This is a genomic window from Ruegeria sp. BHSC037 (genome assembly GCF_059613045.1).
Genome location: NZ_JBXWRT010000001.1, coordinates 1 through 230,686 on the forward strand (window position 1 = coordinate 1; position 230,686 = coordinate 230,686).

General features: G+C 62.8%; 207 protein-coding genes, 2 tRNA genes and 3 pseudogenes (1 of these 212 cut by a window edge). 90 read left to right on the top strand and 122 right to left on the bottom strand.

Going from position 1 to position 230,686, the window contains the following annotated elements; translation table 11 throughout:
• Window positions 1–985: hypothetical protein (locus tag AC2FMN_RS00005; RefSeq protein ID WP_496685140.1), on the top strand; the 985-nt coding region annotated here is incomplete at its 5' end.
• Window positions 986–1,004: 19 nt separating this feature from the next.
• Here AC2FMN_RS00005 and AC2FMN_RS00010 read toward each other — a convergent pair.
• From AC2FMN_RS00010 to AC2FMN_RS00060, 11 genes are all read right to left on the bottom strand, one after another.
• A complete protein-coding gene (locus AC2FMN_RS00010) occupies window positions 1,005–2,396 on the bottom strand; it encodes an arylsulfotransferase family protein (RefSeq protein ID WP_496685141.1) in 1,392 nt (463 codons plus the stop codon).
• Between the two features lie 35 nt (window positions 2,397–2,431).
• A complete protein-coding gene (locus tag AC2FMN_RS00015) occupies window positions 2,432–3,949 on the bottom strand; it encodes a sulfotransferase (protein ID WP_496685144.1) in 1,518 nt (505 codons plus the stop codon).
• A complete protein-coding gene (locus AC2FMN_RS00020; protein WP_496685145.1) occupies window positions 3,946–4,170 on the bottom strand; it encodes a hypothetical protein in 225 nt (74 codons plus the stop codon). The genes AC2FMN_RS00015 and AC2FMN_RS00020 overlap by 4 nt, the downstream gene beginning before the upstream one ends.
• 194 nt (window positions 4,171–4,364) lie before the next feature.
• A complete protein-coding gene (gene nadC, locus AC2FMN_RS00025) occupies window positions 4,365–5,213 on the bottom strand; it encodes a carboxylating nicotinate-nucleotide diphosphorylase (protein ID WP_496685148.1) in 849 nt (282 codons plus the stop codon).
• On the bottom strand, window positions 5,186–6,778 hold the full coding sequence (locus AC2FMN_RS00030) for an L-aspartate oxidase (RefSeq protein WP_496685150.1): 1,593 nt from the start codon (window positions 6,776–6,778) through the stop codon (window positions 5,186–5,188). The genes nadC and AC2FMN_RS00030 overlap by 28 nt, the downstream gene beginning before the upstream one ends.
• An 8-nt stretch (window positions 6,779–6,786) precedes the next feature.
• A complete protein-coding gene (nadA, locus tag AC2FMN_RS00035) occupies window positions 6,787–7,839 on the bottom strand; it encodes a quinolinate synthase NadA (protein ID WP_496685152.1) in 1,053 nt (350 codons plus the stop codon).
• Window positions 7,840–7,984: 145 nt separating this feature from the next.
• Window positions 7,985–8,983: an endonuclease/exonuclease/phosphatase family protein gene (locus AC2FMN_RS00040; protein ID WP_496685722.1), complete on the bottom strand. Its 999-nt coding sequence runs from the start codon at window positions 8,981–8,983 to the stop codon at window positions 7,985–7,987.
• Complete coding sequence (locus tag AC2FMN_RS00045; protein ID WP_496685155.1) at window positions 8,983–10,023, bottom strand: ABC transporter ATP-binding protein; 1,041 nt, start codon at window positions 10,021–10,023, stop codon at window positions 8,983–8,985. The genes AC2FMN_RS00040 and AC2FMN_RS00045 overlap by 1 nt, the downstream gene beginning before the upstream one ends.
• A 13-nt stretch (window positions 10,024–10,036) precedes the next feature.
• Complete coding sequence (locus tag AC2FMN_RS00050) at window positions 10,037–10,945, bottom strand: ABC transporter permease subunit (RefSeq protein ID WP_496684448.1); 909 nt, start codon at window positions 10,943–10,945, stop codon at window positions 10,037–10,039.
• 12 nt (window positions 10,946–10,957) lie between these two features.
• On the bottom strand, window positions 10,958–11,839 hold the full coding sequence (locus AC2FMN_RS00055) for an ABC transporter permease subunit (protein ID WP_496684445.1): 882 nt from the start codon (window positions 11,837–11,839) through the stop codon (window positions 10,958–10,960).
• A gap of 62 nt (window positions 11,840–11,901) precedes the next feature.
• The gene (locus tag AC2FMN_RS00060) at window positions 11,902–13,209 is read right to left on the bottom strand and encodes an extracellular solute-binding protein (protein WP_496684442.1); all 1,308 of its coding nucleotides are present in this window, start codon (window positions 13,207–13,209) and stop codon (window positions 11,902–11,904) included.
• Window positions 13,210–13,420: 211 nt separating this feature from the next.
• Between AC2FMN_RS00060 and AC2FMN_RS00065 the strand changes: the two genes are divergently transcribed.
• Window positions 13,421–14,434: a LacI family DNA-binding transcriptional regulator gene (locus AC2FMN_RS00065; protein ID WP_496685157.1), complete on the top strand. Its 1,014-nt coding sequence runs from the start codon at window positions 13,421–13,423 to the stop codon at window positions 14,432–14,434.
• Window positions 14,435–14,463: 29 nt separating this feature from the next.
• Here AC2FMN_RS00065 and AC2FMN_RS00070 read toward each other — a convergent pair whose 3' ends face one another.
• The 6 genes from AC2FMN_RS00070 to AC2FMN_RS00095 form a co-directional block, all read right to left on the bottom strand.
• Window positions 14,464–15,237: a LamB/YcsF family protein gene (locus AC2FMN_RS00070; protein WP_496685160.1), complete on the bottom strand. Its 774-nt coding sequence runs from the start codon at window positions 15,235–15,237 to the stop codon at window positions 14,464–14,466.
• Between the two features lie 16 nt (window positions 15,238–15,253).
• On the bottom strand, window positions 15,254–16,270 hold the full coding sequence (locus AC2FMN_RS00075; RefSeq protein ID WP_496685162.1) for a 5-oxoprolinase subunit C family protein: 1,017 nt from the start codon (window positions 16,268–16,270) through the stop codon (window positions 15,254–15,256).
• Window positions 16,267–16,995, bottom strand: a complete 729-nt coding sequence (locus tag AC2FMN_RS00080) for a 5-oxoprolinase subunit B family protein (protein WP_496684453.1) — start codon at window positions 16,993–16,995, stop codon at window positions 16,267–16,269. The genes AC2FMN_RS00075 and AC2FMN_RS00080 overlap by 4 nt, the downstream gene beginning before the upstream one ends.
• A gap of 8 nt (window positions 16,996–17,003) precedes the next feature.
• Window positions 17,004–18,299: a TRAP transporter large permease gene (locus AC2FMN_RS00085; RefSeq protein ID WP_496685163.1), complete on the bottom strand. Its 1,296-nt coding sequence runs from the start codon at window positions 18,297–18,299 to the stop codon at window positions 17,004–17,006.
• Between the two features lie 9 nt (window positions 18,300–18,308).
• Complete coding sequence (locus AC2FMN_RS00090; RefSeq protein ID WP_496685166.1) at window positions 18,309–18,860, bottom strand: TRAP transporter small permease; 552 nt, start codon at window positions 18,858–18,860, stop codon at window positions 18,309–18,311.
• A gap of 64 nt (window positions 18,861–18,924) precedes the next feature.
• Window positions 18,925–19,896, bottom strand: coding sequence for a TRAP transporter substrate-binding protein (locus AC2FMN_RS00095; protein WP_496685168.1), 972 nt, complete (start codon window positions 19,894–19,896; stop codon window positions 18,925–18,927).
• A gap of 182 nt (window positions 19,897–20,078) precedes the next feature.
• Between AC2FMN_RS00095 and AC2FMN_RS00100 the strand changes: the two genes are divergently transcribed.
• The 7 genes from AC2FMN_RS00100 to AC2FMN_RS00130 all read left to right on the top strand — a co-directional run bounded on the left by AC2FMN_RS00100 (window position 20,079) and on the right by AC2FMN_RS00130 (window position 25,163).
• A complete protein-coding gene (locus AC2FMN_RS00100; protein ID WP_496685171.1) occupies window positions 20,079–20,600 on the top strand; it encodes a winged helix DNA-binding protein in 522 nt (173 codons plus the stop codon).
• Between the two features lie 250 nt (window positions 20,601–20,850).
• Window positions 20,851–21,759, top strand: a complete 909-nt coding sequence (locus AC2FMN_RS00105) for an MBL fold metallo-hydrolase (protein ID WP_496685173.1) — start codon at window positions 20,851–20,853, stop codon at window positions 21,757–21,759.
• A 2-nt stretch (window positions 21,760–21,761) separates the two neighbouring features.
• Window positions 21,762–22,703 (top strand): MBL fold metallo-hydrolase, encoded by a 942-nt coding sequence (locus tag AC2FMN_RS00110; RefSeq protein WP_496685725.1) that lies wholly within the window; start codon window positions 21,762–21,764, stop codon window positions 22,701–22,703.
• Window positions 22,700–23,314 carry a Crp/Fnr family transcriptional regulator gene (locus AC2FMN_RS00115; protein WP_496685176.1) on the top strand — a complete coding sequence of 205 codons (615 nt, stop codon included), beginning with the start codon at window positions 22,700–22,702 and terminating at the stop codon, window positions 23,312–23,314. Before AC2FMN_RS00110 ends, AC2FMN_RS00115 begins: the two co-directional genes overlap by 4 nt.
• A gap of 72 nt (window positions 23,315–23,386) precedes the next feature.
• Window positions 23,387–23,575, top strand: a complete 189-nt coding sequence (locus AC2FMN_RS00120) for a YgaP family membrane protein (protein WP_496684469.1) — start codon at window positions 23,387–23,389, stop codon at window positions 23,573–23,575.
• Window positions 23,576–23,667: 92 nt separating this feature from the next.
• Entirely contained in the window at window positions 23,668–24,060 is a 393-nt protein-coding gene (locus AC2FMN_RS00125) for a rhodanese-like domain-containing protein (RefSeq protein ID WP_496685177.1), read from the top strand.
• Window positions 24,061–24,110: 50 nt separating this feature from the next.
• Window positions 24,111–25,163 carry a YeeE/YedE family protein gene (locus AC2FMN_RS00130; protein ID WP_496685179.1) on the top strand — a complete coding sequence of 351 codons (1,053 nt, stop codon included), beginning with the start codon at window positions 24,111–24,113 and terminating at the stop codon, window positions 25,161–25,163.
• Window positions 25,164–25,175: 12 nt separating this feature from the next.
• Here the strand turns inward: AC2FMN_RS00130 and hemA are convergent, their stop codons facing one another.
• The 14 genes from hemA to AC2FMN_RS00200 form a co-directional block, all read right to left on the bottom strand.
• The gene (gene hemA, locus AC2FMN_RS00135) at window positions 25,176–26,393 is read right to left on the bottom strand and encodes a 5-aminolevulinate synthase (protein WP_496683822.1); all 1,218 of its coding nucleotides are present in this window, start codon (window positions 26,391–26,393) and stop codon (window positions 25,176–25,178) included.
• The gene (locus tag AC2FMN_RS00140) at window positions 26,393–26,800 is read right to left on the bottom strand and encodes a DUF302 domain-containing protein (RefSeq protein ID WP_496685728.1); all 408 of its coding nucleotides are present in this window, start codon (window positions 26,798–26,800) and stop codon (window positions 26,393–26,395) included. The genes hemA and AC2FMN_RS00140 overlap by 1 nt, the downstream gene beginning before the upstream one ends.
• 35 nt (window positions 26,801–26,835) lie before the next feature.
• Window positions 26,836–27,297 (bottom strand): DsrE family protein, encoded by a 462-nt coding sequence (locus AC2FMN_RS00145; protein WP_496685180.1) that lies wholly within the window; start codon window positions 27,295–27,297, stop codon window positions 26,836–26,838.
• 53 nt (window positions 27,298–27,350) lie between these two features.
• Window positions 27,351–28,616, bottom strand: coding sequence for an FCSD flavin-binding domain-containing protein (locus AC2FMN_RS00150; protein ID WP_496685182.1), 1,266 nt, complete (start codon window positions 28,614–28,616; stop codon window positions 27,351–27,353).
• Window positions 28,617–28,640: 24 nt separating this feature from the next.
• A complete protein-coding gene (locus AC2FMN_RS00155) occupies window positions 28,641–29,348 on the bottom strand; it encodes a c-type cytochrome (protein ID WP_496685184.1) in 708 nt (235 codons plus the stop codon).
• Between the two features lie 3 nt (window positions 29,349–29,351).
• A complete protein-coding gene (locus AC2FMN_RS00160) occupies window positions 29,352–30,620 on the bottom strand; it encodes a c-type cytochrome (protein WP_496685187.1) in 1,269 nt (422 codons plus the stop codon).
• On the bottom strand, window positions 30,604–31,875 hold the full coding sequence (gene soxC / locus AC2FMN_RS00165; RefSeq protein WP_496683835.1) for a sulfite dehydrogenase: 1,272 nt from the start codon (window positions 31,873–31,875) through the stop codon (window positions 30,604–30,606). The genes AC2FMN_RS00160 and soxC overlap by 17 nt, the downstream gene beginning before the upstream one ends.
• 22 nt (window positions 31,876–31,897) lie before the next feature.
• Window positions 31,898–33,595 (bottom strand): thiosulfohydrolase SoxB, encoded by a 1,698-nt coding sequence (gene soxB / locus AC2FMN_RS00170; protein WP_496685190.1) that lies wholly within the window; start codon window positions 33,593–33,595, stop codon window positions 31,898–31,900.
• 85 nt (window positions 33,596–33,680) lie between these two features.
• Window positions 33,681–34,526, bottom strand: a complete 846-nt coding sequence (gene soxA, locus AC2FMN_RS00175; RefSeq protein WP_496685193.1) for a sulfur oxidation c-type cytochrome SoxA — start codon at window positions 34,524–34,526, stop codon at window positions 33,681–33,683.
• A gap of 69 nt (window positions 34,527–34,595) precedes the next feature.
• Window positions 34,596–34,925 carry a thiosulfate oxidation carrier complex protein SoxZ gene (gene soxZ / locus AC2FMN_RS00180; RefSeq protein ID WP_496683844.1) on the bottom strand — a complete coding sequence of 110 codons (330 nt, stop codon included), beginning with the start codon at window positions 34,923–34,925 and terminating at the stop codon, window positions 34,596–34,598.
• A 37-nt stretch (window positions 34,926–34,962) separates the two neighbouring features.
• Window positions 34,963–35,379, bottom strand: a complete 417-nt coding sequence (gene soxY / locus AC2FMN_RS00185) for a thiosulfate oxidation carrier protein SoxY (RefSeq protein ID WP_496685195.1) — start codon at window positions 35,377–35,379, stop codon at window positions 34,963–34,965.
• A gap of 45 nt (window positions 35,380–35,424) precedes the next feature.
• Window positions 35,425–35,901 (bottom strand): sulfur oxidation c-type cytochrome SoxX, encoded by a 477-nt coding sequence (soxX, locus tag AC2FMN_RS00190; RefSeq protein WP_496683849.1) that lies wholly within the window; start codon window positions 35,899–35,901, stop codon window positions 35,425–35,427.
• Window positions 35,902–36,051: 150 nt separating this feature from the next.
• A complete protein-coding gene (locus AC2FMN_RS00195) occupies window positions 36,052–36,612 on the bottom strand; it encodes a thioredoxin family protein (RefSeq protein WP_496685197.1) in 561 nt (186 codons plus the stop codon).
• 20 nt (window positions 36,613–36,632) lie between these two features.
• Window positions 36,633–37,373 (bottom strand): cytochrome c biogenesis CcdA family protein, encoded by a 741-nt coding sequence (locus tag AC2FMN_RS00200; RefSeq protein WP_496685200.1) that lies wholly within the window; start codon window positions 37,371–37,373, stop codon window positions 36,633–36,635.
• 98 nt (window positions 37,374–37,471) lie between these two features.
• On the opposite strand from AC2FMN_RS00200, the gene AC2FMN_RS00205 reads away from it, so the two are divergent.
• From AC2FMN_RS00205 to AC2FMN_RS00235, 7 genes are all read left to right on the top strand, one after another.
• Window positions 37,472–37,834, top strand: a complete 363-nt coding sequence (locus AC2FMN_RS00205) for a hypothetical protein (RefSeq protein WP_496685730.1) — start codon at window positions 37,472–37,474, stop codon at window positions 37,832–37,834.
• An 82-nt stretch (window positions 37,835–37,916) separates the two neighbouring features.
• Entirely contained in the window at window positions 37,917–38,210 is a 294-nt protein-coding gene (locus AC2FMN_RS00210) for an ArsR/SmtB family transcription factor (protein WP_496683887.1), read from the top strand.
• Between the two features lie 42 nt (window positions 38,211–38,252).
• Window positions 38,253–39,305 (top strand): YeeE/YedE family protein, encoded by a 1,053-nt coding sequence (locus AC2FMN_RS00215; RefSeq protein ID WP_496683860.1) that lies wholly within the window; start codon window positions 38,253–38,255, stop codon window positions 39,303–39,305.
• 612 nt (window positions 39,306–39,917) lie between these two features.
• A complete protein-coding gene (locus AC2FMN_RS00220; RefSeq protein ID WP_496685202.1) occupies window positions 39,918–40,307 on the top strand; it encodes a COG4315 family predicted lipoprotein in 390 nt (129 codons plus the stop codon).
• On the top strand, window positions 40,232–40,660 hold the full coding sequence (locus tag AC2FMN_RS00225; protein ID WP_496685205.1) for an RNA polymerase sigma factor: 429 nt from the start codon (window positions 40,232–40,234) through the stop codon (window positions 40,658–40,660). Before AC2FMN_RS00220 ends, AC2FMN_RS00225 begins: the two co-directional genes overlap by 76 nt.
• A gap of 198 nt (window positions 40,661–40,858) precedes the next feature.
• Window positions 40,859–41,008 (top strand): hypothetical protein, encoded by a 150-nt coding sequence (locus AC2FMN_RS00230; RefSeq protein ID WP_496685207.1) that lies wholly within the window; start codon window positions 40,859–40,861, stop codon window positions 41,006–41,008.
• A complete protein-coding gene (locus AC2FMN_RS00235) occupies window positions 41,005–41,406 on the top strand; it encodes a hypothetical protein (protein ID WP_496685209.1) in 402 nt (133 codons plus the stop codon). The genes AC2FMN_RS00230 and AC2FMN_RS00235 overlap by 4 nt, the downstream gene beginning before the upstream one ends.
• A gap of 5 nt (window positions 41,407–41,411) precedes the next feature.
• On the opposite strand, the gene AC2FMN_RS00240 is transcribed toward AC2FMN_RS00235, so the two are convergent.
• The 14 genes from AC2FMN_RS00240 to AC2FMN_RS00305 form a co-directional block, all read right to left on the bottom strand.
• Complete coding sequence (locus AC2FMN_RS00240) at window positions 41,412–43,145, bottom strand: SulP family inorganic anion transporter (RefSeq protein WP_496685211.1); 1,734 nt, start codon at window positions 43,143–43,145, stop codon at window positions 41,412–41,414.
• A gap of 132 nt (window positions 43,146–43,277) precedes the next feature.
• A complete protein-coding gene (locus AC2FMN_RS00245) occupies window positions 43,278–44,960 on the bottom strand; it encodes a bifunctional protein tyrosine phosphatase family protein/NAD(P)/FAD-dependent oxidoreductase (protein ID WP_496685212.1) in 1,683 nt (560 codons plus the stop codon).
• A gap of 15 nt (window positions 44,961–44,975) precedes the next feature.
• Entirely contained in the window at window positions 44,976–45,860 is an 885-nt protein-coding gene (locus tag AC2FMN_RS00250; protein ID WP_496685732.1) for an MBL fold metallo-hydrolase, read from the bottom strand.
• An 85-nt stretch (window positions 45,861–45,945) separates the two neighbouring features.
• On the bottom strand, window positions 45,946–46,383 hold the full coding sequence (locus AC2FMN_RS00255; protein WP_496684259.1) for a DUF6691 family protein: 438 nt from the start codon (window positions 46,381–46,383) through the stop codon (window positions 45,946–45,948).
• A 4-nt stretch (window positions 46,384–46,387) separates the two neighbouring features.
• Window positions 46,388–46,819 carry a YeeE/YedE family protein gene (locus AC2FMN_RS00260; protein ID WP_496684262.1) on the bottom strand — a complete coding sequence of 144 codons (432 nt, stop codon included), beginning with the start codon at window positions 46,817–46,819 and terminating at the stop codon, window positions 46,388–46,390.
• Window position 46,820: 1 nt separating this feature from the next.
• On the bottom strand, window positions 46,821–47,036 hold the full coding sequence (locus AC2FMN_RS00265) for a YgaP family membrane protein (protein ID WP_496685214.1): 216 nt from the start codon (window positions 47,034–47,036) through the stop codon (window positions 46,821–46,823).
• A gap of 97 nt (window positions 47,037–47,133) precedes the next feature.
• Window positions 47,134–47,799, bottom strand: coding sequence for a Crp/Fnr family transcriptional regulator (locus AC2FMN_RS00270; protein WP_496685216.1), 666 nt, complete (start codon window positions 47,797–47,799; stop codon window positions 47,134–47,136).
• Between the two features lie 139 nt (window positions 47,800–47,938).
• Window positions 47,939–49,084, bottom strand: coding sequence for an iron-containing alcohol dehydrogenase (locus AC2FMN_RS00275; RefSeq protein WP_496685218.1), 1,146 nt, complete (start codon window positions 49,082–49,084; stop codon window positions 47,939–47,941).
• A gap of 66 nt (window positions 49,085–49,150) precedes the next feature.
• Window positions 49,151–50,533, bottom strand: coding sequence for an aldehyde dehydrogenase family protein (locus AC2FMN_RS00280; protein ID WP_496685220.1), 1,383 nt, complete (start codon window positions 50,531–50,533; stop codon window positions 49,151–49,153).
• Window positions 50,534–50,626: 93 nt separating this feature from the next.
• Entirely contained in the window at window positions 50,627–51,988 is a 1,362-nt protein-coding gene (locus AC2FMN_RS00285) for a glutamine synthetase family protein (protein ID WP_496685221.1), read from the bottom strand.
• A 138-nt stretch (window positions 51,989–52,126) separates the two neighbouring features.
• Window positions 52,127–53,158 (bottom strand): TRAP transporter substrate-binding protein, encoded by a 1,032-nt coding sequence (locus AC2FMN_RS00290; protein WP_496684279.1) that lies wholly within the window; start codon window positions 53,156–53,158, stop codon window positions 52,127–52,129.
• A 70-nt stretch (window positions 53,159–53,228) separates the two neighbouring features.
• Complete coding sequence (locus AC2FMN_RS00295; RefSeq protein ID WP_170448192.1) at window positions 53,229–54,554, bottom strand: TRAP transporter large permease; 1,326 nt, start codon at window positions 54,552–54,554, stop codon at window positions 53,229–53,231.
• Entirely contained in the window at window positions 54,554–55,072 is a 519-nt protein-coding gene (locus AC2FMN_RS00300) for a TRAP transporter small permease subunit (protein ID WP_496685223.1), read from the bottom strand. Before AC2FMN_RS00300 ends, AC2FMN_RS00295 begins: the two co-directional genes overlap by 1 nt.
• Window positions 55,069–55,860, bottom strand: a complete 792-nt coding sequence (locus AC2FMN_RS00305; RefSeq protein ID WP_496685735.1) for an N-formylglutamate amidohydrolase — start codon at window positions 55,858–55,860, stop codon at window positions 55,069–55,071. The genes AC2FMN_RS00300 and AC2FMN_RS00305 overlap by 4 nt, the downstream gene beginning before the upstream one ends.
• A 104-nt stretch (window positions 55,861–55,964) precedes the next feature.
• On the opposite strand from AC2FMN_RS00305, the gene AC2FMN_RS00310 reads away from it, so the two are divergent.
• The 3 genes from AC2FMN_RS00310 (at window position 55,965) to AC2FMN_RS00320 (ending at window position 60,178) form a co-directional block, all read left to right on the top strand.
• Window positions 55,965–56,840, top strand: coding sequence for a MurR/RpiR family transcriptional regulator (locus AC2FMN_RS00310; protein WP_496685226.1), 876 nt, complete (start codon window positions 55,965–55,967; stop codon window positions 56,838–56,840).
• A 288-nt stretch (window positions 56,841–57,128) separates the two neighbouring features.
• On the top strand, window positions 57,129–58,868 hold the full coding sequence (locus AC2FMN_RS00315) for a type I secretion system permease/ATPase (RefSeq protein ID WP_496685228.1): 1,740 nt from the start codon (window positions 57,129–57,131) through the stop codon (window positions 58,866–58,868).
• 2 nt (window positions 58,869–58,870) lie between these two features.
• Complete coding sequence (locus AC2FMN_RS00320; protein ID WP_496685230.1) at window positions 58,871–60,178, top strand: HlyD family type I secretion periplasmic adaptor subunit; 1,308 nt, start codon at window positions 58,871–58,873, stop codon at window positions 60,176–60,178.
• A gap of 4 nt (window positions 60,179–60,182) precedes the next feature.
• Here AC2FMN_RS00320 and AC2FMN_RS00325 read toward each other — a convergent pair whose 3' ends face one another.
• Complete coding sequence (locus AC2FMN_RS00325) at window positions 60,183–62,120, bottom strand: M10 family metallopeptidase C-terminal domain-containing protein (protein ID WP_496685233.1); 1,938 nt, start codon at window positions 62,118–62,120, stop codon at window positions 60,183–60,185.
• A 330-nt stretch (window positions 62,121–62,450) separates the two neighbouring features.
• Here AC2FMN_RS00325 and AC2FMN_RS00330 point away from each other — a divergent pair, with 330 nt between their 5' ends.
• The 5 genes from AC2FMN_RS00330 to AC2FMN_RS00350 all read left to right on the top strand — a co-directional run bounded on the left by AC2FMN_RS00330 (window position 62,451) and on the right by AC2FMN_RS00350 (window position 71,968).
• The gene (locus AC2FMN_RS00330; protein ID WP_496685234.1) at window positions 62,451–66,314 is read left to right on the top strand and encodes a beta strand repeat-containing protein; all 3,864 of its coding nucleotides are present in this window, start codon (window positions 62,451–62,453) and stop codon (window positions 66,312–66,314) included.
• A gap of 64 nt (window positions 66,315–66,378) precedes the next feature.
• On the top strand, window positions 66,379–67,203 hold the full coding sequence (locus tag AC2FMN_RS00335; RefSeq protein WP_496685237.1) for a SapC family protein: 825 nt from the start codon (window positions 66,379–66,381) through the stop codon (window positions 67,201–67,203).
• Window positions 67,190–68,533 (top strand): TolC family protein, encoded by a 1,344-nt coding sequence (locus tag AC2FMN_RS00340; protein WP_496685240.1) that lies wholly within the window; start codon window positions 67,190–67,192, stop codon window positions 68,531–68,533. The genes AC2FMN_RS00335 and AC2FMN_RS00340 overlap by 14 nt, the downstream gene beginning before the upstream one ends.
• Window positions 68,530–70,674, top strand: coding sequence for a type I secretion system permease/ATPase (locus AC2FMN_RS00345; RefSeq protein WP_496685243.1), 2,145 nt, complete (start codon window positions 68,530–68,532; stop codon window positions 70,672–70,674). Before AC2FMN_RS00340 ends, AC2FMN_RS00345 begins: the two co-directional genes overlap by 4 nt.
• The gene (locus AC2FMN_RS00350; protein ID WP_496685246.1) at window positions 70,658–71,968 is read left to right on the top strand and encodes an HlyD family type I secretion periplasmic adaptor subunit; all 1,311 of its coding nucleotides are present in this window, start codon (window positions 70,658–70,660) and stop codon (window positions 71,966–71,968) included. Before AC2FMN_RS00345 ends, AC2FMN_RS00350 begins: the two co-directional genes overlap by 17 nt.
• Window positions 71,969–71,983: 15 nt before the next feature.
• On the opposite strand, the gene AC2FMN_RS00355 is transcribed toward AC2FMN_RS00350, so the two are convergent.
• The 10 genes from AC2FMN_RS00355 to AC2FMN_RS00400 all read right to left on the bottom strand — a co-directional run bounded on the left by AC2FMN_RS00355 (window position 71,984) and on the right by AC2FMN_RS00400 (window position 83,640).
• Complete coding sequence (locus tag AC2FMN_RS00355) at window positions 71,984–73,750, bottom strand: ABC transporter ATP-binding protein (RefSeq protein WP_496681476.1); 1,767 nt, start codon at window positions 73,748–73,750, stop codon at window positions 71,984–71,986.
• A 201-nt stretch (window positions 73,751–73,951) separates the two neighbouring features.
• Complete coding sequence (locus AC2FMN_RS00360) at window positions 73,952–74,653, bottom strand: response regulator transcription factor (RefSeq protein WP_496685249.1); 702 nt, start codon at window positions 74,651–74,653, stop codon at window positions 73,952–73,954.
• Window positions 74,650–76,518, bottom strand: coding sequence for a PAS-domain containing protein (locus tag AC2FMN_RS00365; protein WP_496685738.1), 1,869 nt, complete (start codon window positions 76,516–76,518; stop codon window positions 74,650–74,652). Before AC2FMN_RS00365 ends, AC2FMN_RS00360 begins: the two co-directional genes overlap by 4 nt.
• 107 nt (window positions 76,519–76,625) lie before the next feature.
• Entirely contained in the window at window positions 76,626–77,384 is a 759-nt protein-coding gene (locus AC2FMN_RS00370; RefSeq protein WP_496685251.1) for a methyltransferase domain-containing protein, read from the bottom strand.
• Window positions 77,381–77,998, bottom strand: a complete 618-nt coding sequence (locus AC2FMN_RS00375; protein ID WP_496685253.1) for a pimeloyl-ACP methyl esterase BioG family protein — start codon at window positions 77,996–77,998, stop codon at window positions 77,381–77,383. Before AC2FMN_RS00375 ends, AC2FMN_RS00370 begins: the two co-directional genes overlap by 4 nt.
• Window positions 77,995–79,281, bottom strand: coding sequence for an adenosylmethionine--8-amino-7-oxononanoate transaminase (gene bioA, locus AC2FMN_RS00380; protein ID WP_496685254.1), 1,287 nt, complete (start codon window positions 79,279–79,281; stop codon window positions 77,995–77,997). Before bioA ends, AC2FMN_RS00375 begins: the two co-directional genes overlap by 4 nt.
• Window positions 79,278–79,898 carry a dethiobiotin synthase gene (gene bioD, locus AC2FMN_RS00385; protein WP_496681487.1) on the bottom strand — a complete coding sequence of 207 codons (621 nt, stop codon included), beginning with the start codon at window positions 79,896–79,898 and terminating at the stop codon, window positions 79,278–79,280. Before bioD ends, bioA begins: the two co-directional genes overlap by 4 nt.
• Entirely contained in the window at window positions 79,895–81,025 is a 1,131-nt protein-coding gene (locus AC2FMN_RS00390; RefSeq protein WP_496685257.1) for an 8-amino-7-oxononanoate synthase, read from the bottom strand. Before AC2FMN_RS00390 ends, bioD begins: the two co-directional genes overlap by 4 nt.
• Window positions 81,022–82,002, bottom strand: a complete 981-nt coding sequence (gene bioB, locus AC2FMN_RS00395; RefSeq protein WP_093963112.1) for a biotin synthase BioB — start codon at window positions 82,000–82,002, stop codon at window positions 81,022–81,024. The genes AC2FMN_RS00390 and bioB overlap by 4 nt, the downstream gene beginning before the upstream one ends.
• Window positions 82,003–82,104: 102 nt before the next feature.
• A complete protein-coding gene (locus tag AC2FMN_RS00400) occupies window positions 82,105–83,640 on the bottom strand; it encodes a sulfatase-like hydrolase/transferase (RefSeq protein WP_496685260.1) in 1,536 nt (511 codons plus the stop codon).
• Between the two features lie 200 nt (window positions 83,641–83,840).
• On the opposite strand from AC2FMN_RS00400, the gene AC2FMN_RS00405 reads away from it, so the two are divergent.
• Genes AC2FMN_RS00405 through AC2FMN_RS00420 form a run of 4 tightly spaced genes read left to right on the top strand, consistent with a single transcriptional unit; the run spans window position 83,841 to window position 87,757 of the window.
• Entirely contained in the window at window positions 83,841–84,965 is a 1,125-nt protein-coding gene (locus tag AC2FMN_RS00405) for an ABC transporter permease (protein WP_496685263.1), read from the top strand.
• Window position 84,966: 1 nt separating this feature from the next.
• A complete protein-coding gene (locus AC2FMN_RS00410) occupies window positions 84,967–85,782 on the top strand; it encodes an ABC transporter ATP-binding protein (protein ID WP_496681497.1) in 816 nt (271 codons plus the stop codon).
• 5 nt (window positions 85,783–85,787) lie between these two features.
• Complete coding sequence (locus AC2FMN_RS00415) at window positions 85,788–87,104, top strand: MlaD family protein (protein WP_496685266.1); 1,317 nt, start codon at window positions 85,788–85,790, stop codon at window positions 87,102–87,104.
• Window positions 87,101–87,757: an ABC-type transport auxiliary lipoprotein family protein gene (locus AC2FMN_RS00420; RefSeq protein ID WP_496685268.1), complete on the top strand. Its 657-nt coding sequence runs from the start codon at window positions 87,101–87,103 to the stop codon at window positions 87,755–87,757. Before AC2FMN_RS00415 ends, AC2FMN_RS00420 begins: the two co-directional genes overlap by 4 nt.
• A 9-nt stretch (window positions 87,758–87,766) precedes the next feature.
• Here AC2FMN_RS00420 and AC2FMN_RS00425 read toward each other — a convergent pair whose 3' ends face one another.
• Window positions 87,767–89,347: an FMN-binding glutamate synthase family protein gene (locus tag AC2FMN_RS00425; protein ID WP_496685270.1), complete on the bottom strand. Its 1,581-nt coding sequence runs from the start codon at window positions 89,345–89,347 to the stop codon at window positions 87,767–87,769.
• 203 nt (window positions 89,348–89,550) lie between these two features.
• Between AC2FMN_RS00425 and AC2FMN_RS00430 the strand changes: the two genes are divergently transcribed.
• Together AC2FMN_RS00430 and AC2FMN_RS00435 are read left to right on the top strand one after the other, a co-directional pair.
• Window positions 89,551–89,919 carry a fluoride efflux transporter FluC gene (locus AC2FMN_RS00430; protein WP_496685272.1) on the top strand — a complete coding sequence of 123 codons (369 nt, stop codon included), beginning with the start codon at window positions 89,551–89,553 and terminating at the stop codon, window positions 89,917–89,919.
• A complete protein-coding gene (locus AC2FMN_RS00435) occupies window positions 89,916–90,278 on the top strand; it encodes a fluoride efflux transporter FluC (protein WP_496685274.1) in 363 nt (120 codons plus the stop codon). The genes AC2FMN_RS00430 and AC2FMN_RS00435 overlap by 4 nt, the downstream gene beginning before the upstream one ends.
• A gap of 6 nt (window positions 90,279–90,284) precedes the next feature.
• Here AC2FMN_RS00435 and AC2FMN_RS00440 read toward each other — a convergent pair whose 3' ends face one another.
• From AC2FMN_RS00440 to AC2FMN_RS00455, 4 genes are read right to left on the bottom strand one after another with little or no spacing between them, the layout of a single operon-like run.
• The gene (locus tag AC2FMN_RS00440; RefSeq protein WP_496685276.1) at window positions 90,285–90,611 is read right to left on the bottom strand and encodes a cytochrome o ubiquinol oxidase subunit IV; all 327 of its coding nucleotides are present in this window, start codon (window positions 90,609–90,611) and stop codon (window positions 90,285–90,287) included.
• Entirely contained in the window at window positions 90,604–91,236 is a 633-nt protein-coding gene (locus tag AC2FMN_RS00445; RefSeq protein WP_496685277.1) for a cytochrome c oxidase subunit 3, read from the bottom strand. The genes AC2FMN_RS00440 and AC2FMN_RS00445 overlap by 8 nt, the downstream gene beginning before the upstream one ends.
• The gene (locus AC2FMN_RS00450) at window positions 91,233–93,323 is read right to left on the bottom strand and encodes a cbb3-type cytochrome c oxidase subunit I (protein ID WP_496685280.1); all 2,091 of its coding nucleotides are present in this window, start codon (window positions 93,321–93,323) and stop codon (window positions 91,233–91,235) included. Before AC2FMN_RS00450 ends, AC2FMN_RS00445 begins: the two co-directional genes overlap by 4 nt.
• Entirely contained in the window at window positions 93,320–94,282 is a 963-nt protein-coding gene (locus tag AC2FMN_RS00455; RefSeq protein WP_496685283.1) for a cytochrome ubiquinol oxidase subunit II, read from the bottom strand. The genes AC2FMN_RS00450 and AC2FMN_RS00455 overlap by 4 nt, the downstream gene beginning before the upstream one ends.
• 130 nt (window positions 94,283–94,412) lie before the next feature.
• Between AC2FMN_RS00455 and AC2FMN_RS00460 the strand changes: the two genes are divergently transcribed.
• From AC2FMN_RS00460 to AC2FMN_RS00495, 8 genes are all read left to right on the top strand, one after another.
• Window positions 94,413–95,645 (top strand): lytic murein transglycosylase, encoded by a 1,233-nt coding sequence (locus AC2FMN_RS00460; RefSeq protein ID WP_496681522.1) that lies wholly within the window; start codon window positions 94,413–94,415, stop codon window positions 95,643–95,645.
• A gap of 418 nt (window positions 95,646–96,063) precedes the next feature.
• Window positions 96,064–97,692: a peptide ABC transporter substrate-binding protein gene (locus AC2FMN_RS00465; protein ID WP_496685285.1), complete on the top strand. Its 1,629-nt coding sequence runs from the start codon at window positions 96,064–96,066 to the stop codon at window positions 97,690–97,692.
• 68 nt (window positions 97,693–97,760) lie between these two features.
• Entirely contained in the window at window positions 97,761–98,684 is a 924-nt protein-coding gene (gene oppB / locus AC2FMN_RS00470) for an oligopeptide ABC transporter permease OppB (protein ID WP_170367374.1), read from the top strand.
• Window positions 98,685–98,694: 10 nt separating this feature from the next.
• The gene (locus AC2FMN_RS00475; protein ID WP_496681526.1) at window positions 98,695–99,624 is read left to right on the top strand and encodes an ABC transporter permease subunit; all 930 of its coding nucleotides are present in this window, start codon (window positions 98,695–98,697) and stop codon (window positions 99,622–99,624) included.
• A 1-nt stretch (window position 99,625) separates the two neighbouring features.
• Complete coding sequence (locus AC2FMN_RS00480) at window positions 99,626–101,431, top strand: ABC transporter ATP-binding protein (protein WP_496685288.1); 1,806 nt, start codon at window positions 99,626–99,628, stop codon at window positions 101,429–101,431.
• A gap of 248 nt (window positions 101,432–101,679) precedes the next feature.
• Window positions 101,680–102,573 (top strand): UTP--glucose-1-phosphate uridylyltransferase GalU, encoded by an 894-nt coding sequence (galU, locus tag AC2FMN_RS00485; protein WP_496681531.1) that lies wholly within the window; start codon window positions 101,680–101,682, stop codon window positions 102,571–102,573.
• A gap of 72 nt (window positions 102,574–102,645) precedes the next feature.
• Complete coding sequence (locus tag AC2FMN_RS00490; RefSeq protein WP_496685291.1) at window positions 102,646–104,082, top strand: mannose-1-phosphate guanylyltransferase/mannose-6-phosphate isomerase; 1,437 nt, start codon at window positions 102,646–102,648, stop codon at window positions 104,080–104,082.
• Between the two features lie 248 nt (window positions 104,083–104,330).
• Window positions 104,331–105,416, top strand: a complete 1,086-nt coding sequence (locus AC2FMN_RS00495; RefSeq protein ID WP_496685294.1) for a DUF2793 domain-containing protein — start codon at window positions 104,331–104,333, stop codon at window positions 105,414–105,416.
• 33 nt (window positions 105,417–105,449) lie between these two features.
• Here the strand turns inward: AC2FMN_RS00495 and fcl are convergent, their stop codons facing one another.
• Together fcl and gmd are read right to left on the bottom strand one after the other, a co-directional pair.
• Window positions 105,450–106,427: a GDP-L-fucose synthase gene (fcl, locus tag AC2FMN_RS00500; protein WP_496685297.1), complete on the bottom strand. Its 978-nt coding sequence runs from the start codon at window positions 106,425–106,427 to the stop codon at window positions 105,450–105,452.
• Between the two features lie 10 nt (window positions 106,428–106,437).
• On the bottom strand, window positions 106,438–107,562 hold the full coding sequence (gene gmd / locus AC2FMN_RS00505) for a GDP-mannose 4,6-dehydratase (protein WP_496681540.1): 1,125 nt from the start codon (window positions 107,560–107,562) through the stop codon (window positions 106,438–106,440).
• Between the two features lie 161 nt (window positions 107,563–107,723).
• Here gmd and AC2FMN_RS00510 point away from each other — a divergent pair, with 161 nt between their 5' ends.
• A complete protein-coding gene (locus AC2FMN_RS00510; protein ID WP_496685300.1) occupies window positions 107,724–109,028 on the top strand; it encodes a UDP-glucose dehydrogenase family protein in 1,305 nt (434 codons plus the stop codon).
• A gap of 10 nt (window positions 109,029–109,038) precedes the next feature.
• Here the strand turns inward: AC2FMN_RS00510 and AC2FMN_RS00515 are convergent, their stop codons facing one another.
• Window positions 109,039–110,127 carry a helix-turn-helix domain-containing protein gene (locus AC2FMN_RS00515; RefSeq protein ID WP_496685303.1) on the bottom strand — a complete coding sequence of 363 codons (1,089 nt, stop codon included), beginning with the start codon at window positions 110,125–110,127 and terminating at the stop codon, window positions 109,039–109,041.
• Window positions 110,128–110,269: 142 nt separating this feature from the next.
• Between AC2FMN_RS00515 and AC2FMN_RS00520 the strand changes: the two genes are divergently transcribed.
• Window positions 110,270–111,286: an Ldh family oxidoreductase gene (locus tag AC2FMN_RS00520; protein WP_496685305.1), complete on the top strand. Its 1,017-nt coding sequence runs from the start codon at window positions 110,270–110,272 to the stop codon at window positions 111,284–111,286.
• On the opposite strand, the gene AC2FMN_RS00525 is transcribed toward AC2FMN_RS00520, so the two are convergent.
• The 6 genes from AC2FMN_RS00525 to AC2FMN_RS00550 all read right to left on the bottom strand — a co-directional run bounded on the left by AC2FMN_RS00525 (window position 111,283) and on the right by AC2FMN_RS00550 (window position 117,427).
• Window positions 111,283–112,308 carry a trans-3-hydroxy-L-proline dehydratase gene (locus tag AC2FMN_RS00525; RefSeq protein ID WP_496685308.1) on the bottom strand — a complete coding sequence of 342 codons (1,026 nt, stop codon included), beginning with the start codon at window positions 112,306–112,308 and terminating at the stop codon, window positions 111,283–111,285. The two genes, AC2FMN_RS00520 and AC2FMN_RS00525, sit on opposite strands and share 4 nt — an antisense overlap.
• Window positions 112,309–112,315: 7 nt before the next feature.
• Entirely contained in the window at window positions 112,316–113,554 is a 1,239-nt protein-coding gene (locus AC2FMN_RS00530; RefSeq protein ID WP_496685310.1) for an NAD(P)/FAD-dependent oxidoreductase, read from the bottom strand.
• A gap of 15 nt (window positions 113,555–113,569) precedes the next feature.
• The gene (locus AC2FMN_RS00535) at window positions 113,570–114,505 is read right to left on the bottom strand and encodes a 4-hydroxyproline epimerase (RefSeq protein ID WP_496685311.1); all 936 of its coding nucleotides are present in this window, start codon (window positions 114,503–114,505) and stop codon (window positions 113,570–113,572) included.
• On the bottom strand, window positions 114,496–115,455 hold the full coding sequence (locus AC2FMN_RS00540) for a dihydrodipicolinate synthase family protein (protein WP_496685314.1): 960 nt from the start codon (window positions 115,453–115,455) through the stop codon (window positions 114,496–114,498). The genes AC2FMN_RS00535 and AC2FMN_RS00540 overlap by 10 nt, the downstream gene beginning before the upstream one ends.
• 122 nt (window positions 115,456–115,577) lie before the next feature.
• Complete coding sequence (locus AC2FMN_RS00545; RefSeq protein WP_496685317.1) at window positions 115,578–116,636, bottom strand: ABC transporter ATP-binding protein; 1,059 nt, start codon at window positions 116,634–116,636, stop codon at window positions 115,578–115,580.
• Entirely contained in the window at window positions 116,633–117,427 is a 795-nt protein-coding gene (locus tag AC2FMN_RS00550; RefSeq protein WP_496685320.1) for an IclR family transcriptional regulator, read from the bottom strand. The genes AC2FMN_RS00545 and AC2FMN_RS00550 overlap by 4 nt, the downstream gene beginning before the upstream one ends.
• 142 nt (window positions 117,428–117,569) lie before the next feature.
• Between AC2FMN_RS00550 and AC2FMN_RS00555 the strand changes: the two genes are divergently transcribed.
• The 10 genes from AC2FMN_RS00555 to AC2FMN_RS00600 all read left to right on the top strand — a co-directional run bounded on the left by AC2FMN_RS00555 (window position 117,570) and on the right by AC2FMN_RS00600 (window position 128,820).
• Window positions 117,570–118,829 carry an ABC transporter substrate-binding protein gene (locus AC2FMN_RS00555; protein WP_496685322.1) on the top strand — a complete coding sequence of 420 codons (1,260 nt, stop codon included), beginning with the start codon at window positions 117,570–117,572 and terminating at the stop codon, window positions 118,827–118,829.
• Window positions 118,830–118,920: 91 nt separating this feature from the next.
• Window positions 118,921–119,844, top strand: a complete 924-nt coding sequence (locus AC2FMN_RS00560) for a carbohydrate ABC transporter permease (protein WP_496685325.1) — start codon at window positions 118,921–118,923, stop codon at window positions 119,842–119,844.
• A 1-nt stretch (window position 119,845) separates the two neighbouring features.
• Complete coding sequence (locus AC2FMN_RS00565) at window positions 119,846–120,694, top strand: carbohydrate ABC transporter permease (protein ID WP_496682354.1); 849 nt, start codon at window positions 119,846–119,848, stop codon at window positions 120,692–120,694.
• Between the two features lie 22 nt (window positions 120,695–120,716).
• Window positions 120,717–122,057, top strand: a complete 1,341-nt coding sequence (locus AC2FMN_RS00570) for an alpha-glucosidase/alpha-galactosidase (RefSeq protein WP_496685327.1) — start codon at window positions 120,717–120,719, stop codon at window positions 122,055–122,057.
• Between the two features lie 13 nt (window positions 122,058–122,070).
• Window positions 122,071–123,780, top strand: coding sequence for an IlvD/Edd family dehydratase (locus tag AC2FMN_RS00575; protein ID WP_496685328.1), 1,710 nt, complete (start codon window positions 122,071–122,073; stop codon window positions 123,778–123,780).
• Entirely contained in the window at window positions 123,780–124,547 is a 768-nt protein-coding gene (locus tag AC2FMN_RS00580) for an SDR family NAD(P)-dependent oxidoreductase (RefSeq protein ID WP_496685330.1), read from the top strand. The genes AC2FMN_RS00575 and AC2FMN_RS00580 overlap by 1 nt, the downstream gene beginning before the upstream one ends.
• Window positions 124,548–124,551: 4 nt before the next feature.
• Entirely contained in the window at window positions 124,552–125,445 is an 894-nt protein-coding gene (locus AC2FMN_RS00585) for a 2-dehydro-3-deoxygalactonokinase (RefSeq protein ID WP_496685333.1), read from the top strand.
• Window positions 125,442–126,047 carry a 2-dehydro-3-deoxy-6-phosphogalactonate aldolase gene (locus tag AC2FMN_RS00590; RefSeq protein ID WP_496685336.1) on the top strand — a complete coding sequence of 202 codons (606 nt, stop codon included), beginning with the start codon at window positions 125,442–125,444 and terminating at the stop codon, window positions 126,045–126,047. The genes AC2FMN_RS00585 and AC2FMN_RS00590 overlap by 4 nt, the downstream gene beginning before the upstream one ends.
• Complete coding sequence (locus AC2FMN_RS00595; protein ID WP_496685338.1) at window positions 126,044–126,904, top strand: SMP-30/gluconolactonase/LRE family protein; 861 nt, start codon at window positions 126,044–126,046, stop codon at window positions 126,902–126,904. Before AC2FMN_RS00590 ends, AC2FMN_RS00595 begins: the two co-directional genes overlap by 4 nt.
• The gene (locus AC2FMN_RS00600; RefSeq protein WP_496685339.1) at window positions 126,901–128,820 is read left to right on the top strand and encodes a beta-galactosidase; all 1,920 of its coding nucleotides are present in this window, start codon (window positions 126,901–126,903) and stop codon (window positions 128,818–128,820) included. Before AC2FMN_RS00595 ends, AC2FMN_RS00600 begins: the two co-directional genes overlap by 4 nt.
• 33 nt (window positions 128,821–128,853) lie before the next feature.
• On the opposite strand, the gene AC2FMN_RS00605 is transcribed toward AC2FMN_RS00600, so the two are convergent.
• The 9 genes from AC2FMN_RS00605 to AC2FMN_RS00645 form a co-directional block, all read right to left on the bottom strand.
• Complete coding sequence (locus AC2FMN_RS00605; protein WP_496682373.1) at window positions 128,854–130,116, bottom strand: ABC transporter permease; 1,263 nt, start codon at window positions 130,114–130,116, stop codon at window positions 128,854–128,856.
• Window positions 130,113–131,033 carry an ABC transporter permease gene (locus AC2FMN_RS00610; RefSeq protein ID WP_496682376.1) on the bottom strand — a complete coding sequence of 307 codons (921 nt, stop codon included), beginning with the start codon at window positions 131,031–131,033 and terminating at the stop codon, window positions 130,113–130,115. The genes AC2FMN_RS00605 and AC2FMN_RS00610 overlap by 4 nt, the downstream gene beginning before the upstream one ends.
• A 13-nt stretch (window positions 131,034–131,046) precedes the next feature.
• Window positions 131,047–132,159: an ABC transporter ATP-binding protein gene (locus AC2FMN_RS00615; protein WP_496685342.1), complete on the bottom strand. Its 1,113-nt coding sequence runs from the start codon at window positions 132,157–132,159 to the stop codon at window positions 131,047–131,049.
• Window positions 132,160–132,278: 119 nt separating this feature from the next.
• A complete protein-coding gene (locus AC2FMN_RS00620; RefSeq protein WP_496682379.1) occupies window positions 132,279–133,403 on the bottom strand; it encodes an extracellular solute-binding protein in 1,125 nt (374 codons plus the stop codon).
• A gap of 340 nt (window positions 133,404–133,743) precedes the next feature.
• Window positions 133,744–134,832: an ABC transporter ATP-binding protein gene (locus AC2FMN_RS00625; RefSeq protein WP_496685345.1), complete on the bottom strand. Its 1,089-nt coding sequence runs from the start codon at window positions 134,830–134,832 to the stop codon at window positions 133,744–133,746.
• Between the two features lie 3 nt (window positions 134,833–134,835).
• A complete protein-coding gene (locus AC2FMN_RS00630; protein WP_496685347.1) occupies window positions 134,836–136,491 on the bottom strand; it encodes an alpha-glucosidase in 1,656 nt (551 codons plus the stop codon).
• A gap of 9 nt (window positions 136,492–136,500) precedes the next feature.
• A complete protein-coding gene (locus tag AC2FMN_RS00635) occupies window positions 136,501–137,649 on the bottom strand; it encodes a carbohydrate ABC transporter permease (RefSeq protein ID WP_496682385.1) in 1,149 nt (382 codons plus the stop codon).
• Between the two features lie 10 nt (window positions 137,650–137,659).
• A complete protein-coding gene (locus AC2FMN_RS00640; protein WP_496685350.1) occupies window positions 137,660–138,667 on the bottom strand; it encodes a carbohydrate ABC transporter permease in 1,008 nt (335 codons plus the stop codon).
• Between the two features lie 65 nt (window positions 138,668–138,732).
• The gene (locus AC2FMN_RS00645; protein ID WP_496685352.1) at window positions 138,733–140,001 is read right to left on the bottom strand and encodes an ABC transporter substrate-binding protein; all 1,269 of its coding nucleotides are present in this window, start codon (window positions 139,999–140,001) and stop codon (window positions 138,733–138,735) included.
• Between the two features lie 225 nt (window positions 140,002–140,226).
• On the opposite strand from AC2FMN_RS00645, the gene AC2FMN_RS00650 reads away from it, so the two are divergent.
• From AC2FMN_RS00650 to AC2FMN_RS00670, 5 genes and pseudogenes are all read left to right on the top strand, one after another.
• The gene (locus AC2FMN_RS00650; RefSeq protein ID WP_496682393.1) at window positions 140,227–141,258 is read left to right on the top strand and encodes a LacI family DNA-binding transcriptional regulator; all 1,032 of its coding nucleotides are present in this window, start codon (window positions 140,227–140,229) and stop codon (window positions 141,256–141,258) included.
• Between the two features lie 2 nt (window positions 141,259–141,260).
• Window positions 141,261–142,559, top strand: a pseudogene (locus tag AC2FMN_RS00655) (GH1 family beta-glucosidase); the annotation flags it as partial.
• A gap of 48 nt (window positions 142,560–142,607) precedes the next feature.
• On the top strand, window positions 142,608–143,588 hold the full coding sequence (locus AC2FMN_RS00660) for a glucokinase (RefSeq protein WP_496685740.1): 981 nt from the start codon (window positions 142,608–142,610) through the stop codon (window positions 143,586–143,588).
• A 39-nt stretch (window positions 143,589–143,627) separates the two neighbouring features.
• A complete protein-coding gene (locus AC2FMN_RS00665; protein WP_496682396.1) occupies window positions 143,628–144,554 on the top strand; it encodes a carbohydrate kinase family protein in 927 nt (308 codons plus the stop codon).
• A gap of 18 nt (window positions 144,555–144,572) precedes the next feature.
• Window positions 144,573–145,238 carry a D-lyxose/D-mannose family sugar isomerase gene (locus tag AC2FMN_RS00670; protein ID WP_496682398.1) on the top strand — a complete coding sequence of 222 codons (666 nt, stop codon included), beginning with the start codon at window positions 144,573–144,575 and terminating at the stop codon, window positions 145,236–145,238.
• Window positions 145,239–145,278: 40 nt separating this feature from the next.
• On the opposite strand, the gene AC2FMN_RS00675 is transcribed toward AC2FMN_RS00670, so the two are convergent.
• Together AC2FMN_RS00675 and AC2FMN_RS00680 are read right to left on the bottom strand one after the other, a co-directional pair.
• Window positions 145,279–145,788 carry a cation efflux transmembrane domain-containing protein gene (locus tag AC2FMN_RS00675; protein WP_496685355.1) on the bottom strand — a complete coding sequence of 170 codons (510 nt, stop codon included), beginning with the start codon at window positions 145,786–145,788 and terminating at the stop codon, window positions 145,279–145,281.
• A gap of 90 nt (window positions 145,789–145,878) precedes the next feature.
• Entirely contained in the window at window positions 145,879–147,504 is a 1,626-nt protein-coding gene (locus AC2FMN_RS00680; protein ID WP_496685358.1) for a GMC family oxidoreductase, read from the bottom strand.
• Window positions 147,505–147,665: 161 nt separating this feature from the next.
• Here AC2FMN_RS00680 and AC2FMN_RS00685 point away from each other — a divergent pair, with 161 nt between their 5' ends.
• On the top strand, window positions 147,666–149,216 hold the full coding sequence (locus AC2FMN_RS00685) for a trimethylamine methyltransferase family protein (protein ID WP_496685360.1): 1,551 nt from the start codon (window positions 147,666–147,668) through the stop codon (window positions 149,214–149,216).
• A 42-nt stretch (window positions 149,217–149,258) separates the two neighbouring features.
• On the opposite strand, the gene AC2FMN_RS00690 is transcribed toward AC2FMN_RS00685, so the two are convergent.
• The 4 genes from AC2FMN_RS00690 to AC2FMN_RS00705 form a co-directional block, all read right to left on the bottom strand.
• A complete protein-coding gene (locus AC2FMN_RS00690; protein ID WP_496685363.1) occupies window positions 149,259–150,599 on the bottom strand; it encodes an NAD(P)/FAD-dependent oxidoreductase in 1,341 nt (446 codons plus the stop codon).
• Window positions 150,596–152,092 (bottom strand): aldehyde dehydrogenase, encoded by a 1,497-nt coding sequence (locus AC2FMN_RS00695; protein ID WP_496685365.1) that lies wholly within the window; start codon window positions 152,090–152,092, stop codon window positions 150,596–150,598. Before AC2FMN_RS00695 ends, AC2FMN_RS00690 begins: the two co-directional genes overlap by 4 nt.
• Window positions 152,093–152,095: 3 nt before the next feature.
• Window positions 152,096–153,013 (bottom strand): dihydrodipicolinate synthase family protein, encoded by a 918-nt coding sequence (locus AC2FMN_RS00700; protein ID WP_496685367.1) that lies wholly within the window; start codon window positions 153,011–153,013, stop codon window positions 152,096–152,098.
• Window positions 153,014–153,230: 217 nt separating this feature from the next.
• Window positions 153,231–153,425, bottom strand: coding sequence for a hypothetical protein (locus AC2FMN_RS00705; RefSeq protein WP_496685370.1), 195 nt, complete (start codon window positions 153,423–153,425; stop codon window positions 153,231–153,233).
• Window positions 153,426–153,431: 6 nt separating this feature from the next.
• Between AC2FMN_RS00705 and AC2FMN_RS00710 the strand changes: the two genes are divergently transcribed.
• The 10 genes from AC2FMN_RS00710 (at window position 153,432) to AC2FMN_RS00755 (ending at window position 162,950) form a co-directional block, all read left to right on the top strand.
• A complete protein-coding gene (locus AC2FMN_RS00710; RefSeq protein ID WP_496685372.1) occupies window positions 153,432–153,887 on the top strand; it encodes an FAD:protein FMN transferase in 456 nt (151 codons plus the stop codon).
• Complete coding sequence (locus AC2FMN_RS00715; RefSeq protein ID WP_496685374.1) at window positions 153,853–154,026, top strand: hypothetical protein; 174 nt, start codon at window positions 153,853–153,855, stop codon at window positions 154,024–154,026. Before AC2FMN_RS00710 ends, AC2FMN_RS00715 begins: the two co-directional genes overlap by 35 nt.
• A 112-nt stretch (window positions 154,027–154,138) precedes the next feature.
• Complete coding sequence (locus tag AC2FMN_RS00720; RefSeq protein WP_496682422.1) at window positions 154,139–155,170, top strand: LacI family DNA-binding transcriptional regulator; 1,032 nt, start codon at window positions 154,139–154,141, stop codon at window positions 155,168–155,170.
• 97 nt (window positions 155,171–155,267) lie between these two features.
• Window positions 155,268–156,569, top strand: coding sequence for an ABC transporter substrate-binding protein (locus tag AC2FMN_RS00725; protein WP_496685375.1), 1,302 nt, complete (start codon window positions 155,268–155,270; stop codon window positions 156,567–156,569).
• A 107-nt stretch (window positions 156,570–156,676) separates the two neighbouring features.
• Window positions 156,677–157,543 (top strand): carbohydrate ABC transporter permease, encoded by an 867-nt coding sequence (locus AC2FMN_RS00730; RefSeq protein ID WP_149775359.1) that lies wholly within the window; start codon window positions 156,677–156,679, stop codon window positions 157,541–157,543.
• 13 nt (window positions 157,544–157,556) lie between these two features.
• Window positions 157,557–158,387: a carbohydrate ABC transporter permease gene (locus AC2FMN_RS00735; protein ID WP_496685377.1), complete on the top strand. Its 831-nt coding sequence runs from the start codon at window positions 157,557–157,559 to the stop codon at window positions 158,385–158,387.
• A 10-nt stretch (window positions 158,388–158,397) separates the two neighbouring features.
• Window positions 158,398–159,402, top strand: coding sequence for an ABC transporter ATP-binding protein (locus AC2FMN_RS00740; protein ID WP_480727771.1), 1,005 nt, complete (start codon window positions 158,398–158,400; stop codon window positions 159,400–159,402).
• Entirely contained in the window at window positions 159,399–160,172 is a 774-nt protein-coding gene (locus tag AC2FMN_RS00745; RefSeq protein WP_496685378.1) for an L-iditol 2-dehydrogenase, read from the top strand. The genes AC2FMN_RS00740 and AC2FMN_RS00745 overlap by 4 nt, the downstream gene beginning before the upstream one ends.
• A complete protein-coding gene (locus tag AC2FMN_RS00750) occupies window positions 160,172–161,668 on the top strand; it encodes a mannitol dehydrogenase family protein (RefSeq protein WP_496685379.1) in 1,497 nt (498 codons plus the stop codon). Before AC2FMN_RS00745 ends, AC2FMN_RS00750 begins: the two co-directional genes overlap by 1 nt.
• Window positions 161,669–161,816: 148 nt before the next feature.
• Window positions 161,817–162,950, top strand: a complete 1,134-nt coding sequence (locus tag AC2FMN_RS00755) for a peptidoglycan-binding domain-containing protein (protein WP_496685382.1) — start codon at window positions 161,817–161,819, stop codon at window positions 162,948–162,950.
• A 37-nt stretch (window positions 162,951–162,987) separates the two neighbouring features.
• Here AC2FMN_RS00755 and AC2FMN_RS00760 read toward each other — a convergent pair whose 3' ends face one another.
• The 8 genes from AC2FMN_RS00760 to AC2FMN_RS00795 form a co-directional block, all read right to left on the bottom strand.
• The gene (locus AC2FMN_RS00760; protein WP_496685385.1) at window positions 162,988–164,325 is read right to left on the bottom strand and encodes a hypothetical protein; all 1,338 of its coding nucleotides are present in this window, start codon (window positions 164,323–164,325) and stop codon (window positions 162,988–162,990) included.
• A gap of 52 nt (window positions 164,326–164,377) precedes the next feature.
• Window positions 164,378–165,868 (bottom strand): phosphatase PAP2 family protein, encoded by a 1,491-nt coding sequence (locus AC2FMN_RS00765; RefSeq protein ID WP_496685386.1) that lies wholly within the window; start codon window positions 165,866–165,868, stop codon window positions 164,378–164,380.
• Window positions 165,869–166,033: 165 nt separating this feature from the next.
• Window positions 166,034–167,806, bottom strand: coding sequence for an adenylate/guanylate cyclase domain-containing protein (locus AC2FMN_RS00770; protein ID WP_496685389.1), 1,773 nt, complete (start codon window positions 167,804–167,806; stop codon window positions 166,034–166,036).
• 110 nt (window positions 167,807–167,916) lie between these two features.
• Window positions 167,917–170,490, bottom strand: a complete 2,574-nt coding sequence (locus AC2FMN_RS00775) for a hypothetical protein (RefSeq protein WP_496685391.1) — start codon at window positions 170,488–170,490, stop codon at window positions 167,917–167,919.
• A gap of 367 nt (window positions 170,491–170,857) precedes the next feature.
• Window positions 170,858–171,001 (bottom strand): hypothetical protein, encoded by a 144-nt coding sequence (locus tag AC2FMN_RS00780; protein ID WP_496685393.1) that lies wholly within the window; start codon window positions 170,999–171,001, stop codon window positions 170,858–170,860.
• A 23-nt stretch (window positions 171,002–171,024) separates the two neighbouring features.
• Window positions 171,025–171,183 (bottom strand): hypothetical protein, encoded by a 159-nt coding sequence (locus AC2FMN_RS00785; protein WP_496685394.1) that lies wholly within the window; start codon window positions 171,181–171,183, stop codon window positions 171,025–171,027.
• 317 nt (window positions 171,184–171,500) lie between these two features.
• Window positions 171,501–172,568: a ParB/RepB/Spo0J family partition protein gene (locus AC2FMN_RS00790; RefSeq protein WP_496685396.1), complete on the bottom strand. Its 1,068-nt coding sequence runs from the start codon at window positions 172,566–172,568 to the stop codon at window positions 171,501–171,503.
• Window positions 172,561–173,946: an AAA family ATPase gene (locus AC2FMN_RS00795; protein WP_496683622.1), complete on the bottom strand. Its 1,386-nt coding sequence runs from the start codon at window positions 173,944–173,946 to the stop codon at window positions 172,561–172,563. The genes AC2FMN_RS00790 and AC2FMN_RS00795 overlap by 8 nt, the downstream gene beginning before the upstream one ends.
• Before the next feature lie 583 nt (window positions 173,947–174,529).
• Here AC2FMN_RS00795 and AC2FMN_RS00800 point away from each other — a divergent pair.
• The gene (locus AC2FMN_RS00800; RefSeq protein WP_496685397.1) at window positions 174,530–175,804 is read left to right on the top strand and encodes a replication initiation protein; all 1,275 of its coding nucleotides are present in this window, start codon (window positions 174,530–174,532) and stop codon (window positions 175,802–175,804) included.
• A gap of 22 nt (window positions 175,805–175,826) precedes the next feature.
• Here AC2FMN_RS00800 and AC2FMN_RS00805 read toward each other — a convergent pair whose 3' ends face one another.
• Complete coding sequence (locus AC2FMN_RS00805) at window positions 175,827–178,133, bottom strand: Tex family protein (protein ID WP_496685400.1); 2,307 nt, start codon at window positions 178,131–178,133, stop codon at window positions 175,827–175,829.
• A gap of 297 nt (window positions 178,134–178,430) precedes the next feature.
• On the opposite strand from AC2FMN_RS00805, the gene AC2FMN_RS00810 reads away from it, so the two are divergent.
• Window positions 178,431–180,644, top strand: a complete 2,214-nt coding sequence (locus AC2FMN_RS00810) for an NADP-dependent isocitrate dehydrogenase (protein ID WP_496685403.1) — start codon at window positions 178,431–178,433, stop codon at window positions 180,642–180,644.
• 390 nt (window positions 180,645–181,034) lie between these two features.
• On the opposite strand, the gene AC2FMN_RS00815 is transcribed toward AC2FMN_RS00810, so the two are convergent.
• The 12 genes from AC2FMN_RS00815 to AC2FMN_RS00870 all read right to left on the bottom strand — a co-directional run bounded on the left by AC2FMN_RS00815 (window position 181,035) and on the right by AC2FMN_RS00870 (window position 196,868).
• Entirely contained in the window at window positions 181,035–182,141 is a 1,107-nt protein-coding gene (locus AC2FMN_RS00815; protein WP_496685405.1) for a peptidoglycan-binding protein LysM, read from the bottom strand.
• 45 nt (window positions 182,142–182,186) lie between these two features.
• On the bottom strand, window positions 182,187–183,449 hold the full coding sequence (locus AC2FMN_RS00820; RefSeq protein WP_496685407.1) for a substrate-binding periplasmic protein: 1,263 nt from the start codon (window positions 183,447–183,449) through the stop codon (window positions 182,187–182,189).
• 22 nt (window positions 183,450–183,471) lie between these two features.
• A complete protein-coding gene (locus AC2FMN_RS00825) occupies window positions 183,472–184,257 on the bottom strand; it encodes a PP2C family protein-serine/threonine phosphatase (RefSeq protein WP_496685410.1) in 786 nt (261 codons plus the stop codon).
• A 3-nt stretch (window positions 184,258–184,260) separates the two neighbouring features.
• Window positions 184,261–185,253, bottom strand: coding sequence for an FHA domain-containing protein (locus tag AC2FMN_RS00830; protein WP_496685413.1), 993 nt, complete (start codon window positions 185,251–185,253; stop codon window positions 184,261–184,263).
• 203 nt (window positions 185,254–185,456) lie between these two features.
• Window positions 185,457–187,631 carry a serine/threonine protein kinase gene (locus AC2FMN_RS00835; protein WP_496685415.1) on the bottom strand — a complete coding sequence of 725 codons (2,175 nt, stop codon included), beginning with the start codon at window positions 187,629–187,631 and terminating at the stop codon, window positions 185,457–185,459.
• Between the two features lie 339 nt (window positions 187,632–187,970).
• Entirely contained in the window at window positions 187,971–189,251 is a 1,281-nt protein-coding gene (locus AC2FMN_RS00840; protein ID WP_496685418.1) for a dynamin family protein, read from the bottom strand.
• The gene (locus AC2FMN_RS00845; protein WP_496685421.1) at window positions 189,248–191,290 is read right to left on the bottom strand and encodes a dynamin family protein; all 2,043 of its coding nucleotides are present in this window, start codon (window positions 191,288–191,290) and stop codon (window positions 189,248–189,250) included. Before AC2FMN_RS00845 ends, AC2FMN_RS00840 begins: the two co-directional genes overlap by 4 nt.
• Before the next feature lie 69 nt (window positions 191,291–191,359).
• Window positions 191,360–192,223 (bottom strand): hypothetical protein, encoded by an 864-nt coding sequence (locus AC2FMN_RS00850; RefSeq protein WP_496685424.1) that lies wholly within the window; start codon window positions 192,221–192,223, stop codon window positions 191,360–191,362.
• A 23-nt stretch (window positions 192,224–192,246) separates the two neighbouring features.
• Window positions 192,247–192,648, bottom strand: a complete 402-nt coding sequence (locus AC2FMN_RS00855; protein WP_496684595.1) for a hypothetical protein — start codon at window positions 192,646–192,648, stop codon at window positions 192,247–192,249.
• A gap of 124 nt (window positions 192,649–192,772) precedes the next feature.
• Window positions 192,773–194,431 carry a dynamin family protein gene (locus AC2FMN_RS00860; RefSeq protein ID WP_496685427.1) on the bottom strand — a complete coding sequence of 553 codons (1,659 nt, stop codon included), beginning with the start codon at window positions 194,429–194,431 and terminating at the stop codon, window positions 192,773–192,775.
• Between the two features lie 5 nt (window positions 194,432–194,436).
• Entirely contained in the window at window positions 194,437–196,449 is a 2,013-nt protein-coding gene (locus AC2FMN_RS00865; RefSeq protein ID WP_496685429.1) for a dynamin family protein, read from the bottom strand.
• 2 nt (window positions 196,450–196,451) lie between these two features.
• Window positions 196,452–196,868 (bottom strand): hypothetical protein, encoded by a 417-nt coding sequence (locus AC2FMN_RS00870; protein ID WP_496685431.1) that lies wholly within the window; start codon window positions 196,866–196,868, stop codon window positions 196,452–196,454.
• A 606-nt stretch (window positions 196,869–197,474) separates the two neighbouring features.
• Between AC2FMN_RS00870 and AC2FMN_RS00875 the strand changes: the two genes are divergently transcribed.
• A tRNA-Leu gene (locus AC2FMN_RS00875) sits at window positions 197,475–197,559 on the top strand.
• A gap of 169 nt (window positions 197,560–197,728) precedes the next feature.
• Here the strand turns inward: AC2FMN_RS00875 and AC2FMN_RS00880 are convergent.
• The 12 genes from AC2FMN_RS00880 to AC2FMN_RS00935 form a co-directional block, all read right to left on the bottom strand.
• Complete coding sequence (locus tag AC2FMN_RS00880) at window positions 197,729–198,643, bottom strand: F0F1 ATP synthase subunit gamma (protein WP_496685433.1); 915 nt, start codon at window positions 198,641–198,643, stop codon at window positions 197,729–197,731.
• Entirely contained in the window at window positions 198,627–200,180 is a 1,554-nt protein-coding gene (locus tag AC2FMN_RS00885) for a F0F1 ATP synthase subunit alpha (protein WP_496685434.1), read from the bottom strand. Before AC2FMN_RS00885 ends, AC2FMN_RS00880 begins: the two co-directional genes overlap by 17 nt.
• A complete protein-coding gene (locus AC2FMN_RS00890; protein ID WP_496685436.1) occupies window positions 200,177–200,938 on the bottom strand; it encodes a F0F1 ATP synthase subunit B family protein in 762 nt (253 codons plus the stop codon). Before AC2FMN_RS00890 ends, AC2FMN_RS00885 begins: the two co-directional genes overlap by 4 nt.
• Window positions 200,939–200,941: 3 nt before the next feature.
• Window positions 200,942–201,229 carry a F0F1 ATP synthase subunit C gene (locus AC2FMN_RS00895; protein ID WP_490362510.1) on the bottom strand — a complete coding sequence of 96 codons (288 nt, stop codon included), beginning with the start codon at window positions 201,227–201,229 and terminating at the stop codon, window positions 200,942–200,944.
• Entirely contained in the window at window positions 201,226–201,921 is a 696-nt protein-coding gene (locus AC2FMN_RS00900) for a F0F1 ATP synthase subunit A (protein WP_496682703.1), read from the bottom strand. Before AC2FMN_RS00900 ends, AC2FMN_RS00895 begins: the two co-directional genes overlap by 4 nt.
• A complete protein-coding gene (locus AC2FMN_RS00905; protein ID WP_496685437.1) occupies window positions 201,921–202,208 on the bottom strand; it encodes an N-ATPase subunit AtpR in 288 nt (95 codons plus the stop codon). Before AC2FMN_RS00905 ends, AC2FMN_RS00900 begins: the two co-directional genes overlap by 1 nt.
• Complete coding sequence (locus tag AC2FMN_RS00910; protein WP_496682697.1) at window positions 202,205–202,492, bottom strand: AtpZ/AtpI family protein; 288 nt, start codon at window positions 202,490–202,492, stop codon at window positions 202,205–202,207. Before AC2FMN_RS00910 ends, AC2FMN_RS00905 begins: the two co-directional genes overlap by 4 nt.
• Window positions 202,489–202,899 (bottom strand): ATPase, encoded by a 411-nt coding sequence (locus AC2FMN_RS00915; protein ID WP_496685439.1) that lies wholly within the window; start codon window positions 202,897–202,899, stop codon window positions 202,489–202,491. The genes AC2FMN_RS00910 and AC2FMN_RS00915 overlap by 4 nt, the downstream gene beginning before the upstream one ends.
• Window positions 202,896–204,287 (bottom strand): F0F1 ATP synthase subunit beta, encoded by a 1,392-nt coding sequence (atpD, locus tag AC2FMN_RS00920; protein WP_496682692.1) that lies wholly within the window; start codon window positions 204,285–204,287, stop codon window positions 202,896–202,898. The genes AC2FMN_RS00915 and atpD overlap by 4 nt, the downstream gene beginning before the upstream one ends.
• Before the next feature lie 61 nt (window positions 204,288–204,348).
• Window positions 204,349–204,702: an amino acid kinase family protein gene (locus AC2FMN_RS00925; protein ID WP_496685441.1), complete on the bottom strand. Its 354-nt coding sequence runs from the start codon at window positions 204,700–204,702 to the stop codon at window positions 204,349–204,351.
• A gap of 248 nt (window positions 204,703–204,950) precedes the next feature.
• Window positions 204,951–205,199 carry an amino acid kinase family protein gene (locus AC2FMN_RS00930; protein WP_496685443.1) on the bottom strand — a complete coding sequence of 83 codons (249 nt, stop codon included), beginning with the start codon at window positions 205,197–205,199 and terminating at the stop codon, window positions 204,951–204,953.
• A gap of 1 nt (window position 205,200) precedes the next feature.
• The gene (locus tag AC2FMN_RS00935) at window positions 205,201–205,542 is read right to left on the bottom strand and encodes a hypothetical protein (RefSeq protein ID WP_496685445.1); all 342 of its coding nucleotides are present in this window, start codon (window positions 205,540–205,542) and stop codon (window positions 205,201–205,203) included.
• 40 nt (window positions 205,543–205,582) lie between these two features.
• Between AC2FMN_RS00935 and AC2FMN_RS00940 the strand changes: the two are divergent.
• The 7 genes and pseudogenes from AC2FMN_RS00940 to AC2FMN_RS00970 form a co-directional block, all read left to right on the top strand.
• Window positions 205,583–205,903 (top strand): annotated as a pseudogene (locus tag AC2FMN_RS00940) (SDR family NAD(P)-dependent oxidoreductase); the annotation flags it as partial.
• A 177-nt stretch (window positions 205,904–206,080) separates the two neighbouring features.
• Window positions 206,081–206,405, top strand: a pseudogene (locus AC2FMN_RS00945) (hypothetical protein); the annotation flags it as partial.
• 231 nt (window positions 206,406–206,636) lie between these two features.
• Complete coding sequence (xylB, locus tag AC2FMN_RS00950) at window positions 206,637–208,091, top strand: xylulokinase (protein ID WP_496685446.1); 1,455 nt, start codon at window positions 206,637–206,639, stop codon at window positions 208,089–208,091.
• The gene (locus tag AC2FMN_RS00955) at window positions 208,091–209,032 is read left to right on the top strand and encodes an aldose epimerase family protein (protein ID WP_496685448.1); all 942 of its coding nucleotides are present in this window, start codon (window positions 208,091–208,093) and stop codon (window positions 209,030–209,032) included. The genes xylB and AC2FMN_RS00955 overlap by 1 nt, the downstream gene beginning before the upstream one ends.
• Before the next feature lie 401 nt (window positions 209,033–209,433).
• Complete coding sequence (locus AC2FMN_RS00960) at window positions 209,434–210,984, top strand: FAD-binding domain-containing protein (RefSeq protein ID WP_496685450.1); 1,551 nt, start codon at window positions 209,434–209,436, stop codon at window positions 210,982–210,984.
• A gap of 2 nt (window positions 210,985–210,986) precedes the next feature.
• A complete protein-coding gene (locus tag AC2FMN_RS00965) occupies window positions 210,987–211,139 on the top strand; it encodes a DUF2256 domain-containing protein (protein WP_496682710.1) in 153 nt (50 codons plus the stop codon).
• Window positions 211,140–211,203: 64 nt separating this feature from the next.
• Entirely contained in the window at window positions 211,204–212,736 is a 1,533-nt protein-coding gene (locus AC2FMN_RS00970) for a cryptochrome/photolyase family protein (protein WP_496685452.1), read from the top strand.
• A 946-nt stretch (window positions 212,737–213,682) separates the two neighbouring features.
• Here AC2FMN_RS00970 and AC2FMN_RS00975 read toward each other — a convergent pair.
• Window positions 213,683–213,759: transfer RNA gene (locus AC2FMN_RS00975), tRNA-Pro, on the bottom strand.
• Window positions 213,760–213,852: 93 nt separating this feature from the next.
• A complete protein-coding gene (locus tag AC2FMN_RS00980) occupies window positions 213,853–214,965 on the bottom strand; it encodes a THUMP domain-containing class I SAM-dependent RNA methyltransferase (RefSeq protein ID WP_496685453.1) in 1,113 nt (370 codons plus the stop codon).
• A 299-nt stretch (window positions 214,966–215,264) separates the two neighbouring features.
• Here AC2FMN_RS00980 and AC2FMN_RS00985 point away from each other — a divergent pair, with 299 nt between their 5' ends.
• From AC2FMN_RS00985 to nqrF, 6 genes are read left to right on the top strand one after another with little or no spacing between them, the layout of a single operon-like run.
• On the top strand, window positions 215,265–216,608 hold the full coding sequence (locus AC2FMN_RS00985) for a Na(+)-translocating NADH-quinone reductase subunit A (protein ID WP_496685456.1): 1,344 nt from the start codon (window positions 215,265–215,267) through the stop codon (window positions 216,606–216,608).
• Window positions 216,609–216,613: 5 nt separating this feature from the next.
• Entirely contained in the window at window positions 216,614–217,822 is a 1,209-nt protein-coding gene (locus AC2FMN_RS00990; protein ID WP_496685458.1) for an NADH:ubiquinone reductase (Na(+)-transporting) subunit B, read from the top strand.
• A complete protein-coding gene (locus AC2FMN_RS00995; protein ID WP_496685460.1) occupies window positions 217,815–218,630 on the top strand; it encodes a Na(+)-translocating NADH-quinone reductase subunit C in 816 nt (271 codons plus the stop codon). The genes AC2FMN_RS00990 and AC2FMN_RS00995 overlap by 8 nt, the downstream gene beginning before the upstream one ends.
• On the top strand, window positions 218,630–219,283 hold the full coding sequence (locus AC2FMN_RS01000; RefSeq protein WP_093963366.1) for an NADH:ubiquinone reductase (Na(+)-transporting) subunit D: 654 nt from the start codon (window positions 218,630–218,632) through the stop codon (window positions 219,281–219,283). Before AC2FMN_RS00995 ends, AC2FMN_RS01000 begins: the two co-directional genes overlap by 1 nt.
• On the top strand, window positions 219,283–219,891 hold the full coding sequence (gene nqrE, locus AC2FMN_RS01005; protein ID WP_170453916.1) for an NADH:ubiquinone reductase (Na(+)-transporting) subunit E: 609 nt from the start codon (window positions 219,283–219,285) through the stop codon (window positions 219,889–219,891). The genes AC2FMN_RS01000 and nqrE overlap by 1 nt, the downstream gene beginning before the upstream one ends.
• Before the next feature lie 12 nt (window positions 219,892–219,903).
• A complete protein-coding gene (gene nqrF, locus AC2FMN_RS01010) occupies window positions 219,904–221,124 on the top strand; it encodes an NADH:ubiquinone reductase (Na(+)-transporting) subunit F (RefSeq protein ID WP_496685462.1) in 1,221 nt (406 codons plus the stop codon).
• A 36-nt stretch (window positions 221,125–221,160) separates the two neighbouring features.
• Here the strand turns inward: nqrF and AC2FMN_RS01015 are convergent, their stop codons facing one another.
• Window positions 221,161–222,180 carry an NAD-dependent epimerase/dehydratase family protein gene (locus AC2FMN_RS01015; protein WP_496682669.1) on the bottom strand — a complete coding sequence of 340 codons (1,020 nt, stop codon included), beginning with the start codon at window positions 222,178–222,180 and terminating at the stop codon, window positions 221,161–221,163.
• A gap of 135 nt (window positions 222,181–222,315) precedes the next feature.
• On the opposite strand from AC2FMN_RS01015, the gene AC2FMN_RS01020 reads away from it, so the two are divergent.
• Complete coding sequence (locus AC2FMN_RS01020; protein ID WP_496685743.1) at window positions 222,316–223,092, top strand: metallophosphoesterase; 777 nt, start codon at window positions 222,316–222,318, stop codon at window positions 223,090–223,092.
• 7 nt (window positions 223,093–223,099) lie between these two features.
• On the opposite strand, the gene AC2FMN_RS01025 is transcribed toward AC2FMN_RS01020, so the two are convergent.
• On the bottom strand, window positions 223,100–223,624 hold the full coding sequence (locus AC2FMN_RS01025; protein WP_490362249.1) for a CBS domain-containing protein: 525 nt from the start codon (window positions 223,622–223,624) through the stop codon (window positions 223,100–223,102).
• Between the two features lie 120 nt (window positions 223,625–223,744).
• On the opposite strand from AC2FMN_RS01025, the gene AC2FMN_RS01030 reads away from it, so the two are divergent.
• From AC2FMN_RS01030 to AC2FMN_RS01060, 7 genes are all read left to right on the top strand, one after another.
• Window positions 223,745–223,930 (top strand): hypothetical protein, encoded by a 186-nt coding sequence (locus AC2FMN_RS01030; protein WP_149776649.1) that lies wholly within the window; start codon window positions 223,745–223,747, stop codon window positions 223,928–223,930.
• Window positions 223,931–223,996: 66 nt separating this feature from the next.
• On the top strand, window positions 223,997–225,022 hold the full coding sequence (locus AC2FMN_RS01035) for an FAD:protein FMN transferase (protein ID WP_496682665.1): 1,026 nt from the start codon (window positions 223,997–223,999) through the stop codon (window positions 225,020–225,022).
• A 15-nt stretch (window positions 225,023–225,037) separates the two neighbouring features.
• Complete coding sequence (gene nqrM, locus AC2FMN_RS01040) at window positions 225,038–225,283, top strand: (Na+)-NQR maturation NqrM (protein ID WP_170599965.1); 246 nt, start codon at window positions 225,038–225,040, stop codon at window positions 225,281–225,283.
• Window positions 225,284–226,951, top strand: coding sequence for a sulfatase-like hydrolase/transferase (locus tag AC2FMN_RS01045; RefSeq protein ID WP_496685466.1), 1,668 nt, complete (start codon window positions 225,284–225,286; stop codon window positions 226,949–226,951).
• Between the two features lie 92 nt (window positions 226,952–227,043).
• Complete coding sequence (gene gpmI / locus AC2FMN_RS01050) at window positions 227,044–228,561, top strand: 2,3-bisphosphoglycerate-independent phosphoglycerate mutase (RefSeq protein WP_496685468.1); 1,518 nt, start codon at window positions 227,044–227,046, stop codon at window positions 228,559–228,561.
• The gene (locus AC2FMN_RS01055) at window positions 228,558–229,691 is read left to right on the top strand and encodes a murein hydrolase activator EnvC family protein (RefSeq protein ID WP_496685470.1); all 1,134 of its coding nucleotides are present in this window, start codon (window positions 228,558–228,560) and stop codon (window positions 229,689–229,691) included. The genes gpmI and AC2FMN_RS01055 overlap by 4 nt, the downstream gene beginning before the upstream one ends.
• A 6-nt stretch (window positions 229,692–229,697) precedes the next feature.
• Window positions 229,698–230,686: the 5' portion of a S41 family peptidase gene (locus AC2FMN_RS01060; protein ID WP_496685472.1), read on the top strand. It continues 358 nt past the right edge of the window; 989 of the gene's 1,347 nt are visible here — the first part of the coding sequence; it begins with the start codon at window positions 229,698–229,700; its stop codon lies beyond the right edge, outside the window.

Consider the following 230,686-nt stretch of genomic DNA (forward strand, 5'->3'; position numbering starts at 1 on the left):
ATGGATCGCCTTTGGCCTGACCGCCGCAGCCGCCGTGTTCACGCATCTGACCGGGGCGTTCTTTTTCGTGGCGCTCGGGTTGGTATGGCTGCTGTCTTTGGCCACCGGTATCGGCCGGGATGCGCTAACCCGTGCATGGGTCCTGCGTCCTCTGGTCGGGGTCGCGATCGCGCTTGCGCTGACCACCTTGGCCTATCTGCCGATTTTCCCGAGCCTATTGGAAGCCATGGGCGAGGTCTCGGCGTCGTCAGCCGTCGACCCGATGCAGGAATACCAGAACCCGCTCTGGACGGTGGCCGAAGGTCTGCGGACGGCCTTGGGCAATACCGGTGGATTGACCCTGCTGATCGCCGTCGGCGGGCTCTTGGCCATCATCTTCGGAGCGATCGGGTCGCACACCCGGCAACCACTGTTCTTTCCGGTTGTCGCAGCCCATGTCGCCGTTACCCTGCTGTTGCTTTCGGCGCTGGACATGCGGATCTGGCCTCGGTTCTTCTTCGTCGATATCGGCCTCATCATCGTGCTCGTCGTGGTCGGGTGCCAGTGGGCCGCCGGACTCATTTCACGCATCGTTGGACGCGCCGGCCTTGCTCGGCCCTTGTTCAACCTGGGCGCCCTGATCATGGTCGCCCTGTCGGTTTTTCTGGTCCAGAAGAACTATGCCGCGCCGAAACAGGATCTGGCTGGCGCTTTTGCATTGGTCGAAAGCCAGCGCAGCCCCACCGAGCGCGTCTATGCCATCAATCCGGGCGGCCCGATCTTTCAAAGTCACTTCCAGGCCGACTGGGGCACCATCGACACTGCTGCGAATTATGATGCGGCGATGTCCCAACCCGGTCCGGTGACGTTGGTCGTTCTGTTCCCGAACCGGATGTTCCGCGCCATTCCGCAACTGGGCCACGATGCCGAAACCGGCCTGGAGCTGGTCAAGGAATTCCCCGGCACCCTGGGAGACGGCGCGGTTCTGGTTTTCCGACGCCCATAGACAGACCGAACGGCCAGTTTCAGCACCCGCTTTGTTCGATCGCCGCCAAAGCCTTGTCTCCGTGGGCCTGGGGGATGTAGCGCGACCAGCCCATCGTATAGAGCTCGCCATTTTCCGCTCTGTTTACATATGTTGCCACGAGGTCGCCAATCCTGTTGAGAACCAGTATTCGGCCCCGGTTTTCCTCTTCAACGATCAAGTGGCCAGAAGGTGTGAAATCCTGCAGACCTTCTGTCATCGTTGCCGTTTTCAATTCCATGAATGCGTCATGAAAGGGCCTGGACACAGCGCCGGTCTCGAAATCGTAGATAACAGGCTCACTGGCACTGTCGACGCGCGACCCAAAACCGCGATCGAACGCAGCATTGTCAAAAACAGCTATTCGGCGATCACTAACTATGTCTACATCGTGTTGCGATTGCCATGGTCCGGCCTTCCACCAAACGAATTTTTGGATTGATGGGCGATACAGCGCAACAAGAGACGGACTTCTAAAGCTCAGAAAGAGGTCTCCTTTCTTCCAGAATGGCCCGTCCTTTAATACTGGTTCTATGTCGTTAAGATGCATAGGATCTTTCCAGAAATGGGACGCCGGAAAAATCAGGTGTTTCAGCCCGCTGTTCTCGAATATTGGGGCCAAGGGTTCCTCGAAATCAACTTGGCCGCCCGCGGTTACATGCACAAGCGAGTCGCGCACAAATCGTTCTGACAGATCGCTTGGTCTGGACTTCAACGCCAGACCCGGCAGCCAATAGCCTCCCGCTCCGTCTGAATTGGTGGAATGGTGGACCAGCACGTCGTTTTGCGCCCAACGGACGTCACCGCAGGCCGTCAGCATGATCAAAGGCGAGTGATGACTCTTGACCAGCAACTCTCCTGCTTCGGTCAGGTATGGGTGTATGTAGCGAAAGTATCCATCGTTCCAGTACTCATACGGAGCCCACCCTTCAAATTCGGGCTTGCGTTCAAAGCTTGCCAAGACCGTCTCGGCATCCGGCATCCAAGTTCGAAGCGTTTCGCCAGTTTGCAACGACACAAGCTCGACCACGTGCCGCGTCCGGTCACCGTCATAGCGACTGAGCAACAGATATCCGTCCAACCCGCCCGAACCCGGCGGTTGCAACCAAGACCATTTTGCCGGAGCGGTGCTTCCCGGAGGGAGCTTCAGAAATGAAATCATCGTCGGGTCCGGCCCGATCACAGTTTTCAACGACTGGCGCGCGTTTTCCGGCAGTTCGGCCAAGGCCAAGGCTGCGTCGCCGATCACGCCGAAATGGTCACCGCCCAACTCCTCCTCGCCACGTTCCTCATCCAGAACGATGGCTCCGAACAGAACCATGCCGAAAAAACCGAAGACGGCCAACACCCCCAAGACCCAGAGTTCGATCTTCTTGAAGAGGATTTTTTCCATCCGATTACCTCCGATTTGGTTCCCGGGTCCGCGCTTCAATTGGCCCGTTGCACCGGGCTGCGGGCCGGTCTTGGCCGGCCGGTGACGGCTTGCGCCGCCAGATCCTGAAAGATGTCCTCGGCCTGCTTCAACAATGTGTTGGAAAACCCGTCCTGCCGCCGCGCGTCGGGCTCAGCCCGGAAGAACCCGCGGAAGTCCATATCTGCGACGTCGATATCCAGGCGCTCACCGAGGTCGGCCAGAACCTCGTTCGGACGGGCCCTCAGGTCGTCCTGGACCACGAAATGGCACCGATCCCCCTGTGCGGCGATGTCGCGGAAGGCTGCAATCCAATAGGCCAGCCAATAGTTCGGGTCCTCGAGGTGATAGCCTTCGACAGCAAGTTCGGGAAAATCCAGCGGGCGGTGGAGGAGCCCGAACTCAAAATGCCCGATATCGCGCATATAGCGCAGCACGAACGGATCCTCGGCCTGTCGAACAAGGAAATTCCGATGCTGGCGCAGCATCGACCAGGCATGTGCGCCGGGATGCCGGATTGGCACGACGACCGCACAGCCCGGAAACAGATCGTGCAGCAGACGAAGACGGGCGATGTTGGCGTTGTTCTTGGACAGGTAGCGCGGCGGCGCCGTGGCGCCGCCGCCGGATCCTCCAGTGCGCAGATGGCAAATCTTGCGAAAATGTGTGTCGAAAAAGCTCTGGGCCTCGCTGTGCAGATCCGTCGCGTACCAAAGCTCGATCCGGTCGTCGCGATATTTTGCCGGCCAGAACAGATGCCAGAAAATTTCATCAAAGGCCTCGGGGCTGTCCAGCCCGATCGTCAGACCATCGCCATGCGCCCGTTCCACCTGCGCCACATCCCGCCTGAGCGCGCCGCCTAGCCCGTTCCACAAATAGGGGGCGGAAATGAACGGCATGTCTCTGTATCGGTGCGTTGCCATTCCCTCGACATGAGACAGGGCGTTCAACACCGAGGTGGTTCCGCCGCGCGCCAGCGAGGTGACGAAAATAGGCGGGCGGGTTTCAGCCTCGGGCACCCGGCGCCGGAAGGCATAATCATCGACTTTCGCCGATACCTTGTGAAATTTCGGACCGGAAAAGGCCAGCATATGTGCAAACCGGTCCGCCGAACTGTACGGGCCTGGTGCATTGGCATCGCTTTCCACCCGGCCCTTCCGACGTAGGAAAAAGCGGCCAACCAGAATGGCGGCCAGCGACACACCCACGATATAGTCGAGGCGCAGCATCAGGGAAAAGACCGCGTCCGCCGTGGTCAGGCCGATGGCGTCAGCAACCATGATAGGCAGAGCAGCCGCCGCCAGAGCTACACCAAACCGCCAGAACAGGCGCCACGCCCCCTGGAGCAGAGTGACCCCGGCCTGCCGGACCCGCACTTCCTTGACCTCGTCGCTCAGCTCGCTGTCAAGCATCGCCGAGATGCCTTGCATGGCATCCTCGCCCAGACCTTTCGACAGACTGATGATATTCAGCGCCCAGATGCCGAACCCGAAACCGGCCACGGCAAACAGGGACACGATGAAGGCAACGATCATTGGGACAGGTCGGCTTCTTCGCCTTTCGCCTCAGCGTTTTTCCTTTTGCGCAGCGCCCGTTTGATTGGGTACCAGAGGAAACCGACGACCAGCAGAAAGCCGCCGACCACGATCGCCAGCAGAGTAAACAGGGCGCCCAAGCCCGCGCCCGGTCCGATATAGGCATGCGCCGGCGTTGTCAGGGCCAGAAACAAAAGGGCCGCGTTGATCCAAATCCGCATGGGTACCTCACTCGCAACAGACGAAACCGACCGTGTGGTACAGGCCAACAGTCAATCATATTCAAGAAACGGTACCACGAACCGATGAAAATCCAAAAAAGAAACCCAGCCTCCGACGATTTCGTTGGTCTTCTGTGCAACAATCGCAGAATTCGCCATTCATTATCTAGGGTGCGTGCCGGACCAGCAGGCGCTTAGAAATCAAGGCCCAGATCGACTGTCCGATAGGAGTGGGTCAGAGCCCCGGACGAGATATAATCGACCCCGGTGGCCGCGATCGCCGCTACCGTACCCACGGTGACATTGCCCGACGCCTCGGTCACCAGACGCCCATCCACCATCGCCACGGCCTCTGCCAGCATGTCCGGCGTCATGTTGTCCAGCAGCACGACATCAGCGCCACCAGTGTCCAGAACCTCGGCCAGCTGGTCCAACCGGTCCACTTCGATCTCGATCTTCATCATGTGCGACGCACGCGCCTTGACCGCCCCCAACACCGCACGCACCCCGCCGGCGGCGGCAATATGGTTGTCCTTGATCAGGATCGCATCCGACAGCGAATGGCGGTGGTTGAACCCGCCGCCATGCAGCACGGCCAGCTTCTCGACGATCCGCAGGCCCGGCGTGGTCTTGCGGGTGCAGGTGATGCGCGCCTTGGTCCCGGCGGTCTGCGCCACCAGCTCGGCTGTCAGAGTGGCTACCCCTGTCAGACGACCGGCAAAGTTCAGCGCAACGCGTTCCCCCGACAGGATCGAAGCCGCGCTGCCGGTGATCTCCATGAGGGTTTGGCCCTTGGTGCAACGGTCCCCGTCGGCCACAAGCGGATCGATCTTCAGCGTCGGGTCCACCAGCCGGAACGCCAAGGCCGCCACCTGCATACCCGACACAACCGCATCCTCGCGCGCGTTCAGCCGCGCGGCATAGGTCACGCCCGCCGGGATTACGGTGCGGGTGGTTATGTCGCCGCTGGTGCCGAGATCTTCGGTCAGCGCGGCGCGGACCATTGGTTCAAGGATCAGGTCGGGGACAGTGGCATGATGCATGTTGCGGTTTCCTTGAAGATTTTCGACCGCAGTGCCACGGCCTCGTCCAGTGTCAGATCAGACCGCCGCCCCGGCCCCGTGGCCGAAGCAGGACAATCGGATCGGTAATGCGCGCCGCGGCTTTCGGTGCGCATCAGGGCGGCCGCCGCGATCAGCGTGGCGGTTGCGGTCATGTTACGGAACAAGTGAGACTGACCGTGCAGCGACTCCAACACGGCGATCCGGCCCAAGGCGCGGCGCAGCCCATCGGCGTCGCGGACCACGCCCACGCTATCGGTCATGACCTGGCGCAGTTCGGCCACTCCCTGCAGGTCGGGCTCGGTACCGCCCGATGGCAGGCGCAGCCGCACCTCGGGCGCGTCGGCAACCGTCAGGGTGCCGGCAATGTCACGGGCGCAGGCGCGGGCAAAGACCAACGCCTCAAGCAGACCGTTCGACGCCAGCCGATTCGCCCCGTGCAACCCGGTTGACGCCGCTTCGCCACAGGCCCAGAGCCCGGCCAGAGAGCTGCGGCCATTCAGGTCGGTGGCCACGCCGCCCATGTGGTAATGCGCCGCCGCCGCCACCGGGATCGGTTGGGTCACGGGGTCGACACCGTTGCGCAAGCAGGCCTCGGTCACCGCCGGAAACTGACTGCGGATCGCCGCGCCGATCGCTGCGCGCGTATCCAGCGCGGGGCGGTTGCCGGCCTTGGTTTCCAGATAGACGGCGCGCGCCACGACATCACGCGGGGCCAGCTCGGCATCCGGGTGGATGCCTTGCATGAACCTTTCGCCGTGGCGGTTGATCAGTATAGCGCCCTCGCCACGCAAAGCCTCGGTGGCCAGAGGCATCGGGTCCTCGCCCACGTCGATCGCGGTGGGGTGAAACTGAATGAACTCAGCATCGGCGATCCGGCCCCCGGCCCGTGCGGCCATACCGATCCCCTGCCCGCGGATCCGCGCCGGGTTGGTGGTGCGGGCATAGAGCCCCGCCGACCCGCCCGTGGCCAGTACATGCGCAGCCCCGCGCAGAAGCACCGGTTCGGCCCCCGGCGCATCGGTCGGCGCCAGAAATACGCCCGAGACCTTGGCCCCGTCGCTTTCCAGCCCCACCGCCAGCGCCCCTTCGATCACCTGGACCGAAGCACGCCGCCGCAGCTCGGCGATCAGGGCGCGCATGATCTCGGCACCGGCCTGGTCGCCCTTGACGCGCACCACGCGGGCCACCGAATGGGCCGCTTCCTGCGATTGGATGAACCCGCCATCGGCGTCCCGGTCGAACCCGGTGCCCAGATCGGACAGGTCCAGAATATGATCCCGCGCCGCGCGGGTGACGAACTCGGCCACCTCCTGCAAGACCGACCCTGCGCCGGCGCGCATCGTGTCGCGGGCATGGGCTTCGGGGCTGTCGGACGGATCCATCGCCGCCGCCACCCCGCCCTGCGCCCAAGCCGAACTGGCACCCGAGCCCAGCGACTCGGGCGAGATCATCACCACCGGATGCGGGTCGAGCTTGAGCGCGGCATAGACCGCTGCCAGACCGCCGCCGATAATGACCACCCGAGGGGTCGAGACCGTCTGCATCGCCCCGGTCAAATTCCCAGCTTGCGCGACAGATCGATCATCCGCTGCACCGAAAGGCGCGCTTTTTCCGCCACTTCGGGGTCAACCTCGACCTGCCCGGTCATGGTGTCCAGCGCATACAGCACCTTTTCCAGCGTGATCTTCTTCATGTAGGGGCACATGTTGCAGGGGCCGACGAAATCGACCTGCGGCAGCGCGTCGGCGATGTTCGACGCCATCGAACACTCGGTGATCAGCATCGCCTTTTCGGGCTGTTCGTCAGTGACGTATTTGATGATGCCGCTGGTCGACCCCGAGAAATCGGCCTCGGCCACAACGTCGGGCGGGCATTCGGGATGCGCGATCAGGCGGGTGCCCGGGTTCCATTCGCGGAACTCGCGCAGGTCCTGCGCCGTGTATTGCTCGTGCACGATACACGATCCTTCCCACCAGACCACGTTCTTCTGTGGCACGTCGCGGGCCACGTTCTGCGCCAGGTACTGGTCGGGGGTCATGATGACCGTGTCGCTGTCCATCGCTGCCACGATCTGCGCCGCGTTCGAGGAGGTGCAGCAGATGTCGGATGCCGCCTTCACCTCGGCCGTGGTGTTCACATAGGACACGACCGGCGCACCGGGATAGCGGCGGCGCATCTCGGCGATGCCCTCGGCGGTGATCGACTCGGCCAGCGAACAGCCGGCCTCCATGTCGGGCATCAGAACAGTCTTTTCGGGGCTGAGAATCTTCGAGGTCTCCGCCATGAAATGCACGCCGCATTGCACGATCACGTCGGCCTCGACCTCGGTCGCCTTGATGGCCAGCTGCAGGCTGTCACCGACGAAATCGGAAATGCCGTGATAGATCTCGGGCGTCATGTAGTTGTGGCCCAGTATCACCGCGTTGCGCTCGGCCTTCAGATCGTTGATCGCCTTGACATAGGGCGCGTAGATCGCCCAGTCCGCCGGCGAGACGACGCGCGACATACGGTCGTAAATGTCGCTCATGCTGGCGGCCAACTCGGGCGAGGGGGTCAGGTCGTATTTCTCGGCTAGATGCGCGCGCTGCGCGGGATGGTCGAACACTTGGTCTGATTTCCGCCTGGTGAGTTCCTGTGCCGCTTCATATGGGGATTCCGTCCCGTTGGCCACAACCTGCCAACGGAAAATATGCCGCATCACCAAGCGTTATGCCCCGCGCGGCTGTGGAACTCTGGGCCGATGGGGCGGGTCAGAGCTCGACCCGGCACCACACGCAATCATGATCCGACAGCGGCTTGCCCTCGGCCGTCAGCGAGGGCAGCAACCCTCGGTCCGGGCATGTCAACCCCCTGCCCGCGAACCAGTCCAGCTTCATCACCCGGTCCGGGTGCGGCGTGATCAGGCTGGGGCGCGTGGTGTGACCTTCGGCAGTGAACGCCCAGCTGTATCCGCGGCGCTCGGCCAGGGAAAACAGCGTTTCCCGGCGCCAGTCGAAATCGGGCGGCAGGTGGTTGCCGGTGTTCAGATCTCCCCCGATCAGCACCGGCATGTCTGGCGCAAACGCCTCGACGGCATCCAGCAGTTTTTCGAACTGCGCGTGCCGGTGGTCCGAGGCGGCGTTGCTTTCCAGATGCGTCGACACCACGCAGAGCGGCCCGGCCTTTGTCGGAACTTCGGCCAAGATCGCCATGCGCCCGCCCAGTCGTGGCTGATCGGGGTCGGCCGCGCCGCTGTCGGCGGCGAACCAGTGGCCGTGATCGTCCAGCCGAAGCAGCGAGGTCCGGCTGAACGGCACCGCCGACAGGATCGCATTGCCGTGCCAACCCAGCGTGTTGAAATCGTCGCTGCAAAATGCGCGTTCGGTCGGACCACCCATACCCAACTCGTGGAACTCGACGCCAAAGACATAGGCCATGTTCAGATGGGCGGCCATCTCCTCGGTCGTGTGGCGCTGTGCGGTGCGGGCCATGCCGTGATCGACCTCGGACAGCAGAACGATATCCGGCGCGACCGGCGCCAGATGCGCGGCGGTCTCAGCCGGAAAAAGGCAACGCTCGACGTTCCAGGCCGCGACCGTCAGAGTCGGGTTAAGCACGTCACGCGACGCCCGCCCGCCCAGTTGCAGCGCGTTCATGGCCGGCGTTTCCGCCATCAGGGCACGATGCGCTTCGGCGGTGCGCGGCGCGGACAGAATGCGCGCGCGCGCGGCTTCGGAAACAGGCGGCAAGGCCGCGACGGTCTTGGTGATCACAGGGCTTTTCCGGTTTCCGGGTGGAACAGAGTGATGGCGTCGGACTTCAGCGCGATCCGGGTCTCGCCCGGCGCGGCCTCGACATCCTTGCCGACATGGATGGTGAACTCCTGATCGGCCAGCCGCCCGTGCAGCAGCCGATGCGCGCCCAGCTCCTCGATGATGTCGACATGGAAGGAAATCGAGCCTCCGGCGCCCAACATCACGTCCTCGGGGCGGATGCCCAGAGTGACCGGGCCAGACCCTTCGGCCGCGCCCAGCACCGTCTCACCGTTGATCATGACATTGCCACCGTCCAGCCGGGCCTGGATCAGGTTCATCGGCGGCGCGCCCATGAAGCTGGCCACGAAGGTCGAGGCCGGGCGGTGGTAGATCTCGGACGGGGTGCCGATCTGTTCGATCCGGCCTGCGTTCATCACGATGATCCGATCAGCCATGGTCATCGCCTCGACCTGGTCATGGGTCACATAGATCGAGGTCACGCCCAGACGCCGCTGCAGCGCCTTGATCTCGATCCGCATCTGGTTGCGCAGCTTGGCGTCCAGGTTCGACAGCGGCTCGTCGAACAGGAACAGCGCCGGGTCGCGGACGATGGCCCGGCCCATGGCGACCCGCTGGCGCTGACCGCCCGACAACTGCGAGGGCTTGCGGTCGAGATACTCGTCCAGGTTCAGCATGGCGGCGGCCTCGGCCACCTTCCGCTCGATCACGTCCTTGGGCGTTTTGCGGTTTTTCAGACCATAGGCGATGTTCTTGCGTACCGTCATGTGCGGGTACAGAGCATAGTTCTGGAACACCATGGCGATGTCGCGATCGGCCGGATCGACGTCATTCATGACGCGGCCATTGATCGTCAGTTCGCCTTCGGTGATCTCTTCCAGCCCGGCCACCATGCGCAGCAGGGTGGACTTGCCGCAGCCGGACGGGCCGACAAGAACCACGAACTCGCCATCACCGATGTCGAAACTGGACGGGGTCAGCGCCTCGGCGCCGTTGGGATAGATTTTACGGATGTTCTTCAGGGATACCTGAGCCATTTGCTTTACTGCCTTACTTGTCGGATTCCGTCAGGCCCTTGACGAACCAGCTTTGGAAGAAGATGACGACCATGACCGGGGGGATGATGGCGATGATCGCCAGCAGGTTGGCCCGGCCGTATTCGGGAATGCGGTTGCCCTCCAGCACCTGCGTGATCTGCTTGATCCCGCGCACCAGGGTGAACATGTCCTCTTCGGTGGTGATCATGGTGGGCCACAGATACTGGTTCCAGCCATAGACAAACATGATGATGAACATCGCCGCGATCATCGTACGCGACAGCGGCACCAGGATGTCGATGAAGAATTTCACAGGACCGGCGCCGTCGATGCGCGCAGCCTCGACCAGTTCTTCGGGGACTGAGCGGAAGAATTGCCGGAAAAAGAACGTGGCCGTGGCCGAGGCGATCAGCGGAATGATAAGGCCCTGATAGGTGTTAAGCATCCCCAGCTTCTGCACCACCTCGTACGAGGGCAGAATGCGCACTTCGAGCGGCAGCAGCAGCGTGGTGAAGATCACCCAGAAGGCCAGCGTGGCAAACCGCATCCGGAAATAGACGATCGCATAGGCGGCCATCATCCCGATGAGGATCTTGCCCAGGGCAAAGCCGATGCCCAGGATGAACGAGTTCTTGAGCATGTTCAGGCCGGTATTCTGCCCCGAGAAGCCCGAGGCCTGGAACATAGCCTTGTCGAAATTTTCGGGCAGCTGATCGCCGATCGTCAGGCTGGGGCCGGTCTTGATCACCTCGACATCCGGAACGGTGGTCATTTGCAGGACCATCAGCAGCGGCAGCATCATGAACAGCGAGCCCACGATCAGAACCGCGTGATCGCCGATGGCGCCCCACCGGATGCGGCGCTTGCGTGGCGGCGTTTGCGAGGCGGCGTAGTCGATCACACCTGCATTTGCTTCGGTCATCGTCTGCCCTCCTCAGGTATAGTGAATGCGGCGTTCGACCAGCCGGAACTGGAACACCGTCAGCGCCAGGACCAGTACCATCAGAACCACCGACTGCGCCGAGCTGCCGCCCAGGTCATTGCCGCGGAAGCCGTCCACATAGACCTTGTAGACCAGCGTCATCGGGTTGTTCCCCGGCTCGCCCTTGACCATGGTGTCGATCACGCCGAACGTGTCGAACAGCGAATAGGTGATGTTCGTGATCAGCAGGAAGAACCCGGTCGGCGCCAGCAGCGGGAAGGTCACGTCCCAGAACCGTCCAGAGGCCGAACGGTTGTCGATCAACGCCGCCTCGCGCACCGATTTTGGGATCGATTGCAGCCCGGACAGGAAAAAGATGAAATTCACCGGCACCTGCTTCCAGACCGACACGATCACCATCGCGGTGGCGGTGTCATTGAAATTGACGCCCAGTTTGAAATCCCATCCGATCGAACGCGCCAGTTCGGTCAACGGTCCCCAGCTTTGGTGGAACATGATCAGACCGATGAAGCCCGCCACCGGCGGCGCCACGGCATAGACCCACATCAACAGCGTGCGATAGGTCTTGGCCCCGCGCAGAACGTTGTCGGCCTTGACCGCCAGCAACAGCGCGATGGACAGCGACAGAAAGGTGACCAGAACGGTGAAGATCACCGTGAACCAGGCGATGCTGAGGTATTCGCCGTTGCCTGCAAGGTCCCTGTAATTGTCCAGCCCGACAAAGGTCGATCCGAATCCGAACGGATCCTGCAGGAAGAATGACGACTGAACCGCATGCGCGGCGGGCCAATAGAAAAAGACCGAAATGATCACAAGCTGCGGCATCAGCAGCAGGATCGGCAGCCAGCGGGCGGTAAAACCAGCGCGTTTCATGAATTCTCCGTATAACGGAGGGCGGCCGCAGGACCTGCGGCCGCCCGTTTTGCGTCAGTGGGTCAGTTCTGGGTTTTCGCGAACCGATCCAACAGGGCGTTGGCTTCGGTTTCGATGTTGTTGAACGCGTCCTCGACCGAGGTCTCGCCGGTCAGGATGCGGCCGTATTCACGGTTCATCACGTCGCGGATCTGGACGTAGAAACCCATACGGTAACCCTTGGTATGCTCACCGGCCGGCAACGACAGCTGCTTGATGCCAACCTCGGCCGCGGGGGCGCGGTCATAGTGGCCGTCGGCCTTGGCCATTTCATAGGCGGCGGTGGTGATCGGAACGTAACCGGTCTCGCGGTGCCACATGTACTGGGTTTCCGGCTTGGTCAGGAACTCGAAGAATGCGGCCGTAGCCTTGTTTTCCTCTTCGCTCTTGCCGGCCATCGCGAACAGGGCCGCGCCACCGATGAAGGTCTGCTTGGGCTCTTTCGTCACGGCTTCCCAATAGGGCAGGAAGGTGGCTGAAAACTCGAACGGCAGGTCCTTCTTGGACAGGCCGCCGAACGAACCGGACGACCCCAGCCAAATGGCAACCTTGCCTTCTTCAAACGGGGTCTGGTTGTCGCTCCAGCCGGTGCCGTACCATTCGAAGAACCCGTTGTCTTTCCAGTCTTTGACGGCGCTGAAATGTGCCTTGATCGCGTCGTTGTTGACAAGAATATTGGTGCCGTCAGCGCCTTCATAGCCGTTGTCGTTGGTGGCGAACGGCAGGTCGTGACGCGAATGGAAGTTCTCGGTGAAGATCCACGGCAGGTGCGATTGCGACAGACCGATATAACCGGCCTCTTTCAGCGCGGGCGCGGTGACGGTCTGGAACTCTTCCCAGGTCTTCGGCGGGGTCACGCCAGCTTTTTCCAGCGCATCCACGTTGTAATACATGATGGGCGAGGACGAGTTGAACGGCATGCCGATCATCTTGCCGTCACTGTCGGCATAGAAATAGCGCACGCCCGAAATATAGTCTTCGATGTCGAACGCAACGCCGTTCTGTTCCAACAGGTCCTGAACCGGAACGGTTGCACCCTTGGCACCGATTACGGTGGCGGCGCCGGCGTCGAATACCTGCAGGATGTTGGGCTGTTCACCCGCGCGGAAGGCGGCGATGCCTGCGGTCAGGGTTTCCTCGTAGGTGCCCTTGAAGACCGGAGTGATCTTGTAGTCGTCCTGCGAAGCGTTGAAGTCCTCGGCAATCTGGTTGACGGTATCGCCCAGTGCGCCGCCCATGGCGTGCCACCATGTGATTTCAACCTCGGCCATGGCGGCGCTGGCCACCATCGCGATCGCTGCGGCCGACGCGCCCAACTTGAATTTTTGCATGTGAATCCTCCGGTTCGTGTTTGGCCCTTTCGGGCGGGCAAAGCCCATGAAGCTGTGCGGGTGCAAGGCCCCGAGAACGCGTGCACATTGTTCAAAATTTTTTTCTGGCCAATATGCACACGTGTTCACTAACTTCTAAGCATGACATTTTGGTGAAAGAATCGATTCAATTCAACAAATTCCTGCACCTTGCATCTGGTGCCGATCAGACATGACCGACACATCGAAAAAACCACCCTCGCGCCCCCGTCGGGTCACCGCCAAGACCGTTGCCGATCTGGCCGGGGTTTCGCGTTCGGCGGTGTCGCGCGCCTTCACGCCAGGCGCCTATGTTGATTCGGAGAAACGCAGGCGCATCCTGCAGATCGCCGCCGAAACCGGGTATCAACCCAACGCCTTGGCGGCGGGGCTGAAGGGCGGCCAGTCGAACCTGGTCGCGGTCTTTGTCGGCGACATGCGCAGCCCCTACGACGCCGCCTTCGTCGGACAACTGACGCGGCGGTTGATCGGCATGCGGAAATGGCCGATCTTGGTCGATCAGGCGAACGGCCAACCCGAAGCCGCCTTGGACGACCTTCTGCGGTTTCCCCTGGATGCGCTGATCCTGCGCGGCGGAAGCATGTCTCAGCAGATCGTCGAACGCTGTGCCCGGTTTAACGTGTCCACGATTTCGTCGGGACGACCGGTCGAGGGGCCGGGTATCGACACCGTGTGCTGCCGTAATGCCGATGGCCTGCGCCGGTTGACCGAGTTGCTGATTCAGCGAGGCTATCGAAGGTTCGGATTTCTCAATGGTCCGAGCGAGTTCTACTCGTCTTCACGGCGGCGCGCCGGGGTGTTGCAGGCTCTGACCAAGGCCGGGCTGCTGCTGGTGGCCGAAGCCGGGGGCGACTATACGGTGCAGGGCGGGCACTCGGCTGCGGTTGAGCTTCTGAACCAGCACCGCATCGATGCGTTGATCTGTGCCAATGACGCAATGGCGATCGGCGCGCTGGCGGCGGCGCAGGCATTGTCGCTGGACGTGCCCGGCGACCTTGCCGTCACGGGATTCGACGATATCGACATGGCCGGTTGGCCGATCTTCGACCTCACGACGGTGCGCAACCCAATCGACGAAGCTGTCGATGCGATCATCCACCTTCTGGATCTGCGCCAGGCCGAGCCGAAGAAGGCCCCGGACCGTATCGACATCGATCCGGTCGTGATCGAGCGCGGCACGCATTGAGCTGCGGCGCACAGCTCGGCCTTCTAGGGTCAGGCCGGACCGCCGGCGAATTGCCTGAGCTCAACACCGCTCTTCTGCAGGGCGTGGCGCACCTGGGCTGCGATCTTCACGGCCGTCGGCGTGTCTCCGTGCAGGCAGATCGTGTCGATGCGGGTGGGAATATGCTTGCCGCTTTCAGTGATGATTGCCCCGGCCTTGACCATCTCGACCATGCGCGCGGCGGCACGGTCGGGGTCATGGATCACCGCGCCGGGCAGGCTGCGGTCGACCAGCGTGGCATCATCGTTGTAGGCACGATCGGCAAAGATCTCGCAGGCTACGGTGCAGCACAGGTCGCGCGCGGCGCGTTGCTGGGCGGTTCCGGCCAGAACCATGATGATCAGATCCGGAGCCACCGACAGCGCCGCCTCGTAACAGGCCCGCGCCATCGCCTGATCTTCGGACGCCATGTTGGCCAGCGCGCCGTGCAACTTCAAATGACGCACCTGCCCGCCGGCCGCCCGCGCCATCGCCTGCGCCGCGCCGACCTGATAGCGGATAAGGTTCTGCAGCGACGGCAGGGGATAGTGCATCCGCTGACGCCCGAAGCCGTGCAGATCGGCAAACCCGGGATGCGCGCCGATGCCCACGCCGTTCTCCACCGCCTGCGCCATCGTCGCGGCCATTACGTCCCAGTCGCCCGCATGAAACCCGCAGGCCACGTTGGCCGAAGTCACGATCTTCAACAGCGCCCCGTCATCGCCCATTTTCCAAGGGCCAAAGCTTTCGCCCATATCGGCGTTCAGATCGACTTGATGTGCCATGGCACAGGCTCCTTATCTACAAAACGTCCTCTTCGCGGGCGATGGCGCCGCTGATCAGTTGATAGGATAGCAGGTCGGACATACTGCGCGGATCACGGATCAGCGGGCGCAGCGCCCGAGGTAGCGCGACCCTGACCTGGGCGGCGGCCCGCTCGGCGGCCACCGCTTCGTCCAGCGACACGAAGCGGAACCGCAGGTCGGCCCCGGCCGGGGCCTGCGCCACCTTGGGCAGGTCGCAGGGCAGAACGGTGCCGATGCGGGGATAGCCGCCGGTGGTCTGGCACTCGGCCAACAGCACGAAGGGCGTGCCGTCGCCGGTGACCTGGATGTCACCCGGCACGATGGTTTCCGACAGCACGCTGCGCCCGCCCGAGACATGAAAGCCCGGCCCGTCGCTTTCCAGCCGCACGCCCATGCGATTGGCGCGCGCGTCCCGACGGAACGCGGTGGCTTGCAACCGCTCCAGAACGTCTGGGGCGAACAGGTCGGTCTGGAAACTTGCCACGATACGGATTTCTCCGCCCGAGAACCGGTCCTCGGGGTCGAAGGTCATGCCGGTTGCACCGCCCGAATCCGCGCCGATCGCCAGCCGGTCCCCCGCCTTCAGCAGGGCACCGATCCCCGCCGTCAGATGGGCCGAACAGGCGCCCAAAAGCGGGTCGCCCTTCACCCCGCCGCCGATGCTGAGATAACCATAGCTGCCGGCGACGGCGGGCCCGATGCTTAGCCGGGCGCCCGCAGGTAGAAGGTGCGAGGCGTTCCAGACTGCGGGCGCGCCATCGATCTGCGCCCGCATCCGCGCGCCAGTCAGGGCGATGCGTAGATCCTGATCGGCCTGAAATTCTCCGCCCATGCCAGCCATTTCCACGGCGGCAAGACTGTCGGCCTGTCCCAGCAACGCTGCGCCCTCGGCCAATGCAAGCCGGTCCACCGCACCCCCGCGCGACAGGCCCATGTCCAGATATCCGGGCCGCCCCAAGTCCTGCACCGTTAGGCCGGGCCCGACACGCAGTATGGTCAGATACGCGCTCATGCCAGCGCCTCGCAAGTGGCGCCGCCGCGCGGATCGCTGCGCATCCGCGCCAGCGTTTCCGGGTCGGTGGGGGTGAACTGTACTTCATCCCCGGGGCGCAAAAGGAAAGGTTCGGGCACATCGGGCTGGAACAGACGGATGGCGGTCTGGCCCACATGTTGCCATCCGGTCGGCGTGGTGACAGAGAACAGCACAAGCTGCCGCAGCGCCACCACCAGAGCGCCCTCGGGCACGCGCGGGGTCAATTCCTTTTGCCGGGGGATGTCCCAGGCGGGCGGCAATTCACCTAGATAAGGCTGACCCGGGGCAAAGCCGATGGTCTGCACCCGCACCCGCGCTTCGGAAAGCGACCGGATCGCCTCGGCCTCGGACAGGCCCGCCGCCTGCGCCGCCTGCCCCAGCCGCGGCGCCAGATCCGTGCCGAAGACGGTGGGTACCCGCCAGAACCTGCGCCCGCCGGGCAGGTCGGCCGCGTACCAGTCGCGCTGGTCCAGCAGCGCCTGCACCTGCTGGTGCAACGCGGCATGCGACAAGTGCAGCGGATCGAACCGGACGAAGGCCGACACCAGCGAGGACGAGGTTTCCTCGACCCCCGCCCAGCTTTCCGCCTCGAGCGCGGCGCGAAAGGCCAGGGCAGCGCGGTTGGCCGGTTCGCTCAGCGCGGCTGCAAAGCTGATCAGCAGCCCGTCCACCCCGGCGGTTCGTATGATCGGAAAATCCTGCATCGCCCCCGTCACATCTGGTTCGGCAGATAGGTCACGATGCCGGGGAAAACCACGATGATCACCAGCGCCACGATCATCAGGAAGAAGAACGGTAGCGCCGCATGGGCCACCCGCAGGATGTCGCGCCCGGTCAGCGATTGCAGCACGAACAGGTTGAAGCCGACGGGCGGGGTGATCTGCGACATCTCGACCACGATCACGAGGAAGATGCCGAACCACAGCGGGTCGATCCCCGCCTGCATCACCATCGGCATGATGACCGAAGCCGTCAGCACCACGACCGAGATCCCGTCCAGAAAACATCCCATGATCACGAAGAACACGGTCAGCGCCGCCAGCAGCGTGAAGGTCGACAGGCCCAGCGACGCGATCCATTCCGCCAGCACGCGCGGAATGCCGGTGAAGCCCATCGCCACGGTCAGGAACGAGGCCCCTGCAAGGATGAAGGCGATCATGCACGAGGTCACCGTGGCCCCCATCAGCCCGTCGACAAAGCTGGCGCGGGTCAACGTGCCCTCGCGCCAGGACAGCAGCAGCGCCAGCACCACGCCCACAGCGGCCGCATCGGTGGGCGAAGCGATCCCGGCATAGATCGAGCCGATCACACCGACGATCAGCAGGATCACCGGCACCAACCGGCGAGAACGTCGCAGCTTTTCCCCGAAACTCGCGCGGATGTCCTCGGTGGGTAGGTTGGCGCGGTTGATCAGTGCCCAGATCGCCACATAACCCACGAACAGCCCCACGAGAAGCAGTCCCGGCAGAACTCCGGCCACGAACAGGCGGGCGATGGACTGCTCGGTTGCCACGCCATAGACGATCAGGATGATCGACGGCGGGATCAGCAGGCCCAGCGTAGCCGACCCGGCCAGCGTGCCGATGATCATCTTCTCGGGATAGCCGCGGCGCGAAAGCTCTGGAATCGACAGCTTTCCGATCGTGGCCGCCGTGGCCGCGGACGACCCGGACACCGCCGCAAAGATCCCGCAGGCAAAGACGTTCACATGCAACAACTGCCCCGGCAGCCGGTTCATCCAGGGCGACAAGCCCGTGAACATGTCCTCGGACAGGCGCGAGCGGAACAGGATCTCGCCCATCCAGATGAACAGCGGCAGCGCCGCCAACGCCCAGGAATTACTGTGCCCCCATAATGTGGTCGCCATGACCAGCCCCAGCGGCGCATCGGAAAACAGCGCCATCGCCGCAATCCCGACCCCCAGCAGCGAAAACGCCACCCACAGGCCCGCCCCCAGAAAAGCGAACAGCAGAACAAGAAGAATGATGGAAAGCGTGGCAATCGACATCTGCTGGCCCTATTCGTTCAGAAGGTTTTCGCCCTTGCCGTCCCAGCTGGGCGCGCGGCCCGCCAGCAGGCCGACCAGCTCGTCGACCAGGGCAAGAGTCAGAATGGCCAGCCCCAGCAGGACCGGCATCTGCACGATCCACAACGGCACCGAGACCATGCCTGGGCTGCGGTCGCCATATTCCAGCGACTCCAGAACCAGCAGGCCCAGATACCAGGTGGCATAGGCGCTCATGGCCAGGGCAATTGTCACCACGCAGATCTCGGTCAGACGGCGCGGTCCCTTGGGCATCCGTCCGATCAGCAGCGTGACCCGGATATGCCCGCCGGCGCGCAGCGCATAGGCCAGCGCCAGAAAGCTGGATGCGGCCAGAAAGAACCCGGTGAAATCGGCATAGGAGGGGATGGTCAGGCCCACGCCCTGCCCGGTCAGCGCGGCCCAGATCTTGTCGACCAGATTCAGCCCGACCTGCGCAAAGACCAGCACGACGATGGCCAGAATGAACAGCGCCGCCAATCCGCCGGCTGCACGATAGATGAAATCAAGACTGCGCCGCAGCATCGCCATCCCCTCCCCTTGTTGTCGAACCCGGCCGGACGTTTGGCACCCGGCCAGGTCGGATCGTTTACTGCTGATAGGCCTGCAGCAACGCGGCGCCTTCTTCGCCGGCCTCAGCGGTCCAGTTCTCGAGCATCTGCGCGCCGATCGCGCGCAAGCCGGCCATCAACTCTTCGGATGGCTGCACCACGGTGATGCCGTTTTCCTGCAGGACCGCGGTCTGCTTGGCGGTCTCGGCCTGGCTCATCTCCCAGCCGCGGGCTTCGGCGGCGGCGGCCGCCTCCAACACGGCGGCCTGGGTCGCGTCATCCAGACGGCGGAAGGCGCGCTTGTTCACCACGACCACGTTCTTGGGAATCCAGGCCTGGATGTCGGTGTAGTGGGTCAAAAAGTCCCACGCCTTAGAGTTCACCCCGGTCGAGGGCGAGGTGATCATCGCTTCGACCCGGCCGGTGCTGAAAGCCTGCGGAATGTCCGGCACCTCGACCTGCGTGGGTGCGGCGCCCGCCAAGTTGGCGAATTCTTCCAGCGTAGCGTTGTAGGTGCGGAACTTCAGGCCCGCCAAGTCATCCACGCTGTTGATTTCCTTGGTGGTGTACAGACCCTGCGGCGGCCACGGCACGGCGTACAGTACCATCATGCCCTGTTCATCCAGCAGACCGCTGATCACGTCCTTCTGAGCCGCCCACAGCTTTTGGGCGTCGTCATAGTTGGTGGCCAGGAACGGAAGCGAGTCCGCACCGAAGGCTGGGTTGTCATTGGCCAGCAGCGACAGGAAAAACTCTCCGATCGGAACCTGACCGCTGCGCACGGCCTTGCTGATCTCGGGGTGCTTGAACAGAGATCCGGCGGAATGGACCTTGATTTCAAGGGCACCATCGGTGGCCGCGGTGACGTCCTTGGCGAATTCGTGGATGTTGACCGTGTGGAAAGTGGCATCCGGATAGGGGGTCGGCATGTCCCAGGTCTCGGCCTGCACCTGCATGGCCAACCCGGCCAGCGCGGCCACCGCGCCACCGGCAATCTGCATCAGTTTCATTTTGGCTCTCCCTGCTTGAGTACTGGCGCAGAAGCTGACTCAACGTCAGCGATTTGTCAACGTTTTGTTATTGTTTTGGCCGAAACGCTGCAGGTTCCAAAGGTCAGGACGTTGAAAACGCACGCACTCCATGCCAAAACACTGATAATTTCTAAGCGTTTTGCAGATCAAAAGGCCGCAACATGACCGATTCTTCCCCCGACACGCGCCGCATCGTTTCCTCTCGCCACCTGGCCGAGGGCGAAGGCTGGGAACTGTCCGAACTCGAATTCGGCCTGATCATCGTCTACAACGCGTTCTCACGCTGGATGACCCGCTGCATGGCCGCAGCCGGGCAGGCCGATCTGGGACCGCTCGACATTCTGATCCTGCACAACGTCAACCACCGCGGCCGCGACAAACGCCTGACCGACATCTGCTTTCTTCTGAACATCGAAGACAGCCACACCGTTAACTACGCCCTGCGCAAACTTCTGAAGGCCGGGCTGCTGACGTCGGAAAAGCGCGGCAAAGAGGTGTTCTACCGCACCTCGCCCGAGGGCGTGGAGCTATGCGACGCCTATCGCAAGGTGCGCCAACAATGCCTGCTGGAAGGGCTGCCTGCCACCGACCTGTCCGGCGACGATCTGCGCGAGTTGGCCCGCAACCTGCGCGCTCTGTCCGGTCACTACGATCAGGCGAGCCGCGCTGCGGCGTCGCTCTGACCGTCGTCGCTTGTGCCATTCACCCTGTGATCTGACGACCTGAGGCTGGCAGCGCAGGTTGTATCCCGCCCTGCAGCCAAAAGCGCGACAAAGACCGATACCCGCGCCCACCCGGCCTATTTGCACCGTTAGCCCGCTTTCCCAAAAAGCACACCTGGCCAAGCGCAAAGCGTTGGGGCTCTATCCGGCAATTCTTGCCCCTCGGGAGATATTCATTCATATTCCGATGTGAGCATTTAGGGAGTTGGACATGAATATCTCACGGCGCAGGATGATGCAGGTCATGGCGGCCATTCCGCTTGCAGGCGGGCTGCCGGTCTTGGTACGGGCCGACATTTCGTTGGGTTCGGCCAGGCTGACGACGGTCAGCGACGGCCATCTGATCCTGCCCGCCAGTTTTATTTTTGATCCCATGCCCAAAGATGAGCTTGGTCAGGTTCTGGCGGACTTCGGGATATCCAATGAAACGCTGGAACCCGAGTGCAACCTGACCCTATATCGCGACGGCGAAAACACTGTTCTGTTCGACGTCGGCGCGGGGCCGGATTTCGTTCCGACTGCCGGCACCGTTCTTGATAGCCTCGACGCGGCCGGTGTCACCCCCGAAGACGTCACCCATGTCGTGTTCACTCATGCACATCCCGACCACATCTGGGGGCTGTTGGATGATTTCGACGAGATCGTCTTCCCCGATGCAGCCTTCATGATGGGCCGAGCCGAGTGGGATTATTGGTGGAATCCCGAGACCGTCAACACCATCGGCGAGACCCGTGCCGCTCATGCCGTCGGTGCAAAAAGAAGAATGACCGCGATCGAAGACCGCGTTCAGCTTTTCGACGCCGATCAGGAAATCCTGCCCGGAATCGCTGCGGTTTCGACCCCGGGCCATACACCCGGACACATGGCGTTCGAGATCCGGAAGGGCAACTCGGCCGCACTGGTCGTCGGCGATGCCATCGGCAATCACCACGTCGCCTTCCGCCGGCCCGCGTGGCACAGTGGTGCGGATCAGGACGCAGAGACGGCGGCCGCCACGCGGCAGGTTTTGTTCGACCGCCTGACGCACGAGGACCTGGCCCTGATCGGCTTCCATCTTCCCGGCGGCGGCATCGGCCGCGCCGAAAAGGCCGGTGACGGTTATCGGTTCGTCGAGGCATGAATATGCGTATCGTCCTGTTTGCGGCGCTGCTTGCGTCTCCGGCCCTGGCCAGCGAAGACATCGCAGATCAGTACCCGGCCTCACCCCTGTATTCGAAACCTGTGGAGTTCATTCCGAATGTCTGGTCCGCGATCGGTGCGACAGCTCCGCCGACCTATGAAAACTCCGGCCACAACAACAACCTCAGCTTCATCGTCACCGGCGATGGGGTCGTGGTGATCAATGGCGGCGCGGCCTATGTCCTGGCCAAGGCGCTACACGAAGAGATCAAGGCCATCACCGACCAGCCGGTGAAGCTGGTGATTGACGAGAACGGCCAGGGGCACGCGATGTTGGGCAACTCCTACTGGGCCGAGCAAGGCGTTCCGATTCTAGCCCATGTGGATGCCGCGCATGAAATCGAAGAGCGCGGCCATCAGTTGCTGGAGGAGATGAAACGGTACAACCGCGACAAGGCCGAAGGCACGTTCGTCGCGCCGCCCACCGAAACCTTCGAGGACACACGCGTCGTCGAGATGGGCGATTACCGGATCGAGGTGCTGCATCTGGGCCCGGCACACGGGCCAGGCGACACGCAGGTCTGGCTGCCCGAGCAGAGTCTGGTCATTGCCGGTGACATGGCCTTTCACGAACGGATGCTGCCCATCTTTGAGGATACCATCGTGGCGGACTGGATCGAAACCTGGGAAACCAGGTTCGAGCCTCTGGGCGCCACCTATGTCATTCCCGGTCACGGACATCCCACCAACATGGACCAGGTGCGGCGCTATACCCGCGATTATCTGGTCTATCTTCGGGAAAAAATCGGCGCGCATCTTGAAGAAGGCGGCGATCTGGCCGATGCCTACTACATCGACCAAAGCCCCTACGCGCATCTCGACACGTTCGAGGAACTGGCCACGAAGAATGCCGGGCGCGTCTATGAGCAGATGGAGTTCGAGTGACCGACCACCCAGCCGAACCGTTTCTGACCCAGGGCAACAGAATCCACGTTCCGGATGGCACCTGCCTGTTCCGGCCCGGCGACGAGAGCCGGGCCTTTCTGTTTGTCCTGTCTGGCTCGGTTCGGGTGGAACAAACCAACGCCGCCGGTCGTACTGTCGTCCTGTACAGGGTCGAGGCTGGGGATAGCTGCGTTCTGACCACCACCGGGCTTTTGTCCGGGCGTCCCTATTCGGGCTATGGCTACGCCGAGGGCAATGTCACCGCAGTCTCAATTCCCGCCCAGCGGTTCCGCTCGCTGCTGAGTTCGGAACCAAAATTCCAAGAGATCGTGTTCCGCAATTTCGCCGCCCGTGTGGGGGAATTGACCGATGTTATTGACGATCTGCTTATTCACCGGACCGACCAACGCGTTGCCCGCTGGCTGGCCAATCGTGCAGGACCGACCATCCATGTCACGCAGCAAGAGCTGGCTCAGGAATTGGGAACTGTGCGCGAGGTCGTCTCGCGAACACTGAAGTCCTTTGAAAGGCGGGGCTGGATCAATTCTGGCCGCGGGACGATCACGGTTCTTCAGGTCGCTGCCCTCGCAGAGCATGCCGAGCATGCCTGACCGTGATTGAGTCACATACGACCCGGTGGTTTTCTGGCTACATAGGTGGCACAGAAATGAAGGAGACCCGCTATGACTCGCAATCTTGGACAATTTGACCGCCTCGCCCGCCTGGTTCTGGGGGCTGCACTGATCATCCTGGCGGCCATGGGCACCATCGGTATCTGGGGCTATTTTGGCGTTATCTTCGTTGGTACTGCATTCCTGAACTTTTGTCCTATCTACCGAATTCTGGGAATCAAAACTTGCAGAGATTGCTGAAACAACATTTTCCGGTGCCGCGCACCCTTCTGGCCAGCCTGCTGCTGTACTTGTTGTCTGTTGCTCAGCCAGCTGGTGCAGCAGGTCAGGACATGTCAGCTCCGGAAGCTGCCGGCCTGGTGGAGGCGGGACGCCTTGTTCTGCTGGACATCCGCTCTCCGCAGGAATGGGAAGAGTCGGGCGTTGCCCGTGGGGCCTTGCCCATTTCAATGCACGAGCCGGATTTTCCGAAGCGCCTGCAAGAAGTTCTGTCCCGTGTTCCACCGGAACGCGTCGGCCTGATCTGTGCGACCGGCGGTCGCTCGAACTATGTGGCCGAAATTCTTGAGAAGAACGGCGTGACCGATGTCGTAGACGTTTCCGAAGGGATGTTCGGGAATGGAAAATCCCCCGGCTGGATCGCCCGCGGCCTGCCTGTCGTTCGGGCCCGCGAGGCGCTGGACAACTATACCCTGTGGCGCTTGAGCGAAATCAAGGCAGACTAAAATAGTCCCACCCTATATTGCCACGCAACAAGGACTGCTGGTGAACACGGATGGAACAACTGATTGATCAGTTCGGCGAGCCCACACTTCTGATGATGTCAGGGGCACTGGTGGGGCTTTTGTTCGGGGCCGCCGCCTATCATTCCCGGTTTTGCCTGCGGGCGGCGACCGTCGAAGTGGCCGAGCGTACGCTTGGGCCAAAACTGGCAATTTGGCTGATCGCATTCTGCACGGGTCTGGCCCTGGTCCAGCTTTCGATCCTGACTGGGCATCTTGACGTCAGCATGGCCCGGCAAATCGCCGGCATAGGCAGTCTTTCTGGGGCGATCATCGGCGGGTTGATGTTTGGCATCGGCATGATCCTGGCGCGAGGCTGTGCCAGCCGTCTTCTGGTACTGTCTGCTTCGGGGAACTTGAGGGCCATCGTGACAGGGCTGGTTCTGACCCTGACGGCGCAGGCATCGTATCGCGGGGTGCTGGCACCTATTCGCGAGAGGCTGGCCAGCCTGTGGACAATTCCGGGCGGGTCTGAACGGATGCTATTCGACTCCTCGGTCATGGTTGGCGCTGTCGGCGTTCTGGGTCTTGTCGCAGCCGTCTCCTACGGAATATCCCGAAACCTGCGCTGGTCCGAGCTGGTCTCGGCGGCCTTGGTAGGTGTCGCTGTTTTTGCTGGTTGGAGCGTGACCTACGCGATCGCCTCGGCCTCGTTCGATGTGGTGCAGGTGCAATCAGTTACCTTTACCGGGCCATCAGCGGACACGCTCATGGCATTGGTCAACGAACGGAACCTCCCGCTTAGCTTCGGAGTGGGTTTGGTCCCCGGCGTATTCCTTGGTGCCCTGACGCTCGCCCTGCTGCGGGGCGAGGCCAGGATACAGCGGTTCGAGCCGAACACACCAATGGAAAGATACCTGATCGGGGGCGTTCTGATGGGGTTCGGCAGCATGTTGGCTGGCGGTTGCGCCGTGGGCGCCGGAATGTCAGGCGGGGCAATCCTTGCCCTGACAGCTTGGGTGGCCGTGTTCTGCATGTGGGTCGGCGCCGTTGCGACGCACACTTTGCTGCAAATGCGAGGTGGCCGGATGTCGGCCACCGCCTGACCCTATCGGGCGTTACTGCGCGGCCAGCGGTTGACGCCCCAGTTGACACTGTGACCAGAGCATTTCGAGTGCAGAAATCAAACGATCGATGTCCCGATCGGTGTGAACCGGTGAAGGTGTGATCCTAAGCCGCTCGGTTCCTTTCGGCACCGTTGGATAATTGATCGGTTGGATGTATAGACCGTGCTCTTTCAAAAGCATGTCCGAGATGAACTTGCATTTGACAGGGTCGCCGACCATCACCGGAATGATGTGGCTGGGGTTTTCGATATGCGGAAGGCCGATTTCGTCCAGCCGCGCCCGAACCTGCGCCACACGCGCCTTGTGGGCTTCGCGTTCCGACGCGCTGTTTTTAAGATGCCGGATAGAGGCCGCCGCTCCGGCTGCAAGTGCCGGGGGCAACGCCGTGGTAAAGATGAATCCGCTGGCAAATGAGCGTACGAAGTCGCAGATCTCGGCCGAGGCGGCAATGTATCCGCCCATGACGCCAAAGGCCTTGCCCAGCGTGCCTTCGATGATGGTCAGCCGGTCCATCAAACCTTCGCGTTCGGCAATGCCGCCACCACGCGGGCCGTATAGTCCAACAGCATGTACCTCGTCCAAATAGGTCATGGCGTTGTATCGATCAGCCAGATCGCAGATCTCGCGGATCGGAGCGATATCGCCGTCCATCGAATAGACACTCTCGAAAGCGATCAGCTTGGGCTGATCGGGCGGCAAGGCAGCCAGCTTTGCCTCGAGATCAACCAGATCGTTATGTTTCCAGATTACCTTCTGCGCCCGCGAGTGGCGGATGCCTTCGATCATCGAGGCGTGGTTCAACGCATCCGAAAGGACGACACAATTGGGAATCCGCGCCGCCAAAGTGCCCAGTGCCGCCCAGTTTGATACATAGCCCGAGGTAAACAACAGGGCGGCTTCCTTGTTGTGCAGATCTGCCAGTTCGGATTCCAGAAGAACATGGTCATGGGTGGTGCCGGATATGTTGCGCGTACCACCTGCGCCTGCACCGGTCCGGTCCAGCGCCGCGTGCATGGCCGACAGAACTTTCGGGTGTTGGCCCATGCCCAGGTAGTCATTCGAACACCAGATCGTCACCTCGCCTGGCCCGTTGTGGCAATTTGCGGCCGGAAAACGACCGCGATGCCGCTCGAGCTCGGCGAATTCGCGGTAATTGCCTTCCTCGCGCAATTTGGCCAGTTCAGACCGGAAAAACCCCTGGTAATCCATCAGTTGCCAACAGCCTCCGAGACGATATCGTCCAACAGAGCCTGAACCTTCTGCATCGGCCCTTCAGGATAGGGGCGATATCCGACCATCACCACTCCGTCACGGTCAGTGACGAAGATGCCATAGGGGCAGTGCTGAATATTCATCGGATCGGCCTCCATCACTTCGCGCGACAAAACCGCCGAGCAGAACAGGAAAATATCTGCGTTTTCGAAGACTTTTTCAGAGCTTCCAACATCTTCGCCAGTACGGTTCAGCATGTCGCCCACATGGCTGACGTAGTCAATCACCAGCCCCTTTCCAACGATCGCGCTTTCAACGGCAAAGGTCGCTTCATCGAAACTGCCATCGAAAGGAACAAGGATGGGGTCTGCTCCTGCTGCACCAGCAGTCAGAACAAGTGCCATAAATGCGTTTTTCATCTTCCTAGTCCTTTCATTTATCAAGGGCGAATAACCGTCCAGCCCGCTTCGCTGAGAGTCATCAGATCGACTACTCCGGCCGGGACATGCTCGGCGATTTCGACGATAGGTGGCTCTTTGCCTTCTTTCTTGGTCATGCCGGCAATCGTATTTCCGCAGGCTGCGAACGTGACGTTCGGCATCGAGGCACCGAACGCATCCAGACGTTCGAGAACCGGCGATGTATCCTTGCGCAGCATGTGAAGCCCCGCGTTGAACGCTACAATCCGAACTTCGACGGTTTCGCCTTGGCTTTCATAGTACCGCGTCACATTTGCCGCCACGTTCAGGACCGTGTTCATTTTCTGCGGGTTGTTGTCGCTGATTTGCAGAGCCAGTTTGTGGTCTGCAAGACCGTCTTGCGCCACGGCTGCGGACGTCCACAGCGCCATGACGCAGACCGCGATCATTCCCATTATTTTTCTCATTTTTTTTCCTCCCACTGGATTAGTGATCGCCCCGAAACCCGCTTTGCCAGTCGGGGCGCCCTATAACATCAACCGAACATGTCGGACGTGATACCAGTGTACCAGCCTTCAGACTCTTCGTAAGTCGTCTTGCGCACTTCCGCGCTTTCGCCGGTCTGTGAAATAAACCCGTCCACCTTGGCGATCTTTTCCGGCGTCGCCTCATAGGTGGCGCCGACCTTGACACCGTCGTCGGTGTCGATCAGCGACCAGCAGGTGTTCGAGAACTTGGCCGGGAAAACCTTGGACCCGATCAGCGCCCCACGCACGGCATTGGCACAGACTTTTGCCTGACTGTTGGCCGAGAACCCGGATTTCGGCATGTCGCCTTGCTGCGATGCATCGCCCAAAACGTAAATGTCCGCATCAGCCTTCGACGACATATCAGCCGCGTTCACCGGCGCCCAATTGCCATCGGTCACGCCTGCCAGTTCGGCGATCCGACCGGCCTTCATCGCGGGGATGACGTTGCACACATCCACTTTGGTTTCCTCGCCGTCGATGGTCAGCGTCATCGCGGCCGGGTCCACGCTGACATTGCCGCCCCCGAATTCTTCGCCAATCCAATCGATCATGCCGTCATAGTGATTGGCCCATCCTTCCTGGAACAGCGCCATTTTCGAGAATTTTGGCTTGGGATCGGCCACGATGATCTTGGCCGTCGGATTGTTGGCCTTCAGGAAGTGGGCGACCATGGACACGCGCTCGTACGGTCCCGGCGGGCAGCGATACGGGTTGGGTGGCGCAACCATGGCAAAGGTGCCGCCTTCGGGCATTGCCATCAACTGCGCTTTCAGCAGCTCGGTCTGCGACCCGGCCTTGTAGGCGTGCGGCATGGCGTTCTGTGCCGAGATGTCCCATCCTGGCACCGCGCCATCGACGAAATCAATGCCGGGGCTGAGGATCAGCTTGTCATAGGGAAGGCTTCCGCCCCCGGCCAGCGCCACCGTCTTGGCATCGCGGTCCACCCCGATGGCCCAGTCATGCACCACGTTGACGCCGCCGGCCGCCAGCCCGCCATAGCTGTGGCCAAGGTCTTTCATATCCTTGAACCCGCCCAGATAAAGGTTCGAGAAAAAGCAGGTATAGTAACGGCGCGTCGGCTCGACCAAGGTGACGTCGATGGCGCCCTTGCTGTCCTTGGCGATGTAGCGCGCAGCGGTGGCCCCGCCGGCCCCGCCACCGATCACGACGACCCGCGGCTTGCCGTGACCATCGGCAAGAACCGCCGGGGCGGCCAACGAGGCCGTGACCAGCGCCGTCTTTCCCAGAAATGCGCGTCTGTTCATCGTCATGTGCAGTCTCCTCCCTGCAGTGCCTCAGTGTTCGAGGCGGTTGAAATACGCCGCAAGCGCGGCGATTTCCTCGTCATTGAGACGCCCGGCCATCATCTGCATGACCGGATGCTGACGCTGTTTGTTCTTGTATGCGTGCATCGCAATGACAAAGTCTTCTTCGGGCCACAGCACGATTGACGGAATACCGTCATCGCCTCCGTCCGCCTGGTGACAGGTCGTGCATTCGCTACTCAGGTATTCGCCGTATTCCGGATCACCCTGGATCGCCAGGATCGCCGGGTCCAGGTCATGATCGGTGGCCGTGGCCGTGGGATCCGCCTCGGGGATGTTCGCAGGATCGTCGGAAAACAGCCGAAGATAGGCGATCACGTCGTGACGATCCTTGGCGTTTTTGATCCCCCGAAAACTCATGCGCGTTCCCGAGGCATAGGACCGTGGATTTTCCAAAAACGCATCCAGCGTATCCGCATGCCATTCCAGCCCGCTGGCCGCGGCGCGCCGGAAACTTTTGGAATACTTGAACCCTTCAATGCCGGCCGCCGGCCGGCCAAACAGTCCGTTCAGATGCGGGCCGATCCGGTTCTTTGCCCCCTTGCCTACCTGATGGCATCCCTTGCACTGGTCGAACACCACCTTTCCGGCCTCGGCATCGCCCAAAGCATCGGCAGCCACGGCGGTTGAAACCACCGTGGCACAAGCCGAAAGGATCACCCCCAGCGCCCGTTGCATCATCTACTCGCCGAATGTCGCAAGATAGGCATTGAGCGCCGCGCGGTCCTGCTCGTCCTTAAGCCCGGCAAAACTCATCTTGGTGCCCTTCATGTAGGTTTTCGGCTTCGCCAGAAACGCGTCCAGCGCGGCCTGGTCCCAGATCCGGCCTTCTTCGTTGGCTTGCTTGAAAACCGACGAGTAACCGAACCCGTCCACCGATCCGAAGGTCCGCCCGAACAGACCGTTGAGATGCGGACCGGTCTTGTTCTTGGCGCCGTCCCCCACTTGGTGGCAGGCCGAGCACTTCCTGAACACCTTCTTGCCGGCGGCGATCAGCTCGGCATCACCGGCTTCGGCCGCATCTTCGGAAGCGGCTTCTTCCACCGTCGCGGTGGCAGCCGCAAACGTGGGCGTTTCGGATGTGTCGGCGGAATTCATAACCGAGTCGCCGCCATGGTCCGGCGTCACATCTAGGAACGTCGCGCGCTTGGTGATCTCGACACTGTCCTTGCAGTTTTCCATGCAGGGCTCGGTGCGCCATTCCGCGTATTCCAACTGAGGCCGGTCGTCGATCACGAACCCGTCCTGGTTGGGCATTTCGAACGTCGCCAGATTGTCGTGGTTCAGCTCGAACTCGTCATCGACCAAGTCGTTGGAATACAGGATGTAGGCCACGATCGCATAGGTCTCATCGGCGCTGAGTGTTCCGGCCTCGCCGAAGGGCATCGACCGGTGCACATAGTCCCAGGCCGTGGTCAGGTAGGGCCAATACGACCCGACCGTCTTGACGGGGTCTTCGTCGGCCAGCGTGCCAAAGCCACCGGCCAGAACCGGCCAGTTGTCCACGCCTTCGGCAAAGTCACCATGGCAGGCCGCGCATTTTTCGGCGAAAACTTCCTCACCCGTAAACACATCGCCCGACCCCTCGGGCAGCCCGCGCCCGTCAGGCAGCACGTCCACGTCCCAGGCCGCGATCTCTTCGGGCAAGGCCGGACGGCCCAGACCGAAGGTTCCCTCATGCGCCGAAACTGGCTCACCCCCGGCAACCGCGTTGCCGGCCTTGCTTTCCAGTTCGGAAAGGCGAATCTCCAATTCCGCCAACCGGGCCGAGCTTGCCTCGGCCTCGGTCAGCGCCGAGGCCTTTTGCGCCTCGACCTGTGCAAGTCGCGTCTGCAGCGTCTCGATCTGGCTGTCACCATATCCGCGGTTCGCGACCGCAACCGCGACACTGCACACCAAGGCGATCCCGCCAAAAACGGGAAGATAGATGCCACTAAGAGACTTCGACATTTTCGGCGATCCCTTCTGCGTTGACGTACCAGGTCTGGATACAGTTGTTGTGATAGACCGAGTTTTCACCGCGCTTCTCGCGCAGTTGGTCTTTGGTCGGCTGGACATAGCCGGTTTCGTCCATGGCGCGGCTTTGCAGCAGCATCGGAGAGCCGTCCCACTCGGTATCCAAATAGAAGCGGGTCAGCGCCTTGGTATCAAGCTGCTTGCCCAGACGCGCGGTCTCCCAGGTGATACCGCCATCCTTCGAGACATCAACCCGCGTGATGCGTCCGTGACCGGACCACGCCAGGCCGGAAATCACCAGCGGCCCCTTGCCGTGCTTGATCGGCATCTGCGGGCTGGGCGAAGTGATGACCGATTTGGCATCCATCACCCAGGTCCATTTCCGGGCGGTGCCATCGGCGTAGACATCCGTGTATTTCGAGGTCTCCTCACGGCTTTCCACGGCCGCATCGGTCACTTCGATCCGGCGCAGCCACTTGACCCACATGTTGCCCTCCCAGCCCGGAACCACCAGCCGGACCGGATAGCCATGCTCCATCCGCAGCGCCTCGCCATTGGCCTTGAAGGCGACCAGAACGTCGTCCAGCGCCTTTTCCATCGGGATCGAACGGCCGTTCGACGAAGCGTCGGCGCCCTCGACATAGACCCATTTGTCCGACAGGTCTCCGGCGGCGTCCAATCCGGCCTCTTGCAGCAGGACGCGCAGTGGGACACCGGCATATTCCATGTTGTGGATCATGCCATGGGTGAACTGGACGCCGTTCAACTGGGCGCCGGCCCATTCCATGCCCGTATTGGCCGCGCATTCGCAGAAGTAGACGTGATTTTCGCGCGGGAACCGTTCAAGATCATCGTAGGTAAAGACCAGCGGCCGATCGACCAACCCGTTGATCATCAGCCGGTAATCCTGCTTGCTCAATTCGATTGCGCCGGAATGGTGCCGCTCGAAGGCGCAGCCTTGTGGGGTAATGGTGCCGTCCAGCGCGTGGATCGGCGTGAAGTTGATCGACGAGATCGGCGAGGCGGTCAGCCATTCGACATTACGCCGCACGACGTCGCTTTCAAAACGGATCGGCAGACCATAGGGCGTTTCATCGACACCGGCGCCGGTGTACGAGGCCCAGTCCTGCAACTGGGTGATCAGCGGGTCCGCCTCCTGCGCCGCGACCGACCCCGCGACCGATCCTGCGGCGATCGCGGCGCCGCCTCGCAGAAAGGCGCGGCGGGAAGGCTTGAACATATCATCCATGTCTCAAGTGCTCCGGGTAGTGTCAGACGCCCACGACGTCGACGTTGGTGTTTTCCTGAACCGTGACGGTTCCAAGCTTGCGGATATGGCTTTCGACCACGTCCCAGATCGGCGGTCCCTCGGTGCCCTCGTTGACCGAGGCCCAGCCAGCCACGACATAGGCCCTGGATGCGTCGATCGGCTCACCGGTCTTCAGCAGGGTCATGTTCGAGATCCGCTCGCCCTGCGGCTTGGAAACGTCGATCCGATAGCCGAGCCCACCGGTGCGCACCATGTCGCCGCCCTGCTGATAATAGGGATCGGGGTTGAAGATGTTGTCGGCCACGTCTTCCAGGACCACCTTCAGGAATTCGCCTGTCATCTCGGTACGGTAGGCTTGGCCGTAGGTCATCGAGGTGACACCGAAGATATCCTCGCGGGTGATGTCCTGCCCCGGTATCAGCGACGGCCCCCAGCGCACGCCCGGGCTGAGCGCGATTTCCGCTTCGCGCTCGCTGAGCAGCGCGTCGCAGATCAGGTCATCCCAGGTGCCGTTGAAATTGCCCCGTCGATACAGCAGGCCGTCGGTCTGGCCGATCACCTCGGACATCTCGTCCAGATAGGGCGCGCGCTGTTCGTCGATCAAGGCGGAAACTTCGGGATCGGGGGCGATCACGTCCGAAAAGATCGGGATCAGCTTGGTGCGATAGCCCATCATCCGGCCATCGCGGATATCCAGATCCACCCGGCTGACGAATTTGCCGTTCGAGCCCGACGCAACGATGATCGTTTCACCCACCAGCACCGGCTCGGGCAGAGCGTCATGAGTATGGCCCGACAGGATCACGTCGATCCCCGGCACCACGCTGGCCATCTTCTTGTCGACGTCAAAGCCGTTGTGGCTGAGAACCACGACGCATTCCGCACCGGCGGCGCGGACCTCTTCAACCATCTGCGCCATGTGTTCGTCGCGGATGCCGAACGCGTATTCGGGGAACATCCAGCCGGGATTGGCAATCGGCATGTAAGGGAACGCTTGGCCAATCACGGCGATCTTGGTGCCGCCGCGCTCGAACATCTGGTAGGGCGGGAACAGCTCGGCCGGCTCGTCCCATTCCGCGTCGAAGATGTTCTGTCCCAGGGCCGCAAAGGGCAGTTGTTCGACCAGTTCGGCCACGCGGTCGCTGCCCAGGGTGAATTCCCAATGGAATGTCATCGCGTCCGGCCGCAAGGCGTTCATCACGTTGACCATGTCCTGACCCTGGGTCTTCAGGCAGGTATAGGATCCGTGCCAGGTGTCGCCCCCGTCCAGGAGGATCGCATCGGGACGATCGGCGCGAATGGCGTTGATCACCGTGGCCACGCGATCCAGACCGCCAACCCGGCCATAGGCCTTGGCCAGCGCGGCAAAATCGTCGGACGTCAGGGCATAGTGGCTGGGGCTGCCATCCTCGATCCCGTAGAGCCTGCGGAAATCGGCCCCGGTAACATGCGGCACGACCCCCTTGTTGGCCCCCACCCCGATATTAATCGACGGTTCGCGGAAATAGATTGGCTTGAGCTGTGCGTGAATGTCGGTGATATGGATCAGCGACACATTGCCGAAGGTCTCGAACTCCAGCAGCTGGTCCTGGGTCAGAGACTGCTGCGCCGCCAGCCGGGCCCAGTTGCCGAAGCCGGACGCGCCCACCAGCGCCGAGGCTGCCATTGAAACCTGCAGAAAGTCACGTCTTGAGATCATCTGATGCGCCCTTGATTCACATTTAAATTCGTGAATGTTTTAGGAAAGAAATACCCGCACCAGACGATCCGGCGCGGGTGTTCGATTACTGGCGGACCGCCGGGGTTTCGACCGACAGACCATTTCCGCGCGAAGCCACATAAAGTTCGAGCGCGCGGAACTCATCCGAGCCTTCGGCAAAGGTTTCGGCGCGCGTATCGCGGATGCAGCCGCGGAACCGGTTGTGGCGCGAAATCAGCTTGGCCTGTTTCAGGCGATAGGTCGGAAAGCCGTTGATCATGCCCTGGCTCAGGTGGTCGGCCCGGATCATGTTGCCGTAATTGTCTTCGTGGCAATTGGCGCAGCTCAGCTCAAGCTGGCCATACCGGGTATAGTACATCTCCTTGCCCTGCTCCCAATAGGGCGCGGCGGGTCCGTCAATGGCTACGTTCATCGGCATGCCCCGCGACTGCAGGCCGATCAGCGCGACCATGCCCTGCATGTCGGCGCCCGACCATTTCCAAGCGTCAGCCTCCATGCGCTCGGTCCGGCATTCGTTGATCAGGTCTTCCATCACCACCAGCTTGCCGGTTTCAGGGTCAACCTTCGGCATCTGAGCGGCAAGACCGGCAAAGCTTTCGGCACCGTCATGGCACGAGGCGCAGCTCTTGCCGGCGGCGCCGTCCACTGCTTCAAAAGTGTCAGCGGCCTGATCCACGAAAATCATGGCCGGGTTGTCGAAGTCGTCAACCTGCAGCGCCTGCGTCTCGTCGGTGCGGAAATGCCAGCCGGAATAGATCGTGTCGAAGTTTTCCAGATGTTCGGGCGCTTTGGCGACCGAAATCATCTCGGTCTCGCCATTGATGATCAGCTTGTCGTCATCGGGGCCGGCCAGAACCACAGTCGGCATCGCCGCCATTGCAACAACAGCCGTCAAAGCCTTCAATTTCATTCCGTTTCCTCCCTTGGTCGATCGGCGCCCAGATACACCCGGGCACCGCTCTGCCGATTTGCCGAGCCGTCAAGCGATCTCGATCTTCTTGTTGGTGTCATAGACCGACCCGTCATCGTCGTACCAGGTGAAGACGAATTCCCCGGCCTCGGGCACGGTGGCTTCGAACTGGAAATACGGGTTGGTCGAAATCGCCGGCTCGAGGGTCACGTCGATGACCATCTGGCCGTTGAATTCGCAGGTAAAGCGGTTGATGATCGAACGCGGAATGACATTGCCTTCCTTGTCCTTGCGCTGACCGCTTTCCATCGTGTGGCTGATAAGGCTCTTGATCGTCACCGCCTCGCCGGCCGCTGCCGTTTTTGGGACCTTAACGCGGGGTTTCACTCCGGATGCCATGGGGTTTCTCCTGTTGTTCTAAGGGGAGCGCGGGCGATCAGCCGCCGCAGCCGCCGATTGTGACCTTGACCGTTGCCGACGCCTTGGCAAAGCTGCCATCGGCCATCTTGGCCACGGCGATGACGTCCTGTGTTCCGGCCAGTCGAATCCGGGTCGATGCCGACTGCGACGCGGCCAGTGGTCCGAAGTTGAACGTGGCAACATCCGGCGTCGGGTTGCCTGCGGCGAACACTGCGATGGCCACGGCCCCCGGGGCGCTGACTTCGATCGGTACGGTGTTGCCGTTTTCGGCGATTTCCGGCGCGGTCAGGGTGACGCCACCGTCGGCGATGTCAGCCCCACCGGTGAAAGCCGAGATCGAATCCTCGACCGCCGCATTCACCCGGAACGGCAGCATCGTCAGAACCGCAGCCCCCAGACCCAAGGCCAGGGTTTCGCGTCGCGAAATTTCCATTTTACATCTCCTTTGAGTGTGTGCCCCTCGGACAGGCGAAGGCGACTATTGTTCGTTGAGGGTCATCAGGAACGCGACGACGTCCTCGACGTCCTGTGCGCTCAGGATCGGCTCAAGCGGCCCGCTGGGCGCCTTGCCGGTATAGGCATCGCCAGGTCGGATATAGCCATCGGCCTTGAAGAAGGCCGGCATCACGGTGCCTTCGAAGGTCATTTTGGCGTTTGCCACCAGACCGCGCAGCTCGGCCTCGGTCCAGCGGTCCCCCGCCCCATCCAGCGGCGGGCCGACCTCGCCCTGAAACGGCACGTCCGCCAGCGCCGCCACCTGATGGCAGGCCACGCAGTTGCCCATGGATTTCTCACCCACGATCATCGCGCCTTTTTCAGGGTCGCCCGGAGTACCGGTCAGCGACTGTTCGATGGCGCCGTCGGCAAACGACACATCTTTCGGCTTGATCTCACCCGCCATCGCCGTCGATGCACACAGCATTCCGGCCAGGCCAAGTTTCAACGCTTTTGTCATGCCTCCTCCCAAAGACGATTCCCTGCTTTGTCTTTGCACACTAGTGCACACCAACACCGACTCGCAACATTAAATTCGTCTAATTGAATTTTTGTATTTTTACGCAGGGAAGGCGGGGTTCAAACTATTGTTGCGCCGAGCCAAGGGAGCTTAGCCTTTGCGCGCCTCGATCATGCGGGCATGATATTTCTGGAACGGCTCGTCCCCGTCGTAACCTTTTTCCAGCACCCAGTTCAGCATGTCGAACGTTGTCCCGCGACCGAATGCGCCCGGCATTGTGGCCACCACTGCCTGTGTCGCCGCTGCACCCTCCGGCACCTCTTGGGGGAAAAAATAGACAGTTGGAGTGAACAAGGCTCCCCAGCGTTTGACCATGTCTTTCTCGGGCAGGACCGTACCGTCGAAATCAGTCACTTCGACATCGCCGAACATGTTGATCTGAACGACGAAGAACCGGTCTTCCAACAGGCTTTCGATCTCCGGATCGACAAAAACCTCTTCATGCATCTTCTTGCAATATATACAGCCGCGCTGCTCGACGATGACCATCAGCCGCCTTCCCTCGGCATTGGCTTCCTCAAGGTCTTCGCGCAGATCCTTGAAAGTATCGCGCATCCACGAGGCCTTGTGCAGGCCGTCGTCACCCAGTTCCGCAGCCAGAGTCATCGGTGCCATCACAATCGTGGCGAACAGGAGAAGCATTCTGATCATGGTGAGAGTCCTTTCGAGTTTCATCCGATTGCGCTGAACCAGGGAATGGTCTCAAGCATCCATTGCGCAATGTAGTTGATCGAATTCGTGGCGATCAGAACGCCGAAAAGGACCAGCATCAGCCCCATCAGCTTCTCGATCAGCCCAAGATGTTTGCGGAACCGCGCCATCCACGTCATGAACGGACCGATGAACATGGCGGCCACAATGAAGGGCAATGTCATGCCCAGACCGTAGGCAAGCAACAAAGCGGCCCCTTCGTTGGCCGTTTCCTGCCCGGCCGCAGTGAATAGAATCGCAGCCAGGACTGGCCCGACGCAAGGGGTCCATCCAAAGGCGAAGGCCAACCCGATCACATAGGCCCCGATCAGACTTACATTCGATATATCTCCGGCGTCCGCCCGGAACTGACGGTACAGGAATCCGATTTTGACCACGCCAAGAAAGTGCAAACCCATTGCAATGATGATCGCCGCCGCGACCCAGCGCAGCACGTCAAAATACTCGCGCACCAAGCTGCCGAACACAGTCGCGGTGGCGCCGAGGCCAACGAAAATTGTTATCACTCCCAACGCAAAGCAACTCGCTGCCAGTACGGCACGGAAACGGACTGCGGGCGAAATCTCGGACCCGGCGGAAATCTGGTTCATACCCGCTCCGGCCAGATAGCTCAGGTAAAACGGTACGATCGGCAAGATGCAGGGCGACAGGAAAGAAAGTAGCCCGGCGACAGTTGCACCCCAAAAAGTGACATCAAACACTTGGTCGCCGCTCCACCGCTTGAGATATTCAAAAATACTATTATGATAGAAACATGGCCTACGTCAATTTGGGAGCGTATCAACTTGGGACAACGTCGATGATGAAAACACTGGCTTTCGTCTTGGCCATGTTGCTTCCAACGGCTGTCCTGGCGGATACTTACCTGCTGATGGCCGAGGAAAAAGGGTGCAGTTGGTGTGCCCGCTGGAACGCCGAAATTGCCCCCATCTATCCTAAGACCCTCGAAGGCCAGGCCGCGCCATTGCGCCGATACGACCTGCACACAACGACGCCAGACGTACAACTGCAGCGCGGCGTGCGGTTTACCCCGACTTTCATTCTGATTGAAGACGGGCTCGAAGTCGGTCGAATCGAGGGCTATCCGGGTGAAGATTTCTTTTGGGGTCTCTTGGGAATGATGCTTGACCGGGCGGGTATTGATTGGAAGCAAGCTGGGTAAGGAAAACAGTTTCGTGACAACCAATCCTGAAACCCCTGCGTCACGTCTGCCGGTGTTCGACAAGAACATTTGCGCCGAAGACATGCAAAAGATGGTGAACAACGCTCAGCGGGCGTCGAACTTCCTGAAGGCGATCAGCCACGAAGGGCGGTTGATGATCCTGTGCCATCTGGCATCCGGCGAAAAATCAGTGACCGAGCTGGAAGAGCTTTTGTCCGCGCGCCAGGCTGCAGTGTCCCAGCAGCTGTCCCGCTTGCGCTTCGAGGGGTTGGTAACCCCGCGCCGAGAAGGCAAGGCGATCTACTACAGCTTGACAGACGACCGCCCGAAACAAATCATGGAGGTTGTGTACGACTTGTTCTGTCGTGCCGACTGAGCGGCCCTGCCCTGTTGTGGCATCCGGCCGAGGGAGGATACCGTGCTGGAACTCATCGGAGAAGCGAACTCCGCAGCCCTGATCGGGTTGGTCGGGGGCGTGGCGCTTGGGTTGGCGGCTCGGATTGGCCGCTTTTGCACATTGGGCGCCATTGAGGACGCTCTGTACGGATCTGACAACCGGCGCCTCAAGATGTGGGCCATCGCCATCGGTGTGGCAGTAATCGGTGTGCATTTGGCTATTGCGGCGGGCAAGTTCAACAGCCTTGAAACGGCCTATCTGGATCGCGCATGGAACCCGCTGGGAACGATCATCGGCGGCCTCATGTTCGGCTACGGCATGGCACTTAGCGGAAATTGCGGATACGGCGCGTTGGCTCGGTTGGGTGGAGGCGACTTGCGGTCTTTTCTCATCGTTGTCGTGATGGGTCTGTCGGCCTATTTCGTCATGTCCGGACCCCTGGCACAAGCGCGCGTCTGGCTGTTTCCCGAAATCATGGGCGCTGAGTCACCTCAAGGTTTCACCCAACTTTTTGAAACGGTTGGGATCGAACCTTTGGCAACCGGTTTGGTCGCAGGGGCGGTTCTTATCGGCGCAGCTCTTGTTCGGGCGGGGCAGCGCCCGTCGGCAAGCCAGATCATTTGGGCCAGCGTGGTGGGACTTGCCATCGTATCAGGCTGGGTCGGCACATATTGGGTTCTTTATACCGGTTTTGACGCCGAACCCGTCCGGACCCACACGTTTGCAGCCCCGATCGGAGATACAATCATCTATGCCATGACCGCGTCGGGCAATACATTGTCGTTCAGCGTCGGTTCAGTTGTAGGTGTGGTATTAGGGGCGGCACTTGGGTCGTATTCCAAGGGGCATTTCCGGTGGGAAGCCTGCGAAGACCCGCGCGAATTGCGACGTCAAATCATGGGGGCCGCGATCATGGGCCCGGGTGCGATCCTTGCAGTAGGATGCAGTGTCGGCCAAGGAATTTCAGCTTTTTCGGTTCTTGCCTTCAGCGCGCCTGTCGCCTTCGGTTCGATCTTTGTCGGTGCAGCCATCGGTTTACGTCAGCTGATTACGGGATTTGCTCCGGCGGAATGATTTTGCGTGCCCGGGTATGGAGTTGCGTAGGTGTTGTCTGGGGTCTGTAGCCTAAAACCTGTAACCGCGGAGTGATAGCCGCAGCGTCTCCCGTCACGCAGCTTCGGGGAAGAGATCTGCAACGAAGGCCGTTTCCCTGGCAACCCCTGTCTGACAGTCTTCGAACTGGCCCTTTCGGATCGTGCGGAAGGTCTAGTTTCCCGGCGAGCGCCGCGATGGCTCCGGCCATGGTCTGGAACCCGCGGATCGGGCGCAATCGCTGCATGATCGATGGCACAATAGACACGCCCGCGGATCTTGGGGCCGAACTTCCTGACGCAACGGTGGATCGCCGAGGCATCGACTGTCATCCCGCACTCGCCCACCATACCGCGAACGTCGCGACACGACAGCGGATAGCGGCAAGACCAGCACACCGTGCCAGTTTCCTATTTTTTGAAGGAAAACCTCTTTTCGCAAACGCCCACCGGCGGGCTTCGAACCGGCGACCGGACTGATCCAGCTGAAGCCACCGGGTTTGAATGTTCGTCAGTTCGTACAAAAACGCACCCGAACGGACTGGCCCAGTCGTGGTGCTTGCGCTGCGCGATAGCGACACGGCGGAACACCTGAATGACCCGCACTTCTTTTGCACTGACCATATCCACCCTGATGGCATGCGCCTTTGCAACCGCCGCCGCCGCTGGCGATGCCCCGGTCCTGACCGGGAAACTGGGTGATCAGACCTTTCTGATAGATGCCAACAAGATGACGCTGTACACGTTCGACAAGGACGAAACGGGCAAGTCCAACTGCTATGACCAATGCGCCGTGAACTGGCCGCCGCTGGCCGCAGCCGCCGGAACCGACCAGCCCAAGAACTATTCGTTGATCCAGCGCGATGACGGTACGATGCAGGTCGCCTACAAGGGCCAACCCCTGTATCTGTGGATCAAGAACAAGCAACCCGGAGACATGACCGGCGACGGCGTCAAGGGTGTCTGGCACACTGCGCGACCCTGACCCCGGACCAGAAGGGCGACCGGATCCGGTCGCCTTTCGTCAACGCGATAAGACAGACATTCCACAAACAAATCGAAGACGCTCTGCCCGATTTTTGGCGGTTTGCGTTCGCGCTGACCCGAAGCCACAACCAGGCCGATGACCTGGTGCAGGATGCCGTTCTGCGCGCGATAAGAAAAAAGGGGCTTAGATGGCCGGACCACCCGGTCAAACCTTGGGCGATGAAGATCCTGCTCAACTGCTATCGCAACGACAGCAGGCGCGCCGCCGGCGTCCCGGCCTCTGACCGCCAAGCGCTGGATCAGCTGGCCTCGCCCGAGGCCGCCGCCGAAGAGCGTTTGAAACTGCGCTAGCTGAGGCGTCAGATCGGTGCCTTGCCGGAGGATTAGAAACTTGTACTGCTGGCGGTCAAGGTTGCGGAGCAGACCTATGCCGAGACCGCCCGATTGCTGGGGATCCCGTAGGGCACCATCACGTCCCGTCTGTCGCGCGCGGGCACGACTGCAAGCCGCCGAAGAACCGCCGAAAACGTCACGATTGCGGAGCGTGAAATGACGACCGAACCGACCATTGAAACTCTGATGCAGGCCGCTTTCGACGGCCAGTTGACGCCATCTCAGCAGGACCGTCAGGATCGGCACCTGGCCGCGCATCCCGCCGACCGTGCGCGGCTTGCGACAATGATCCCGCAGCCGGGATGATCGGCGCCTTGGTGCCGCAGCCTGATCCCGCGCAACTGGACCGACTGATGCGCGGGGCACGTCAGAGTACCGGTCATGCCGGGTGCAGGCGGCTGGGCGCACCCGTGATCGCGCCGGAACTGGGGGACACCGGTTACCGGCTGATCGGTGGGGGGTTGTTGCCTCTGGGTCATGGCCTGGCAGCAGTCTTCCATTATGAAAACGAATCCGGCGACCGCCTCAGCCTGTTTGCCGACCTGGCCACGGGCCCGGCTCAACCCTCGTTTCAATACCGGCGCGACGGGGATTTGGGCATCGTGATCTGGCAGGATGGGCGGTGGGAATACTCCATGGTAGGCCGCTCCGGTCACCAGGTCATCGAAACCATCCCGCGCAAGGCCCATGAAGAACTGATCTGACCGAATTATTCCGCCGCGCGCACCCGGTCAGGCGCGGTCAGTCTTTGCCACGCGTCGTATTGTGACAGGAAGACCTGCCCGTTCAGTTCGTCAAGGAAGTGGGACTGTTTCAAGCGGTCCATGACGGGGCCCTTGACCTCGCTCAGATGCAGGCCGACGCCCATGTCGCGCAGGCGGTGATTGATCGCCTCGAGGCTTTCAAGCGCCGAGAAGTCGACCTCGTTCACCGCCGAGAACATCAGCACCACGTTGCGGATCTCGCAGCCCTCGGTCACGCGCGACTGGATTAGGTCCTCGAGGAATCGGGCGTTCACGAAATACAGGCTTTCATCCACCCGCAGCGTGACCAGCGTGGGGTCGGTTTCGACCTTGTGGCGCTTGATGTTGCGGAAGTGCTGGGTGCCCGGCACCAGCCCCACCTCGGCCACATGCGGGCGCGAGGTCTTGTACAGATGCAGCAGGATCGAGATTGCCACACCGCTGGCCACGCCGGTCTCGACCCCGGCCAGCAGGGTCAGCACGATGGTGGCGGCGACGGCTGCAAAATCGGCCCGCGAATAGCCCCAGGTCTTTTTCAGGATCGACAGGTCCACCAGGCTGAGCACCGCCACGATGATCGTCGCGGCCAGCGTCGCCTTGGGCAGGAAATAGACCAGCGGGGTCAGGAACAGCGCGGCGATCGCCAGCCCGCCGGCGGTATAGATGCCCGCCGCCGGGGTCTCGGCGCCCGCGTCGAAGTTCACCACCGAGCGCGAGAACCCGCCGGTGACCGGAAAGCCCCCGGTGAATGCGGCACCCAGGTTGGCCGCGCCCAAGCCGATCAGTTCCTGATCGGGGTCGACGCGCTGGCGTTTCTTGGCGGCCAGCGTCTGCGCGACCGAGATACTTTCGACAAACCCGATGATCGAGATCAAGATGGCGGGCACCAGCAGCGCGCCGATCAGATCCGAGGACACCCCCGGCAGGGTCAGCGGCGGCAGGCTCTGGGGCACCTCGCCCACGATCTTGACGCCTCGCGCGTCCAGCCCGAAGGCCCAGACCGACAGGGTTGTGGCCACCACCGCCGCCACCGGCCCGGCCTTGGTCAGCACATCCGCCAGCAGCGGTGGCACCCCCATACGCCGCAGCGCGGGTTTGAGATTATTGCGCACCCAGAACAGGAACGCTGTGGCCAGCACGCCAATCACCACGGTGATCGGGTTGGTCTGGTTCAGATGCGCAAGGATCGAGCCCAGCATCTCCGGCAGGGTATGCCCATGCGCGCTGACCCCCAGGATATGTTTCAGCTGGCTGGTGGCGATCAGGATGCCTGAGGCGGTGATGAAGCCGGCGATCACCGGATGGCTGAGGAAGTTGGCCAGAAAGCCCAGCCGCAACACGCCCAGCAGCACCAGGAACCCGCCCGACAGAAAGGCCAGCGTCAGCGCCGCCACCGCATATCCGGCGGTGCCCTGTTCAGCCACCTGCCCCACCGCACTTGCCGTCAGCAACGACACCACCGCGACCGGACCCACCGCCAGCGCCCGGCTGGTGCCAAAAATTGCATAGAGGATGATCGGCAAGATCGAGGCGTAGATCCCCGCCTCGGGCGGCAGCCCCGCCAGCAGCGCATAGGCCAGCGATTGCGGGATCAACATGATCGTCACGATCACCGCCGCGATCATGTCATTGGACAGCGCCGCCCGGTCGTACCGGCGGCCCCAGTCGAGAATGGGAAGGTAGCGATAAAGGCTCTGCATGGGGTCTCGTCCTGGAAAGGCGGCGGTCAGAGCGAGGAGGCTCTGACCGCCAGGTCTTGGCCGGACATCCGCAGCGTCAGGCCAGAACTTGCACCGGTTCGGCCGGCATCGGGTTCGGAGGCGGCAGGTTGTTTATTCGGCCGCCACCTTCAGCGGTTCGGGCTTGGCCATCCATTCCTTGCCCTTCAGCATCGCCGACCAATAGACCGGCGGCAGCAGCTTTTCCTTCAAGAACCAGGCCGCGCGGCTAGGTTTGGTGCCGTCAATAAGGAACTTTGGGAAGCTGGGCTTCAGGACACCGCCATAGCCGAACTCGGCCAGCACGATCTTGCCGCGTTCCACTGTCAACGGGCACGAGCCGTATCCGTCATAGGCCGCCACCGGGGCGCGGCCCTCGATATCGGCCACGATGTTGTCGGCCACCACCGGCGCCTGCTTGCGCGCCGCCGCCGCGGTCTTGGCGTTTGGCGCGTTCATCACGTCGCCCAGCGACCAGATGTTGTCATAGCTCTTATGGCGCAGCGTCGCCTGATCGACATCGACCCAGCCCACCGCATCCGCCAGCGGCGAGACCCGGATGAAGTCTGGCGCCACCTGCGGCGGGCAGACATGCATCATGTCGAATTCGACCGTCACCTGCTCGGGCTGCTCGTTGGGCTTGGCCACCTTGAACGTGGCGGTCTTCGCCGCCCCGTCCACCGCCACCAGATTGTGGAAGAAATTGAGCGTGGCGTCATATTTCTTTACGTATTCCATCAACGCCGGGACATAGTCGTTGACCCCGAACAGCACTCCGCCCGCGTTCATGAACTGGATGTCGATATCCTTGAGAACCCCGCGCCGGACCCACGCATCTCCCGACAGATACATCGCCTTCTGCGGCGCGCCCGCGCATTTGATCGGCATCGGCGGCTGGGTGAACAGAGCCCGGCCCGCCTTCAGCCCTTCGACCAACTGCCAGGTATAGGGCGCCAAGTCATAGCGATAATTCGAGGTCACGCCGTTGCGGCCCAGCGTTTCTTCCAGCCCTTCGACCGCGCCCCAGTCCAGCTTGAGCCCCGGAGACACCACCAGACGGTCGTATTTGACCACCCGGCAGCCATCCAGAATGACGGCATTGTTCTGCGGCTCGAACGCGGCAACGGCGGCCTTGATCCATTTGACCCCGCGTGGGATCAGCGAACCCATGGTCTTGGCCGTCTGTTCCGGCGTGAACACGCCGCCGCCCACCAGGGTCCAGCCGGGTTGATAATAGTGCACGTCCGACGGGTCGATGATGGCGATCGACAGGTCGGATTTGCGCGCATGCAGGCTAGCGGCGGTGGCGATGCCCCCTGCCCCGCCGCCCACGATCACCACGTCAAAGGACGCATCGCCGGTGTCGGTGGGCGTCTTGCCGCCATTGGCGATACGGCGGGCGACACCGCTCATGTCGTACCCGGCAACCTTGGTCGCGGTCAGGATCTCCGAAACAGGGCGTTTGTGCGCGGCCTCGTGCAGCGACCACAGGGTGGCCGAACGCGTGCCCGTCCGGCAATAGGCCAGGATCGGACCCGGCAGCTCGGTCAGGGCCTGACCGAAGGCGCGGGCATCTTCGTCGCGGACCAGGCCAGATTGGACCGGAACGTACCGGGCTTCGATACCCAGCCTTTCTGCAGCGGCCTCGATTTCCTCGAAAGTGGGCTGGTCGGCGCCTTCACCGTCGGGCCGGTTGCAGATAATGGCGCGGAACCCCGCCGCCTTGATGGCGGCAAGGTCGTCCGACGTGATCTGCGGCGAGACCGACAACTTGTCGGAGATTTTCCTGATTTCCATCGTCGCCTCCCGCGATCAGAGCTTGTTGACCGGCACCTTCAGCATCTGATTGCCGTCTTGGTCGGTCGGAATTTCGCCCGCCCGGATATTGACCTGGATCGACGGGATGATCAGCGTCGGCATCGCCAGCGTCGCGTCACGCTCGGTGCGCATCTTGATGAACTCGTCCCGCGACTTGCCGCCGCCCACATGGATGTTGTGCGCCTTTTCCTCGGCCACCGTGGTCTCCCACTTCACCTCGCGCCCGCCGGGCATGTAGTCGTGGCACATGAACAGCCGGGTCTCGTCCGGCAGGCTCAGCACCTTCTGGATCGAGTCATAGAGCGTACCGGCATCCCCGCCCGGGAAATCGGCGCGCGCCGAGCCACCATCGGGCATGAACAGTGTATCACCCACAAAGGCCCCATCGCCGATCACATGGGTCATGCAGGCCGGCGTATGGCCCGGCGTGTGCATGGCAAAAGCGGTCATGTTGCCGATCTTGTAGGTCATGCCATCGGTGAACAGCGCATCAAACTGGCTGCCGTCGCGCTGGAACTCGGTGCCTTCGTTGAAGATTTTGCCGAAGACCTCCTGCACGATCTTGATGTTCTCGCCGATACCGATCTTGCCGCCCAGCTTCTGCTGGATGTAGGGCGCCGCCGACAGGTGGTCGGCATGCGCATGCGTCTCGATGATCCACTCCAACTTCAGCCCCTGCTTTTCGATCTCGGCGATCAGCAGATCGGCATGTTCAAAGGTGATCCGGCCGGCGGCATAGTCGATGTCCATCACGCTGTCGATGATCGCGCAAGCGTTCGACGTGGGGTCCTTGACGATATAGCTGATCGTCGCCGTCGCCTCGTCGTAGAAGCCCTGAACCTCGGGCTTGACGCTCAGATCGACCGGATACTCGGCAATCGGCGTTGCAATCGCATCCGCCATCCGCTGGTTGTGGGCGTCGATTGATTTCTGATCGTTCATGATTGTGTCTCCTCTTGGGCGCTCAGGCCTTGGCCGAGCGCGAAAACAATGGTTTGCCCTGCAGGATCCGGGCCAGGACCAGGCCCACGGCGACGGCCCCCAGGAACAACACCACCTCCCACCGTCCGGTACCCAGGGCCGGGAGGGCCGCTCCGGGGCAGAACCCGGCAATACCCCACCCGATGCCGAACAGGGCCGAACCACCGATCAGCTTGCCGTCGATGACGGTCGAGGTCGGAATCTGGAACCGCGCGGCGAACAGGGGCGCGTCCCGGCGCCAAATCAGCCGATAGCCGATGAAGGTCACCACAAGCGCACCGCCCATCACGAAGGCAAGGCTGGGGTCCCAGGTGCCGGCAATGTCAAAGAAGTTCAGGACCTTGGCCGGGTTCATCATGCCCGAGATGGCAATCCCAACGCCGAAGACGAGGCCGGTCAGGAAGGTATGAAACAGTTTCATCGGCTTACCCTCCGATCACATGGCGAATGATGAAAACGGTGATGGCCGCGGTCGCCATGAAGGTCGGTACCGCCACCAGCGACCGCACCGACAGGCGCGACAGGCCGCAGACACCGTGGCCCGACGTACACCCGGACCCGAGGCTGGCACCGAGTCCGACGATGACACCTCCGACGGCAATCATCAGCGGGCTGACCGGTACGTCAATCGCGGGCATCGTGCCGGTGACCGCGAAGATCAGCCCCGGCGCCACGATCATGCCTGCCACCAGAGCCAGACGCCATGAGAACTCCGAGACGTTCTCGGGAAAAACCAGCCCCGACATGATCCCGGTCGCCCCCATGATGCGACCCAGCCCTAGCATCAGAAGAACGGCCCCCAGGCCGATCAGCAAACCGCCCCCGAAAGAAGCGAAAGGTGTAAATACAGTCTCCATGTCAGGTCCTCTTACAGGTTTTGATGCCGAAGGCACCGTAAAGCGGGCAGATCCGCAGCGCCGAAGTGATCAGCATCACTACGCCGACAATTACTGCACCCCATTTTCCGATGCCGCCGTCGAAAAACGGCAGTTTGCTGGCAAATGCCAAGTACAACAGGACCAGCCCCAGCGTAGCACGCAGAATTCGGTCGAGCGTTCCCACATTGGTGGCCATTATGCCCTCTACATTCCAAGTCTTGAATAACACATAGGGCAGGTTTCCGGCCCCTTCAGTGACAATGTCACGAAAGCCGGTGGATTTCAGGAAAAACTCAGCCGCTTTGCGCCAGCGACTGCAATGCAGCCTTGTCGGCAAGGGTGACTCGCCCGCGCGACTGGGTGATCAACTCGCGCTTCTGAAAATCGTTCAGGACACGAGAGATCACTTCACGGGCGGTTCCAAGCTCGTCGGCCAGTTGCTGGTGGGTCACCTGTATCTCGGACGCCTCGCCTGCCAGCGCCAGCAACCGTTCCGCCAACCGCACATCGATGCGCCCGAAGGCGACATCATCAACCACCCGCAACAGATCGATCAACCGGCGCGAATAGGCCTCGAAGACAAAGCTGCGAAACGCGTCTTCTTCGGCCGCCAGCCGGTCGAACTCGGCCTTTGGCAGAACAACGGCCGTCACGTCCGTTTCCGCGATCCCCTGGGCATTGTATGCCTCCTCGGCCAGCATGCAGGCCGTGGTCAGAACGCAGCTGTCGCCGGCCTCGACGCGATACAGCACGATTTCGCGCCCCGTATCGGACCGCTGGGACACCCGAATTCGACCAGCGTAAAGAAACAACAGGCTTTCGGGCACATTGTCCGGGCCAAACACCTGCGCACCCTTCGCAACCCGCACCATACGCGCCGCCTTGCGCAGCCGGTCGCGGACCCGGTCCGGCAAGCGGCGAGTTCCATTGAACCGGTCGGTCCAGTCCGGCTGCGTCATGTTGGCGTTCGCATCTATATACCGATGCTCCTATCCATCGTTGGCCCCACCGGCCACCATGTTGCGGACCCAACTTGCGGGCCGGATCCGCGAACGTCAAGCAATCGCCGCCGGGGTTTCAAGTGGCCCGGCGTTGCGCTTACAGCGCCGCGCGGAACAGCTGGGTCAGGTTGTCCTCGGTCAACTCGATCGGGTTTCCGCCGCAGGACGGATCGACGATCGCACCCTTGACCAGGTCGGGGATCGCATCCTCGGTCACGCCCAGATCGGACAGGTTGCGCGGGATGCCCAGCGAGTCGTTGAATTCCTGCACGAAGGCCCGAAATCCGTCGAACCCACCCGAAATGCCCAGATAGGCTGCGGCCGCGTCGAACCGGTCGGCAATCGCAGCGGCATTGAACTCCAGAACCGCGGGCATGCAGACCGCGTTGGTGGTGCCATGATGGGTGTTGAACACCGCGCCGATCGGGTGGCTCATGGCGTGGACTGCACCCAGCCCCTTCTGGAAAGCCGTCGCTCCCATGGCGGCCGCACTCATCATCTGGGCGCGGGCCTCAATGTCGGTGCCGTCCGCATAGGCGCGCGGCAGATAGTCCTTGACCAACCGCATCCCCTCCAGCGCGATGCCCTGGCTCATCGGATGGTAATGCGGGCTGGAATAGGCCTCGACACAATGCGCAAAGGCATCCAGGCCGGTGCCGGCGGTGATGAATTTCGGCATGCCCACGGTCAGTTCAGGGTCGCAGATCACCACGGTCGGCAGCACCTTGGGGTGGAAGATGATCTTCTTGGCATGGGTTTCCGAGTTGGTGATGACGCTAGCACGGCCCACTTCCGAGCCGGTGCCGGCCGTCGTCGGCACCGCGATGATCGGCGCGATCGCGTCGGCGTCCGCGCGGGTCCACCAATCGCCAATATCCTCGAAATCCCAGACCGGCCGGATCTGACCGGCCATGAAGGCGACCATTTTGCCCAGATCCAGCCCCGAGCCGCCACCAAACGCGATCACACCGTCATGTTCCCCCGCCTTGTAGGCGGCCACACCGGCCTCGAGATTCTTTTCGTTCGGGTTCGGGTCGACCTCGCTGAACAGGCTCCGGCCCAGGCCTGCGGCCTCGAGAATGTCCAGCGTTGTCGCGGTGATCGGCAGATCGGCCAGACCGCGGTCGGTCACCAACAGCGGGCGCTTGATCCCCGCCGCCGCGCAGGCCTCGGGCAGTTCCTTGATGCGGCCAGCACCGAATTTGATCGTGGTCGGATAGGACCAGTTTCCAACAAGACTCATGTCAGCTTTCCTTGTGTCTAAGGCCTGCCCCGGCGAGGGGGTCGGTCCGGGGCAGGCAAATCGCCCTCAGCCCGTCACCTTCTTCAGGTGGTAGGATTTGGGACGTGTCAGGTTGTGATATCCGATGACCGACAAGCCGCCGCCACGGCCGGTATTCTTGCACCCGGTCCAGCACAGGCCCGGGTCCAGATAGTCGGCCCGGTTCATGAACACGGTTCCGGTCTCGATCCGGTCGCCGATGCGTTCGGCCCGCGCCACGTCGCGCGTCCACAGCGAGGCGGTCAGGCCGAATTCGCTGTCATTCATCAGGGCAATGGCCTCGTCATCCGAGGACACTTTCATGATCCCCACGACCGGGCCGAAGCTTTCGTCGCGCATCACGCGCATGTCGTGGGTGACATTGGTCAGGATCTGCGGCGTCAGATAGGCGCCGCCGTCATCCTCGGCAAAGGTCTCGATATGCGCCACGGCGCCGGCGGCCACGGCCTCGGCGATCTGCGCGCGCACCTCGTCTGCAAAGCGCACGTTGGCCATCGGTCCCAGCGTCGTCTCAGGGTCCAGCGGATTGCCCAGCTTGTAGCCCTTGACGATCTCGATCGCCTTGGCAACGAAATCGTCATACAGGCTCTCATGCACATAGATACGCTCGATCCCGCAGCAGCACTGGCCCGAGTTGAACATGGCCCCGTCGATCAGCGTCTCGACCGCCGCATCCAGATCGGCGTCGTCCATGACATAGCCAGGATCCTTGCCCCCCAACTCGGTGCTGACGGGGGTAAAGGTGCCGGCAGCCGCCCGTTCCATCGCCTGCCCTCCGGCAACCGAGCCTGTGAAGTTCACGAAATCGAACGCCTTGCCAGCGATCAATTCGTTGGTCACGTCATGGCTCAGAAACAGGTTCTGGAACACATCCTCGGGCACGCCTGCCGAATGGAAGGCCCGCGCCATCCGCTCACCCACCAACAGGGTCTGCGTGGCATGTTTCAGCACAACCGTGTTGCCCGCGATCAAGGCGGGCGCCACCGTGTTGATCGCCGTCATGTACGGATAGTTCCAGGGCGCCACAACGAACACCACTCCATGCGGCACGCGCTTGATGTAGCGCTTGAATGTTTCGTCCTCACCCACGGCAATATCGGCCAGCGCATCGCTCGCGATGCCCGCCATATAGGTCGCGCGTTCGTTGAAACCGCCGAACTCGCCGCCATAACGCACCGGCCGGCCCATCATCCGCGCCAGTTCCGGCACGATCTCGTCATTCATCGCCCCCACGGCTGCAACGCCGGCCATCACCAGATCGATCCGCTCCTGCAAGGGCCGCGCCGCCCAATCCGCCTGCGCTGCACGTGCCCGGCCCGCTGCGGCGAATGCCGTGTCACGATCCAGCGCAGTCCGCTCGGCAAACACCGATCCGTCGATCGGCGAGATACATTTCAACACCTGACCCATGGTCACTCCATCCTCAAGCAAAACAGGCCCGCTGCTTCATCTGGCCAAAAATATCACGGGGAGCGTGAGGGGCTGGCCCCTCACATCCGCCCTTTATGCCCGCTCGAACCCGCGGGCAATCTCCCAATCGGTCACCACGCGCTCGAATTCCTCGATCTCGACCTCGGCGGCACGCACATAGTGGTCCACCACGTCATCGCCCATGGCCGCCCGCAGCATGGACGACCCATGCAACGCATCCCGCGCCGCGCGCAGGTTGCCCGGAATCATGCCCGTATCCCCCTGATAGACATCGCCCTTGGTCGGCGGCTGCAGCTCCAGCCCCTCCTCGATGCCCGCGATCCCTGCGGCCAGCATTCCGGCGATGGCCAGATAGGGGTTCATGTCCGAACCCGGAATCCGGCACTCCACCCGCACCGCCTTGGTGCCATCGCCGCACAGCCGGAACCCCGCAGTGCGGTTGTCCACCGACCAGATGATCCGCGTCGGCGCGAAGGTGCCTTTCATGAACCGCTTGTAGCTGTTGATGTAGGGCGCCATGAAATAGGTATAATCAGCCGCGTATTTCAGCACGCCCGCCATGTAGCTCTTCATAAGGTCCGACATGCCCAGCGGGTCGGCCTTGTCAAAAAATGCCGGCTGCCCGTCCGCCCAAAGCGACTGATGCACATGCGACGAACTTCCGACCCGGTCATGATGCCATTTCGGCAGGAAGGTCGCCGCATGGCCCTGCTGGAATGCAATCTCCTTGACCGCGTTCTTGGCGATCGAGTGATACTCGGCCGTCTGCATGGCCGGGGCGTATTTGATGTTCAATTCTTCCTGGCCGGCCTCGGCCTCGCCCTTTGAATTCTCGACGGGAATGCCCGCGTTCCACAGGTGATTGCGGATCGGCCGCATCACATGCTCTTCCTTGGTGGTCTGAAGGATGTGGTAATCCTCGTTGTAGCCCGAGATCGGCTGCAGGTCGCGGAATCCCTCCTTGCGGATCTGGTCGAAGCTCTTCTCGAACAGGAAAAACTCCAACTCGGTCGCGCACATCGCCTCATAGCCCATGGCCTTCAGGCGATTGACCTGCTTCTTCAGAATGGCGCGCGGAGAATGCGGCACCTCTTCATGCGTGTGGTGATCCAGCACGTCGCACATCACCATCACCGTGCCCTCTAGCCACGGCACCGGGCGCAGGGTGCTCAGGTCGGGCTTCATGACATAGTCGCCATAGCCGCGCTCCCAGCTGGTCGAGGCATAGCCGTCCGGCGTCGCCATCTCAAGATCGGTGGCCAGCAGGTAGTTGCAGCAATGGGTCTCGCGCCACGCGCCGGCCACGAAATGCCCCGCATGAAAGCGCTTGCCCATCAGGCGGCCCTGCATGTCCACCATGCAGACAAGCACGGTATCCACATCGCCTTCATCGACCTGGACCTTCAGATCCGCCAAAATCGCGTCAATGCCCATTGTTCTCATTCCTCGTCACTTCCAAGACCCCGGCCTAGTCTCACACTGGCGAACTTGCTCTTGCGGTCACCCGCGCCCGAACGGGCACCGGCCAGAACCCCCGGCGCACGATTGAACCCGCGCGCCGGAGTATCAGATTTAGCTATAGCGATATGGACGCCCGGCCTTCTGCATGTCGGCGTTGTAGCGCTTGATGATCTCGACGACCTTGGCCTTGGTCTCGGACTCGGCGGCGATCTCATCCCAGAAGGCAACGGCGGCCGCTTCGACCTGCGCCCATTCCTCGTCGGGGATGGTGGTCAGCTTCAGCTTGTCACCATTCACGCGCAGCGATGCCTCGCCGCCCCAGTACCACCACTGACGGTAGTAGTGCGACTGGTCGGTGCAGACACGGAACAGGGTCTGCAGGTCTTCGGGCAATTCGTTCCAGCGGTCCATGTTGGCAAAGAACGACCCGGCCCAGGCGCCCGAGATGTTGTTGGTCAGGAAGTAGTTGGTCACATCCGCCCAGCCGACGGTGTAATCCTCGGTGATGCCCGACCAGGCGATGCCGTCCAGCTCGCCGGTCTGCACGGCAACCTCGATGTCCTCCCACGGCAGGGTCACGGGGACCACGCCAAACTGCGACAGGAACCGGCCCGCCGTCGGGAAGGTGAAGACCCGCTTGCCCTTCAGGTCCTCAAGACTGTTGATCGGGTCCTTGGTGGCGAAATGGCACGGGTCCCAGGCGCCGGCCGAGATGTGCTTGACGCCCACCTTGGAATATTCTTCGTCCCAGATCTCGTTCAGACCGTACTGGTTGAACAGGACCGGAACGTCCAGCGAATAGCGCGAGGCAAACGGGAAATAGCCGCCGAACACGGTTACCTCAGTGGGAGAGGCCATCGAGTCATCATCCGACTGCACCGCGTCGATCGTGCCGCGCTGCATGGCGCGGAACAGTTCGCCCGTGGGCACCAGCTGGTCGGCATAGAACAGCTCGATCTGCATCCGGTCGCCGGCGATCTGGTTGAACATCTTGATGGCCGGATCGATCACATGCTCGGCCAGCGCGGGGCCGGCATATGTCTGCATGCGCCAGCGGATCGTGGATTGCGCCAGTGCGGGCGTGGCCAGCGCGGCTGCCGGGGCCGCGGCGGCCCCTTTCAGGAATGTGCGTCTGTTCGTCATCTTCTCTCTCCGTTGTCGGTTTCTATGGGCGAGAGACCATCCTCTCGCATGTGCCCCGGTGTGTCCGGGGTCATTTGTTGTAGATGTAGTCGGGCAGCCACAGCGCGATCTGCGGGAAGGTCATGATGATGGCCAGCGCCAACGTCATCACCATCACGAAGGGCAGAATCGAGCCGTAGATGTCGCGCAGCGAAATCTCGGGCGGGGCCATGGCCCGCATCAGGAACAGGTTATAGCCGAAGGGCGGCGTCATATAGGCGATCTGCGTGGTGATCGTGTACAGCACCCCGTACCAGATCAGGTCGAACCCCAGTTCCCCCACCAGCGGCACGTACAGCGGCGCAACGATCACCAGCATCGCGGTGTCGTCCAGGAAGGTGCCCATCACGATGAAGCTTAGCTGCATCAGGATCAGGATCACCCACGGGTTCAGGCCCAGCCGTTCGGTGAACAGCGTCTCGATCGCGCGCACGGCGCCCAGCCCATCGAACACCGCGCCAAAGGCCAGGGCGGCCAGGATGATCCACATGAACATGCAGGTGATGCCCAGGGTCGAACGGACCGAGACCTCGAACACCTTGCGCGTCATCCGCCCTTTCAGAACCGCGGCGGCAAAGGCCGTCAGCGCACCGATGGCCGAGCTTTCGACCAGCGAGGTCCAGCCATTGACGAAGGGCACCATCATCGCTGCGAAGATCGCCAGCGGCAGCAGACCCGCGCGCAGCAGCCGTAGCTTCTCCGCCATTGGCACGTCGCGCTCTTCCTTGGACAGGGCCGGGCCGAGTTCCGGGTTTATCCGGCAGCGGATCACGATGTACAGGATGAACATCCCCGCCATCATCAGGCCCGGCAGGATACCCGCCAGCCACAGCTGCCCCACCGGCTGACGCGCGATCATCGCATAGAGAACCAGCACCACCGACGGCGGCACGAGAATGCCCAGCGATGACCCGGCCTGGATAACCCCGGTCACCATCTTCTTATCATAGCCGCGTTTGAGCAGCTCGGGCAGCGCAATCGTGGCCCCGATCGCCATGCCTGCCACGCTCAGCCCGTTCATTGCCGAAATCAGCACCATCAACCCGATCGTGCCGATAGCCAGCCCGCCATTCAGCCCGCCCATCCAGACATGGAACATCTTGTACAGGTCGTCGGCGATTTTGGACTCGGCCAAAACGTAACCCATGAAGATGAACATCGGCAGCGTCAGCAGCGGGTACCATTTCATCAGCTTCATCGCGGCCGAAAACCCGATATCATAGCCGCCGCGGTCTCCCCACAGCAGCAGCGCAGCCACCACAGCCACAAAGCCGATGGCACCGAACACGCGCTGACCGGTCAGCAGCATCAGCATCATGGTCGAGAACATCAGAATGGCGATCAATTCATATGACATCAGATCACCTCGCGCGGGATGTCATCGCCCTTGAGGCGCAGAATATCTTTGAAAAGCTCACAAATGGCCTGCAGCAGCATCAGGATCAGCCCCACGACCATGATCACCTTGATTGGCCACAAATAGGGGCGCCACGCGGTCGGGCTGCGCTCACCATACTGCAGGGAGTAGCTGAGCGAGTCGAAGCCGCCATAGATCATCACACCCAGGTAGAAGATCAGGAACAGCACGGTAATGGCGTCGGTCCAGGCCCGGCGCCGGTGCGACCATTCGCTGTAGAGAAGGTCCATCCGCACGTTCGAGCCCATCTGGATCGAATACGGCCCGCCCAGGATGTAATAGGCCACCATCGCGAACTGCGCGACTTCGAGCGTCCAGAGCGACGGAAGGAAAAAGGTCTTCGAGATCGACGACCACAACAGGATACCCATCATCACGAAGATGCCGTACATCACGACCCGCCCGATCCAGCGGTTCATGCGGTCGATGACCGCAACATATCCCCGCATGAAATTCATACCTGCTCCTCTGTTCCGGTTGGCGAAAATGCCGCGATGGTCCGGGTCAGAACCGGGGACAGAATGCCAGCCATACGGTTGACCCCAGCGGGCGTGTCGATCAGGTCGTTGCGGACCTCGATCATCACGTTCGGAAGGCCGCGGGCGACGCCGTGCTTGCTCAGGGTGTGGGTCACGCCATCGGCGGCCGAATAGGGTTCGTTCAAAGCGGTCCTCAGGCCGCAGCCTGCGACATGGTCCAGCATCACCCGAGCCGCGCGCTCGTCCTGATCGTGCAGGATGCCCAGTTCGACGTCGCGCCTTTGTCCTTTGTAGACCGGGGTGAAACTGTGGATCGTGATCAGAACCGGTGGTTCCGGGCGCGCGTCCAGCGTCTTGGACAACAGATCCCGGAACGGTTCGTAGATTTCACGCACCCGTTGGGCACGTTGGGCCGGGGTCAGGTTCCGGTTGCCCGGCACCTCGAACACTTCGCTGACCTCGGGCATGGAATCGGCGCGTTCGGGCGGGCGGTTGCAGTCATAGACCAGCCGGCTGACCCGGGCCTGCACCAGCGGCGCATCCAGGGCGCCCATCAACTCGACCGCAAGCTCCAACGCGCCGATATCCCAGGCGGCGTGAGAGCGGGCCGCCTCCGCTTCGAGCCCCAAACCGTCCAGCGCCGCCGGAATGAACCGGCTGGCATGCTCGCACACCAGCACTGCCGGGGCGCGGCCAAGCGCGTTCAACACCCGTGCGGCGGGTGCTTCGATCGGTGACAGCAAAGGAGACTCGGGCGCGGCAATCATGAGTAGCATTTGTTACAGCGAAATTCAGCCTGTCAAGAAAATTTCTGTAGACAAAATTACATTCGATCATATTCTGTAACGAATTGAATAATACGAGGGCGCCGATGGCCTCTGTCGCCAAGACCGTCAAGCAACGCATCCAGGACGAGCTTGATGACCTGACCCGATCCGAACGTCAGCTGGGCTCGATCCTGCTGCAGGATTATCCGATGGCCGGGTTGCAATCGATCACCAAGCTGGCCGCGGCGGCGCAGGTCTCGACCCCGACGGTGATCCGCATGGCGCGCAAACTGGGCTTTGACGGCTTTCCCGCCCTTCAGGACGCCCTGCGCGAGGAGGTCGCCGCGCAGATCAAGAAGCCGATCTCGAAACGCGACGCCTGGATCGTCGACGACGAGACCGAGCACCCGATCACCCGTTTCGCGCAGGCCGTCTGGACCAACATGCGGCACACGCTGGAGCGGCTGGACAAGTCCATGTTCGACGCCGTGGCCCAGTTGCTGGCCGATACCGAGCGGCATCTCTATGTCGTGGGCGGCCGCATCACCCGCTCGAACGCCGACTACCTGTTCAACCACATGCAGATCATCCGGCCCAACGTGACGATGCTGGGCAACTCGGCCAACGTGTGGCCGCAATACCTGCTGGACATGGATGACAGCTCGGTCCTTGTGATCTTCGACATCCGCCGCTACGAAGCGCATCTGGAGAAGCTGGCGCAGGTGGCATCGGATCGGGGTGTGACGGTCGTTCTGTTCACCGACCAGTGGGGCTCACCCATCGGGCGGACGGCGGACTACACGTTCCACGCACTGGTCGAGGCCCCGTCGAGCTGGGATTCCACCATCGCACTTCAGCTGATTTCCGAGACCCTGATCGCCGAGGTGCAGGAAGCCCGCTGGGAAGAAAGCAAGGAACGGATCGAAGAACTGGAGCGGTATTTCTCGACCACGCGGATTTTCCGTAGCCTCGACAACTGACCGCTCACGAGCCTTGGCAACCGGTGGACAAAACTGTTGTTCCGCCGATGTCACCCATATATCGTAGCTGCGACGAGGCTCGCTGCAACATCGGGTAGCCGCACCCCCAGAGTGCCTGAGTGAGGCGGAATCCGGCCGGTCGATCTGGCAAGAAACCGCCACACATTGCACTCCGGCGCCCCTTGCGACTTCAGAAGGCCGGGCGAGGCTGGTAAATCCCGGGTTTGGCTGCGGCCCAAGCTTGTCACAGCCCCGGATCCGCGCATGAATGACAAAGGTTGACCGATCGTGAGCCCGAAGCACCCCGAAAATCTCCGCCCGGACCCCGAGCTTCAATCCGCACGCAGGCAGGGATCGACCTTCCTGTTGCTGACCTTCCTGTTCAGCGTCTTCGTCAACATCCTGATGTTGACCGGGCCGCTGTTCATGCTTCAGGTCTATGACCGCGTCCTGTCCTCGCGCGCGGTCGAGACGCTGACGGCGCTGTTTCTGCTGGTCGCCCTGCTCTATGGCCTGATGGCAATGCTGGACTATGCCCGCGGGCGGATCATTGCCCGGTTCGGCGCCAGGTTTCAGTCCGACCTGGACGAACGTGTGTTCGACGCGACCCTGCGCCATGCTCTTTATCCTCAGGCCCGGGCCACACCCGCCCGGTCGCTGCGCGACCTCGAGACCATTCAGACCCTGTGTGCCTCGCCCGTATTTCTGGCGATGATGGACCTGCCTTGGACGCCGGTGTTTCTGGCCGCCATCTTCATTTTCCACCCTCTTCTGGGCTGGCTCGCGGTGGGGGGCGGGATTCTTCTGATCGTCATTGCGGTCGTGAACCAGATCCTGACCCACCATAAGGTCGCCGAAGCCCAGGTCGCGTCGGCCAAGGCCAACGCCTTTTCCGAAAGTGCCCGTCAGGCGGTCGAAGTGGTGCGATCGCAGGGCATGCAGCGGGACGTTACCGACCGGTGGCTGCAACAGAGATCGCAGGCCTTGTCGCAGAGCATTTCGGCCAGCGACTGGACCGGCAGCTTCAGCGCGCTGACGAAATCCCTGCGGCTGTTTCTGCAGTCGGCCATGCTGGCACTGGGCGCCTGGCTGGTGCTGCAGAACGAGATGACGGCGGGCGCGATGATCGCGGGGTCAATTCTGCTGGGACGGGCGCTGGCACCTGTGGAACAGATCGTGGGCCAATGGGCGATGGTCGAACGGGCGCGCATGGCGTGGAAGGGCCTGAACCAGTTTTTGGCCCGAACACCCAGGGAGCCGTCGCGCACCAAGTTGCCGGTTCCCGCCGCGCGGCTGGTGGCCAAGAACCTGACGGTGATCCCTCCGGGCACCAAGACACCGACCCTGCGTGGGGCGTCTCTGGTGCTGGAGCCCGGCAAGGCGCTTGGCGTGATCGGCAAGAGCGGATCGGGCAAGACCACTCTGGCCAAGGCGCTGCTGGGACTGTGGGCGCCGGCGGCGGGCGAGGTTCGCCTGGGCGGCGCAACCCTCAGCCAGTATGACCCGGACGATCTGGGCCGTCACATCGGCTATCTGCCGCAGCAGGTCACCCTGTTCAACGGAACCGTGGCCGAGAATATCGCTCGGATGTCCCTGTCGCCTGACGCCGAGGCCGTCGTGGCCGCCGCCAAGAAGGCCAATGCGCATGAACTGATCCTGAGCCTCGAGAAAGGGTATGACACGTTTCTGGAAGGCAATGACAGCCAACTGTCGGGCGGTCAGAAACAGCGGATCGCCTTGGCGCGCGCTCTGTATGGCGACCCGGTCGTGCTGATCCTGGACGAGCCCAATTCGGCGTTGGATGCCGACGGAACGGACGCGCTGAACGCGGCCATCCGCAATCTCAAAGCCGAAGGCAAGGCGGCCATCATCATGACGCACCGGCCCCAGGCCATTTCAGAGTGCGACGACCTGGCTGTGGTAGAACGGGGCCAGATCGTTAAATTCGGACCGCGCGACGATGTTCTGAGCGCAATGGTGCAGAACGCGGGCGTCATCAAGCGACAGCTCAAGAAGGTGGGTGAATAGACATGGCCAACCAAGTTTCGCGCCCGGCCTGGCGGATCACCGTTCCGGCCCTAGTGGGTTTTGCCGCACTGACGATCCTGATCGGCGGCGTCGGCGTTTGGAGCACGCGGACCAGACTGGCCGGGGCGATCGTCTCGCCCGGCGTCGTCGAAGTCCAGAGCAACCGGCAGGTGATCGAGCACCCTGACGGCGGGGTCGTGGGCGAATTGTACGCCCGCGATGGCGACCATGTCGCCCAGGGAGACCTTCTGTTGCAGTTGGACGGCACCTTCCTGACGTCCGAGAAGGCCATCATCGAATCTCAGTTGTTCGAGTTGCTGGCGCGGAAGGTGCGGCTGGAAGCGGAACGCGATGGCGCCAAGGTCGACGAACTGGACGCGCGCATGCGCTATCTTGCGCGGATGGAACCGATCGACCCGGATTTGATCGCCGGACAAAGAAGCCTGTTCCTGGCGCGATCCGATACCTTGGCCCAGAAGATCGACCAGCTGGGCAAGCAACGGAATCAAATCGAAAGCGAAATCGCCGGAACCGAGGCCCAACTGGTGTCACTGACCAAACAGGTCGATCTGATCCGGCAAGAGCTGGAGGATCAGAACGACCTTTTTGCCAAGGGCCTGACCCAGGCCAGCCGGGTGCTGGCCCTGCAGCGCGAAGAGGCCAGCCTGACCGGTGAAATCGGGCGGCTGGAGGCAACGGTGGCCCGCCTGAAGGGACAGATCGCCGCGACCGAAATCCAGATCGTCGAGCTGGCGTCCGCACGGCGCGAGCAGGCGATCACCGAGTTGCGGGAAGTGCAGGCGCAGATCGTGGAGCTGTCGCAGCGTCGCCTGTCGCTGACCGAGCGCCTGTCGCGCCTGGACATTCGCGCCCCGGTCGCTGGTACGGTCTTCGGTAGCCAGGTCTTTGCAGCGCAATCCGTGGTTCAGCCCGGCGAACCCATGATGTACATCGTCCCCGACGATACGCCCTTGCTGGTGGCCGCGCGCGTGGACGCGATCCATGTCGACCAGCTGCACGTGGGACAACCCGTCACCCTGCGGTTTCCGGCCTTCAACCAGAGGGAAACCCCCCAGATCGACGGCCATGTAATCAACGTGTCAGCCGACGCGCTGACCAATGAAAAGACCGGGCAGGCCTATTATCGGACCGAGGTGGCCCTGGACGATGGCCAGACCGAACGGCTGAATGGCCAGACCCTGCTGCCCGGCATGCCGGTCGAAACTCTGATCAAGACCGACGAGCGCACGCCGCTGTCCTATCTGGTCAAGCCCATGACCGACTATTTCAACCGGGCCTTCCGCGAATAGCGCGTCACGGGCCTTCGAGGTTGCCCAGCAAGATGGATGTCATGTCAGTGGCGATCACGCCATCGACGGCCGCCACGGAAACTCCGGTGTCATACGAAACGTTGTGCCGCGTGATGCCGGACAGGTCGGCGTTCTGATCCAGAAAGACCCACTCGGGCTCGTGCAATGACGGCATGCCGACGGCCACTTGCAGGATCACCAGTGCATCCATAGCCGTCACCTTGCCATCACCCGTGATATCGGCGGCGATCAGATCTTCGGGGCTTGCTGGACCCCATGTCGGATCCATGCCGACCGAGATTCGCAGAACCTGCAGGGAATCCAGCGCGGTGATTTCGCGCGTGGCATTGGAGTAGGTTTTGATGATGTCCAGATGGCCGTTCAGGGTTCCGTCCGGAAGGCCCAGATCGAACTGCCCCTGCCCGTCCGCCTGCGCCGTGATCGTCGCGTTGCCGGAGGGCGTGAACCGGATTTCGGCATCGGTGAGGCCCGGATTCGCGGTTCGCGAGTCGATCGAAACGAGACCGACCACCCCACCCGAGGATTGCGGGCTGGCAAACACGCCGTAGTCGACCGGCATGTGATCGGGACCCTGAAACCCTGCACCGAACATAGCCGCACCGTCCAGCGGCGACCCGTCGGCCGAGACGACATGAATCGTCTCGTTGCGATAGTCAATCTGCGCACCCTGCGCGGTCGAGGCCACGGTCAACTGGCCGGGATTGCGCAGCAGCAGATAGTCGAACAGGTCCAGGCGGTCGGTGCCAGCCTGGAAATCGGTGATCGTGGTTGGCCCGCTGCCGGACCGCATGACGAAGATGTCGGCACCCGATCCGCCGGTCAGGGTTGTCGCGCCACGCCCGGCAATCAGGATGTCGTCTCCGGCCCCGCCCTGCACGACAGTATCCAGAACGCCACCGCTCAGCATGTCGTCCTGCGCGGTGCCGGTCACGGTGCCATAGCCTTCGGCAACCACGCCCAAATCCTGCAGAGACACGCTCAGTTGGGTCAAGCCCGGCTCCTGCTGCGAGCCGGCAAAGATCTGCAACTCGTTTCCGACATGGGCAACTTCGATCACCTCGACATTCTGAAGGCCGCTGGCCAGCGTATCGGCAAAGCTGTCTAGATAGACCAGCTTGCCATCCGGCGTCATCGTCAGCAGCGTGACCCCGTCGTCGCCGCCACCGGCCACCACGAAAACATGGCCGCCTGCTTCGACGACCTTCATGTCCTGAACCGATCCGAACCGGGTGCCAAGCGTGTCGAGGGCATGGTCGGTTGGAACCAGGCTGCCATCCGCGCCCAACCGCATGACGCTGATCGAGTTGCTGCCCGACCCCGCAACCAGAACCCAGGTCTGGCCATGGGCCTGCACGATCTCGAGCGCCGTGGGCGTATGGATGCCCAAAGTCGCGAGCGATGCGCCCGTATCGGTCAGGCTCAGACTGCCCGTCATCGGGTCGACTCCGAAGACCCGAACCGTGCTGTCGGCTGCATTGGCCGCAACCACGAATGAACTCGGGCCAACCTGTGCGGCCTGCATCGAATCAGCCTGACCGGCGAGGGACCCAACCTCGAAAAGCGCTCCGTTCGTTTCGATCCGGTATGTCGTGACCTGCGCAGTATCTTGATGGGAAACCGTTACGAATTCGCTTGCCCCGGCGGAGTACTGAACCAGGCTCGTCACGTCCCCACCTCCCGAAACCGCGGCGGCTTCGCCCAAGGCCCCGATCGTGCCGTTCCCGTTCAGCTGATAGCCGACAAGCCCCGTCGCGGTGTCGATATCCAGCACGATCCAGTCTTGGGCGCCAAAGGTTACGGGCTGCCCGAACCGCCCGGCCTGAAGGGCAATCGTACTGCCGAAATACTGATCATCATGGAACACGGGCGCGCCGCCCGCTGTCAGTTCCCAAACCGAAATCCCGCCTGTCGCGCCAGTCACGCCGTATAGGTACGTGACACCGTTAAACGTTTTTAAAGCCGTATCGCCGATACCGGAATCGAGCGCCGGGCTTCCCGTTGCCACCACTCTTTCGAACTGAAGATTCACTTTCGATTTCCCCCACGCCACTTGCGGCACACGTCAAGGGTCATCCGAAAGAGAAGCAGGGATCAGAACGAAAATGTGGTGAAAACGAGGATTTCGGTTCCAGTTTTAAACAACTTTTTGGGTTCGACCGCATGAGGAAACAGGCGACAGGAACGAAGATCGAAACACGCTGCGTCTCTACCTGCCGACCTGCTGTTTGTGGCCACCGATCGTGAGGGCATCATGACGATGAAACAAGGTTCGCAAAAGGCCTCTTTGGCTGACAAGGCACCGGAAACGGGCAACGATATCACAGCCCGCCACCTGATTGAAAAACAGCTGCGCAAATGGGCCGGTCGCGGCTTTGCGGGCGGTCTCGTTTCGACCTTGCTGGCCCTCCCTGCATTGGCCCAGGCCAGCCGAGAGGAACTGGACTCGTTTCAGTTCGCCGAAGTGTTGCCCGGCGTCCGGTCGGTAAAACTGCTTGAGAATGGCGACGTCCAACTCAAGATGCTTGACGGCCGAACTGTTGTCGTGGCGGCCGAAGACGTGCGCGTACTGGACGGCGGCGCGATCATGATCGCCGAGGGCGTCGCCGTCGAGATTGCCCAGTTCGCCGCCGCAGCCGAAGCCGCAGCCGCTGGGGCCGCAGCCGGAGGCGGAGTCGGCGCAGCCGGCGCGGTGTTAGGCGGCATAGGCCTTGCCGGCGCGGCTGCCGCCGGCGGGGGTGGCGGCGGGGATGAAACGCCCGAGCCAAGCCCGATCCCGGCCCCCGAACCGGCACCCGTCACACCTTCTGTCCCTGCGCCCCCCAGCCTGAACCTTGCCGAACTTCAAGGCGCGTCGCTCAACAGTGTCAGCACAGGGGCAGAGGCAGCGGCGGGGGCTGCCGCCGTGGAGGTAACAATCGGCTCGGTCACCACAATCGCCGCGCCCGCGCCCGATGGCACATGGAGCGTATCGCTGACGCAGGCCGAGGCCGCGGGGCTGCCACAGGGGGTGACGACCGTTACGGTCCGCAGCTTGGACAGTGATGGAAACGAAATATCGGTCGCCACGGCGGATTTCACGGTCGACACGATTGCCCCGACGATCTCGATCACCGGGTTTTCAGACGGTGCGGTCATGAACGCCGCCGAAAGCGGTACGGATCTGACTGTCACCGGAGTCACAAACGCCGAAGACGGGCAGACCGTCTCTGTGAACCTCAATGGCCAGAACTATTCCGGAACGGTGTCAGGCGGCACCTGGAACGTCACCATCCCGGCCGCGGATCTCTCGTCCTTGCCCGACGGAGCGGTCATTTCCGTAACTGCAGATGTCGAAGATCGCGCCGGGAACCCAGCTCTTCAGGCGACAGGCAGTTTCAACACCGACTTCACCGATCCCACAGTGACCCTTGACCCCGTGGCCGGTGGGCAGATCGACCTTGCCGATGTCGGCGCGGACCTGACCCTGACCGGCACGTCTACAGCGGAAGACGGACAGGCCGTCACTGTCACCTTCGCCGGAAACAAGTATTCCGGCACCGTCTCTGGCGGTGCGTGGTCAGTTACCGTCCCCGTCGCGGATCTGGCGACCTTGTCCACCGGAGTTCCGGTAGACGTCAGCGTCACCGTCGACGACGCCGCCGGCAATCCGGCACCGCCGGTGTCGGCCTCGGTTCCAGTCGATTTGACCGGCCCGTCCATATCCATCGCTCCTCTGTCGGTCGGAGCAGTCATAAATGCCACGGAAGCCGGCTCGGATCTTGTGATCTCGGGAACCACGGGCAACGTGACCGACGGCCAAACCGTAACGGTGACCCTGGACGGACAACCCTATGTCGGTACGGTCGCGTCCGGAAGTTGGAGCGTCACCGTCCCAAGCACTGATCTGATGGCGCTGGCGGATGGTGGCAGTTTCACCATCACCGCCGACGTGATTGATGCGGACGGCCTGTCTGCGCCTCAGGCCAGCATCGGGTTGTCCAAGGACGCCACCGCGCCCGTGGTCACCATCGACGCGCTTTCCGACGGCGCCGTCATGAATGCGGCCGAGCAGGCCACGGACCTCACCGTCTCCGGCTCGACGACCGCCGATGATGGGCAGGCCGTGACCGTCAACCTGAACGGACAGAATTATTCCGCGTCCGCAACCGGTGGAAGCTGGGCAGTGACCGTTCCGACGGCTGACCTGGCCGCGCTCGCCGACGGGTCCACGATCTCTGTCACGGCGGATGTCTCGGATGCTGCCGGCAACCCTGCTACTCAGGCATCTACCAGTTTCGACACGGATTTCACGGCCCCGACGCTGGCGATTTCGGGCATTTCGACCGGAGCGGTGATGAATGCAACCGAACGGGCTGGCGGTCTTTCGGTCAACGGAACGACGGATGCGCCGGACGGATCGATCGTATCCATCAGCATCGCCCGGGCCGATGGCACGGTCGACGCGACCGGCTCCGCAACCGTCAGCGGCGGCGCCTGGAGCTTCGTGGCGACCAGTGTGGACATCTCCTCGTTGCAGGACGCCGAAGCGTACAACGTTACCGCGACAGTAACCGATCCAGCCGGAAACACCCAAAGCGCGACCACCGGCTTCGCAACCGACTATTCGGCGCCGACGATCACGGTGGACCCGCTACTTGTGGGCGCGACACTTGATGTCGTCGAGAGAGGTTCAGACCTGCCGGTTTCGGGTTCGACCACAGCCGAAGACGGGCAGACGGTCACTGTATCGTTGAACGGTCAGACCTACACGGCCACCGCCAATGGTGGAAGCTGGACAGCGACGATTCCGGCGTCGGACCTTTCAGGTCTTTCGGATGGCGGAAACTACACGATCACGGCCACGGTCGCAGACGCTGCAGGGAACCCGGCCTCGGCCACGCCCGCGAATTTCGCGACCGATTTCCGTCCGATCCTTTTGCTGGACCCGGTGGGCACAAACGACAGCATCGCTCTGGCCGACGCGCAAGCGAACGGCACTGTGATCAGAGGAACGTCGTACGGCCTCGCCCCCGGCCAGTCGGTGGATGTAACCGTCAACTCCAACGTAGTGGGCGCCGCTACCATCGCAGCAGACGGGTCATGGAGCATCTCGGTCCCGGCCGCGTCTTTCGCAGGGCTCGACGGCGGCGACGCCATCGACGTTCAGGCTACGGCAAGCGTCGCAACAGGGCCTGACCCCGTGCCCGTCAGTGACCAGGTTTTCGCGCATGTACCCTCGGCTTACACGATCGCCGAAATCGGCCGAACCGGGTCCGAAGTCACACTGGCCGTCTACGCCGACGCAGACCGCGATATCTCCAGCGGCATCGATTACAATGTCGACGCGACCTTCGACCCGACGGTCGTCACCTTCAACGCCGGATCGACGGTTCCAAACCCCGAACTCTTTTCGGAGCTCACTTATTCACCCGGTCCGGGCGCCGTCAACTTTGCCGGTACAGCCCTGACCTTCACCGACCTGTCGCAACCGCTGTTCACCTTCACGATGACGGTGCAAGATCCTTCTCAGCCCATCGCTCTGGCAATAACGACACCGAATGGCGGACCAGCCAAATGGCAAATGGGAACCGATGGCGCCGATATCCTGTCGACCTCGAATGTGGACGACGTCGTTCGAGGCGGCGGCGGCGACGACGCAATTAACCTGACGGGCGCCGGGCGCGATCTGGTCGTGTTTGAAGCGGACCCCGCGATCAACGGCACGGATACAATCACCGGCTTCAATCTTGGTCCGGCGACGGATGTGACCGATGCATTGCTCTTCAGCGGGCTTGATGCTTCGACCTTGCGCGGAAGCGGGACAGATATCGAGATTGTGGAGCTGGGAGGTTCTCTTGGCGCGAACACCGGCTTTGTCGGACTGAACACCCAACTGGCCGATCTCGATGTGGGAACCTTGACGACCGCAGCCGAAGGCTTGGGTGGCGCTCAGTCTGGCGATGAGATCTATCTGATGGCCACCGACGGAACCGACAGCGTGCTGGCCAAGGTGGACTATACAGCCCCGGGAACGGCCTCTGTCGACATGATCGCGCACTTCCAGGGGGTTGGCGATCTCGGAAGCCTCAGCAGCGACAACATCCTGCACACGGATCCCACCGGCGCGACCGCCTGATCCAGCGAAAGAGCATGCAACATCCCCAAGGGGGTGTTGCCCATAGCGAGCATCGAGAGGGAAAATGGTTCAGAACGACCGGGTCGCAGTGACCACACAGAGACATTCCAAATGCTCTTGGCATCGGTTCACATCCTATGATTTCGCCCGAACCATGGCAGTTTGCGAGGTCGTTGCCTCAGAAATCCCGATCGTCGCAGCTTCGTTTCCGATCGGGTTTCTCTCCGACGGCGAATCGCTGCGACCGGTCTGCATCATGTCTGTCTTGGAAGGGGAACCAAACCCCTTCGTCGCAAACGACGGCCGATGGTTGGCACCATATGTGCCGTCTGTCCTGCGGTGTCACCCCTTTTTCGCGGCGCCGGCCGACCCTCGGAAAGCCGGGCACGAGAGCACCTTTACCTTGCTTGTGGACGAAACGACGGGCCTTGTCACACCAGATTCGACAGGACTGCCGTTTTTCACGTCCGACATGGCGCCCTCGCAAGAGCTTGGGACAGTCGTCGACTTCATGCGACACTATTTGGCGGAGCAGAGAGCGGCTGAGTCCGCCTGCGCCGTCCTTGCCGAGCTCAAGCTGTTTGCACCCTTGCAATCAGGTGTGCCGCTGAGCCTGGATTTGCCTCTTTGCGGCATCGATTTCACGCGTTTGGCCGAGTTGTCACCGCCCGAAACCTCGCTGATGATGACGAGTGGCGCAATGCAGATCGCATACAGCCATCGGGTTTCGCTCGCTCATTGTGAATGGTTGGGCAAGTTGCAGATGGCCGCCGGCCGAACTCAATCAGCTTGCGCAACCTCCCAGCCGTCGGAACTGGACGGGTTCCTCACTGCGCTCGCTACGGCACAATCCAAGGCCGAAAACGAGGCTTCCCATGCATTTGTTTGAACGGTCTGCGCAGAAAGTACTTGGCTGCATTCTTTTGGCTCTTGTCTCCGCGTGCGAACCCGTGCCGGATCTGGCGCCAGTCGAAATGGCCTTCTCGGCCGGCACGGCCGGAGCGGGCGCTACCGAACCGTCTGAGCGACTGACCAGCAGCGAGTTCGGCCGCCGCATCCGCCAGGCGGTGGAATCCAGTCCGACGCTTGCGAAGTCAAATACGGAAATCGACCTGGCACGCGCGAACCGGGACGTCGCCGAAGGTGCATTTCTGCCGCAGCTGTCCTTGGGATTGAATGCGCGTTCCGAGCGCGTGGATTCGAATGTTTCTGACCTATCGCCCTATCTACGCGTCTCTCAATTAGTCTATGACGGCGGCGCGGCCTCTAGCAATCTGGCCGCTGCTCGGGCCAGGATTTTGGAAAGCCGCGGCAGCCAATTGCAGACGGCTTCCGCGACCGCATTGGCCGCAATCGAGGCCTATGTTTCGGTTCTGAACCGGCGCGAGCTTGTTGACATTGCTCGGCAGAATGTAGCGGCGCACGAACAGATCGAACGGCAGATTTCCGAGAGGACCGACATCGGAGCCGGATCGACTGCCGACCTTCTGACCGCCCGGTCCAGGATTGCAGATGCCCGTACGAAACTGGCCAACGCGCAGGCACAGGCTGATCGGTCCATCGCCCGTTTCCGGGAGATATTCGGCTATGACCCCGGTGCTCTACCCGCTCCGCTTCCCGCGCCCGTTTTAAACAGAAGCGACAGCCAGATCGTGCTGAACAGCCCACAGGTTCGACGCACGGATGCGGCGCTTCTTGCCGCTAGGGCCGAGCAGTCGGCGGCCTTGTCCAGGCGCCAACCGGATATTCGCGTATCCGCCTTCGCCAACCAGGACGACAACCATGACGCGAATTTCGGAGTGGACCTGTCCGTCAATTACGAGATTGACAGCACCGGCAAACGGCGAGCCGAAATCGCCGCTGCCTCGGCGCGCATCAAGCAGGCGGAATTCGAGCGGGAAACGCTGATCCGCGAAATCGGCCGCGAACTTGGCTTCATTCGGTCAGACCAGAAAGCCGGTGCGGAACGACTGAAAGAGGCGCGCCGCGCCGTTCAGGCAAACATCCAGAATGTTTCGGCGATGCAAGAGCAGTTCAAGATCGGCCGCAGCAGCCTGATCGAAATTCTGGATGCACAACGCGATCTGGTCGCCGCGCAGGAGCGGATGATCCTCGCCGAGCAGAACTTTTTCCTGACCAATTACGCCGCCATCAGCCTGACCGGCGACATCCTCGACCTGTTTGATATCCAACTGGAAAACTGGAACGGCATGCCATGACCTCGGAGCGCCCGGAACCCACAAAGCCGAACTTCAAAGCACTGGAGCGTTGCCTTCTGCACATCGCAGCCGAATTGGGGCGGCCACTGACGCCATCGCGGGTCATTGCGGCCCAGCACAACCCGGAAAAGGGGTTGAACGTCAAAGAGACATTGGCTCTCGCTCAGGATGCCGGCCTGCAAGCCGGTTTTGGTGCACGTCGACTGGAAGACTTCGACGATGTGCTGGCACCTGCCGTTCTCTTGATGCAGGGCGACAAGGCGGTCGTCTATCATGGACGGGGTCACGGCGGAGACCTGTTGATCTTTGACCCTGAACTGGACAATGGCGTTGCGGAAATGCCCCAAGAGACGGTTGCCTCGCTTTATTCCGGTTATGCCATATTGTTCCGTAAGGCCCACAGGGACGGTCCGAAGCCGGACACCAGGGACGACGGTCACTGGTTCTGGTCGGCCCTGATGGCGAACCGCTGGTCCTATGCGCAAGTGGCTCTGGCTGCCGCCATGACCAACTTTCTGGGTCTGGCCACATCGGTCTTCATCATGGTCGTCTACGACCGGGTACTTCCCAACGAGGCGACGGAATCCCTTGTCGCGCTGACGGTCGGCGTCGGTCTTGCGTTGCTGTTTGATTTCATCCTCAAGATCTTGCGGGCCGGGTTCATCGACAGGGCCGGCCAGAGGGCCGACATGTTGATGGGGCGACGGATCTTCAACCAGATTCTGAACATCCGGATGCAATCGCGCCCCGGGTCGATTGGCGCCATAGCGAGCACCGTCCGCGAATTCGAAACCTTGCGCGAGTTCTTTACGTCAGCCACGCTGGTTGCCGTCGTCGACCTGCCCTTCATCGCGTTGTTCATTTTCGCGATCTACATGGTGGGCGGTCAATTGGCGGCCATTCCGGCGCTGGCGGTGCCTGCGGTCCTGCTGGCGGGCTTGGTGGTGCAACCCTTTCTTTCCCGGCTCGCGGCACGGAATTTTGACGAAGGGCAGTCCAAGCAATCAGTATTGGTGGAAACTCTGGCCGGTCTAGAGACGATCAAGACCACGACGGCCTCGAACCGGATGCGCAAGCGCTGGGAAGAGGCGGTCGAGCGGCATTCGCAAAACGGGATCAAGAGCCGGGCGATCACCCAGTTCGCGCTTAGCCTGACCGGATTCGTGCAACAGGCCGCGCAGGTTCTCATCGTCTTCTACGGGGTATTCCTGATTGCCGACGGTCACGCCAGCATGGGTGCCCTCGTTGCATCGGTCATGTTGACCGGTCGGGCCCTGGCCCCGCTGGGGCAGGTGGCGCAAACACTGACGCGGGTCAATCAGGCGCGCAGCGCCTATCGCAACCTGCAATCTCTGATGTCGGCAGACTGCGAACAGCCAGCAGGACGAACCTGGATCAGCCGGCCCGGCTTTGCAGGCCGCGTTTCCTTCAATAACGTCTGCTTCGCCTATCCCGGTCAGGAAGAAGATACGCTGCGAAACGTGACCTTCACCATCGAACCCGGGGAAAAGGTCGCAATTCTTGGGCAGATCGGCTCGGGCAAGAGCACAATTGCCCGGTTGCTTCTGGGACTGTACCAGCCGCGATCGGGGTCGGTTCTTCTGGACAATATCGACATCCGGCAGATTGACCCGGGCGACCTGCGGAGAAGCATTGGATCGGTTCTGCAGGACATATGGCTGTTTTCAGGATCCGTGCGTGACAACATAGTCAGCGGCGCCTATCGGCCCAGCGAGGAAGACCTGATCCGCGCCGGCCACATCGCCGGAGTCGAAGATTTCGTGAACCGACACCCCAGCGGCTACGACCTGCAACTGGCAGAGCGCGGCGAAGGTCTGTCAGGGGGTCAGAGACAGGCCATCGCCTTGGCACGGGCCTTGATCGGGCGACCACCGGTCCTGATCCTGGATGAACCGACAAGCGCAATGGACGTAAAGTCAGAAGCCGAGATTATCCAGCGCCTCAAGACGGCCACAAAAGGAACCACGACCATCGTCGTCACCCACAGAACCAGCCTTCTAGAGATGGTGGAGCGGGTGATCGTCATCGAGAACGGCAGGATCGCCGCCGACGGCCCCAAGTCGATACTGACCCATCGCGCCCGCAGTACACGGAGGCATCTGAATGTCGCGGCATCCTGATTTTGCTTCCCTTGAGCGGGAACTGCGCGGCCGCCCGGGCGCGCGAGGTTCGGTTCTGCTGCTGGTGACCTTGAGCTGCATCCTGGTTGCGGGTGTCTGGGCGTATACCACCGAACTGGATGATGTCGTACGCGCCGATGGGCGCATTGTACCGTCGGCCGATGTTCAAGTCATCGAGGCCACCGAACCCGGCGTTCTGTTGGCCCTGCATGTTCGCGAGGGTCAGGTCGTCGACAAGAATGAGCTGTTGATGGAATTCGACGCCACGCAACTTGACAGCGACCTGGACCGCGAACGGCAAAAGGCCTTTGGGTTGATGGCAAAGGCACAAAGGCTACAGGCCGAGATCGATGGAACCGATCTGAGGTTTGAGGATGATCTGGTCCGGCAGGCGCCCGAAGTCGTCCAGTCCGAGACGGCCTTGTATCTGGGGCGGCAGGCGGAATTGGCCGATGAGATCGCGATTCTGGAGCGACAACGCGAACAACGCCAGCGCGAGTATGAAGAAGGTCTGGTCGACAAGGTCACGGCGGAGGAAACGCTCAAGGTCCTGGCGGAGGAACGTGCCCTGATCGAACCCCTGGTTAAACGCCAGATGGAGCCGGCGACGACCTTGATGGCCCTGCGCCGCAGCGAAGCCGAATGGAAAGGGCGCAAGGTCAGAGCCGAGGCGGCCACATTGCGGCTGAACACCGGGTTGAGCGAAATCGATGATCGGATCAAGGCCGCCCGCAGCCGGTTTCGTACGTCGGCCTTGACCGACCTTGCCTTGGTCACGGCCGAATTGGCCGCACTGGAGCCGACGCTGCCCGCGCTGGAAAACAGAGCTTCGCGGGCGCAGGTCCGGGCACCGGTCAAAGGAATCGTCAACCGATTGCACCGCAGCACACTGGGCGGCTTGGCCCGAAGCGGAGAGGAGTTGGTCGAGATCGTCCCCTTGGATGACAGCCTGCTGGTCGAAGCCTATGTCCGGCCCGAGGACATTGCGTTTCTGCGTGCAGGCCAGAAGGTCAGGGTCAAGATAACGGCCTATGATTTCGCGCGCTATGGCGCACTTGACGGTGAAATCATCCGCATCGGTGCCGACACGATCACCCGATCCGAGCGCAAAGACGAAGAGGTTTTCGTGGTCGAGGTGCGGACCGAAGACAAGCTGCTGGACGCGGCCGGGAACCCTGTCGAGATCATTCCGGGAATGATCGCCGAGGTCGACATTCTGTCCGGGCGGAAAACCGTCCTGGAATATCTGTTGCAGCCGGTTCTGAAGATCAAGAACCGCGCGTTCAGGGACTAGGGCACGCCAACTGCGTCAATTGGAGGACGTCTTGAACTGTTGGTCGAACAAACCCCGGAATCTGCCGTTCATTTCCAGCAATTCATCCAGATTGCCTTGTTCGACCACCTGCCCGTCTTGCACCACCATGATTTTGTCCGCGCCCAGCACCGTCGACAGCCGGTGCGCGATGACGATCGTGGTGACGTTTTCGGTCAATCTGTCCAAGGCGTCCTTGACCAGGGATTCGGAATCCGCATCCAAAGCACTGGTGGCTTCGTCCAGCAACAGAATCTCGGCCTTGCGCAGAATGGCCCGGGCGATGGCCAGGCGCTGTTTTTGCCCACCCGACAGGAAGGCTCCGTTTTCGCCAACCTGCGTATCATAACCTTTGGGCAGCGCCATGATGAAGTCATGCGCATGCGCAGCACGCGCCGCCTCGATGACCTCTTCGTCGGTGGCATCCGGTCGGGCAAAGCGCAAATTCTCCATCACGGATGTCGAAAACAGGAAAGTGTCCTGGCCTACAAACGAGATTTTGCGCCGCAACGATGCAAAGCTGACATCCTGCAAGTTCTGCCCGTCGATTTCGACGGTACCACTTTTGGGATCGTAGAACCGCATGATCAGGCCGAAGATGGTCGATTTTCCCCCGCCGGATTGCCCCACCAGCGCGGTCGTCTTGCCAGCCTCGAAGGTAGCGCTCAGCTTTCGGATGACCGGGTGCGAACCGCGATACCCGAACGTGACGTCCTTCAGGCGAATTTCACCGGGCCCCGGAGCAAGGTCGATTGCCCCCGGCTTTTCGCGCATCGGGTCTTCCTGATCCAGCAACTGAAACATCATACCGATCGGCACCAATGTGGTTTCGATCGCCACACGCATGCGCGACAGCCGTTTGGCCGGCTCGTAGGCCATCAGAAGAGCCGTGATGAACGACATCAACTGACCCGCCGATGGCGGCTCGCTGCCGGCGAGTCCCATCGTCGAAACCACGAGAACGCCCGCCACCGCCAATCCGGCCAAAAGCTCCATCAAGGGGCTTGCGATCGCCTGCAGCTTGGCGATCGAGTTGGCGCGGCGTTCGACCGAGCGAATGGCGCCATGCATCCGGTCGACCATCATGTCCTCGAGCGCAAAAACCTTGATCACCTTGATGCCGGCCGAAGTTTCCTGAAGCACCTTGATGATCTCTGCCAGCGATTTCAGCTCGGATTCCATGATGACGCGCACGCTTTTCAAAAGCGCCCTCACGCCCCACAGGGCCAATGGCCCCACCACAAAGAACATAACCGACAGAACCGGTTGCTGGTAGACCATCACAAAGACCAGGCCGACCAGCGTCAGGGCGTCTCGAACGAAACTGGTGACGATGACATCCACAAGACGCCGCGCGGCCTGGGCCCCATTGGTCACGCGCATCAAAAGACTGGACGACTCGGTCTTGGCAAAAAAACCGACCCCGCGGGTGATAAGCTTGTCGTAAAGCTTTTCCTGCTGCTCGGCGATGATGCGGTTACCGGCGCGTGCCAGAAACACGGCCTGAGCATAGGAGGCCACCGCCTTGGTGAAAAACAGCGCAACGACCCCGAGCGCAATCCAATAAACCTGCGATTGCATTTCGGGGGTGGTCATCGCGTCCACGATGCTTTCCATCATCCACGCGGTTCCGGCTGTCGTCGCGGCCACGATCGCCATGGCGACCATTGCGATGGCATAAAGCCGCCACTGCGCCCGCAGACTATCGCCCACCAGCCGGCCGATATGGCCGGAGCGCCACTTGGCCCAGGTCTTTCCGATCATCAGGGTCTCCAAACGTTCTGACGCCTTGTTGCGTGTCAGAACCGGATTTGCAAGTTGTCAAAGCGCCGACCGGCAAAGCCGTGCCACGACGCGCAGAAGCCTTCAGTTAGGGGCTGAGCTCGAAAATACCAGTGCCAATGCGGGTTTTCGTCAAAGCATTGGGTGACCAAGACCTGTCGGGCCGTTCGCTCCGAAACTCTATCACCGCCACTCGACGTCGCCCAGAAAGATGTAACCGGCGCCGTAGATGGTCTTGATCAGGCGCGGGTTCTTGGGGTCTTCTCCCAGTTTGGTACGCAGCCGCGATATGCGCACGTCCATCGCCCGGTCAAAGCTTTCGCCCGCAGCCCCGCCCAAAGCCTCCTGCATCTGCGCTCGACTGATCAGGCGTTTGGGGCTTTCCAGGAACAGCCGCAGAACTTCGCCCTCGGCATGGCTGAATGCGGCTTCCTCACCGGTATCAGACAGCAGAACATAGCGGTCGAAACACGCCGTCCAGCCATGGAACCTGGCCACCTGCGATTGCTGCACCTGGGATCTGGGCGCACGCAGACGGGCGCGGATGCGGGCCACCACCTCAGCTGGGTCAAAGGGTTTGGTGATGTAGTCATCGGCCCCCAACTCCAGCCCCGTCACCCGGTCCTGCACCTGTGCCCGACCCGAAATGATGATGACCGCCGCACCCTGTTCAAGCGCCAGCCGGTGCACCAGCGCCAATCCGTCGGTGTCGGGCAGCGACAGGTCCACGAGGCACACATCCGGCGTGACCCGTTTCAGAGACGCTTCGAATTCGCGGGCGCGGGCAAAGCTCTGGGTTCGAAATCCAGCGTCTTCAAGCGCTTCGGTCAGAATCCGGCGGATTTCCGGCTCGTCGTCCAGAATGGTCACCAGGGGTTGCGTCATGAGGCGGCCTCGGTTCGGATCAGCGCGGACAATTGCGCGCGGGTGAAGGGTTTGCGCAGGACCGGCGCCTTGGCAAGAGCTTGACGGTGCAGCGGGTCATCATAGGGCAACGAGGTCATCAGGATCACCGGAATTGGTAGAGCAAGTCGTTCGATCAGATCAATGCCGGTGGCAGTGCCCTCCAGCCGAATATCGGACAAGATCAGCGAGATGTCATTCAAACTGGCGGTCAGTGCCAGCGCCTCATCCGCCGAGGTCGCCTCGATCACCGAAAGACCCAGATCAACCAGCATGTCGCGGAACTGGTGGCGCAGATCGTCGCTGTCTTCGACCAGCAACGCCAGGCCCGACTGGACAGGCGGCGCGGGCCGATAGGGCAGCCGCAGCATTACGGATGCGCCCGAGGGCGTATTGCGCAGTTGCAGGTCTCCACCCGCCAGCTTGACCGTGTCATAGACCATCGGCAGGCCCAGCCCCGACCCCTTGCTGCCCTTGGTGGTGAAAAACGGGTTTAACGCCTTGTCCAGCGCATCGGGTGAAAACCCCGGGCCTGTATCGGACACGGTAATTTCCACCCAGATCCGACCGATCGCATGGGCGCTGATGGTGATCTGCCCGCTACTGCCGCAGGCGTCGCGGGCATTCAGCACAAGATTCAACAACGCGTCCTGAACCATGCCCGGGTCCAACATCAGCGCTTCATCCGGCAGAGTATTGACCACCGATAGCCCCACGCCACGCGGCAAGGAAGGCGAGGCCAGCACCCGCAGATCCTCGAGCAGGCCGCGCATGTCGGTGGCCTGCGGCTGCGGAGTGCGGTTGCCGGTCATGTCGGCGATGCGGTTCAGCAGCTGCCCGCCGCGCCGCGCGGTCTGCTGGGTTGCGACCACAAGCTCGGCGGCGTCTTCGGGCAGGTCCATCTTTTCCAGCTTGGCCTGCATCCCCAGGATGATGGTCAGCAGGTTCGAGAAATCATGCGCCAGCCCGCTGGTCATCTGCGCGGCCATAGCCCGGCGTCGGGTCTGCTGCAGGGCCACGCGGGCCTGAGTTTCCTCGGTGATGTCCACCGACATGATATAGACGCCGCCCGCGCCGTCGGGCGTGAACGAGACACGGATACGGCGTGAATCCTGATCCTCGGTGAATTCGAACACCGAGGCCTGCCCGTCATAGGCCTGTTTCAGATGCGGCCGGACCCGCTCGTAAGCGTGCGCGCCGAGGGCCTGCGAGATGTGCAGACCCAGGATGTCCGACGGCCGCCCCGGCAGGACCGAACTGAGCCGCCGGTTGGAATAATCATACCGCCCCTCGGCATCCAGATGGGCGATATGGGCGGGCATCATCTCGGTGGTCATGCGGGTGCGCGCTTCGATCTCGGTCAGCTGGCGCTTGGCCTCTTCCAGCGCGCTGATCGTGGCGGCCAATTGCCGGTTGGTGGCCGAAAGCTCTTCGGCATGGCTCAGCAACTGGTCCGACAGTTCTTCGGACCGGCTGCGCAGAAGCTCTTCGACCCGTTTGGTGCTGGTTATGTCTGTATAGACGGCAACCCAGCCACCGGTGGGCAGGGGTGCGCCCTCGATCGCGATCACCTGCCCGTTGGGGCGCACGCGTTCCATGTAGTGCGGCTCGAACGCCAAGGCCTGTTCGACCCGGACACTGACCAGATCCTCGACCGATTGGTCGTGACCATATTCCCCGCGGCTGGCCAGAAAATGGATCGTGTCGCTGAACAGCGCGCCCGGCTGCACCAGGCGTTCGGGCAGGTCGAACATTTCCTGAAAACGCTTGTTGCTGACCACAAGGCGCAACTGGTCGTCATAGATCGACAACGCCTGACCAATCAGGTTCAGCCCTGCGGTCGTCATCTCTTTGATGCGCTGTTCGGATATGTCCACGCCGATCCTCCCCTGGGCACAGGCCTATCACCAGTTTTCGGGCAGGTGTAGAGGGGCCGGATGCGACCGGTTGGCCCCTAGCCGGGTTTGCGGGCGATGATCCAGACGGGGTGATAGGTCAGGCGCACGCCTTTGGGGCCGGAAAACGCGGCGCGATAGCGCGTGCTGAAATCGGTCAGGTCGGAGCGGGTCCAGACCTGCGCCGCGCGGCCGTTCACCCCGGTCTCACGCAGGTGGCGCAGCACGTCCAACGGCGTTTCAAACCACAGCGGTTGCCGATCCTGCCACAGGTCGAGGATTTCAACATCGGGGCCGATCCCCGCGGCCAGATCCTCGGGGCCGCACAAACCGGGCGCGCGGGCGGCCGACCCCAGCGCGGAAAGTTCTGCGTACTGGTCGGGGCCAAATCCCGAAATGGCAACCCACCCGCCGGGTGCGACCTGATGCATCGCGCGGCGGACCACGGCAGCCGGATCGTCCAGCCATTGGACCGTCGAGGCCGAGGCAATCAGGTCGGGCCGCGCGGGCCATGTCACATTGCGGATATCGCCCGGCAGGAAATCCGCGCCCCATCGCCGCGCAGTCTCCTGGGCCTCGGCCATCAGGTCGTTGAGCGTGGACCGGGTGAACGAAAACTGCTGGTGCAGCGCCTCGGTCAGATGGCCGGTGCCGCAGCCGATTTCGAACAGGGTGCCAAACTGGCGGGGCGCCCCGAGATCGACCAGCCGCTGCGCCAATGCGCGGGCGATCCGGGCCTGCGGGCCAGCGGCGCAGTGATAGCTGCCGAAGCTGCGGCTGAAACTGCGCCGGATCCGGTCCGTGGGCATGGCGTTCATGCGAACCACTCCGCCCAAGTCTGCCCGGCCGCGAAAGGCTGGTGCGGGCCAGGGATGCGTCGCACGGTGTCCGATTGGCCCCAGGCCACCTCCTGCGCCGCCGTCGGCACGATGCGGTCCGAGGCAGAAATCCAGACCCGGTCGAACCCGGGATCGGGCGCAGGTCCACGCGCCGCGATGGCCCGCAGTTCCTCGGCCGCGACGGCAAAATCGATCCCGGGTGCCGGGCCTTCCAGCCCGCCCCGGCGGCAGAACCGTGCAAAGCTGGCCGCGCTCAGGCCATCGGCCGTGGCCGCGACCGTCTCGGGCGCGATGCCCCGGTCTGCATCAGCCGGAAACAGCGTGCCGTTGACCGCAACCTTGCGGACACAGGTCAGCCCGTGACCCGCCAGCCAATGCGCGGCCGACGCGACCCCGAAGGAATAGGCCAGCAGCCGGACCGTGTCATAGTCGCCGGTTTCGGGCAGGGCGTCGTCGAGGTTGCGATAGTCGTCAACCACCAGAACATCCGCCGCCCCGGTCAGGCGCGTAAACGGCGCAGGCCCCAGCGCCCACCCGCCGAACACCAGCGTCAACTGCGCTCCGCCGTCACGGTTCAGCCAGTGCCGCCTCATGCGTCGCCTCGCGCCAGTTCGGCCATGGCCGCCGTTACCCGGCTCAGCTCGTCGCCCGAGATCACATAGGGCGGCATGCAATAGATGTTGCGCGCAAAGGGGCGTAGCCAGACACCGGTTTCCGGCGCCCGCCGATGGGCGATGCGCGGATCGACCGTGTGCTCCATCTCGATCACGCCGATGGCGCCCAGCACCCGAACATCGGTGACGCCGCGCAGGCCGCGCGCCGGCTCCAGTTCGGCCTTCATCTGAGTCTCAATGGCCCGCACACGGGACTGCCAGCCGTTGTCTTCAAGCAGCCCCAGGCTGGCGCAGCCGGCGGCGCAGGCCAGCGGATTGGCCATGTAGGTTGGGCCGTGCATGAACACGCCGGCCTCGCTGTTGCCGATGCCATAAGCCACCTGTTCGGTGGTCACCGTTGCGGCGAACGAGATATGCCCGCCCGTCAGCGCCTTGCCCAGGCAGATGATGTCCGGCGTCACCCCCGCATAGGTGGTGGCAAACAGCTCTCCGGTCCGGCCGAACCCCGTGGCGATTTCATCGAAGATAACCAGAACGTCATGGGCCTGACACAATGCCTTGGCCCGGCGCAGCCACTTGGGGTGATAGAAATACATGCCGCCCGCGCCCTGCACGACCGGTTCAAGCACCAGCGCAGCCAGCCGGTGCGCCTTGTCCCGCAGCAACTGTTCCAAGGCGTCGAGCCCGTTCTGCGCGGAGTCCTCTGGCCAGTCATCGCCCAGACGGACGGACGGGCGCGGCAGAAAGTGCTGGATCGACAGCGCGCCGCGGAACAGCCCGTGCATGCCGTTGACCGGGTCGCAGACGCTCATCGCCTTCCAGGTGTCGCCGTGATAGCCGCCACGGATCGTGGCGAACTCGACCTTGTCGGTGCGGCCATGGGCCATCTGGAACTGCACCGCCATCTTCATCGCCACCTCGATCGAGACCGAGCCGCTGTCGCAATAGAAGATCCGGTCCAGCCCCTCGGGCAGCAGGGCCACCATCTTGCGGCCCAGATCAATGGCGGGCCGATGGGTCAGGCCTCCGAACATGACATGGGGCATCCGGTCCAGCTGCTGCTGCATGGCGGCTGTGATCGCCGGGTGACGGTGCCCATGGATGGCGCACCACCACGAGGACATGGCGTCGATCATCTTCACCCCATCCTCGCGGTACAGATACACGCCCTCGGCCCGGTCGATCAGATGCATCGGGCCCGGGTCGGCCACGTTCGTATAGGGGTGCCATAAGTGGCGGGCGTCAAACTCGAACGGGGTCACAGGGCACCTCGGATCGTGTCCATGTCGATCGCCTCGAACGCGCGGCGCAGGGTGGCGGGTGTCAGATTCTCGATCCGGCCGAGGCGTCCAACGTGGGGCACCTGCGACATCTGGGCGATGGTCTGTTCGACCTCGGGTTCGGGGTCTCCGATGAAGGCCACACCGACCACCGGGCAACCGGCGCCGCGCAGCGCCATCAGCGACAGGGTCGTGTGGTTGATCGTGCCCAAGGCCGTTCGGGCCACCAGAATCACGGGTGCTTGCCAGCGGGCGAACAGGTCAAGGTAATAGGCCTGCCGGGTCAGCGGCACCATGACACCCCCAGCCCCTTCGACCACCAGCGGGCCATTGGTCTGCGGCAGGGTCAGTCGGTTCAGGTCGATCTCGACCCCCTCGGCCTCGGCCGACAGGTGCGGCGAGGCGGGCAGGTTCAGCAGATACGCCTCGGGCAAGACCGGTTGGCCGGACAGGCGCGCCACGATCTGGCTGTCGGTCTCTTCCTCAAGCCCCGATTGCACGGGCTTCCAGTACTGCGCGCCAAGGGCCGCAGTCAGCCCGGCGGAAAACACGGTCTTGCCGACACCGGTGTCGGTTCCGGTCACGATCACTGTGGTCATGCGGTTCCTGCCTGTTGTTCGGCGATGGCCTGAAACACCGCCGTGATGTCCTGCGCGCCGACGTTGCCGGTGATCGAGACCCGCAGTCGCGAGCTGCCTCGTGGTACGGTGGGCGGGCGGATGCCGCGCACGTCAAACCCCATCTGCTGGAGTTCCGCCGCGCGATCCATCGTGGCCGCGTCCTCGCCCACGATGACGGGCATGATCTGGCTGTGAAATCCGGTCAGACCGCACAGGCGTGCGGCTTCGGCATGGGCATGGGCCATCCGGTCGCGCGCGGCCAATGTCAGGCCCGGGTCCTGTCCGACGGCCCGCAACGCGCCCCGCACGATGGCGGCGTCCAATGGCGACGGGGCTGTCGCAAAGATGAACGGCCGTGCCCGGTTGATCAGGGTGTCAATCATTTCACGCGGTCCGCAGATCAACCCGCCGCTGGCGCCCAGCCCCTTGCCGCAGGTGTGCAGTGTCAGCATCTCGGCGTCCAACCCATGGGCCAGTCCCTGCCCGTTCGGGCCGAAGACGCCCGTGGCGTGGGCCTCGTCCACCACCAGCACTGCCTGCTCGGCTCGGGCCAGTTCGGCCAGGGCGTTCAACGGGGCCAGATCGCCCTCCATCGAATAGACGCTTTCGACCGCGATCCAGACCTGGCCCGTGCCGCCTTGCGCACGCCAATCGGCCAGCACCGCGCGGGCCGCCGAAATGTCGTTATGCGCAAAGCCACGGGTGTCGGCCCGACCCAAGCGCATCCCTTCATGCGCGCTGGCATGGACCAACTCGTCATGCAGGATCAGATCCCCGGCCGCCGGCAGGGTCGAGAAAATGGCTTGATTGGCCTGAAACCCGCCGCCCATGTATAGCGCCGCCTCGGCGCCGAAAAAGGCGGCGGCCTCGGCTTCCAGCGCCTCATGCTCGGGGTGGTTGCCGCGCAACAGGCGCGATCCGCCGGAACCCAGCGGAACGCCCCGGTCCAGCGCGTTCTGCGCCGCACGTTTCAGAACATCGGACCCGGCCAGGCCCAGATAGTCGTTGGATGCGAAATCCAGCCCAGTGCGGGGCGCAAGCCTGCGCAGCCGATGGCGCGTTTCCAGCACCTTCAGCGCATTGCCCAGCCTTGCGATCGCTGTCATTCGGCCGCGTCCACGCGGGCCTCGGACTCCGCCTCCATCGGCTGGATGCCCAGCTTGGCGAACAGGATCGCGTCCTTGCTTTCCTCTGGATTCTCGGCGGTCAACAGCGTGTCGCCGGCAAAGATCGAGTTGGCACCGGCAAAAAAGCACATTGCCTGCATCTCGTCGCTCATGTCGCTGCGGCCAGCGGACAGGCGGACATGGGATTTCGGCATCATGATCCGCGCCAGCGCGATGATGCGCACGAAATCGATCGGATCGACCGGCTTGGCGTCGGCCAGCGGGGTATCGGGTTGCGGCATCAGCATGTTGATCGGCACCGAATCCGGCGGCTCGGGCAGGTTGGCCAGCGTGACCAGCATGTCGATCCGGTCCTCGCCGTTTTCGCCCATGCCCAGAATGCCGCCCGAGCAGACCTTCATCCCCGCCTCGCGCACGCGGTTCAGCGTGTCGATCCGGTCGGCAAAGGTGCGGGTGGTGATGACCTCGGGGTAGTAACGCTCGGACGTGTCGATGTTGTGGTTGTAATAATCCAGCCCGGCATCGCGCAGCTGCACCACCTGGGTGTCGTCCAGCATACCCAGAGTCATGCAGGTTTCCATGCCCATCGCCTTGACGCCCTGAATCATCGCCACCAGCGCATCCATGTCGCGCGCCTTGGGCTCACGCCAGGCGGCGCCCATACAGAACCGGGTCGAGCCGGACTCGCGGGCCTTGCGGGCCTCGGCCAGAACGCGTTCGACCTCGATCAGTTTCGAGGCGCTCAGCTTGGAGCCGTTGCGCGCGGATTGCGAGCAATAGGCGCAATCCTCGGCGCAGCCGCCGGTCTTGATCGACAGAAGCCGCGACATCTGCACCTTGTTGGGGTCAAAATTCTCGCGATGTACGGTCTGCGCCCGATACAGAAGATCCATCAGCGGCAGGTCATAGATGGCCTGAGCGGTTTCGCGGGTCCAGGTGTTCGATGTAGCCGACATTTTATAGATAATTTTTCCCGATGATTCAGATTTACTCGGGTTTATCAATAAAGCCGGAAAACGCAACATCCGCGATGTCACAGGGGGTGGAACTGGCGTGGGTCAGGAATAGCGCCACACCGATCTCGGCCCATCCGGCGTGATTGAATGCAACGAGAGTGTATGGTCCATGTTGCGCATCCGGTGGCGCAGCATCTGGCGCGTCAACCGCGCAAGGTCCGACGCGAATTCGGGCTTGTGCGCGACATTCTCGGCCTCGCCCTTGCCATGGTGATCGAACAGCAGGGGCGGCAGATCGGCGGCGAATTCCACCAATGTAAACCGCGCATCCCGCAGGATGCCCAGGCACGAGTCGCTGTGCCCTGTCCCCAGCCGCCTCTGCCAGACGGTCGGGTGTTCGGGGTCGGAAAAATCCAGCTCACTGAAAGAATGGCTGCGCCAGTCCGCCGGTGTCTGGCCGCGCAGAAGCGGCAGCAGGGAACGCCCGTCCATCGAATTCGGGATGGCCTGCCCCACCCAATCCAGAATGGTAGGCGCGATGTCGATGGATTCGGTCGGAACGTCGACGCGCAGCCCCGCATTCCTCGCGTTGCCCGGCGCGCGGATCACCAACGGCGTGTGATAGGCCGCGTCATAGACCGACATCTTGCCCCAGGCATGGTGGTCGCCCAGCATCTCGCCATGATCGGCGGTGATGACGATCAACGTGTCATCATATTGGCCGTTATCTTTCAAAAACCGCAGCACCCGACCGATGTGATAGTCGACCTCACTCGCCAGCCCCAGATAGACGGCGCGCAGTGTCTGGGTGTTCGGATCGGTCGGTGACACCTCGGCAAAGCCATGTACGCAGTCACCCGGCCCGCAGCTTTCCAGTGCCGGGCCAAAGAACGGATGAACGGCGGCTTCGGCATCGGGCGATTCAAGACGCGTCGGCAGGGGCAGCGACGCCGGATCATACATGCGGTTGTACGGCGCCGGCGCAACCAGCGGCGGGTGCGGGCGGATATAGGTCAAGTGCGCGAACCAGCCGGGCTTTCGATACGACGCGATCTCGTTCAAAAACGAGTCGGTCAGGAATGCCGTGTCACTGTCTTCGGCGCTGTAAGGGGCCGGATCATTCAACCGAGGCACGGACCCGTCCTGTGAAACCGGCTTGTAGAGGTCCCAATAGTTGTCGAACTCATATCCCTTGCGCAGCAGGTGCGATTGCCAGGGAAAAGATTCCTCGAGCCGCATTTCGACGACCTCGTGAAAGCCATTCATCGGGTTTTCGTAGGTCTTTACCGCCGGGTCGTTCGGGTGATGCACCCTGGGGTCGGCCGAGGTGTCGGTATAGCCGAACAGCTGCGGCAGGTATCCGGCCTTGCGCATTTCGGTGGCGATGTTTGGCGTATCATGCCGCAGCGGCGTGCCATTGCGCACCGATCGGTGGTTCATGGCATATTGTCCGGTCAGCAGCGACGCCCGCGACGGCCCGCACGGGTTGGTGACCGAGAAATGGCGGGTGAACGTGACGCCCTCGGCCATGAAGCCGCGCAGGTTCGGCAGATCGACATGGTCGGCCAGCGCCCCGGTCAGGCAGTCGGCACGCAACTGATCGATGATGATGAACAGGACATTTCCCCTTCGCCGCATTCCGAACCACCCTGTCTGGATCCCGTGTTCCGTCCGAAGGCGACTGTGTCTGCGATCCTTGGGCCGGGCAACCGATTCCGTCGGTCAGGCGAGATTTTACGACGGCGCGGCAGCCCCTGAAGGACACGCCCCACGCTCAGTTTCACCTCATGTGCAAGAAAGCCGTTGCAGCAGGGGGCCGTTTCCCATCTGATACCCACATGACACAGCCCTCGATTGCATTGGAGCAGGTCAACGACGACCTGCGGATCGCCGTTTCGGGTGAGATGGTGACCCAATCGCTGGAGTCGGTGGAAAAGGGATTTCGGTCTCTTCACCCCGACGCGAGAAGCATTATTTTCGATCTGTCCGGACTCAGGTCGCTGGACACCGGAGGCGCCTGGCTGATCTGCGATCTGGCGCGGCGCGCCTCGGCGGCGGGCGCAACCGTGACTTATGAAAACGTCTCGGCCACGCAATCGGCGCTGCTTGAGACCGTCGCGCATAACATCGCAACCGAGATACCGGCAGAGGCCCCGCCGCGCGGCTTCGTGCCCTGGCTGGAGTCGCTGGGCCGGAGGACGGTCGGGGCCGGGCGCGACACGGCGTCGATGCTGGGCTTTCTGGGCCTGACGCTGCATCGGCTGGCGCGCACGTTGGTCATGCCGTGGCGTCTGCGCCGGGCCGCGCTGGTGTCGCAGATGGAGGAAACCGGGCTCAAGGCGCTGCCCATCGTGGCGCTGATGGGGTTTCTGATCGGCGTGGTTCTGGCCTTTCAGGGGGCAACCCAGTTGAAACAGTTCGGCGCCGAGATCTTCGTGGTCGAGCTGATCTCGATCTCGGTTCTGCGCGAATTGGGCGTCCTGCTGACCGCGATCATCGTGGCGGGCCGGTCGGGCTCGGCCTTCACCGCCTCGATCGGCTCGATGAAGGTGCAGGAGGAGATCGACGCCATGCAGACGCTGGGCCTGGACCCGATCGAGGTTCTGGTTGTCCCGCGGGTGCTGGCGTTGCTGATCATGCTGCCGATCCTGGGCTTCGTCGCCGACATTGCCGGCCTGTTCGGCGGCGCCTTGATGAGCTGGATCGATCTGGGCGTCAGCCCCGGCATGTTCGTCACGCGCCTGAAGGAAAACACCGATGTCTGGCACCTGGCAGTCGGCCTGATCAAGGCTCCGTTCTTTGCCGTGGTCATCGCGGTGATCGCCTGTTGGCAGGCGATGCAGGTCAAGGGCTCTTCCCAGAGCGTGGGGCAGCGGACGACATCATCGGTGGTGCAGGCGATCTTCATGGTGATCGCCATCGATGCGCTGTTTTCCATCTTCTTCTCTGAGGTGGGCGTCTGACATGGATGGCGCAATCCAGCAGCAGGACACCAAGGCAGAGGCACAGCGCGAGGCGGTGATCCGGGTGCGTCACCTGCGCAACCAGTTCGGCCCGCAGGTGGTGCATGATGACCTGAACCTGGATGTCTGGCGCGGCGAGGTTCTGGGCATCGTCGGCGGGTCGGGCACCGGCAAATCGGTCCTGTTGCGCACCATCGTCGGGCTGAACAAGCCCGCCGCCGGCAGCATCGAGGTGCTAGGCGTTGACGTGCTGAACGGCCCCGAGGCGGACCGTCGCCGGATCGAGAAACGCTGGGGCGTGGCCTTTCAGGACGGCGCGCTGTTTTCATCGCTGACCGTGTTGCAGAACGTGATGGCGCCGCTGCGCGAACATACGGGCCTGAGCGAAAGCCTGATGCGCGCGCTCGGCAGCCTCAAGATCAGCCTTGTGGGCCTGCCACAGCTGAGTTGCGGCAAGTTTCCGTCCGAGCTGTCGGGCGGGATGCGCAAACGGGCGGCACTGGCGCGCGCGCTGGCGCTGGACCCCGAGATCGTGTTTCTGGACGAACCCACCGCCGGGTTGGACCCGATCGGGGCGGCGGCCTATGACGAACTGATCGGCGAATTGCAACAGGCCTTGGGGCTGACCGTTTTCATGGTCACCCATGACCTCGACAGTCTTTACGCCATCTGCGACCGCGTCGCGGTGCTTGCGGAAAAACGCGTTCTGGTCGAAGGTCCGATAGACGAGATGACCAAGGTCGATCATCCTTGGGTGCAGGAATACTTCACCGGCCCCCGGGCCCGCGCGGCGCAGCAGAAGGGGCACGACAGGTAGAGGCGATGGAAACCCGGGCGAACTACATCCTGATCGGCACTTTCACGCTTGTGGGTATCCTCAGCGCGTTCGGCTTTTTCCTGTGGCTGGCCAAGTTCGAGGTGACCCGGCAATACGCCTACTACGACGTGTTGTTCGACAATGTTTCGGGCCTGTCGGCGGCCGGGGGCGTCAACTACAACGGTCTGCCCGTGGGCCAGGTGATCTCGCTGGATCTGGACGATGACGACCCCTCGAAGGTGCGTGTGCGCCTTGAAATCGACGCCGATATTCCCGTCACCACGGATACCATCGCGCAATTGCAGTCGTTGGGGGTGACGGGCGTTAGCTATGTCGAACTGTCGGGGGGGTCGCCCGATGCAGAGCGCCTGCCGCAGTTCAGCGTCATCAAAAGCAAACGCAGCGCGATCCAGTCGCTGTTCGAAGGCGCGCCAAAGGTGCTGGACGAGGCGGTGACCCTGCTGGAAAACCTCAACGCCGTTGTCGATGACGACAACCGCAAGGCGGTGGCCGACATTCTGGACAACCTCGCCTCGGCCTCGGGGCGGCTGGACAAGACGCTGACCGATTTCGAAACCCTCTCGGGCGATCTGGGCGGAGCGGCAAAGGAGATTGGTGCCTTCACCCAGCGGCTGGACCAGCTGGCGGATACGGCCGAAACCACGCTGACCACCGGGACTGACACGCTCAACAGTGTCAAGACCGCCGCGGAATCCGCAAAAACCGCACTGGATGGTGTCAACAAGACGCTGGCCACGGCCGATCAGGTGCTGGAACAGGATATCCGGCCCTTCATCGCGCAGGGGTCTGAATTGGCGGACCGGCTGATCGGGCTGTCGGATGAGGCAGGGATGACCATGACAACCGTCAACAACACCTTCGCGAATGCCAACCAAACGCTCGACTCCGTCACCTCGGCGATGGAAACGGCCAAGGGCACGCTGACCTCGGCCGAACGCGCCTTCGACTCGGCCAATCGTGTCATGGACGAAGACGTGGCCGCCGTGGCCGCCGATATCCGCACCGCAGCCAACCAGGTGGCCGAGACCGTGTCGAACGTCACCGAGCGGATCGACGCGATTTCCGCCGATATCCTCAGCGCCTCGCAATCGGCGTCGGACCTGCTGGGCACGATCGACGGCATTGTGCAGCAGAACCGTCGCCAGGTGTCGGACTTTCTGCGGGTGGGCCTGCCCCAGTTCGTGCGCTTCGTCGAAGAATCCCAGCGCCTTGTCGTTGGCCTTGATCGGCTAGTGGACAAGCTGGAACGCGACCCGGCCCGGTTCCTGCTGGGCACACAGGCATCGGAGTTTCGCCAATGATCAGAGCAGCAATCGTCGCGTTGGGCCTGGCAGGGTTGACCGGCTGCACCGGGTTGGGAACGCTGAAGCAGGCCTCGAAACCCAACGATCTGTACCTGCTGACGCCCAAAAGCACGTTCTCCAGTTCGCTGCCACGTGTGGGTAAGCAGATCGTCGTGCAGGAGCCGACGGCCACAGCCGCGGTCAACACCGACCAGATCGCGGTGCAGCCGACACGCCTGCAGGTGCAATACCTGCCGCGCGCGCGCTGGGTGGACAGGGCACCGCTGATCGTGCAGGCCCTGCTGGTCGAGAGCTTTGAAAACAGCAACCGTGTTGCGGCCGTGGGCCGCTCGACCGTCGGTCTGCGGGCGGACTATGTGATCGTTCCAGACCTGCGCGAATTCCAAGGCATCGTCGTCGGAGACACCGAAGATTCCGCCTCGGTCAAAATCGAAGTTCGCCTCAACATCAAGATCATCGACGAGTTCGAAGACAAAATCATCGCCTCGAACTCGTTCCAGCGCGACGTGATTGCTGCCAGCGACCAGACACCCGACCTGGTCGCTGCCTTCGATCAGGCCCTCGGCAGCACGATGCGGAACGCTGTTGAATGGAGCATCCGCAAGATCCACACCCATGCCGCCAGCAACCCGCGGCCGTCGCTGAACTAGGCCCGGGTGTCAGAACTGCGCGGGTGAGGCACGGGCCCAATCATCGGCGAATTCGGCAGGAATGTCGGCACCCAACAAGGCGCCGTCTTCGAGAAAGGTATAAAGCTGGGCATAGGACCACTCGCGTTCGTCCGCCGTCCGGCGAAAGATGTCGGACGGGCGCAGATCCGACACCCGTTCCTTGCCCATGGCGCCCAGGATCTCACGGAAGCTTTCCAGCGTCGCATCGTGGAACCGGTGCACGCGCTTGCGCTTTTGCGGGACATTGACCGCGCGGCCGCGCACCGGGTCCTGCGTGGCCACCCCCGAGGGGCAGCGGTTGGTGTTGCAATGTAGCGCCTGGATGCAGCCCACCGCGAACATCATCGCCCGCGCCGCGTTGCACATGTCGGCCCCCAGGGCGCATTTCTCGATCATGTCATACCCGGTGGCCACCTTGCCCGAGGCTATCACCCGGATCTTGTCACGCAGCCCCACGCCACGCAGGCTGTTGTCGACGAAGATCAACGCCTCGTTCAGTGGGGTTCCCAGGCGATTTGTAAATTCCACTGGGGCAGCGCCGGTGCCGCCTTCGGCCCCGTCCACGGTGATAAAATCGGGCAGGATGCCGGTTTCCAGCATGGCCTTGCAGATCGAAAGGAATTCGGATCGCGCCCCGATGCACAGCTTGAAGCCGACGGGCTTGCCGCCGGACAGGTCACGGAGCTGTTGGACGAAATTCAGCAACCCGGTCGGGCCGTCGAAGGCCGAATGAACCGGCGGCGAGATCACGTCCTGGTGCACCGGCACGCCGCGGATCACGGCGATTTCGGCATCCACCTTGGCCGCAGGCAGCACGCCGCCATGCGAGGGCTTGGCCCCTTGCGACAGCTTGATCTCGATCGCCTTGACGACCTCCATCCGCGCCCGTTCGGCGAACTTGTCCTTGTCGAACCCGCCCTCAGGGGTGCGGCAGCCGAAATAGCCGGTGCCGATCTGCCAGATGATGTCACCGCCCTCGGCCAGGTGATGGGGCGACAGGCCGCCCTCGCCCGTGTTGTGGGCAAAACCGCCGTCGCGCGCGCCGCCGTTCAGCGCCCGGATCGCATTGGCGCTGAGCGCACCGAAGCTCATGGCCGAGACGTTCAGACGCGACGCCAGATAGGGTTTTTCACATTGAGGCCCGCCAAGCAGGAGGCGTTCCTCGCTTTCCGGCACCTCCTTGGGGACCAGCGAATGGTTGGCGCGGTGGTACCCGACCTTGAGGATGTCGTACTGCGTACCGAAGGCCTGCGTATCGACCTGCCCCTTGGCTCGGGAATAGACCAGAGACCGCACGATGCGGTTGAAGGGACGGCCGCTTTCGTTGGTTTCCACGAAATATTGCCGGATCTCGGGGCTGACGAATTCCAGCATATAGCGGAAGTGCCCCAGAACCGGATAGTTGTTCAGCACGTTGTGCCGCGTGGTTAGCAGGTCATAGAGACCAACCAGCGCATAAGGCACCAACAGGACCAGCAGCCAGAAAGCAGGCGGCCAGAACAGCCCCAGAATGACCGTCAGCGGCAACGCGACAAAGGTCACGGCAAAGTAGATCCTGCGTACGATCATCCTGCTCTCCCTCATGATCTTCGGCCGATCGTGGAAAGCTTGTCACGCGATTGCAAGCCTTTGTGCGGATAGCGCGGCCTGTCTTGCGCCATCGTGATCGCCCTTGAGCCTGATGGGCACGCCCTTTATCCATGCGCAGACACGCAGGAACAGGGACAGACGTCTTGGCCAGAGCGCAGGCTGCCATAGCGGGACGACCGCTGATGTATGCCGCCGTCTTCATCGGCGGCGCGGCGGGGTCGATCCTGCGCGAACTGTTTGCGCTGGAGATCCCCGGTGCGCCACTGCTGACGGCCACGTTCGGCATCAACGTGGCAGCCTGTTTCGTGCTGGGCTGGCTGTATGCGATCCGCACCCGTGTGCATGCCCATGTGCTGCATCTGGGCGCTGTGGGTTTCTGCGGCGGGCTGTCGACCTTTTCCTCGTTCGTCGCCGAGCTGGAGCGCTTCGCCGAAACCTCGGGCTGGGTGGTGCTGATACCGCTGGCGGCCGAGATCTCCGCCGGACTGGGCGCGGCGATTCTGGGCGAGGCCATCGGCCGTCGCAGGTCGGCCCGAGGGTTCGGCGGATGACCGATCTGCACTTGCACTTGATGTTCGGGCTGGGCGGCGGGCTGGGCGCCGTGCTGCGCCATTGGGTTACACGCGCGGTTACCCATGACCTGCCCGTGGCAACTCTGATGGTGAACGTGGGCGGCAGCCTGCTGTTGGGGCTTTGGATCGGGTATCTGGGCGGCACCGTCGATCTGGCCGAAGATCAAAGGCGCCTTGTCTTCGGCTTCTGCGGCGGTTTCACGACCTTTTCCAGCTTTGCCTGGCAGTCGCTGGAACTGCGGCGCGAGCGCACCATCGCGACCGCAGCCGCCAACATCCTGCTGAGCGTAGGCCTGTGCTGGCTGGCCCTGTGGCTGGGCCTGTGGGCAACGCGCTGAGCGCGCTCACATGACGGGCATGTGCATCCGCATCGCCAGATTGCCCAGAATCCAGACCGTTCCCCCGATTATGATCAGAAGAACCAGCGTCGAGAACAACACCAGATCGAGATCCTCGCGGCTGCTGCGGCGACGGTCGATATGCAGGAAATAGATCAGCTGCACGATCAGCTGCGCCAGCCCGAGCAGGCCGATCGTCAGATAGACGCCGGGGGTTTCGATGCCGAACCAATGCGCCGTGCCAAACATGCCCAGCGTCAACAAAAGCGAGCCACCATAGCCGATCACATAGCGCCGCCGCTCGCGCCGGTGCAGTTCGGAATGTCTATCCATAAGTCAGCCCTCCGAAATAGACGATGGTGATGATGCCGATCCAGATCAGGTCGAGAAAATGCCAAAACAGCGCCAGCCGGACCATGCGCGAGATCACCAGGTCGGTCATCCCCATGACCCGCAGTTGAATGCCCAGCACCACCAACCACACGCAGCCCGCGGCCACATGCAGACCGTGCAGAGGCACCAGCCCGTAGTAGGCGGACAGGAAACCGCTGCGCTGTGGGATGCCGCCCTTTTCCACCATCGACATGAAATCGCGGATCTCGAGAACCAGAAAACTCAGCCCCAGCAGTAGCGTGACCCCGAACCACAAAACGATCCGGCCGCGCGGCAGGTTGTATTTCAGCGCCAGCATGGCCAGTCCAACGGTCAGGCTGCTGGTCAGCAGGATCAGCGTCTGGGCAAAGATGCTGTACAGATCAAACATCGCGTGCGGGCCCGGACCACCGGCCTGTGCGTCTATCATGGTGATGTAGACGCCGAACATCAGCCCGAAATAGACCAGATCGCTCATCAGAAAGACCCAGAAACCGAAGGTCACAACCTCGGTCGCCTTGTGGGCCCCGGGCCTGCCTCGGCCCAGGTTCAGGCCCGGATAGCTGTGGGTTGGTGCAGGCCTCATGTCGTCGCCTCCAGATCCGGTCGGGCAAGCCCGGTGTTTTCTGGCGCGCCTTCATGATCCCTGTTTACAGGGGTCGCGTTGCGGACCAAGTCCAGCCAGGCCTCGTGCTGCCTGCGCACGTCTTCGGCCGCAACAACCTCTTCGGTATCGGTCTGAAAGGTCCAAAGGATGAACGACAGGATCATCATCACGGTCATCAGCGCCGCCAGCCACCAGATCCACCAAACCAGCGCAAACATCCACACGCCGCTGAGCACGCAGAGCACGAAACCGATGCTGGTGTTGCGCGGCATAGTGATGTCCTCGTATCGGTCGGGGTGCGGGTAGGCCTCGCCGCGTTCTTTCGCGGCGGCGAAATCGTCACGGTCCGTGACAAGCGGGATGATCGCGAAATTGTAACGCGGCGGCGGGGCCGCGATCGACCACTCCAGCGTGCGGGCGTCCCAGGGGTCGCCAACCGGAACGCGGCTCTGTTCGCGGTTGCGGATGCTGACCCACAGTTGCACGACGATCGACAACAGCGCGGCCAGAATGACCAGCGCTCCGATGACGGCCGCGATCATGTAAGGATGAAAGTTCGGGTCCTCCCAGCTGTAGGACCTGCGCGGCATACCCATCAGACCCACCACATACAGCGGCAGGAAGGTCAGCATAAAGCCCACCGTCCACAGGACGACTGAAATCCGCCCCCAGGCTTCATCCAGGCGGAAGCCGAAGGCTTTGGGGAACCAATAGTTGTAGCCCGCCAGCAAGCCGAACAGGACACCCGGCAGCAGCACGTTGTGAAAATGCGCGACCAGGAACAGCGTATTGTGCACCTGATAGTCGACGGTCGGATTGGCCAGGATCACCCCGCTGAGCCCCCCGATCACGAACAGCATCAGAAAGGCCAGCCCGTACAGCATCGGCACCGAGAACCGGATGCGGCCACGATAAAGTGTGGCCATCCAGTCATAGACCTTAACGCCGGTGGGAATTGCGATCAGCATCGTGGCAATGCCGAAGACCGCGTTGATCAGGGCGTTTTGGCCCATGGTGAAGAAATGGTGCAGCCAGACGGTGAACGACAGCACCGCGATCGACATGGTCGCGATCACCAGCGAAGTGTAGCCATAGAGCCGCTTGGCCGAGAAGGTCGCGAAGACTTCGGAAAAGATGCCATAGGCCGGCAGAACCAGCAGATAGACCTCGGGGTGGCCGAACAGCCAGAACAGGTTGGCATAGTTCATCATGTTGCCGCCCAGGTCATTGGTGAAGAAATGGAAATCAAGATACCGGTCAGCGGCCAGCAGCAGCGCCGCTACCCCCAAAGGCGGCATTGCGAACACGATCAGGATCGAGCTGCAGATGATCGTCCAACAATACATCGGCAGCCGCATGAATTTCATCCCGGGCGCGCGCAGCTTGTAGATCGTGACGGCAAAGTTGATCCCCGTCAGCGTGGTGCCGATACCCGACACCACGATCGCCCAGATCCAGTAATCCGGCCCCACACCCGGATTGAAGGCCGCTCCGGTATAGGGCGGATAGGCCGTCCAGCCGCCGGTGGAAAACTCGCCCACCACCAAGCTGACCATCAGCATCATCCCCGCCGAAACCGTCAGGCCGAGGCTGATCTGGTTCATCACCGGAAAGGCCACGTCGCGCGCGCCGATCATCAGCGGGACAAGGAAATTCGCCAGTCCGAACACGAAGGGCACCGCCACGAAGAAGATCATGATCGTGCCGTGGGTGCTGAACAGCTCGGCAAAGTGTTCGGCCTCGAGGAATCCCTCGCCCGGCCCGGCCGCCTGTTGGGCACGCATCACGACGCCTTCCAGAACGCCGCGCGCCAGCATGACGATGGCAAAGACGATATACATGATGCCGATTTTCTTGTGATCCGCGCTGGTCAGCCAGTCGCGCCACAGCGGCCCCCACAGGCGAAACCACGTGAGTAGCCCCAGAACCAAGACCACACCGACGATCACCACGCCCGCCGCCGCGTTGGCGACGATCTCGTTCGTGTTGGGATCTTGAATCAGCCCGGCGATGGGGAATGCTTCCCAGGTCAGACGACCGAAGAAACCGGACTCGGCAGCTGTCATGGCTTGCCCTCCTGCCCGTACTGGGCGGTTCCCGGTTGCTGATCCTCAGGCAATGGTTGCCCGTTGTGATACCGGTCCAGAACGCTGTGGAACAGATCGCCATCATCCAGACGAAAGTACAGCGCATTGTCCGGCATCTGCGCGGTGCCAAGCGCGGCCTGAACTTCGTCCCGGTCGGTCCGCATGGCCAACGTCCGATAGGTTGCCGGGTCCAGAACGATTCCGTTCTGCCCAACCCGGTCAACCCATGCGTCGAAGTCCGGGGGCGACATCGCGACCGTCTGGAACTTCTGCTTGGTAAATCCGCGCCCGTTGTACTGGGTGTTCTCGCCCTGCATTTGTCCGGGGGCATCAGCCACAAGATGCAATTGGGTCGTCATGCCCGGCATGGCATAGATCTGCCCCGCCAGGGCAGGAACCATGAAGGATTGCATCACTGTGTCCGTCGTCAGCGTCAAGGCGACCTGACGCTGCGTGGGAATCCCGAATTCACCCACCGTCGCGATGCCCAGATCGGGGTAGATGAACAGCCATTTCCAATCCAGCCCCACCACCTGCACGCGCAGGGCCGGTTCATCGCCGAACGCGGCCGCGTAGGGGTCCAGCCGGTGGGTCGCCTTCCACAGATAGAAGGACAGCAGCGCCACGATTACCACTGGCACGCCCCACATCGCGGTTTCGAGCAGGGGCGAAAACTCCCATTTGGGCCGATAGGTAGCCGGGCTTTGCGCGCGACGGCGATAGCGCAGAGCGATCAGGGGAACCAGAACCAGAACCGGAATGACCGCAACCAGGATAAGCGCGGTGGCGCGCAACAGATGAACCCTCTGGGCCTGGGCTATCGGGCCTTGCGGGTCCAGAAAGCTATTACTGGCCAACCCAGGATGGGCGGCGACCGCCCAGACCGTGATCGCGATCAGCGTCGCTCGTACTGCCGGGGTCGTCGGTTCTCTGGCCACGTCAGATTGCCTTTTGTTCCCGCTGGTTTCGGCAACTATCGGCAGAGTTGACCGACTTCACAAGAAATTTCAGGCAAACTATCGGTATGAGTTGACTTGGGTCGCGGGGTGGAGACACTCGGAACCTGCCATGCGTGTGCTGTTCGTCATCCTCGGCCTGATCTGGGCCACCGCCGTTCCGGCGCTGGACAGGGCCGCCGTGGAACAACAATTCCAGGCTTGGCTGAGCACCGAACTCTGGCCCTTGGCCCGGGGCGAGGGCGTGTCGCGCCGCACGTTCCAAAACAGTCTGAACGGCGTCAGGATCAACTGGGATCTGCCGGATCTGGTGCCGCCCGGAACCACACCAAAGACGCCCAAGACGCAGCGCCAGGCCGAATTCGGCGCACCGGCGCGTTATTTCAACGCCAACACGGTGCAAGGCACCGCCGCGGCCGGGCGCAGGATGGCCAAACGCCATGCAGCGACCCTGCGTCGGGTCGAGGCGGACACAGGCGTGCCCGCACGCATCATCCTTGCGATCTGGGGCCGCGAAAGCGGGTTCGGGCAGGTGCCCATCCGGCATGATGCCTTTCAGGTGCTGGCCACCAAGGCGTTCATGAGCACGCGCGCGGCGTATTTCACCGACGAGTTGATCGCCGCCCTGCAGATCGTCGAGGCCGGCCACGTAAGCGGCCGGGCGATGAAAAGCAGTTGGGCCGGCGCTCTGGGCCAGCCGCAATTCATGCCCAGCAGTTTTCTGACCTATGCCACCGACGGCAATGGCGATGGGCGCGCCGATATCTGGAGGTCGGCCGAAGACACGATCGCCTCGATCGCTGCCTACCTTGAACGACATGGCTGGGTGCCCGGCCGCGACTGGGGGTTCGAGGTGACGGTGGATGCGTCAGTGTCCTGTGCGCTGGAGGGCCCCGATCAGGGTCGCCCGATCCGCGACTGGGCCGCGATGGGCATCACCCGCGTCTCGGGCCGACCCTTTCCCCCGCACGAGCTGCTCGGCGAAGGATACCTGATGATGCCAGCGGGCCGCCACGGGCCGGCCTTCATCGTGACACCCAATTTCTACGTTCTGAAGGACTACAACACCAGCGACCTCTATGCCCTGTTTGTGGGCCATGTAGGCGACCGCATCCAGTATGGCGTGGGCGATTTCAAGGGGCGCTGGGGCAAGATTGACGGCCTGTACCGGTCGGACATCGCAGCCATGCAGAAAGCCCTGATCGCCATGGGGCATGACGTGGGCGGTGCCGATGGCCTGCCGGGATACAAGACGCGCCGGTCGATCGGCCGCTGGCAAGAGGCGACAGGCCAGCGCCCCACATGCTTTCCCGACGCGCGGATGAAATCGCGGTTGCGCCCCTGACCGCGGGCGATTCGCCGAATTCGGCGAAAACGGGCCGCGATACTCTGCCGAAACAGGCCGCTTCACAGGCGGAATTCCGAGCAGCCTGGGCACGAAAATATCCCAGCGACAAACGCCATCGTTACAAAATTTCGGCGACCTCGCGTCACGAAGTTTCTTTCTACCTTTAGGCGATCCGGGTTCATGGGAAGGCTTTAACCCTGCCCAAAATAGTGGCACGGTCTTGCACAGCGAGAGGAAGCTCTTGCATCCACTTCACCGACTGCAATCCACAAAGCTGCGACGCAGTGTTCCTTGCGAATTGGCACAATCCAAAATCGAAAAGAACCGGGTCCCAGCGGATGTCGGGCAACCAGGGCCGCCGGACGCCATCCCACGGGGATGCGCAGACCGCCGCCACAATAAATGGGAGAAGATCATGAACACCATCCTTCGAAACTCGGTGGCGGGCCTGCTGTGCTCGACCTTCATCACCGGTGCCGCGCTGGCCGCAGGCACCCATCCGGTCACCGGCGAGCCGCTGGCCGACGACCAGACCTTTGTCTACCGCGTGCTGGACGAGCACAGCTCGGTCGACCCGCAGGTGGTCGAGGACGTGTCGGGCGCCGAGATTGTCCGCGACCTGTTCGAAGGTCTGATGAACCAGGACGAGAACGGCAACCTGGTTCCGGGCGTGGCGACCGGCTATACCACCAACGAAACCAAGGACGTGTACACCTTCACCCTGCGCGACAACGCCAAGTGGTCGAATGGTGACCCGGTCACCGCGCATGATTTCGTATACGCTTGGAAGCGCGCCGTCGATCCGGCGCTGTCCTCGCCCTATGCGTGGTTCATGGAACTGATGTCGATCGAGAACGCCGCCGAAATCATCGCGGGCGACAAGCCGGTCGACGATCTGGGCGTCAAGGCGATCGACGACCACACGCTGGAAGTGAAGCTGAGCGCGCCGCTGCCCTATTTCCCGCAGATGACCACGCATTCGACCACCTTCCCGGCCCCGCGGAAGGTTATCGAGCAGTTCGGCGATGAATGGACCAAGCCTGGCAACATCGTGTCGAACGGCGCCTATGTCCTGACCGAGCACCTGCCCAACGAACGCTCGGTGCGCGAGCGCAACCCGATGTACTGGGACAACGACAACACCATTATCGACAAGGTCGTGGCGCTGGTCATCAACGATGAAAACGTGGCCCTGACCCGCTATCTGGCCGGCGAGCTGGACCGCACCGAGGTGCCCGCAGGCCAGTTCCCGCGCTTGAAGAAGGAATACCCGAACGAGGCGATCAGCTTCCCGCGCCTGTGCAACTACTACTACACGTTCAACCTGTCCGACGGCGGCCCCGAGGCCTTCAAGGACCCGAACGTGCGTCAGGCTCTGTCGCTGGCGGTTGACCGCAAGATCATCACCGAGAACATCCTGGCCGGAGGTCAGCCCGAAGCCTACACCTTCGTGCCCGAAGCCACCGCAGGGTTCACCCCACCGGTCGTCGAAATGGCGACGATGACGCAAGCCGAGCGCGACGAGCTGGCCAAGGAACTGCTGGCCGAGGCCGGGTACGGCCCCGACAACCCGCTGACCTTCTCGATGGTCTACAACACCTCCGAGGCGCACAAGAAGGTCGCCGTGGCCCTCAGCCAGATGTGGAAGCAGAAGCTGGGCGCGCAGGTCGAGCTGGCCAACATGGAATGGAAGATCTTCCTGGAAGAGCGCGGCAACCAGAACTTCGAGCTGGCCCGCGGCGCATGGTGCGGCGACTACAACGAAGCCTCGACCTTCCTGGACCTGCTGCAGTCTGATTCCGGCTATAACGACGGCAAGTACAGCAACCCGAAGGTGGACGAGCTGCTGGCCCAGGCCAAGACCTCGGATGATCCGGCCCCGCTGTACACCGAGGTCGAGCGGATCATCGCACAGGAAAACCCTGTGATCCCGATCTACCACTATGCCGGCGTCTACATGATGGACAGCGACGTGGGGAACTGGCCGGTGAACAACGTCGAGCAGAACTGGTACTCGAAGAACCTCTACAAGATCGCCGAGTAATCATCATCCTTTGATCGCGCCCTGCCCCGGACATGCTCTGGGGCAGGGCCAATAATTGGGGGCATGAAATGCTTGCCTATGTCATCCGGCGACTGCTGATCGCCGTTCCGACGATCCTGTTGCTGATCGTCGCCAGTTTCTTTCTGATGCACTTCGCGCCCGGCGGGCCCTTCACCTCTGAGCGGCCGTTGCCGCCGCAGGTTCTGGCCAATATCGAGGCGCGCTACGGGCTGGACCAGCCGCTGTGGAAACAGCTTTGGGACTATCTGTACAACATCGTGGTGCATTTCGATTTCGGCCCGTCCTTCAAGTTCAAGGACCGCGACGTGAACGACATCATCGCGCAGGGCTTTCCGATTTCGCTGACCTACGGGATGCTGTCCTTCATCGTGGCTACGCTGGTGGGCGTCGGGCTGGGCATTGCCGCCGCGATCCGCCACAACAGCTGGATCGACTATTTCGCCGTGGGTCTGGGCATCGCCGCCCAGGCGCTGCCGAACTTCATCATGGGCCCGATCCTGATCCTGACTTTCACCCTGTGGCTGGGCTGGCTGCCGGGCGGCGGCTGGAACGGGGGTCAGTGGCAATACCTGATCATGCCCGTGATCGCGCTTGCGACCTCGTACATGGGCTCGATCGCGCGGATCACCCGGTCGTCTATGCTCGAGGTTCTGAATTCGAACTTCATCCGCACCGCTCGGGCCAAGGGCCTACCGACCCGCACTGTGATCTGGCGCCACGCGCTGAAACCCACGCTGCTGCCGGTGGTGTCCTATCTGGGCCCGGTCTTCGTTTATGTACTGACCGGATCGGTGTTTGTGGACATCTACTTCTCGACCGGCGGGCTGGGGCAGGCCTATGTGGGTTCGGCCCTGTCACGCGACTATGCGGTGCTGCTGGGGGTCACGATACTTTATGGCGTGCTGACCGTTCTAGTGAACCTGCTGACCGACCTGGCCTATGCCTGGTTCGATCCGAAAATCCGGTACTGAGGGGCAATCCATGCTTGGAAAATCACAAAAAGCCGCTCGGCTGGCCGAGACCATCACCGATCACACCGCCATCCAGGGCCGGTCGCTGTGGCAGGACGCGCGGATGCGTTTTGTCCGCAACAAGGCCGCCATGGCCAGCGTGTTCATCCTGGGCCTGATCGTTCTGTTCACGATCATCGGGCCTTACTTCGCCGTCTGGAACAACGAGGAAATCGACTGGGCCGTCATGGGCGACGTGGCCGGCATGGGGATGCCGTCCATCGAAACCGGTCACTATTTCGGCGTCGACGATCTGGGGCGCGACCTGTACAGCCGGGTCATCCAGGCCACCACCACCTCGTTGCTGGTGGGCCTGGTCGGGGCGGCCACCGCGCTGATCGTCGGCACCTGCTACGGCATCGCCGCCGGTTACATCGGCGGGCGCGTCGACAGCGTGATGATGCGCTTTGTCGACATCCTGCTGGCCATTCCGGCCACGCTGGTCATCATCCTGCTGCTGGTCGTGGCGGGGCGGTCGTTCTTCATGCTGTTCATCGCACTGGGTGCGGTGGGCTGGCTGACCATGGCACGGATCGTGCGCGGCCAGACCCTGACCCTGAAGAACCGTGAGTTCATCGAAGCCGCCCGCGCTGCCGGTGTCAGCGAGTTCACCATCATGTACCGCCACATCCTGCCCAACCTGCTGGGCGTGGTGATCGTCTATGCCTCGCTGCTGGTGCCCGAGATGATCCTGACGGAAAGCTTCATCTCGTTCCTGGGGCTGGGGATTTCCGAGCCCTATACCTCGTTGGGTCGTCTGATCGCCGAGGGCGCCGGAACCATGGGTTACGGCACGTTGTGGCAACTGATGTACCCCCTGGCATTTTACGTCACCATCATCATCACGATGTTCTTCATCGGCGATGGCCTGCGTGACGCACTGGATCCGAAGGACCGCTGACATGAGCCTGCTTTCCGTAAAGAACCTGAGCGTTCAGTTCGACACGCCCGATGGGGTGGTCGAGGCCGTCAAGAACATCAGCTTTGACATCGCCCCGGGCGAATGCCTGGGCATCGTCGGCGAAAGCGGGTCGGGCAAAAGCCAGACCTTCATGGCCGCGATGGGCCTGCTGCCGCCGGCGGGCCGGGCCACCGGGTCGGTGCTGCTGAACGGGCAGGAAATTCTGAACCTGCCCGTGAACAAGCTGAACCAGATCCGCGGTGCCGATGTGGGCATGATATTTCAGGACCCGCTGACCGCGCTGACCCCGCATCTGCGGATCGGCCAGCAGATGCGCGAAGTGCTGAGCGTACACGAAGGCCTGCAGGGTTCGGCCGCGCGGCAACGGTGCCTGGAATGGCTGGACCGCGTCCGCATCCCCGAGGCCGCGCGCCGTCTGGACCAGTTCCCGCACGAGCTGTCGGGCGGGATGCGCCAGCGGGTGATGATCGCCATGTCGATGCTGTGCAATCCCAAACTGCTGATCGCAGACGAACCGACCACCGCGCTGGACGTGACCGTTCAGGCCGACATCCTGGATCTGATGGTGCGTCTGCAAAAGGACGAAGGCACGGCCATCGCCCTGATCACCCATGACATGGGCGTCGTGGCCCGCATGTGCGACCGGGTGCAGGTCATGCGCCTGGGTGAGTTTGTCGAGGCCGGTGACACGCGCGAGATCTTTCACGCGCCCAAGCACGACTATACTCGCACCCTGATCGAGGCCATGCCCCGCATCGACGCGGGCGATGCGCCCAAGGCGGTGGAGACCGACGAGGCCCCGCTGCTGAGGGTCGATGACGTCAAGGTGCATTTCCCGATCCACGTTCCGGGCGGCATTTTTGGCCACAAGGTGCCGTTGAAGGCGGTGAATGGGGTCAGCTTTGACATCCGCAAGGGTGAAACCCTGGGCGTGGTCGGTGAATCGGGCTGCGGCAAGTCTACCCTCGCCCGTGCCGTGCTGCAGCTTATCGAGCCGAGCGCCGGCAATGTCAGCTGGCTGGGCCATCCGATCGTCGGGCTGAAACGGGCCGAGCTGAACAAGTACCGCAAGGACCTGCAGATCGTGTTCCAGGACCCGCTGGCCAGCCTGGACCCGCGGATGACGATTTCTGCCTCGATCGCGGAACCGCTGAAAACCTATCGCCCCGACCTGACCGAGCGCGAGCGCAAGCAGATGGTCGCCGAGATGATGGAACGGGTCGGCCTGAACGCCAACATGATCAACCGCTACCCGCACGAGTTGTCGGGCGGGCAGAACCAACGCGTGGGCATCGCCCGGGCGATGATCAACAAACCCAAGCTGATCATCTGCGACGAGGCGGTCTCGGCGCTGGACGTGTCGATCCAGGCGCAAATCGTGCAGCTGCTGAAGGAACTGCAGCAGGAGTTCGGTCTGTCGATGATCTTCATCAGCCACGACCTGTCGGTGGTGCGCGCGGTGTCGAACCGCATCATGGTTCTGTATCTCGGCCGCATCGTCGAACTGGGCGATGGCGAGGTGATCTGCTCGAACCCGGTTCATCCCTATACGCAATCGCTGATCTCGGCGGTTCCGATCCCGGACCCGGATGTCGAGCGCAGCCGCCAGCGGTTGAAACTGCCGGGCGAGTTGCCCTCGCCGATGGATCCCAAGGCGGCGCTGCGGTTCCTGCCCAGCCGTCTGGCGGCGGGTCAGACCGACTATGTTCCCAAGCTTACCGAGGTTGCCCCCGGGCATCTGGTGGCCGAGCACGACCCGCTGGATGCCATTCTGGGCCAGACCTGATCGCCGCCCCCCAAAGCCGGAACTTCGGCTTTGGGGGTTCGTCCGCTTGCCTGGTTCCCGGGCCCATAGCGTTTCACGGGTCGATCACACCTATAAGGATGCTTTTGACACAGTTAATTTCAGATGGCACGGTTCGGAAAGTTTCCGCCGGGTCGCCCAAGAGTCATTGAATGCGCTGGCCTCCCGGCCTAAGAGGGATCCCCGGCGGCAGTTTGTTCGCCCGCAGCGTATTTGATTTGTGAGGTATCATGTCACGAAAGGTCACCAAGGCGATTTTTCCGGTCGCGGGATTGGGGACCCGGTTTCTTCCCGCTACGAAATCGGTTCCGAAAGAGATCATGACACTGGTTGACCGGCCATTAATACAATACGCCATCGACGAAGCCCGCGCGGCCGGGATCACGGAATTCATCTTCGTGACATCGCGCGGCAAGTCGGCGCTGGAAGACTATTTCGACCACAACCCCGTTCTCGAGGAAGAGTTGCGGGCCAAGGGCAAAGACAAGCTGCTGAAAACGCTGGATGCGACCAACATGGAAAGCGGTGCGATCGCCTATATCCGCCAATACAAGGCCCTGGGCCTGGGCCACGCGGTCTGGTGCGCGCGACGTTTGATCGGCGACGAACCTTTTGCCGTGATGCTGCCCGACGACGTCATCGCCGCCGAAAAGCCCTGTCTGCAACAAATGGTCGAAGCCTATGAAGAAACCGGCGGCAACATGGTCGCCACGATGGAGGTGGCGCCAGAGCGCACCAGCGCCTACGGCATTCTGGACGTGGCCGAAAACGCCGGCACGGTGGTCCGCGTGCGCGGAATGGTCGAGAAGCCCAAACCCGAAGAGGCGCCCTCGAACCTGGCGGTGATCGGACGCTACATCATGGGTCCTTCGGTGCTGTACAACCTCAACCACATGAAGAAAGGCAGCGGCGGTGAGATCCAGCTGACCGATGCCATCGCCGAGGACATCGGCAACGGCGTGCCGGTCTTCGGCTATCGGTTCAAGGGCCAGCGGTTCGATTGCGGCTCGAAGGCGGGGTTTCTGCAGGCGACGGTGTCCTTCGCGCTGGCCCGCGACGACCTGCGCGACGACTTGGCCCGATACCTGAACGATATCGTCGCCACAGGCAAAGCCGCGCAGTGATGCACCGCGCCATACCTAGCCGTCAAACGGTGTAACCACCCAAATCACATCAAAAAAAGAGTGTTTTTAAACATGAGCAACGTCCATCCCGTCATCTTGTGTGGAGGCTCCGGAACCCGGCTGTGGCCGTTGTCCCGCAAGAGCTATCCCAAGCAATTCGTGCCGCTGCTCGGTGAAACCAGCCTGTTGCAGGATTGCGCCGATCGGATGCGGGGTCCGGCCGAGGCACCTTTTTCCAAACCCCTGATTCTGACCAATGAGGCCTTCCGTTTTGTCGTCACCGAGCAGTTGGCCGCTGTCGGAATCGACCCCGGCCCGGTGCTGATCGAGCCCGAAGGACGCAACACGGCACCGGCTATTCTGGCGGCGGCCCTGTACCTGCAACAGCAGAACCCGGACGCGCTTATGCTGGTGGCTCCGTCGGATCATGTCGTCCCGGACAAGGCCGCCTTCTTCGCCGCCGTCGAAAAGGGCGTGCAGGCGGTCGCACAAGACCGGCATCTGGTTACGTTCGGCATCACGCCGGACCGGCCCGAGACCGGCTATGGCTATCTGAAGCTCGCCACGACGCCGGACGCTTCGGGCAATGCCGTCCCGCTGGACCATTTCGTTGAAAAACCCGATCTCGAACGCGCCCGCCAAATGGTCGCCGACGGGAATTATCTGTGGAATTCCGGGATCTTCCTGTTCGCCGTCGGCGACATCATTTCCGCCTTCGAAGCCCATGCACCCGATCTGATCGACCCGGTTCGAGTCGCCGTTGAAAAGGCCAAGGCCGATCTGGGTTTCCTTCGGTTGGACCGCGACGCATGGGAGCCGATCGAAGACATCTCGATCGACTATGCCGTTATGGAACGGGCCGACAACCTGAGCGTTGTGCCCTTCGCAGGCGGCTGGTCGGATGTGGGCAGCTGGTCTGCCGTGCAGGAACTGAGCAACCCGTCCGAGGATGGCGTGGCAACCGCCGGCGAGGTGACGGCGATCGACTGTCGCAACGTTCTGATCCGGTCGGAATCGCCGGCCCAGGAAGTCGTGGCGATGGGACTTGAGAATATGATCGCCGTGGCCATGCCCGATGCGGTTCTGGTAGCCAGCATGGACAAAGCACAGGACGTCAAGACAGCAGTCGCGGCCCTCAAGGCAAAGGGCTCCAAACAGGCTGAACAGCTGCCGGTGGACCATCGCCCGTGGGGCTGGTTCGAAAGCCTGGTCGTGGGCGACCGGTTCCAGGTCAAGCGGATCCATGTGCACCCCGGCGCCGCGCTGAGCCTGCAGTCGCACCACCATCGGGCCGAACATTGGATCGTCGTCGAAGGCACCGCAAAGGTTACGATCGACGACACGGTGCAGTTGGTCAGCGAAAACGAGTCGGTCTATATCCCGCTGGGCGCCGTGCACCGGATGGAAAACCCCGGCAAGGTGCCGATGGTTCTGATCGAAGTTCAGACCGGAAGCTATCTGGGCGAGGATGACATCATCCGGTACGAGGATGTCTATGCCCGCAGCTGAGCATCCCGGCGGATGACCCCAGGGGCGGCCCCATGGCGGCCCCTTTTTTTGTGCGGCCAACAGAATCACCTTGATGCGTCGCCGCCCTTAGATGGCAACAAACCACACCATCGCCCCGATTTGTTTCGCCATTGGAAATCACCACTTTCGAATTCGTTTCCGTACCGTTCGCACGGGAAAGCGCGCATTGACCACAGGCAGGGCAGAGTGACGCGCAAAGCACTCACTGACCCGACAGCCCAAGGAGGATGCCCGCCGTGTCACAAACCACTCCCCGCCTGAACCTGCCCTTTCTGCAACCGTCTCAGGCGCAAAAACATGTCACCCACAACGAGGCCCTGCGTGAGCTGGATCTGGTCGTGCAGCTCAGCGCGATTGCGCTGAACGAAAACACCCCGCCTGCGGTACCCGCGCAGGGGGCGGTCTATGGATTGGGATCCGCGCCCACCGGCGCCTGGGCCGGGCACGCGGGCAAGCTGGCGGCCTGGCTGGACAATGGCTGGTATTTCGTGACCCCCAGAACCGGTTGGCGGATCTGGGATGAAACCGCCGGGCGGTTGAAGTCGTGGGACGGGAACGGCTGGATCGATCCGCCGGTCGAAACGTCCAACCTTGCGGGCATCGGTATCGCAACCGGCTATGACGGCACGAACCGTCTGTCGGTCCGCAGCCCGGCCACGCTGCTGACCCATGACGGGGCCGGGCATCAACTGAAGATCAACAAGGCCGCTGCATCCGACACTGCATCCCTGCTGTTTCAGTCCAACTGGACCGGCCACGCCGAGATGGGTCTGGCGGGAAACACCGACTTCTCGATCAAGGTGTCGCCGGATGGCGGCAGCTGGACCGAGGCCCTTCGTTTGGACGCGGCCACGGGCACTGTGGCCGGGGCCGCAGTTCAGGCCAGCGCGACTGACGTGACCCCCGGCCGACTGATGCGGGCGGATTTTGGCTATGGGCCGGGCAACCTGCTGGGCGCAGTCAGCCAGTCCGGCGGCACACCGACCGGAGCGGTGATCGAACGCGGCGCCTCGGCTGACGGCGAATATGTCCGCTTTGCCGACGGCACCCAGATCTGCACAACAAGCCCTGCTGGGGTCGGCTGTATCGCCAATGCCGGCGCCCTATTTGCAAGCGCCACCCAAACCTGGACCTACCCGGTGCCCTTTGTCAGCGGCAGCACGCCTGCCGTCTCGGGCAGTGGCGGGGCCACGGGCCGGTTCCTCAGCCTTGGAGCCGCAACCGACAGTCAGGCCGACTGGCAGGTCTTGTCGACAATCTCGGACACAACGGAAATCGCGCCTGCACTGGTCGCAATCGGTCGGTGGATCTGACCTGCTCAGCCACCCGGTCTTCGGGCCGGGCCGCTACTTGGCGCGTAGGCCGTGCTCGGGCTGCTCAAGGAACCAGGCATAGGTCTGGCGAATGCCGTCCTCGAGCCCGATGCGCGCCGTCCAGCCCATCCTCGCCAGCCGCGAAACATCCATCAGCTTGCGCATCGTGCCGTCGGGTTTGCTGGGGTCCTGGGTGATCCTGCCCTGGAACCCCGTGACCTTGGCCACCAGCGCAGCCAGTTCCGCGATCGAGACGTCCTGCCCGCACCCGACATTGATGTGGCTCAGCATCGGCTGGGTGTTGGCCTCGTAGTCGGCTCGCGGCAAATCCAGCACGAACAGCGACGCCTCGGCCATGTCATCGACATGCAGGAATTCGCGCCTGGGTTTGCCGGTGCCCCAGATCACCACCTCGTCCAGCCCGTCGCGCGCGGCTTCGTGAAACCGGCGGATCAGAGCGGGCAGAACGTGGCTGTTTTCAGGGTGAAAGTTGTCGCCCGGTCCGTACAGGTTCGTCGGCATGACCGAGCGGTAGTCGACCCCGTGCTGGCGATTGTAGCTTTCGCACAGCTTGATCCCGGCGATCTTGGCAACGGCATAGGGCTCGTTCGTGGGTTCCAGCACACCGGTCAACAGCGCATCTTCGCGCATGGGCTGGGCGGCCTCGCGCGGGTAGATGCAAGAACTGCCCAATTGCAGCAGGCGCCGCACACCGGCGGCAAAGGCCTGATGGATCACGTTGCACTCGATCATCAGGTTGTCATAGATGAAATCCGCCGGATAGGTGTTGTTGGCGTGGATGCCGCCAACTTTGGCGGCGGCAAGGATCACCACATCGGGGCGTTCGGCCTGCATGAAGTCGCGCACCGCCGCCTGATCGGTCAGGTCCAGTTCTGCGTGGGTGCGCGTGATCAGCTGCAGGTCCTCGCCCTGGGCCTGACGCGCCTGAAGACGACGCAGAATCGCGCCTCCGACCATGCCGCGATGTCCGGCGATATAGACCTTTTGCATTTTCGCCCCCTCAGCCGTTTTCGAGGCTGACCGGCAGTTCATAGCCATGCTCTTTCAACAGGGCGTGGCGTTTGGCCGTTCTCAGATCTTCCCGGACCATTTCGGCGCACATTTCCCGCGCCGTCAGTTCCGGCTCCCAGCCCAGTTTTTCCTTTGCCTTGGTCGGGTCGCCCAGCAGGGTGTCCACCTCGGCCGGGCGGAAATACTGCGGGTCGATGCGCATGATCACGTCGCCCGGTTTCACAGCCGGAGCGTCCTCGCCTTCGATCGCCGTCACCGTTGCAACCTCGTCGACGCCGCTGCCGGAGAACTCGACCGAGATCCCCAGCTCGGCCGCCGACCATTCGATGAACTCGCGTACCGAGTACTGCTTGCCGGTGGCGATCACGAAATCCTCGGGCTGGTCCTGCTGCAGCATCATCCACTGCATGCGCACGTAATCCTTGGCATGGCCCCAGTCGCGCAGACTGTCGATATTGCCCATGTACAAACACTGTTCGAGGCCCTGGGCGATGTTGGCCAGTCCGCGGGTGATCTTGCGGGTCACGAAAGTTTCGCCCCGGCGCGGGCTTTCGTGATTGAACAGAATCCCGTTGCAGGCATACATCCCATAGGCCTCGCGGTAGTTCACGGTGATCCAGTAGGAATACAGCTTGGCGACGGCATAGGGCGACCGGGGGTGAAACGGCGTGGTCTCGCGCTGCGGGATTTCCTGGACCAGCCCGTACAGCTCGGAGGTCGAAGCCTGATAGAAGCGCGTCTTTTTCTCGAGCCCCAGAAAGCGGATCGCCTCGAGCAGCCGCAGGGTACCGATTGCATCGACATCGGCCGTATATTCCGGCGCCTCGAAACTGACCGCCACATGCGATTGCGCACCCAGGTTGTAGACTTCGTCGGGTTGAACCTCTTGGATGATCCGGGTCAGGTTCGACGTGTCGCTGAGGTCACCATAGTGCAGGCGCAGTTTGGGGTTGGGCTCGTGCGGGTCTTGATAGATATGGTCGATCCGCTGCGTGTTGAACGAAGAGGCCCGCCGCTTGATTCCGTGAACTTCATACCCCTTGGCCAAAAGAAACTCTGCCAGGTAAGAACCGTCCTGTCCGGTGATCCCGGTAATCAGCGCCGTTTTCGTCATCGAATGCCTCAAAAATCCTAGGGGTATTTGGGTTTCGCTCCTAAAACAGCAAGACGAACCAGATTGCAAGCCGGTCCGGCAGACAGCCATTGAAACCGGCGGAAGATTCTCAGAATGTGTGCCCGCCCGCCACGGTGGGTACCAGAAAGGGATAGTGGACAATGCGTATTGCGATGATCGGCACCGGTTACGTCGGCCTGGTGTCGGGGGTGTGTTTCTCGGATTTCGGCCATGACGTGATCTGCGTGGACAAGGCCGAAGACAAGATTCGGATGCTGCAGGCGGGTCAGGTTCCGATCTATGAGCCGGGGCTGGACATGCTGATGGCCAAGAACGTGGCCGCCGGACGGCTCAGCTTCACCTCCGATCTGGCCCGCGCGGTCGATGGGGCCGATGCGGTGTTCATCGCAGTTGGCACGCCGACCCGCCGCGGAGACGGGCATGCCGACCTGACCTATGTGATGGCCGCTGCCGACGAGATCGCCCGCGCCCTGACCGGCTATACCGTGGTCGTCACCAAATCGACCGTGCCCGTGGGCACCAACCGCAAGGTTCACGAGACCATTTCTGCCGCCAACCCCGTGGCCGATTTCGACGTCGCCTCGAACCCCGAATTTCTGCGCGAAGGCGCGGCGATCGACGATTTCATGCGTCCCGACCGGGTCGTGGTGGGCGTCGAGAGCGACCGCGCCGCTCAGGTGATGGCAGACATCTATCGCCCCCTGTACCTGCGGGACTTTCCGATCCTGACCACCGATCTGGAAAGCGCCGAGATGATCAAATACGCGGCCAATGCCTTTCTGGCGACCAAGATCACCTTCATCAACGAAATCGCCGGCCTGTGCGAGCGGGTCGGCGCCGACGTCAAGGAGGTGTCGCGGGGCATCGGTCTAGACGGGCGCATAGGCAACAAGTTCCTGCATGCCGGTCCCGGATATGGCGGGTCTTGCTTTCCCAAGGACACTGCCGCGCTGGCGCGGATCGGCCAGGATCACGCCTTTCCCATGCAGATCACCGAGACAGTCATGCGGGTGAATGACGAGGTCAAGAAGCGCATGATCGAAAAGATCCGCGACGCCTGCGGAGACAGCTTCAACGGCAAGACCATCGCGGTGCTGGGCGTGACCTTCAAGCCCAACACGGATGACATGCGCGATGCACCCTCGCTGACCATCGTACCGGCGCTGATAGGCGGCGGCGCTCAGGTGCGCGTGGTCGATCCGCAGGGCCGCGCCGAGGGCGAGGCCCTGCTGCCAGGCGTAGTATGGGAGGACGACCCCTATGCCGCCGTGCGCGATGCCGATGCAGTCGTGCTGCTGACCGAATGGAACGAGTTCCGCGCTCTGAACCTGTCCCAGATGGCCCGGGCGATGAAATCCCCGCGGATGGTCGATCTGCGCAACATCTACGCCCGCGAAATGGCGCTGAAATCGGGTTTCGACACCTATGTTGGCGTAGGCCGCTAGGCCCGCCGCATCACAGCGCCGCCGCCCAGACGCGGTACCGTCCCTGCCCAGTCACCTCGCGGATCAGCCCGCGGCTGGTGAACTTGTCGAGATTGCGCTGCACCGCCGCGCGCGAGGCCTGCGTCAGTTGCTCGGCCAGCGGCGCCGAAACCATGGGCCAGGCGGCCAGAACGTCGATCAGAACCGGCGGTGTCCGGCCGCTCAGATCATCGGTCGCGGCGCGAGCGCGCGACTCCCAGGCGCTGACGCGATCCAGGTGCAGCAGGGCGGCCAGCGCCGCCTGCCCCGCGCCGCGCACCCACGCGCCCAGCTTGTCTTCGGGCGCTCCTGCGCTGCGCAACGCCCCCGGCCCCGACAGCGCCAGCGGCATGAACAGCGCCCCGCCCCGCCCCATCGTGGCCGCGTGGCGAGCGGCGATGACAGCGGCCTCGGTGTCCTGACCCATCCCTTGCGACAGCGCGCGCCAAGCGTGAAAGGCGATGGCCGACTGGGTCACCGGGTGCAGATCGACGGCAGTGTCCATTACTTCGGCCAGATCGGCCACGGCCTCGGGCACCTCGTCGATGCCCTGCGCCATCCGGTCCAGAAACGCAGCCAGCCCGTGCTGCCAGCCCCCGTCGGACGGACCGGCCCCTGAGGTCAGCCGCCGCACCGCCCAGCCCGCCCGAAACAGGGCCTGTACGTCGTCGCCGGTGGCTCCGATGCGCAGCCCGGTCCACAGTGCCAGCCGGTCGACGCTGATCCGATCGCCGGTCCACCAACCCAGATCGGACACGTCCATCAGCGCCAGCCGATGCGTCCAGCCCGCCGGACCCGCCCGCAACCGTTCGTCCAACGCGCCGAAGGTCAGGGTCAACTCGGCCAGGTCCTGCGCCACGGCGGCCTGCGCCGCGCGCCACTCGCGCGGATCGAACAGCAGGCGCCGGTCCGCCCGGGGACCGGGCGGCAAAAGATCCTCGACGGCCGGGTCGCTGTCGGGGGGCAGAAACCACAGGTCCTCGTCTTCCGGGGGATCGACATCATAGATGCTGCGCGGGCCGGCAAAGGGCTCGTCCTCGTCGGGGTCGGGGGAATGCGGTCCTGACATCATGACCTGCATTCTTCGGCGATTTTCAACGCTTCACAAGAGGGCCGGCGGCATTTCCGCCCAGCGGTGCCGGTGCTGGCGGTTATCGGGTTGAACAGGTCCGAGCTTCCCCGTTACCCCTTGGGCGACCAAAATCAGCCCAAGGGGACAGAAGATGAGCGAAACGGTAGGGCTGACGCCCGAGGAAATGACCGATCTGAGCCTGAAGGTCCTGACCCATGTGGGCTATGGCCCCGACCACGCGCAGGCGATTGCGCGGATGCTGACCACCTGCCAGATGGATGATTGCCAGTCGCACGGGTTGTTTCGCCTGTTCATGTGCGCCCAGACCATGCAGGCCGGCAAGATCGACGGCCATGCACAGCCCGAGGTCACCTCCTCGGACAATGCCATCGTGCGCGTCGACGCGCGGGGCGGCATGTCGTTGCTGGCATTCCAGACCGGCATGCCGCATCTGGTGGACAAGACTCGCACCCACGGGATCGCGGCCATGGCGATCAACCGCTGTTTTCATTTCTCGGCCCTGTGGCCCGAGGTCGAGGCCCTGTCGGCCGAGGGGCTTGCGGCCATGGCGATGGTGCCCAGCCATTCCTGGGTGGCCCCGGCCGGGGGCACGCGCGGCAGCCTGGGCACCAACCCGCTGGCCTTCAGCTGGCCCCGCAGGGGCAAGGACCCGTTCACCTTCGACTTCGCCACCAGCGCCTTCGCCCGCGGCGAGATCGAGCTGTACAAGCGCGCGGGCAAACCCCTGCCCGAAGGCGTGGCGATCGACAAGGACGGCAACCCCACGACCGACCCGCAAGCGGCGCTGGACGGCGCGATGCTGACCTTCGGCGGCTACAAGGGCTCGGCCCTGTCAATCATGATCGAGCTTCTGGCCGGCCCTCTCATCGACGACCTGACCAGCCTGGAGAGCATGGAATTCGCCCAAGGAACAGGCGGCGCGCCATACCACGGCGACATCATCATCGCCTTCGACCCCGACCAGTTCAGCGGCGGGCGGCGACAGGCCAACGACGCGCGGGCCGAGCGCCTGTTTGCCGATATCCTCGATCAGGGCGCGCGCCTGCCGTCGCAGCGCCGCTTTGCCGCCCGGGCGCGTAACACCGCCCGGGGATATGCCGAGATTCCGACGCAACTTTACCGCGACCTGCTGGCCCTTCTGGACTAGGCGCCCCAGGTGTCGCGCAGGCGGTAACCTTGCGGCCAGGGATCGTCCGGGTCCAGCATGTGCTGGTGGATGCCAGTGATCCATCCGCGACCCGAGATCTCGGGCAGGATGGCGGCGCGGTCGCCAACATGGGTTGTGCCCAGTATACGGCCGGTAAACCGCGAACCGATGATCGAGACGGCCTCGAAGCTCTGGCCCGGCCGTATCTGCCCCCGCGCGGCCATCAGCGCCATGCGGGCCGAAACGGCGGTGCCGGTGGGTGAGCGGTCGACCTTGCCGGGCTGGATTGCCACCGCGGATCGGCCGGTCAGGCCGGTTTCGGTTTCGGCCAACGGTCCGCAGAAGGCGCAAAACGAAATGTGGTCCCAATCCGGGATCTCGGGATGCGCAAAGCCCAGCTGCGCATTGGCGGCATAGGTAATCGCCACCCCCAACCGGGCGATGTCGGCGGCCTCGTCCTCGGTGATGCGCAGCCCCAGCGCCGCGGCGTCGACCACCACGAAACTGTCCCCGCCATAGGCGGTGTCCACCGTCAGGGTTCCCAGCCCCTCGACCTCGAGCGGCGCGGCGAGGCGGTCGGCAAAGCTGGGCAGGTTCTGCACGAAGATCCGTTCGGCCTTGCCGCTGCGGCATTCGGCCCGCACCCGCACCAGCCCGCCCGGCGCTTCGAGCGTCAGGTGGGTCTCCGGCTCGGTCATCGGCAGGATGCCCCCGTCCAGCAGCACTGTCGCCACGCAGATCGCGTTCGAGCCGGACATGGGTGGCGTGTCTTCGGGTTCCATGATGATGAAGGCGGCGTCGGCCTTTGGGTGTTTGGGCGGCACCAGCATGTTGACATGGCGGAACACTCCGCCGCGCGGCTCGTTAAGTACGAAGTTGCGCAGGGTCTGGTCGCGGGCGATGAAGCTGCGTTGCTCCCAGATCGTGTCGCCGGGCGGCGGGGCGACGCCGCCGACGATCACATCCCCCACCTCGCCCTCGGCATGGGCCGAGATCACGTGGATGGTCTTGCTGCTGCGCATCCCACGCTCAGAACCGGGTGGCGGCGAAGGGATTGACCTGGATGGCCGGATCGGTGCCGTCGACCAGCGCGCCCACCAGCTCGGCTGTTCCGGCCGACTGGGTCAGGCCCAGATGGCCGTGCCCGAAGGCATAAACCAGGTGCCGCGATTTCGGAGACCGCCCGATCACCGGAATGCTGTCGGGCAGCGAGGGGCGGAATCCCATCCATTGCGTCCCGCCTTCGGTCTTCAACCCCGGCAGGAACTGGCGCGCCTTGTTCAACAGGGTATCGGCGCGTTTGAAATTGGGCGGCAGGTCAAGCCCGCCCAGTTCGACCGCACCACCAATGCGAACACCGCCGTTGATTTTGGTTGCCACGAAAGCATGCCGCGAGAACGCCAGGTGCAGCCGCAGGTCGAACGCGCCCGGCGGCAGGGTCGTGTTGTAGCCGCGCTCGGTCTCCAGCGGAATCCGGTCGCCCACCGTACGGGTCAGGTGGTGCGACCATGCGCCCGCGGCCACCACGACCTTGCTGGCATCCGCCGCCCCCTGATCGAAGCGCACCCAGACGCCCGTGTCCGACAGCTCCAGCGCGCGCACGGGGCGCGTCTCGATCACCCCGCCACGGTCGCGGAACACCTGCGCCAGATGCTCGACCCAGCGTTTGGGATCGACGGTATTCCACCAGTGCGGCGTGAACCCGGCATGGGTGAAACGCGGGCTGAGCCCGGGCTGGATCTCAGCGATCGCTTCGGGGCTTTCCAGCAAGTCGAAGGCGATGCCATGCTGGCGACGCAACTCCCACGTGGGCAAAGCGGCACGGAACTCGGCCGCGCTTTCGTACAACTGCAACTGCCCGTCACGCTGCATCATCGCCTCGCCACCCGTATCGGCGATCTGCCGTTCGGTCGCGGCCTGGCACAGGCGCATCAGGCTGGCCTGCGCGGCGACCAGCGCTTGATACCGGCTGGGGCGACTGGCCCGCCAGAACCGCCACATCCACGGCGCGATCTGCAGGGCATAAGCGGGCGGGATCGACAGCGGCCCCAACGGATCGAGCAGCCATTTTGGGGCCTTCTTCATGATCCCGGGGGTGGCCAACGGTTCGACTTCGGGGAAGGCGAACGCTCCGGCATTCCCCGCCGAACTGCCCGCGGCCACGCCTTCGCGGTCCAACACCTGCACGGCGTAACCCCGACGCTGCAGCTCAAGTGCCGCGCTGATGCCGACCACGCCGGCACCGATAACGATGACGTCTGTCTTCATGTGATCTCTATTTTTTCATGTGATCGCTATACCCGAACGGAATGCATCGGCGGGATCAAAAATCAAGCGGCTTTCGGCCATCACGAAAGCCTGACCGGTGATCGAGGGGATCACCCCGCCGTTCGGACCAGGCTGATAGGACAGCCGATAGGGGCTGCCGATGACACTGGCCTGCACGATTTCTTCACCGGGCGCCAAGCGCCCGTCGGCCGCCAGACACGCCAACCGCGCCGAACTGCCCGTGCCGCAGGGCGAGCGGTCATAGGCGTCATCGGGGCACAGAACGAAGTTTCGGCTGTGGACGTCGGGGGCCGGCGCGGCCTCCTGAAAAATCACATGGTCGATCGGCTCTCCGGCTTCGCCGCCGATACCCGCGGCATTGGCCGCACGGCGGATGGCGACGCCCAGGTCGGTCAGGGCTCGGATATTCGCGGGCTCGACCGGCACCGGGCTGGGATCGACGATGAAGAACCAGTTGCCGCCATAGGCGACGTCACCGGTCACCGTGCCGTGGCCCGGCACCTCGATCTCGACCGCGCGGGCCACGCGGCGGCTTTCGACATTCGTCACCGTCACCGTGTGCGCGTCGTGCAGCCGGACCGAGACCACCCCGGCCGGTGTCTCGATCCGATGCGTGCCAACCCCGATCCGGCCCAGATGCGCAAGCGTCACGGTCAGCCCGATCGTGCCGTGCCCGCACATGCCCAGCACCGCATCCGCGTCGAAATAAATTACCCCGGTCACGCAGTCCGGGTCGACCGGCGGCACCAGCAGCGCCCCCACCATCGCCGGCTGGCCGCGCGGCTCGCGCAGGACCGCGTGGTAGAAATCGGCGTGGTCGCGGGCTAGCCTCCCGGCCCGGTCGGCCAGCGAGCCGCTGCCCAGATCCGGCCCGCCCTCCAGGATCACCCGCGTGGGTTCGCCGCCGGTATGGCTGTCGATCACATGCATTCGGCGATCACCCCGCCCTGCCGCGACCAGTCCGCGAACCAGTTGCGGAACAGCGCATATTGTTGCTCGCAATAGCGGCGCTGCGCGTCGCTCAGCTCGTCGGTCTCGTTGAAATGCAGGCGGTATTCCTCTTCGCCGTTCAGCACCAGCAGGTATTTGTAGTACAGCACCAGGTCAGTGCCCTCGTCGAAACTAGACAGCACGCCAAGCGCCTCGTCCAGTTCGCGGGCGCGCAGGCGGGCCTCGGCATGGCCTTCGGCCGCCTTTTTCGACAGCGCCGCCAGCAACAGCGCCTCTTTCGGCAGCGCGGTGCCAATGCCGGTGATCGACCCGGTGGCCCCGCAGTTGACGAAGCCGTTGTAGACCTCGGTATCGACGCCGACCATCAGCGTCACCTCATCGTCGCGGCTGGTGATGTGCTCGGCCGCATAGCGCAGGTCGGCGCTGCCGCCGAATTCCTTGAAGCCCACCAGGTTGGGGTGTTCGGCCCGCAGCGCAAAGAACAGATCGGCGCGGGTGGCAAAGCCGTAGACCGGGCTGTTGTAGATAATCGCGGGCACGTCGGGCGCCGCCGACAGGATGGCCTTGAAATGGTTGCGCTGCGCCGCCAGCGAGCTGCCGCGCGACAGCACCCGCGGAATCACCATCAGCCCCACCGCACCGACTTTCTGCGCATGCGCCGCATGCGCCACCGCCGAGCGCGTGTTGATCGCCCCCGTGCCCACCACGACCGGAAGGTCCGCCTGCACCAGACGCTCGACACCTTCCATACGCTGGTCATCGGTCAGCAGCGGCCAGTCGCCCATCGACCCACAATAGACAACCGCGGACATCCCCGCCTCGATCATCTGCTGCCCTTTGCGAACCAGAGCGTCATAGTCAGGGGTTCGGTCGGCCTTGCACGGCGTCATCAAGGCCGGCATCGTGCCCGAGAAAACATTTGGTCGCATCGGCAGTCCTTTTCTTGCAGATCCTGCCTCTGCGTTAGCGGTTTTCGGGTTCGGAATCCACGGGAATCACAGCGCGCCCAGCCCCCGGCCCGGCGCGTGTGGACGTGGTTGTCGAGGACCGTTCAGCGCAGCCGCTGGCCGGTTTCGGAATCGAACAGCATTGCGCGTTCGGGCCGGACCGAAATCCCGATCCGCTCGCCCGTCTTGCTGCGCTGGTCGTCGCGCTCTTCGACGATCAACTTGTCGCCATTCGGCGCCAGAAGATAGCTGTAGGACACGCCGCCGAGCGCCTCGGTCAGATCGACGGTGCAGCTGTCGCTGGACCGATCGACGCCGATATGTTCCGGGCGGATCCCCAAGGTCACCTTCCTGGCATCAGCCGGCACCCCTTTTGTCACAGGAATCGTGTCCGTCAGGGCGGGATGGCGCACCGTTCCATCGACGACATCGCATTCCAGAAAGTTCATTGCGGGCGAGCCGATGAACCCCGCCACGAACCGGTTGTCGGGGTCGCGATACAGATCCATCGGAGCGCCCACCTGCTCGATCCGGCCATCGCGCAGCACGACAATCTTGTCGGCCATGGTCATCGCTTCGACCTGGTCGTGGGTGACGTAGATCATCGTCGCGCCGATCTCTTGGTGCAATCGAGCGATTTCGACACGCATTTCTACGCGCAACTCGGCATCGAGGTTCGACAGCGGCTCGTCAAACAGGAAAACCTCGGGGCCGCGCACGATGGCCCGGCCGATGGCGACCCGCTGACGCTGCCCACCCGACAGGGCCTTGGGCTTGCGCTTGAGATACGGGTCCAGTTTGAGGATTTCTGACGCTTCGGCCACCTTCCGGTCGATCTCGGCCTTGGGCACGCCGTTCATGCGCAGGCCAAAGCCCATGTTCTCGGCCACGGTCATGTGCGGATACAAGGCATAGGTCTGGAACACCATCGCGACACCGCGCTTGGCCGGGTCCATGTGGGTCACGTCACGCTGACCGATGCGGATTTCGCCCTCGGTGGTTTCCTCCAGCCCGGCGATCATCCGCAACAGGGTGGATTTGCCACAGCCCGACGGCCCGACGAAAACGCAGAACTCTCCGTCCTCGATTTCCAGATCAATGCCGTGAATGACCTGGGTCTGGCCATACCGCTTGATTGCGCCCTTCAGGGTAACGCCTGTCATGATGCTTGCATCCTGTCCTTGCGGCCCTCGGGGAACCGCCATGCTTCGGCTTCGGCCCCGATCTGGTCGGCGGCACACCGCACCCGAGGGACCCATTTCTTCAACTGATCGAAATCCATGCGCTGGGTCGACCCGGTGATCGAGATCGCCCCCAGCATCCGTCCGCCCGATGTCAGAATCGGACAGGCCACGCAGATGATGCCGAGCTCGTGCTCTTCATCATCCATGGCAAAGCCCCGTTGGCGGATCCGGGCCAGATCGGCCCTCAATTCGGCCTCGGAGGTCAGCGTCCTGTCGGTGAAGCGGTGAAAGCTTTGCTGCGAAATCGCCTTGTCCAGCAGGTCGTCATCCAGATAGGCAAGCATCGCCTTGCCCACGCCGGTGCAATAGGCCGGGCCGACCTTTCCGGCTTCGGAATACATCTCGACCGGGTTCTTGGCATTGCGCTTGTCCACATACAGAACCTGACTGGAATCAAGCTGCGCAAGGTGCACCGTCTCGCCGGTTTCCAGGCTGAGCGCATCCAGGATCGGCCGCGCGATCGGCGCCAGAGAGCTTTGCGTCCAGGCCGAATGCGCCAGCCGCACCAGCCGCAGCCCCGGCGAATAGGTCTGCCGGTCTGGGTCGTAAGACAACATGCCTTGATTGGTCAGCGACTGCAGAAACCGGTACAGGGACGCCTTGGGAAAGCTGCTGCTTTCCAGCAATTCGGCAAACCGCACAGGCCGGCCGAACGCCGCGACCTGCTCCAGCACGTCACATGCCTTGCCGATGGTTCCGTCACCTGCCACGGGTCTGATTTCTCCTCCACTTCCCCTAGCGGACGGGCCGCGAGGGTATTGACAAGCCTAGCCGATTCGATGTGTAGTTTTCAATATATAAAACTTGGTTTCACTATTTGGAACCGCAAAATGGAAGCTAAGGGAGGAAACCATGCATTCCATGTTCAAGCGCACGACGGCGGCACTGGCTGTCAGCGTGGCAATTGCAGCCCCGGCCGCGGCGGAACTGACCGGCGAGCTGCGCATTTTCCTAGACACGTCGAACCCCGCGCCGCGCGCGACGATGGAGGCGATGATCGGCCGGTTCGCCGAGAAACACCCCGGGCTCGAGATCGAGACCACCGTGATCGACCGCGAAGCCTACAAGACCCAGATCCGCAACTTCCTGACCGCCGACACGCCTGACGTGGCCACTTGGTACGCGGCCAACCGCATGCGTCCCTATGTCGAGGCGGGTCTGTTCGAGGACGTATCGGACCTGTGGGCCGAGCCGGAAATCGCCGAAAACTTGGCCTCGACCAAGGGCGCGATGACCATCGACGGCAAGCAGTGGGGCGTGCCCTACACCTACTATCAGTGGGGCGTCTACTACCGCAAAGACATCTTTGACGAGCTGGGCCTGTCCGAGCCGACCACTTGGGAAGAAGAACTGGCCAACTGCCAGAAGATCGTCGACTCGGGTCGCGCCTGCTATACCATCGGCACCAAGTTCCTGTGGACGGCTGGCGGCTGGTTCGACTACCTGAACATGCGCACCAACGGCTTCGACTTCCACCAGCAACTGGCCAATGGCGAAGTCAGCTGGGAAGACGACCGGGTCAAGCAGACCTTCGCCAACTGGAAGCAGCTGATCGACATGGGCGCGTTCATCGACAACCACCAGACCTACAGCTGGCAAGAGGCCCTGCCCTTCATGGTTCAGGGTGATGCAGCGGCCTATCTGATGGGCAACTTCGCGGTGGCTCCGCTGCGCGAGGCCGGTCTGACCGACGACCAGTTGGACTTCTACCAGTTCGTCGCGATCAACCCCGATGTCGAGCTGGCCGAAGATGCGCCGACCGACACGTTCCACATCCCGGCGAACGCCTCGAACAAGGAAGCGGCCCGCGAATTCCTGCGCTTCGTCGTCTCGGCCAAGGAGCAGACCATCATCAACAATGGCCAGAACCTGGGCCAGCTGCCGATCAACGCCAAATCGTCAGTGGATGATGACAAGTTCCTGCAGGAAGGCTTCAAGATGCTGTCGACCAACAGCCCCGGCGGCGTCGCCCAGTTCTGGGATCGCGACGCACCGGCGGAAATGGCCAAGGTGTCGATGGAAGGCTTCCAGGAGTTCATGGTCAAGCCGGACAACCTGGACAAGATCCTGGCCAAGCTGGAACGAGCGCGCCAGCGCATCTACGACAATTGATCGGGTGGTGGCCGGGGCAACCCCGGCCACGCCTCAGCCAATCACAGGACGGGTCTGACCCCGTCCCGCCTTCTCCAAACCGGGATTGACCATGACCGCCGTCGACGTCACCGAACACGAAAGCTGGTTCCACAGAAATCAGCAACGTATCGCACCCTGGCTGTTTCTGGCTCCGGGCGTGCTGTTCTTCATGGTCTACGTGATCATCCCCGTTTTCCAGTCCTTCAACCTGTCGCTTTACGAATGGGACGGGCTGGGCGCCGCCGAATATGTCGGCATGCGCAACTATGAAGACCTGTATTGGGAATGGGTCGACCGCGACGCCTTCTATGTCTCGTTGAAGAACAACCTGATCTGGCTGGTCATGTACCTGCTGGCGATCCCGGCCGGCCTGTTCATCGCGCTTTTCCTCAACCAGACGGTCTGGGGCATCCGGCTGTACAAATCCCTGTTCTTCTTTCCCTTCGTCATCAGTCAGGTCGTAGTCGGGCTGGTCTTCACCTGGTTCTACGACCCCACTTTCGGACTGCTGAACGAGCTATTGGGCTTGGTCGGACTGGGTCCGCTGAACGTCCTGGGTGACGAACGGTTCGTAACCTACGGCATCATTTTCGCGGGCCTCTGGCCGCAGACCGCCTATTGCATGATCCTGTATCTGACCGGCCTGAACGCCGTGGACCCCGAACAGATCGAGGCCGGCCGGCTGGACGGCGCCAAGGGCGGGCGGATGCTGTGGCATATCATCCTGCCGCAACTGCGCCCCGCGACCTTCATCGCCTTTGTCGTGACCATCATCGGCGCGCTGCGGTCGTTCGACCTGATCTCGATCATGACACAGGGCGGGCCGTTCGGATCCTCGCGCGTGCTGGCCTATTACATGTTCGAGGTCGCCTTGTCGGAATACGGGTTCCGCATGGGCTATGGCGCGGCCATCGCCGTGATCCTGTTCCTGATCATGCTGTGCTTCATCGCCTACTTCCTGTGGTCGATGTACCGCGAAGAAAAGGGTTACTGAGATGTTTCCCAAACCGATCGAAAAACAACCCCGCGCGGCGCAGATTTCCTATCAGGCGATGCTGCCGATCGCCCTTCTGCTGTGGCTCGGCCCGCTGCTGGCCGTGGCCCTGTTCTCAATCAAGCCCGAGGCGGATTTCACCAACGCCAACTACTGGGGCCTGCCCTCCAGCTTTGAAGGCGCCAGGAACTACGGTCAGGTGTTCTTCAACTCGGACATGCCGCGCTATCTGCTGAACTCGTTCCTGATCACGGTTCCCACGGTGATCGGCGCGGTGGCGCTCAGCTGCATGACCGGGTTTGCGCTGGGGATTTACAAGTTCAAGTCGAACCTGTGGATCTTCTTCATGTTCGTGGCCGGCAACTTCGTACCCTTCCAGATCCTGATGGTGCCGGTGCGCGACCTGACGCTGGACTTGGGGCTCTACAACACGAAAACCGGCCTGGTGCTGTTCCACATCGCGTTCCAGACGGGGTTCTGCACTCTGTTCATGCGCAACTTCATCCGCGCCCTGCCGTTCGAGCTGATCGAGGCCGCCCGGGTCGAGGGCATCAGCGAATGGCGCATCTTCTGGTACGTCGTCCTGCCGCTGATGAAGCCCGCGATCGCCGCGCTCAGCGTGCTGATCTTCACCTTCATCTGGAACGACTATTTCTGGGCCGTCGTGCTGACCCAAGGGGCCGAGAGCCAACCCGTAACCGCCGGCATCACCAGCTTCAACGCGCAGTTCCGCGCCGCCTATCACTTGATGAGTGCCGGCTCGATCGTCGCGGCCCTGCCGCCGGTGGCCATGTTCTTTCTGATGCAGAAACACTTCATCGCGGGTCTGACCCTCGGTGCCGTAAAATAACGCCTAGTCAAGGTTTACAGTCATGACCAAGATCACCTTCATCGGTGCAGGTTCCACGATTTTCATGCAGAACATCGTGGGCGACGCCCTGCTGACCCCATCGCTGGCCGACAGCCATTTTGCCCTGATGGACATCGACCCCGAGCGTCTGGCCGAAAGCGAAACCGTCGCACGCGCCATGATCCGCTCGGTCGGGACCGGCGCGACCGTGTCCACCCACACCGACCGCCGCGCGGCGCTGGACGGGGCTGATTTCGTCATCACGGCTTTCCAGATCGGCGGCTACAGACCCTGCACCGTCACCGATTTCGAGATCCCCAAGCAATATGGCTTGCGCCAGACCATAGCCGACACGCTGGGCGTAGGCGGCATCATGCGCGGCCTGCGCACCGTGCCTGTCCTGTGGGATGTGGCCCGCGACATGGCGCAGCTGTGCCCGGATGCCACGCTGCTGCAATACGTCAACCCGATGGCCATCAACACCTGGGCGCTGGCCGAACGGTTCCCGGCGCTGAAACAGGTCGGTCTGTGCCACTCGGTCCAGAACACGGTCGAGGAACTGGCCCATGACCTCGACCTGCCCAAGGATAAAATCCGCTATCGCGTTGCCGGCGTGAACCACGTGGCCTTCTTCCTGCGGCTCGAACATCAGGGCCGCGACCTGTATCCGGCGCTGCGCCGGGGCTATCACGCGGGCCAATTGCCCAAGGCGCCGCTGCTGATGCCGCGCTGCCCGAACAAGGTGCGGTACGAGGTGATGGATCACCTGGGCTATTTCTGCACCGAAAGCTCGGAACACCTGGCCGAGTACGTCCCGTGGTTTATCAAGGATGGGCGTCAGGACCTGATCGACCAGTTCCAGATCCCGCTGGACGAATATCCCACCCGCTGCGAAGAGCAGGTCGCCAACTGGAAAGAACAGGCCAAGACCCTGACCGACGGGAGCGACATCGAGGTGATCCGCAGCCACGAGTTCGCTGCTGACCTGATGAACGCAATCGTCACCGACACGCCGTACGTCGCCTATGGCAACCTGCCCAATACCGGGCAGATCCCGCAGCTTCCGCTGGGCGCCGCGGTCGAAACGCCCTGTCTGGTCGACAGCAACGGCGTGCAGCCCTCGGTCGTCACCGACATTCCGCCGCAGCTGGTCGCCCTGATGCGCACCCAGATCAACGTGCAGGAACTGACCGTGCGCGCCTTGGTCGAGGAAAACCCCGAACACATCTATCACGCCGCCATGATGGACCCGCACACCGCCGCCGAACTGGACCTGCGCCAGATCCGCAACTTGGTCAGTGACCTGCTGACCGCCCATGCCGACTGGCTGCCCGACTGGTGCCAGCCCGCCAAAGCCGCTTGAAAGGGCCCCGCAAATGACCAAGAAACGCCGCTCACAGCATTGGTATGGCAAGCTCGACAAGGACGGGTTCATCCATCGGTCGTGGATGAAGAACCAGGGCTTTCCCGATCATGCGTTCGACGGTCGCCCGATCATCGGCATCTGCAACACCTGGTCCGAGCTGACGCCCTGCAATTCAGGCCTGCGCGACCTGGCCGAAGGCGTCAAGCGCGGCGTGTGGGAGGCGGGCGGCTTTCCCGTCGAATTCCCGGTGATGTCGCTGGGCGAAACCCAGATGAAGCCCACCGCCATGCTGTTCCGCAACCTGCTGGCGATGGATGTCGAAGAATCGATCCGCGCCTATGGCATCGACGGCGTGGTGCTGCTGGGTGGTTGCGACAAGACCACGCCGGGCCAGCTGATGGGCGCGGCCTCGGTCGATCTGCCTACGATCGTGGTCAGTTCCGGGCCGATGCTGAACGGCAAGTATCGCGGCAAGGATATCGGCTCGGGCACCGATGTATGGAAGTTCTCGGAAGCCGTGCGCGCCGGCGAGATGACCTTGCAGGATTTCATGAACGCCGAATCTGGCATGAGCCGGTCCAAGGGAGTCTGCATGACCATGGGTACGGCCTCGACCATGGCGTCGCTGGTCGAGGCGATGGGCATGAGCCTGCCTACAAACGCCGCCCTGCCCGCTGTCGATGCCCGTCGCATGGCGCTGGCGCACATGACCGGCAAGCGCATCGTCGAGATGGTGGACGAAGACCTCAAACCTTCGGACATTCTGACCAAGGCGGCGTTTGAGAACGCCATCCTGGCCAATGCCGCGGTGGGTGGATCCACCAACGCCGTGGTGCACCTGCTGGCGCTGGCCGGCCGGGTGGGCGTGGACCTGACTCTGAAGGATTTCGAGATCGGGTCGGACATTCCGCTGCTGGTCAACTGCATGCCCTCGGGCAAGTACCTGATGGAGGATTTCTGCTATGCCGGCGGGATGCCGGTGGTCCTGTCCGAGTTGAAATCGCATCTGCGCCCGGCCCGCACCGTTCTGAACAAGGACATCTCGGCCCACTATGAGGGCGCGGAATGCTTCAACCGCGACGTGATCCATTCCTTCGACGATCCGGTGAAACCGGCCGCCGGGCTGCGCGTTCTGCGCGGCAACCTCGCGCCGAACGGGGCGATCGTGAAACCCTCGGCCGCCACCGACAGCCTGCTGGAAACCGAAGGTGAGGCCTATGTCTTCGACAGCATCGAGGACCTGAAGGCCAATATCGACCGCGATGACCTGCCGGTGACGCCCGAGACCATCCTGGTGCTCAAGGGCTGCGGGCCAAAGGGCTATCCGGGCATGCCCGAGGTCGGCAACATGCCGATCCCCGCCAAGCTGGTGAAACAGGGCGTGCGTGACATGATCCGCGTTTCCGACGCACGCATGTCGGGCACCGCCTTCGGCACAGTGATCCTGCATGTCAGCCCCGAGGCGCAGGCGGGCGGCCCATTGGCGCTGGTGAAAACCGGCGACCGCATCCGCGTGTCCGCCAGCAAGGGCGAGCTGGAACTGCTGGTCGACGAACAGGAACTGGCGGCCCGCCGTGCGTCCTGGCGGCCCGACGATCCGCACTACACCCGCGGCTATGCCAAGCTGTATATCGACCACGTCCTGCAGGCCGATCAGGGGGCCGACCTTGATTTCCTGGTGGGCAAGGACACCCGCCTTGTGACCCGAGAGAGCCATTGATGACCCAGCCTGCCACCTTCCATGACCTGAACGGCGCGTCCGTCTTCATAACCGGCGGCGGGTCCGGCGTGGGCGCGGCCTTGACCGACGGGTTCTTGGCCCAGGGCGCCAAGGTCGCCTTTATCGGCCGGTCCGACGCCAGCGCGTTCGTCGAAGAGATGCGCGTCAAACACGGCCGCGCGCCCTTGTTCCTGCAGGGCGACATGACCGACACTGCGCTGCTGCACGAAACCATGACCAAGGCCGCCGAGGCCCACGGTCCGCTGAACGTGCTGGTCAACAATGCCGCGAACGACAAGCGCCACAGCCTCGAGGAAACCACGCCCGAGTTCTGGGACTGGATGATCGCGGTCAACCTCAAGGCCTATTACTTTGCCTGCCAGCAGGCCGCGCGGCAGATGGCCGAAACCGGCGGGTCGATCATCAACTTCAGTTCGATCAGCTACATGATGGGCAATGCGGGCTATCCGATCTATACGACGGCCAATGCCGGAATCACCGGTATGACCCGTTCGCTCGCGCGCGAGCTGGGACCGAAGAACATCCGCGTCAACGCGCTGGCGCCCGGCTGGGTGCTGACGCAGAAACAACTGGACATGTGGGCCACGCCCGAAGATCTGGCCGCGCATATGGATCGCCAATGCCTGAAGGAACATCTGAGCCCGGACGACATGATCGCGCCGACGCTGTTTCTGGCATCAACGGCCAGCCGCGCCATGACCGGGCAATGCATGGTCGTCGATGGCGGCGTGGTCACAACGGGGTGAGGACATGAACACCGAGTGGATCGCAGTAGACTGGGGCACCTCGCATCTGCGCGCCTGGGCGATGCAGGGCGATACGGTGCTGGACCACGCCCAATGCGACCGGGGCATGGCAACGCTGGGCCGGGATCAGTTCCAGGACGCGCTGCTGACGCTGGTCCAGGGCTGGCTGGGCGCGGCGCCCGTCGATGTGATTGCCTGCGGCATGGTCGGTGCCCGCCAGGGCTGGGTCGAGGCGCCCTATGTGGCTGTTCCCGCCAAGCCGATCTCGACCGTTCCGGTGCGCGTGCCCGGCACCGATCCACGCATCCGCGCCTTCGTGGTGCCAGGCCTGAAACAGGACGACCCCGCGGACGTGATGCGCGGCGAGGAAACCCAGATCGCCGGCTACCTGTCCACGCGACCGCATTGGGATGGCGTGATCTGCCTGCCCGGCACCCACACCAAATGGGTGCAGGTCAGCGCGGGCGAGGTCGTCAGCTTCCGCACCTTCATGACGGGTGAACTTTTCGATCTGCTGGGCCAGCACTCGGTACTGAAACACTCGGTGGGCGAAGGCTGGGACGACGACGCCTTCGCCACGGCCGTGGCGGACACGCTGTCAAAGCCCGAGCAACTGGCCGGGCGGCTGTTCGGGCTGCGTGCGGCCGACCTGCTGCACGGCCAGGACCCGGCCACCGCACGGGCCCGCCTGTCCGGTGCCCTGATCGGTGCCGAGCTGGCCGCCACCCGCCCCTATTGGCTGGGTCAGCAACTGGCCATCGTCGGCGCCGAGGCCTTGTCGCACATCTATGCCGCGGCGCTGCAGCAACAGGGTGCGTTCGTCGAAACCGCCGACGCGACCCAGGCCACGCTGGCCGGTCTGCTACAGGCCCGCACCCTCACGAGGCAAACCGCATGAGCCGCCCCATCATCGCCATTCTGCGCGGGCTTGACCCGGCGCAGGCCGAGGCCGTCGGCCAGGCCATTCTGGACGCAGGGATCGACCGGATCGAGGTACCGCTGAACTCGCCCGACCCGCTGGACAGCATCGGCCGTCTGGCCCGTTCGATCGGCGACCGCGCGCTGGTCGGGGCCGGAACCGTCCTGACCGTGGACGAGGTCGAACAGGTGGCTGCCGTGGGCGGCAAGCTGATCGTGTCGCCCAATTGCGATGCCGAGGTGATAGCGCGCACGGTGGATCTGGGCCTGCAAAGCTGGCCCGGTATCTATACCCCAACCGAGGCCTTCGTCGCCCTGCGGGCCGGGGCCACCGGGTTGAAACTGTTTCCCGGTGTGATGGCCGGACCGGCGGGGCTGGCTGCCATGCGCCCGATCCTGCCCAAGGGTACGCAGGTCTATGCCGTGGGCGGCGCGGGGCCGGAGGATTTCGGCGACTGGCTCAAGGTCGGGGCTGACGGGTTCGGCATTGGCTCGGCCCTGTTCAAACCCGGCATGTCCGTGGACCAGATCGCCGAAAACGCCCGCAGGATCGTAGCCGTCTATGACGAGGCCGCGAGATGAGCCAGGTCTTTGACGACCGCCCGTGCGAGTTGGGCGAGGGCCCGCTGTGGCACCCCGAACGGCAACAGCTGTTCTGGTTCGACATCGTCAACAAGCGCCTGATGACCCGCGACGCGGATGGTCCGCAAAGCTGGGATTTTGCCGAGCACGTCTCGGCCGCAGGCTGGATCGACCGCGACACGCTGCTGATCGCGTCGGAAACCGGGCTGTGGACGTTCGGGCTGGAGAGCGGTCGCAAGGACCGCATCATCGCGCTCGAGGCCGACAACCCGGTGACCCGCTCGAATGACGGGCGGGCTGATCCGTGGGGCGGATTCTGGATCGGCACCATGGGCAAGCGCGCGGAACGGGGCGCGGGGGCGATCTATCGCTTGTGGCGGGGTGAGCTGCGGCAGCTGGTGCCGGACGTAACCATCTCGAACGCGATCAGTTTCGCGCCCGACCGGTCCTGCGCCTATTTCTGCGACACGGCCACCGGGCAGGTGCGGCGCTGGGGTCTGAACCCCGAAACCGGCTGGCCCGAGGGCGACAGCGCGGTGTTTCTGGACCTGCGCGCCGAGGGTCTGAACCCCGATGGCGCGGTCGTCGACGCCGCGGGTAACCTGTGGCTCGCACAATGGGGCGCGGCGCGGGTTGCGACCTATGACGCCGGCGGAACCTTCCTGCGCGCGGTGTCCTTCGCGGCAACCCATACCTCATGCCCCGCTTTCGGCGGGCCGGATCTGACGACGCTGTTTTGCACCTCGGCCCGCGAAGGGCTGGATGCGGACACCATCGCGTCACACCCCACCAACGGAATGACCTTTGCCGCCGAAAACGCGGGCCAAGGTCAGGCGGAACACAGAGTTATCCTATGACCCCCGAACTTGGCGTTTGCTATTACCCTGAACACTGGCCGCAAGAAATGTGGGCCGAAGATGCCGCGCGCATGGTCGAGGCCGGTCTGCGCTGGGTCCGGATCGGCGAATTCGGATGGAGCCGGATGGAGCCGGAACCGGGCCGGCTGACATTCGACTGGCTGGATCAGGCCATCGAGACCCTTGGTGCGGCCGGGCTGAAAGTGGTGCTGGGAACCCCAACCGCCACGCCGCCGCGCTGGATGCTGGACCGGCACCCGGACATGCTGGCGGTGGACGAAAACGGGCAGCCGCGCAAGTTCGGCTCGCGCCGTCACTACTGTTTCAGCCATCCCGGATATATCGATGAGTGCGTCCGCATCGCCCGGATCATGGGCGAACGCTATGGCCGCAACCCGCACGTCGCCGCCTGGCAGATCGACAATGAATATGGCTGCCACGACACCACCGTCAGCTACAGCGAGCCTGCCCGGGAGGCCTTCCGCCGCTGGCTGGCCGAACGCTATGGCTCGGTCGAGGCGCTGAACGCGGCCTGGGGCAACGTGTTCTGGTCTATGGAATACAGCGATTTCGATCAGATCGACCTGCCCAACCTGACCGTAACCGAACCCAACCCGGCGCATGTTCTGGCCTTCCGCCGGTTCAGCTCGGACCAGGTGGTGGCCTTCAACCGGGCACAGGTTCAGGCGCTGCGGCCTCTGACCGACGCGCCGCTGCTGCACAACTACATGGGTCGGATTCTGGATTTCGACCATTTCGAGGTGGGCGCCGATCTGGATATCGCCACTTGGGACAGCTACCCGATCGGGTTCCTGTCCGACCGGCTCGAGGCCGACGCGGCGCACAAGACAGCCTTTCTGCAACAGGGCGATCCCGACATGCAGGCCTTTCACCACGATCTGTACCGCACCGTCGGACGCGGCCGCTGGTGGGTGATGGAACAACAGCCCGGACCGGTGAACTGGGCGCCCTACAACCCGGCCCCCCTGCCGGGCATGGTGCGGCTTTGGTCGCTTGAGGCTGTGGCCCACGGGGCCGAGGTGGTCAGCTATTTCCGCTGGCGGCAGGCGCCTTTTGCGCAGGAACAAATGCACGCGGGCTTGCTGACGCCGAACAACCGCCCTGCCCCCGGTCTGGCCGAGGCGCAGCAGACGGCCGCGGATTTGGCCGCGCTGGGACCGGTCGAACCGGTGCAGGCGCGGGTGGCCATCCTGTTCGACTACCCGTCGGACTGGGCCTGGGCGACCCAGCCTCAGGGCGCGGGGTTCAACTATTTCCGGCTGGTGTTTTCCGCTTATCGCGCCCTGCGCCGTGCCGGGCTGTCGGTCGATGTCGTGCCGGCCACGGGCATGGACGAAGCCGAGTATGATCTGATTCTCGCCCCCGGGCTGGCCACGCTGGACGACGCGCTGGCCGACCGGTTGCGCGCGGCGACCAAACTGACGGTTCTGGGCCCGCGCACCGGGGCAATCACGGCTGATTTCCAGATCCCGGCCCAAGGCCGCCCCGGCCTGCAAGCGCTGGACTGCGACGTGGCGCTGGTGGAATCTCTGCCGCCCGAGATCACCCGCCCGGTTCAGGGCGGCGGCGCCGCGCAACACTGGGTCGAGCGGCTGACCGGCACCGCGCCCGATCTGTTGACGTTTGCGGACGGGACCCCGGCGCTCAAGGGCAGTGACCAGCTTTGGTATCTGGCCGGATTCCCGGACGAAGACCTGTGGGACCGGATCGTTGAAATGGCCGCGCAGGAGGTCGGGCTGACCCTGCATCCGATGCTGCCCGGCCTGCGGCAGCGCGAGACCGCGACCCATCAGTTCCTGATCAACTACAACGCTCATTCCGTCGAATGGAACGGCCACACGATCGCGGCCTGCGACGTGGCCATTCTGAAACGCAATCCGCCCGGCTGGGGCTGACCTCAGGCCGGGCGGAAGCCTTGACCGGCGCGCCTATTGGTCGCCGCTCAGGCTGTTGGGATCGAACACGTTCCCAAAGCCGCTATTGCCCTTGGGCGGTGCTTCGGCTTCGGGCTCGGCGTCGCTGCCGCCACCCAGAGTGCCGGGCGCGAACACACCGCCAAAGCCGCTGTTGTTCGAGGGTTTGGGCGCCGATTGCGTGGCTCCGCCCTGCTCGGCCTCCTGGGCTTCGCGCTGCTTGCGCTGCTCCTCGCGCTGCTTGCGCAGCTCCTGGATACGGCGTTCGGCCTCCAGGCGTTTCTGCTCTTTCACGTTGGCGATGCACTGGTCGGGGCTGTAGACCGCCGCCGTGCCCACCACCGTGATCGTCGCCACCGCAAAGACCACCAGCAACACCGCCGCCATGTTCCCGGCAAAGAAGCTGGGCAGGCGGATCTTGCCGCCCAGGTCCTGCACCGTCGCGTTGCGGCGGGCGGCGGCGACCAGCTCCTGCCGGCGCAGCTTGGCCTCGTTCAGAAGGGCAAAGAACACCGTCAGCGCCACGATGATGAAGGCCAACGCCGAGATCGAGGGCGTGATGCCGTACCGCACCTTCTGCGCCAGCTCGATGGTCAGCGTCGGATACTCACCGAAGGTGAAGGTGGTGGTGTTGTAGTTCTCGAACGAGGCCAGAAACGCCAGCACCGCCGCCGACGCGATCGCCGGGCGCATGAACGGCAGCAGGATCTTGCGAAACGCCTGCGCATGGGTCGCACCCAGATCCAGCGCGGCCTCGGTCAGCGCCGTGTCATAGCGCTGCAACCGCGCCACCAGCACCAGCATGCAATAGCTGGCGATGAAGGTCGATTGGCCGATCACCGTCAGGAACACCCCGTTCGACAGGACGCTGTCCGCGCCCAGCCCCAGCATCCGGTTGATCCGGTCCCAGAACACCAGGGTCGAGATGCCCAGCACCACGCCCGGGATCAGGATCGGCGCGATGATGATCGTATAGTAGGTGGCGCGTAGCCGGGGCCAGATCTGGGTCAGCATCAGCGCGCCGGCCAGCCCCATCGCCACCGACAGAACCACCGTTCCCGCCCCGATGATCAACGAGTTCTTGATCCCGTTCAGGATGCGCTGATCTTGGAACAGTTCGGTGAACCACTGGAAGGTCAGGCATTCCCACGGGCTCATCCGCGGGAAGCTGGACGAGTTGAAGGCGGTGATCGACATGATCACCAGCGGGCCCAGCAGATAGGCGAAGAAGATCGCCAGATAGACCCAGATGCTTATGCGGAGGAAGGAATTGTTCATTTCCCGATATCCCCCATGTTCACCTTGAACAGGCGCATCATCGCCAGCACGAACAGGATGCAGGTCACCAGCAGCACCACCGCATAGGCTGCGCCCTGGGGCCAGTCATTGTTGTCGTTGAACTGCTGATAGATCAGCTGCGTGAACCACAGGCTTGACGGCCCTCCCAGGATCTGCGGCGCGGCCAGCGCACCGGCCGACAGCATGAACACCATGGTACAGCCCGAGCTGATCCCCGGCTTGGCGTATGGGATGACCACCCGCCAGTGGATCCGCCACCAGGGCGCCCCCAGATCCCGCGCCGCCTCGATCTGGTTCCGGTCGAGGCTTTCGATCACGTTGTAGATCGGGAAAATCATCAGCAGGATGTAGGCATAGCCCAGACCGGCATAGAGCGCGATGTCGTTGCGGATGAAATCGAAGGGCGTGTCCCAGATGCCCAGGCCTACGAACAGCGTGTTCAGAACGCCAGTTTCGCCAAAGATGATACGCAGCGCAAAGGCGCGCAGGATCTCGTTGATCCAATAGGGGATGATCAACATGACTGCGAAGATGCGAATGTGACTGCCCTTGGACTGGCCCAGGTAATAGGCGATCGGATAGCAGAGGATCAGGTTGAAGATCGTCACGCAGACCGCCGCCACCAGTGTGCGGAAGAACACCCGTAGATCGACGGTGTTGTAGTCCTGACTGCCGCCCTCGGGGCCGTAGATCAGGTATTTGTAGTTCTCCAGCGTGTACACGTCCTTGGGGCCGCCGATTTCCGGGGGCGGCAGGTTGGGACGGAAGGAGAAGTCCAGCATCGACAGCTGCGGCAGGATGATCAGGCCGATCGTCCAAAACAGGACCAGACCCAGAATCGTCAGCCCCATGCCGGTGCCGTTGCGGTTGAAGAAATCCTTCAGAAAGGAGGGCATGTCTCGGGCCTCCCTATTCCGCGGCCAGTTCACCGGCCGGAACCACGACCGCGTTGCGGGTGTCGTATTCCAGCGTGATGTACTGTCCCGTGTGATCCTTGAACGACTGGCCGTGGTTCGGGATCGAGACCTTGATCTCTTTCCCGCCATCGCCTTCGGTGAAGATGTTGAAGACGTTGCCCTCGAATTCCTCATGGGTCACGCGCGCGGTCACGAAGTGATCGCCGCTGGCGCCCTCGGGCGCGATCGAGAACGCCTCGGGCCGGATGAACATCATGGCGTCGTCGCCCTCGGCCAACTTGCCCCGGTTGGCCGTGGAAATACGCGCCACCAGCTCACCCGAACGGTTGGTCGCGATCAGCGCCTCATCCCCCATCACCCGCTTGACCTTGCCGCGGAACACGTTGTTTTCGCCCACGAAAGAGGCGGCAAACGCCGTGGCCGGATCGTTGTAGATGGTCTTTCCGTCGGCGATCTGATCGATCACCCCGGCGCGCATCACGGCGATGTTGTCCGACATGGTCAGAGCCTCGCCCTGGTCATGGGTGATGTAGATGAAGGTGATGCCCACCCGCTGCTGAATTTCGCGCAGCTCGGTGCGCATGTGCTGGCGCAGCTTGAGGTCCAGCGCCGACAGCGGTTCGTCCAGCAGCAGCACGTCCGGCTCGGCGCACAAGGCGCGCGCGATGGCCACCCGCTGGCGCTGGCCTCCCGACAATTCGCTGGGCAGCTTGTCGCCCTGACCCGGCAGCGCAATCATGTCCAGCAGTTCGTCCGCGCGTTTGCGCCGTTCGGCGGCGCTGGCGCCTTTTATCTCCATCGAAAAGGTGATGTTCTCCCACACCTTCATGAGCGGAAACAGCGCGAGGTTCTGAAAGATCAGCGCGGTCGGACGCTTGTTCGGCCCGATGCCCTTCATGTTCTTGCCGCCGATCAGGACATTGCCTTCGCTGGGCTCGAGGAACCCAGAGACCGCCCGCAGGATCGTGGTCTTGCCGCAGCCCGAAGGCCCAAGGAACGAAAAGAAGTCGCCGCCGTTTATGTGAACGTTCGCATCGCGTACGGCGACGAAATCGCCGAAGCGAATCCACAGGTTTTCCAGATCAACTCCGATCCCTGCACTCATGTTTAGTTTCTCCCTGTGATACAGCCTTGGGCCACACCGCATCGTTGTCCGTCACGCAGGTGCGCGTGCGGGGTCCTGTGGCCCCCCGCGACGGTGCGGGGGGCGCGATCGAGTTGCGATCAGGCGCTCTTGAACTTGTTGACGAACTCGGTCCGGGTTTCGGCGTACCAGGGGGCTTCGGCCGGCCAGGGGTTCAGATTGGCCAGCGAGTCGCCCGGATAGGCCTCGGCAAAGTTCTTCTTGTAGGTATCGCCGGAATATTGGTCGGCGCCCAGAACCGGCGAGTTGTAGCCGTGGCTGTCGATCGCCACGCCCGCGGGCTCGGGTTGATAGGCGAATTCGATGAACGCATAGATCTGGTCGATGTTCTGCGCGCCCACGGGCACCGACATGCCATCGACCCAGGCCATCGCGCCTTCGACCGGCGCCTGATAGTGCACCGGCTCGCCGGCAGATTTTAGCGCCAGCGGCGGACCGTCCCAGGTCTGGCCGACGACCACACCTTCGTTCAGCAGGCCATTCTTTTGGGTGTCGGCATCGTTCCACAGCAGCTTGATGCGGTCCTTGCGGGCGATGCACCAATCGGTGATCTGGCCCCAGACCTTGCGCATCGTTTCTTCGTCATTGTAGGCCGACCAGACCGAGCCGGGCTCCATCTCGCCCACACGCTCCATGTACAGGCCCGCGCCCAGCATCATCGAATGCGCGCGGCCCATGGTCTTGCCGGCGTTCTCCTCGGACCAGACATCGCCATAGGACGGCGCGTCGCCATCCGGCAGCCACAGGTCGGTGCGATAGGCGATGCCCTCGGTGCCCCAGATATGCGGCAGCCAGTGCACGCCTTTGCCGCCGAAGTTCCAGGCATCGGTGCCGATCTTGGCCATAGCCGGGTTCACCTTGTCGATCGGCACGCGGCTCATGTCAAACGGTTGCAGAAGTTCCAGCGGCTCCCACTGCAGCGACCGGTTGTTGGTGGGCGACACGATGTCGAAGCCCTGGCCTTTGGTCGCCTTCATCTTGTTGATGATTTCCTCGTTCGAGCCGATGCCGGTATAGTTCACCTTGATGCCGGTCTTGGCCTCAAATGCCTCAAGGAAGCTGGGCGGCAGGTAATCCGACCACATCAGGATGTTGACCTCGCCCGAGGATGCCAGAGCGCTTTTGCTGTAGAGCGGCGCTGCCAGAGCGGCCGCACCGGCCCCTTTCAACACCGTACGACGGTTCACATTCGACGATTTCGCCATTGGTTTTCTCCCGTGTTTGGACTGAGTTTTGTTGTTGTATGTGCGTCACGTTAGAGTTTTGCGGCCGCTGCGTCAGTCCAAAAAGCGACAGATTGCGAAATTCATAGGTCCAGATTGACGACCTCGACAGGCGACGGCGGCTCACCGCAGTCGGAAATTTCTCTTCATTCGCCCGCAAATCAGGCTTCAGATCATACTTCCCCGCAGACATCAGCTGCGCCGGCCCAACCCGGATCAGCGAACCCCTGTGTCTCGACCCGCGTGAATAGTTTACAAGAAAAAGGCCGCACCTGCCCCGCCATGGGGCCGGATGCAGCCTTTTTGTGCAGAATCAGAAGCGTCAGGCGCGCGGGCGCATCGACAGCCCGTCATAGAACAGGTGCACTTTTTCGGGCGCGGCAGTGACCGAGACCGTCTGCCCACGCAAACCGCGATGAATGCCCGGCAATTTGCCGATCACCGACTCGGCCCCCGGGGCCTTGGCGAAATAGAGCAGCGTCACCTCGCCCAAGGCTTCGGTGAAATCCACGACACCGGTCAGCAGGGGCGCGCCATCGGCCACCACCAGGTCCTCGGGCCGGACGCCCACATTGACCTTCTTGCCGACGTCCGCGTCTTGGGTTGGGATGGCCGAAACCGCCGTGCCGCCGGAATCCAGCGCGACGGTCGTGGTGGCACCGGTGCCGGTGATCGTTCCGGGCAGCAGGTTCATGGCGGGAGAGCCGATGAACTGGGCCACGAATTCGTTGTCGGGCGTCTCGTACAGTTCCAGCGGCGTGCCGACCTGTGCGATGCCCTTGTTGGCCAGAACCACGATCCGGCTGGCCAGGGTCATTGCCTCGACCTGGTCGTGGGTGACATAGATCATCGTGCTGTCGGGCATCGCCTCTTTCAGGCGCGCGATCTCGATCCGCGTGGCCACCCGCAGCGCAGCATCCAGGTTCGACAGCGGCTCGTCGAACAGATAGACCTTGGGGTCGCGCACGATGGCACGTCCGATGGCGACCCGCTGACGCTGACCGCCCGACAGAGCCTTGGGCAGCCGGTCCAGAAACGGTTCCAGCTGCAGGATCTGCGCCGCGCGGTTCACCGCCGCGTCGATCTGATCGGCGGGCATCTTGGCGATTTTCAGGGCAAAGGCCATATTCTCGCGCACGGTCATGTGCGGATACAGCGCATAGCTTTGGAACACCATGGCGATGCCGCGCTGTGCCGGGGGCACGTCGTTCATCACCTGCCCCTCGATCTCCAGCGTCCCGCCCGAAATGCGTTCCAGCCCCGCGATCATCCGCAGCAGGGTGGACTTGCCGCAGCCCGAGGGGCCGACGAACACGATCAACTCGCCGCGCTCGATCTCAAGGTTGATATCCTTCAGGACATCGACATTGCCATAGGTCTTGGCGACATCGGTCAGCTTGAGTTCGGACATGGGTTACCCTTTCTCTCGGACCATCAGGCAGAATTGCGACGGCGCCAGCGTGGCGCTTCCCTGCGCGTCGACTGCGCCAAGATCCTGACCGATGCAGCGCCAGTTGCCCTCGGGCAGGTCGATTTCCGCGGTGTCATCGCCCAGGTTGAAGGCACAGAACACCTGCTGGGTATCATCCTCACGCAGGAAGCTCAGGATCGGGCCGGTTTCGCGCATGTGCGACTGGGTGCCCGACATCAGCGCCGGATACTCATGGCGCAGAGCGATGGCGCGGCGATAGTGGTTCAGCACCGACTGCGTGTCGGCTTCCATCCGGTCCACGGCGCGTTCGGCCTGCGCGGTACTGACGGGCAGCCAGGGCGCACCTGTGGTAAAGCCCGACTGTTCGGCCTGTGCGGCCCAGACCATGGGCGTGCGGCAGCCGTCGCGGCCCTTGTATTCAGGCCAGAATTCGATGCCATAGGGGTCCTGCAGGTGCTCAAAGGCCACGTCTGCCTCGGGCAGGCCCAGCTCTTCGCCCTGATACAGGCAGGCCGAGCCGCGCAGGCACATCATCAGAACCGCGTGCTGCCGGATGCCGGCCTCGTCCAGATCCCAGCGCGAGGCGTGACGCTGCACGTCGTGGTTGGAGAACGCCCAGCACGGCCAGGCGTCGCCGGCCTTGGACAGAAGCTGGTCGAACACATGCTTGGTGTATTCTGCCGTCAGGCGGCGTTTCTCTAGAAATTCAAAGGCATAGCACATGTGCATGCGCTTGTCGCCACGGGTGTATTCGCCCATGATCTCAAGCCCGCGCTGTGCGTCGCCCACCTCACCCAGACAGGCGCGGCCGTCATATTGATCGGTCAGGGCGCGCAGCCGTTCCAGAAAGGCGATGTTTTCTGGTTGGCTCTTGGAATACAGGTGGTCCTGATGGTTGTAGGGGTTGACCATCGGCGCGATGGTGGCGTTGCGCTGATCCAGAGGCAGCGCCGGGTTGTCGCGCAGTTGCGCGTCGTGGAAGTAGAAGTTGATCGTGTCCAACCGGAACCCGTCAACGCCCATGTCCAACCAGAACCGCGCCACGTCCAGCAGCGCGTCCTGCACATCGGGGTTGTGGAAGTTCAGGTCCGGCTGCGAGGTCAGGAAATTGTGCAGATAATACTGCTGCCGGCGCGTATCCCACTGCCAGGCCGAGCCGCCGAAGATCGACAGCCAGTTGTTGGGCGGGGTCCCGTCAGGCTTGGGATCGGCCCAGACATACCAGTCGGCTTTGGGGTTCTCGCGGTTGCTGCGGCTTTCGACGAACCACGGATGCTGGTCCGAGGTATGCGACAGCACCAGGTCGATCATCACTCGCAGACCCAGACCATGGGCGCGGTCCAGCAACGTCTGGAAATCCTCCATCGTGCCGAACATCGGATCGATGGCGCGATAGTCGCTGACATCGTACCCGAAATCCTTCATCGGCGACTTGAAGAAGGGCGAGATCCAGATCGCATCGACCCCCAGACCGGCGATGTAGTCCAGCCGCTGGGTGATGCCCCGCAGGTCTCCGATGCCGTCGCCGTTGCTGTCCTGAAAGCTGCGCGGATAGATCTGATAGATCACCCCGCCGCGCCACCAGTCGGACGCCGTCTTGGTTGAGTGCTTGAGGTCCACGTTGTTCTGCACGTTCATCACACGCCCTTATTTGACTGAACCGGCCAGCAATCCGCGGACCAGGTATTTCTGCATTGCAAAGAAGACGACCAGCGGCACCGCGATCGACACGAATGCGGCCGTCGCCAGGATTTCCCAATTTCCGCCACGGGTGCCCAGAAGCTCGACGATACTGTTGGTCATCACGGTGGTTTCTCCGGATGCGTCGATCAGGAACACCTTGGCCACCAACAGGTCGTTCCATGTCCACAGGAACTGGAAGATCGCGAACGAGGCCAGCGCCGGAAAGCTCAGCGGGAGGATCAGCTTGGTGAAGATTTGAAACTCGGTGGCGCCGTCGACCCGCGCATTCTCGATCAGGTCGCGGGGCAGACCGGCCATGTAATTGCGCAAAAGATAGATCGCCAGCGGCATGCCAAAGCCAGTATGGGCCAGCCAGACGCCCAGATACCCTTTGCCGATGCCGATGTTCAGATGGAATTTCAGCAGCGGGATCAGCGCCAACTGCAAAGGCACAACCAGCAGACCGACCACCGCGGCGATCAACAGCGCACGGCCCGGAAAGTCCATCCAGGCCAGCGCATAGGCCGCAAAAGCCGCCACCAGGATCGGGATGATCGTGGCCGGAATCGTGACCGTCAACGTGTTGAAGAACGCCTTGGCCATGCTGTCGGTGCTGTCCTCGGCCAGCAGGACCTTGTGGTAATTGTCCAAAGTGAACTCGGGCGGCAGTTCGGCGGTCACGAAGACGCGCGACCCCCTGCTGCCGGTGAATTCCTCGGTGTTCTCCATCCGGTAATCGCCATTGACCTGAACGGTGATCGTGCCGCCCTTGCGCAGTTCGGCCGTCTGGCCCGGCTCAAATGCATCGATCTCGCGCGAGCTGATGCCCCATTTCGAGATGCGCGCGTTGGTGCCGGCGTCGAACAGATTGCCCTCGATCACATACAGGCCATTTTCCTGCACCTGGGTATCGGGCGCGGCGCTGCGCAGCGTCAGGTTCTGCTCGGACGGGAAAATCGCCCGCCACCAGCCGCTGGTTGCGATCTGGTCCGCCGTGCGAAACGACGAGATGAACAGGCCCAGCGTGGGCACCACCCATAGCACCACCAGAAACAGAACCGAGGCATGTACGGCCCATCTGAGCGCCGGGCGGGTTCCTGCGATCTCACTCATGGCGGACCCCCTATTCCATTTCCTTGCGCGCGTTGCGGACGTTCCAGACGAGGATCGGCGTCACCAGCAGCATGATCACCATGGCCGAGGCCGAGCCCACGCCCCAGTCGTTGGCGCGGAACAGCTTGTCGAACATGTAGTTGGCCAGCACCTGTGTCTCCCACTGGCCGTTGGTCATGGCGAACACGATGTCGAAGACCTTCAGCACGACGATGGTGATCGTTGTCCACACCACTAGGATCGTCGTCTTGATTTGCGGCACCTTGATCTTGAAGAAGATCTGGAGCGGGCTGGCGCCATCCAGAATGGCGGCCTCGACCGTTTCTTCGGGAATTCCACGAAGGGCCGCCGACAGGATCACCATGGCAAAGCCCGTTTGGATCCAGATCAGAACGATCATCAGGAAGAAATTGTTCCAGAACGGAATGGTCAGCCAGGTCTGCGGCTCGGTTCCGCCAAAGAAGATGTACAGGGCATTTAGCATGCCGATCTGGTCCTGCTCGATCGGGCGGGTGTCATAAACCAGCTTCCAGATCACCGAAGCGCCCACGAACGAGATCGCCATCGGCATGAAGATCAACGACTTGGCAATATTGCCCCAGCGGATGCGGTCGGTCAGCTGGGCCACCAACAGGCCGAATGCCGTCGACAGCGCCGGCACCACGATCAGCCACAGCATGTTGTTGCGCATCGCTTCCCAGAATTTCGGCTCGGCGACCATCTGGGCATAGTTGTCCAGACCAACCCACTCGTACCCGCCGCCGGGCACGCGGTCGGTCAGGGATAGGCGCATCGTTTCAACCACCGGATAGGCGAGGTACAGCCCCAGTGCGGCCAGGGCGGGGAGCAGAAACAGCCAGGGCCGGATCATGTTGGCCCTGTTGATGTTGCGCCCGGCATTCGGGCCGCGCGGCGGGAACAGAACCTTGTCCAGAAACTGGTTGGACAGGTAGAAATAGCCGACGCAGGCGGATACGCCGATGGCGATCGTCAACAGACCTTGGATTGCGGGATGCATGTCACCCTCCGTGGCGACGATGGGTCGGGCAACCCGCATGCACGGGTTGCCCCTGGTTCACGGGTTTACTGGATCGCGTCCCAGGACGCCTGGATCTCGCCGGCGACCTCTTGCGCGGATTTGCCACCGACATAATCGACCATGCCGGTCCAGAACGTACCAGCGCCCACCGCGCCCGGCATCAAGTCGGACCCGTCAAAGCGGAAGGTGGTCGCGCCCAGAAGAATGTCGTTCATCTTCTTCAGCGTCGGGTCCGAGAAGGCCGAGGTATCGACACCCTTGTGTGGGGTCAAAAAGCCGCTGAGCGCCATCCAGGTCTCATGCGCCTCGGGGGTCTGCAGATACGCGATCAGGTCGTGCGCGGCGGGGCTGTCGTTGGTGATCGCCCACAACGTGCCCGCGCCCAGAACCGGGCTGCCCAGATCCTTGCTTTCATAGGCCGGGAAGTAAAAGAAATCGGCATCTTCACCCACGACCGTGCCTTCGGGGAAGAAAGCCGGGATGAACGAGGCCTGACGGTGCATGTAGCACTGCGGCGGTGAGCTGAACAGACCCTTGGGGCTGTCGCGGAAATCGGTTGTTGCAACCGCCCCGGCCCCACCGGCCACATAGTCGTCATTGCGGGCGAATGCACCGAATTCCTCGATTGCGGCCACGACCTTGGGGTCGTTGAACTTCAGGTCGTTGGTGACCCAGGCGTCGTAGTCCGCCGGGGACAGGGTGCGCAGCATCATGTCCTCAACCCAGTCGGTCGCCGGCCATCCGGTCGCGCCGCCCGACCCCAGACCGATGCACCAAGGCGTGCCGCCATCGGCGACGATCTGGTCGGTCAGGGCCTTGAGCTCTTCCATCGTGGTCGGGACCTCATAACCCGCGTCCTCGAAATTCTCGGGCACGTACCAGACCAGCGATTTCACATCGACCTTGTAGAAGAAGCCGTAGAGATGCTCCTGACCGTCCGGGCCGGCATAGGTGCCCAGATCGACCCAGGACTGGCCCGCGGCATAGTTGTCGCGCACCCAATCCGCCGTTCCGTCCGCCAGCGGCGTCAGGAACCCGGCCTTGGCCATGTCGGCCGCCAGTCCCGGCTGGGGGAACACGGCGATGTTCGGTGCCGAACCGGCCTCGGCGTCGATGCGGATCTGCTGTTCGAAGCTGTCCGAGCCGACATAGGCATATTCATGCCCGGTGGCAGCGGCAAATCCGTCCAGAACCTTTTCGACATTCTCCTGGTCCGGGCCAAGCCAAGGGCCGAACACGGTGACCTTTTCGGCCTGGGCCGCGCCCGCCATCAGGGCAAACGTGGCCGCACCTGCCAAAAGCGAGTGTTGCATTGATTTTCCTCCCAACTGTATCTGGCGCATATGAGACTCGGTTTTCAAAGCGCTTTGGATGCCCGCTGTTATCCGTTAACGGAATGCGGCTGTCAATCGTCTGTTTTTTGAAAGCCCCATGTTTTATTGATACAGTCGCAGAAAAAATGAAACAGCTTGACGCAAGCAAAAATTGGCCACACAACAGGGACTGAACCGCAGATTTAAGGCGCTTTGACAGCCGCTATGAACCTCAAACAGCTCTCTCAGATCCTGGGCCTGTCACAGACGACGGTCAGCCGCGCGCTGAACGGCTACCCAGAGGTGAGCGAGGCAACACGCCTGCGGGTTCAGGCGGCGGCGGCCAGGCACGGCTATCGTCCGAACGCGCGCGCCAAGGGGCTGGCGACGGGTCGGTCGATGGTGATCGGCCACGTGATTCCCAGCTCGGCCCGGCACGAGATGGTAAACCCGATCTTCGGCGATTTCGTCGCCGGCGCGGTCAAGAAGTATGCCGAGCACGGCTATGACATGATGTTCACAAATGCCGACGACACCTCGATCGAGGACGCCTATCGCAGCCTCTTCCAGCGCGGCGCGGTCGATGGCGTGGTGCTGCAGGGCCCCAAAGTGGACGAACCGCGGATCGAGGTTCTGACCCGGATGCAGGTGCCGTTCATCGTGCATGGCCGCTCGACCGGCGTCAGCCTGCCCTATGACTGGATCGACGTGAACAACAAAAGTTCGTTCCAGCGCGCGACCCGCTTTCTGATCGACCTGGGTCACCGGCGGATCGCGCTGATCAACGGGCTGGAGGACATGGATTTTGCCCAAAGGCGCCGCGACGGGTATCTCGAGGCGCTGAAACAGGCCGGCCTGTCGCCCGACCCGGCCCTGATGCGCAGCGCCGAGATGACCGAAGTCTATGGCCACCACGAAACCCGAGACATGCTGCGGCTGGACGATCCACCGACCGCGATCCTGACCTCGTCTATGATCTCGGCCATCGGGGTGCGGCGCGCGCTGGACGAGGCCGGGCTGAAGATGGGCCGCGACGTATCGGTGATCGCCCATGACGACGACCTGTCCTATCTGAAGAACGGGCAGGACGTTCCGATCTTTACCGCCACCCGGTCTTCGGTGCGCCACGCCGGCGAACTGGCCGCCGAGATGCTGATCGAGCGCATCCGCGCGCCCCACGACCCGACCAAGACTAGATTGCTCGAGGCCGAACTGGTAGTCGGCGGCTCGACTGGTCCCGCCCCCAACAGGTTCTGAACATGAAATACACCCGTGCTGATTTCCCCAAAGACTTCCTCTTTGGTGTCGCAACCTCGGCCTATCAGATCGAAGGCCACGCACAGGGCGGCGCCGGCCCGACCCATTGGGACAGTTTCGCGGCCACGCCCGGCAACGTGGTGCGCGCCGAAAACGGCGATCTGGCCTGCGACCACCTGCACCGGTTCGAACAGGATTTCGACCTGATCCGCGAGGCCGGGTTCGACTGCTATCGCTTTTCCACCAGCTGGGCGCGCGTGCTGCCCGAAGGGCGCGGGCCGGTGAACCAGGCCGGGCTGGACTATTATGACCGGCTGGCCGACGCCCTGCTGGAACGCGGCATCCGCCCCTGCGCCACGCTGTACCATTGGGAGCTGCCCTCAGCCCTGGCCGACCTGGGCGGCTGGCGCAACCGCGACATCGCCAACTGGTTCGCCGATTTCACCGAGATCATCATGGGCCGCATCGGCGACCGCATGTACAGCGTCGCGCCGATCAACGAGCCCTGGTGCGTCAGTTGGCTGAGCCATTTCGAAGGCCACCACGCCCCCGGCCTGCGCGACATCCGCGCCACGGCCCGCGCCATGCATCACGTCCTTCTGGCCCATGGCCGCGCGATTCAGGCCATGCGGGGCCTTGGCATGTCGAACCTGGGCGCGGTGTTCAACCTGGAATGGGCCGAACCCGCCGATGAAACCCCCGAGGCCCGCGAAGCCGCCGATCTGTATGACAGCATCTACAACCGGTTCTTCCTGGGCGGCGTGTTCAACAAGGCCTACCCCGAGAACGTCCTGCAGGGGCTGCAGGCCCACCTGCCCGACGGGTGGCAGGATGATTTCGACACGATCGGCACGCCGGTCGACTGGTGCGGGTTGAACTACTATACCCGCAAGCTGATCGCACCCGCCGACACGCCCTGGCCCAGCCTGCAAGAAGTGCCCGGCCCCCTGCCCAAGACGCAGATGGGGTGGGAGATTGAGCCAAGCGCGCTGACCCGGTTCCTGACCCGTACGGCCCGGGACTACACAGGCGATCTGCCGATCTATGTCACCGAAAACGGCATGGCCAGCCCCGAGCGGCAGCAGGATGACGACCGTATCGACTATCTGAATCAGCATCTGGCTGCGGTGCAGGACGCGCTGGATCAGGGCGTTCCGGTCAAGGGCTATTTCATCTGGTCGCTGCTGGACAACTACGAATGGGCGCTGGGATACGAAAAGCGGTTCGGCTTGGTCGATGTCGATTTCGAAACGCTGGAACGGCGCCCCAAGGCGTCGTTCCGGGCGATGCAGGCCGCTTTGGCCCAGGGCGATCCGGTCTCGGTTCCGATGGCGCAGCCCAGGGGCGCAATGCACGACCACTGGAACCTCGTGGCCGATATCGGCGGCACCAACACGCGGCTGGGGGTCGTCACCAATGGCACGCTCACCGATCTGCGCAAATCGCCCACCGGCACCCTGCCCGAGTTTCTGGCCGCCCTGCACGACCTGTGCGCCGAGATCGGAACGCCGCCGCGCGCCGTGGTCGCCGCGGGCGCGGGCCCGGTGCGCAATGGCACGATCCGTCTGACCAATGCCAATCTGGACCTGTCCGAGGCCGACATCGCCACGGCCACCGGCGCGGACCACACCTTTGTCATCAACGACTTTACTGCCGCCGCGTGGTCGGTGGCCGAGATCACGGGCGATGACGTGCAGGCCCTGCAGGGCGAACCGACCCCGCCCAAAGGCACCCGATTGGTGGTCGGCCCCGGCACCGGGCTGGGCGTCGGCGCGCTTTTGTATTCCGAAGGCCACTATCACACCGTCTCGGGCGAGGGTGGCCATGTCGGCCTGTCGCCCCGCACCCGCGATGAAGTGGACGTGTTCGAAGCCGCCCGCCGGATCGCGCCCGAGTGTTTCTTTGGCGACAGCCTGACGCTCGAGGCCGAGATGTTCCTCAGCGGCACCGGCCTGCCGATCCTGTATCGCGCTATGGGCATGGCCGCAGGCCAGCCCGAAACGCCCGTCCTGCCCGCCAAGGACATCCTGCAGGCCGCGCGCGACGGATCCGACCCGCTGGCCGCGCGCGCCGCGCAGATGTTCACCACCCATCTGGGCGCTGTAATGGGCGACATGGCCGTGACCGTGATGCCCACCGGCGGCGTCTTCCTGGTGGGCGGCGTGGCCGACAAGAACCGCTGGCTGTTCGGTGACGACTTCCTGACGACCTTCAACGCCGGAGGCCGGTTCGACGCGCTGCGGCAGGGCTTTGGCGTTTATGTCTCGAAACAGGCCGAATTTGGCATTGTTGGCGCTAACAACTTCTGCAAAAATGCGCTCGCGCGGTAAATTCACCGCCTGATCTTTGCAGAAGGAAGGAGCCGGGACATGATCCTGTGCTGTGGCGAAGCCCTGATCGACATGATCGCGGAACCGACGGTTTCGGGCGCGCAAGGTTTCGTGCCACATTCGGGCGGCGCGGTGTTCAACACGGCCATCGCCCTGGGCCGGCTGGGTGCGCCTGCCGGAATGCTGACCGGGCTGTCGAGCGACATGTTCGGCCAGCAATTGGCGCAGGCTCTGAAAGACAGTCATGTGGATGGCTCGCAGGTTGTTCTTTCGGATCGTCCGACCACGCTGGCCTTCGTGCAACTGCAGGACGGGCACGCCACCTATTCCTTCGTCGATGAAAACTCGGCCGGGCGGATGCTGCGCCCCGAGGATATGCCGGACCAGTTGACCGCGACCTCGGCGCTGTATTTCGGCGGCATCAGCCTGGCCTGCGAGCCCTGCGCCGATGCCTATGCCGCCCTGCTGGACCGCCACGGGGCCGAGCGCGCAGTGATGATCGACCCCAACATCCGCCCCGGCTTCATCCAAGACCAGACCCGCTATCGCACCCGGCTGAACCGGATGATCGCGCAGGCCGATATCGTCAAGGTCTCGGACGAAGATCTGGACTGGATCGTCCCAGGCCCCGAAACGCTGGAAGAAAAGGTGCCGCTGCTGCTGCAGGCCGGCCCCGCCGTGGTGATCGTCACGCGCGGCAGCCAGGGCGCGACCGGGTATCTGGCCGATGGCCGCACGGTTACGGCGCCGGTCACGCCGGTTCAGGTCGTCGATACGGTGGGCGCGGGCGACACGTTCAACGCCGGGGTGTTGGCGCAACTGCACCGCGCCGGGCTGCTGACCAAACAGGCGCTCCGCGCGATCTCGCCCGACGACCTGCGCGCCGCGTTGGAACTGGGCGGCAAGGTCGCCGCCGTCACCGTATCCCGCGCCGGGGCCAACCCGCCTTGGGCGCACGAGCTGTAAGTCATCGAAAGCACCGATATGAAACGATCCGAGATCAACCGCATCAAGGCAGAGGCACAGGACTTCATCAATTCGTTCGGCTTTGCCCTGCCGCCTTTTGCCGACTGGACGCCCGAGCAGATGCGCAGCCCGCAGGCCGCCGGCATCCGCGCCCGCGGCCTTGGCTGGGACATCACCGATTACGGCCAGGGCAAGTTCGACGAGCTGGGCCTGTTCCTGTTCACCCTGCGCAATGGCGACGAAAAGGACCTGAGCGCAGGACGGGGCATGCTCTATGCCGAGAAGCTTTTGATTTCGCGTGACAAACAGCTGTCGCCGATGCATCGCCACATCGTCAAGGCCGAGGACATCATCAACCGCGGCGGCGGCGATCTGGTGATGGAGATCTACGCCTCGGCCCCCGATGGCAGCATCGACCGCGACACCCCTGTTACCGTACCCAGCGACGCCTGCCCGGTGACCATCCAGCCGGGCGAGCATCTGCGCCTGAAGCCGGGCGAAAGCGTCACGCTGATGCCCGGCATCTGGCACGCCTTCTGGGCGGAAAAGGGCGATTGTCTGATCGGCGAGGTCTCGACCGTCAATGACGACCGCACCGACAACGTGTTCGAACAGCCCATCCCGCGCTTTGCCACGATCGAGGAAGACACCGCGCCCGAATTCCTGCTGGTCGCCGATTACTGAGCGCGCGGGGCCGGGCCAAGGTGCGGGTCAGAGGCCAATGTCAACGCAACCCGGCCCCAAGGCTCAGCACTCCGTCGACCATCGCGGCCCGGGCCTCGACCCGCAGCAGATCGCTGGTCTTGCCGGTGCGGCGCCAGTTCCAGCGCTGATAGGCGAACAACGCCAGGCAGATCGCCGCCATCGCCCCGGCATAGATCAGGATCCATTCCAGAACCACCGGCACGGCTTCGCCCGTCTTGGCATAGGCCAGCAGACGATTCACCGCCGAACCGGCCGCCATCACGATGATCCCGAATAACAACAGGCTGCGGAACATCACGTAGACGGACTCGTCGATCTCGTATCCGAAGGCGCGGTTCTGGTCCGGGGCGCGCCGGATCGGGGCGGCGACCCATCCCGCCACCAGAGCCGTTGCGAAATTGAGCCCCGAGAACAGCCCGTTCAGCAACAGCGCGTCGGAGTTTGCCAGCAACCCGGCCGCACCCCCTGCGCCCGCCATGAACGGGCTGGCCCATTTTGTCGCGTTCAGCGACCGGTGTTCAAAAATCAATGTGCCCTGCGTCGGTTCAGCATTTCCGGTTGATGAGGCAGGCGCTCATTTATGTCCGGCGGGCCGTGGCGCATTCCCCATGTACCTTTATCATGCCCGTCCGCGGATCATGTCGGCAGCCTTTTCCGCGATCATGATCACGGGCGAGGCGGTATTGCCCGAGACGATCTTCGGCATAACCGAGGCATCGATCACCCGCAGCCCCTCCAGCCCCCGCACGCGCAACTGTGGATCGACCACCGCGGCGGCGTCACTGCCCATGCGGCAGGTGCCGACCGGGTGAAAGATCGTGGTGGCGATGTCGCCCACCGCATCCAGCAGACCCTGTTGATCGTTGATCTCGGGGCCGGGCAGAACCTCTTGCGGATTATAGGGTGCCAGAGCCCGCGCCGCCATCACCTGCCGTGCCTGCTGCACGGATTTGACGGCCACCTGCCGGTCACGCTCGGCCGAGAGGTAATTCAACCTGATCTCGGGCTGGGCCTTCGGATCGGGCGTGGTGATGTGGCAGTGCCCCCGGCTTTCGGGCCGCAGATTGCAGACCGAGACGGTGATCGCGGGGAACGGATGCAGCGGATCGCCCAGCCGGTCGGTCGACAGCGGCTGCACGTGATATTCCAGATCCGGCGTGGCCAGCATCGGGTCGGATTTGGTGAACATGCCGAACTGGCTGGGCGCCATCGCCATCGGACCCGACCGGGTCAGGGCGTATTGCGCTGCGATGCGCGCCTTGCCCCACAGGCTGTTGGCCATGGTGTTCAGAGTTTTGGCGTTCTGCACCTTGAACACGGTACGGATCTGCAGATGGTCCTGCAGGTTCGCCCCCACGCCCGGGCTTTCATGCTGGACCGCGATTCCGTGCGCCGCCAGCACCTGGGGGTCGCCGATCCCCGACAGTTCCAGCAGCTTGGGCGAGTTGATCGACCCCGCCGCCAACAGAACCTCTGCCCTGGCCAAGGCCCAGTATTCGGTGCCGCCAAGGGCAAAGCGTACGCCGCGCACGGTCTTGCCCTCGAGGATCAGGCCCAGCGTCTCGGCCTCGGTCAGGACCCGCAGGTTGGGCCGTTTCATCGCGGGTCGCAGAAATCCCTTGGCCGTGTTCCAGCGCACGCCGTTCTTCTGGTTGACCTCGAAAAACCCCGAGCCTTCGTTGTTGCCGTCATTGAAATCGGCGCGCGGCTGGATGCCGATCTCGCGCGCGCCATCCTGCACGGCCTTCAGAATCTCCCAGCTCAACCGCTGTTTCTGAACCTTCCATTCGCCGCCGGCCCGGTGCATTTCGCTGTCGCCGGCATGGTGATCTTCGGATTTCAGGAAATAGGGCAGCACGTCTTCCCAGCCCCAGCCCGCGTTGCCCAGTTGCCGCCAATGGTCATAGTCGGCCGCCTGCCCGCGCATGTAGATCATCCCGTTGACCGAGCTGCACCCGCCCAGCACCTTGCCGCGCGGATAGACCAGCGACCGCCCGTTCAGCCCCGGCTCGGGCGCGGTTTTCATCATCCAGTCGGTGCGCGGATTGCCGATGCAGTACAGATACCCCACCGGGATGTGGACCCAATGGTAATTGTCCGACTTGCCCGCCTCGAGCAGCAGAACCCGTGTTTTGGGGTCCTCGGTCAGCCGGTTGGCCAGCACGCAGCCCGCGGTACCCGCGCCTACGATGATATAGTCGTATTCACCCTCAAGCCGGGCGGTTTCAGATGTGGCGGAATTCATTCTCGGTCTGCTCTGTGCATTGTTCCTGATCCTGCGGAGCGCAGCTTAGCAGCTGTTGCAGGCAATGCACGGGTCAGATGTCGCATTCCGCAACAGTATTTCGCAATCCTGCAGGTCGCGCCCCCGGTCGGCGGTCAGACTGGTACCAAAGGAGGCCCAGAATGACCCAGACCGCAACCCGCGTCCGCAACGGAGGCCGCGCCGCCCGCCGCGCCCTGCGCACCGCACCCAGCTTTGACATGTTGCCGGGCCTGACCCGCAACATCCCGCTGTGCGAAGTGATGGACGGGTCACAGGTCGAGCGGATCGACGCGGCGTCGATGGATATCCTCGAAAACGTGGGCGTGCAGTTCCGCGACCCGATCGCGCTGGCCGACTGGAAGGCGGCTGGTGCCAAAGTCGACGGCGAGCGGGTGTATCTTGATCGCGGGCTGGTCCGCGAATTGATCGCGACCATCCCGACGGATTTCACCTATCACGCCCGCGACCCGAAAAAGAACGTGCGGCTGGGCGGGCGGCACGCGATTTTCGTGCCGATGACCGGGGCGCCCTTCCTGCGGGATCTGGATGACGTGCGGCGCAACCCGACGCTGGACGATCTGGCGATGTTCCACAAGCTCAGCCACATGCTTCCGGCGCTGCATTCCTCGGCCCACCACATCGTCGAGCCCTATGACCACCCGATCAGTCAGCGCCATCTGCGCATCACCTATTCGTCGATGAAATATTCCGACAAGACCTTCATGGGCATGACCACCTCGCCCAAGAACGCCGAAGACGTGATGGAGATGTGCGCCATCCTGTTCGGCGAGGAGTTCATGGAGGATCACCCGGTCACCACCGGCAATTGCAACGGCAACTCGCCGCTGGTCTGGGACGAGACCATGCTGGGGGCGATGCGCGCCTTCTGTCGCCGCAATCAGCCGGTGCTATGCTCGCCCTTCGTGCTGGGCGGGGCGAACACGCCGGCCAGCGTGCCGGCGACGGTCGCGCAGCTGAACGCCGAGGCGCTGAGCGCGCTGGCCTACACGCAGGTGATCCGGCGCGGCTGTCCGGCGATCTACGGCCATTACCTGTCGACCGTCAGCATGAAATCCGGCGCGCCGATGGCGGGCACGCCCGAGATCAGCCTGATGAACTTCATGATCGGCCAGATGGCCCGGCATTACGGCGTGCCGTGGCGCAGCTCGAACACGCTGGGCGGGGCCAAGACATTCGATGCGCAGGCGGGGTACGAATCCGCGACCACGCTGTCGGCGGTGATCCATGCCGGGGCAAACTACATCTGGCATTCGGCGGGCTGGAACGAGGCCGGGATGCATTGTTCCGTCGCAAAGTTCTTAGTGGATGCCGAACAATGCGCCATGGCCCATCGCATGGCCGAGGGGCCGAAATGGGACGATTTCGATCAGGCCGTCGCGGCGGTGTCGGATATCGGCCCGGGCGGGCACTACCTGGGCCACCCGCACACGCAGGAGAACTTCCAGGAGGCGTTCTTCATGCCCGAACTGTTCGACAACAACTCGATCGAGCAATGGGTGGCCGAGGGCGAGGTCGAGATCACCGAGCGCGCCCTGAACCACGCCCGCAAGCTGCTGGCCGAGTATCAAGAGCCCCGGCTGGACCCGGCCATCGACGAGGCGCTACGCGATTACATTGCCCGGCGCGAGCGGGAAATTCCCGCCGCCGACGAATTGAACCAGCATTATTAGGAAACACACCACGTGCCCGCCTGCCTGTCAGGCGGGCCTTTTTCATTCGTCGCGCGCGCGCCATTCCTTCCATCGCAGCACCATGTTGGCCCCGATCTCAGACAACGGCCGGGGCGGCAGGCGTCTGGGCCGATCCTCGGCTCCGAAATGCTCGCTGATCCCGGACCGCACGGCGCAGGCCATTTCGGCCGCGGCGATCCCGGTCAATGTGCCGCGCGCGGTGCCCAACCCGTTCTGGACGCAGGCTGAATAAACGCCGGTCTCGATCTCGCGGGTGACCGAGACGCCGTTCAGGCTAAGGCACAGATGACCGGCCCATTCGTACTCCATCGCGATGCCGCGCAACGGCGGGAAGCGCCGGTCGAATTTGCGCCGCATCACCGCAGCCGCGCGCCGCAGGTCAGATGCCCGCGCCTCCATGCCCGGGCGCAGCACCGCACAGGTGCGGGCAATGATCCGGTCGCCACCCTGCCCGGTGTCGATCCGGCGCATGGTGGTGCCCATCGGATCGGACGGGGTCACGCCCCAGCGCGGCTGACCACCCAGCCGGGCCAGTGCATCAGCGTCCAGTTCTCGCGTCATCGCCGCGAACAGAAACAGCTGCATCAGACGACCACGTTCGACACCGAAACTTTCCAGGTGACCGTTCACCGACAAGATCAGCCGGCCGGTCGAGACCTGCCCGCGCGCGGTCTGCACGCGCCAGCCCGCCCCGTCGCGCTGGAACCCCGTGACCGCGCCGTGTTCAAAAATCTGCACCCCATCGGCCGCCAGCCCCGCCGCCAAACCGCGCACATAGCCCGCCGGCTGCAGCATGACCGTGCCCGGCGTAAACAACCCCGATACATAGTGCCCGGACCCGGTGAGTTCCTGCATCTGATGCCGGTCCAGCATCTCGGACCGCTCGCCGAGGCTGTCCAGATGGCGGGCATAGCTTTGGTTGTGCGCATGTCCCGCCGGGCTGGCCGCGCCGTTCACTTTGCCCACTGGATCGAAATAGTTGGGGTCGATGCCGTACTCCTCGACCGCCGCGTGAGCGAAAGCGATTGCCTGCCGGTTCAACCCGATCATCGCCCGGTCATCGCCCGCCCCGGCATAGTCGTCCGAGGCCAGATCATGCGGCAGATCGATCATGAAGCCCGAGTTGCGCCCCGCCGCGCCTTCCGCCACGCGCCCGGCTTCAAGCACCACGATCCGCGCATCGGGCACCAGCTGCCGCAGACGCCGCGCCGCAGACAGGCCGGCAAAGCCTGCGCCCACGATGGTGAAATCTGAGGTGATATTGCCCGAAAGCTGCCGCGCGGGAGGTTGCGGGCCCAGCAGGGCATTCCACGCAGCCGGGCCGCGCTGCACCGGCAGGCGGCAAGCGCTGAACCGCGTCAATCCACCGCCTCGTCGGCATCATCCGACAGGTCGATCCACAGCGTCTTCAGCTGCGCGTACTGGTCATGCGCGTGCAGCCCGTTGTCCCGACCGCCAAAACCCGACTGCTTGTAGCCGCCGAACGGGGTCGAGATGTCGCCCTCGCCAAAACTGTTCACCGTCACGGTCCCGGCCCGGATCGCGCGGGCGCCGCGCAGCGCGCGCTTGGCGTTGGCGGTGAACAGCGACGCGCAGAGCCCATATGGCGTGTCATTGGCCATCGCGATGGCCTCGTCGAACCCCGCGACCTCGATCACCGACAGAACGGGCCCAAAGATTTCCTCGCGCGCCAGCGGCGCGTCATTGTCCGGCAGCTCGACCACGGTTGCCTCGACGAACCCATTTTCAGCCTTGCCGCCCAGAAGGACTGAAGGCGCCTTGTCCAGATAGCCGCAGACCTTGTTGAAATGGTCTTTGCTGACCAGCGCGCCCAGCCGGGTTGCAGGGTCCAGCGGATCGCCCACAGTCCACTGGCGGGCGTGGTGGGCGATGCGCTCCAGTAGGTCGGCCTTGACCGCGCGGTGCACGATCAGGCGCGACGTGGCCGAGCAATTCTCGCCCATGTTCCAGAACGCCCCGTTCACCACATGGGCGGCAACCCGATCGAGGTTCTCGGCATCCTCCATGACGATGGCCGGGTTCTTGCCGCCCATTTCCAGCACTACCTCCTTGGCGTTGCTTTCGGCGGCATAGGACAGGAATTTCTTGCCCGTCACGGTCGAGCCGGTGAAGGACACCATGTCGATATCCATGTGCCGCCCGATGGGTTCGCCCACCTCGGCGCCGCCACCCGGAACCACGTTCAAAACACCGCGCGGCAGCCCGGCCTCGACGGCCAGTTCGGCCAGACGCAGGGCAGTCAGCGGGGTTTCCATCGCCGGCTTCACCACCACCGAGCACCCGGCCGCCAGCGCCGGGCCGATTTTCCAGGCCAGCATCAGCAAGGGGAAGTTCCACGGCAGCACCAACCCCACCACCCCGATCGGTTCGCGCAAGATCATCGCGATGTGGTCGTCGCTGGCAGGCGCGACTTGATCGTAAATCTTGTCAATCGCCTCGGCATGCCATTTCAGGCAGTGGATCGCCTCGGGCACATCCACGGTTTCGCAGTCAAAGATGGTCTTGCCGCTGTCGATGCTTTCCATGACCGCCAGTTCGCGGGCATTACGGGTCATCAGCTTGGCCAGGCGGATCAACACATCCTTGCGCGCCGACGGATGCAGGCGCGACCAGCGGCCGTCATCGAAGGACTCGCGCGCCTTTTCCACGGCCAGGTCCACATCGGCGGCGTCGCAGGCCGCGACCTCGGTCAGCACCGCGCCGGTAGCCGGGTTCACCGTGGGAAACACCGCGCCCGAGATCGCCGGGCGATAGCCGCCATCGATGAAGGCGCCGGTGGGCAGGTCCAGCCCGGCGGCGATGGATGCGTATTCGTCCCGTGTCAGCAAGCCCATGCCTCAGCCCTCCGCCATGATGTCTGCGATCTTGCGTTTCAGCACGCGGGTCACCTGTTCCAGCGCGCGCTTGTCATCCTTGTTCAGCCCCTTCAGAGGCGACCGTACCGCGCCCGCCGGGATGCCGTTCATCGTGACCCCATGCTTGATGGTCTGGATGAACTTGCCGCCCTGTTCGAGCACCCGCATCAACGGCATCAGCGCCGACATGATCCGGCGGCCCTTGGTGAAATCGCCCTGCAGCACGCAGGCCTCATACAGCGCCACATGCTCGCGCGGCAGAAAGTTCGACCCGCCACAGACCCAGAAGGGCGCACCCCAGGCGAAAAATTCCAGCGCCTGATCGTCCATGCCGCAGCCCAGCTGAATATGCGGATAGTCCCGCGCAAGCATATGTACGCGGTTGATGTCGCCCGAGCTTTCCTTGATGCCGCAAAAATTGCGGCTGCGCCCCACACGGTCGAGGAACTCGGCCCCCATCATCGTGCCGGTGCGATGCGGATAATTATACAGCATCACCGGCAAATCGGCCGCCTTGTCGATGGCCAGCGCATTCAGGGCGTTTTCCCGGTCTGTCGGCACCGAATAGGGCGGGCTGGCCAGCAGGATGGCATCGGCCCCGATCTGGCGCGCGCCTTGGGCCAACGCGATCGAATCCGGCGTCATCATCGCGCCGGTCCCGACCACCAAAGGCAGCCGACCCTTCAATCGCTGGTGGGTAAAACGCGCCAGTTCCAGCCTTTCATCAACGGTCTGGGCATAGTTTTCGCCCGTGGACCCGCCCGAGATCATCCCGTGCACGCCATTCTCGACCAGGTATTCGATCACCTCGGCCAGCGCATCCCAATCGACGCTGAAATCATCCGCATAGGGCGTCACCACCGGGGTATAGATCCCCTGAAATCTGAACACGGGTGTCATCTTCGTCCCTTGTGCATGGCGCTTTTCCGGGACGCTACAATAGAATACAATTTGTGTACAATAGAATCTTACAGAAAAAAAGACGCGCCGAACCGGCGCGCCTTCGGGCCGGGTCGCAACGCAGTGACCTAGCGCGCCCAGTTCTCGGCCGGATCGCTGTCGGCATAGTCGCGCAGCAGCGGAATATCCGAGATTTCCGCGTGGTTGCGGTTGATCTTCACCCCACCGCCTTGAGCCGTGAAAACGCACGGCCCAGGCTGTCGGGCTTCATGCCCAGACGACCGGCGATCAGCATCTTGTCATAGAGCGATTCCACGACGCAGGCGCCCCCGTCGCAGTCACACAGGTTCAAAAGGAACTCGGCCACCCGTTGTGCCCCGGTCTGGACCTTGAGCTGTTCCAGCTGGGACACCAGCGCATGACCCGCCTGTCCCGCAGCTGTTTCCTGACCATCTCGGCCGCCTGTGCGGCCTTGCCGACCGTGGCGCGCGCCGCACCGGTTGCCCGCTGGCGCGGTACCGCTCTGGAGCCGCCCGCTGGCCTGCAATTGGTCGGACTGAGTGACACACAAGCCGCGCCGATCATTGCCGCGCTCGAGGCCGAACTGGACCGGCTAGAGAACATCTTCAGCCTGTACCGTCCCGACTCGCACCTGCTCCTTAACCGCGACGGCACCCTGCCCGCCCCGGCGCCGGAACTGCTACAGGTGCTGACCCAAAGCGCCGCCCTGTATGACGCGACCGGCGTCGCATTCGACCCGATCGTTCAACCGCTGTGGATGGCGCTGGCCGCCGGCGCACCGGATGCCGAGGTGGAACGGGCGCGGGCGCTGATGCTGAATGGCATCGCGCAGGGCGCAGGGGCTGACCGATGAGCTGGTCGACATGGGCGAAATCGCCGCCATCGACAGCCGCGCCGACGGGCTGTCGACCGCGCTGTGCCTGCTGCCTGCGGACCGGATCGCATCGGCTCTGCAACGCTTCCCCGGCGCCCGGCTCGAGATGCTGATCTGACCCGAATGGCCGTCCCGGAACTCTGCCGTTGAAATTTGTCGCGCGATAAGAAAAGGTAAAACACCGACAAATTCACAGTGGCGCGGGCCTGGCCCCGCGCCAGAGGCAAGGCATGGCACCCAGAAAAATCCGGAACATGGAGGAGTTTGCGGCGGTCAGCGGGATATCGCGCCCGACGGTTTCGAAATATTTCAACGATCCCGACAGCGTCCGGCGGTCGACCCGGGAACGGATCGAACAGGCGCTGGAACGTTTCGACTATCGCCCCAACATCTTTGCCATGAACCAGAACCGCAAGCTGACCAAGAATGTCGGCATTGTGGTGCCCTACCTGGCCGACCCGTTCTTTGCCGAGATCGCCCGCAACATCGAGGAAAAATGCATCGAGGCCGGGTTCCGTCCGACGCTCTACAGCGCCTATGGCGACCCAGTGCAGGAGACCGAGATTCTCGACAGCCTGCGCGCGCTGAAGCCGGCGGGCGTGCTGCTGGCGCCGCTGGGGCGCGACTCCGACCGGTCGTTCATCGAGAAATTCTGCAAGGACATCCCCACCATCCTGTTCGACAGCAACCTGGAAGGCATGGGCGCCGCCTTTGTCGGGTCGGACAACGCGAGCTTCATCGAACAGACCGTCGATTACCTGTGCCGCAGCGGCGAGCCGCCCGCGTTCTTCGAGATGCGGCACCCCGCCAACCCCAACGCCAACAAGCGCCGCATCGCCTATGTCAAGAAGATGGAGAGCCTGGGCTTCGAGCCGCAGGTGATCAAGGTCGACGGTCGCGGCTGGGGATTCGAGGAAATCGGACGCCAAGGCGCATTCAAACTGTTGGAACAGCCTAGCCTGCCCTCGCGCACCATTCTGTGCAGCAATGACCGGCTGGCCATCGGGTTCCTGTCTGCCTGCTATGAAAAGGGCCTGCGGGTCGGGTTGGGCGACGACTGCGACCTGCGCGTCGCATCGCATGACGACCATCCGTTTTCCAAGTTCACCTGCCCGTCGCTGACCACCGCGGCGCATGACTACAACGCGGTTTCGAATCGCACCGTTGAGACGCTGACGCAACTGGTCGAGGGCGGCGGACGGCTGAGCGCGCGCACCGAAACGCTGTTTCCCGCGCGCCTGATATTGCGGAGTTCGGCCTGATTCTCGACACTATTTTACGCGCGTAAAATTTTAGTTGACGCGCGACAATTAATTCACGATGCTTTCCTTTAGGTAATTCGACACCAGGGAGGAAAGAATGTACCTGAAATCCGTTCTATGGGCGGCAAGTGCCGCGGCGTTGACCGCCGGCGTGGCGTCTGCCGAAACGATCACGATCGCCACCGTCAACAACGGCGACATGATCCGCATGCAGAAATACACCGACAAGTTCACCGAAGCGACCGGCCACGAAGTGGAATGGGTCACGCTGGAAGAAAACGTTCTGCGCCAGCGTGTAACCACCGACATCTCGACCAAGGGCGGCCAGTTCGACATCATGACCATCGGCATGTACGAAACGCCGATCTGGGGCGCGAACGGCTGGCTTGTGCCGCTGGACGGCATGTCGGCAGAATATGACGTGGACGACATCCTGCCCGCGATGCGCGGCGGCCTCAGCCACGACGGCACGCTGTATGCGGCACCGTTCTACGGCGAAAGCTCGATGATCATGTACCGCACCGACCTGATGGAGAAGGCCGGTCTGGAGATGCCCGAGGCGCCGACTTGGCAGTTCATCCGCGAGGCGGCGGCCAAGATGACCGACCGCGAGAACGACATCAACGGGATCTGCCTGCGCGGCAAGGCCGGCTGGGGTGAGGGTGGCGCCTTCATCACCGTGACCGCGAACTCGTTCGGCGCGCGCTGGTTCGACGAAGACTGGAAACCCCAGTTCGATCAGCCCGAGTGGAAAGAGGCGCTGACCTTCTTCGTCGACATGATGAGCGAATCCGGCCCCGCCGGGTATGCCACCAACGGCTTCAACGAGAACCTGTCTTTGTTCCAGCAGGGCAAATGCGGCATGTGGATCGACGCCACCGTTGCGGCGTCTTTTGTGACCAACCCCAACGACTCGACCGTGGCCGACAAGGTTGGCTTTGCGCTGGCGCCGAACTCGGAAGGCGTTGACAAACGCGCCAACTGGTTGTGGGCCTGGGCCCTGGCCATCCCCGCCGGCACCCAGAAAGAGGACGCCGCCAAGCAGTTCATCGAATGGGCCACCTCGAAAGACTATATCGAGCTGGTCGCCGAGAACGAGGGCTGGGCCAACGTTCCGCCGGGTGCGCGCACCTCGCTGTACGAGAACCCCGACTACAAGGACATCCCCTTCGCGCAGATGACGCTGAAGTCGATCCTTGCGGCCGATCCGGAAAACTGCTGCGTCGAGCCGACGCCGTATACCGGGATCCAGTTCGTCGCCATCCCCGAATTCGCGGGCATCGCCACCCAGGTGAGCCAGGAATTCTCGGCGGTCTATGCCGGACAGCAGTCGGTTGACGAAGCTCTGGCCAAGGCGCAGGCCTTCACGGCCGAAGAAATGGAAGCCGCAGGGTACTGAGGCCTCCTCCCGGCGGGTGGGCAGGTTTCTGTCCCCCGCTCTCCCCCTTCCACAACCCGTGTTAGTCTCGCAGGCAACAAGCCGCCTGAACAGAGAGGTCTTGCGTCATGGCAACTCAACACTCCCGATCCGTCGCACGCCTGATGATGGCCCCCGCCGTGGTCCTGTTGCTGGGCTGGATGCTGGTTCCGCTGACGATGACGCTGTATTTTTCCTTCAAGAAATACCTGCCGCTGCGCGGCGGCGACCTGGGTTGGGTGGGGTTCGACAACTACGTCCGCTTCGTGACTTCAAGTTCATTCTGGCCCGCCGTTCAAGCGACGCTCGTGATCGTGGGTGGCGTGCTGGCCATTACCGTAGTTCTGGGCATCCTGCTGGCTCTGCTGCTGGATCAGCCGATGTGGGGTCAGGGCGTCGTGCGCATTCTGGTAATTGCCCCGTTTTTCGTGATGCCCACCGTTTCGGCGCTGGTATGGAAGAACATGTTCATGGACCCGGTCAACGGCCTGTTCGCCCATCTGTGGCGGTTCTTCGGGGCCGAGCCGATCTCGTGGCTGTCCGAGGCGTCGATGCCATCGATCGTCATGATCGTGTCCTGGCAGTGGCTGCCCTTTGCCACCCTGATCCTGCTGACCGCGATCCAGTCGCTGGACAGCGAACAGCTGGAGGCCGCCGAAATGGATGGTGCGCCGCCGCTGAAACGCTTCTTTTTCATCATACTGCCGCATCTGAGCCGCGCGATCACGATCGTCATCCTCATCCAGACGATCTTCCTTCTGTCGATCTTCGCCGAGATCTTCGTGACCACCGGCGGTGCCTTCGGCACCCGCACCCTGACCTATCTGATCTACCAGCGTGTGCTGGAAAGCCAAAATGTCGGGCTGGGCTCGGCCGGCGGGGTCTATGCCATCATCCTTGCCAATATCGTCGCCATCTTCCTGATGCGCATCGTCGGCAAAAACCTGGACGCGTGAGGAGGACGACGACATGGCCCGTACCGTCACCACACAACGCAAGCTGATCAACACCGCCTTTGCCTGGGCTGTCGGCCTGCTGATCTTCTTTCCGATCCTCTGGACGATCCTGACCAGCTTCAAGACCGAGGCCCAGGCCATCGCCAGCCCGCCGATCTTTCTGAACTTCGACTGGACGCTGGAAAACTACGCGGTGGTTCAGGAACGCTCGAACTACACGCGGTTTTTGTGGAACTCGATCATCATCGCGGGCGGGTCCACCCTGCTGGGCGTGATCGTCGCGGTTCCCGCCGCCTGGGCCATGGCCTTCGTGCCCTCGGCGCGCACTAAGGACATTCTGCTGTGGATGCTGTCCACCAAGATGCTGCCGGCGGTGGGGGTGCTGTACCCGATCTACCTGCTTTTCATCGAACTGGGCCTGCTGGACAGCCGCGCCGGCTTGGTTGTGGTGCTGATGCTGATCAACCTGCCGATCATCGTCTGGATGCTATACACCTATTTCCGCGAAATCCCCGGCGACATCCTGGAAGCCGCGCGCATGGACGGCGCCACGCTGAAAGAGGAAATCCTTTACATCCTGACGCCGATGGCGGTGCCGGGCATCGCCTCGACCGTGCTGCTGAACTTCATCCTGGCCTGGAACGAAGCGTTCTGGACCCTGAACCTGACCGCCGTCGACGCGGCCCCGCTGACCGCGTTCATCGCCAGCTATTCCAGCCCCGAGGGCCTGTTCTTCGCCAAGCTCAGCGCGGCATCGACCATGGCCATCGCCCCGATCCTGATCCTTGGGTGGTTCAGTCAGAAACAACTGGTCCGCGGCCTGACCTTCGGCGCCGTGAAGTAAGGAAAGACACATGGGACGCATCGTACTTGAGAAAGTCAGCAAGAGCTTTGGCGACGTGGAAGTCATTCCGCCGCTGGATCTGGAAATCAACGACGGCGAATTCGTGGTGTTCGTGGGCCCCTCGGGCTGCGGGAAGTCCACCCTGCTGCGCCTGATCGCGGGGCTGGAGGACGTCAGCGGCGGCCGCATCCTGATCGACGATCAGGACGCCACCGCGGTGCCGCCGGCCAAGCGGGGCCTGGCCATGGTGTTCCAGTCCTATGCGCTGTATCCGCACATGACCGTGCGCAAGAACATCGCCTTTCCGCTGCGCATGGCTGGGCTGGACAAGGCCGAGCAGGACCGCCGCGTGGAACAAGCGGCCGAGGTACTGAACCTGACGGACTATCTGGACCGCCGCCCCGGCCAGTTGTCGGGCGGCCAGCGCCAGCGGGTCGCCATCGGCCGCGCCATCGTGCGCGAACCGGCGGCCTTCCTGTTCGACGAGCCGCTGTCGAACCTTGACGCCGCGCTGCGCGTGGGCATGCGGCTGGAGATATCCGAGCTGCACAACCGGCTGGAAACCACGATGATCTACGTCACCCATGACCAGGTCGAGGCCATGACCATGGCCGACAAGATCGTGGTCCTGCAGGCAGGCGTGATCGAACAGGTGGGCTCGCCGCTCGAGCTGTACCGCGCGCCGCGCAACAAGTTCGTGGCCGGCTTCATCGGCTCGCCCAAGATGAATTTCATCGAAGGCCCCGAGGCCGAAAAGCATGGCGCCCACACGATCGGGGTACGCCCCGAACACATTGCCGCCTCACCCAGCGAGGGCCTGTGGAAGGGCACGGTCGGGGTGTCCGAACATTTGGGCTCGGACACGTTCTTTCACGTCCATGTGGACGGATTCGCCGAGCCGATGACCGTGCGCGCCGGCGGCGAGGTCGGCCTGCGCCACGGTGATACGATCCATCTGACGCCGGAGGAGGACAAGATCCACCGGTTCGACGCGGCGGGGCTACGGATCGCATGAACCGGCTGGTTGGAAAACGGGCCCTGATCACCGGGGCGGCGCGGGGCATAGGGCTGGCCTTTGCCCGCGCCTATGCCGCCGAGGGCGCGCAGGTGGCGCTGGCCGATATCGACGTGCCGCAGGCGCGCAAGGCCGCGCGGGAAATCGGGCCTCAGGCGATTGCGGTCGAAATGGATGTCTCGCAGCAGGACAGCATCGAGGCGGGCGTGGCCGACGCCGTGGCGCGGATGGGCGGGATCGACATCCTGATCAACAACGCCGCGATCTTCACCGCAGCCCCGATCGTGGAAATCACCCGCGCGGATTACCAGCGCGTGTTCGACATCAACGTCGCCGGTACCCTGTTCACCTTGCAGGCGGTCGCGCGACACATGATCGACCAGGGCACCGGCGGCAAGATCATCAACATGGCCAGCCAGGCCGGCCGCCGAGGCGAGCCGCTCGTGGCGGTCTATTGCGCCAGCAAGGCGGCAGTGATCAGCCTGACCCAATCGGCCGGGCTGAACCTGATCCGACACGGGATCAACGTGAATGCCATCGCCCCCGGCGTGGTGGATGGCGAGCACTGGGACGGCGTCGATGCCTTCTTTGCCAAATACGAGGGCAAGGCGCCGGGACAGAAGAAGAAGGAAGTGGGCGAAGCGGTGCCCTTCGGCCGGATGGGCCGGGCCGAGGACCTGACCGGAATGGCGGTGTTTCTGGCCTCGTCCGAGGCCGATTACATCGTGGCCCAGACATACAACGTGGATGGTGGAAATTGGATGAGCTGATGGTGGAGCGCCCCGCAGATACCCGACCGGTCCGGTTGTGTCAGGCCAATCTGGGCGCGTTGCCCAACAGCGTGCTGCGCCCGGAATACGACCGCGCCGCGCTGACGCCGGGGATCGTGCATATCGGGGTGGGCAATTTTCATCGCGCGCATCAGGCCTGGTACCTGCACCGGCTGATGCAGCAGGGCGCGGCGCAGGATTGGGCCATCATCGGCGCCGGCGTGCGCGCCTATGACGCCGAGATGCGGCGCAAGCTGCTGGCGCAGGACTGTCTCACCACGCTAGTCGAGCTGACCGAAGGCCAGCGCCGCGCCGAGGTGACCGGCGCGATGATCGACTACCTGCCCCCGCAAGAGGACAACGGCCCGCTGATCACGCAGCTGGCCGATCCGGCGATCCGCATCGTGTCGCTGACCGTGACCGAGGGCGGCTATTTCTTGCACCCCGTTACCAAGGGGCTGGACACCGACCACCCCGACATCCGACACGATGCCGCCAATCCTGACCGGCCACGCACCGCCTTCGGCGCAATCGTCGCGGGCCTGCGACGGCGGCGCGATGCGGGCGTCGGTCCGCTGACCGGGCTGAGCTGTGACAACCTGATTGGCAACGGGCAGGTTCTGCGTCAGGCGGTGGTGGGGCTGGCGCGCCTGTCGGACCCGGATCTGGCCGACTGGATCGACACGCAATGTACCTTCCCCAACTCGATGGTCGATTGCATCGTGCCCGCCACGGGTCCGACCGAGCTGGAGCTGGTGCGCGCGCTGGGGATCGACGACGCCGCGCCAGTCACCCATGAAAGCTTCCGCCAATGGGTGATCGAGGATGCCTTCTGCGCCGGGCGGCCGAATTGGGACAAGGTCGGCGCCACCTTTACCGACCGCGTTCATGACTATGAGGTCATGAAACTGCGCATTCTGAACGCGGGCCATCAGGTTCTTGCCAATGTCGGCGAGATCCTGAACCTGGGCACGATCGCGGAGTGCATGGCGCATCCGCTGGTGTCCGGGTTCTTCAGCAAGGTCGAAACCGAGGAAATCGCCCCTTTCGTGCGTCCGGTGCCCGAACGTTCGGTGGCCGAGTACATCGACCTGATCGAAAACCGGTTCCGCAATCCGGCCATCATCGACACCACGCGCCGGGTCGCCTTTGACGGCTCGTCCAGACATGTAGGATTCGTGCTGCCCTCGATCCGTGACGCCCAGGCAGCCGGCGCCTCGGTCGAGGGGCTGGCGCTGGTCGAGGCGTTCTGGGCCCGGATGTGCGCCGGCACGCGCGAAGACGGGACGCCGATTGACCCCAACGACCCGTTCTGGGACGATCTGGTGGCCGTCGCGACACAAGCGCGTGAAACCCCAACCGTGTGGTTGGAGCAGCGCCAGTACTATGGTGATCTGGCCGATTTCACCGCGTTCCGTGAGGCATTTGCGCGGTGGCTGACCATGATCTGGACCCAAGGCACCACCGAGACCTTGAAAACCTATCTGGCACACTGATCCCGGCATTCTCCCCCGCCTGCGGCCGGTGCACCACGCGGGGGCGAACACCGTTTTGGATATACAAGTGGACCGTCAAGCCTATCCCAAGTATCATTGTGGCATTCATTTAAGTCTGTTCGTCACAAAGCTGCTTGGGGGCCTGACCATGAAAAACACGCATATTTCCGCAATCGTCGCGGCATCCTTGGCGGTGTCAATGCCCGTCACGGCAGCCGCGGATGCAGGTGACTTCATCGCCGGCGGCATCGTCGGGGCCTTGATCACCAAGGGGATCACCGACAACCAGAAAGCCAAGAAGCAGGCGCAACCACAGCGCAGCTATTCATCCAGCGGGGGTTCGGCGTCCAGCCTGAACAGCCAGTACAGCCGGGCCGAGCGTATCCAGATCCAGACCGCCTTTCGCGATTTGGGATACGATATCGGAACCGTCGACGGCGTGCTGGGCAAGCGCAGCCGGGCGGTGATCCGTCAGTTCCAGGCGTCGCGCGGCGAGGCCCAGACCGGCCAGTTGACCCGGCCGCAATATGCTGCGCTGCTGAGCCAGACCGGGGGCATGAACCCCGCCCTTGCCCGTCGCGATCTAAACCCGACCGAAGTCATGATGTTGCAGGAAGGGCTGCGATCGCTGGGCTATTACGGCGGCGTCATCGACGGGGCCAACGGGCCGGGGACAATCGGCGCGCGCAATGCGTTTCTGGCGCAGTCCGGGACCAGCCCGGCCATGGTGACGCCGGTCCAGGCGCTGGTGATGGCCCGAACCGCCGCGGGCCTGCCCACCCCGCTCTATCTGCAGAACGAAGCCAATGCCCAGACGGCTCCGACGCAGCCCTTCGGCACGCAACAGGCCGGGTTCGGGGCGGCCAGTCAGCAACCCACGACGCCTTTTGGCGCCCCGGCAGCTCAGCCACCGGCATCGGGTTTTGCACCGCAGGGCCAGCAGCCCGCGGCAAACCAAGGTCAGTACACAGCTGCACCAACCCAACAGCAGCCCGCCACGACCACATTGTTCGGAGCCCCGGCCGCCCAACCCGGGCAGGTCCCAACCCAGCCCGGTCAGGCGCAGCAGCAGAACCTGTTCGCACCGGCGGCCCCGCAGCAACAACAGCCGGCCCCGCAACCCGCGGCTCCGCAGGGCGGCACCCTGTTTGCCAGCGGAACCCAGACGGCCCCTGCGTCACAGCAGGTGACGCAACAGTCCGCGCCCAGCAGTCTGGACATCTATTCGGGAAACCCGCAACCGCAGACCGAGGTGGCAAACCAGACCACGGCGCTGGACTGAAACGGCCGGGCCGTGCGGAAACGCGGCCCCTGCCGGCTCACTCGCTGGCCGACGGCGTTTCCGGCTCGGCCTGAGCCGAAGCCTGAAGCGGCGTGAATTCTCCGGTTATCGGGAAAGGCTGCGTTTCCGACAGCGTTCCGTCGGCCGAAACCTGCAGCACCATCGCCTGGCCCAGGATGGGGGCGCTGCTGGTGGTGACATTGTTGAAATCGATTTCACCAAACACCGTCAGGAAACGCTGCGCTCCGGGTACATCCGGCAGGCCCTGCACCTGCCCGGTCAACTGCGGCGCGGACATGCGCATGATGAAGCTCGACGCCCCAACCGCAGCCGACCCGGTAATCGTCCGGGTCCCACCCGCAGTGACCCCGGTTCCCGGGCTCTGCGCGACGCCCGTGGCCACCGCACGGAAACCGTCCTGCTGCAGCGTCACCGTGACATCCAGATGCGGAACGTAGGAATAAGCGTTATATCCTTGCTGCTGCGGGGGCCGCTCGGTCCGTACCGTCAGCTGGCTGGCGATATCCAGATAGTTCGGCTGGCTGAGCGTGGGATGCGCATAGGTCTGGACCCGCACAACGGCGGTGTCCGACAACCCGAAAAGCTGGGCATCGGTTGGGATCACCTGCACCCTGTGCGAGCCGTCAGAGGCCGCCAGCACCTGATAGGCCACGATCGAATAGAGCTGCCGGCCGAATTGCTGGAACAAGGTGCGGGCATCGGCGGGGCTGAGTTGCAAGGACTGGACGAAAGGAAATTGCGGTGCCTGCGATTGGCCGGATTCGTCGATGACCGTAAAGTGCCAGGGAAAGGCCCGGACATCGACGTTGGTTCCCTGCAACATCTGGTGGGCGCAGCTTTGGGCGTTGTCCGAACCGATCATGCGATCGAGCCGCTGGCCGATGCTGCGTATGTTCCCGAACGGCAAAGAGCTGGCTTGGAAATCGTATTCGTTTGTCGTCACGCGGTAGCTCACCTCGAAGCGCTGCGGGATGGTCTTGCCGGCGATGATCTGTTGCACCTGCGGTTGAACCTGAAAGGCACGGGTATAGTAGTCCCGGCGTTCGAACTCGTTGGCAAAGGCCTTCCGGCAGTCTTGCCCGATCTGTGTCGATACCAGATAGGACACGAGTCCGACATAGAATTGCTGATCGTTCATCACCGCCGGGTTGGACCGGACATACAGGAACAAAGCCCGCGCATAGGCGTCCTGCATCGACAGGGTCCGGGCCGCCTCGACCAGATCGACGCTGCTGGCACGCCCTTCGCCGGACGACAGAACCTGCGCAAAAACAGGCTGCGCCCCAAGTTGACCCATCAGCAAGACCGCGCCAGCCAGGCGCCCAAATCTGTGAAAAATAAGTGAAATCTTCATGAACTGAATCCTCGTTAATAATCGTCACACGTGGTTTGCGCCTGCCCGCAGATCAGCCGGGCCAGGGGGTCGGCCACTCGGTCTTGGCGTTTTCGATCAACGCCAGAAGCGTCGGGCAATGAATGCGGTAATCCGGCCCTCCGGCGTTCGAGACCTGGTTTCTGGGCTTCAGCATCCGGGTCCAAAGACCTGCGGCCAGGTGCCGGCTGGCCTGCGAATCCGTCGGGTAGTGCACGCCGATGCGCTCGCGGTTGACCGCGATGCGGTGGGCGATCTGCAACAAGGGCGACTTGATCGGCGCCGTCCCGGCCAAGTCGGCCGACACCGGCTTTTGCAACAGCCCGCCACCCGATGGCGCGCCATCGCGCGACACACCGAACCGCTGATACAGCCCGGGGATTTCCAGCAGCAGCAGCGCGATCAGATGCGCCAGGAAGGAATGGCCGGACGGAAACGCCGGATGCGCAGGCGGGCCGAACGGAACTGTCAGCCCCGGCCGCAGCACCGAGGGCCGCACCCGTTTGTAATAGGCCTTGTACGACATGTAGGCCACGTTGCCCAAGGCCAGCCCCGCGTCGATCAGCTTCAAGGTGTAAGGGTGATCGAAGGAATTGGCACCGATGAAATGGATGATGTAGTTGGGCAGACCGTCGGCCTGAACATCGGATTCCACCAGATAGCTGCTGCGGTCGTCCTCCATGTAGATCTTTAGGGTTTCCAGCTCGCCCTGAATGAAACGGAAGGCGTCCGAGGCATCCGTTTGGTTCTGCGCCACGGTCTTGTTGACATCCACGACATAGCGCCATTCAAGGTCACCCGCTTCCAGATACGGACCCACCGGATCGAACCCGGGCCGTGGCAGCCATTCCCGCCATTGGCCGGCGAATTCCAGCGCCGCCAGGGTTGCCGGTTCGCTGCGGTCGGCGGCGCGCAACCACTCGGTCAGGTGTTCATCGAAGGGAAGCGCCCAGAACCGCAGGGCTGGATCCCAGTCCTGCGTGGTCCATTCCAGAACCTTGGGATAGTCGATGCCGGCCGGGTCTGCCTGATAGGGATTGATCACATATTCGAGCGGGAACGGCGACACGCCCGCGTTGTCGGGCGTGAAATTAAGCGCCCAAGGCAGTAACGCCAGCTCGATCGGGGTCGCATAATAGCTGCGGACCAGACCGATGCCGCCATCCGCGCCGACGGGAATGACCGGGTCTGTTCCAAGCCCCAGCCCGTTGCCCAGGCCCAAACCATTGCCCAGCCCCAGTCCGTTGCCGAGACCGAGGCCAAGCCCCAATCCAAGGCCATTCCCCAATCCAAGGCCATTCCCCAATCCAAGGCCATTGCCGAGGCCCAGTCCAAGCCCATTCCCCAACCCAAGACCATTGCCGAGGCCCAATCCCAGTCCCAGACCGTTACCGAGACCCAAACCGTTGCCAAGGCCCAGTCCAAGCCCCAATCCGCGCGATGCGCCGAGACCCAGACCCAGCCCCTGACTTCCAGTGCCAAGCCCGGACGATCGAGCCGAGGCGTTTGTTCCGAAATCCGTCATGTCAATGTCCTCGTTTGAAATGGACCTTGTTCAAAAAGACGCCAGCGCCGCCTTTTCATCGAAATATGCTCGAGATCATTATGAGTTCCGGCGGTTTCGCCATTGCCGCATGTGCCTGCGTGCGGGTCACTGCGGCCACAAGGCGCGCAGCGGCGGTGAAACGCGTCAGTTCGGCAGACCTGCAGTGCTCAGACCAAGCACCAGCCGTTCCCTCGTGTCCGGGGTCTTCAGGGGATACCATGCCATAAAACGCGAAATTGAAAAACCTGGATCTTTCTCGAGAAGCTTTTCGGCGGTCACGCGGGCCTGTTCTATCTGCCCGTCCAGCGCGTAGGAAGCCGCCAGAATGCGCAGCGCCGCCATGAATCGCGGCCTGGTGCGGCGCGCGCGTTGCAGGGCACGGATCGCTTCGGGGTAATTGCCATCCACGAACTCGGCCAGCCCCGCCGCCGTCCAGAAAAAGAAATTCAGCGGCCCGAACGGGGTCAGCCGCCAGACGTTCAGCATGTGCTCGCGCGCGATGGCGCCGTTGCCCAGATAGGCATGCGCCGTCGCGCTGATCCCCCAGGCCAGCGGCAGGTTGGGATTGAGCGACAGCGCCTGATCCATGATGTCTATCGCCTCGTGCGGGCGGCGTTCCAGCAGGCTGAGGATATGGCCGCGGATCGACAGGTTCAGCGCGTCCTCGGGGTCCAGCTCGACACCCTTGCGGGCATGGAACACGGCGGCGGCGCTATCGCGCTCGACATTCGGGCTTTTGCCCTCGGCGATCCAGAAATTTAGGCACCAGGCCAGATAGGAATGCGCCTGCGCATAGCCCGGGTCCAGTTCGACCGCCCGCCGGAACAGGGACATGGCCGTCTCATAGCTCTGGCCCTGGAACCGGTAGAGTTCGGGCAGGCCCCGCAACACGCAGTCATAGGCATCGAGGCTTTCGGTCGGGCGGGTGACCAGATTTGCCGCCTCGGCCCGCTGAACGCTGGGTTCGACCGTGGCGACGATGCTGGACACGATGCGGTCTTGAAAGGTGAAGATGTCCGAGGCGTCGCCATCGAAATTGTCGGCCCAGACGGCCCGGTTGCGCACCACGTCCACCAGCTCGGCATGGATGCGCAGCAGGTTTCCGTTGCGCCGGATCGATCCGGTCAACAGGTATTTGACCCCCAGCGCCGCGGCCACCTCGCGCGAGGGCACGGATTCCTTCGACATCTGCAGGGTCGAGGTGCGTGCAACCACGAAGATCGCGCGGCTGCGTGACACTCCGGTGATGATGTCCTCGGTCATGCCCTCGCCGAAATACCTGTCTTCGTCACGGCCTTGCAGGTCGCGAAACGGCAGGACGGCCAGCGACGGGCGCGCCTCCCATTGCGCGTGTGGCCGCAGGATCGCGCGCGCCTCGGAACTCCGCTGGGCGATGAACACCCGCACCGGGCGTTCGATATTCTTCAGGATCGGCGCCCCGATCTCGTGGAACCGAACCGAGATCCGGTTGCGCACGATGTCGCGCACTTGCTGGGTCAGCACCACGTCGCCGCCCGCGGCCAGATCCTGAATGCGGGACGCAATGACGACGCCGTCGGATTGCAGAGACCGCCCGTCATCGACGACCTCGTCCAGATTGATGCCGATTCGGACATGCATGGGGGTTTCATCAACCGGCCGGTTCCGAACCTGGTGCTGTTTGTCCAGGGCCCACCGAACCGCATTGGTGGCGCTGTTGAACTCAACCAAGATGGCATCGCCGGAGTGCGAGACCAGCCGCCCGCCATAGTCCGAAATCCGGTTCAGCAGAACGTCTTCGCGCAACCTGCCCCAGTCTCTGGCGGCCTTGATGCTGTCGGCCTCCATATGGCGCGTATAGCCTTCGACATCAGCGAAGGCAAAAGCCGCCAGACGCAGGTTGGACACATCAAGGGATTTCGCGCTGATTTTGGACATTGCGAAACCACCGCCCCCACTGGTTACGTTTTTAGTCTAATGGCCCAACGCCACGTTGGCAAACATTCCAGACTTAATATTGTTTAAATCTACGCTAAATTGAGCTCCGGCTATGGCCGGACAACCACAAGGCCCAGATTGTTGTCATTGGCCACCAGATCGGCCAGCGCCCGCGGAGTGCCGGGCAGTCCGGCGCCCGAGTCCTCGGCTTTGGGCGGCAACTGCGCCAGAGGATCGGTGTTGGCTCGATCGTTCGGGCAGGTGACCTCGAACAGGATGAGACCGAGCGTCCCTGCCGCGACCGCCGTGACGGTCACAAGGTTCTGGACCTGCGGCAGCGACAACAGGTCGATGGAGCCACCCGCGGCCAGATTGCCCAAGGGCAAGTCGATGGCCGCGGCGTTCCAGGTGATCGGGGCCAGCAGGTCCCACGGATCCGGCCCGACGGGAACCGATCCGACCCAGACCCGCAGCCCGACATTCTGGGCCTGCGCGGTGCCCCGATTGCCGACCCGCAGGTTGGCGGGGTCCGACAACCACTGGGCATCGGCCCGCCAGTCCAATGAGACCGGCACATAGGCGCCCGGCCCATACTGAACCGGGCCGGCCAGGGTGTCCTCGGTTAGCGGGCGGCGGTCCGAAACATAGATGTCCTCGGGCGGCGGATCGCCGGGCGCATTGTGCATCTGTTCCGGATCGGGCGGGAACATGCCCTGCGCCTCGAAGGCCCAACGCACAACCTTGTGCGCCGTGCCACCCTGCCACGGGTCGGGCGTGCTGCCCGGAGGCCCCAGCGGCAGCGGCGGCAGGGTCATCCACCCGGCCTCTTCCAGGCCCAGTTCGAGCATCTCGGCCCGCGACGGTGGTTGTGCAAAACCGGCCGTTGCCCGGAACAGCAGGAACAGCGCCATGCGCGCCGCCCGTCGACGCTGATAGATGTCGGCTCGGCCATCCGCCTGAACCGTGTCGCCCCCCAGCGCGCGGTACAGGCGGAATAGGGTCGTCGACAGGATCTGTTCAGTCAGATAACCCTTGGTGTCGCACGGATCCGCCGCAGGGTTTTCGATCACGGATCGGTTCAAAGAGCCGTACCAGGCCCAGCCCATTTCCGCGATGCGGTCATGGCGGCGAGTCGCAAAGACGAACGGATAGGTGATGCCGCGGAAACTGGCGGCGACTCCGTTTCCGGGGGGGGATGCCAGGGCAGAGCCCGGGTCGGACATGATGGCGGCGATGGCATCGCCGGCGCTGTGGGCAAAATCGAATTCCAGCTGACCCAACCGGGCCGCCAGCAGATAATGCCCGAATTCATGCCCGATCCACCGTCCGCTGGTCGCGATGCTTAAGGGTTGCGCCCAGCCTGGAGGGTCGGGCCTGTCCCATTTCGTCAGCTCGGCCAGCGCAAGGTTCATGTGGATCACCGGCTTGCCCTGCGTTTTGCAATCCAGCTTTACCTGCGCGTTCACCGTGCGGCCGCTCTTGCCCGGTCCGGGCGAGATGCCGTAACGGTAGAAGACCAGCATCTCGGGCTGGGCCCGGACATTGAACAAATGCGGCGGCAGCCCGAACCGCTTCATCAGGCGGAACAGGCGGAAACAGTTGAAATAGGCGCTGACCGCGCTGAACGTGTCCCGGCGCGGCTGCAGATCGTGACCGTTCGGCAGGTGGACCGTCTTGGTGGTCAGGGGCGGCAAACCGGCGTCCTCGGGCGCGTATCCGGGGCAGACGCAAACGCGAAAACCGTCGCTTTTTAGGTCAACATGCGCTGATGGATCCAGTTGGAACAAGCTGCGGAACCTGTCCAGAACACCGTCATCACGGGTTGGTCTGCGCTCTGACCAATCATACGCCTCACCGTCAGGCGCGGCCCAGCCCGGAGGGGTCTGGGCGAATACGAACGCGTTGCCTTGCGGGGCAGCGTGGGTCACCAGCGGCGTCCGCTCGACAGAGACCAGAACCGGGTCGGATTGTTTGGCCACGCCGCCGGGCGTCGGCTCTCCGATCCTGTCGAAGCGAAAAATCCCGTACACCGCATAGCCCAACGGGCTTGGGACGCGGGTCGGATTGGCATTGTGGGCCGTCGCCTGAATAGTGAACTCCCAGGGTGAGGTCCGCCAGTTCTTGAGGTCCTGCGGGTGGAACTGGATGTCGTTGATTGTCACCGACTCTTGCGTAACCCCGGCCTTGTTGGCGATCTCAGACGCGACGTCATCGTCCTTGTACAACCGCTCCAAAGCCGCGGACACCGCGAGAAGCATGCCGGGCCCGGAAGAAGGACCGGCCCGCGCGGCAAGGTCGGTCAAAAAGGCATCTTCTCCTGCCGGAAACTCGACCGTCGCTGACCGGATCCGCACGGTATAGGTGTTTCCGTCGGCCTCGACCGTCATAGGGACGCGGATCCCGGCTTGTGGGGAAATCTGGTTGTCACCGCCATAGACTTCGGCCGCGACCATGATGACCGATGCCGGTACATCGTGATCCGCAGCCCGCGACAGGTTCCACGAAGCCAGACGCGGCACGGGCGAAGAACCAATGGGCGTTCCGAATTTGGGCCACAACGGCAACCACTTGAAGGCATTAACGAATTTGCCGGACAGGCTGTCCACGGCGTATTTCAAATAGACCGGCGTGTGCCCCCGAGCCAACAGGAAATCGTGGAGCTTCTTCAGGTAGTCCAACCCCACCTGTCCCAACTCTGCTTCCGTGGGACGAGAATTCAAGGTTTGCGTCGCAACATAAGGGACACCGGGATGAGATACCAAACGCGATGGCTGATGGGCGTTCGAGTATTCCTGTTCGAACCGCAACCATGTTTCGGGCCAGTTAGGTTGGCTGTAAGGGACGTTGGGCCATTTGGGGGTTTTCCAAGGCATGGTTCCGGTCCTTCCGGAAATGAGAAAATGAAATGTACTAAACGCGGATTAACCGCATGGTACATTAAAAAGGCCGTTCTTGACAGTTTTGACGGAAAGCGGCGCCAGCCGTTTGGCCGCGCCGGGGCACAGGCCGCCAAAAGCAGCGCGCCAATCAGTGGTTCGGAAGAAACTGTCGCTAGATGGAATCGAGATCGTCGAGCGGTTCCATCCGCCTTGAGTTTCGCCGGATGGCGCCGAGTGCATCGGCCTGTCCCGTCAGGCCGACCTCTTGAAGAATGTCTCGTCGCATAGCGATGGTCAGGTCGGCCAGCGCATGCATAACCTTTTCGCCATCGGTATCGGTCAGCGACCTGTCTCCCAGCCCTTCGCCAACTTGGTCGACCTGCCATTCCAGCGACTGGCCTGCCCGGCCGAGGCGTCGTTGCCTTCCTCGTAGCCAATGTACATCGCCAACTTCGCCCCCGGCATCCGCTCCAAGAGCTTGACCTTCAACTCGTTCAACAGCCGGGCATTGGCGAACAGGTCTCAGGACGCTCCACACCTTTCAGCAATTCGCCGGACTGGCGGGCCAAACTCACGTCCAATTTCAACGATGCTTAACCACCGTCCAAAAACAGAGCCTCCAGACGTGCCGCCGGCTAGAAAACAGGACCGAACCTAAAAGCGCTGGCAGACAAAGACGCAGTCAAAATAACGCGCATTATTTGACCAAAATGCGCGCAAGGCACGAGTTACGCATTTTTGCTTAAAGTACCCATTTACGGGATCCGCCCGGCCCATCTTGTTTCGACCGGCCAGGCAGGTGTTTCGTGGCGAAACTAGCCTAGATGTGCGGCGATCGCATCCAGAAGGTCCTGGGCGTCTTCGGCCGACAAATCTTGCCGCCGCAGGCGGATTCGTAATTCACCCGCCGCGACTTCGGCACGGATGTCGCCTCCTCCGGGCAACGGTTGCGGCGGAATGCGTTGAACCTGCTTTGGACGTCCGCCTCGAGCCTTTTCACGCGACGGCTCGGGAGCCTCTTTCAGCGCAGCCTCGATCAAAGCCCACTCGCTCTTGGCATCGGGCGCGTCCGCTCCGGCCAATGCTGCGCGCAGTTTGGCTTGAGCGCCCTCCCGCAGGGCTGCAGCCAATCGCAGCCCCGCCTTTTCCGACAGGGATACCGGGTACCGCAACAGGTCGCCCAAAGCCTCGTGTACCATCGCAAAGCTGCGCACCTTTGACCGTTTCGCCTTGGACGCCGCCGCAAACAAGGCGTCCACTGCGGCTTCGGTCGAAGGGAATACCCCCTGCCCTGCCGCCAGAACCGCAATGCGTCCACGTTCGTAGGGGCTGAGATTGGCGCGCAGCTCGTTTTCCTCGACCATCGAGACATACGCCCCCTGCCCTGCCCCGGCCTGGCGGACAAAGGCGGGAATCTGCGCGAATGCAGGATCCGTTCTGGCGAGACGGCGAAAAGCGTCCAGGCGCCGATAACCCGAGATCAGCCCGTAACCGTCGGCCGTCGGCGTCACCTCGATCGGCGTGCGCAAACCGTTGACTCGCAACGACTCCAGCAACTCGGCCATCGCTTCTTCGTCCTCAACCATCCGGTCGCGACGGATATAGTCCGCGTCGATCTCGTCAATCGGCAGCTTTTGGGCCACCAGCCCCGCATCCTGCGCATCGCGCCAACGGGCCGCATCACCCTGGTCGCGGGCCAAAGCTTCGCGATCGGTCACGGCGGCCATTCCATTCAATGTGGCGGCTTCGGCCGCGACTTGTGCGATTGGAGGCACAACCGATTTGGTTTCAAACGGGCCGATCGAGGGTTTCGTGGCGAAACCCGCCTCGAGTTGCTCCAACTCAGCCGCGTCTGGTGCCGTCAGTCTTCTGCGTTTAGCCATCTGCCTCTCCTCCCATCTGCGCGTCGCGCCACCAGCAGCCGATCAGAACTTCCTTGAACTCCGCGTAGGTCCGGTCGAAAGTTTCTCGGCCGCGCACGTATGTGTCTCGGTTGAAATCCCGGTAGTCCGCCTCATAGATCCCGTTCACCTGCTCACCGGCCTGCCCGACCAGAGCAGTGTAATCCTGCCGATAGGCATTCATGAAGTCACCAAAATAGGCCTGGATCACGTTCGCCATGTCGGTCTGCTGGCTGGCATCGAACCGCGTGATGATCGCGCGGACAACATCCCATTCGAATTTGAGCTCGGGCAATCCCGCCGCCCGTTGGGCCGCGTTTTCACCGTCCTCGATGCTGGCAAAGGTCGTATAGAGCATGTCGAAAAACCGGCCTGTGGAATCAAATTCCAGAAACGAAGCTCCCAGCGGCACCAGCAGAATATCCGCCGCAGCCAGAGCGTTGATCGTAAGGTACCCAAGTGCAGGAGGCGTATCGAGGAAAACGATGTCATAATCGTTCAACACACCTTCATCCTGCAGGAAGTTTGTCAGACCATCCCACAAGGGCCAACTGCGCAGCCCCATGCGCCAGACCGGGATCTGGAATTCAGCCCAATACAGATTCAACTGCGCGCCGATCAGGTCGATATTGGGCCAATGCGTTTTCTGGATCACGTCTCGGGGCAGGGTCGTCAGAGCTTCCTGAAGCGTTTCGTCCAGAGGAATTTCAGGTTGACCGGCCGCCGCGCGCACGCGGTTTTCTTCCTGAACGGCCCGAGCATAGTCCTTGGCGATCAACGGAAACACCGTTTGCCACTCATCGGCGACGCGACCGCCGAGGATCGACGTCATCGACCCCTGGCTGTCCAGGTCGATCACGAGTACTTTGTACCCGTCCAAGGCGGCCGACATTGCCAGATGTGCCGCAGTCGATGTTTTTCCAACGCCGCCCTTGAAATTCGCCACTGCCACGACTTTGGCGGGCAGCCCCTTGGGCCTGTACGGCAGGTACTCCTTGGTGCTGACACCCTCTGCGGCGAAATAGTGGCGCAGCGCCAGGACTTCTTCGAGCGTAAACCACTTCGACCCGGCCTCTCCTTCGCCCTGAGGGAGATCCGGATTGGCCTTGAGCACACGGCGCAGATGGGCCGGAGCAACCGGAATCAGGTATTTCGTGATTTCCCAGATCGAGAATCGGCGCAGCCGCTTTTCGCCATCCGGAGCATAGCCACGTCTTGCCAGATCTTCGCGTCCTTTCGCGCAAAACGCCGCTGCTTTCGCGAATCGGGATGTCCCGATAGGATCAGGCAGCTTTGACGCCGCCTTGGCCGGGTCCAGGTTGAAATAAGGTGGCAGAGAAGGTTGGTTGGTTTTGCTCACTGTCGGTGCCTCGATAAATGTTCGCCTTTGCGGCGTATATCGCAAAATGTACCGAACATTTTCTTCCTGCGCTATCCTGTTAAACAGATTTTTCCACAAGATTTGGCATGATCCGGGTGTTTCGTCGCGAAACCAAAAGAAATAATCAGAAAACAGGCAACAAAGAGTTTGATTCTTTTAAGGGTTTTAGATTCTTTAGCCATCAGTTTTGCCATTTAAAACAATAATCTAGGGGTTGTTGGGTGCCCATTTTCAGGACGGAATGGACCAGTGTTCAGGATCAAGGGGACCCAAATACGGGATGTAAGGTCCCGGAATCCGGTTGGAATGGTACCGATTCCCGGTAAGACACTAAATCGAGCAGTTTAGACTTCGGAACGTGCTGGTAATCAGCGTAAGGATGGCTTCGGAACGCCGGGTGTGGTGTGACTAAGCGGGTTCGCTGTGGATAACTCAAGGGGGCGATTCGGAAAGGTACCTGTCTGCGGGATGGTAGTCCTCCCGTATATGGGGACCCAAAATAGGTTGATTGCCGGGTACCTTTCGTGCAACAGAATCTGCAAACGAGCAGCCAGGCAGAATCATGCCGGATACAGAATTGGACATGGATCACCTCTCGGGCGCGCTGCGACGGGAAACGGTGAAAAAAAATGTTGCCGCGATCCACATCAGCGGCAAGCTCACCTTGTTGCAGCGAAAGCTGTCCAATGTTCTTCTGCTCAATGCCTATGACACGCTGACCACTGCACAGACCCACACGATCGACGCCCGGACCCTGGCGATGATGGTCGGATACAATTCGAACGACTTTGACACGTTGCGTGCCAGCCTTCGCGCTTTGGCCGAAACCGTGGCCGAGTGGGACATGTTGGATGAGCAGGGGCGCCAGGAATGGGGCGTGTCGTCGTTGCTGAGCTTTGCCAAACTCAAAAACGGGGTGTGCGAATATGCTTATTCCCCGGCTTTGGCGCAAAAGCTGTATGATCCCAAGATCTATGCGCTGATCAACGTGCACATTCAGCGCAATTTCAGTTCGGGTCACGGGTTGGCCTTGTATGAAAACTGCTATCGCTTCGTACGGACTGGCTCGACGGGCTGGTGGACGCTCGAGGTATTCCGTAAGCTGATGGGGGTGGACGGCAGCGACTACTACACCAGTTTCAAGCATCTGAACGCCAAGATCATCAAGCCTGCCGTTTCTGAGGTGAACAAAAGCTCGGATATCCTGATCGAGCCAGAGTTCCGAAAGAAGGGCCGCAGCGTCACTGACATAAGGTTCCTGATCCAGCGCAACCCCCAGAAAGCGATGTTCGAGATCGACGACAGCGATGGCGTGCGCAATCTTCCCGTCTACAAGACCCTGCGCAAACAGGGGGTCTCGGACAGGCTGGCACGGCAGTGGATTTCCGAGCACGGTGAGGAATACGTTCAGCAGAAGCTGGACTATGTGAAAGGGCAGGGGGATGTGAAATCCACTGTGGGCTACCTTTCGGCCGCTCTCAAGGAAGATTACAAGGCCCCAGTGAAAGAGACCCCGGCGCCACCCAGTCCCGAGGCGCTGGCCGCGGCCAGGCAGCGAGAAGAAGAGAAGGCGCGCGAGGATCAGGCCTATGCCGCGCGGGCGGCGGAACGTGCCGAACGGGCCCGCAAACTGGCCATCGTCGAAGAACTGGTTTCGCGGCGAAACCCAACCCAGCGGGATGCGGACAAGCGCCTGTTCATGTCGACCCTGTCGGACGAGTTGGACCGCGAACACTTCCGGCAGCACGGCTGGCGGTCGGGTTTGAACGCCAACGCCATCTTTGCTTTTTGGGAAGAGTTGGAGCCCGATGCGTTCCAGACGGAAACGCCCGCCTGATGCTCAGGCAGGGCAAGGGAGGTTATCGGTTTTTGAGAGCATTTTGCAAAGCATCCCCAAGCGCGCCGTGCTGCGCATTTTGTGTATTTTTTGCGCGTTGTGATTTCTGAGCGCCTGAATTCTTTCCTCGTGCGTTATGCCCTTTTGGGGCGCGATCCTGCCGGGCAGAAGCTCCGCCATCCTTGCGCATGCTCAGCCCGATCCGCTTGCGCGGCACGTCAACTTCGACCACACGGACGCGTACGACCTGACCGGCCTTGACCACCTCGTGCGGGTCCTTGACGAAGCGGTCGGCCAGCTGGCTGACATGTATCAGGCCGTCCTGATGCACACCGATATCTACGAAGGCGCCAAAGGCAGCGACATTGGTAACTGTGCCTTCCAGAACCATGCCGGGTTTGAGGTCGGTGATCTCCTCGACGCCCTCTTTAAAACTGGCGGTCACGAAGCTGGGGCGCGGGTCGCGACCGGGTTTTTCCAGCTCGGCAAAGATGTCGCGCACCGTGGGCAGGCCGAACCGGTCATCCACGAACTGTTCGGCGCGCAGACCACGCAGCGCACCGTCATGGCCCATGATCTGACGGATGTCGCGGCCGCAGGCCTGCACGATGCGGCGGGCCACGTCGTAGGCCTCGGGGTGGACGGCCGAGGCGTCCAGCGGCTCGTCCCCGTCGCGGATGCGGAGGAAGCCCGCGCACTGTTCAAAAGCGCGGGGGCCGAGGCGCGCGACCTTCAGCAGATCCTGCCGCGACCGGAACGCCCCATTGAGGTCGCGATGCGCCACGATGGCTTCGGCCAGACCGGGGCCCAGGCCCGAGACATGGGCCAGCAGCGGCGCCGAAGCGGTGTTCAGATCGACGCCAACAGCGTTCACCACATCCTCGATCACCGCTTCCAGTGACTGGCTCAGCCGGTGTTGATCTACGTCGTGTTGATACTGGCCGACGCCGATGCTTTTGGGTTCGATCTTGACCAACTCGGCCAGCGGGTCCTGCAGGCGGCGGGCGATCGACACCGCGCCGCGCAGCGAGACGTCCAGATCGGGAAACTCGCGCGCCGCCAGTTCCGAGGCGGAATAGACCGAGGCTCCGGCCTCGGACACCACGACCTTGGTGGGGGCCCGCACCCCTTTGGGCAGCAGTTTCAGCGTGTCGGCCACCAGCCGCTCGGTCTCGCGGCTGGCTGTTCCGTTGCCAATAGCGATCAGTTCGACCCTGTGGGTGGCGATCAGGTTCAGGATGGTGGCCTGTGCGCCGCGCAAATCGTTCTTGGGTTGGAACGGATACAGCGTGTCGGTCGCCACCAGCTTGCCCGTCGCGTCCACCACCGCGGCCTTGACGCCGGTGCGGATGCCCGGGTCCAGCCCCAGGGTGGGGCGGGGGCCCGCCGGGGCGGCAAACAGCAAGTCCTTGAGATTGCGTGCAAAAACCTGAATGGCCTCCTCCTGCGCGCGGCTTCGCAGATCGGCCATCAGCTCGACCATCATCGACAGTGACAGCTTTACCCGCCAGGTCCAGCCCGCGACCTTGCGCAGCCACACATCGCCTGGCCCGTCACCGCGCGTCTGCAGATGGGCGGCTACGATCGCCTCGGCCCGGGCAGCGCCGGTTTCGGGGTCGGGGCCGATGTCCAGCGTCACGATCCCCTCTTTCGATGCGCGCAGCATCGCCAACGCCCGGTGCGAGGGCACCTTGGCCCAAGGCTCGGCATGGTCGAAATAGTCGCTGAACTTGGCGCCGTCCTGTTCCTTGCCCTCGATCACCTTCGAGGTCAGCAGCGACTCGGCCTGCATGAAAGTGCGCAGCTCGCCCAGAAGGGCCGCGTTTTCGGTCAGACGCTCGGTGATGATGTCGCGCGCGCCGTTCAGCGCATCCTTGGTGGTGGGCACGGCCTCGGTCACATAGGCCTGGGCCAGCGCCTCGGGGTCGGCGCTGCGGTCGGCCAGGATCGCGTCGGCCAGCGGCTCCAGCCCGTTTTCCCGCGCGATCATCGCCTTGGTGCGACGCTTGGGTTTGTAGGGCAGGTAGATGTCTTCCAGCTGCGCCTTGGTCTCGGCGCGGGCGATGGATTTGGCCAGATCGTCGGTCAGCTTGTCCTGATCCTTGATCGAGTTCAGGATCGTTTCGCGCCGCGCCTCGAGCTCGCGCAGATAGGCCAGCCGGTCAGACAGGGTGCGGAGCTGGCCGTCGTCCAGTCCGCCCGTCACCTCTTTGCGGTAGCGCGCCACGAAGGGTACGGTGGCGCCTTCGTCCAGCAGCTTGACCGCCGCGTCCACCTGTTCGGGGCGGGCATTGATTTCCGTGGCGATGGTACGGGCGATGCGGTCCAACGGGGCCTCCTTGATCTCGGGTTGGAGGACCGTCTTAGCCAGCGCCCGCGCCAAGGGAAAGGCGTCGCGTATCGTCGGCGGGCTGAAAATACGGGCATATGCGCGGTTTTGCGCAAACTGGGTCAAAATGCGCGTTCGTATGCGATTGATCCCACGGCCCGGGTGATTTAAGGGAAGCCCTGTCAAATCAGAGTCACCCTGGAGCGGAACAGCATTCACGCTCCTCGCACTCCGCGCTGCACGCGGCACAACTCTCGGATCGCACGCCCCTGAAAGGCTTAAAAAAGGTAAGGGAACATGGCAGAAAAATCGAACTTCGACATATTGTATACCATCGTAGACGAAGCGCCGGAGCTGGCCAGTGCCTCGTTCCTGCCCATCATCCGTAAATTCGCGTCGGCTGCTGGCGTCAGCGTCGGCACCAAGGACATTTCGCTGGCCGGGCGCATCATCGCGGCCTTCCCCGAAAACCTGACCGAAGAACAGCGTCAGCCCGACGATCTGGCTGCCCTGGGCGAGCTGGTGAAAACCCCCGAGGCCAACGTGATCAAGCTGCCGAACATTTCAGCCTCGGTTCCGCAGCTGGTCGCTGCCATCAAGGAACTGCAGGGGCAGGGCTATGACATCCCGAACTACCCGGAGGATCCCAAGACCGACGCTGAGAAAGAGATCCGCGCCCGCTATGACGTGATCAAAGGCTCGGCCGTGAACCCGGTTCTGCGCGAGGGCAACAGCGACCGCCGCGCCGCCAAGGCGGTCAAGCGCTATGCGCAGCAGCATCCGCATTCGATGGGCGAATGGACGGCCGACAGCAAAACAAAGGTGTCGTCGATGCCGGGCAACGATTTCTACGGCAACGAGAAATCGGCCACCATCACCGCCGATCAAGCCGGTGATGCGCGGATCGAATTCGTGGGCAAGGATGGCGGCGTGACCGTTCTGAAAGACGGCTGGACGCTGGAGGAAGGCACCGTTGCGGATGCTACCTTCATGTCGGTCAAGGCGCTGTCGGAGTTCCTGGATGCCGCGATCGAGGACACCAAGAAAGACGGCACCATGTTCTCGCTGCACATGAAGGCGACGATGATGAAGGTCAGCGACCCGATCATCTTTGGCTATGCGGTCAAGTCGTGGCTGGCGCCGGTGTTCGAGAAATTCGGTGACCGCATGGCACAGCTGGGCGTCAACCCGAACTCGGGGCTGGGGGACTTGCTAAACCGTGTCAAGGACGATGCCGAGATCATGGCCGCGATCGAAGCGGTCAAGGCCGACCGTCCCTCGATGTACATGGTGGACAGTGACAAAGGCATCACCAACCTGCATGTTCCGTCGGACGTGATCATCGACGCCTCGATGCCCGCCGTGATCCGCGCAGGCGGCAAGGGCTGGGACGAGAGCGGCAAGAAGGGCGACACCAACTGCGTGATCCCCGACCGCTGCTATGCGCCGGTCTATGACGAAACCATCAAGTTCTTCAAAGCAAACGGCGCGCTGAACCCGGCCACCGCCGGTTCGGTCGCCAATGTGGGCCTGATGGCGCAGAAGGCCGAAGAATACGGCAGCCACCCGACCACCTTCGAAGCGCCTGCGGACGGCACGATCCGCATCGTTCTGGCCAATGGCGAGGTCCTGCATTCGCATGAGGTCGAACAGGGCGACATCTGGCGCGCCTGCACCGCCAAGAAGGCCCCGATCGAGAACTGGATCCAGCTGGCGATGGATCGTCAGCGCCTAACCGGCTCCGAGGCGATTTTCTGGCTGGATGCGAACCGCGCCCATGACGCTGAACTGATCAAATACGTCAAGCCGGCGCTGGAAGCTGCGGGCGTGGCCGACAAGTTCCTGATTCTGGCCCCGCGCGAGGCGACCCGCAAGACGCTGGAAACCATCACCGCCGGCAAGGACAGCATCGCCATCACCGGCAACGTGCTGCGCGACTATCTGACCGATCTGTTCCCGATCCTCGAACTGGGCACCTCGGCCAAGATGCTGTCGATCGTCAAGCTGATGAATGGTGGCGGCCTGTTCGAAACCGGTGCGGGCGGCTCGGCCCCCAAGCACGTGCAGCAGCTGGTTGAGGAAAACCACCTGCGCTGGGACTCGATGGGCGAATTCTGCGCACTGGGTGAATCGCTGAATTTCCTGGCCGACAGCCGCGGCAACGCCAAGGCCGCCGTTTTGGGCGCTGCGGCCGAGGCCGCGACGCAAGGTATCTTGGACCATGACCGCTCACCCAGCCGCAAGGTTGGCGAGCCGGACAACCGCGACAGCCACTATTGGTTTGCCCGCTATTGGGCCGAGGCGCTTGCCGCGCAGTCCGACGATGCCGACCTGGCCGCGACGTTTGCACCGATCGCCAAGGAACTGGCCGAGAAAGAGCCGCAGATCCTGGCCGAATTGGCTGCCGTGCAGGGTAAACCGGTGGATCTGGGCGGGTACTATCACCCCGACCGGGCCAAGGTTGCGGCGGTGATGCGCCCCAGCGCCACGCTGAACGCCATCATCGGCTGAGAAACGAACAGGCCCGCGCCATCGCGCGGGCCTGCGACCCTGACGCCTGACCGACGGCGTCGTGGGTAAACGCCATCAATTGCGCACACAAATGCGTCGGGGCAAACGCGCCAGTCCAGCAGTCTGGCGGAGTATTCCAATTTATTTTGGTTGAATTGACCGAGATTCTACGGGATTCCCCCAATATTCAGCCGCACTGCGCGGGGCTATCCTGAAAACAACCTCGGACAAATACCGGTGAGGCCCGTCGGGGCCGCACCACTCACTCAGAAAACGGCCAGCATTTGGGGTGCTGGCCGTTTTTCTTGTCGATATGGCCTGTGACGGGCGCCGACAAAAAAAGAGGGCCGGTCGCAAGACCGGCCCCAAGATTTTCGCGCAACCGAGGGATCAGTTCGACGCGGCGTTCATCTCTTCGTTGTGCTCACGCAGCGTGTCCGAAACGATGGCGTACCATTCGCCCGACTCGCGCATTTCATTCAGGCCCTTGTTCAGCATCGCGATGTATTGTTTGCCGAACGGGTTGCTGCGATGCGCGATGATGCGCTGGCTGGCAATGGTGTTCACGAAGGGGTTTTCCACGATGTCCTTAGGTGTCAGGCCCATTTCGCTCATGGCATCCGCCGCCAGCTGAACCTCGAAGGATGCAACGTCGGCGGTACCGGTCAGAACGGCGTCCAGGCACTCAGCGGCGCTGATCGGGCGGACCATTGTGATGTTCGGCTCGAAAACGCCCTGTTCTTCGAGGTCGTGGGTGAACCAGGCATCCATCCGGCACAGCCGCGCGCCTTTGAAGTCTTCGAAAGAACGGGCCTCGGCGTATTTGCTGTCGGGCAGGGTGTAGAAACCGATAACCACGTCATACACGCTGACGGTCGAGTCGAACTCGTTGCAGCGACGGGTTGTCTCCGCCGACCATTCATAGCTGCGGTTCGAGCAGTCCGGGATGTACCAGCCAAGACCTACGTCGAACGCGCCCAGCGGCAGCAGCGTGTCCAAGTGCGAACCCCAATCGTTCACGAAGCTTACCGAATGCTCGCGACTGTTGCCGCCACGGCTGAGCGCGGTCGAGGCCAGACGCACCAGAATGCCACCACCCGACAAGCTCTCGTCAGAGAAGGGTGCATAGTTGCCGCCGGCAAGAATCTTGACGGGGGGTTCATAGACGTTCGACGCCTTGTTGTTCGCGTTGCGGGCTTCCTCGGCGGCGATCAGGTCCTGTGCGCTCAGGCCGTTGGGCAGGCTGCCGTCCTCACAGGGCAGGGCCAGCACGACGCCCGGCTCAAGGTTCGAGGGATTCGAGATGATGTTGCGGTTTGCGTTGAAGATCGGCTGGTAGTTCGACGTGCCGTAGGCCGCGATCGAGATGGTTGCCAGCGTGTCGCCATCCTGAACCGTATAGTTCGAGCAGGCTTCCTGAGCTGCGGCTGCGCTGGCGCTCAGGGCGGTGATAGCAGTGGCCGCAACCACCAGTTTCTTCAGGTTGATTTCAAACATGTCCACTTCCTCCAGACTTTTGTTTTATCAGGCCTTTTCGGGGCCTTATCCGTTTTCCATTTGGTACCGCAGGGCCTCGGACACGATGTCGCGCCATTCGCCCGATTGCTGCATGATCGCCAGACCCTGATTCAGAGTCTCAAGGATCGCTTCCCCATCCGGGTTGTCCTTGTGGGTCATGACATTGAGCGGTTTGATCGCCGCAAGGTTGGGGTTCTCAACGAGCTGATGCTCGTAGCCCAGCCGCTTGATCGCATCGGTGGCCAGGTGCGCCTCGATAGCTACGATATCGGCGCTTCCGTCCATGGCGGCGCGGAAACAGTCATCTGGGTCGACCGGGCGCATCAGGGTGATCGCGGGTTCATACAGGCCCACCGCATCCATGTGGGTCGTTGACCATCCTTCAGGACGGCAGATCGTTGCGCCCGCGAAATCGGCATAGCTGAGCGTGGTCTCGTAGCCAGAGCCATCCTTGGCAAAGAACGTGTCCACCACCTCGTAGAACGGGTTCGAGAAGTTGTAGGTCTCGCACCGGTTCCTGTCGCTTTCCGACAGGGCTTCGGCCTCGTCGCAGTTGGGGCGCGACCAGGGGAAGGTGGCGTCGAAGGCGAGGGTCGGCATCAGCAGGTCGAGATGCGAAGACCAGTCGTTCACGAACTGGATCTTGTAGGCCTGTTCAGGCGCGGCTCGCAGGAAGGCGGTTTCGACCAGATGCGTGTATAGCCCGCGATAGGGCAGGGACTCGTCGGTGAAGGGCGCATAGTTGCCGCCGGTGATCAGCAGCAGCTGACGGTCGCGGATGGCCGGGCGCTCGGCCGTGCCGGCGTCGCGGATCAGCGCGGCAGCCTCGGCGCGGGCGGCTTCAATTTCTTGTTTCGCGGCCGTCTTGGCGGCAATCACCGCCTCTTCGCTGGCCTTTTTGGCTTCGGCCTCAGCGGCGGCGACGCGGGCCTCGGCCTCGGCGATGGCCTTGGCAGCGCGCTCTTCGGCGGCCTTGACCAGTTCGGCGGCCATCTCGGCGGCCATGCGCTCGGCCTCGGTCTCGGGCTGGGGTGCGGCCCGGCCGACATCTTCGAGACAGGGCATCTTGAGAATGTCACCCACGCGGATGATGTTCGGATTCGAGCCGATCACCTCGCGGTTGGCGTCATAGATGATGCGGAAGTCTTCGGTTGCATAGACTTCGATCGCCAGTGCCCGCAGGCTGTCGCCGCGCTGGATCTCGTAGTCCGAGCAGGCCTCTTGCGCCGAGGCTGCTCCTGCGGCTGCCGCAAGGGCCAGGCTGGATATGAGGAATGTCTTTTTCATGGGTCCTGTTGGGTTGCTCTTGTTATTGTCCGGTCGCTTTCACGACGGCGATCGAAATGTTATCCTGGTCGGGATCGGCCTTGGCGATCAGGGCCTGCAGAAGGCTGTCGGCAATGTCCTGGGAAGGCGCGTCGGCGTTGTCCTGCAGAGTCGCGCTGATTTCGTCGTCGGTCAGGTACTGCAGCCCGTCGCTGCCCAGAACCACGATATCCTCGGGGTCCAGTTCCAGCGCCTGTTCGGGGCAGTCCACCTTGGGGATCGCCGCGCCCATGATGACCGAGGTCAGCTGGTTGCGGTCGGGGTGGGCCTGGGCTTCGGCCGGCGACAGATGCCCCTGTGCGACACGGGCGTCGATTTCGGGCGCCATCGAGTGATCTTCGTTGATCTGGGTCAGGGCCCCGTCGCGGAACAGGTAGAGTGGGCTGTCGCCGATCGAGATCCAGAACAGCCGGTTGCGCAGCAGCAGAACGCCCAGAAGGGTCGACCCCATGTTGAAGCCTGCCGGCTGATCTTCGCCGTAGCCCGCCACCGTCGCATTGGCCTGCATGGCGGCCAGGGGCAGGGCGTCTTGCAATTCGCTTTCGGTCGGTTCGCGACTGTCCAGAACGGCATCCAGAACCGAGCGCCAGGCCTTGATCACGAGGTCCGAGGCGACCTCGCCGGCCGCGTGACCGCCCATGCCGTCGGCCACCACCACGTAGCCGGCATTGGCCGCGTCAAAGACACGTGCCGCGATCGCGTCCTCCTGCGAGTCGCGCCGGCCCTGATCCAGGATCAGCGCAATGTCATATGACGGAGTCGCCAGCATTCGTTATGCGTCCCGCCAGTCGAAGTTTTCGTCGCAGAAGGCGACGAACCGCAGGGACGTTTCGCTGATGCGGATCAGGTCGCCGCTGGCCAGCGGTACGGTACTCAGAACCGGCTTGCCGTTCAGGCGCACCAGGTTGGCCTTGCCTCCATGGCCCAAATAGCATTTCCGGTCTTCCGGATCATAGGCGATGAACGCATGGTTCGAGCGCGAAATGCCGGTGTCGCCGAAATCGAGCTGGATCGCCTGATCGTCGTTGCGGCCGATCTGCATCAGCCCTTCCTTCAGGGTGATGCTGGCGCCACGGCCTGGGCCGCCAGTGACGACCAGCCAGCCAACCGGGAAGGTCTCGGCGGCAGTTTCGGCCTTGCGGATCGGTTCGGCGGTTTCGATCAGATCCTGAACATGGGTGTCCGGCCGCTCGAAGCCCAGGAAGGTGGTCTTGACCCGCGCGCGGCGGTCCTGTTGGGCTACGTCGGGTGCCGCCGTCATGGCTGCGGTTGCGGTGGCCGCGATCGTAGCAGGCTCGGGCGCTGCGACGGGCGGTTCGGGGGACTCTTCCAGCGCCGACGTCTCTGGCTCGGGCGCCTCGGCAACCGCTTCCTCGGCGCTGTCCGCCTCGATCGAAGCTGTCTCGGGTTCATGCTCGGGCTGAGCCAAACGCAGGGTCACGACCGGCTCGGGTTCGGGCTCGGCCGCTTCGGGTTGCGACGGGGCTTCCTTGGCCGCCTCGGTGACCGGTTCTTCCTCGTCGTCAAACTCGGGCATCTTGTCCTCGGGGAGCAGCTCGTCGCTTTCCTCGAAGCCTTCGGTGTTCAGGCTGCCGCCACCCAGAGCCTGCCGAAGCGCGTTGAAATCCGCGATCGGCTGAGGTTTCTCGTCGGGCGCAGCCTCGGGTTCTGTCTGCGTGGCTTCGGCCGTATCGGTGGCCTCGGCTTCCTTGGTCTTGCCGGCACCTTCGAGAAGCCGGCTGAGGGGGCTTTTGTATTTGAACATGGTGTCGACACCTTTTGACTTCTTGCACGGACTGGATGGGTCCGTGGGGCTGCGAAAAACCTCTGCGCACGGGCAGGGCACTGATGATCGGGGAAACCAGAAAATCTTTACGCTCCGCGACGGGCCGGATCCCGTCAGGGTGGCGCAAAACCGATGCCACCCTCAGCCAAACACGCTGGCGGGTTCGGGACTTGTCGGTCAGGTCATTCCGCCTGCTCCTGTGTCAAGGGCATCAGGGCGGTGGTCTCGGCGCCGTTGCGCGATACCGTCAGCTTTGCCTCGGGCTGGCCATCGGCCACCAGTTCGGAAATCACCCGGTCCAGGCTGTCGGACTCGGTGATCTCGGTGCCGGTGTGGATTTCGCGCAGCAGGATGTCGCCTTCCTGCAAGGATCCAGCCCCTTCGATCGGCGCTTCGCTCACGATGGTCTGCCAACCCGTGTCGCCACCGGCACGGGCGGTGAAACCATACCCGTTGATCAACCCGAAGTTGCGGATCGCGGGTAGGGCCAGCAGGCCGTTCTCGGGCCGGGTCTTGCCTGGTGCCCGGTACCGGGCGGCCACGCGGACATAGCCGTCGGGGTCGATCTGAAGGTTGTTCAGCACCTGCGTCGCCAGGGGTGCGTCGTCCTGAATAGGCTCGCCGTTCAGGGTGTAGATGACCGCGCCGCGTGCGACCCAATCGCCAATGACCGACAGGTCCCGGCCCTGTTCAACACCGGTGATCGCGATCGCGCTGCCGGTAGAACCGCGCCGCGTGGCAGTTGAGAACGGGACTTCGACATCCCAATGGGCAAAGCCGAACTGGTTCTGGGCCAGCTTGACCGGTGCGGTCGGGGCAGGGGTCTCGGGCGCCGCAGCCGTGGGTTTTTCGACGACTGGATCTGCCGTTTGGGCTGGCTCGGCCAGGGGCTGCTCGACAGGCTGGTCCTGCGCTTCTGGTGTTGCCGCGGTTTCTTCCGGCCCGCGATTTCCCACACCGTCGGTCGGCGGGGTTTCGAGGGCGGTGTCCGGTTCGGGGTCTGATTCGATGGGTGCGGGTGCTTCCGGCGTGATTTCGGGTGTCGCCGCCGCGACGGTCGTATCCGCCTGAACGGCGGATACGGCAGCGTCGGGTGCCGTGGCGTCCTTGTTCATCCAGACATAGCCGCCGCCGGCAGCCAGGGCTGCCAGAACCGCCAGGCCGGCGATCAGTTTGCCGCTGCCGCTCGAGCTTTTCTGAACGACGGTGTCGACCGTCGGGGCCGTATCACCCACGGACCCCGAGGCAGCCGCCTCGTCGTTCTTGGTCGGGCCAAGAGCCAGATCGGAATTGCCGGCCAGCAGGGCGGTCACGACCGCTTCGGCATTGTCGGCCTCGGCCTTGATGCGGGCCTTTTCTGCCTCGTCATCTTCGCGGTCCAGCGCGACGATGACCGAGACCGGACGATAATCGAAGTTGTCGAACACGACGCTGGGACCGCGGAACATGCGCAGCCAGTCCAGAGCTGATTGCAGGCGATCGGTGGCGTGAAGTTCCATCGCTTTGTCGATCGCCTCGAGGAACCCTTCGGGATAGCCCTGGAACCGGCCGGTCAGCGGGACATACGGGTCCGGCTGGCCGTTGTTGAAGGCGTTCAGGCGGGTCTGCCCGTCGATGGGCCGTTCGCCGCTGATCGCGTGGTACAGCGTGGCGCCCAGCACATACAGATCGCTGCTAGGTCCCTGTTCCGATCCGCGTACATAGAATTCATGCGGGGAATAGCCGTCCTTGATGACCCGCAGGGTCAGCAGGGCGGCGGACTTGTTGGCGGCCTGTTCCCGCGCGGCCCCGAAATCGATCAGGATCGGTTCGCCATGTTCGTCGATCAGGATGTTGTCGGGCGAGATGTCGCGGTGCAGCATGCCGCTTTGGTGAATGAACGACACCGCCGACAGCATCTTCTCGGTGACCTGCACAATGAAATCTGGGCCGCTTTCGGTCTTGGGGTCTTCGATGTAATCCAGCAGGTCGCAGCCGCGGATCAGGTCCATCGCGATATAGGCGGTGTCGTTGTCCTCGAACACCTGATGAACATCCACGATGTTCGGGTGCACCAGCCGCGCGTGGTTGCGGGCCTCTTGGATGAACAGATCGATGATGGCGCGCAGATCGTCCTTGAAGGCGGGGTCGTTGGGTTCGACCAGATCGCCGCTCCGGCGGCAAAGCGCCCCCGGATAGCATTCCTTGATGACCACGTTGCGATCCAGGCTGTCACGGGCCAGGTAGGTAATCCCGAACCCGCCATTGCTGAGAAATTCCAGTATTTCATACTGGCCGCGCAGCAGCTTCGCGCCGGGTTGCAGCCCTTGGATCTGTGGTTCGTCGTGCGAGGCGCCGACCGCGTGGTTGTGATTCATTTTTCCCGCCCATGAGTTCAATTCTTGCGGCCTACAAAAACCGGACAAACTGCCCTTGCACTCACAACCAAAAACAACCGCAGGACACTTGAGAACGGTTAGACGGTTCAAATTTGACTTTATTGGGGCCGCCGCATGGCTTCACTATGGATCGACCCGCAGGGCGATCTGTATCTTGTGTGTTATCTGAGGATATATTCTATATATTGGAAAATGGTGTAGTCTGACCATTGTCAGTCCGCTTGTCGCGACCGGCATGGTCGACGGATTCGAAACAATGGTTGGCAGAGTCCAGGCGCTCGATTCGCCGCTGAGCGGCGCAATCCGGGCGCGAAGAGTTCAGGTGCCGGTGCGGGGCGCGGCCGTGGCGACCTTGCTGCCGGCCCAGGCCAGATTGTCGCTGAGCTGCGCCAGTATGCTGACCGCGTCCTTCAGCCGGGTCTCGCCGGTTTCGAACTGAAGCAGCAGCAACAGGTCCGTGGCCTTCTCGAACTCGGTCGGGATCCAGTCGGCCTCGGGGTCGATCTCGGACCCGGAGTCCAGGCGTTCGGCAAAATCTTCGACGATTTCCCGGCAGCTTTCCAGGAAGGCGCTGGGGTCAATGTCCGAGCTGTCGCGCAGGTCCTCGTAGATGCTGGCGATGGCGGCCAGCCAGTCTTCGAGGATCGGATTGGACAGCGGCGGCAGCGCCGATTCCAGACTGGGCTGGACAGTGCGCGAGTCGGGGGTTTCTGGTTCGTCTCCCTTGAGGGTCTCCAGAAACGGCAGAAATTCCTGTTTCAGGTCGCGGCGCGCGGCCTCCAAGTCGGATTTGCGCCGGTCCGAGGCGATTTCCAGCATCTGTTCAGCCAGTTTCTGGCCGCCGCAGGTCTCCCACAAGGCGAAATCGGGTTCGGGCTCTTGGGCCATGGCGCGCACGGCGACCGGTGTTCCGATCGGGACGATGGCCCGGAACATGCCGGTCTTCTGTTTTTCCAGCCGGGCCAACACGCGGTCCAGGGCGTCGCGCACCGGCGGCAAGTCGGCATGGGTCACGGCCAGCAGGCTGTTCGCCCGCAGGGTTTCCGGCACCTGTGCCCACAGGTGGTGTTCGGTCTCGCGCCAGGCGTTGGTGCCGTTGGTGCACCAGATCGCGCAATCGACGAACTTTAGCAGGTCCAGCGTTTGCTTGTAGCTGTCATCTAGGGAACCCGATCCGGGCAGGTCGAACAACGAGATTTCGCGCAGGGCCGGGGTGTTCAGCCCGACCGATATGAAATCGGGGTTATCGGCTGCCGCCTTTTCAAGGACGATGCCGGAGTAGGTCTTGGGTTCCTTGTCCCACCAGCCGACGGTGGTTTCCGGCGCGTCGGCATAGGCCACGATCACCAGCGGCAGTTTCAGATGCTGCGGGCCGGTGGGCAGAATGTCGGCCCCGGCCAGCATGTTGGCCAAGCTGGATTTGCCGGCGCCGAATTCTCCGGCGAACCCGATCGACACCGCGGTCGACAACCGTTCGGCATGGGCCTGCGCGCGTGCGCGCATATCCTCGAGCCGGTCCGTCGCGGGCAGCGACTCGGTGGCGCTGAGAAAGCGCTCGAGCTGTCGGACCTCGTGTTCGGTAGAGGGAAATTCGATCACTCTGCGGCCTCCGGTTGTCGTTCGTTGCCGTGTTCGATGTCAAAGACCAATTGCAGCTGGTCCGCGATGGCCCGCGCGCGGTCCAGCTCGATCTGGGCCTGACCGCGTTCCGAGTTTTTGCCAGATGCGGCGCGGTTTTCAAGATGACCCGCCAGCAAGGCCAGAAAATGATCTAGTACCGTGTTCAACCGCTCCAGCAGATCGTCGCGGGCGGTGTCGATCAGGTCGTCGCCGATCAGCTGGAATTCCTGCACGATCATGCGCTCGGCCCGGGACACGACCGATTTGCGGGAAATCAGCCGCGACAGCCAGTTCACCCGCAGCTCGACCGTGATCCCGCGGGTCAGGGCCGAGGTGTCGGGTCGGTACCAGCGCACCGCGCTGGTGTTCATGCGGCTGTCGGCCGGCTCCTGCCAGCCGGGCAGGGCGCGCAGCGCGCCATTCGCCTGCATGTCGATCGAATAGAGTTCGCTGAGCATGCGCTGGCGGATCACCTGGGTCGCACCCTGGACCAGCTCGCGCATCCGTTCGCGCAGGGGGACAAAGTTCAATTCGGTCGCGTCGCCCTTGGCCAACAGCGGGGATTGCCCGTTGGGGCCGAATACCACATCGGTGACCGCCTCGGCCACGGTGTCGTCCATCACCCCACGCAGATTGGCCAGTATGTCGTCCATCTCGCGGGTAATTTCGACGATCTGGTCCGCCACGGTTTTGCGCAGATGGGTCAGTGTCTTGTCGTTCTCCGCGGCGCTTTCGGTCTGGCACCGGCCGTCTTCGTCCAGCGCGCGCAAGCGCGCCTTGCCGCGTTCAAGCGCCCCTTCGGCAAAACTGTTGAGATGCTGCCACGCCATGCGCAGCTGTTCCTCGCGCTTGCCTTCGGCCAGCGCGGTGGTGACGTGGCGACGCAGATCCGGCAGGCCCGACGCGATCATCGCGGCATAGCGCAGGACCGCTTCGCGGCTGATCGGGGCGGGGGCCTGCTTCAGCTTCTGAACGCCTTCCAGATACTGCTGCATCTGATCGGGATGGGCGCGCAGCCAGGCCAGAACCTTGTCATGGTTCACCTGGGATTCGTCGCCGGTCAGCGCATAATGCGCCCATTGGGCGCTGCCCATCAGCACGTCGATATTGGTCTTTCCCAACGCCTTTTGCAGGCCGTCCAGCACGTCAGCGCGAACTTTCGCGGCATCTTCGGCACCGCCGTTCAATTCGTCGACGCGGTTGATGAATACCAGGATCTGGCCCAGTTCCAGCGCCTGCATCAGGCGGAACAGTTTCAGATCGGCACGCGACAGTGCCTGATGCGCCGACAACACCACCACGAAGAAATCGCTTTCCTTGAGATACTGACGCGAGATCTCCTCGCGGATCAGCAGCGGGTCGTTCACCCCAGGCGTGTCGGTTACGGTCAGCGGAAACGGGAAATGGCCCCGTTCGAAATAGACATCGGCCTTGCGGGTGATGTCACTGTACAGACCCCGGTCCGAACCCGGATCATGTTCGGTCGCCTCGGTCGGATCCTCGCCGGCGCAGACATAGCGGGCAAGATCCTCGGAGGTCAGCTCTTCGAGGTCGTGGTGCTGGCCCAGCAACTGCTCGTAGCTGTCGCCCAGCCGCAGCCGGGCGCGGGTTTTCATCGCCTCGACCTGCTCTTCGATCATCTCGCGTTTGTAGCTGTCCTCGTCATCGGGGAACATGTTGCGCAATTCTTCGCCTTCGGCGATCAGGGCGCGCCACTGACGGTCGTCGAAAAAGTGGAACTGCGCCCCTTGGGTTCGCCCCGACGGGTGCCCGAAATGCATGTCGGTAATCACCGTCGTCCAGGGATTGACGTCCGAGGGCAGAAATTCGGCCTGTCCGGTGAATCCGTTGATCAGCCGGGATTTCCCTGCCTTGATCTGCCCAACAAAGGCGATCGAGGGTTTCAGGTTGGTCAGGTCATCAATGATCCGTGAAATGAAATGACGGGTCTCGTCATTGCTCATTTCGTTCAATTCGTTGGCGATCCGGATCAAGTCCCGGCGGTTGGATTCACTCATGACACTAACCTTGAAAACTGGCAAAAACGCGTGACGGTAAGGATTGATATGCAAAAAAGGGCCGGGTCGTCACGGATCCGCCCCCCGAAGCGATTTCCATAGCGCGACAACGGCCCCCAGCTTGCGCGCGTCGTGAATGGCGGCGGCATTGTCCTGACCGTCACGCAACAGGGCCAGCGCGGCCCCCTTGCCGCCCGATGGGCGCATGACGATCAGTTGCGGATGAGGCAGTTGCCCGCTTGCATCGGCATCCCAGCCGGCCAGGTCCTTTGCGAACCGGTCCAGCAAGCCGGCCGACGGGTGCAGGGGCTGGCCATCCGCGCAAAGGCCGTCATGCCGATGCGTGGATGCCGGGCCGCTTAGAAAGCGTCCCATCGCAAACCGCCCGGAACCTTCGAAAAAGGCGGTTGTAAGCCCTTCGCTTTTAGGGGCCGGGTCTGGGTCGTCCGCGACGGGTTCGGGGGCGGGTGTCTGCAGGACGGTCAGCCTGGGCTCGTCTTCCGGCAATTCGACCGCCGCACAGGCCGTTTTCATCTCGGTGAAGGTGATCCCGACATCGTCGGCCTCGGTCGGGCCGTAGGGTTGAAGGGACACCATCTGAATCGGATCGCCCGCAAGGGCGAGGTCCGACACCAGTCGTGCCAGCTTCCGCACGATGGTTTCACGCGCTTCGGTCGCGAAATCGGGAAGCTCGCCGGTGCTGGTCCGGTAGACATCGGTAATGCGCGAGCTGTTCAGTTCAAGCGCCAGACGCGTTCCGTCAGGGGCGGTGAACTCGGCGCGGCGGGGCAGTACGGTACCCTGGATCGCCTGCAGGATCAGACTGCGCCGCGCGGCCGGTGTTTCCGCCGTCAGGTCGACCGCGGGAGACAGCCGTGGAGTCGCCCTGCGCCCGATGTTTTCGAGCATGTCGATGATCTCTGTCGCCGTCATTGCATCCGTCCTTGATATCCTTGCTAGACCGCCGCCGCCACCGGCCCGAGGCTCAGGTGCGATTTGGTCAGGGCCAGGCCGGTATTGGCGCTGGCGTGACAGATGTAGCAGACCACGTGTTCGGGGTACTCGCGCGTCCGCAGAAAGATGTGCAGCCGATCTTCTGAGAATACGGCGATTTCTCCGAACCCGGGGGTGTCGTTGTCTTGCAGGCCGGCCGATTCGAGCAGGTCCTGGAAGGCCTGTACACCGCGCCCCTGAAACAGGTTGGCAACGGCGATGGCCAGATTGTTCAGAACCTCGGCATCGGCATCATCCGTCGTTGATGCGCCCAGCAACATGCCCGTTTCCATATCGATATATCCGGCTGCGATACAGTCGGGGATAGTCTCCATGGCGCTGGTCAGGGCGGCCTCTATGCTCATCTAACGTCCTGTCAACCTTTCAAAAAACCGATGCGCAACGGGGTCTTCCCGTCGCGCAACCGATACCATTCATCGTCCGGGCGGGAAACGGCTTTTTCCGATCCGCCCGGTTCGCGGGGTCGCGTCACGAGACCTGCCATTCAGCCCTGTCCTTGGGTTCGCTCATCACCGCTGGTGGGCTCTGCTGGCCACTGTGTTCGCGCGCGATCTGGTCGAATTCCTCCAGAAAAGCCTGAAAGACGGCGCGCAACCCAGCGGGATCCGACGGTAGTTCGGTGCCGTCGGAAATCTCGCGCCACATGGCGGACGCGCTCAGCGGCGTTCCGGCCGGGACGTCCAGCAAATGATCAAACGTTCGGGCCGGCTGCGGGTCGTCCGTGGTTCCGCCATTCGTCAGGGCATTCGATTCGGGCTCGGGCTCGTAACAGTCCGGGTCGGCGGCCTGTTGTTCGGACAGCAGGGCGGTGATCGAGGAAACCGAAACCTCGATATCCGCAGGTGCCGAGTCGGAATCTTCGGTCGGGGCGGCATCGGCCGGTGCGTCTGCGCGTAGCTTTTCCGACAGGGTCGTCACCACTTGGTCGGGGTCCTCTCCCGAGTCGTCCTCGTCGGACAAGTCCGACGCTCCGTCGCTCAGATCGAATTCGTCCTCGAGTTCGAACCCCTCAAGGCGGGACGGCTCGAGATGGCGGCCGGTGATGTCCGCACGCGAGTCCTCGGGTTCACGGAACAACGAGCGCAGGTCATCGTCGTCTTCGCCCATGGGCGTCATCTCGGCTCGCATCCGCTCGGCATCCTCGGCGTCGATACGGGCGCGCTCGCCGTCTTCCTTGCGGCGCTCGACCCGGGCGGGCCGGACCGGGAAGGTCGCAATCACGTCGTCCGAGTTGCGAACCGCATCGAATCCGTCCTCGGCTCGCAGCGGGTCGCCCAGTTTCAGCGGAGCCTCGGGGGCGGGCACCTCCGGCGCCGCAGTCGCGGCCGTCCGGGGCTCGCTGGCCGGGGCCAGTGTCCTGTCGATCTGGTAGCGGGTCAGCATTTCGGCGCGCTGATCCATGATCTGCTCGGTGATTTCGAGGAAGCTGTCGATCATCTTGCCGCCGCCGCTGCGGGCCCAAAGCTCGGCATCGCCGGTCTTGTCGCGCGCGATGATGGCGTCCTTGGCCGAAAACAGGACGGTGCGATTGAACAGGTGACCGGCTTCGCGGTTGACGCGGCGCAGCACCTTCTGGCGGTCTTTCTGGGTCAGGGCATCAGCGCGCGTGACCAGCAGCAGCGAGTTGTGCTGCAGGCGTTCAGGCAGCGACACCCAGGTGGCCCGTTCGGTTTCACGCCAGGCCTGGGTTGAATGCGTGCACCACAGAACCCCGTTGGCCTGACCCACGGCACGGCGCCAGACATCGGTGTCGATCTTGGGGTCGGAAATGCCGGGCGTGTCGATCAGATCGACCGCCTCGAGGATGTCGGCCTCGAGAAAGATCCGGATGAACTGCGCGTCATTGACGCCGACCTGGTTCAGTTGATTTAGGCCGATTTCCGTCTTGGTGCCGTCGTGGCCGTGCACATAGGCCGGACGGTTGCCCCAGCTGAACCAGACCGGCGGCAGCTGGGTGGCGGTGACCTGCGTGGGCAAGGTTTGCTTGCGCAGAAGAAAGTTCATCAGCGTCGACTTTCCGGCGCTGAATTCTCCCATCAAGGCAAATACCGGTTTGCGGCGGGACCACTGCTCGATGCGTTCCCATGCCTTCGGAGAGACGAAGCGGATCTGTGTATCTTTGGCCATTTTTCTTACGCTGCTTCGTTGCTGAGGTTCTTGAGGATGTCGCCCAGGATTTCATCGCGGGACTTTTTCGGCTCGATTCCGGACAGCAGGGCGGCGTTGGGGTTGTCGCCCTTGGTCGCGGATGGCGAGATGCTCAGCAGGGTTTCCTTCTGCTCGCGCATGAAATCGGTCAGCGTCGCCCGGACGTTTTCCAGAACCGCAGCGATCTGGGTCTCTTCCAGGTCCTTGGTGATCGAGTTCGCCTCGGACGCAATCAGGCGGGTATAGTCGGCGGCGTAGGCTTCGAACCCCTTGCGCCGTTGCCACCACCTGCGCCACCAGGTGCTTTGAAGATCCAGCGCGATGGTGCGCCCGATGCCCAATGGGGGCGGCACGCGCGGCACGATCGGGGCCTCGATGTTGAATTCGCCCAGGTGGTTGCCCAGAATCTTGTGGTACAGCGCCTCGACATCGGCGGCAGCGGCGGAATAAAGCGCGCCAGCCTCTTTGCGCATCGACCGGGCAAAGCTGAAATAGGCCGCCTTCTGCAGGGTGCGCAGGCCGGCCGGGTCATATTGCCAGGTGCCCTGCTCGCCGTTCTGTTCCAGATGGGCGATCAGCGAGTCCGTGGCGCGTTTGACGAAATTCGCCTCGGCCGAGGCCAGCCGTTCCAGCACCTTGTCGCGCAGTTTCGTAGTCAGCTCGGCGGCCCTCTGTTCGTAGTCCTCGCTCAGCTTGGCGATCGCCTCTTCGGGCGCGACGCCATCCAGGTCGCGCGCCAGCCCGTCACTGTCCGACAGGGATTTGGCCACCGACGTCGCCTGGATCTGGCTGGCGATGTTGCGTGCACGGTGGCGCACCCGGTCAAGCAGGCGGTGGCCCGCGCCTTCGGCGATGCGTTCGTTCATGGCCAGCAGCAGATCGGGCAGTCCCGACAGCGCCCAGATCTTGTCCAGCGAGGCCGCCTGATCGCCGAACCCTGCGGCCAGATAGAACGTGTTCAGCGCCCGGCGCGAATCCTCGGTCAGAATGTCAGGATTGCCGGTCAGGGCGGCCTCGGCCCACAGGGCGCTGCCGAACACGACGCTGGTATTGGTGTCGACGCCGTTCTGTTTCAGCGTGTCCAGAATCCGGTCGCGGATCTCGGGCACCTGGCTGACCGGGTCGGTCAGTTCGTCGATGCGGTTGACGAACAGGATGATCTGGCGGTTCTCGAACTGGGCGATGATCCGCATCAAGGCCATGTCCATCGTCGTCAGAGCCTGGCTGGCCGCCAGCACGACGACGCAGACCTCGGACCCGCGCAGGCTGCGCAGGGTGATCTGCTCGCGTACCATGAAGGTGTCGTTGACGCCCGGCGTGTCGCACAGTTTCAGCGCGATCGGATATTGCGGAATGTCCATGTACAGTTCCGCCGATTTCGTCACGTCGGCAAAGCGACCGGTCTTGGGATTGATGTCGGGATCATCCTCGTCGCCCAGGCAGACATAGCGCTGGACCAGTTCCTCGTCGAAATAGTCGTACTGGTGGCTCTGGCCCAGGATCAGGTCGAAATGCTTGCCCAGCCGCTCTTCGGACTTGGCCTTCATCTGGGCGATCTGACGGCGGATGTCCTCCATCTCGTCATCGGCGCCGGCGCGGTTGGCCAGTTCGCCCAGACGGCCGCCACCCACCATCAGATTGTCCCATTCTTCCTGCTCGAAGAAGGTGAATTTCGATTTGTAGTCACCCGGCGCGCGGGTGTTGATGTTCAGCGTCGTCACCACCGAGGTCCACGGGTTCACGTCCGACGGCAGCAGGTTCGGGCGACCTGCCAGAATGTTCACGATCGAGGATTTCCCGGCCTTGACCTGACCCACGAAGGTGACGCTGGCAGTGAAGTTCTCGAGCCGGGTCCGAAGCGTGGACAGGCGCGCGGTCGAGCGCGCATCGGCCACCTCTGTCAGCTGGTCGATCTGGGTCGTCAGCGCGGACATGGCCTCGGTCATCGGTGCCAATGCCTCGTTTCCTACGGACAGAAGGTGGTCGTTTCGGGCCATTTTCAGCCTCCGGTTCCTGTTGCGGCGACGTCGGGTTGTGGGCGGGCGGCTACCGAGTCGCCGAAATTGTCGATGCGGGCGATGATTTCCAGCGCATTGCCGAGAATCTCCGCCTCGGTGCTGGGCGAGACTGACTTCAGGCTTTCGGCATCGGCCAGAATCTCGATGGACCTGAAGCGGTTCCCGTTCTCCAACCGCGCGACGCGGCGGCCGCTCGGAAACCCGCGCGCGCCTTCTGTGGGAAGCGGCATGCGGGCGTTGGCCAGCAGGTATTCGTCGCCCGCCTGGGTCTGCAGGGCGATGCCGAATCCGGTGTTCGGAAAGCGCCGGTTCAGAGTTCTGAGTTCGCCGGCAAAATTCTGTCGGGCAAGAAAGACGGTGTCTTCCTCGGTGGCGTATGAGCTCATGTGTTTGGTCACGGCTGAGACCCTTGTTCTGGAGTTGCGAGACACACTGGTAAATTGCCGGGCGGCGAAAAGACTCATTAACTCCTTGCTGAACAGAATTACCTTCAAGGCGGTCTTTGTTGGGCGCGATTGCGTTCTTTTAGCGCCTGAAATGTGGCGCAATTGTGGGTAGCCTCTGGTAAGGTGTTGCAACTTAAAGAAGAATTGCGAAATTGGCCGGGACGCCCCGGCACGGCCGAACCGGAAGATGGTCAGACGGTCTGAGCGGGAACGCGCGCAGGGCCCGGTAGTAAGCTAAGGTTCCGAGAAGTCTTCAACTTTTGGATTCACCCGGAAGGCCTTCGTCGCCCCGGCAATGCTCGCCCCGACGTAAACCCAGGCTCGGGCATTTGTTGGGTGGCGAGAGAGCGCCTGACATGCCTTTGTCTTGCGGCACAACGTATGGAGGTTCTTGCGATACGGTCACGATCCCGCGCACGATGGCCAAAATCAGGCCCTGCCTGACGCGCAGGTTTCCCGGTCGCGGGCCAAGCGCGGCGCGATGCGAAAAATTCCCTCTCGCACTTGCCGGGAAGCTTTGTTATCAGCCCAACAGCCCGGCACGGCAGGTGCTGGCATGCGGGTGTGGCGAAATTGGTAGACGCACCAGATTTAGGTTCTGGCGCCGCAAGGCGTGGGGGTTCAAGTCCCTCCACCCGCACCATACTATCCCTTTGAAATCAAAGAAAAGCCTTGCAAACAAGGCCGTGTGACCGTTTGAAGGTCACAACTTTGGTTACGATGGGTGTTCCGATGGCGGGCAAGATTCGTCAACTGGATGCAGAAGCCGGGAATATAGGCCGGCGAGGTGCCTCGCCTTCCGTTATTGCGCATCAAGCTGGATCGGTCGATATCTTGCGCCGCTTTCGGTTGCGGGCCTCAAAGCCGATCACCACGTCCATGAGCTCGGAGGTGATCTCAGCCTGCCGAAGCGTTCGGGTATCCGCCTTCAGCTCTTCGAGCCGATCGCCGATGGATTGTTCGGCCCGGTGCATAGCCGCCAGGCGGGTCGCGTTTTCAGTCACCAAAGCTTCTGCCGAGGCGCGAAATACGCCTGAAAAAATGTGGCTGCGGATCAGGGCGGCAAACAAATCGTCCGGTGGCATGGTGTAGGTCGGCAGGCTGCGGGATTGCCATGGCCGTTTCATCAATTGGTCAATCATCTCAGTGGAAAACGGCATGAAATGCTCGACTATGGGATCTTGCTGCCCATGGTCACTGCGCCGTGTATAGGCCAGTTTCACGGCAAGGCCGTCCGCTTCGCCATGTCGCATGATGTGGTCGAATCGCTCGACGATGGCGCTGGCAAGCCGCCCGATTCCGTCAGTTGAAGCTGGTGTCAGCATGACATCGTCGGCCCGAATGCCCCAGCCATTCAGGGCGTCGTTCATCTGGGCGCCAATGCACAAGATATAAGGTGCGGCTTGAGTATCCCCCCCAAGGGCGAGATGCCTGGCCAGTTCCGCAGCCACCCTTTCGTTGTAGGCACCACACAAACCATGGTCAGATCCGAAAACGACGATGGCCATGTTCGGCTGGGGCGGCGATGTCAGATCCATGCGACCCGTGCGGTGCAACAGGGCAGCGATTCCGTCAAGGACGGTTCGGTGGTAGGCGTCGATGGATTTTGCGGCCTGCTCATAAGGCGCCGAGTTCAAAACCGACAACGTCTTCATGATATGGACGATGCTGCGAATGTTGCTCAGCGTTTCGGTCCTATGAAGCAGGGTTTCAAGAGTCTGCGGCATCCGAAGACCCCTTTGATGTACAGGCTTGCCTGGCCAGATTCAGCAACGCGGCTCGGTCGGCCTCGTTCAGCGGTTGGTCGATGGCGATGCGTTTCGACAGATCGTGCGGCGATTGCCGCAGGAACAGCCTCAGCCGGTCCATCGCGGCAAATGCCTCGGGGTCGGTCAGATGATCGTACACGCCCTCCAGTGCCGCCAAAAGAACTGCAACCTGCTCCAACGCCGAAACCGGGTCGCGTTCGGGTTGTCTGAGGGCCCTGCGGACAGCCGCGCCTCGGGCCAGCCGGGCGCGCGTGGCGTCGTCAAGCCGCGTTCCGAAACGGACGAAATCTTCGAGCTCTTCGAACTGGGACAGCGTGACCCGCAGATTTCCGGCCACGTCGCGAAAGGCGGCAGACTGTGCCTTGCCGCCAACACGGGACACTGAAATACCCAGATCGACGGCCGGAAACTGATTTTTGCGGACCTGGCGTGGCGACAAGTAAATCTGGCCATCGGTGATCGAAATCAGGTTGGTCGGAATGTAGGCCGACAGGTTTTCGGCCTGCGTTTCAACGACCGGCAGAACCGTGATCGACCCGCCCCCCGCGGTGTCGGCAAAGTTGCCTGCGCGTTCCAGCAGACGGGCATGCAAATAGAAAATGTCGCCGGGAAAGGCTTCGCGGCCTGGCGGCCTGCGCAACAAAAGTGAAAGTTCGCGATAGGCGCGGGCATGATGGGTCAGGTCATCCATCACGATCAGCACATCATGCCCTTGCTCCGAGAAATGTTGCGCCATGGTCATGGCGGTGTACGGGGCCACATAAGCAAGTCCGGGAGGATCTTCGTCTCCGGCGGCAATGATGATCGTGTGCGCCATCGAGCCACCATCTTTCAGCGCACCGATGACCTTGGCCACCGCATCCCCGCGTTGTCCAATCGCGCAGTAGACGCAGAGCACCCCGTGTTGTTTCTGGTTCAGGATCGTGTCGATGGCGATCGAGGTCTTGCCGGTCTGGCGATCCCCGATGATAAGTTGCCGCTGCCCCAGGCCAATCGGGACGGCGGCGTCGATCACCTTGAGGCCCGTTGCCAACGGCCGCCGGACCGCCTCGCGGTCAAGAATTGACGGAGCATCCGCTTCGACGGGCAATCTGAAATCGGAATCGACCGGCGGGCCATCGTCCAGCGGGGCACCCAACGCATCCACCACCCGACCCAGAAGCGCGGAACCCACTGGAACCGTCAGCACGCTGCGGGTGCGGCGCACGGCCTCACCGACCGAGACCTTGTCCGAACCACCGAACAGAACCACCCCGAGGCGGTCTGTTTCCAGGTCCAGAACAATTCCCGTTGCGCCCGAGGAGAACTGCAAAAGCTCATTGGCCAGCGCGTGGCTCATACCGCGGACAACGGCAATGCCGTCTCCGACTTCGACGACCTGACCGATCTCGCTAACGACGGGCCGAGGCGATACCGTTTGCAGGGTCGCCACAAGCTGGTCGGCCAGCGAAACGGTCGGCTCGGAAGCCGGGAAAGCCGGGGGCGTCTGGGTCATTGTGCAGCCTTGCCCGCCTGCGTCTGGCGTAGTCCCTCGATCATAATCGTCTCCAGTTCACCTAGATAACTGTCGAGTGTCCATTCGATGCTGGTCGCTCCAACCTTGAGGACCAGCCCGAAGGGCTGGGTGGAGTCGACCTCAAAAATACACTTGGTTTCCGGCGCCAGTTTCTGAAGGTCGTCGGACACTTTCCGTCTCAAACCTTCGGGCAGCGCTGAATGAGTCGTCACGGTGACCGGCCTGTCGTCTGCGATCGTCTTCCGTATCTCGTCGGCCATGGGCTGCAACTTTTTCACCGCGTGTGCCGCAATTCGTTCTTCTAAAGTCTCGTCTGCAAGATCCGACAGCGCCTTTCGCGTCAGATGAACCAGAACCCGGGCACCGGTTTCGCTGAGTTGACGGAGGAACTTTTGCTTCTCGACCGCCAGATGTCTTTCGAAATCACGCCGCTCTTGATCGATCCGATGGCGGGCCTCGGTAATCATGGCGTCGCGTTCGCGGGCGGCCTCGCGCCGCAGGTCTTCCGCCATTCTGGCCTGGCTGTTTTCCAGTTCAGACAACTTGGCATCATAGGCCGAGATCTCCTCCCGGGCATCCTCCATCAAACGATGGGCTTCCGACATTCGATCCGAGATCTCCTTTTCGCGGGCGTCGATGCCATCAAGGATTGGACGATAGAGAAACCGTTTGAGCAACCACAGCAGAACCAGGAAATTGGCGATCTGCGCCGCAACGGTCAGCCAATCGACAGACATGCTCTATTGACCCGATGTCCGAACCAGTTCCAGAGCGGTGTCCCAGAACGGGTTGGCGAAAATCAGGATCATCGCGACGACGAAACAGTAGATCGCGGTGGATTCGATCATGGCCAGACTGACGAAAAGTGTGCGCGACAGGGTGGGGGCGGCATCGGGCTGCTGGGCGATCGCCGCCAGAGCCTGGGCTGCCGCACGGCCTTCGCCTAATGCTGGACCGATGGCGCCGAATGAAACCGTCAGTCCCGCCGTAAAGATCGAAACCGCGGCGATGATTGCTAGGTCGGTCATGTCTGTTCCTTTTCGTTTTGCGTCTCATCGGAATCCGAAATCGCGGCCGAGATGTAGACGGTGGCCAGAATTGCGAAGATGTAGGCTTGGATCAGCCCGGTCAGCAGGCCCAGCAGATCCATCAATACGGGAAAGAAGAACGGCGCCACGCTCAGTAGGATCACGGCGATCACCGCGCCGCTCATGATGTTACCATAGAGGCGGATCGCCAATGACACCCCATGCGAGATCTCTCCGATGATATTGAAGGGCAGCATGATGGGCGATGGCTCGAGATATGTCTTCAGATAGCCACGCAGACCGCGCCTTGAAATTCCGAACATGGGCACGGCGATCAGCACCGACAGCGCCAGCGCCGTGGTCGTGGACAACGAAGCGGTAGGGGCGTCAAAGCCCGGAACGACTTCGAACAGGTTGCACGTGGCAATGAACAGAAACAGGGTGCTGACGAAATAGATCAGGCTGCCGGGCGGGCGCCGGGTGATTTCCTGTATCTGATGCTGAATGCCCTGGATGATCACCTCGAGCGTCGTGCGCCAGCGATTGGGTGGCGTGTCTGGTCGGAGGTTTCGTGTGACCACGACCGACAGGCCCGTCAACAACCCCATGACGATCCACGTGTTGAAGATGGTGGCATTGATCGGGATGCCCCAGACAGTGAAAACAATGATTGAGTCCGGTGTCAGCTCCATCAGGCCGCTCCGTTTGCCGGGCGTGCCAGTGTAATCGCCGTCACTCGTGCAAGCATAAAGGCCAAGGCAAAGCCGGCGAGGGGTGCCGGCCCGGCCTGCGCGGCCAGCCAGCCGAACCCCAGGACCGTCGCGATCCGAAGTGCCGAACTGATCAGCAGCAGGCCGGTGGGTCGCGCCGCACGCAGCGCCAAGCGAACACTCATCGCCAAACCTGCGAAGTACAAGACCCCGACAGCGGCTCCTGATGCGAAGCCAGTCAGAAAACTGACCCAGTTCCAATCGATCATTTCTCACTTCCTTCCTTGTTCACCCAGGCCCATGCGATCATTCCACCTATTGCCACCCCTCCCAGGATCAGCGCCAGGGTCCACGAGAAATCCTGTGGAGCGATCCGATCCAGCCACAACCCCAGCAATGCGCCGCCGACAGTTGGAACCGCGATCGACCAACCGATCATTCCGAAGGTTCCAATCCCGCGCAACGGGCTGGGTCCGGGGTTGTCGCGCGCGGCCTTCATGCGTTCGGCCCGGCGGGAAATCTCTTCGGCGGATCTGTCGGTCTTCTGGGTCATGGCGCGTTCTTTCTGAATTCGGCGAAGCGACGGACCAGATTGGCCTCAAGCCCCGACAACGCCGAGCGCGCGACGCGTTCGTCCTCGTCCATGTGCAGAAACGTTGCCTTGATCGTGGCGCGCAGACTGTCCAGATCGTCCCCTTTCACGCCGCGCCTGATCGCCAGGCTGACATCATGGCCCTTCTTGACCAATACACCCTCGTCGATCCCAAAAAAACACTCAGCGCCTTCAGGGGTTTTCAGGGTCAGAACCGATGGTACCAACGCTGTGACGAAATCGACATGGTTGGGAAGAAGGCCAAAGCTGCCATTGGGCGCGACGGCGGTCAAGGCGGTGGCTTTGCCGTCGAACAGTGTTCGGGTCGGGAGCCTCAGCGTCACATGCATGTCGCGGGCCATCGTCATGCGGCCTGCTCCTTCACTTCGTCCAGCGCACCAATCATGTAGTAGGCGCTTTCCGGCAGATCGAACCGATCCTGGTTCAGGATCGCCTCGCACCCGTCCAGCGTCTGGTCGATCGTCACGCGCCGACCTTGGGTGCCTGTAAATGCATGGGTGGTAAAGAACGGCTGGGTCAGAAACCGCTCCAGTCTGCGGGCGCGGGCGACTGTGGTTCGATCCGCTGCAGACAGTTCCTCAAGTCCCAGCATCGCGATGATGTCGCGCAGTTCCTCGTACTCGGCCAGCGTCCTGCGCACGGCGCGCGCAACATCATAGTGGCGCTGGCCCACGACCGATGCAGACAACATGACCGAGGTTGAGGCCAGCGGATCCACCGCCGGATACAGCCCCTCGCTGGCGCGTTTTCGCGACAGCACGACCGAGGCGGAGAGGTGCGAAAAGATGTGCGCTGCGGCCGGATCGGTAAAGTCGTCGGCGGGCACATAAACCGCCTGAATCGAGGTGATCGCCCCACGTCTGGTCGAGGCGATACGCTCTTGCAGTGCCGCCAGTTCAGTAGCAAGCGTCGGCTGGTAGCCCACGCTGGACGGCATCCGGCCCAGCATGCCCGAAACCTCTGATCCGGCCTGCACGAAACGAAAGATATTGTCGATCAGCAGCAGAACGTCCCTGTGCGCGTCGTCGCGGAAATACTCGGCCATCGTCAAGGCGGTGTTGCCGACAAGAAACCGCACGCCGGGGGCTTCGTTCATCTGGCCGAACAGCATCACGGTTTTGTCCCGCACGCCGGCAGCGCCCATTTCCCGGTAAAGTTCTTCGGCTTCTCGCGAGCGTTCGCCGATTCCGCAGAACAGGCTGACGCCCTCGTGGCTTTGGACCGTGTTGTTGATCAATTCGGTGATAAGTACCGTTTTTCCGACACCGGCACCGCCGAACAGGCCGGTCTTGCCGCCCCGCTCGATCGGGGACAACAGGTCGATCACCTTGATGCCCGTTTCCAGGACTTCGGCCCGAACGGTGCGATCTGCTAGGGCAGGCGGCGGGCGGTGAACGGGTCGGGTCAAGTCGGTCGCCGGTTCCGGCAACCCGTCCAGCGGTCGGCCGAATACATCCAACATTCTACCCAGAACCGCATCCCCCACCGGCACTGTAATCGGTGCGCCGGTTGCGCGCACCGGCATACCCAGCCCCAGCCCGTGAACCGGGGCCAAGGCAATTGTCCGCACCACGCCGCCTTCTGCCAGCGACTCCACTTCGAGCGGGATCCTTCCGGCGTAAAGCAATTCCTTGACGCGGGGTATGGGGTCTGGAAATGCCGCCTCGACCACACCGCCACGGATTGCGACGATTTGGCCGGTGGCACGGTTTTGAAGATCGGCGGATTGGGTCATGGTAGTTCCTTGGAAACGATCCGGGTCCCGGCCCTGCCGGCCAGAAGCGCTAGCGCATCTTCTAGCCGTCCGATCGCGCTGAGATCGCCGGATTGGGCAAAATCCGCGCCGCTGCCAGCTTGGGCCCCATGGAACCGGCGGGGGCATCCAATGCGCGCGCCTCGTCGGGCGTCAGTCTTGGAACCGGCCTGGCCGCGCCGGTTCCGAAATCATGATAGACCGCGTCGACATCCGTCAGCAACAACAATGCGTCCGCCCGCAATTGACGCGCCAGCAGGGCGCTGGCCGCATCCTTGTCGATCACCGCTTCGATTCCGATCAGGCTGCTGTCATCCTTGCGGATGACGAGTATGCCGCCGCCGCCTGCGCAGATCGTGATCACGCCCTGGTCCAACAACAGGTTCAGAACCCGCAAATCTGGAATCTCGACTGGGCGGGGCGAGGGTACGACGCGCCGCCATTTGTCCCCGTCCTGCGCTATGGTTCAACCAGCTGCGCGGGCGCGCGTCTGGGCTTTGGCGCGGTCATAGACTGGGCCGACGAACTTGGTCGGTTTGCGAAACGCCGGATCGTTGCGGTCGACCAGAACCTAGGTCAGAAGGGTCGCCACCGGGTGCACATGGGCCAGCGCGTTTTCCAGCTCCTGTTCGATCATGTAGCCGATCATGCCTTCGGTTTCGGCCCCAAAACGTCCAGAGGGAATGCGCTATCCGGCCCGCTGGCTGCCCCTTGAAGCGCCAGCAACCCAACTTGCGGGCCGTTGCCATGCGTGATCACCAGCCGATGCCCGGCCCCGACGATGTCCGCCAGCGCCTTGGCCGCCCGACGCACGTTGGCGCGCTGAACCTCCGCGGTCAGCGGCTGGCCCCTCCGCAACAACGCGTTCCCGCCCAAGGCCGCGGCTACCAGCATCTTAGGCCCCCAGCGTGGCGACCAGAACGGCCTTGATGGTGTGCAGCCGGTTTTCGGCCTGGTCGAAAACGATCGAGGCCGGGCCTTCGAACACGTCCTCGGTTACTTCCATTGCGTCCAGCCCGCATTTGCTCTGGATTTCTGCACCGACCGAGGATTCGGCATTGTGAAAAGCCGGCAGGCAGTGCACGAAACGCGCTTGCGGATTTCGGGTCTTGGCCATGAGGGCGACGTTCACCTGGTACGGGTGCAGCAGTTTCATACGCTGTGACCAAACCTCATCCGACTCGCCCATGGACACCCATACATCGGTGTAGACGAAATCGACGTCCCGGACGGCCACCGCGTGCTGCTCCGAAAAGCGCGCCGCCGCCGCGCGGGCGGTGGGCGGGGCGTCTGAAACCTTCCGTGCCGATCTGTCCCGCCTCGACGGGGCCGCCGCGCTGGCCGAGGCCGTGCGCGTCCGCCATGACCGGCTGGGTGTGCTGATCAACAATGCTGGTGTCTACAAGACCCCGCAGCCGCTGACGCCCAAGGAGCTGGACGTGCGTTTCGTGGTCAACACGCTGGCGCCCCATCTTCTGACCCGAAGGCTCTTGCCGATCATCCTGGCCGGGGGCCGTGTGGTGAACCTATCATCGGCCGCGCAGGCGCCGGTGGACGTGGGGGCGATGCACGGCAAGCGGCCGCTTTCGGACATGGAGGCCTATGCACAAAGCAAGCTGGTCTTCACCATCTGGTCGCAGGAGATGGCACGGGCGCATCCGCAGCGGCCGTTTTGTCTCCCCGCACCCGGCGGCGGCCAACCCCGACCATGCGGTACAGGTCATGAACGCCATCGCGGCGTTGACCGGCGACGGGGCACAGAACGGCAATCCGACCCGCGGCGCACGAAAGCCAGCCCGTGGAAGCCTGCGAGCGCCGGGGCATCGCCCGAAAAGAAGCGGCCAACGCGTCACGATCCCCGGGTCGCGTGCTTTGGCGACCCCTCTTGGCAGTATCCTGCGGGTGCGCCTGCCGGGCAATGAAAGGAGCGGATATCACCGCCGAAGCCGCGTCGAGCCCAAGATGCATTGCGTGAAACTGATGGGCCAACGCCTCATGGAAAGGGGCTTCGACGGGCAGGTCGCGGACATCCAGGTCCGCGTCGCCGTGCTCAACCGCTACACCGCGCTTGGCACTGCGGTCATACGGGCCATGGTGTAAATCCGTTCGGGGAAAGCGGAAGTCTACCCTTCACCCGGTTTTAGCGACAAAGCGCATACACCTCGGAAAGGCTGCCAAGTTGTCCGAAAAGGTGGGACAACTTCAGACCAAAGGCCGGTCGTTCACCAACAATCCAATTGGATCATCCCGAGGGGCGGTGTTCAGTGTTGACATTCTTGAGGCTCAAGAAACAATTTGCGCTCGCTAACTGGACGGGCGGGGTCACATCACATGTATCTGGGTCTGGATCTGGGGACATCGGGTCTCAGGGGCATTCTTGTGGACGGGGCCGGGCAGGTTGTTGCGGAAGCCGAGGCCGGGGTTGCCACATCCACCCCGAATCCGGGCTGGTCTGAACAAAACCCGCAGGACTGGATCAAGGCCTGCAGGACCGTCATGGGCCGGCTTCGGGACGCCGACGGGCGGTCTTGGGACGCCGTACGAGCGATCGGGTTGAGCGGGCACATGCACGGCGCGACGCTGCTGGACCGGGACGGTGCAGTGCTGCGGCCATGCATCCTGTGGAACGACACACGGTCGGCGCAAGAGGCCAAAGCGCTGGACGAAAGCCCTGGGATGCGCCAGACCACGGGCAATATCGTGTTTCCCGGTTTTACAGCGCCCAAACTCGAATGGGTCCGCACCCATGAACCCGACCTGTTTGCCCGTACGGCCATGGTGTTGCTGCCGAAGGATTATCTGCGGTTCTGGCTGACTGGAGATTATGTCAGTGACCTGTCAGACAGCGCGGGAACGTCCTGGCTGAACGTCGGCGCGCGGGACTGGTCGGACTTGGCGCTCGAGCTGGGCCACATGCGGTCCGACCAGATGCCCCGTCTGGTCGAAGGCACCGAACCCGGCGGCGAACTGCGGCAGGATCTGTGCCGCGAATTCGGGCTGTCTGGCCCGGTCGTCGTCGCCGGAGGTGCAGGCGACAACGCAGCTGCGGCCTGCGGTATCGGCAGCATCGACGAGGGGTCCGGGTTTCTGTCTCTTGGCACTTCGGGTGTGCTTCTGATGGCCCGGAACAGTTATGCACCGGCACCCGAGACGGCGGTTCATTGTTTTTGCCACGCGGTCCCCCGGCGTTGGATACAGATGGGCGTCATTCTTTCTGCGACCAACAGCTTGAACTGGCTGTCACGCAATCTGGGTCAACCGGTCGAGGTGCTGGCCGGGGCGCTGGCTGCTGAGCCTTCTGGGCCGTCACCGGTGACTTTTCTGCCCTATCTCTCTGGCGAGCGGACCCCGCACAATGACAGCGCCATCCGCGGGGCTTTTTTGGGCCTCGACATCGCAACCGGGTCGACGGATCTGGTGCAGGCCGTGATGGAGGGGGTCGGTTTTGCGATGCGCGATTGTCTTGCGGCACTGAGGGCCACGGGCACCGAGCCGGCGCAATTGGTTGCCGTGGGTGGTGGGGCGCGATCCCGCTTTTGGCTGCAGACGATCTCAACCTCGTTGAACGTGCCGCTGGCCCTGCCTAAAGGCAGCGCGTTTGGCGCAGCACTGGGTGCGGCGCGGTTGGCCATGTGCGCTGCCGGGGACGCAACACCCGAAACGGTGATGACACCGCCAAATATCGACGCCGTCATCGAACCGCAGAGCGGTTTGACCGAAGCCTATGACAGCGCCTATCGACGATACAGAACGTATTACAAGGCGCTGGCGCCATTGGCCGGATGATGAACAAAAATCGGAAGGGCTTGGCTGAAATTCCGGTTGTCCACCTGCAGGATGGGAGCATGCGGGTGTCAATGCTGAGCCATGGCGCGATCACGCAGGGGTGGTGGTACAAGGATCAACCGCTGATCCTTGGCTATGACGACCCGTCCCAATATCTGGACGACCCGTTCTATCTGGGCGCGATTGTTGGGCGGGTCGCCAACCGGATTGGCGGGGCAGGCTTCGAGTTGAACGGCACTCGACACGCGCTCAGTGCCAACGAAGGGCGAAACACGCTGCATGGCGGGTCCGACGGGTTGTCGCGACAGTCTTGGCAGGTCGAGCGGCTTTCCCGACGCGAGGCGGTGCTGGTGCATATCTCGCCCGACGGTACCTGTGGGTTTCCGGGGGCCGTTCGGTTCGAGGTGCAGGTCCGGTTGGATTGCCCACGCTTGACGTATTTGATCTCGGCCTGGCCGGACAGGCCGACCCCGATCAGCATCGCGCAGCACAACTACTACACATTGGGGTCCGCCCAAGGCATTTCCGAACACCTCCTGCAACTGGCGTCGCATCGTCACCTGGAGTTGGACGATCAGGGGATTCCACGCGGCAGGATCGTCGAGTCCGCATCGGTCGGGCTGGATTTCTCGTCGTCCCGGCGGATTGGACAGGCCGCCAAGGATCTTGATCATTTCTTCGTGTTCCGCACCAGCGGCATGCTGGATCAGCCGGTTGCCGCGCTTGCGGCTCCGTCGGGTCTGACGATGACGGTTCGGTCCGATCAGCCCGGGGCGCAGGTCTATTCCGCCGCCCATCTGTCCACGCCTTTCGCGCCGTATGCCGGGGTCTGCATTGAGCCTTCGGGCTATCCGAATGCGCCGAATGTCCCGGCATTTCCGGCGATTGTCTGCACGCCTGACCGGCCCTATCGCCAGACGCTGATCCTCGAGATCGCCTAGACCCGGGCGCAGGGCTTGCCGCTACGCACCCGGGCCATGCAGATCTCTGCTGGCCGAAAACGAAGCGGTCGAGACGGGTTGCGTGATCCGATTGACGGGCATGTCCGTATCATTTGAGTGATACGACAGCGGATGAGCAAATGCGGCGCGTCCAGACCAGGTCCGTTGATCCATGCCCCGATCTTGGGCTACGCGGCGCGGTTTGCCGGGCCGCCCAACGCACCGAGACGTCGCCCCGAGGTCCTGGATTATGAGAGCATGGCCAAGCGGAGAAAAATAGTGTTAGACGCCAGCAGACATGGCCCGACGAACGGGAACGATGGTATGGTTTTTGCAAAATTCGACACTGCGGAAGAATCCCTCCACACGGTCGGTACCCTACCCACAGCATGAGGCCGGCGGTGCGGACCGAACGGGGGTCCAAAGACCCCATCTTGCAGGTCGTATGGTTCAAGCGAGATCTGCGCATACAGGATCACGCTCCGCTTGCTCGGGCGGCGCCCGCGGGGCCGGTTCTTCCTCTGTACATCGTCGATCCGGATCAATGGCGGTCGGCGGACGCGTCGGGTCGGCAGTTTGCCTTCCTTGGCCAATGCCTTGCTGAACTGTCCGCAGACCTCGCATCAAAGGGCCAGCCGCTTGTGATCCGAACCGGCGCCGCAGTCGACGTTCTGGCAGAGCTTCACGCCAGGCAGGGTTTGGCCGCGATCTGGTCGCACGAGGAGACGGGCAACCTGTGGAGCTTTGGACGCGACAAGCAAGTTGCCGAGTGGGCCCGATCGCAGGGGATTCAGTGGCACGAACTGCCCCAGGGTGGCGTCGTGCGCAGGCTTGCATCCCGGGATGGCTGGGCCAATCGCTGGGAGGCCGAGATGACGGCGCCGGTGGCCAGCCCGCCGGGTGCACTGGTACCGCTGTCCGGCGTGGCGCCCGGCGCTCTCCCGACCGAGGCGGAGATTGGGATCGCGGCTGACCATTGTCCGGGCCGCCAGCGCGGGGGCAGAGCTGCGGCCCTGAGCGACCTTTCTGCATTCTTGGACACGCGCGCGGGCGGATACAGGCATGGGATATCGAGCCCCCGAACCGCACCGTTTACCTGCGCGCGGTTGTCGGCGCATCTGGCTTTTGGCACCCTGTCCCTGCGCGAAGTGGTGCAGGCCACGCGCACAGCCAAGGCGCGCGCGGCGATGCACGGCCGGGCGGGCTGGTCTGCAGGGCTTGCCGCGTTTGAGGAACGGTTGCACTGGCGCAGCCACTTCATGCAAAAGCTTGAGGATGCGCCCGATCTCGAAGAGCGCGCCATGCACCCGGCGCTTGACGACATTCGCCTGCGCCGGCCCGAGGCAGAACTGTTGCAAGCCTGGAAGCAGGGCGAAACCGGGTTTCCCTTTTTTGATGCCTGTATGCGTAGCCTTGCCGCCACAGGCTGGATCAATTTCCGCATGCGCGCGATGCTGATGGCCGTGGCAAGCTATCATCTGTGGTTGGACTGGCGCCCGACAGGGCAACACCTTGCGCGGCTTTTCACGGATTACGAACCGGGAATCCATTGGCCGCAAGTGCAGATGCAGTCGGGGGTTACCGGTATCAATGCGCTGCGTATCTACAACCCCGTCAAACAGGGCCGCGAACACGACCCCGACGGGCGCTTCATCCGCCGCTGGGTTCCTGAGCTTGCCGAGGTGCCCGACGCCTTTTTGCATGAGCCATGGCGTTGGGCCGGGGCGGGGCGCGTGCTGGGGCGGCAATACCCCGAACCGGTGGTCGATCTTGCCACAGCGGCGCGGGCGGCAAAGGCGCGGATGGCCGAAGCCCGGCGCGGTGCCGGGTTTCAAGCGGCGAAGGCGAAGGTCCTCGCGCTGCACGGCAGCAGGCGCGGGGCGCGGCGGCACCGCAAAGCCGGGCGCGGCACGGCCGACGACCGCCAACTCAAACTGGATTTGGGCCTGTGAAGATGCGCCGAAAGGGCGACTTGCCCGCAAAGACCTGCGCGACCTGTGGCAGGCCTTTCGTGTGGCGGCGGAAATGGGCGCGGGTTTGGGATGAGGTACGCCATTGTTCCGATGCGTGCCGTCGTGCACGCAGGAAAAAGGAGAGACAGAAATGAGCACAAGAGCCTGTGTCGCCGGACGTTCGGGCAACTTGTTCGACGTCATCTGCAAGGCTGTTCCATGTTGACACCGCGGCTTGTATTGGTCTTGGGGGATCAGTTGAGCGTGGACGGCGCTGCGCTGCGGTCGGCCGATCGGCGCCGCGATATCGTGGTGATGGCCGAAGTATTGGCCGAAGCCACAAGTGTGCCCCACCATCCCAAAAAGATCGCGTTGATCTTCGCCGCGATGCGCAAGTTTGCTGCGCGGCTGGTGGCGGACGGCTGGCGCGTGGCTTACGGCCGGCTGGACGACCCCGAGAATGCCGGCTCGATTCCGGGCGAGTTGCTGCGTCGTGCGGATGAGACTGGTGCAACCGAGGTCATTGCCATCCGACCGGGCGACTGGCGGCTTGCAGCCGCGCTGGAAGAGACTCCGCTGGAGATGCTGCTCCTCGAAGATGACCGGTTCATCTGCTCGACCAAGGAGTTCGCCGCTTGGGCCAAGGGCCGCAAGGCGCTACGCATGGAGTGGTTCTATCGCGAGATGCGCCGCAAGACGGGCCTTTTGATGGAAGGTGAGCAACCCGCCGGGGGGCGCTGGAACTTCGATGCCGAGAACCGAAAACCGCCCAAATCTGGCCTTGCTTTTCCCGATCCGCCCGCATTTGCGCCAGATGCCACCGTGCGCGCGGTGCTCGACCTGGTGGGGGAGCGCTTTTCCGGCCACTTCGGTACGGTCGAACCTTTCTCACTCCCGACCGACGGCGATCAGGCGCAGAAACTGCTCGAGCATTTTCTGCGCCATGCTCTGCCACGTTTTGGCGATTTTCAGGACGCCATGGTCACCGGGGCCCCGACGATGTTCCATTCTCTGCTTTCGCCAGCTCTCAACCTTGGGCTCCTGTCTCCGCTAGAGGTCTGCCGGGCTGCCGAGGCCGAATGGCGGGCGGGCCGGGCACCGATCAATGCGGTCGAGGGCTTTATCCGACAGATCATCGGCTGGAGGGAATTCATCCGTGGAGTCTGGTGGTTGGAAGGGCCGGGATACATTCACAACAACGTGCTGGCCCATAAACGCAGCCTGCCCAAATTCTACTGGGGGGCACCGACGCGCATGCGCTGCATTGCAGAGGTGGTCGGGCAGACCCGCGAATTCGCCTATGCCCATCACATTCAACGGCTGATGGTGACGGGCAACTTTGCGCTTTTGGCCGGGATTGACCCGGCCGAGGTCCATGAATGGTATCTTGCGGTTTATGCGGATGCTTTTGAATGGGTCGAGGCACCGAATACCCTGGGCATGAGCCAATTCGCCGATGGCGGCGTGGTGGCGTCAAAACCATATGTCTCGTCCGGCGCCTATATTGACCGGATGTCGGACTATTGCGTCGGTTGCGCCTATGACGTCAAAGAAAAGACGGGGCCGAATGCGTGTCCTTTCAACCTTCTCTACTGGCACTTTCTAGACCGTCACCGAGAGCGCTTCGCGCAGAACCCGCGCATGGGGCCGATCTATCGCGGCTGGAACAAACGGGCGCCGGCGACGCGGGCGCAGATCCTTTCCGAGGCTGAAACCTTCCTTGCCCGAATGGAGGCGGGCGACGCGGTCTGAGGCCATGCTCGGGCAAGGGCTGTGTCGTAAATGTTTGGAACGGCCAGCGCCAGCGACCTAACGCGCACACCTATCCTGCGATCCCGGCAAATAGTCGAATGCCGGGCGATGAGGTTCCAAAATGCCGCCCTTGTCGTTCTGCGCTGAACGGGAAAATGGGGCCGCTCGGGGTTGTAGGACACCATCCAATTTCCGATCATCCGCCAGGCTTGGCCTCTGTTGGCGATTTCTTCGAGATCGACCGTCTCCTGCTCGACTGACCACCATAGCCGCTTGATGGAGATGGTTCCCATGCACCGGCACCAGCCATCCAGCGAGAAGCTGCTATCTGGTGTGAGCCGTAGAACAGGTATTTGGTCAACAGCCGGCCGATCTGCCTCATCAACCCCCGCGTCGCCACATCAATGCCAATTGGCGTGTAATTGAAGGCTGACCGGTGAGCTTCACGAACCGGTATTGCTGGGCAATGCTCAGATCGGGCTGGTCGCGGCGGATCATGCTTTTCTTCCTGGCCGGGCTCGTTTTTTAGTCCCTTCGGACAAAAATGCCGTTCTCGACCGCCAGCCTCCCTGTTCTGGCATGCCGATTCACACCTGAGACCACGGACTATGATAGCGGCGGCATGAATGACCTTGTCGGCACCTTTACGATTGCCATGCATTATCCCGGTGGCGTTACCAGCCCGTTATCGTGAAACAGCCGGGAAGTTCCAGCTTCCGGCGGCCCAATGTTCGGGAGCAGTGCACGAGGACTGCGATGGATGAGATAGCTCTCAGTATCTCGGCCACACCGATACTAGAATCACGGCGTCGACCTACGCTCGGTTCAGTCCCGAGCATCTGCGGAAGGCTGCCAGAGTTCTGGAGTTCGAATAGCAATGAGGTTCAACGAACCTTGGAGCTCTGTATTGCCAACAAAAAAGGCGCCACAGGGCGCCTTGAATTATTGGTCGGAGTGAGAGGATTCGAACCTCCGGCCCCTGCCTCCCGAAGACAGTGCTCTACCAGGCTGAGCTACACTCCGACCGTGGCGCGTGATCTATACCCGGCGATTTGAATGTGCAAGAGGGATTCTTGGGGCAATGCGCTCAAAACTCTTCGCCGGAAACCGCCGTGGTCAAGGCAAGGGGTCGGTTCGGTACAACCGGATCTTGGTGCCGCCGTGATCGACGACCGGCCCCGGCGCGACCAGGGGCAGGCGCGTCGCCCGCGCCAGCGACTGGCTGCTAGTCACGATCCCGATCCGCCAGCCCGAAAACCGTGCCATTAGCACCTTGCCCAGGCTGCCATAGAGCGACCGAAGGCGTTTTTCGTCACCGATCCGTGCGCCATAGGGCGGGTTCACGATCACCAGCCCGGCTTGGTCGGCAGGCGGCTTGATGTCGCTGACCGCAGCCTGTCGAAACCGCGTGACCGTATCGACCTCGGCGCGTTGCGCGTTGGCCGTTGCGGTTTCGATCGCGCCCGCATTCCGGTCAGAGCCGTAAAACCGCAGCCCGGTCCCGGGGGCGTCGTGCGGTTGGCGCATCCGGGCCCATTCGGCGGCATCGAACGTCGCAAGATGCTGAAAGGCAAAGTCGCGCGACCGGCCGGGCGGAAGGCCAAGCGCGATTTCGGCCGCCTCGATCACGAAGGTGCCAGACCCGCACATCGGGTCCAGTACCGGCTCGGACCCGTCAAAACCGCATTCGTGCAGGAACATGGCTGCCATCGTCTCGCGCATTGGCGCCTTGGCCACCGCCGCCTTGTGGCCGCGTTTGTGCAGCGGATCGCCCGAGCTGTCGACCGACAGGGTGCAGATGTCCCTCTCGATGCGCACCAGCACCCGCACCGGCGCATCCTGGGCGAGCGGGGCGCCCAGTGTGTCCGAGACCGCGCGTTCGATGCGCTGACGCGCCGCACCGGCGTGGTAGATACGGGATTTGCGGCTGGTGGCCTCGACCCTGACGGGCACGTCCGGGCGCAGCACGTCGCCCCAGGGAAACTTGCGCGCGCGCTTGTCCAACTGAGCCAGATGCACGGCGGGAAAAGACCCCAGCCGGACCAGAACCTTGTTGGCCCCGCGCAGCATCAGGTTGGCCCGCCAGACCTCGGGCCAGCCGCCGCGCAGCAAGACGCCGCCGGGCACTTGCTTCGCACCGGCGAATCCGTTGCGGATGGTCTCGGCCAGCAAGGGCTTTTCCAACCCGGGCGTGGCCACCAGAAAGATTTCAAGCTCGGCTGTGTCCATCCCGGGTGCATACACCAGCGCTTGTGGGCGTGCGACAGGAATTTGCGTGTACCGGGTTTTGGGTATTTCGGCGCTGGATATCGCAGATTTTTTTGGTTTCGGTGGCGATTTTGGTGGTAACAGGTTTGCGTTTGGACGCAGTGCCGCGTAAAGGGGCCGTAATCGGAAAGACGCCTGCGGATTTCGGCCGGTCTGAGTTGCTTTTGCGACGGGGCGGGCGGAACTCCGCGCTGTTCAGTGCTCGGATCATCGGGCCTGCATGGCGGGCGCAAGAAAAAGGCTTGGAAGAACGTAGCGACATGCAAACTTTCAAACTGAAAAAAGGGCTGGATCTGCCGATTCTGGGCGCGCCCGAGCAAAGCATCCAACCGGGTCCGGACTATTCAACCGTGGGCGTTCTGGGTGCCGATTACATCGGTCTGAAACCCCGCATGCTGGTGCAGGAAGGGGACCTCGTCCAGCGCGGCACGCCGCTGTTCTGCCACAAGGACGCGCCCGAGGCGATGATGGTTGCGCCGCTGACCGGCAAGGTCGTGGCCATCAACCGCGGCGCGCGGCGCGTGCTGCAAAGCGTCGTCATCGAAGTGTCGGACCCCAACGACCCCGGTGTTGATTTCTCGGGCGTGGGCGATGCCGAGACCGCGCAGGGCCTCACCGCCAAGCTGTGCGCCGCCGGCCTGTGGACCGCATTCCGCACGCGGCCCTATTCCAAGATGCCGCAGCCGGGCACTCAGCCCGCCGCGATCTTCGTCACCGCCATGGACAGCGAGCCGCTGGCCGCCGATGCCGCGCTGATCATCAACGACGCGGCCGAGGCCTTTGCCGCCGGTCTGGCCGCCGTGGCCAAGCTGACCGAAGGCAAGACCTATCTGTGCCAGAAGGATGGCGACACGATCCCAGGCGCCGATCTGCCGGGCGTCGAGGCCGCGGCCTTCAGCGGCCCCCATCCGGCGGGCCTTGCCGGCACGCATATCCACTTTCTCGAACCCGTGACCGCCGAGAAAACCGTCTGGACCATCGGCTATCAGGACGTGATCGCCATCGGGCGGCTGCTGCAATCGGGCCATCTGGACCCGAACGTGGTGGTCGCCTTGACCGGTCCCGGCGCGCGTCAGCCGCGTCTGATCCGCACCGTCATGGGGGCCTCGACCGAGGATCTGACACGCGACGAGATCAATGTAGACGGCGAAGCCCGCGTCATTTCCGGCTCGGTTCTGTCGGGCCGTCACGCCACCGGGCCGTTCGCCTATCTGGGACGCTTTGCGCGTCAGATTTGCATTATCCGCGAGGATCACGACCAGATCCCGATGGGCTGGATCCGTCCGATGCCGTCGAAATACGCGGTGCAGCCGGTTCTGGGCTCGGCCTTTGCCCAAAAGCTGTTCGCCTTCACGTCGAACCTGAACGGCGGTCGCCGCGCCATGGTGCCCATCGGCACCTTCGAAGAACTGATGCCGCAGGATTACCTGCCGACGCAACTGCTGCGGGCGCTGCTGGTGATGGACACCGACACGGCGCAGGCCTTGGGCGCGCTGGAGCTGGACGAAGAGGACATGGGCCTGGTGGGCTTTGCCTGTCCGGCCAAGTACGAATACGGGCTGGCGCTGCGCGACTGCCTGACCAAGATTGAAAAGGAGGGCTGATCCACATGGGTTTGCGCAACTTCTTTGACCGGATCGAGCCGCAATTCACCAAGGGCGGCAAGTACGAGAAGTTCTTCCCCATCTACGAGATGGTGGAAAGCTTCATCTACACTCCGAAAACCGTGACCACCGTGGCGCCGCATGCGCGGTCATACGTGGATATGAAGCGGATCATGACCTATGTCGTGATCGCCACCATCCCCTGCATCCTGTGGGGCATGTACAACACCGGGTTCCAGGCCAACTCGGCCATCGCGACGCTGGGCCCGGAGTCGGCAACCGGTTGGCGCATCGCCATCCTGCAGGCCTTAGGCATTTCGCTGGACCCGTCCAGCATCTTTGCCAACGTGATGCACGGGGTGATGTATTTCCTGCCGATCTATATCGTGACACTGGTCGCCGGCGGCACCTTCGAGGTGATCTTTGCCACCGTGCGTGGGCATGAGGTGAACGAAGGCTTTCTTGTCACCTCGATGCTCTACACGCTGATCATGCCGGCCACCGCGCCGTTGTGGCAGGTGGCGCTGGGAATCATCTTCGGCGTGGTCATCGGCAAAGAAGTGTTTGGTGGCACCGGCAAGAACTTCCTCAACCCTGCGCTGGTGGGGCGGGCCTTCCTGTACTTCGCCTATCCCGCATCCATGTCGGGCGATGCCGTCTGGACCCCGGTAGATGGCTTCTCGGGCGCGACGGCGCTGGCGGTGTCGGCGGCTGACGGGTATCAGGCGCTGGCCGCTCAGGGCATCACCTGGTGGGATGCTTTCTTTGGCACGATCCAGGGTAGCTTTGGCGAGACCTCGACCCTTGCGGCGATGATCGGCCTGGCCTTCCTGCTGATGACCAAGATCGCCAACTACCGTCTGATCGTGGGCTGTCTGGCAGGGACCATCGGCTTTACCCTGCTGCTGAACCTGATCGGGTCGGACACGAACCCGATGTTCGCGATGCCTTGGTACTGGCACGTCGTGCTGGGCGGTTATGCGTTCGGCCTGGCCTTCATGGTGACCGAGCCGGTCTCGGCCAGCCACACCAACATGGGCCGCTATATCTATGGCGCGCTGATCGGTGTCATGGTCGTGCTGATCCGGGTGGTGAACCCGGCCTTCCCCGAAGGCATGATGCTGGCCATCCTGTTCGGCAACGTCTTTGCGCCGCTGATCGACTATTTCGTCGTGCAGGCAAACATCAAACGGAGGGCGCGTCGCCATGTCTGATACGCAATCCCCTGAACCCAAAGGCGCCATCGCGCGGTTCCTGGCGGCCTCGCCGGATTCGGTGGGCAAGACGATCTTCATCGCTGTCGCCGTGTGCCTCGTGGCCTCGATGATCGTGTCGGCCGCCGCGGTCAGCCTGCGCCCGGTGCAAGAAGCGAACAAGCTGAAGGACAAACAGATCAACGTTCTGCAGGTCGCGGGTATCTATGAACCCGGCATCGACGTGGCCCAGGCTTTTGCCGCGTTCGAGCCGCACGTGCTGGACCTCGCGTCGGGTGAATTCGTCGACGACCGTTTCGACCCGGCCACGTTCGACGACATTGCCGCCGCCAGCGACCCCGAGCTGAGCGAACCTCTGGAAAACGACCCTGCCGGGATCGGCCGCAAGGCGAAATACCGCGTGATTTACCTGCTGCGCGACGAGAACGGCGCGCTGGATAAGGTGATCCTGCCGGTCCACGGCTACGGGTTGTGGTCCACACTGTATGGTTTCATCGCGCTGGAAGAGAACGGCAACGACATCTTCGGGCTGCAATTCTATCAGCACGGTGAAACGCCGGGTCTGGGCGCCGAGGTGGACAACCCGCGCTGGAAAGCCCTGTGGAACGGCAAGAAGCTGCGCGACGATGCTGGTGATCTGCAGATCACCGTCGCCAAGACCATGCCCGCCGCAGGGCCTGACTTCTACATCGACGCGCTGGCCGGCGCGACCCTGACCACGGTCGGCGTCGACAACCTGGTGAAATTCTGGATGGGGGACGCGGGCTATGCTCCGTTCCTGGCCAAGCTGCAAGCAGGAGAGATCTGATGTCACAGACCAAGAAAGATCTGCTGGTCGACCCGCTTGTCGACAACAACCCGATCACGCTGCAGGTGTTGGGCATCTGCTCGGCGTTGGCGGTAACTTCGTCGCTGCAAGTGGCCTTCGTGATGTCGCTGGCCGTGATGTTCGTGACGGCGTTTTCGTCCTTTTTCATCTCATGCCTGCGCAACCAGATACCCGGCTCGATCCGGATCATCGTGCAGATGGTCATCATCGCGTCGCTGGTGATCTTGGTCGACCAGATCCTCAAGGCCTATGCCTTCGAGATCTCGAAAACGCTGTCGGTCTTCGTGGGCCTGATCATCACCAACTGCATCGTGATGGGCCGGGCCGAGGCCTTTGCCATGAAGAACCCGCCCGTGGCGTCCTTCATCGACGGTCTGGGCAACGGCATGGGCTATGGCCTGATCCTGATGCTGGTGGGTATCATCCGCGAGCTGTTCGGCTCGGGCTCGTTGTTCGGGGTGACCATTCTGGAGACCGTGAACAACGGCGGCTGGTACGTCCCCAACGGGCTGCTGCTGCTGCCGCCGTCGGCCTTCTTCATCATCGGCTTGATCATCTGGGCCTTCCGCACGTGGAAGCCGAACCAGGTCGAAGAACGTGAATACAAGATCCAGCAGGTAGAGGCGCACTGATGGAAGGGCTCATCTCACTGGCCGTAAAGGCCATCTTCGTCGAAAACCTCGCGCTCAGCTTCTTTCTGGGCATGTGCACCTTCATCGCCGTGTCGAAAAAGATCTCGACGGCGCTGGGTCTGGGGATCTCGGTGATGCTGGTGCAGGCGATCACTGTTCCGGCCAACAACCTGCTGCTGAACTATCTGCTGAAACCGGGCGCGTTGGCCTGGGCCGGGTTCCCGGACGTGGACCTGACCTTCCTGGGTCTGATTTCCTATATCGGCGTGATTGCGGCGATGGTGCAGATCCTCGAGATGATCCTCGATAAGTATTTCCCGCCGCTCTACAATGCGCTGGGGATCTTCCTGCCGCTGATCACGGTGAACTGCGCCATCCTGGGCGGCTCGCTGTTCATGGTCGAACGCGACTACAACTTTGCCGAAGCCGCGACCTATGGCCTGTCCTCGGGCTTTGGCTGGGCGCTGGCGATCACCGCCATGGCGGGCGTGCGTGAAAAACTGAAATATTCCGACATCCCCGACGGGCTGCAGGGCCTTGGCATCACCTTCATTACCGCAGGTCTGATGGCGATGGCCTTCATGTCCTTCTCGGGCGTCAAACTGTAAAGGGGCAGGGGCATGGAAACTTTCTCGCTCGGCGTTGTCCTTTTCACCCTGATCGTTCTTGCGCTGGTAGCCATCATTATGGTGGCGCGCTCGCGACTGGTCTCGACAGGCAACGTCAACATCACCATCAACGGTGAGAAAACCGTCTCGGTGCCTGCGGGCGGCAAGCTGCTGCAGACCTTGGCGGCTCAGAAACTCTTCGTTCCGTCGGCCTGCGGTGGCGGCGGCACCTGTGCACAATGTCGGGTGCGGGTCCTGGAAGGCGGCGGGTCGATCCTGCCGACCGAGGAAAGCCACATCACCAAGCGCGAGGCCGCCTGCGGCGACCGTCTGTCGTGCCAGGTGGCCGTCAAGCAGGACATGAAGATCGAGGTTCCCGAAGAGGTCTTCGGCGTCAAGAAATGGGAATGCACCGTCCGATCTAACGACAACGTGGCGACCTTCATCAAGGAGCTGGTGCTGGAGCTGCCCGAAGGCGAGGATGTGAATTTCCGCGCCGGTGGCTACATCCAGATTGCCGCCCCGCCGCACGATGTTGACTACAAGGATTTCGACGTCGCCGAGGAGTACCGCGAGGATTGGGACAAGTTCAATCTGTGGCAGTACAAGTCCACGGTGAGCGAACCGATCGAGCGCGCCTATTCGATGGCGAACTACCCCGAGGAAAAGGGCATCATTATGCTCAACGTGCGGATCGCCTCGCCCCCGCCGGGCTCCGAGGGCATCCCGCCGGGCCAGATGTCGTCCTATATCTTCAACCTGAAACCGGGTGACAAGGTCACGATCTCGGGACCGTTCGGCGAGTTCTTCGCGCGTGACACCGACAAGGAGATGGTGTTCATCGGCGGCGGCGCGGGCATGGCCCCGATGCGCAGCCACATCTTCGACCAGCTCAAGCGGCTGAAGACCAAGCGCAAGATCACCTTCTGGTACGGCGCCCGGTCGCGGCGCGAGATGTTCTATGTCGAGGATTTCGACCAGCTGGCCGCCGAGAACGAGAATTTCGAATGGCACGTCGCGCTGTCCGATCCGCAGCCGGGCGACAACTGGGAGGGCTTCACCGGCTTCATCCACAACGTGCTGTACGAGCAGTACCTCAAGGATCACCCGGCGCCCGAGGACTGCGAATTCTACATGTGTGGTCCGCCGATCATGAACCAGTCGGTCATCAACATGCTGCTGGAACTGGGCGTGGACCGCGAAGACATCATGCTGGACGATTTCGGCGGATGACCAACCTTGAAACCGGCGCCCAAAGCGCCGGTTTTTTCATGCGCCGATGCCGTAATAGTCGCGGTACCACGCCACGAAGGATTTCATTCCGTCCCGAATGTCGGTCTGCGGCTTGAACCCGGTCAGGCGCTGCAGAAGCGAGGTGTCGGCCCAGGTCGCGGGCACGTCGCCCATCTGCATCGGCATGTAGTTGCGAATGGCCTTCTTGCCGACCGCTTCCTCGATCGCCTCTATGAAATCCATCAGCCGGACCTTGTCGGAATTGCCGATATTGACCACCCGGAAGGGCGCGACGGGCGACAGGCTGTCGCCCTCGGCGATATCCGCCTTTGACGCAGGCCGTTCGGGCACTGCATCGATCAGCAGGCGGATGCCGCGCACAAGGTCATCGACATGGGTAAAGTCGCGGTACATCTCGCCGTTGTTGTAGATGTCGATGGGCCGGTCATGCAGGATGGCATCGGTGAACTTGAAATAGGCCAGGTCGGGCCGCCCCCAGTTGCCGTAGACGGTAAAGAAGCGGAACATCGTGGTCGGCAGGTCCCACAGATGGGCATAGGAATGGCCCATCGCCTCGTTCGCCTTCTTGGTGGCGGCATAGATGGTCAGCTGGTGGTCGGCCTTGTCCAGCTCGGAAAACGGCATGTCCTCGTTCGCGCCATAGACCGAGGAGGTGGAGGCCATAAGCAGGTGCTCGACCTTGTGCGTGCGCGCCACTTCCATCACGTTGAACGTGCCCACCACGTTGGAGTCCACGTAGCTGCGCGGATGTTCCAGGCTGTAGCGCACGCCCGCCTGCGCGGCGAGGTGAACGATGATCTCGGGTCGGAATTCCTCGGCGACCTGCATCAGGCGGTCATGGTTTTCCAGCAGGTCCTCGGTTGCGGAAAAGCCAGGCGTCTGCAGCAGCATCTGATGCCGGCGTTGCTTGAGCGTGACGTCGTAGTAGTCGGTCATCCCGTCATAGCCATGCACCCGGAACCCTTCGGACAACAGCAGTCGTGCCAGGTGAAACCCGATGAACCCCGCCGTTCCCGTCACCAATACCCGTTTCATTCAAGCTCCGTCCGCAAACCCCGTCATCCAACCATCAGGGACCCTTTCGAACGGCCGAGGTCAAGGAGATTTTCGGGGTCGTCAGGGCCGTTGAGCATTGCCGGGCGCGGGTCTTCGGGATAGTCACGGCGGGTGATGATTGTTTCCTGGCTCAAGTCGCTTGTTTCGCGCCCCGGCGGGACGAACCCGTCCGACGCACTGGCCACGCTGGCGCCCGGGCAACGGTTCTACGCCGTGGGTGACATCCATGGGCGGCTGGATCTGCTGCAGCAGATCCTGGGTCAGCTGCAGCAAGACCTGCCAATCGTGTTCGTCGGCGACTATGTCGACCGCGGCGACCACAGCGCCCAGGTCCTGCGCCACCTGCAGCACCTGAGCCAAGCCCTTGACCGGCAGGTGATCTGCTTGCTGGGCAACCACGAAGACCTGCTGCTGCGGTTCCTTCAACGGCCCCGGCGAACCTGTCGATTGTGGATGCACAATGGCGGGCGGCAGACGCTGGCCTCGTTCGGGCTGACGGATCTTGCATTGGACTTGACGCCCGACGACGCGGTGCGCGCCGCCCGACGGCTGGAACAGAAAATGGGGGCGCCGCTGCTTGAGTGGATGCACGCCCGGCCGCTGTGCTGGACGACGGGAAACGTGACCGTCGTGCACGCAGCGTTGAACCCCGGTTCGGACCCCGACGACCAGGCTCGTGGAACCTGCCTGTGGGGGCATGGAGATTTTCCGGGCAAGCCGCGTTCGGACGGTCAGTGGGTCGTCCACGGCCATACGATCGTGCCGGAACCATGCGTGCGCAACCGGGTGATCTCGATCGACACGGGCGCATTTGCCACGGGTCGGCTGACGGCGGCCGAGATCGGGCCCGGCACGGTCCGGTTCCTGTGCACCGATCCGGTGCAGACCTGACTGCCGGTCAGCCGACGATCATCTGTTTCATGCGCAGGGCTTCGTATTCCAGTTCCTTCAAGCGGAATTGCACCACGTCGCCGATTGTGATGACACCGCACAGATGCCCGTCGCGCAAAACCGGCATGTGGCGGAATCGGCCTTCGGTCATGGTTTTCACCACCTCGATCAGCAGGTCGTCCGGTGTGCAGGTCCGCACCTCGCGCGTCATCAGGTCCTGAACCGACTGAGGCAGGGTCTGGCCCGGCGTATCGGCCATACGGCGCACGATGTCGCGCTCGGACAGGATCCCCTGCAGCGCGCCGTTCTGATCGGTGACCACGACCGCGCCGATGCGCTTGTCCTTCAGGATCTGCACGACCGTATGGATCGTGTCATTGGGTCGAACCGCAATCACGTCTTCGCCCTTGCCTTCCAGCAGCTTCGCCACGGTCGATTGGGTCTGCGACAGATTCGACTCGACCGACTGGCTGTAGGTTGCGCTCTCGGGCTTGTCGCCGCGCGTCGGGGGCTGGTAAGAGCTTGGGGCCATGGGCGGTCTCCTCCTTCACTGGTGCTGTCCTTTCACCTTACCCCAGGATGCGCACCTGTATAGGGTGCAATTTCCGGAAACCCGCGTAACCGCGCCAGACCAAAAGGAAACACGGGCCGCGTGTCGAACCTGCATCTGACCCCTGCCGTTGCCGCGCTGATTTTTTTCGGGGTGGTGGTCTGTGGCCACAACTTCCGCAAACTGTGGAAAGAGCAGCCCCCTGGCTGGCAGAAGCGCGCTTGGCTGTTCGGTCTGCCGGCGGCGATCGGGCTGCTGGCGCTTGGCTTTCTGCCACTGAAGGTCTGAGGTCGGTTTGACTCTGACTGGGGGCGCTGGCATACGCGCCACGAAACATTACCCGGAGATCACGCGATGCGCCGACTGCTTGCCCTGGCCCTGACCCTGTTCGTCGCTGGCTGCCTGTTCGACAAGGAACCCGAGGTTGTTCGCCTGTCGGGTGAAACCATGGGAACCACCTATCACGTCACCGCAATCGGCGAGGATTTGGACGCGGATGCCCTGTCCGCCGCCGTGGAGGAAACGCTGGCGCAGGTGAACGCGAAGATGTCCAACTGGGACCCGAATTCCGAGGTCTCGGTCTTTTCCGCCTCGGCCAGCACCGACCCGATGCCGGTGTCGAAAGAATTCGCCTATGTAATCGCGGCGGCCAACCAGGTGCACGAACAAAGCGGCGGCGTGTTCGACGTGACGCTTGGCCCGTTGATCGAGCTGTGGGGGTTCGGCCCGCGCAAGCCCGAGGACCCGGTGCCATCGGATGCCGAGATCGCGGCGGCGCTCGAGCAGGTGGGGCAGGCGCGCCTGCTGACGCTGGATGCGCAGGCCGGGACGCTGGCCAAGACACAGCCGGGCGTGGGGATCAACCTGTCGGCCATCGCCAAGGGATACGGGATCGACGCCGTAGCTGAGACGCTGCGCGCGGCGGAGGTCGAGAACTATATGGTCGAGATCGGCGGTGATCTGGTGGCCCGCGGTCAGAACGACAAGGGCGAGGCCTGGCGCATAGGCATCGAAAAGCCCGAAACCGGGTCGCAAACCATCCAGTTCATCGTGCCGCTGGACAACCGCGGCATGGCGACCTCGGGCGATTACAAGAATTTTTTTGAACAGGACGGGGTGCGGTATTCGCATATCATCGACCCGACCACTGGACGCCCGATCACTCATCGGACGACCTCGGTCACGGTTCTGGCGGAAAACGCGATGATGGCCGATGCCTGGGCCACCGCGATGCTGGCGCTGGGGCAGGAGCGGGGGCTGAAACTGGCCGATCAGCTGGGTTTGGCGGTGTTTTTCATCTCGCGGGATGTGACAGGCGGCGAAGATGCCTATATCACGGTACAAAGCAGCGCATTCAAGGATGCGCTGGGATCGAACTGAAGGGCGGGCCGGCCGATGAGCACCTTTATCCTCGCGTTTGTTCTGCTGCTGATCATCATGGTCGGCATGTCGCTGGGCGTGATGCTGATGGGCAAGACCATCAAAGGCAGTTGCGGCGGGCTGAACGCGATCTCGGGCGCCGACAAATGCGTGGTGTGCCAAAAGGACGTGGACCCCAACAGCCCCCTGCGTGACAAGCTGCAATGCAAGCGCGCCCGCCGGATGGTGGAACAGATGGAAAGCCAGGGCGAACGGACCTGAATGGCCAAGGCCCGCAACATCCTGTTCATCATGTTCGACCAGCTGCGCTGGGACTACCTGAGCTGTTACGGCCATCCACATCTGCACACGCCCAATATCGACCGTCTGGCCGCGCGCGGCGTGCGGTTCACGCGGGCCTATATCCAGTCGCCGATCTGCGGCAGCTCGCGTATGTCCACCTATACCGGGCGATACGTGCAGTCGCACGGCGCCTCGTGGAACGGCATTCCGCTGAAGGTTGGCGAGCTGACCATGGGCGACCATCTGCGCAAGGCGGGGATGGACTGCTGGCTGGTCGGTAAGACCCATATGCGCGCCGACGCCGAAGGCATGGCCCGGCTGGGCCTGGAGCCCGATAGCCTGATCGGCGCGCGGGTGGCCGAATGCGGCTTTGACGTGTTCGAGCGCGATGACGGGATGCGCCCCGAAGGCCCCGACGGGTTCTATGACCCTGATGGCGCCCGAGCTTATAACGCTTGGCTGGCCGACAAGGGTTACGACAGCGACAACCCCTGGCACGACTTTGCTAATTCCGGTCTGGATGCCGATGGAAACGTGTTGTCGGGCTGGTTTCTGAAAAACGCGCCGCAGGCCGCAAACATCGCCGAGGAGGACAGCGAGACCCCCTATCTGACCACGCGCGGGATGGAGTTCATGGAAACCCATGACGGCCCATGGTGCTGCCACCTGAGCTACATCAAGCCGCACTGGCCCTATATCGTCCCCGAGCCCTATGCCTCGATGTACGGGCCCGAGCATGTTCTGCCGCCCAACCGGTCCGAGACCGAGCGGGCCGAGGCGCATCCCGTGCTGAGCGCCTTCATGCACACCAAGATCGGCCGGACCTTCTGGCGGCAGGATGTGCGCGCGGCGGTGATCCCCGCCTATATGGGCCTGATCAAGCAGGCCGACGACCAGATCGGGCGGTTGCTGGACTGGATGGAGCAGACCGGCCGCATGGACGACACGATGATCGTGCTAACCTCGGACCATGGCGATTTTCTAGGCGATCACTGGATGGGCGAAAAGACGTTCTTCCACGACGCTTCGACCAAGGTGCCGCTGATCATTTACGACCCATCCGAACAGGCCGATGCCACGCGCGGCACCACCTGCGACGCGCTGATCGAGTCGATCGACCTGGCCCCCACTTTCGTCGAGGTCGCGGGCGTTGCGGTGCCCGACCATATTCTGGAAGGTCATTCCCTTTTGCCCATCCTTCACGGGCAGGCGGCCGAGACCCCGCGCCAATTCGTGATCTGCGAATACGACTATTCGGCCTCGCCCATCGCGGAAACGCTGGGCGTGTCGGTGCGCGACGCGGCGATGTTCATGGTGGCCACGAAAAAGTGGAAGCTGATCCATTGCGAAGGCGGGTTCCGCCCGATCCTGTTCGATCTGGAAAACGACCCCGCCGAGTTGACCGATCTGGGCGACAGCCCGGCCCATGCGGGTGTGATCGCGCAGATGTACGACCACCTGTTCGCCTGGGCACGTCGCCCGTCGCAACGCACCACCCGCTCAGAAGCCGAGCTGGTCGGGATGCGCACCAAAAGTCGCGGCAAGGGCGTGATCCTGGGCGCCTATGACGAAAGCGACGCTCCGCCCGAGCTAACGGTCAAGTATCGCGGCCGCAAGGCGCGGCCCTGGCAGCAGATCAGGAAATAACCCCGCGCGGCGCGGATCGCCGCAAAAGGCGGTTCACGATGCGGCGGGCAGGGGATAGAAGAACGGACAAGAGCAGTTACCGGAGACCCGACATGAGCGCACCCAAACCCGTCGTCCTGTGCATCCTCGATGGCTGGGGCCTGTCCGACGACACACTGGCCAATGCGCCGTATCTTGCCAACACGCCCACATTCGACTCGATCATGTCCAAGGGTCCGCACGCGCGGCTGATCACCCACGGTCCGGATGTGGGCCTGCCCAGCGGGCAGATGGGAAATTCCGAGGTCGGCCACACCAATATCGGGGCCGGGCGGGTCGTGGCCATGGATCTGGGCCAGATCGATCTAGCGATCGAGGACGGCTCGTTCTTCGAAAATGCCGCGCTGCAGGACTTTGTCGCCAAGGTGAAGGCGGCGGGCGGAGCCGCGCATCTGATGGGGCTGGTCTCGGATGGCGGGGTGCATGGGCACCTGAACCATATCGTCGCCGCCGCAAAAGCGATCACCGATGCAGGCGTTCCGGTGGCTCTGCACGCCATCACCGACGGGCGCGACGTGGCCCCGAAATCGGCGCTGGACTTCCTGGCCGAGCTGGAGCGTCGCCTGCCCGCGAACGCGCGCGTCGTCACCGTTTCGGGGCGGTACTATGCCATGGACCGCGACAACCGGTGGGAACGGGTCGGCCGCGCCTATGACGCGATCATCAAAGCGCAGGGCGGGCAGGCTGATACCGCAAGCGCCGCGATTCAGGCCGCGTACGACCGGGGCGAGACCGATGAGTTTATCGCCCCCACGGTTTTGCCCGGCTACGACGGCGTCCGCGACGGTGACGGGTTCTTCTGCCTCAATTTCCGCGCCGACCGCGCGCGTGAGATCCTGCGCGCCATCGGCGAACCCGGATTTGCCGAATTCGACACCGGACCACGCCCGCACCTGTCGGCGCTGCTGGGCATGGTGGAATATTCCGACGGCCACAACGACTACATGACGACCGTATTCCCCAAGCGCGAGATCGTGAACACGTTGGGCGAATGGGTCGCCAAGCAGGGCCTGCGCCAGTTCCGTCTGGCCGAAACCGAGAAATACCCCCATGTCACGTTCTTCCTGAACGGCGGCAAAGAGACACCCGAGCCCGGCGAGGACCGCTATATGGCCCCGTCGCCCAAGGTGGCGACCTATGACCTGCAGCCCGAGATGTCGGCCGCCGAGGTGACGGACAAATTCGTCGAGGCGATCGAGGACGGCTATGACCTGATCGTCGCCAATTACGCCAACCCCGACATGGTGGGCCATACCGGTGACCTGCAGGCCGCGATCAAGGCCTGCGAGGCCGTGGATCAAGGCCTGGCCCGTGTGGTCGCCGCGCTTGAAAAGGCGGGCGGGGCCATGATCGTGACCGCCGATCATGGCAACTGCGAAACCATGATCGACCCCGAAACCGGCGGCCCGCATACCGCCCATACCCTGAACCCGGTACCTGTGGCACTGGTTGGCGGACCCGAGGGCGCAACCCTGCGCGAAGGTCGCCTGTCCGATCTGGCCCCCACGGTGCTGGACCTGATGGGCCTACCCAAGCCGCTGGAAATGACGGGTGAGAGCCTGCTGTCATGAGGCTGCGCGCGCTTCTTCTGGCGGCTCTGATGGCGGGGCAGGCGGCCCGGGCCGCGCCGGACCCCGCGCAGGCGGCGCTGGATGCGGCGCAGATGCTGGAACAGGCCTCGATCGCGCTGACCGAGGCCGAAACTGCCCGCGACCGTGTGCGCGCCCTGACCGAGACGATCCAAGCCTACGAAGCCGGGCTGGCCGCCATGCGCGACGGGCTGCGCCGAGCGGCTTTGCGCGAAAGCCAGCTGACCGCCGAGCTGAACGCGCGCGAACGCGAAATCCGCCAGTTGCTGGGCGTGCTGCAAACCATCGAAACCACGGCGCCTCCGGTTCTGATGCTGCACCCGGCCGGGCCGCTGGGGGCGGCGCGCACCGGGATGATGCTGTCCGAGGTCACCCCCGGCCTGAATGCTAAGGCCCGGGCGCTGGCCCGCGATCTGGACGAGGTTCAGACCCTGCGCCGACTGCAGCAAAGCGCGGCGCAAACTCTGACCGAAGGGTTGGAGCAGGTGCAGGATGCCCGTACGCGGCTGAGCGAAGCCATCGCCGACCGTACCAACTTGCCGCGCCGTTTTGTCGAAGATCCGGTGCGCACCGCGATTCTGATCTCGTCCACCGAAACATTGGACGGGTTCGCCAGCGGTCTGGCCGAGATCTCGGCCGGTGAAATTGCCGAAACCGATGCTGATATTTCGGATCGCAAGGGCCGGATCCCGCTGCCGACGCAGGGCGTTCTGGTGCACCGGTCGGGGGAAACCGATGCGGCCGGCGTCACCCGGCCCGGCCTTGTTCTGGCCACCCGGCCGCGTGCCTTGGTAGTATCGCCCACGGCCGCCACGATTCGCTATCGCGGGCCGCTGCTGGACCTTGGCAACCTGATCATCCTGGAACCGCAGCCGGGGCTTCTTTTCGTGTTCTCGGGCCTTCAGGAGGTTTATGGCGAACCCGGGCAGGTGATCCCCGAGGGCTCTCCGGTGGGGTTGATGCCGGGGAATCTGCCGGATATCGGCGCGATTTTGTCAACAAGCGGTGATGGCACTGGAACTGATCGGTCAGAAACGCTCTATATAGAGGTCAGAGAGAACAACAGGCCCGTTGATCCGGAAACATGGTTCCGGACGCACAAGGATGGATAGACGCGCATGAAACGATTCGTGATGGCCGGTCTGGCCGGAACCCTGGCAGGGATCATCGCCACAACCCAGATCGCCGGGCCGCTGCTGGCGCAGGAGGCCGCAAACAAGGCCAGCGTGTACGAGCAGCTGGACCTGTTCGGTGACATTTTCGAGCGCATCCGTGCTCAGTATGTCGAAGAGGTCGCGCCCGAAGACCTGATCGAGGCGGCGATCGACGGGATGCTGACCTCGCTGGATCCGCATTCCAGCTATCTGTCGCCCGACGACGCCGAACAGATGCGCGTGCAAACCCGCGGCGAGTTCGGCGGGCTGGGCATCGAGGTCACGCAGGAGGACGGGTTCGTCAAGGTTGTCTCGCCCATCGACGGCACCCCGGCGGATGAGGCGGGCATCGAGGCCGGCGATTTCATCACCCATGTCGATGGCGAAAGCATCCTGGGCCTGACGCTGGACAAGGCGGTCGATCTGATGCGCGGCCCTGTGGGGTCGGAGATCGTGATCACCGTGGTGCGCGAAGGCGAGCCCGATCCGTTCGACGTGACCATCATCCGCGACACGATCAAGCTGACCGCCGTCCGCGCGCGCACCGAAGGTCAAAGCGTGGTCCTGCGCGTGACCACCTTCAACGACCAGACCTATCCGAACCTGAAGGAGGGTCTGGAGAAACAGATCGCCGAGGCCGGCGGCATCGACAAGATCAACGGCGTCGTACTGGACCTGCGCAACAATCCGGGCGGCCTGCTGACCCAGGCGATCAAGGTCTCGGACGCGTTCCTGAACGAAGGTGAGATCGTCTCGACCCGTGGCCGCAACCCCGAAGATGGGGAACGGTTCAACGCCACGCCCGGTGACCTGGCCGAGGGCAAGCCGATCGTCGTGCTGATCAATGGCGGTTCGGCCTCGGCGTCGGAAATCGTCGCGGGCGCCCTGCAGGATCATCGCCGGGCCATCGTCGTCGGCACCAAGAGCTTCGGCAAGGGGTCTGTCCAGACGGT

Bases quoted from the DNA above. Each gene is read 5' to 3' on its own strand.
- AC2FMN_RS00010 (WP_496685141.1), bottom strand. From the start codon at position 2,396: ATGGAAAAAATCCTCTTCAAGAAGATCGAACTCTGGGTCTTGGGGGTG.
- AC2FMN_RS00015 (WP_496685144.1), bottom strand. From the start codon at position 3,949: ATGATCGTTGCCTTCATCGTGTCCCTGTTTGCCGTGGCCGGTTTCGGG.
- AC2FMN_RS00020 (WP_496685145.1), bottom strand. From the start codon at position 4,170: ATGCGGATTTGGATCAACGCGGCCCTTTTGTTTCTGGCCCTGACAACG.
- nadC (WP_496685148.1), bottom strand. From the start codon at position 5,213: ATGCATCATGCCACTGTCCCCGACCTGATCCTTGAACCAATGGTCCGC.
- AC2FMN_RS00030 (WP_496685150.1), bottom strand. From the start codon at position 6,778: ATGCAGACGGTCTCGACCCCTCGGGTGGTCATTATCGGCGGCGGTCTG.
- AC2FMN_RS00045 (WP_496685155.1), bottom strand. From the start codon at position 10,023: ATGGCTCAGGTATCCCTGAAGAACATCCGTAAAATCTATCCCAACGGC.
- AC2FMN_RS00050 (WP_496684448.1), bottom strand. From the start codon at position 10,945: ATGACCGAAGCAAATGCAGGTGTGATCGACTACGCCGCCTCGCAAACG.
- AC2FMN_RS00055 (WP_496684445.1), bottom strand. From the start codon at position 11,839: ATGAAACGCGCTGGTTTTACCGCCCGCTGGCTGCCGATCCTGCTGCTG.
- AC2FMN_RS00060 (WP_496684442.1), bottom strand. From the start codon at position 13,209: ATGCAAAAATTCAAGTTGGGCGCGTCGGCCGCAGCGATCGCGATGGTG.
- AC2FMN_RS00065 (WP_496685157.1), top strand. From the start codon at position 13,421: ATGACCGACACATCGAAAAAACCACCCTCGCGCCCCCGTCGGGTCACC.
- AC2FMN_RS00070 (WP_496685160.1), bottom strand. From the start codon at position 15,237: ATGGCACATCAAGTCGATCTGAACGCCGATATGGGCGAAAGCTTTGGC.
- AC2FMN_RS00075 (WP_496685162.1), bottom strand. From the start codon at position 16,270: ATGAGCGCGTATCTGACCATACTGCGTGTCGGGCCCGGCCTAACGGTG.
- AC2FMN_RS00080 (WP_496684453.1), bottom strand. From the start codon at position 16,995: ATGCAGGATTTTCCGATCATACGAACCGCCGGGGTGGACGGGCTGCTG.
- AC2FMN_RS00085 (WP_496685163.1), bottom strand. From the start codon at position 18,299: ATGTCGATTGCCACGCTTTCCATCATTCTTCTTGTTCTGCTGTTCGCT.
- AC2FMN_RS00090 (WP_496685166.1), bottom strand. From the start codon at position 18,860: ATGCTGCGGCGCAGTCTTGATTTCATCTATCGTGCAGCCGGCGGATTG.
- AC2FMN_RS00095 (WP_496685168.1), bottom strand. From the start codon at position 19,896: ATGAAACTGATGCAGATTGCCGGTGGCGCGGTGGCCGCGCTGGCCGGG.
- AC2FMN_RS00100 (WP_496685171.1), top strand. From the start codon at position 20,079: ATGACCGATTCTTCCCCCGACACGCGCCGCATCGTTTCCTCTCGCCAC.
- AC2FMN_RS00105 (WP_496685173.1), top strand. From the start codon at position 20,851: ATGAATATCTCACGGCGCAGGATGATGCAGGTCATGGCGGCCATTCCG.
- AC2FMN_RS00110 (WP_496685725.1), top strand. From the start codon at position 21,762: ATGCGTATCGTCCTGTTTGCGGCGCTGCTTGCGTCTCCGGCCCTGGCC.
- AC2FMN_RS00120 (WP_496684469.1), top strand. From the start codon at position 23,387: ATGACTCGCAATCTTGGACAATTTGACCGCCTCGCCCGCCTGGTTCTG.
- AC2FMN_RS00125 (WP_496685177.1), top strand. From the start codon at position 23,668: ATGTCAGCTCCGGAAGCTGCCGGCCTGGTGGAGGCGGGACGCCTTGTT.
- AC2FMN_RS00130 (WP_496685179.1), top strand. From the start codon at position 24,111: ATGGAACAACTGATTGATCAGTTCGGCGAGCCCACACTTCTGATGATG.
- hemA (WP_496683822.1), bottom strand. From the start codon at position 26,393: ATGGATTACCAGGGGTTTTTCCGGTCTGAACTGGCCAAATTGCGCGAG.
- AC2FMN_RS00140 (WP_496685728.1), bottom strand. From the start codon at position 26,800: ATGGCACTTGTTCTGACTGCTGGTGCAGCAGGAGCAGACCCCATCCTT.
- AC2FMN_RS00150 (WP_496685182.1), bottom strand. From the start codon at position 28,616: ATGACGATGAACAGACGCGCATTTCTGGGAAAGACGGCGCTGGTCACG.
- AC2FMN_RS00155 (WP_496685184.1), bottom strand. From the start codon at position 29,348: ATGCAACGGGCGCTGGGGGTGATCCTTTCGGCTTGTGCCACGGTGGTT.
- AC2FMN_RS00160 (WP_496685187.1), bottom strand. From the start codon at position 30,620: ATGTCGAAGTCTCTTAGTGGCATCTATCTTCCCGTTTTTGGCGGGATC.
- soxC (WP_496683835.1), bottom strand. From the start codon at position 31,875: ATGGATGATATGTTCAAGCCTTCCCGCCGCGCCTTTCTGCGAGGCGGC.
- soxB (WP_496685190.1), bottom strand. From the start codon at position 33,595: ATGATCTCAAGACGTGACTTTCTGCAGGTTTCAATGGCAGCCTCGGCG.
- soxA (WP_496685193.1), bottom strand. From the start codon at position 34,526: ATGAAATTGAAGGCTTTGACGGCTGTTGTTGCAATGGCGGCGATGCCG.
- soxZ (WP_496683844.1), bottom strand. From the start codon at position 34,925: ATGGCATCCGGAGTGAAACCCCGCGTTAAGGTCCCAAAAACGGCAGCG.
- soxY (WP_496685195.1), bottom strand. From the start codon at position 35,379: ATGGAAATTTCGCGACGCGAAACCCTGGCCTTGGGTCTGGGGGCTGCG.
- soxX (WP_496683849.1), bottom strand. From the start codon at position 35,901: ATGACAAAAGCGTTGAAACTTGGCCTGGCCGGAATGCTGTGTGCATCG.
- AC2FMN_RS00195 (WP_496685197.1), bottom strand. From the start codon at position 36,612: ATGATCAGAATGCTTCTCCTGTTCGCCACGATTGTGATGGCACCGATG.
- AC2FMN_RS00205 (WP_496685730.1), top strand. From the start codon at position 37,472: ATGATGAAAACACTGGCTTTCGTCTTGGCCATGTTGCTTCCAACGGCT.
- AC2FMN_RS00210 (WP_496683887.1), top strand. From the start codon at position 37,917: ATGCAAAAGATGGTGAACAACGCTCAGCGGGCGTCGAACTTCCTGAAG.
- AC2FMN_RS00220 (WP_496685202.1), top strand. From the start codon at position 39,918: ATGACCCGCACTTCTTTTGCACTGACCATATCCACCCTGATGGCATGC.
- AC2FMN_RS00230 (WP_496685207.1), top strand. From the start codon at position 40,859: ATGACGACCGAACCGACCATTGAAACTCTGATGCAGGCCGCTTTCGAC.
- AC2FMN_RS00235 (WP_496685209.1), top strand. From the start codon at position 41,005: ATGATCGGCGCCTTGGTGCCGCAGCCTGATCCCGCGCAACTGGACCGA.
- AC2FMN_RS00240 (WP_496685211.1), bottom strand. From the start codon at position 43,145: ATGCAGAGCCTTTATCGCTACCTTCCCATTCTCGACTGGGGCCGCCGG.
- AC2FMN_RS00245 (WP_496685212.1), bottom strand. From the start codon at position 44,960: ATGGAAATCAGGAAAATCTCCGACAAGTTGTCGGTCTCGCCGCAGATC.
- AC2FMN_RS00255 (WP_496684259.1), bottom strand. From the start codon at position 46,383: ATGAAACTGTTTCATACCTTCCTGACCGGCCTCGTCTTCGGCGTTGGG.
- AC2FMN_RS00260 (WP_496684262.1), bottom strand. From the start codon at position 46,819: ATGGAGACTGTATTTACACCTTTCGCTTCTTTCGGGGGCGGTTTGCTG.
- AC2FMN_RS00265 (WP_496685214.1), bottom strand. From the start codon at position 47,036: ATGGCCACCAATGTGGGAACGCTCGACCGAATTCTGCGTGCTACGCTG.
- AC2FMN_RS00270 (WP_496685216.1), bottom strand. From the start codon at position 47,799: ATGACGCAGCCGGACTGGACCGACCGGTTCAATGGAACTCGCCGCTTG.
- AC2FMN_RS00275 (WP_496685218.1), bottom strand. From the start codon at position 49,084: ATGAGTCTTGTTGGAAACTGGTCCTATCCGACCACGATCAAATTCGGT.
- AC2FMN_RS00280 (WP_496685220.1), bottom strand. From the start codon at position 50,533: ATGGGTCAGGTGTTGAAATGTATCTCGCCGATCGACGGATCGGTGTTT.
- AC2FMN_RS00285 (WP_496685221.1), bottom strand. From the start codon at position 51,988: ATGGGCATTGACGCGATTTTGGCGGATCTGAAGGTCCAGGTCGATGAA.
- AC2FMN_RS00290 (WP_496684279.1), bottom strand. From the start codon at position 53,158: ATGACGAACAGACGCACATTCCTGAAAGGGGCCGCCGCGGCCCCGGCA.
- AC2FMN_RS00295 (WP_170448192.1), bottom strand. From the start codon at position 54,554: ATGTCATATGAATTGATCGCCATTCTGATGTTCTCGACCATGATGCTG.
- AC2FMN_RS00300 (WP_496685223.1), bottom strand. From the start codon at position 55,072: ATGAATTTCATGCGGGGATATGTTGCGGTCATCGACCGCATGAACCGC.
- AC2FMN_RS00305 (WP_496685735.1), bottom strand. From the start codon at position 55,860: ATGATTGCCGCGCCCGAGTCTCCTTTGCTGTCACCGATCGAAGCACCC.
- AC2FMN_RS00310 (WP_496685226.1), top strand. From the start codon at position 55,965: ATGGCCTCTGTCGCCAAGACCGTCAAGCAACGCATCCAGGACGAGCTT.
- AC2FMN_RS00320 (WP_496685230.1), top strand. From the start codon at position 58,871: ATGGCCAACCAAGTTTCGCGCCCGGCCTGGCGGATCACCGTTCCGGCC.
- AC2FMN_RS00330 (WP_496685234.1), top strand. From the start codon at position 62,451: ATGACGATGAAACAAGGTTCGCAAAAGGCCTCTTTGGCTGACAAGGCA.
- AC2FMN_RS00335 (WP_496685237.1), top strand. From the start codon at position 66,379: ATGGTTCAGAACGACCGGGTCGCAGTGACCACACAGAGACATTCCAAA.
- AC2FMN_RS00340 (WP_496685240.1), top strand. From the start codon at position 67,190: ATGCATTTGTTTGAACGGTCTGCGCAGAAAGTACTTGGCTGCATTCTT.
- AC2FMN_RS00345 (WP_496685243.1), top strand. From the start codon at position 68,530: ATGACCTCGGAGCGCCCGGAACCCACAAAGCCGAACTTCAAAGCACTG.
- AC2FMN_RS00350 (WP_496685246.1), top strand. From the start codon at position 70,658: ATGTCGCGGCATCCTGATTTTGCTTCCCTTGAGCGGGAACTGCGCGGC.
- AC2FMN_RS00355 (WP_496681476.1), bottom strand. From the start codon at position 73,750: ATGATCGGAAAGACCTGGGCCAAGTGGCGCTCCGGCCATATCGGCCGG.
- AC2FMN_RS00360 (WP_496685249.1), bottom strand. From the start codon at position 74,653: ATGACGCAACCCCTGGTGACCATTCTGGACGACGAGCCGGAAATCCGC.
- AC2FMN_RS00365 (WP_496685738.1), bottom strand. From the start codon at position 76,518: ATGACGACCGCAGGGCTGAACCTGATTGGTCAGGCGTTGTCGATCTAT.
- AC2FMN_RS00370 (WP_496685251.1), bottom strand. From the start codon at position 77,384: ATGAACGCCATGCCCACGGACCGGATCCGGCGCAGTTTCAGCCGCAGC.
- AC2FMN_RS00375 (WP_496685253.1), bottom strand. From the start codon at position 77,998: ATGAGGCGGCACTGGCTGAACCGTGACGGCGGAGCGCAGTTGACGCTG.
- bioD (WP_496681487.1), bottom strand. From the start codon at position 79,898: ATGACCACAGTGATCGTGACCGGAACCGACACCGGTGTCGGCAAGACC.
- AC2FMN_RS00390 (WP_496685257.1), bottom strand. From the start codon at position 81,025: ATGACAGCGATCGCAAGGCTGGGCAATGCGCTGAAGGTGCTGGAAACG.
- bioB (WP_093963112.1), bottom strand. From the start codon at position 82,002: ATGTCGGCTACATCGAACACCTGGACCCGCGAAACCGCTCAGGCCATC.
- AC2FMN_RS00400 (WP_496685260.1), bottom strand. From the start codon at position 83,640: ATGCGGCGAAGGGGAAATGTCCTGTTCATCATCATCGATCAGTTGCGT.
- AC2FMN_RS00405 (WP_496685263.1), top strand. From the start codon at position 83,841: ATGACACAGCCCTCGATTGCATTGGAGCAGGTCAACGACGACCTGCGG.
- AC2FMN_RS00410 (WP_496681497.1), top strand. From the start codon at position 84,967: ATGGATGGCGCAATCCAGCAGCAGGACACCAAGGCAGAGGCACAGCGC.
- AC2FMN_RS00415 (WP_496685266.1), top strand. From the start codon at position 85,788: ATGGAAACCCGGGCGAACTACATCCTGATCGGCACTTTCACGCTTGTG.
- AC2FMN_RS00420 (WP_496685268.1), top strand. From the start codon at position 87,101: ATGATCAGAGCAGCAATCGTCGCGTTGGGCCTGGCAGGGTTGACCGGC.
- AC2FMN_RS00425 (WP_496685270.1), bottom strand. From the start codon at position 89,347: ATGATCGTACGCAGGATCTACTTTGCCGTGACCTTTGTCGCGTTGCCG.
- AC2FMN_RS00430 (WP_496685272.1), top strand. From the start codon at position 89,551: ATGTATGCCGCCGTCTTCATCGGCGGCGCGGCGGGGTCGATCCTGCGC.
- AC2FMN_RS00435 (WP_496685274.1), top strand. From the start codon at position 89,916: ATGACCGATCTGCACTTGCACTTGATGTTCGGGCTGGGCGGCGGGCTG.
- AC2FMN_RS00440 (WP_496685276.1), bottom strand. From the start codon at position 90,611: ATGGATAGACATTCCGAACTGCACCGGCGCGAGCGGCGGCGCTATGTG.
- AC2FMN_RS00445 (WP_496685277.1), bottom strand. From the start codon at position 91,236: ATGAGGCCTGCACCAACCCACAGCTATCCGGGCCTGAACCTGGGCCGA.
- AC2FMN_RS00450 (WP_496685280.1), bottom strand. From the start codon at position 93,323: ATGACAGCTGCCGAGTCCGGTTTCTTCGGTCGTCTGACCTGGGAAGCA.
- AC2FMN_RS00460 (WP_496681522.1), top strand. From the start codon at position 94,413: ATGCGTGTGCTGTTCGTCATCCTCGGCCTGATCTGGGCCACCGCCGTT.
- AC2FMN_RS00465 (WP_496685285.1), top strand. From the start codon at position 96,064: ATGAACACCATCCTTCGAAACTCGGTGGCGGGCCTGCTGTGCTCGACC.
- oppB (WP_170367374.1), top strand. From the start codon at position 97,761: ATGCTTGCCTATGTCATCCGGCGACTGCTGATCGCCGTTCCGACGATC.
- AC2FMN_RS00475 (WP_496681526.1), top strand. From the start codon at position 98,695: ATGCTTGGAAAATCACAAAAAGCCGCTCGGCTGGCCGAGACCATCACC.
- AC2FMN_RS00480 (WP_496685288.1), top strand. From the start codon at position 99,626: ATGAGCCTGCTTTCCGTAAAGAACCTGAGCGTTCAGTTCGACACGCCC.
- galU (WP_496681531.1), top strand. From the start codon at position 101,680: ATGTCACGAAAGGTCACCAAGGCGATTTTTCCGGTCGCGGGATTGGGG.
- AC2FMN_RS00490 (WP_496685291.1), top strand. From the start codon at position 102,646: ATGAGCAACGTCCATCCCGTCATCTTGTGTGGAGGCTCCGGAACCCGG.
- AC2FMN_RS00495 (WP_496685294.1), top strand. From the start codon at position 104,331: ATGCCCGCCGTGTCACAAACCACTCCCCGCCTGAACCTGCCCTTTCTG.
- fcl (WP_496685297.1), bottom strand. From the start codon at position 106,427: ATGCAAAAGGTCTATATCGCCGGACATCGCGGCATGGTCGGAGGCGCG.
- gmd (WP_496681540.1), bottom strand. From the start codon at position 107,562: ATGACGAAAACGGCGCTGATTACCGGGATCACCGGACAGGACGGTTCT.
- AC2FMN_RS00510 (WP_496685300.1), top strand. From the start codon at position 107,724: ATGCGTATTGCGATGATCGGCACCGGTTACGTCGGCCTGGTGTCGGGG.
- AC2FMN_RS00515 (WP_496685303.1), bottom strand. From the start codon at position 110,127: ATGCAGGTCATGATGTCAGGACCGCATTCCCCCGACCCCGACGAGGAC.
- AC2FMN_RS00520 (WP_496685305.1), top strand. From the start codon at position 110,270: ATGAGCGAAACGGTAGGGCTGACGCCCGAGGAAATGACCGATCTGAGC.
- AC2FMN_RS00525 (WP_496685308.1), bottom strand. From the start codon at position 112,308: ATGCGCAGCAGCAAGACCATCCACGTGATCTCGGCCCATGCCGAGGGC.
- AC2FMN_RS00530 (WP_496685310.1), bottom strand. From the start codon at position 113,554: ATGAAGACAGACGTCATCGTTATCGGTGCCGGCGTGGTCGGCATCAGC.
- AC2FMN_RS00535 (WP_496685311.1), bottom strand. From the start codon at position 114,505: ATGCATGTGATCGACAGCCATACCGGCGGCGAACCCACGCGGGTGATC.
- AC2FMN_RS00540 (WP_496685314.1), bottom strand. From the start codon at position 115,455: ATGCGACCAAATGTTTTCTCGGGCACGATGCCGGCCTTGATGACGCCG.
- AC2FMN_RS00545 (WP_496685317.1), bottom strand. From the start codon at position 116,636: ATGACAGGCGTTACCCTGAAGGGCGCAATCAAGCGGTATGGCCAGACC.
- AC2FMN_RS00555 (WP_496685322.1), top strand. From the start codon at position 117,570: ATGCATTCCATGTTCAAGCGCACGACGGCGGCACTGGCTGTCAGCGTG.
- AC2FMN_RS00560 (WP_496685325.1), top strand. From the start codon at position 118,921: ATGACCGCCGTCGACGTCACCGAACACGAAAGCTGGTTCCACAGAAAT.
- AC2FMN_RS00565 (WP_496682354.1), top strand. From the start codon at position 119,846: ATGTTTCCCAAACCGATCGAAAAACAACCCCGCGCGGCGCAGATTTCC.
- AC2FMN_RS00570 (WP_496685327.1), top strand. From the start codon at position 120,717: ATGACCAAGATCACCTTCATCGGTGCAGGTTCCACGATTTTCATGCAG.
- AC2FMN_RS00575 (WP_496685328.1), top strand. From the start codon at position 122,071: ATGACCAAGAAACGCCGCTCACAGCATTGGTATGGCAAGCTCGACAAG.
- AC2FMN_RS00580 (WP_496685330.1), top strand. From the start codon at position 123,780: ATGACCCAGCCTGCCACCTTCCATGACCTGAACGGCGCGTCCGTCTTC.
- AC2FMN_RS00585 (WP_496685333.1), top strand. From the start codon at position 124,552: ATGAACACCGAGTGGATCGCAGTAGACTGGGGCACCTCGCATCTGCGC.
- AC2FMN_RS00590 (WP_496685336.1), top strand. From the start codon at position 125,442: ATGAGCCGCCCCATCATCGCCATTCTGCGCGGGCTTGACCCGGCGCAG.
- AC2FMN_RS00595 (WP_496685338.1), top strand. From the start codon at position 126,044: ATGAGCCAGGTCTTTGACGACCGCCCGTGCGAGTTGGGCGAGGGCCCG.
- AC2FMN_RS00600 (WP_496685339.1), top strand. From the start codon at position 126,901: ATGACCCCCGAACTTGGCGTTTGCTATTACCCTGAACACTGGCCGCAA.
- AC2FMN_RS00605 (WP_496682373.1), bottom strand. From the start codon at position 130,116: ATGAACAATTCCTTCCTCCGCATAAGCATCTGGGTCTATCTGGCGATC.
- AC2FMN_RS00610 (WP_496682376.1), bottom strand. From the start codon at position 131,033: ATGCCCTCCTTTCTGAAGGATTTCTTCAACCGCAACGGCACCGGCATG.
- AC2FMN_RS00615 (WP_496685342.1), bottom strand. From the start codon at position 132,159: ATGAGTGCAGGGATCGGAGTTGATCTGGAAAACCTGTGGATTCGCTTC.
- AC2FMN_RS00620 (WP_496682379.1), bottom strand. From the start codon at position 133,403: ATGGCGAAATCGTCGAATGTGAACCGTCGTACGGTGTTGAAAGGGGCC.
- AC2FMN_RS00625 (WP_496685345.1), bottom strand. From the start codon at position 134,832: ATGTCCGAACTCAAGCTGACCGATGTCGCCAAGACCTATGGCAATGTC.
- AC2FMN_RS00630 (WP_496685347.1), bottom strand. From the start codon at position 136,491: ATGAACGTGCAGAACAACGTGGACCTCAAGCACTCAACCAAGACGGCG.
- AC2FMN_RS00635 (WP_496682385.1), bottom strand. From the start codon at position 137,649: ATGAGTGAGATCGCAGGAACCCGCCCGGCGCTCAGATGGGCCGTACAT.
- AC2FMN_RS00640 (WP_496685350.1), bottom strand. From the start codon at position 138,667: ATGCATCCCGCAATCCAAGGTCTGTTGACGATCGCCATCGGCGTATCC.
- AC2FMN_RS00645 (WP_496685352.1), bottom strand. From the start codon at position 140,001: ATGCAACACTCGCTTTTGGCAGGTGCGGCCACGTTTGCCCTGATGGCG.
- AC2FMN_RS00650 (WP_496682393.1), top strand. From the start codon at position 140,227: ATGAACCTCAAACAGCTCTCTCAGATCCTGGGCCTGTCACAGACGACG.
- AC2FMN_RS00660 (WP_496685740.1), top strand. From the start codon at position 142,608: ATGCACGACCACTGGAACCTCGTGGCCGATATCGGCGGCACCAACACG.
- AC2FMN_RS00665 (WP_496682396.1), top strand. From the start codon at position 143,628: ATGATCCTGTGCTGTGGCGAAGCCCTGATCGACATGATCGCGGAACCG.
- AC2FMN_RS00670 (WP_496682398.1), top strand. From the start codon at position 144,573: ATGAAACGATCCGAGATCAACCGCATCAAGGCAGAGGCACAGGACTTC.
- AC2FMN_RS00680 (WP_496685358.1), bottom strand. From the start codon at position 147,504: ATGAATTCCGCCACATCTGAAACCGCCCGGCTTGAGGGTGAATACGAC.
- AC2FMN_RS00685 (WP_496685360.1), top strand. From the start codon at position 147,666: ATGACCCAGACCGCAACCCGCGTCCGCAACGGAGGCCGCGCCGCCCGC.
- AC2FMN_RS00695 (WP_496685365.1), bottom strand. From the start codon at position 152,092: ATGGGCTTGCTGACACGGGACGAATACGCATCCATCGCCGCCGGGCTG.
- AC2FMN_RS00700 (WP_496685367.1), bottom strand. From the start codon at position 153,013: ATGACACCCGTGTTCAGATTTCAGGGGATCTATACCCCGGTGGTGACG.
- AC2FMN_RS00710 (WP_496685372.1), top strand. From the start codon at position 153,432: ATGACCCGCCTGTCCCGCAGCTGTTTCCTGACCATCTCGGCCGCCTGT.
- AC2FMN_RS00715 (WP_496685374.1), top strand. From the start codon at position 153,853: ATGGCATCGCGCAGGGCGCAGGGGCTGACCGATGAGCTGGTCGACATG.
- AC2FMN_RS00720 (WP_496682422.1), top strand. From the start codon at position 154,139: ATGGCACCCAGAAAAATCCGGAACATGGAGGAGTTTGCGGCGGTCAGC.
- AC2FMN_RS00725 (WP_496685375.1), top strand. From the start codon at position 155,268: ATGTACCTGAAATCCGTTCTATGGGCGGCAAGTGCCGCGGCGTTGACC.
- AC2FMN_RS00730 (WP_149775359.1), top strand. From the start codon at position 156,677: ATGGCAACTCAACACTCCCGATCCGTCGCACGCCTGATGATGGCCCCC.
- AC2FMN_RS00735 (WP_496685377.1), top strand. From the start codon at position 157,557: ATGGCCCGTACCGTCACCACACAACGCAAGCTGATCAACACCGCCTTT.
- AC2FMN_RS00740 (WP_480727771.1), top strand. From the start codon at position 158,398: ATGGGACGCATCGTACTTGAGAAAGTCAGCAAGAGCTTTGGCGACGTG.
- AC2FMN_RS00745 (WP_496685378.1), top strand. From the start codon at position 159,399: ATGAACCGGCTGGTTGGAAAACGGGCCCTGATCACCGGGGCGGCGCGG.
- AC2FMN_RS00750 (WP_496685379.1), top strand. From the start codon at position 160,172: ATGGTGGAGCGCCCCGCAGATACCCGACCGGTCCGGTTGTGTCAGGCC.
- AC2FMN_RS00755 (WP_496685382.1), top strand. From the start codon at position 161,817: ATGAAAAACACGCATATTTCCGCAATCGTCGCGGCATCCTTGGCGGTG.
- AC2FMN_RS00760 (WP_496685385.1), bottom strand. From the start codon at position 164,325: ATGAAGATTTCACTTATTTTTCACAGATTTGGGCGCCTGGCTGGCGCG.
- AC2FMN_RS00765 (WP_496685386.1), bottom strand. From the start codon at position 165,868: ATGACGGATTTCGGAACAAACGCCTCGGCTCGATCGTCCGGGCTTGGC.
- AC2FMN_RS00770 (WP_496685389.1), bottom strand. From the start codon at position 167,806: ATGTCCAAAATCAGCGCGAAATCCCTTGATGTGTCCAACCTGCGTCTG.
- AC2FMN_RS00780 (WP_496685393.1), bottom strand. From the start codon at position 171,001: ATGCATGCGCTGGCCGACCTGACCATCGCTATGCGACGAGACATTCTT.
- AC2FMN_RS00790 (WP_496685396.1), bottom strand. From the start codon at position 172,568: ATGGCTAAACGCAGAAGACTGACGGCACCAGACGCGGCTGAGTTGGAG.
- AC2FMN_RS00800 (WP_496685397.1), top strand. From the start codon at position 174,530: ATGCCGGATACAGAATTGGACATGGATCACCTCTCGGGCGCGCTGCGA.
- AC2FMN_RS00810 (WP_496685403.1), top strand. From the start codon at position 178,431: ATGGCAGAAAAATCGAACTTCGACATATTGTATACCATCGTAGACGAA.
- AC2FMN_RS00815 (WP_496685405.1), bottom strand. From the start codon at position 182,141: ATGTTTGAAATCAACCTGAAGAAACTGGTGGTTGCGGCCACTGCTATC.
- AC2FMN_RS00820 (WP_496685407.1), bottom strand. From the start codon at position 183,449: ATGAAAAAGACATTCCTCATATCCAGCCTGGCCCTTGCGGCAGCCGCA.
- AC2FMN_RS00825 (WP_496685410.1), bottom strand. From the start codon at position 184,257: ATGCTGGCGACTCCGTCATATGACATTGCGCTGATCCTGGATCAGGGC.
- AC2FMN_RS00830 (WP_496685413.1), bottom strand. From the start codon at position 185,253: ATGTTCAAATACAAAAGCCCCCTCAGCCGGCTTCTCGAAGGTGCCGGC.
- AC2FMN_RS00835 (WP_496685415.1), bottom strand. From the start codon at position 187,631: ATGAATCACAACCACGCGGTCGGCGCCTCGCACGACGAACCACAGATC.
- AC2FMN_RS00845 (WP_496685421.1), bottom strand. From the start codon at position 191,290: ATGAGTGAATCCAACCGCCGGGACTTGATCCGGATCGCCAACGAATTG.
- AC2FMN_RS00850 (WP_496685424.1), bottom strand. From the start codon at position 192,223: ATGACGGCGACAGAGATCATCGACATGCTCGAAAACATCGGGCGCAGG.
- AC2FMN_RS00855 (WP_496684595.1), bottom strand. From the start codon at position 192,648: ATGAGCATAGAGGCCGCCCTGACCAGCGCCATGGAGACTATCCCCGAC.
- AC2FMN_RS00860 (WP_496685427.1), bottom strand. From the start codon at position 194,431: ATGGCCAAAGATACACAGATCCGCTTCGTCTCTCCGAAGGCATGGGAA.
- AC2FMN_RS00865 (WP_496685429.1), bottom strand. From the start codon at position 196,449: ATGGCCCGAAACGACCACCTTCTGTCCGTAGGAAACGAGGCATTGGCA.
- AC2FMN_RS00880 (WP_496685433.1), bottom strand. From the start codon at position 198,643: ATGCCGCAGACTCTTGAAACCCTGCTTCATAGGACCGAAACGCTGAGC.
- AC2FMN_RS00885 (WP_496685434.1), bottom strand. From the start codon at position 200,180: ATGACCCAGACGCCCCCGGCTTTCCCGGCTTCCGAGCCGACCGTTTCG.
- AC2FMN_RS00890 (WP_496685436.1), bottom strand. From the start codon at position 200,938: ATGTCTGTCGATTGGCTGACCGTTGCGGCGCAGATCGCCAATTTCCTG.
- AC2FMN_RS00895 (WP_490362510.1), bottom strand. From the start codon at position 201,229: ATGACCGACCTAGCAATCATCGCCGCGGTTTCGATCTTTACGGCGGGA.
- AC2FMN_RS00900 (WP_496682703.1), bottom strand. From the start codon at position 201,921: ATGGAGCTGACACCGGACTCAATCATTGTTTTCACTGTCTGGGGCATC.
- AC2FMN_RS00905 (WP_496685437.1), bottom strand. From the start codon at position 202,208: ATGATCGATTGGAACTGGGTCAGTTTTCTGACTGGCTTCGCATCAGGA.
- AC2FMN_RS00910 (WP_496682697.1), bottom strand. From the start codon at position 202,492: ATGACCCAGAAGACCGACAGATCCGCCGAAGAGATTTCCCGCCGGGCC.
- AC2FMN_RS00915 (WP_496685439.1), bottom strand. From the start codon at position 202,899: ATGACGATGGCCCGCGACATGCATGTGACGCTGAGGCTCCCGACCCGA.
- atpD (WP_496682692.1), bottom strand. From the start codon at position 204,287: ATGACCCAATCCGCCGATCTTCAAAACCGTGCCACCGGCCAAATCGTC.
- AC2FMN_RS00930 (WP_496685443.1), bottom strand. From the start codon at position 205,199: ATGCTGGTAGCCGCGGCCTTGGGCGGGAACGCGTTGTTGCGGAGGGGC.
- xylB (WP_496685446.1), top strand. From the start codon at position 206,637: ATGTATCTGGGTCTGGATCTGGGGACATCGGGTCTCAGGGGCATTCTT.
- AC2FMN_RS00955 (WP_496685448.1), top strand. From the start codon at position 208,091: ATGAACAAAAATCGGAAGGGCTTGGCTGAAATTCCGGTTGTCCACCTG.
- AC2FMN_RS00965 (WP_496682710.1), top strand. From the start codon at position 210,987: ATGCGCCGAAAGGGCGACTTGCCCGCAAAGACCTGCGCGACCTGTGGC.
- AC2FMN_RS00970 (WP_496685452.1), top strand. From the start codon at position 211,204: ATGTTGACACCGCGGCTTGTATTGGTCTTGGGGGATCAGTTGAGCGTG.
- AC2FMN_RS00980 (WP_496685453.1), bottom strand. From the start codon at position 214,965: ATGGACACAGCCGAGCTTGAAATCTTTCTGGTGGCCACGCCCGGGTTG.
- AC2FMN_RS00985 (WP_496685456.1), top strand. From the start codon at position 215,265: ATGCAAACTTTCAAACTGAAAAAAGGGCTGGATCTGCCGATTCTGGGC.
- AC2FMN_RS00990 (WP_496685458.1), top strand. From the start codon at position 216,614: ATGGGTTTGCGCAACTTCTTTGACCGGATCGAGCCGCAATTCACCAAG.
- AC2FMN_RS00995 (WP_496685460.1), top strand. From the start codon at position 217,815: ATGTCTGATACGCAATCCCCTGAACCCAAAGGCGCCATCGCGCGGTTC.
- AC2FMN_RS01000 (WP_093963366.1), top strand. From the start codon at position 218,630: ATGTCACAGACCAAGAAAGATCTGCTGGTCGACCCGCTTGTCGACAAC.
- nqrE (WP_170453916.1), top strand. From the start codon at position 219,283: ATGGAAGGGCTCATCTCACTGGCCGTAAAGGCCATCTTCGTCGAAAAC.
- nqrF (WP_496685462.1), top strand. From the start codon at position 219,904: ATGGAAACTTTCTCGCTCGGCGTTGTCCTTTTCACCCTGATCGTTCTT.
- AC2FMN_RS01015 (WP_496682669.1), bottom strand. From the start codon at position 222,180: ATGAAACGGGTATTGGTGACGGGAACGGCGGGGTTCATCGGGTTTCAC.
- AC2FMN_RS01020 (WP_496685743.1), top strand. From the start codon at position 222,316: ATGATTGTTTCCTGGCTCAAGTCGCTTGTTTCGCGCCCCGGCGGGACG.
- AC2FMN_RS01025 (WP_490362249.1), bottom strand. From the start codon at position 223,624: ATGGCCCCAAGCTCTTACCAGCCCCCGACGCGCGGCGACAAGCCCGAG.
- AC2FMN_RS01035 (WP_496682665.1), top strand. From the start codon at position 223,997: ATGCGCCGACTGCTTGCCCTGGCCCTGACCCTGTTCGTCGCTGGCTGC.
- nqrM (WP_170599965.1), top strand. From the start codon at position 225,038: ATGAGCACCTTTATCCTCGCGTTTGTTCTGCTGCTGATCATCATGGTC.
- AC2FMN_RS01045 (WP_496685466.1), top strand. From the start codon at position 225,284: ATGGCCAAGGCCCGCAACATCCTGTTCATCATGTTCGACCAGCTGCGC.
- gpmI (WP_496685468.1), top strand. From the start codon at position 227,044: ATGAGCGCACCCAAACCCGTCGTCCTGTGCATCCTCGATGGCTGGGGC.
- AC2FMN_RS01055 (WP_496685470.1), top strand. From the start codon at position 228,558: ATGAGGCTGCGCGCGCTTCTTCTGGCGGCTCTGATGGCGGGGCAGGCG.